General features: G+C 64.3%; 195 protein-coding genes, 7 tRNA genes, 3 pseudogenes and 1 riboswitch (2 of these 206 only partly in view). Of the genes and pseudogenes, 126 read left to right on the forward strand and 79 right to left on the reverse strand.

The window, feature by feature from the left end:
* The 3 genes from FAZ95_RS08025 to FAZ95_RS08035 form a co-directional block, all read left to right on the forward strand.
* Positions 1-869 carry the 3' portion of an aldehyde dehydrogenase gene (locus FAZ95_RS08025; protein ID WP_137334471.1) on the forward strand. Its footprint begins 604 nt before the window's first position, so only the last 869 of its 1,473 coding nucleotides appear in the window; its start codon lies beyond the left edge, outside the window; it ends in the stop codon at positions 867-869.
* A gap of 123 nt (positions 870-992) precedes the next feature.
* Positions 993-2,384: an aspartate aminotransferase family protein gene (locus tag FAZ95_RS08030; protein WP_137331962.1), complete on the forward strand. Its 1,392-nt coding sequence runs from the start codon at positions 993-995 to the stop codon at positions 2,382-2,384.
* Positions 2,385-2,500: 116 nt separating this feature from the next.
* Complete coding sequence (locus tag FAZ95_RS08035; protein WP_137331963.1) at positions 2,501-3,400, forward strand: LysR family transcriptional regulator; 900 nt, start codon at positions 2,501-2,503, stop codon at positions 3,398-3,400.
* Between the two features lie 6 nt (positions 3,401-3,406).
* Here the strand turns inward: FAZ95_RS08035 and FAZ95_RS08040 are convergent, their stop codons facing one another.
* Positions 3,407-3,973, reverse strand: a complete 567-nt coding sequence (locus FAZ95_RS08040) for a 4-hydroxylaminobenzoate lyase (protein ID WP_137331964.1) — start codon at positions 3,971-3,973, stop codon at positions 3,407-3,409.
* 677 nt (positions 3,974-4,650) lie between these two features.
* Between FAZ95_RS08040 and FAZ95_RS08050 the strand changes: the two genes are divergently transcribed.
* From FAZ95_RS08050 to FAZ95_RS08060, 3 genes are all read left to right on the forward strand, one after another.
* Positions 4,651-5,217 (forward strand): PAAR domain-containing protein, encoded by a 567-nt coding sequence (locus FAZ95_RS08050; RefSeq protein ID WP_137331965.1) that lies wholly within the window; start codon positions 4,651-4,653, stop codon positions 5,215-5,217.
* 464 nt (positions 5,218-5,681) lie between these two features.
* On the forward strand, positions 5,682-6,260 hold the full coding sequence (locus tag FAZ95_RS08055; protein WP_137331966.1) for a lysozyme: 579 nt from the start codon (positions 5,682-5,684) through the stop codon (positions 6,258-6,260).
* The gene (locus FAZ95_RS08060) at positions 6,244-6,657 is read left to right on the forward strand and encodes a hypothetical protein (RefSeq protein ID WP_254699846.1); all 414 of its coding nucleotides are present in this window, start codon (positions 6,244-6,246) and stop codon (positions 6,655-6,657) included. The genes FAZ95_RS08055 and FAZ95_RS08060 overlap by 17 nt, the downstream gene beginning before the upstream one ends.
* 91 nt (positions 6,658-6,748) lie before the next feature.
* Here the strand turns inward: FAZ95_RS08060 and FAZ95_RS08065 are convergent, their stop codons facing one another.
* The 11 genes and pseudogenes from FAZ95_RS08065 to FAZ95_RS08110 all read right to left on the reverse strand — a co-directional run bounded on the left by FAZ95_RS08065 (position 6,749) and on the right by FAZ95_RS08110 (position 17,067).
* Positions 6,749-8,083, reverse strand: coding sequence for an LLM class flavin-dependent oxidoreductase (locus FAZ95_RS08065; RefSeq protein WP_137331967.1), 1,335 nt, complete (start codon positions 8,081-8,083; stop codon positions 6,749-6,751).
* A 61-nt stretch (positions 8,084-8,144) separates the two neighbouring features.
* Entirely contained in the window at positions 8,145-8,687 is a 543-nt protein-coding gene (locus tag FAZ95_RS08070) for a glycoside hydrolase family 19 protein (RefSeq protein WP_137331968.1), read from the reverse strand.
* Between the two features lie 39 nt (positions 8,688-8,726).
* Complete coding sequence (locus FAZ95_RS08075; protein ID WP_137331969.1) at positions 8,727-9,569, reverse strand: bestrophin-like domain; 843 nt, start codon at positions 9,567-9,569, stop codon at positions 8,727-8,729.
* Between the two features lie 2 nt (positions 9,570-9,571).
* Positions 9,572-10,561 (reverse strand): hypothetical protein, encoded by a 990-nt coding sequence (locus FAZ95_RS08080; RefSeq protein WP_437437735.1) that lies wholly within the window; start codon positions 10,559-10,561, stop codon positions 9,572-9,574.
* 162 nt (positions 10,562-10,723) lie between these two features.
* A complete protein-coding gene (locus tag FAZ95_RS08085; protein ID WP_137331970.1) occupies positions 10,724-11,389 on the reverse strand; it encodes a ribonuclease T2 family protein in 666 nt (221 codons plus the stop codon).
* Between the two features lie 88 nt (positions 11,390-11,477).
* Positions 11,478-13,181: a S8 family serine peptidase gene (locus tag FAZ95_RS08090; protein WP_175425547.1), complete on the reverse strand. Its 1,704-nt coding sequence runs from the start codon at positions 13,179-13,181 to the stop codon at positions 11,478-11,480.
* Positions 13,182-13,342: 161 nt separating this feature from the next.
* Positions 13,343-14,551, reverse strand: coding sequence for a hypothetical protein (locus FAZ95_RS39990; RefSeq protein ID WP_254699848.1), 1,209 nt, complete (start codon positions 14,549-14,551; stop codon positions 13,343-13,345).
* Between the two features lie 185 nt (positions 14,552-14,736).
* Positions 14,737-14,871 carry a hypothetical protein gene (locus tag FAZ95_RS40485; protein WP_302674740.1) on the reverse strand — a complete coding sequence of 45 codons (135 nt, stop codon included), beginning with the start codon at positions 14,869-14,871 and terminating at the stop codon, positions 14,737-14,739.
* Positions 14,872-14,886: 15 nt separating this feature from the next.
* Positions 14,887-14,934: pseudogene (locus tag FAZ95_RS40675) on the reverse strand (hypothetical protein); the annotation flags it as partial.
* Positions 14,931-15,185: a response regulator transcription factor gene (locus FAZ95_RS39995; RefSeq protein ID WP_254699849.1), complete on the reverse strand. Its 255-nt coding sequence runs from the start codon at positions 15,183-15,185 to the stop codon at positions 14,931-14,933. The pseudogene FAZ95_RS40675 and the gene FAZ95_RS39995, both read right to left, overlap by 4 nt.
* 574 nt (positions 15,186-15,759) lie before the next feature.
* Entirely contained in the window at positions 15,760-17,067 is a 1,308-nt protein-coding gene (locus tag FAZ95_RS08110; RefSeq protein WP_137331974.1) for a hypothetical protein, read from the reverse strand.
* A 324-nt stretch (positions 17,068-17,391) separates the two neighbouring features.
* Here FAZ95_RS08110 and FAZ95_RS08115 point away from each other — a divergent pair, with 324 nt between their 5' ends.
* The 9 genes from FAZ95_RS08115 (at position 17,392) to FAZ95_RS08155 (ending at position 27,707) form a co-directional block, all read left to right on the forward strand.
* Positions 17,392-18,321 carry an ABC transporter ATP-binding protein gene (locus tag FAZ95_RS08115; RefSeq protein ID WP_137331975.1) on the forward strand — a complete coding sequence of 310 codons (930 nt, stop codon included), beginning with the start codon at positions 17,392-17,394 and terminating at the stop codon, positions 18,319-18,321.
* Positions 18,318-19,079, forward strand: a complete 762-nt coding sequence (locus tag FAZ95_RS08120) for an ABC transporter permease (RefSeq protein ID WP_137331976.1) — start codon at positions 18,318-18,320, stop codon at positions 19,077-19,079. The genes FAZ95_RS08115 and FAZ95_RS08120 overlap by 4 nt, the downstream gene beginning before the upstream one ends.
* A gap of 211 nt (positions 19,080-19,290) precedes the next feature.
* Positions 19,291-20,889, forward strand: coding sequence for a sensor histidine kinase (locus tag FAZ95_RS08125; RefSeq protein ID WP_137331977.1), 1,599 nt, complete (start codon positions 19,291-19,293; stop codon positions 20,887-20,889).
* An 8-nt stretch (positions 20,890-20,897) separates the two neighbouring features.
* Complete coding sequence (locus FAZ95_RS08130) at positions 20,898-21,356, forward strand: response regulator (protein WP_137331978.1); 459 nt, start codon at positions 20,898-20,900, stop codon at positions 21,354-21,356.
* Positions 21,353-23,002: an ATP-binding response regulator gene (locus tag FAZ95_RS08135; RefSeq protein ID WP_137331979.1), complete on the forward strand. Its 1,650-nt coding sequence runs from the start codon at positions 21,353-21,355 to the stop codon at positions 23,000-23,002. Before FAZ95_RS08130 ends, FAZ95_RS08135 begins: the two co-directional genes overlap by 4 nt.
* A gap of 199 nt (positions 23,003-23,201) precedes the next feature.
* Entirely contained in the window at positions 23,202-23,681 is a 480-nt protein-coding gene (locus FAZ95_RS08140; protein ID WP_254699850.1) for a BCAL1086 family glycoprotein, read from the forward strand.
* A gap of 67 nt (positions 23,682-23,748) precedes the next feature.
* Entirely contained in the window at positions 23,749-24,210 is a 462-nt protein-coding gene (locus FAZ95_RS08145; RefSeq protein WP_137331980.1) for an Rrf2 family transcriptional regulator, read from the forward strand.
* A gap of 118 nt (positions 24,211-24,328) precedes the next feature.
* A complete protein-coding gene (locus FAZ95_RS08150) occupies positions 24,329-24,979 on the forward strand; it encodes an NAD(P)-dependent oxidoreductase (protein ID WP_302674741.1) in 651 nt (216 codons plus the stop codon).
* 130 nt (positions 24,980-25,109) lie between these two features.
* Positions 25,110-27,707: a mechanosensitive ion channel family protein gene (locus FAZ95_RS08155; RefSeq protein ID WP_137331982.1), complete on the forward strand. Its 2,598-nt coding sequence runs from the start codon at positions 25,110-25,112 to the stop codon at positions 27,705-27,707.
* Positions 27,708-27,747: 40 nt separating this feature from the next.
* Here the strand turns inward: FAZ95_RS08155 and FAZ95_RS08160 are convergent, their stop codons facing one another.
* Positions 27,748-28,437, reverse strand: coding sequence for a cysteine dioxygenase family protein (locus tag FAZ95_RS08160; RefSeq protein ID WP_137331983.1), 690 nt, complete (start codon positions 28,435-28,437; stop codon positions 27,748-27,750).
* A 125-nt stretch (positions 28,438-28,562) separates the two neighbouring features.
* On the opposite strand from FAZ95_RS08160, the gene FAZ95_RS08165 reads away from it, so the two are divergent.
* Complete coding sequence (locus tag FAZ95_RS08165; protein WP_137331984.1) at positions 28,563-29,045, forward strand: Lrp/AsnC family transcriptional regulator; 483 nt, start codon at positions 28,563-28,565, stop codon at positions 29,043-29,045.
* A 170-nt stretch (positions 29,046-29,215) separates the two neighbouring features.
* Positions 29,216-29,425, forward strand: a complete 210-nt coding sequence (locus FAZ95_RS08170; protein ID WP_137331985.1) for a hypothetical protein — start codon at positions 29,216-29,218, stop codon at positions 29,423-29,425.
* A 44-nt stretch (positions 29,426-29,469) separates the two neighbouring features.
* Here FAZ95_RS08170 and FAZ95_RS08175 read toward each other — a convergent pair whose 3' ends face one another.
* Complete coding sequence (locus tag FAZ95_RS08175) at positions 29,470-31,923, reverse strand: FUSC family protein (protein ID WP_137331986.1); 2,454 nt, start codon at positions 31,921-31,923, stop codon at positions 29,470-29,472.
* Between the two features lie 233 nt (positions 31,924-32,156).
* Between FAZ95_RS08175 and recC the strand changes: the two genes are divergently transcribed.
* The 4 genes from recC to arfB are packed head-to-tail and all read left to right on the forward strand — an operon-like array spanning position 32,157 to position 41,927.
* Positions 32,157-35,600 (forward strand): exodeoxyribonuclease V subunit gamma, encoded by a 3,444-nt coding sequence (gene recC, locus FAZ95_RS08180; protein WP_137331987.1) that lies wholly within the window; start codon positions 32,157-32,159, stop codon positions 35,598-35,600.
* On the forward strand, positions 35,597-39,364 hold the full coding sequence (gene recB / locus FAZ95_RS08185) for an exodeoxyribonuclease V subunit beta (protein ID WP_137331988.1): 3,768 nt from the start codon (positions 35,597-35,599) through the stop codon (positions 39,362-39,364). Before recC ends, recB begins: the two co-directional genes overlap by 4 nt.
* Positions 39,361-41,526: an AAA family ATPase gene (locus FAZ95_RS08190; RefSeq protein ID WP_137331989.1), complete on the forward strand. Its 2,166-nt coding sequence runs from the start codon at positions 39,361-39,363 to the stop codon at positions 41,524-41,526. The genes recB and FAZ95_RS08190 overlap by 4 nt, the downstream gene beginning before the upstream one ends.
* Positions 41,523-41,927, forward strand: coding sequence for an alternative ribosome rescue aminoacyl-tRNA hydrolase ArfB (gene arfB / locus FAZ95_RS08195; protein ID WP_137331990.1), 405 nt, complete (start codon positions 41,523-41,525; stop codon positions 41,925-41,927). Before FAZ95_RS08190 ends, arfB begins: the two co-directional genes overlap by 4 nt.
* A 69-nt stretch (positions 41,928-41,996) precedes the next feature.
* Here the strand turns inward: arfB and FAZ95_RS08200 are convergent, their stop codons facing one another.
* The 5 genes from FAZ95_RS08200 to thiC all read right to left on the reverse strand — a co-directional run bounded on the left by FAZ95_RS08200 (position 41,997) and on the right by thiC (position 49,224).
* Positions 41,997-43,277, reverse strand: a complete 1,281-nt coding sequence (locus tag FAZ95_RS08200) for a sensor domain-containing phosphodiesterase (protein WP_137331991.1) — start codon at positions 43,275-43,277, stop codon at positions 41,997-41,999.
* 303 nt (positions 43,278-43,580) lie between these two features.
* Positions 43,581-44,510, reverse strand: a complete 930-nt coding sequence (locus FAZ95_RS08205; RefSeq protein WP_137331992.1) for a DMT family transporter — start codon at positions 44,508-44,510, stop codon at positions 43,581-43,583.
* A gap of 283 nt (positions 44,511-44,793) precedes the next feature.
* Entirely contained in the window at positions 44,794-46,395 is a 1,602-nt protein-coding gene (locus FAZ95_RS08210; protein ID WP_137331993.1) for an L-lactate permease, read from the reverse strand.
* Between the two features lie 211 nt (positions 46,396-46,606).
* A complete protein-coding gene (locus FAZ95_RS39245) occupies positions 46,607-47,101 on the reverse strand; it encodes a hypothetical protein (protein ID WP_175425549.1) in 495 nt (164 codons plus the stop codon).
* A gap of 191 nt (positions 47,102-47,292) precedes the next feature.
* Complete coding sequence (thiC, locus tag FAZ95_RS08220) at positions 47,293-49,224, reverse strand: phosphomethylpyrimidine synthase ThiC (protein WP_137331995.1); 1,932 nt, start codon at positions 49,222-49,224, stop codon at positions 47,293-47,295.
* Between the two features lie 71 nt (positions 49,225-49,295).
* Positions 49,296-49,423: riboswitch (TPP riboswitch) on the reverse strand.
* 219 nt (positions 49,424-49,642) lie between these two features.
* Between thiC and FAZ95_RS08225 the strand changes: the two genes are divergently transcribed.
* From FAZ95_RS08225 to FAZ95_RS08240, 4 genes are all read left to right on the forward strand, one after another.
* Positions 49,643-50,074 carry a hypothetical protein gene (locus tag FAZ95_RS08225; protein ID WP_137331996.1) on the forward strand — a complete coding sequence of 144 codons (432 nt, stop codon included), beginning with the start codon at positions 49,643-49,645 and terminating at the stop codon, positions 50,072-50,074.
* Positions 50,075-50,286: 212 nt separating this feature from the next.
* Positions 50,287-51,171, forward strand: coding sequence for a DUF1223 domain-containing protein (locus FAZ95_RS08230; protein WP_137331997.1), 885 nt, complete (start codon positions 50,287-50,289; stop codon positions 51,169-51,171).
* 24 nt (positions 51,172-51,195) lie between these two features.
* A complete protein-coding gene (locus FAZ95_RS08235) occupies positions 51,196-51,837 on the forward strand; it encodes a cytochrome b/b6 domain-containing protein (RefSeq protein WP_137331998.1) in 642 nt (213 codons plus the stop codon).
* Between the two features lie 29 nt (positions 51,838-51,866).
* Complete coding sequence (locus FAZ95_RS08240; protein WP_137331999.1) at positions 51,867-52,667, forward strand: molybdopterin-dependent oxidoreductase; 801 nt, start codon at positions 51,867-51,869, stop codon at positions 52,665-52,667.
* Between the two features lie 130 nt (positions 52,668-52,797).
* On the opposite strand, the gene FAZ95_RS08245 is transcribed toward FAZ95_RS08240, so the two are convergent.
* Positions 52,798-53,274: an Lrp/AsnC family transcriptional regulator gene (locus FAZ95_RS08245; RefSeq protein ID WP_137332000.1), complete on the reverse strand. Its 477-nt coding sequence runs from the start codon at positions 53,272-53,274 to the stop codon at positions 52,798-52,800.
* Positions 53,275-53,533: 259 nt separating this feature from the next.
* Here FAZ95_RS08245 and FAZ95_RS08250 point away from each other — a divergent pair, with 259 nt between their 5' ends.
* The 7 genes from FAZ95_RS08250 to FAZ95_RS08280 all read left to right on the forward strand — a co-directional run bounded on the left by FAZ95_RS08250 (position 53,534) and on the right by FAZ95_RS08280 (position 63,246).
* The gene (locus FAZ95_RS08250) at positions 53,534-54,592 is read left to right on the forward strand and encodes a porin (RefSeq protein ID WP_175425683.1); all 1,059 of its coding nucleotides are present in this window, start codon (positions 53,534-53,536) and stop codon (positions 54,590-54,592) included.
* Between the two features lie 92 nt (positions 54,593-54,684).
* Complete coding sequence (locus tag FAZ95_RS08255) at positions 54,685-56,130, forward strand: amino acid permease (protein WP_137332002.1); 1,446 nt, start codon at positions 54,685-54,687, stop codon at positions 56,128-56,130.
* A gap of 380 nt (positions 56,131-56,510) precedes the next feature.
* On the forward strand, positions 56,511-57,209 hold the full coding sequence (locus tag FAZ95_RS08260; RefSeq protein ID WP_137332003.1) for a response regulator transcription factor: 699 nt from the start codon (positions 56,511-56,513) through the stop codon (positions 57,207-57,209).
* Positions 57,206-58,639 carry a FecR family protein gene (locus tag FAZ95_RS08265; protein WP_137332004.1) on the forward strand — a complete coding sequence of 478 codons (1,434 nt, stop codon included), beginning with the start codon at positions 57,206-57,208 and terminating at the stop codon, positions 58,637-58,639. The genes FAZ95_RS08260 and FAZ95_RS08265 overlap by 4 nt, the downstream gene beginning before the upstream one ends.
* 72 nt (positions 58,640-58,711) lie before the next feature.
* A complete protein-coding gene (locus tag FAZ95_RS08270; RefSeq protein WP_137332005.1) occupies positions 58,712-61,213 on the forward strand; it encodes a CHASE2 domain-containing protein in 2,502 nt (833 codons plus the stop codon).
* A gap of 87 nt (positions 61,214-61,300) precedes the next feature.
* The gene (locus FAZ95_RS08275) at positions 61,301-61,993 is read left to right on the forward strand and encodes a DUF4136 domain-containing protein (RefSeq protein WP_254699851.1); all 693 of its coding nucleotides are present in this window, start codon (positions 61,301-61,303) and stop codon (positions 61,991-61,993) included.
* Positions 61,994-62,325: 332 nt separating this feature from the next.
* Positions 62,326-63,246 carry an EamA family transporter gene (locus tag FAZ95_RS08280; RefSeq protein WP_137332006.1) on the forward strand — a complete coding sequence of 307 codons (921 nt, stop codon included), beginning with the start codon at positions 62,326-62,328 and terminating at the stop codon, positions 63,244-63,246.
* Positions 63,247-63,264: 18 nt separating this feature from the next.
* Here the strand turns inward: FAZ95_RS08280 and FAZ95_RS08285 are convergent, their stop codons facing one another.
* Complete coding sequence (locus tag FAZ95_RS08285; protein WP_137332007.1) at positions 63,265-64,152, reverse strand: LysR family transcriptional regulator; 888 nt, start codon at positions 64,150-64,152, stop codon at positions 63,265-63,267.
* A gap of 93 nt (positions 64,153-64,245) precedes the next feature.
* Here FAZ95_RS08285 and FAZ95_RS08290 point away from each other — a divergent pair, with 93 nt between their 5' ends.
* Entirely contained in the window at positions 64,246-65,865 is a 1,620-nt protein-coding gene (locus FAZ95_RS08290) for an MFS transporter (protein WP_254699852.1), read from the forward strand.
* A gap of 111 nt (positions 65,866-65,976) precedes the next feature.
* Here FAZ95_RS08290 and FAZ95_RS08295 read toward each other — a convergent pair whose 3' ends face one another.
* The 9 genes and pseudogenes from FAZ95_RS08295 to FAZ95_RS08335 all read right to left on the reverse strand — a co-directional run bounded on the left by FAZ95_RS08295 (position 65,977) and on the right by FAZ95_RS08335 (position 75,250).
* Positions 65,977-67,185 carry an MFS transporter gene (locus tag FAZ95_RS08295; protein WP_137332008.1) on the reverse strand — a complete coding sequence of 403 codons (1,209 nt, stop codon included), beginning with the start codon at positions 67,183-67,185 and terminating at the stop codon, positions 65,977-65,979.
* A 22-nt stretch (positions 67,186-67,207) separates the two neighbouring features.
* Complete coding sequence (locus tag FAZ95_RS08300) at positions 67,208-68,035, reverse strand: phosphodiesterase (protein ID WP_137332009.1); 828 nt, start codon at positions 68,033-68,035, stop codon at positions 67,208-67,210.
* Between the two features lie 41 nt (positions 68,036-68,076).
* Positions 68,077-69,129 (reverse strand): ABC transporter ATP-binding protein, encoded by a 1,053-nt coding sequence (locus FAZ95_RS40680; protein WP_137332010.1) that lies wholly within the window; start codon positions 69,127-69,129, stop codon positions 68,077-68,079.
* A 33-nt stretch (positions 69,130-69,162) separates the two neighbouring features.
* Complete coding sequence (locus FAZ95_RS08310) at positions 69,163-70,035, reverse strand: ABC transporter permease (RefSeq protein ID WP_254699896.1); 873 nt, start codon at positions 70,033-70,035, stop codon at positions 69,163-69,165.
* Positions 70,036-70,092: 57 nt separating this feature from the next.
* Positions 70,093-70,917, reverse strand: coding sequence for an ABC transporter permease (locus FAZ95_RS08315; RefSeq protein WP_137332012.1), 825 nt, complete (start codon positions 70,915-70,917; stop codon positions 70,093-70,095).
* A 76-nt stretch (positions 70,918-70,993) separates the two neighbouring features.
* The gene (locus FAZ95_RS08320; protein WP_175425551.1) at positions 70,994-72,067 is read right to left on the reverse strand and encodes an ABC transporter substrate-binding protein; all 1,074 of its coding nucleotides are present in this window, start codon (positions 72,065-72,067) and stop codon (positions 70,994-70,996) included.
* A gap of 129 nt (positions 72,068-72,196) precedes the next feature.
* Complete coding sequence (locus FAZ95_RS08325; RefSeq protein ID WP_137332013.1) at positions 72,197-73,219, reverse strand: substrate-binding domain-containing protein; 1,023 nt, start codon at positions 73,217-73,219, stop codon at positions 72,197-72,199.
* A gap of 156 nt (positions 73,220-73,375) precedes the next feature.
* Positions 73,376-74,805 (reverse strand): annotated as a pseudogene (locus FAZ95_RS08330) (MFS transporter).
* A gap of 7 nt (positions 74,806-74,812) precedes the next feature.
* The gene (locus FAZ95_RS08335; RefSeq protein WP_137332014.1) at positions 74,813-75,250 is read right to left on the reverse strand and encodes a nuclear transport factor 2 family protein; all 438 of its coding nucleotides are present in this window, start codon (positions 75,248-75,250) and stop codon (positions 74,813-74,815) included.
* Positions 75,251-76,585: 1,335 nt separating this feature from the next.
* On the opposite strand from FAZ95_RS08335, the gene FAZ95_RS39250 reads away from it, so the two are divergent.
* The 9 genes from FAZ95_RS39250 (at position 76,586) to FAZ95_RS08380 (ending at position 84,379) form a co-directional block, all read left to right on the forward strand.
* On the forward strand, positions 76,586-76,735 hold the full coding sequence (locus tag FAZ95_RS39250; protein WP_175425478.1) for a hypothetical protein: 150 nt from the start codon (positions 76,586-76,588) through the stop codon (positions 76,733-76,735).
* A 71-nt stretch (positions 76,736-76,806) separates the two neighbouring features.
* The gene (gene mgtA / locus FAZ95_RS08345; RefSeq protein WP_137332015.1) at positions 76,807-79,560 is read left to right on the forward strand and encodes a magnesium-translocating P-type ATPase; all 2,754 of its coding nucleotides are present in this window, start codon (positions 76,807-76,809) and stop codon (positions 79,558-79,560) included.
* 96 nt (positions 79,561-79,656) lie between these two features.
* Positions 79,657-80,769 (forward strand): porin, encoded by a 1,113-nt coding sequence (locus FAZ95_RS08350; RefSeq protein ID WP_137332016.1) that lies wholly within the window; start codon positions 79,657-79,659, stop codon positions 80,767-80,769.
* 140 nt (positions 80,770-80,909) lie between these two features.
* Positions 80,910-81,239, forward strand: a complete 330-nt coding sequence (locus tag FAZ95_RS08355; RefSeq protein ID WP_137332017.1) for a DUF4148 domain-containing protein — start codon at positions 80,910-80,912, stop codon at positions 81,237-81,239.
* A gap of 405 nt (positions 81,240-81,644) precedes the next feature.
* A complete protein-coding gene (locus FAZ95_RS08360) occupies positions 81,645-81,971 on the forward strand; it encodes a DUF4148 domain-containing protein (protein ID WP_137332018.1) in 327 nt (108 codons plus the stop codon).
* Positions 81,972-82,295: 324 nt separating this feature from the next.
* Positions 82,296-82,592 carry a cupin domain-containing protein gene (locus FAZ95_RS08365; protein WP_137332019.1) on the forward strand — a complete coding sequence of 99 codons (297 nt, stop codon included), beginning with the start codon at positions 82,296-82,298 and terminating at the stop codon, positions 82,590-82,592.
* Positions 82,593-82,699: 107 nt separating this feature from the next.
* Positions 82,700-83,314 (forward strand): glutathione S-transferase family protein, encoded by a 615-nt coding sequence (locus FAZ95_RS08370; RefSeq protein ID WP_137332020.1) that lies wholly within the window; start codon positions 82,700-82,702, stop codon positions 83,312-83,314.
* 281 nt (positions 83,315-83,595) lie between these two features.
* Positions 83,596-83,790 (forward strand): hypothetical protein, encoded by a 195-nt coding sequence (locus tag FAZ95_RS08375; protein ID WP_137332021.1) that lies wholly within the window; start codon positions 83,596-83,598, stop codon positions 83,788-83,790.
* Between the two features lie 121 nt (positions 83,791-83,911).
* Positions 83,912-84,379, forward strand: a complete 468-nt coding sequence (locus tag FAZ95_RS08380; protein WP_137332022.1) for a metallophosphoesterase family protein — start codon at positions 83,912-83,914, stop codon at positions 84,377-84,379.
* A gap of 56 nt (positions 84,380-84,435) precedes the next feature.
* On the opposite strand, the gene proP is transcribed toward FAZ95_RS08380, so the two are convergent.
* The 3 genes from proP to argA form a co-directional block, all read right to left on the reverse strand.
* Positions 84,436-85,911 carry a glycine betaine/L-proline transporter ProP gene (proP, locus tag FAZ95_RS08385; RefSeq protein ID WP_137332023.1) on the reverse strand — a complete coding sequence of 492 codons (1,476 nt, stop codon included), beginning with the start codon at positions 85,909-85,911 and terminating at the stop codon, positions 84,436-84,438.
* A gap of 595 nt (positions 85,912-86,506) precedes the next feature.
* Positions 86,507-86,782, reverse strand: a complete 276-nt coding sequence (locus FAZ95_RS08390; RefSeq protein WP_137332024.1) for an oxidative damage protection protein — start codon at positions 86,780-86,782, stop codon at positions 86,507-86,509.
* Between the two features lie 58 nt (positions 86,783-86,840).
* Complete coding sequence (gene argA / locus FAZ95_RS08395) at positions 86,841-88,220, reverse strand: amino-acid N-acetyltransferase (RefSeq protein WP_137332025.1); 1,380 nt, start codon at positions 88,218-88,220, stop codon at positions 86,841-86,843.
* Positions 88,221-88,242: 22 nt separating this feature from the next.
* Between argA and hrpA the strand changes: the two genes are divergently transcribed.
* The 5 genes from hrpA (at position 88,243) to FAZ95_RS08420 (ending at position 96,518) form a co-directional block, all read left to right on the forward strand.
* Entirely contained in the window at positions 88,243-92,385 is a 4,143-nt protein-coding gene (gene hrpA, locus FAZ95_RS08400) for an ATP-dependent RNA helicase HrpA (RefSeq protein ID WP_137332026.1), read from the forward strand.
* Positions 92,386-92,533: 148 nt separating this feature from the next.
* Positions 92,534-93,556: a YVTN family beta-propeller repeat protein gene (locus FAZ95_RS08405; protein WP_137332027.1), complete on the forward strand. Its 1,023-nt coding sequence runs from the start codon at positions 92,534-92,536 to the stop codon at positions 93,554-93,556.
* Between the two features lie 59 nt (positions 93,557-93,615).
* A complete protein-coding gene (locus FAZ95_RS08410) occupies positions 93,616-94,599 on the forward strand; it encodes a sterol desaturase family protein (RefSeq protein ID WP_137332028.1) in 984 nt (327 codons plus the stop codon).
* A gap of 233 nt (positions 94,600-94,832) precedes the next feature.
* Positions 94,833-95,657 (forward strand): EI24 domain-containing protein, encoded by an 825-nt coding sequence (locus tag FAZ95_RS08415; RefSeq protein ID WP_137332029.1) that lies wholly within the window; start codon positions 94,833-94,835, stop codon positions 95,655-95,657.
* A 33-nt stretch (positions 95,658-95,690) separates the two neighbouring features.
* Positions 95,691-96,518: a competence/damage-inducible protein A gene (locus FAZ95_RS08420; protein ID WP_137332030.1), complete on the forward strand. Its 828-nt coding sequence runs from the start codon at positions 95,691-95,693 to the stop codon at positions 96,516-96,518.
* 173 nt (positions 96,519-96,691) lie between these two features.
* Here FAZ95_RS08420 and FAZ95_RS08425 read toward each other — a convergent pair whose 3' ends face one another.
* Positions 96,692-97,156: a rhodanese-like domain-containing protein gene (locus FAZ95_RS08425; protein ID WP_137332031.1), complete on the reverse strand. Its 465-nt coding sequence runs from the start codon at positions 97,154-97,156 to the stop codon at positions 96,692-96,694.
* A 412-nt stretch (positions 97,157-97,568) separates the two neighbouring features.
* Between FAZ95_RS08425 and glnA the strand changes: the two genes are divergently transcribed.
* The 5 genes from glnA (at position 97,569) to FAZ95_RS08450 (ending at position 102,682) form a co-directional block, all read left to right on the forward strand.
* Positions 97,569-98,984: a type I glutamate--ammonia ligase gene (glnA, locus tag FAZ95_RS08430; RefSeq protein WP_137332032.1), complete on the forward strand. Its 1,416-nt coding sequence runs from the start codon at positions 97,569-97,571 to the stop codon at positions 98,982-98,984.
* A 209-nt stretch (positions 98,985-99,193) separates the two neighbouring features.
* The gene (gene glnL, locus FAZ95_RS08435; protein WP_137332033.1) at positions 99,194-100,336 is read left to right on the forward strand and encodes a nitrogen regulation protein NR(II); all 1,143 of its coding nucleotides are present in this window, start codon (positions 99,194-99,196) and stop codon (positions 100,334-100,336) included.
* A 39-nt stretch (positions 100,337-100,375) separates the two neighbouring features.
* Entirely contained in the window at positions 100,376-101,896 is a 1,521-nt protein-coding gene (ntrC, locus tag FAZ95_RS08440) for a nitrogen regulation protein NR(I) (protein ID WP_137332034.1), read from the forward strand.
* 169 nt (positions 101,897-102,065) lie between these two features.
* A complete protein-coding gene (locus tag FAZ95_RS08445; protein WP_137332035.1) occupies positions 102,066-102,476 on the forward strand; it encodes a hypothetical protein in 411 nt (136 codons plus the stop codon).
* Positions 102,473-102,682: a hypothetical protein gene (locus tag FAZ95_RS08450; protein ID WP_137332036.1), complete on the forward strand. Its 210-nt coding sequence runs from the start codon at positions 102,473-102,475 to the stop codon at positions 102,680-102,682. The genes FAZ95_RS08445 and FAZ95_RS08450 overlap by 4 nt, the downstream gene beginning before the upstream one ends.
* A gap of 72 nt (positions 102,683-102,754) precedes the next feature.
* On the opposite strand, the gene xth is transcribed toward FAZ95_RS08450, so the two are convergent.
* Positions 102,755-103,531 (reverse strand): exodeoxyribonuclease III, encoded by a 777-nt coding sequence (xth, locus tag FAZ95_RS08455; protein ID WP_137332037.1) that lies wholly within the window; start codon positions 103,529-103,531, stop codon positions 102,755-102,757.
* 365 nt (positions 103,532-103,896) lie between these two features.
* Between xth and FAZ95_RS08460 the strand changes: the two are divergent.
* Both FAZ95_RS08460 and FAZ95_RS08465 read left to right on the forward strand, forming a co-directional pair.
* A pseudogene (locus FAZ95_RS08460) lies at positions 103,897-105,548 on the forward strand (OFA family MFS transporter).
* A 152-nt stretch (positions 105,549-105,700) separates the two neighbouring features.
* Positions 105,701-105,777 (forward strand) — tRNA-Met (locus FAZ95_RS08465).
* A gap of 124 nt (positions 105,778-105,901) precedes the next feature.
* Here FAZ95_RS08465 and FAZ95_RS08470 read toward each other — a convergent pair.
* Positions 105,902-106,597, reverse strand: a complete 696-nt coding sequence (locus tag FAZ95_RS08470) for an aspartate/glutamate racemase family protein (RefSeq protein ID WP_137332038.1) — start codon at positions 106,595-106,597, stop codon at positions 105,902-105,904.
* 302 nt (positions 106,598-106,899) lie between these two features.
* Between FAZ95_RS08470 and dinB the strand changes: the two genes are divergently transcribed.
* Both dinB and FAZ95_RS08480 read left to right on the forward strand, forming a co-directional pair.
* Positions 106,900-108,006, forward strand: a complete 1,107-nt coding sequence (gene dinB / locus FAZ95_RS08475) for a DNA polymerase IV (RefSeq protein WP_437437736.1) — start codon at positions 106,900-106,902, stop codon at positions 108,004-108,006.
* On the forward strand, positions 107,997-109,283 hold the full coding sequence (locus FAZ95_RS08480; protein ID WP_137332039.1) for an amidohydrolase family protein: 1,287 nt from the start codon (positions 107,997-107,999) through the stop codon (positions 109,281-109,283). The genes dinB and FAZ95_RS08480 overlap by 10 nt, the downstream gene beginning before the upstream one ends.
* Positions 109,284-109,435: 152 nt before the next feature.
* Here the strand turns inward: FAZ95_RS08480 and FAZ95_RS08485 are convergent, their stop codons facing one another.
* From FAZ95_RS08485 to fixL, 4 genes are all read right to left on the reverse strand, one after another.
* Positions 109,436-111,541, reverse strand: coding sequence for a M3 family metallopeptidase (locus tag FAZ95_RS08485; RefSeq protein WP_137332040.1), 2,106 nt, complete (start codon positions 111,539-111,541; stop codon positions 109,436-109,438).
* A 158-nt stretch (positions 111,542-111,699) separates the two neighbouring features.
* Complete coding sequence (folD, locus tag FAZ95_RS08490) at positions 111,700-112,554, reverse strand: bifunctional methylenetetrahydrofolate dehydrogenase/methenyltetrahydrofolate cyclohydrolase FolD (RefSeq protein WP_137332041.1); 855 nt, start codon at positions 112,552-112,554, stop codon at positions 111,700-111,702.
* Positions 112,555-113,005: 451 nt separating this feature from the next.
* Positions 113,006-113,650, reverse strand: a complete 645-nt coding sequence (gene fixJ, locus FAZ95_RS08495) for an oxygen response regulator transcription factor FixJ (RefSeq protein ID WP_137332042.1) — start codon at positions 113,648-113,650, stop codon at positions 113,006-113,008.
* A complete protein-coding gene (fixL, locus tag FAZ95_RS08500) occupies positions 113,647-116,160 on the reverse strand; it encodes an oxygen sensor histidine kinase FixL (protein WP_137332043.1) in 2,514 nt (837 codons plus the stop codon). Before fixL ends, fixJ begins: the two co-directional genes overlap by 4 nt.
* A 273-nt stretch (positions 116,161-116,433) precedes the next feature.
* Here fixL and aceE point away from each other — a divergent pair, with 273 nt between their 5' ends.
* The 3 genes from aceE (at position 116,434) to lpdA (ending at position 122,912) form a co-directional block, all read left to right on the forward strand.
* Positions 116,434-119,130: a pyruvate dehydrogenase (acetyl-transferring), homodimeric type gene (gene aceE / locus FAZ95_RS08505; RefSeq protein ID WP_137332044.1), complete on the forward strand. Its 2,697-nt coding sequence runs from the start codon at positions 116,434-116,436 to the stop codon at positions 119,128-119,130.
* A gap of 82 nt (positions 119,131-119,212) precedes the next feature.
* Positions 119,213-120,880 carry a dihydrolipoyllysine-residue acetyltransferase gene (gene aceF, locus FAZ95_RS08510; RefSeq protein ID WP_137332045.1) on the forward strand — a complete coding sequence of 556 codons (1,668 nt, stop codon included), beginning with the start codon at positions 119,213-119,215 and terminating at the stop codon, positions 120,878-120,880.
* A 268-nt stretch (positions 120,881-121,148) separates the two neighbouring features.
* Entirely contained in the window at positions 121,149-122,912 is a 1,764-nt protein-coding gene (gene lpdA / locus FAZ95_RS08515; protein ID WP_137332046.1) for a dihydrolipoyl dehydrogenase, read from the forward strand.
* A gap of 278 nt (positions 122,913-123,190) precedes the next feature.
* Here lpdA and FAZ95_RS08520 read toward each other — a convergent pair whose 3' ends face one another.
* Positions 123,191-123,766, reverse strand: coding sequence for a phasin family protein (locus FAZ95_RS08520; RefSeq protein ID WP_137332047.1), 576 nt, complete (start codon positions 123,764-123,766; stop codon positions 123,191-123,193).
* A 746-nt stretch (positions 123,767-124,512) separates the two neighbouring features.
* Between FAZ95_RS08520 and pbpG the strand changes: the two genes are divergently transcribed.
* Entirely contained in the window at positions 124,513-125,694 is a 1,182-nt protein-coding gene (gene pbpG, locus FAZ95_RS08525) for a D-alanyl-D-alanine endopeptidase (RefSeq protein ID WP_137332048.1), read from the forward strand.
* 76 nt (positions 125,695-125,770) lie between these two features.
* Here the strand turns inward: pbpG and FAZ95_RS08530 are convergent, their stop codons facing one another.
* Positions 125,771-126,574: an IclR family transcriptional regulator gene (locus FAZ95_RS08530; protein WP_137332049.1), complete on the reverse strand. Its 804-nt coding sequence runs from the start codon at positions 126,572-126,574 to the stop codon at positions 125,771-125,773.
* A gap of 180 nt (positions 126,575-126,754) precedes the next feature.
* On the opposite strand from FAZ95_RS08530, the gene FAZ95_RS08535 reads away from it, so the two are divergent.
* From FAZ95_RS08535 to iscX, 12 genes are all read left to right on the forward strand, one after another.
* Positions 126,755-127,477, forward strand: a complete 723-nt coding sequence (locus FAZ95_RS08535) for a (Fe-S)-binding protein (RefSeq protein WP_137332050.1) — start codon at positions 126,755-126,757, stop codon at positions 127,475-127,477.
* Positions 127,478-127,532: 55 nt separating this feature from the next.
* Positions 127,533-128,945: a lactate utilization protein B gene (locus tag FAZ95_RS08540; protein WP_137332051.1), complete on the forward strand. Its 1,413-nt coding sequence runs from the start codon at positions 127,533-127,535 to the stop codon at positions 128,943-128,945.
* Positions 128,946-129,163: 218 nt separating this feature from the next.
* Complete coding sequence (locus FAZ95_RS08545; RefSeq protein WP_137332052.1) at positions 129,164-129,394, forward strand: hypothetical protein; 231 nt, start codon at positions 129,164-129,166, stop codon at positions 129,392-129,394.
* Positions 129,395-129,486: 92 nt separating this feature from the next.
* Positions 129,487-129,975: a low molecular weight protein-tyrosine-phosphatase gene (locus FAZ95_RS08550; RefSeq protein WP_137332053.1), complete on the forward strand. Its 489-nt coding sequence runs from the start codon at positions 129,487-129,489 to the stop codon at positions 129,973-129,975.
* A 104-nt stretch (positions 129,976-130,079) separates the two neighbouring features.
* A complete protein-coding gene (gene iscR, locus FAZ95_RS08555) occupies positions 130,080-130,610 on the forward strand; it encodes a Fe-S cluster assembly transcriptional regulator IscR (protein WP_137332054.1) in 531 nt (176 codons plus the stop codon).
* Positions 130,611-130,676: 66 nt separating this feature from the next.
* Entirely contained in the window at positions 130,677-131,900 is a 1,224-nt protein-coding gene (locus tag FAZ95_RS08560) for an IscS subfamily cysteine desulfurase (RefSeq protein ID WP_137332055.1), read from the forward strand.
* Positions 131,901-131,964: 64 nt separating this feature from the next.
* Complete coding sequence (gene iscU / locus FAZ95_RS08565; protein WP_137332056.1) at positions 131,965-132,384, forward strand: Fe-S cluster assembly scaffold IscU; 420 nt, start codon at positions 131,965-131,967, stop codon at positions 132,382-132,384.
* Positions 132,385-132,413: 29 nt separating this feature from the next.
* Entirely contained in the window at positions 132,414-132,737 is a 324-nt protein-coding gene (gene iscA, locus FAZ95_RS08570) for an iron-sulfur cluster assembly protein IscA (RefSeq protein WP_137332057.1), read from the forward strand.
* Positions 132,738-132,916: 179 nt separating this feature from the next.
* Complete coding sequence (gene hscB / locus FAZ95_RS08575) at positions 132,917-133,444, forward strand: Fe-S protein assembly co-chaperone HscB (RefSeq protein ID WP_137332058.1); 528 nt, start codon at positions 132,917-132,919, stop codon at positions 133,442-133,444.
* A gap of 103 nt (positions 133,445-133,547) precedes the next feature.
* On the forward strand, positions 133,548-135,419 hold the full coding sequence (gene hscA, locus FAZ95_RS08580; protein WP_137332059.1) for a Fe-S protein assembly chaperone HscA: 1,872 nt from the start codon (positions 133,548-133,550) through the stop codon (positions 135,417-135,419).
* A gap of 103 nt (positions 135,420-135,522) precedes the next feature.
* Positions 135,523-135,864 carry an ISC system 2Fe-2S type ferredoxin gene (gene fdx, locus FAZ95_RS08585; RefSeq protein ID WP_137332060.1) on the forward strand — a complete coding sequence of 114 codons (342 nt, stop codon included), beginning with the start codon at positions 135,523-135,525 and terminating at the stop codon, positions 135,862-135,864.
* A gap of 18 nt (positions 135,865-135,882) precedes the next feature.
* Positions 135,883-136,080 carry a Fe-S cluster assembly protein IscX gene (gene iscX / locus FAZ95_RS08590; RefSeq protein ID WP_137332061.1) on the forward strand — a complete coding sequence of 66 codons (198 nt, stop codon included), beginning with the start codon at positions 135,883-135,885 and terminating at the stop codon, positions 136,078-136,080.
* A gap of 108 nt (positions 136,081-136,188) precedes the next feature.
* Here iscX and FAZ95_RS08595 read toward each other — a convergent pair whose 3' ends face one another.
* The 5 genes from FAZ95_RS08595 to FAZ95_RS08615 all read right to left on the reverse strand — a co-directional run bounded on the left by FAZ95_RS08595 (position 136,189) and on the right by FAZ95_RS08615 (position 142,829).
* Complete coding sequence (locus tag FAZ95_RS08595; protein WP_137332062.1) at positions 136,189-136,971, reverse strand: outer membrane lipoprotein; 783 nt, start codon at positions 136,969-136,971, stop codon at positions 136,189-136,191.
* Positions 136,972-137,204: 233 nt separating this feature from the next.
* Positions 137,205-138,743: a lysine--tRNA ligase gene (gene lysS, locus FAZ95_RS08600; RefSeq protein WP_137332063.1), complete on the reverse strand. Its 1,539-nt coding sequence runs from the start codon at positions 138,741-138,743 to the stop codon at positions 137,205-137,207.
* A gap of 20 nt (positions 138,744-138,763) precedes the next feature.
* A protein-coding gene (prfB, locus tag FAZ95_RS08605) for a peptide chain release factor 2 (protein WP_137332064.1) occupies positions 138,764-139,868 on the reverse strand; the annotation gives its coding sequence in 2 pieces (ribosomal slippage) (positions 138,764-139,786 and positions 139,788-139,868; 1,104 coding nt in all).
* A gap of 95 nt (positions 139,869-139,963) precedes the next feature.
* Positions 139,964-141,679 (reverse strand): single-stranded-DNA-specific exonuclease RecJ, encoded by a 1,716-nt coding sequence (gene recJ / locus FAZ95_RS08610; RefSeq protein WP_137332065.1) that lies wholly within the window; start codon positions 141,677-141,679, stop codon positions 139,964-139,966.
* 70 nt (positions 141,680-141,749) lie between these two features.
* On the reverse strand, positions 141,750-142,829 hold the full coding sequence (locus FAZ95_RS08615; RefSeq protein ID WP_137332066.1) for a regulator: 1,080 nt from the start codon (positions 142,827-142,829) through the stop codon (positions 141,750-141,752).
* A gap of 296 nt (positions 142,830-143,125) precedes the next feature.
* Here FAZ95_RS08615 and FAZ95_RS08620 point away from each other — a divergent pair, with 296 nt between their 5' ends.
* From FAZ95_RS08620 to ftsB, 9 genes are all read left to right on the forward strand, one after another.
* Complete coding sequence (locus FAZ95_RS08620) at positions 143,126-144,379, forward strand: lipoprotein-releasing ABC transporter permease subunit (protein WP_137332067.1); 1,254 nt, start codon at positions 143,126-143,128, stop codon at positions 144,377-144,379.
* 19 nt (positions 144,380-144,398) lie between these two features.
* Positions 144,399-145,124 carry a lipoprotein-releasing ABC transporter ATP-binding protein LolD gene (gene lolD / locus FAZ95_RS08625; RefSeq protein WP_254699897.1) on the forward strand — a complete coding sequence of 242 codons (726 nt, stop codon included), beginning with the start codon at positions 144,399-144,401 and terminating at the stop codon, positions 145,122-145,124.
* A gap of 37 nt (positions 145,125-145,161) precedes the next feature.
* Positions 145,162-145,950 carry a TatD family hydrolase gene (locus FAZ95_RS08630; protein WP_137332069.1) on the forward strand — a complete coding sequence of 263 codons (789 nt, stop codon included), beginning with the start codon at positions 145,162-145,164 and terminating at the stop codon, positions 145,948-145,950.
* 91 nt (positions 145,951-146,041) lie between these two features.
* Entirely contained in the window at positions 146,042-148,540 is a 2,499-nt protein-coding gene (locus tag FAZ95_RS08635) for a DNA internalization-related competence protein ComEC/Rec2 (RefSeq protein WP_137332070.1), read from the forward strand.
* 103 nt (positions 148,541-148,643) lie between these two features.
* On the forward strand, positions 148,644-149,459 hold the full coding sequence (locus FAZ95_RS08640) for an alpha/beta fold hydrolase (RefSeq protein WP_137332071.1): 816 nt from the start codon (positions 148,644-148,646) through the stop codon (positions 149,457-149,459).
* A 157-nt stretch (positions 149,460-149,616) separates the two neighbouring features.
* Positions 149,617-151,278: a CTP synthase gene (pyrG, locus tag FAZ95_RS08645; RefSeq protein ID WP_137332072.1), complete on the forward strand. Its 1,662-nt coding sequence runs from the start codon at positions 149,617-149,619 to the stop codon at positions 151,276-151,278.
* Positions 151,275-152,129, forward strand: coding sequence for a 3-deoxy-8-phosphooctulonate synthase (gene kdsA, locus FAZ95_RS08650; RefSeq protein WP_137332073.1), 855 nt, complete (start codon positions 151,275-151,277; stop codon positions 152,127-152,129). Before pyrG ends, kdsA begins: the two co-directional genes overlap by 4 nt.
* Positions 152,130-152,231: 102 nt before the next feature.
* Positions 152,232-153,515, forward strand: coding sequence for a phosphopyruvate hydratase (gene eno / locus FAZ95_RS08655; protein ID WP_136898051.1), 1,284 nt, complete (start codon positions 152,232-152,234; stop codon positions 153,513-153,515).
* Positions 153,516-153,596: 81 nt separating this feature from the next.
* Positions 153,597-154,067, forward strand: coding sequence for a cell division protein FtsB (ftsB, locus tag FAZ95_RS08660; protein WP_137332074.1), 471 nt, complete (start codon positions 153,597-153,599; stop codon positions 154,065-154,067).
* 87 nt (positions 154,068-154,154) lie between these two features.
* On the opposite strand, the gene FAZ95_RS08665 is transcribed toward ftsB, so the two are convergent.
* Genes FAZ95_RS08665 through FAZ95_RS08675 form a run of 3 tightly spaced genes read right to left on the reverse strand, consistent with a single transcriptional unit; the run spans position 154,155 to position 156,088 of the window.
* Positions 154,155-154,544, reverse strand: a complete 390-nt coding sequence (locus FAZ95_RS08665) for a hypothetical protein (protein ID WP_137332075.1) — start codon at positions 154,542-154,544, stop codon at positions 154,155-154,157.
* Between the two features lie 28 nt (positions 154,545-154,572).
* Positions 154,573-155,523 (reverse strand): Hsp33 family molecular chaperone HslO, encoded by a 951-nt coding sequence (gene hslO / locus FAZ95_RS08670; protein ID WP_137332076.1) that lies wholly within the window; start codon positions 155,521-155,523, stop codon positions 154,573-154,575.
* Positions 155,524-155,563: 40 nt separating this feature from the next.
* Positions 155,564-156,088, reverse strand: a complete 525-nt coding sequence (locus FAZ95_RS08675) for a gamma carbonic anhydrase family protein (RefSeq protein WP_137332077.1) — start codon at positions 156,086-156,088, stop codon at positions 155,564-155,566.
* Positions 156,089-156,282: 194 nt separating this feature from the next.
* On the opposite strand from FAZ95_RS08675, the gene FAZ95_RS08680 reads away from it, so the two are divergent.
* The 10 genes from FAZ95_RS08680 (at position 156,283) to FAZ95_RS08725 (ending at position 165,441) form a co-directional block, all read left to right on the forward strand.
* Positions 156,283-157,137, forward strand: coding sequence for a ferritin-like domain-containing protein (locus FAZ95_RS08680; protein WP_137332078.1), 855 nt, complete (start codon positions 156,283-156,285; stop codon positions 157,135-157,137).
* Positions 157,138-157,244: 107 nt separating this feature from the next.
* A complete protein-coding gene (locus FAZ95_RS08685) occupies positions 157,245-158,129 on the forward strand; it encodes an alpha/beta fold hydrolase (RefSeq protein WP_137332079.1) in 885 nt (294 codons plus the stop codon).
* A 141-nt stretch (positions 158,130-158,270) separates the two neighbouring features.
* Positions 158,271-159,101 carry a 3',5'-nucleoside bisphosphate phosphatase gene (locus FAZ95_RS08690; protein WP_137332080.1) on the forward strand — a complete coding sequence of 277 codons (831 nt, stop codon included), beginning with the start codon at positions 158,271-158,273 and terminating at the stop codon, positions 159,099-159,101.
* Positions 159,102-159,202: 101 nt separating this feature from the next.
* Complete coding sequence (locus FAZ95_RS08695; protein WP_137332081.1) at positions 159,203-159,835, forward strand: L-threonylcarbamoyladenylate synthase; 633 nt, start codon at positions 159,203-159,205, stop codon at positions 159,833-159,835.
* Between the two features lie 92 nt (positions 159,836-159,927).
* Positions 159,928-160,593: a site-2 protease family protein gene (locus FAZ95_RS08700; RefSeq protein WP_137332082.1), complete on the forward strand. Its 666-nt coding sequence runs from the start codon at positions 159,928-159,930 to the stop codon at positions 160,591-160,593.
* A gap of 4 nt (positions 160,594-160,597) precedes the next feature.
* On the forward strand, positions 160,598-161,800 hold the full coding sequence (locus FAZ95_RS08705; protein WP_137332083.1) for a tryptophan--tRNA ligase: 1,203 nt from the start codon (positions 160,598-160,600) through the stop codon (positions 161,798-161,800).
* 28 nt (positions 161,801-161,828) lie between these two features.
* The gene (locus tag FAZ95_RS08710; protein WP_137332084.1) at positions 161,829-162,449 is read left to right on the forward strand and encodes a class I SAM-dependent methyltransferase; all 621 of its coding nucleotides are present in this window, start codon (positions 161,829-161,831) and stop codon (positions 162,447-162,449) included.
* Positions 162,450-162,491: 42 nt separating this feature from the next.
* On the forward strand, positions 162,492-163,409 hold the full coding sequence (gene dapA, locus FAZ95_RS08715) for a 4-hydroxy-tetrahydrodipicolinate synthase (RefSeq protein ID WP_137332085.1): 918 nt from the start codon (positions 162,492-162,494) through the stop codon (positions 163,407-163,409).
* Positions 163,410-163,522: 113 nt separating this feature from the next.
* Positions 163,523-164,662 carry an NlpB/DapX family lipoprotein gene (gene bamC / locus FAZ95_RS08720; RefSeq protein WP_137332086.1) on the forward strand — a complete coding sequence of 380 codons (1,140 nt, stop codon included), beginning with the start codon at positions 163,523-163,525 and terminating at the stop codon, positions 164,660-164,662.
* 5 nt (positions 164,663-164,667) lie between these two features.
* On the forward strand, positions 164,668-165,441 hold the full coding sequence (locus FAZ95_RS08725) for an MBL fold metallo-hydrolase (protein WP_137332087.1): 774 nt from the start codon (positions 164,668-164,670) through the stop codon (positions 165,439-165,441).
* A 130-nt stretch (positions 165,442-165,571) separates the two neighbouring features.
* Here the strand turns inward: FAZ95_RS08725 and FAZ95_RS08730 are convergent, their stop codons facing one another.
* Both FAZ95_RS08730 and FAZ95_RS08740 read right to left on the reverse strand, forming a co-directional pair.
* On the reverse strand, positions 165,572-165,832 hold the full coding sequence (locus tag FAZ95_RS08730; protein ID WP_137332088.1) for a hypothetical protein: 261 nt from the start codon (positions 165,830-165,832) through the stop codon (positions 165,572-165,574).
* Between the two features lie 226 nt (positions 165,833-166,058).
* Positions 166,059-167,294, reverse strand: a complete 1,236-nt coding sequence (locus tag FAZ95_RS08740) for a cupin domain-containing protein (protein WP_137334478.1) — start codon at positions 167,292-167,294, stop codon at positions 166,059-166,061.
* Positions 167,295-167,326: 32 nt separating this feature from the next.
* On the opposite strand from FAZ95_RS08740, the gene FAZ95_RS08745 reads away from it, so the two are divergent.
* The gene (locus FAZ95_RS08745; RefSeq protein ID WP_137332089.1) at positions 167,327-167,869 is read left to right on the forward strand and encodes an FKBP-type peptidyl-prolyl cis-trans isomerase; all 543 of its coding nucleotides are present in this window, start codon (positions 167,327-167,329) and stop codon (positions 167,867-167,869) included.
* Here FAZ95_RS08745 and FAZ95_RS08750 read toward each other — a convergent pair.
* The 4 genes from FAZ95_RS08750 to FAZ95_RS08765 form a co-directional block, all read right to left on the reverse strand.
* A complete protein-coding gene (locus tag FAZ95_RS08750; protein WP_254699855.1) occupies positions 167,849-169,159 on the reverse strand; it encodes a hypothetical protein in 1,311 nt (436 codons plus the stop codon). The genes FAZ95_RS08745 and FAZ95_RS08750 overlap by 21 nt on opposite strands.
* A complete protein-coding gene (gene mutS / locus FAZ95_RS08755; protein WP_137332090.1) occupies positions 169,146-171,827 on the reverse strand; it encodes a DNA mismatch repair protein MutS in 2,682 nt (893 codons plus the stop codon). The genes FAZ95_RS08750 and mutS overlap by 14 nt, the downstream gene beginning before the upstream one ends.
* Positions 171,828-171,971: 144 nt before the next feature.
* Positions 171,972-173,270, reverse strand: coding sequence for a lysophospholipid transporter LplT (gene lplT / locus FAZ95_RS08760; protein WP_137332091.1), 1,299 nt, complete (start codon positions 173,268-173,270; stop codon positions 171,972-171,974).
* A gap of 186 nt (positions 173,271-173,456) precedes the next feature.
* Entirely contained in the window at positions 173,457-174,257 is an 801-nt protein-coding gene (locus tag FAZ95_RS08765) for an inositol monophosphatase family protein (RefSeq protein ID WP_137332092.1), read from the reverse strand.
* 448 nt (positions 174,258-174,705) lie between these two features.
* On the opposite strand from FAZ95_RS08765, the gene FAZ95_RS08770 reads away from it, so the two are divergent.
* Complete coding sequence (locus FAZ95_RS08770) at positions 174,706-175,548, forward strand: RNA methyltransferase (protein ID WP_137332093.1); 843 nt, start codon at positions 174,706-174,708, stop codon at positions 175,546-175,548.
* A 258-nt stretch (positions 175,549-175,806) separates the two neighbouring features.
* Positions 175,807-176,574 (forward strand): serine O-acetyltransferase, encoded by a 768-nt coding sequence (gene cysE / locus FAZ95_RS08775; protein ID WP_137332094.1) that lies wholly within the window; start codon positions 175,807-175,809, stop codon positions 176,572-176,574.
* 6 nt (positions 176,575-176,580) lie between these two features.
* On the opposite strand, the gene FAZ95_RS08780 is transcribed toward cysE, so the two are convergent.
* The 4 genes from FAZ95_RS08780 to FAZ95_RS08795 form a co-directional block, all read right to left on the reverse strand.
* Entirely contained in the window at positions 176,581-177,420 is an 840-nt protein-coding gene (locus tag FAZ95_RS08780; RefSeq protein ID WP_137332095.1) for a UDP-2,3-diacylglucosamine diphosphatase, read from the reverse strand.
* Between the two features lie 2 nt (positions 177,421-177,422).
* Positions 177,423-177,917, reverse strand: a complete 495-nt coding sequence (locus FAZ95_RS08785) for a peptidylprolyl isomerase (RefSeq protein ID WP_137332096.1) — start codon at positions 177,915-177,917, stop codon at positions 177,423-177,425.
* Positions 177,918-178,028: 111 nt separating this feature from the next.
* A complete protein-coding gene (locus FAZ95_RS08790; protein ID WP_137332097.1) occupies positions 178,029-178,610 on the reverse strand; it encodes a peptidylprolyl isomerase in 582 nt (193 codons plus the stop codon).
* 42 nt (positions 178,611-178,652) lie between these two features.
* Entirely contained in the window at positions 178,653-179,363 is a 711-nt protein-coding gene (locus FAZ95_RS08795) for a tetratricopeptide repeat protein (RefSeq protein ID WP_175425553.1), read from the reverse strand.
* Between the two features lie 239 nt (positions 179,364-179,602).
* Between FAZ95_RS08795 and cysS the strand changes: the two genes are divergently transcribed.
* The 8 genes from cysS (at position 179,603) to FAZ95_RS08835 (ending at position 188,763) form a co-directional block, all read left to right on the forward strand.
* A complete protein-coding gene (gene cysS, locus FAZ95_RS08800; protein WP_137332099.1) occupies positions 179,603-181,000 on the forward strand; it encodes a cysteine--tRNA ligase in 1,398 nt (465 codons plus the stop codon).
* Positions 181,001-181,047: 47 nt separating this feature from the next.
* A complete protein-coding gene (locus FAZ95_RS08805; RefSeq protein WP_137332100.1) occupies positions 181,048-182,049 on the forward strand; it encodes a DNA-3-methyladenine glycosylase family protein in 1,002 nt (333 codons plus the stop codon).
* A 118-nt stretch (positions 182,050-182,167) separates the two neighbouring features.
* The gene (locus tag FAZ95_RS08810) at positions 182,168-183,139 is read left to right on the forward strand and encodes an acetyl-CoA carboxylase carboxyltransferase subunit alpha (protein ID WP_137332101.1); all 972 of its coding nucleotides are present in this window, start codon (positions 182,168-182,170) and stop codon (positions 183,137-183,139) included.
* A 48-nt stretch (positions 183,140-183,187) separates the two neighbouring features.
* Positions 183,188-184,609, forward strand: a complete 1,422-nt coding sequence (tilS, locus tag FAZ95_RS08815; RefSeq protein WP_137332102.1) for a tRNA lysidine(34) synthetase TilS — start codon at positions 183,188-183,190, stop codon at positions 184,607-184,609.
* A 391-nt stretch (positions 184,610-185,000) separates the two neighbouring features.
* Complete coding sequence (locus FAZ95_RS08820; protein WP_137332103.1) at positions 185,001-186,251, forward strand: aspartate kinase; 1,251 nt, start codon at positions 185,001-185,003, stop codon at positions 186,249-186,251.
* A gap of 151 nt (positions 186,252-186,402) precedes the next feature.
* Positions 186,403-186,496: transfer RNA gene (locus FAZ95_RS08825), tRNA-Ser, on the forward strand.
* A gap of 415 nt (positions 186,497-186,911) precedes the next feature.
* Positions 186,912-187,289, forward strand: coding sequence for a hypothetical protein (locus FAZ95_RS08830; protein WP_137332104.1), 378 nt, complete (start codon positions 186,912-186,914; stop codon positions 187,287-187,289).
* A gap of 145 nt (positions 187,290-187,434) precedes the next feature.
* Complete coding sequence (locus FAZ95_RS08835) at positions 187,435-188,763, forward strand: IS4 family transposase (RefSeq protein WP_175425684.1); 1,329 nt, start codon at positions 187,435-187,437, stop codon at positions 188,761-188,763.
* A 76-nt stretch (positions 188,764-188,839) separates the two neighbouring features.
* On the opposite strand, the gene fabI is transcribed toward FAZ95_RS08835, so the two are convergent.
* Positions 188,840-189,631 (reverse strand): enoyl-ACP reductase FabI, encoded by a 792-nt coding sequence (fabI, locus tag FAZ95_RS08840; RefSeq protein ID WP_137332105.1) that lies wholly within the window; start codon positions 189,629-189,631, stop codon positions 188,840-188,842.
* 122 nt (positions 189,632-189,753) lie between these two features.
* On the opposite strand from fabI, the gene FAZ95_RS08845 reads away from it, so the two are divergent.
* From FAZ95_RS08845 to FAZ95_RS08865, 5 genes are all read left to right on the forward strand, one after another.
* Entirely contained in the window at positions 189,754-191,706 is a 1,953-nt protein-coding gene (locus FAZ95_RS08845; protein WP_137332106.1) for an extracellular solute-binding protein, read from the forward strand.
* Positions 191,707-191,782: 76 nt separating this feature from the next.
* Entirely contained in the window at positions 191,783-192,823 is a 1,041-nt protein-coding gene (locus FAZ95_RS08850; protein ID WP_137332107.1) for a microcin C ABC transporter permease YejB, read from the forward strand.
* Entirely contained in the window at positions 192,777-193,937 is a 1,161-nt protein-coding gene (locus tag FAZ95_RS08855; protein ID WP_137332108.1) for an ABC transporter permease, read from the forward strand. The genes FAZ95_RS08850 and FAZ95_RS08855 overlap by 47 nt, the downstream gene beginning before the upstream one ends.
* A complete protein-coding gene (locus FAZ95_RS08860) occupies positions 193,934-195,577 on the forward strand; it encodes an ABC transporter ATP-binding protein (protein ID WP_254699857.1) in 1,644 nt (547 codons plus the stop codon). Before FAZ95_RS08855 ends, FAZ95_RS08860 begins: the two co-directional genes overlap by 4 nt.
* Before the next feature lie 125 nt (positions 195,578-195,702).
* The gene (locus FAZ95_RS08865; protein ID WP_137332109.1) at positions 195,703-196,386 is read left to right on the forward strand and encodes a C40 family peptidase; all 684 of its coding nucleotides are present in this window, start codon (positions 195,703-195,705) and stop codon (positions 196,384-196,386) included.
* A 134-nt stretch (positions 196,387-196,520) separates the two neighbouring features.
* Here FAZ95_RS08865 and FAZ95_RS08870 read toward each other — a convergent pair whose 3' ends face one another.
* Positions 196,521-197,495: a patatin-like phospholipase family protein gene (locus FAZ95_RS08870; protein WP_137332110.1), complete on the reverse strand. Its 975-nt coding sequence runs from the start codon at positions 197,493-197,495 to the stop codon at positions 196,521-196,523.
* A 224-nt stretch (positions 197,496-197,719) separates the two neighbouring features.
* Between FAZ95_RS08870 and gltX the strand changes: the two genes are divergently transcribed.
* The 7 genes from gltX to FAZ95_RS08905 all read left to right on the forward strand — a co-directional run bounded on the left by gltX (position 197,720) and on the right by FAZ95_RS08905 (position 200,607).
* A complete protein-coding gene (gltX, locus tag FAZ95_RS08875) occupies positions 197,720-199,129 on the forward strand; it encodes a glutamate--tRNA ligase (RefSeq protein ID WP_137332111.1) in 1,410 nt (469 codons plus the stop codon).
* 122 nt (positions 199,130-199,251) lie between these two features.
* Positions 199,252-199,327, forward strand: a tRNA-Ala gene (locus tag FAZ95_RS08880).
* Positions 199,328-199,477: 150 nt separating this feature from the next.
* Positions 199,478-199,553 (forward strand) — tRNA-Glu (locus tag FAZ95_RS08885).
* A gap of 80 nt (positions 199,554-199,633) precedes the next feature.
* Positions 199,634-199,710 (forward strand) — tRNA-Asp (locus FAZ95_RS08890).
* A 62-nt stretch (positions 199,711-199,772) separates the two neighbouring features.
* Positions 199,773-199,848 (forward strand) — tRNA-Glu (locus FAZ95_RS08895).
* A 78-nt stretch (positions 199,849-199,926) separates the two neighbouring features.
* Positions 199,927-200,003 (forward strand) — tRNA-Asp (locus FAZ95_RS08900).
* Positions 200,004-200,142: 139 nt separating this feature from the next.
* Positions 200,143-200,607 carry a GNAT family N-acetyltransferase gene (locus tag FAZ95_RS08905; protein ID WP_137332112.1) on the forward strand — a complete coding sequence of 155 codons (465 nt, stop codon included), beginning with the start codon at positions 200,143-200,145 and terminating at the stop codon, positions 200,605-200,607.
* A 99-nt stretch (positions 200,608-200,706) separates the two neighbouring features.
* Here FAZ95_RS08905 and FAZ95_RS08910 read toward each other — a convergent pair whose 3' ends face one another.
* Positions 200,707-201,630: an AraC family transcriptional regulator gene (locus FAZ95_RS08910; protein WP_137332113.1), complete on the reverse strand. Its 924-nt coding sequence runs from the start codon at positions 201,628-201,630 to the stop codon at positions 200,707-200,709.
* Positions 201,631-201,919: 289 nt separating this feature from the next.
* Between FAZ95_RS08910 and rraA the strand changes: the two genes are divergently transcribed.
* Both rraA and FAZ95_RS08920 read left to right on the forward strand, forming a co-directional pair.
* Positions 201,920-202,414, forward strand: coding sequence for a ribonuclease E activity regulator RraA (rraA, locus tag FAZ95_RS08915; RefSeq protein ID WP_137332114.1), 495 nt, complete (start codon positions 201,920-201,922; stop codon positions 202,412-202,414).
* A gap of 120 nt (positions 202,415-202,534) precedes the next feature.
* Entirely contained in the window at positions 202,535-202,966 is a 432-nt protein-coding gene (locus tag FAZ95_RS08920) for a gamma-glutamylcyclotransferase family protein (protein WP_137332115.1), read from the forward strand.
* A gap of 126 nt (positions 202,967-203,092) precedes the next feature.
* On the opposite strand, the gene aceB is transcribed toward FAZ95_RS08920, so the two are convergent.
* Both aceB and FAZ95_RS08930 read right to left on the reverse strand, forming a co-directional pair.
* The gene (aceB, locus tag FAZ95_RS08925) at positions 203,093-204,685 is read right to left on the reverse strand and encodes a malate synthase A (RefSeq protein WP_137332116.1); all 1,593 of its coding nucleotides are present in this window, start codon (positions 204,683-204,685) and stop codon (positions 203,093-203,095) included.
* A 71-nt stretch (positions 204,686-204,756) separates the two neighbouring features.
* Complete coding sequence (locus FAZ95_RS08930) at positions 204,757-205,524, reverse strand: haloacid dehalogenase type II (RefSeq protein WP_137332117.1); 768 nt, start codon at positions 205,522-205,524, stop codon at positions 204,757-204,759.
* A gap of 156 nt (positions 205,525-205,680) precedes the next feature.
* Here FAZ95_RS08930 and FAZ95_RS08935 point away from each other — a divergent pair, with 156 nt between their 5' ends.
* Positions 205,681-206,583 carry a LysR family transcriptional regulator gene (locus FAZ95_RS08935; protein ID WP_137332118.1) on the forward strand — a complete coding sequence of 301 codons (903 nt, stop codon included), beginning with the start codon at positions 205,681-205,683 and terminating at the stop codon, positions 206,581-206,583.
* A gap of 174 nt (positions 206,584-206,757) precedes the next feature.
* Positions 206,758-207,192, forward strand: coding sequence for a universal stress protein (locus FAZ95_RS08940; protein ID WP_137332119.1), 435 nt, complete (start codon positions 206,758-206,760; stop codon positions 207,190-207,192).
* A gap of 216 nt (positions 207,193-207,408) precedes the next feature.
* Here the strand turns inward: FAZ95_RS08940 and aceA are convergent, their stop codons facing one another.
* The 3 genes from aceA to FAZ95_RS08955 all read right to left on the reverse strand — a co-directional run bounded on the left by aceA (position 207,409) and on the right by FAZ95_RS08955 (position 211,416).
* Positions 207,409-208,731 carry an isocitrate lyase gene (gene aceA / locus FAZ95_RS08945; RefSeq protein WP_137332120.1) on the reverse strand — a complete coding sequence of 441 codons (1,323 nt, stop codon included), beginning with the start codon at positions 208,729-208,731 and terminating at the stop codon, positions 207,409-207,411.
* 393 nt (positions 208,732-209,124) lie between these two features.
* Positions 209,125-210,735 (reverse strand): DEAD/DEAH box helicase, encoded by a 1,611-nt coding sequence (locus tag FAZ95_RS08950; RefSeq protein WP_137332121.1) that lies wholly within the window; start codon positions 210,733-210,735, stop codon positions 209,125-209,127.
* Positions 210,736-211,146: 411 nt separating this feature from the next.
* Entirely contained in the window at positions 211,147-211,416 is a 270-nt protein-coding gene (locus FAZ95_RS08955; RefSeq protein ID WP_137332122.1) for an acyl-CoA-binding protein, read from the reverse strand.
* 229 nt (positions 211,417-211,645) lie between these two features.
* Here FAZ95_RS08955 and tsaB point away from each other — a divergent pair, with 229 nt between their 5' ends.
* Genes tsaB through FAZ95_RS08975 form a run of 4 tightly spaced genes read left to right on the forward strand, consistent with a single transcriptional unit; the run spans position 211,646 to position 214,851 of the window.
* A complete protein-coding gene (gene tsaB / locus FAZ95_RS08960) occupies positions 211,646-212,413 on the forward strand; it encodes a tRNA (adenosine(37)-N6)-threonylcarbamoyltransferase complex dimerization subunit type 1 TsaB (protein WP_137332123.1) in 768 nt (255 codons plus the stop codon).
* A complete protein-coding gene (gene rimI / locus FAZ95_RS08965) occupies positions 212,410-212,904 on the forward strand; it encodes a ribosomal protein S18-alanine N-acetyltransferase (protein WP_137332124.1) in 495 nt (164 codons plus the stop codon). The genes tsaB and rimI overlap by 4 nt, the downstream gene beginning before the upstream one ends.
* Positions 212,891-213,853, forward strand: a complete 963-nt coding sequence (locus FAZ95_RS08970; RefSeq protein WP_137332125.1) for a uracil-DNA glycosylase — start codon at positions 212,891-212,893, stop codon at positions 213,851-213,853. The genes rimI and FAZ95_RS08970 overlap by 14 nt, the downstream gene beginning before the upstream one ends.
* Positions 213,850-214,851, forward strand: coding sequence for a DUF1853 family protein (locus FAZ95_RS08975; RefSeq protein ID WP_137332126.1), 1,002 nt, complete (start codon positions 213,850-213,852; stop codon positions 214,849-214,851). Before FAZ95_RS08970 ends, FAZ95_RS08975 begins: the two co-directional genes overlap by 4 nt.
* A 96-nt stretch (positions 214,852-214,947) precedes the next feature.
* Here the strand turns inward: FAZ95_RS08975 and thiD are convergent, their stop codons facing one another.
* Both thiD and lplT (FAZ95_RS08985) read right to left on the reverse strand, forming a co-directional pair.
* On the reverse strand, positions 214,948-215,754 hold the full coding sequence (thiD, locus tag FAZ95_RS08980) for a bifunctional hydroxymethylpyrimidine kinase/phosphomethylpyrimidine kinase (RefSeq protein WP_137332127.1): 807 nt from the start codon (positions 215,752-215,754) through the stop codon (positions 214,948-214,950).
* A 2-nt stretch (positions 215,755-215,756) separates the two neighbouring features.
* A complete protein-coding gene (gene lplT, locus FAZ95_RS08985) occupies positions 215,757-217,064 on the reverse strand; it encodes a lysophospholipid transporter LplT (protein ID WP_137332128.1) in 1,308 nt (435 codons plus the stop codon).
* 216 nt (positions 217,065-217,280) lie between these two features.
* On the opposite strand from lplT (FAZ95_RS08985), the gene alr reads away from it, so the two are divergent.
* The 3 genes from alr to FAZ95_RS09000 all read left to right on the forward strand — a co-directional run bounded on the left by alr (position 217,281) and on the right by FAZ95_RS09000 (position 220,204).
* Positions 217,281-218,351, forward strand: coding sequence for an alanine racemase (gene alr, locus FAZ95_RS08990; protein WP_137332129.1), 1,071 nt, complete (start codon positions 217,281-217,283; stop codon positions 218,349-218,351).
* Positions 218,352-218,404: 53 nt separating this feature from the next.
* Positions 218,405-219,781, forward strand: coding sequence for a DNA repair protein RadA (radA, locus tag FAZ95_RS08995; protein ID WP_137332130.1), 1,377 nt, complete (start codon positions 218,405-218,407; stop codon positions 219,779-219,781).
* 174 nt (positions 219,782-219,955) lie between these two features.
* On the forward strand, positions 219,956-220,204 hold the full coding sequence (locus tag FAZ95_RS09000) for a DUF2866 domain-containing protein (protein ID WP_137334481.1): 249 nt from the start codon (positions 219,956-219,958) through the stop codon (positions 220,202-220,204).
* 60 nt (positions 220,205-220,264) lie between these two features.
* Here the strand turns inward: FAZ95_RS09000 and FAZ95_RS09005 are convergent, their stop codons facing one another.
* Both FAZ95_RS09005 and FAZ95_RS09010 read right to left on the reverse strand, forming a co-directional pair.
* Positions 220,265-221,314 carry a CaiB/BaiF CoA transferase family protein gene (locus FAZ95_RS09005; protein WP_137332131.1) on the reverse strand — a complete coding sequence of 350 codons (1,050 nt, stop codon included), beginning with the start codon at positions 221,312-221,314 and terminating at the stop codon, positions 220,265-220,267.
* A 72-nt stretch (positions 221,315-221,386) separates the two neighbouring features.
* Positions 221,387-223,336 carry an ATP-binding cassette domain-containing protein gene (locus FAZ95_RS09010; RefSeq protein WP_137332132.1) on the reverse strand — a complete coding sequence of 650 codons (1,950 nt, stop codon included), beginning with the start codon at positions 223,334-223,336 and terminating at the stop codon, positions 221,387-221,389.
* A gap of 125 nt (positions 223,337-223,461) precedes the next feature.
* Between FAZ95_RS09010 and FAZ95_RS09015 the strand changes: the two genes are divergently transcribed.
* Positions 223,462-223,941, forward strand: coding sequence for a glutathione peroxidase (locus FAZ95_RS09015; protein WP_137332133.1), 480 nt, complete (start codon positions 223,462-223,464; stop codon positions 223,939-223,941).
* A gap of 12 nt (positions 223,942-223,953) precedes the next feature.
* On the opposite strand, the gene cls is transcribed toward FAZ95_RS09015, so the two are convergent.
* The 7 genes from cls to dapC form a co-directional block, all read right to left on the reverse strand.
* On the reverse strand, positions 223,954-225,393 hold the full coding sequence (gene cls / locus FAZ95_RS09020) for a cardiolipin synthase (RefSeq protein ID WP_137332134.1): 1,440 nt from the start codon (positions 225,391-225,393) through the stop codon (positions 223,954-223,956).
* 170 nt (positions 225,394-225,563) lie between these two features.
* Positions 225,564-226,214 (reverse strand): lysoplasmalogenase, encoded by a 651-nt coding sequence (locus tag FAZ95_RS09025; protein ID WP_137334482.1) that lies wholly within the window; start codon positions 226,212-226,214, stop codon positions 225,564-225,566.
* A gap of 26 nt (positions 226,215-226,240) precedes the next feature.
* Complete coding sequence (gene prmB / locus FAZ95_RS09030) at positions 226,241-227,128, reverse strand: 50S ribosomal protein L3 N(5)-glutamine methyltransferase (protein ID WP_137332135.1); 888 nt, start codon at positions 227,126-227,128, stop codon at positions 226,241-226,243.
* Positions 227,129-227,149: 21 nt separating this feature from the next.
* Entirely contained in the window at positions 227,150-228,307 is a 1,158-nt protein-coding gene (gene dapE / locus FAZ95_RS09035) for a succinyl-diaminopimelate desuccinylase (RefSeq protein WP_137332136.1), read from the reverse strand.
* 110 nt (positions 228,308-228,417) lie between these two features.
* Positions 228,418-228,780 carry an ArsC family reductase gene (locus tag FAZ95_RS09040; RefSeq protein WP_137332137.1) on the reverse strand — a complete coding sequence of 121 codons (363 nt, stop codon included), beginning with the start codon at positions 228,778-228,780 and terminating at the stop codon, positions 228,418-228,420.
* Positions 228,780-229,607 (reverse strand): 2,3,4,5-tetrahydropyridine-2,6-dicarboxylate N-succinyltransferase, encoded by an 828-nt coding sequence (dapD, locus tag FAZ95_RS09045; RefSeq protein WP_137332138.1) that lies wholly within the window; start codon positions 229,605-229,607, stop codon positions 228,780-228,782. The genes FAZ95_RS09040 and dapD overlap by 1 nt, the downstream gene beginning before the upstream one ends.
* A gap of 121 nt (positions 229,608-229,728) precedes the next feature.
* Positions 229,729-230,071: the 3' end of a succinyldiaminopimelate transaminase gene (gene dapC / locus FAZ95_RS09050; protein WP_137332139.1), read on the reverse strand. Its footprint extends 875 nt past the window's final position; only the last 343 of its 1,218 coding nucleotides appear in the window; its start codon lies off the right edge, out of view; its stop codon occupies positions 229,729-229,731.

Below are 230,071 nucleotides of genomic sequence, written 5' to 3' on the forward strand. Positions count from 1 at the left end.
TGGAAGCGGGGTTGCCGCCAGGCGTGCTCAACGTGGTGCCTGGCTTTGGAGAAACGGCGGGACGCGCGCTCGGATTGCATCCGGACGTCGACGTCCTGGCCTTTACCGGATCGACGGCCGTCGGCAAGAAGTTTCTCGAGTACGCCGCGCAGTCGAATATGAAGCAGGTCTGGCTCGAATGCGGCGGCAAGAGTCCGAATCTGGTTTTCGAAGACGCGGACGATCTCGATCTTGCGGCTCGCAAAGCGTGCTTCGGCATCTTCTTCAACCAGGGCGAAGTGTGCTCGGCGAATTCACGGCTGCTGGTGCAGCGCTCGATCCATGATGAATTTGTCGATCGGCTGATCGCCCATTCGCGTGACTTCATGCCGGGCGACCCGCTCGATCCGGCCAGCGGCATGGGTGCCATCGTCGACCGTGCGCAGTTTGACCGGGTCAGAGGATGGATCGAGCGAGGTCGCGCGAGCTCGACGTTGGCGACCGGCGGCGGGACCCAGCTGGTCGACGGCAAGGGCTATTTCATCGAGCCGACCATCTTTGTCGATGTGAACGCAAGCGATCCGATCGCGCGAGAGGAAATCTTTGGGCCGGTCCTGTCGGTTCTGAAATTCGACACCGAGGACGAGGCGATCGAGCTCGCCAACGATTCGATTTACGGACTCGCCGCATCGGTTTGGACCGGCAGCCTGTCACGCGCCCATCGCGTGGCGTCACGCTTGCGCGCCGGCACGGTTTCCGTCAACACCGTCGATGCACTCAGCGCGCAAACCCCGTTTGGCGGCTTCCGTCAATCGGGGTTCGGCCGGGATCTGTCGTTGCATGCACTCGATAAATACACCGGGCTGAAAACGACCTGGATCAGCTATTGATCCGGCCTGGTCAGGCGGCCGGAACACCGCCGCAAAGAAGCTAAGAGCATGTCCGCCGCGGGCGCCGCACCGCAGCAGACACGCGAGGCGAAATTCGTCTGTCACACAACTGGAACCTTGAACATGAATGCTCCTCACTTTCCGCACCGCGCCACCGGCGATTACCAACAAAGCGATGCAGCGCATCACCTGCATGCCTTCGTCGATCAGAAAGCCCTGAACAGCGAAGGGGCGCGCGTGATGGTGCGGGGCGAAGGTGTCTATCTTTGGGATAACGACGGAAACCGTTATATCGACGGCATGTCCGGCCTCTGGTGCACCAACGTCGGGTATGGCCGCCAGGAACTGATCGACGCAGCGTCACGCCAAATGAAGGAACTTTCGTACTACAACATGTTCTTTCACACCACGCATCCCGCAGTGATCGAATTGTCGGAACGGCTGTTCTCGCTGCTGGGCGATCGTTTTAGTCATGTCGTGTACACGAACTCCGGCTCCGAGGCGAATGAAGTGCTCATTCGCACGGTCCGGCGGTACTGGGACATCATGGGCAAGCCCGGCAAGAAGGTATTGATCGGGCGGATCAATGGCTATCACGGGTCGACCGTCGGCAGCGCGTCGCTGGGCGGCATGGCGTTCATGCACGAGATGGGTGACTTGCCGATTCCGAATATCACGCACGTCGATGAGCCGTATTGGTACGCGAACGGTGGCGACCTGACGCCCGAAGCGTTCGGCAAGCGGGCCGCGTTGTCGCTCGAACGCAAGATTCTCGAACTGGGTGCCGACCGGGTCGGGGCATTCGTCGCCGAGCCCTTCCAGGGGGCGGGCGGCATGATCTTCCCGCCGGACGGGTACTGGCAGGAGATTCAGCGTATTTGCCGCCAGTACGACGTGCTGCTGTGCGCGGACGAGGTGATTGGCGGCTTCGGCCGAACCGGCGAGTGGTTCGCGCATCGGCATTTCGGATTCGAGCCGGATCTGATCTGTATCGCGAAGGGCCTGACTTCGGGCTACGTGCCGATGGGCGGCCTGCTGATGAGCCGGCAGGTCGGCGAGGCGCTGGTGGAGCGAGGCGGTGTCTATGCGCACGGGCTGACCTATTCGGGGCACCCGCTCGCGGCGGCGGTCGCATTGGCCAATCTCGATGTCCTCGAGAAAGACCATCTTGTCGAGCGGACCAAGAACGATACCGGTCCGTATTTGCAGCGCGCATTGCGTGAAGCATTCGCCGATCATCCGTTGATCGGCGAGATCCAGGGTGTGGGCGCGGTGGCCGCGATACAGTTCGCGAAGAACAAGGCTACGCGCGAGCGCTTCAGCGACGAAGCGGAGTTGACCTGGCATAGCCGGACTGTCGGCTTCGAACTGGGCGCCATCGTGCGCTCGACCAATGGCCGGCTGATCGTCGCGCCGCCGCTTGTGATCGACCATGCGCAGATCGACGAACTGGTCGGCAAGATGCGGCAGGCCGTCGATGCGACCGCAAAGAAGGTGCTCGGGAATCGCGGTTGATCCTATTCTATTGCGCGTGATAGAACGCCGGCGGGCTCGCTTGCCGCCGGCGGCCATCGTGTTCTTGCGTTTGTGCCGGTTCATAATCTAACGACCAAGCACGGCAGGGGAAGGCGATGAGTATCGAACTATCCGACATGAGGTTCTTCGTCGAAGCGGTGCGGCATGGCAGCATCACGCGCGCCTCACTCGAGCTCGACATTCCTAAATCTTCGGGAAGCCGCCGGATCACCAGGATGGAGAAAGAGCTGGGTGTGCAACTCGTCAAGCGCACCACGCGCAAGGTGAACGCGACGCCAGTCGGGAAAGCCTACTTTGACCGCTGTGTCCTGGTCCTCGAAGAGGTCGCGCGAGCCGAACAGATGGTCAGCGAAGAACGCTCGACGCCGGCCGGGCGCCTGCGTATTGCGATTCCGGCCGAACTCGGCGCCCAGCGTTTCGCCGCATGCTTCGCTGAATTCATGCAGGCCAACCCCGGTATTTCGATGGAAGTCGAAGCGGGGCCGGGCAGCCGTCTTGTCGATGTCGTCGCGAGCGACGTCGACGTATGGATCAAGACGGGCGACGCGCCGGATTCCAACTTGATCGTCCGGCGACTGGGGGTACTGGCCCGCTCGCTGTACGCGAGTCCCGCGTATCTCGAGCGTCACCCCGCGCCAACGCATCCCGAACAGCTCGACGCTCACGAATGTCTGCTGCTGGGAGACCAGCCTTACTCCCTCGAACCGTGGTCGTTCACGCGCGGCAGCCAATGCGTGAGCCCTGAGCCGCCGAGCAACATGTGGGTGAACAGTCTCGCGGTTCTGCGCCAGTTGACGGTTTCCGGGCTGGGTCTCGCCGTCATGCCGGACCTTCATGCGCAAGGCGACGTCGACAGTGGCCGGCTCGTCAAGGTCATGACCGACTGGGCTCCCGAGCCGATCGAGGTCAATCTCCTGATGTCGCACCGCGAGCTGCTGCCGGCGCGTATCCGGTCGTTCGTCGACTTCATGGTCGGCAAGGCGCGTGCGTGGTAGGGCGGTTCAAGCCGCCGGGCAGCGTTGTTGCGGCGGCTCGACGTTGTACGCAATCCGTCCCGCGGGCAGGAAGAAGAGCGCGATGACAGCGCCGTCCTTGGCTTCCGGATAGTGGTGGCTGCCCGGCGAGGGCGCTGTCCAGCCGCCGTGACACCAGCCGTTCGGACCCGCGAGCGCAGCGCCTTTATCGAGCGGCACGACCATGTTGAACTCGCCATACGGGTGCGAGTGATAGTCGCCACGGAAGCTGCCTTCTGGGTTGTGCTGGGTGTTGCCCGTGCTATCCATCAGCACGGCGGTGATGCTGAAGAAGCACGTCTCTACGCAAGGCTCGACGAGTCGCGCGCGGCGATAGCGCGGACCGGCGATTTCGACGTCGGCCGCCCAGCCTTCCTTCACGCCGATAGCAATCAACCGCGACAGGTTCTGATACAGCTCGCTTCCAACGCCGTACCGGGTGTTCAGCCAGTGCTCGACCTCCGCGCCCGCGGTCATGTCCTTGACCTCTCGCAGAAAGCGCAGACAGCGGGCGATGAGTTCGTCTTTGGCACTGGCGAGTTGGGGGTGAGACATTCGGGTTCCTCCTTGGGTTGGTCGTCTAGCTCATAAGTGCAGCGTGACGATGCCATGCTCGCGTGGGCTAATGAAGGAGGGTGTTGCAACACAGTGATGCACGGCGTGCACAAGTGGGGCACTTCGATCGAGGGAGATATCCGGAATTTCTTGTGTGAGGCGGGCTAAGCCTCAGATCCCGAGATTGAAGCGCTCGGGATAATGCAGCGCGAACAGTGTCATCGCGCTGCATCTTGAATCGCGTCAAGAAACCCGATCGGCGTGTGTCGATCGCGATCCCCGCGGCGCGGGTGCGCTCGATGAAGGGTGGTCCACTTTTAGATACGCCGCGCAAGAATCGACCACCCGAACGGCCCTGCATATTAAACATTGTCGAATATCAAACCTCATGTGCGTTCTTATGCTATTCGCATATTTCGCATTCCTTTTAGTATTTTTCCTATTTCTTGTAGCCATTGGTTTCGCCGAGGATTTTTAGTTTGCGATGGCTGGGCCGTCGTGCGCCGCCGGTCGCTTTTCTGGCCGGCTCTTTTCATCTACCCCCGCTGGGAGGCTTTGAAATGTCGGAACGGGAACGTTGTATCGCTTCGCGACGGTTGGCGCGCTCACTGAGCGCGGTGGTCACGTCACTAGCGGCGACAAGTATTGATGTTGCGATGTAACTATAGGAGGCGAAATTGACTGGAATCTACTATGCAGCGGTCGAGGATGACCCACTGACGAGCGGCAAAGGCAGCCGCGTGTTCGCGTACAAACAGGCCGGCACGATCAAGGGCGACGATGGCAAATACCGCCGCTTGGCGTTTATCGGAGACGAAGCCTATTGTCCGGCGTGCAATAGCACTGGCACGATCACCTACGGTGCAGGTGTGAGTGATCGGAAGCGCATGATTGACTTCGTGAACGGCGGACGAAGGCAGGCCGTAGGCGGCGATATTGTTCTTTGTAAGTGCGACGCCCCTCCCCGAATCATTGCGGTGTATGGGCGCAAATGGATGATTCATGATCGGGGCGAAGAGAAACCAGCGTCTGTTGCCATAGCGCCCGCAGAAGGGCTCACCTACGACGAGCAATTCACGCTTACTGATGCGGCAGGTAGCGCGCTCGCTGATACCTGGTACACAGTTCGATTACCTTCCGGTGAACTGCTGCACGGTGTTACCGACTCGTCGGGAAAGACAGCACGCTATGCGACAGACGGCGCACACCGATTGGCGCTCTACCTAGGCCATAGGGAGACGTAATTGATCTACTACGCCGTTGTAGAAGGTGATCCACTCGATAACGGGAATGGTAGCCAGGTTATCGGCGGTGCGGACCATTCGACAATAGAAGATCCGCACGGCCGTGCACGCCGACAAACGCACTTGGGCCAACTTGCATGGTGCGGGGTCTGCAAGACCACCGGCCCGATCCTCGCCGTGGCAGGTATCCGCGAAAACCTTCGAGGTTGGGACGGCCGTCTGCAAGCTCGCGCGTTCCCCATGATGAACAATTCACGCTTAGGGATAGCAATGGCCGCGTCCTTGCGGAGACGTACTACACGATTCGCTTACCGAATGGCGAACTGATTCACGGCACGACGGACAGCACGGGACGCACTGCAAGGCACGTAACAGACGGTGCACAACGTATGCAAATCTATCTTGGACATCGCGAATCCATATAACGACTTAGCCATCTTCTCAATCCATACCACGGAGTAGATATGACTGATCCGCTGTACCAGTGCGTGACGAACACAGACCCAAATTCGAACATCAACGTTTATACGTCACGTTTGTGCAGGCCTTGGAAAATTTCGAATGAAGGATTGTCGTTCGTTGCGGTGATCGAATCCGGGCTGCTGAACGGCAAGAACTTCCAGGGCCACCAAGTAACCGACGGCTTTATTCTCACCGTATATTTGGATAATCGAGGTTTACCTACCGTCGGTTGCGGTCACCTTGTTGTTCCTAATGACAAGTTGAAAACCGGGCAAGCGATCACGATAGAGCAGGCACAAAAATTCTTGCGGGACGATTTGGCGGCCGTCGAAAATAGACTTAATCGAGATGTTAAGGTTCCCCTCTATCAATTTGAATACGATGCACTTGTTAGCATAGTATTCAACTGCGGCGCCTATGGGGGAGCGGACAAGATCATAGCGAAAATCAACATTGGAAATTACAATGCTCTATTCGATTTTATACTGACATATCGAATCGGCAACAATCCAAACCTTAAACATCGCCGCTTTTGGGAAGGGCGTCTGTTTGCTTCAGGGGTATATGATGCGAGACATTAAATCGGTAGCAGTCGTGCTCTGCGGATCGCTGTTTTTGTGCGCAAGTGCATTCGGCAAAACGAGCTCGGAATGCCTCAAACACCTGGGCGGGGGATTCTCTGACGTGCAATGCTACGCCGGTCTTAGTGCCCAGATCGTTGAAGAAAACAAGGCTCTATATAAGAAGATTCGCTCAACGATTCCAGATGGAAACGGACATGCGAAGACGCTTGACGCATATATGCTGGCACAGGACAAAGCCATTGCATTCTGTGATCTGCAGCGCGATGCAGGCGCAAAGTGGGAGACCAACCCGAGCGGATCAATGTACCCGGCACTATATGAACAATGCGTTTACGATCTTCGGGAAGCGCAAAACAAGTTTTTGAAAGACCTATTGAACATGGCGAATTTGTAAAAATCAGCCCCGCTTCGGCGGGGCTTTTCATTAGAGCGCCAATCGTGACACTTCGGTCGAGTGCCACGCTGAGTACCGGGCTAACGCGCGACTAACTCGCCGCGAACCGATTCGCCGGCCTCGCCAAGCCGAGCTTGTCGCGCAGCGTCCCATGCCGATAGCTCGGTTGTGCGATCCCTCGCCGCTGCAATTCCGGCACGACTTGCTCGGCGAAATTCAGCCAGTCTTCCGGCAGCACCGGGAACATCAGATTGAAGCCATCGCATGCGCCGCCTTTGAACCACGCTTCCATTTCGTCGGCGATATCCTGCGGGCGGCCCGCCACCATCGGCACGGCTCCGGCGTTCGAAAGCCTGCGCGCCACCTCGCGGATGCTCAGGTTTTGCTGCTTGAAGGATTTCAGTCTTGCGAGGTTGCTGCGCTGACCGTCGTAGGTCGACTCATCCGGGAGTTCCGGCAGCGGACCGTCGATCGGGAGGTGCGAGACATCGGTGCCGCACCAGCTCGAAACCAGATCCACGCCGAAGCGTTCGGGCACCAGCGTTTCGAGAAACTCGCGCTTTTCCTGCGCTTCTTCACGCGATCCCGCCACGATCGGCAGGATGCCGGGGAGTATCTTGAGACTGTCGGGCTCGCGTCCATGGCTGGCTAGAAGCGCGTTCATTTCCCGTCGATAGCTGACGCCGTCTTCGAGGGTGCGCACGACTGCAAAATGCAGGTCGGCGTGCTTCGCGGCCAGATTCTTTCCGTCACCCGACGAGCCCGCCTGGACGATGACGGGGTAGCCCTGCGGGGGACGCGGAACATTGAGCGGACCGCGCACCTTGAAATGCTTTCCTTCATGCTCGATGCGGTGCACTTTCGACGGCTCGGCGAAGAACCCTGTCGCCTTGTCCAGCAAAACGGCTCCGTCCTCCCAGCTATCCCAGAGATCCTTTGCAATTTCGAGGAATTCGGCCGCCCGCTCGTATCGATACCCGTGCTCGATGTTGCCGTCGCGGCCAAAATTCATGGCCTCTTCGTTCATCCCCGAGGTCACGACATTCCAAGCTGCGCGCCCCATGCTCAGATGGTCCAGCGACGCGAATGCCCGGGCCGTGTTGTAGGGCTCGCTGTACGAGGCGGACACCGTACCGATTAGACCGATGTCCCGCGTCACCGCGGCGAGCGCGGACAGCAGCGTGATCGGCTCCAGCCTCGCGTTCGCGTAGTGCGCCACGTTGCTCGGGAAGGTATCCCACATCGCCACGTGATCGGCGATGAATACGGCGTCGAAGCGCGCGGCCTCCGCGACTTCCGCGAGTTTCTGAAAGTACGGCAGCCCATAAATCTCGTGCCCGGGCGCGGTGGGGTACCGCCACGACACGCGATGGTCGCCCTGCGGATTGAAGAAAAATGCGCTCAGTATCATGTCGTCGCGTTGCATGCCTGCTCCATCGGATCTGAAGACAGACTCAAGCGTAACTCCAAAGCGTCGGAACACGCTTTCACAACCGCAGCACCTCCTTCGCGATCGCCCAGCGGCGCATCCGGTCGTCGAGCCCGTTGGTGCCGCCGTTGATGCGCTGGGTCAGCGCGACGAAGTTGCCCGAGTCGGCGAGTGCGTTGCAGCCGTGCTGCTCCCACCACCAGGCGGCCGAGCGGGCGGCCCATGGCTCGTGTTCGAGCAATTCGGGGGCGGTCTCGAGGTCCACGCCGAGCGCAAGGCCGCACGCGAGATAGTTCGCGCGTCCCGTGATCTGGATGAGCCCGCGTCCGAGAAAGCGACGGCCGTCGCCCGCGCGGACGTTGCCGAGATCGCGTGCCTTGCGCGACGGCGGCTCGTACGCCTGCTGCGCGGGCGTCGGGCCCCAAAGTTCGCGCGTGAGCGTGAAGCCGAGCGTTTCGTGCCCGGTCTGCGCGATGAATGCCGCCACGCGTGCGGGCTTGACGATCGCGAAATCGAACATCGCGGCATCGATCTCCGGATGCCAGCGTTGCGCGAGCTCCGCTGAAATCGCGGCGGCGTTCTTGAATTCGTCTAGTGTCATATCGGTCTCCTGGTGCGGTGCGGTTCGGATGTGCCGCGTTTAGTCGGTCCCGCCGGAACCGCGCGCCGGCTGCGGCTCGCCGGGCGCGGTCTGTGCCGCGAGTTTCTCGCGCGCGTCCATCGCGTCGGCGATGCGCTGCAGCGGCTCAGCGCCGACGCTGACTTCGCCCGCGAACGGCCGATCGACGGCAAGCACGAAAAAGAACGCAAGTCCGAGCGTGACGGCCCAGCTCGTGACGATGGCGATGTTAAAGCGGGTGCCGGGCAGAACATAGAGCAACAGGAACGAGACGGCGCTCGCGAGCAGCATCACGCCCCACAGCGTGGCGGGCATGGCGACGTCGAGCGTCAAGAGCCGCTGCTCGCGGTGCTTCGCCATCTCGTTGACGCGCGCAAGCACTTCGCCGAGCAGCACGCGCTGCCGCTCGCTGTGCGGCTCGATGCGGTTCGCGGCGTCGAAGAGCCGGTCGAAGCGCTCCGCCGATTGCGCATCGCCCTCGGCATGCTGCTGCATCTTCGGCCACTCGTGCTTCACGACGCCGTCCAAATAGACGCGCAGCGCTTGCGACGCCGCATCCGCGACCGGATCGCCGAACGCCGCGAGGTCGCGCGACAGTTCGCCCGCGGCTGTCGCCTCGGCGTCGACGGTGCGCGCCGCGTCGTTGTACGCGTCCCAGACGCTGATCGCGGAAAACGCGACGAGCAGCGAATTGATCGTGGTGATCACCGACACCATCGCGATCGCCATCGACCGCTGCTCCGGCTGCAGGCGCACCGGAGCGAAACGGCGAAAGAGCGCGTAGCCGCCGAGCGCGGCCGCGAGCGTCACGCCGACGACGAACAGCCCCATCAGCCACGACGGCCAGTTATAGAGAAAGAGCATCGCTATTCCTTGATGCCGCTGTCGGCGGCGGCGTTCGGCATCGCGCGCGGCGCGTCGGACGACAGCATCGCGCGCGTGAATTCCGCGAGCCGCTCTCTGACGGCGTCGGCCGACATGCCGGTTTCGAGCGATTGCTGAAGGCGCAGCAGATCCGCGGCAAACTCGCTCTGCCACTGGACGCGCTCGGTCGCGGCTTGCGCGCGGCGCGCCTCGAACGTCGCTTGCGCCGCGACGGCGGGGTCTCCGCGCACGAGCGTCTCGAGCGTCTCGACGAGCCGATGCAGCAGCCGATGCACGGCGGTGGCCGAAAACCCGCCGAGCATGGCGAGCGCCGGCTTGCCGAAGCTGCGCATGCTGCCGGCGTCGAACAAGTGCGTCGGCAGCATCTCGACGAGGATCAGCCCGGCGATGACGCCGAGGATCAAGCGCGCGCCGTACGACGCGTCGTACTTCGGGTCATAGGTCGAGTTCGCCACGTAGCGATGCGCTTGGAACAGCGTCGCGAACGAGGCGCCGAGCCCGGCGCAAAAGAGCAGAAACAGCGCGTTCCACAGCAGCTGCGTGCCGTGGGAGTCGAGAAATCCCTGGTCGATGTTCGTCGACGAGACCTCGGACGACAGCGAAGTCGCGATCACGGCGATCAGGAACGACACGGCGGCGACGGTCAGCGCGCGGATCAACGGCACGGGTCCGAGCCATGCGAAGCGATGGGCGTCGCGCCGCTCGACGTCGAGCAGCGTGACGGCCTGCGGCGTGGCCGGCGCGATCGCGACCGCGAGCCGGCGGTGAATCGCGGCGAGCGAGTAGGACGCGCTGCGAGCGCCGCGTTCCGGTTCGCGCGGCGAGCCGTCTGCCGCGGCGTCGATCGCAGCCAGCGGAGCCGCGCCCGGGTCCGCGCCGATCAGCGCCGAAAGCTGCGCGATCAGCTCGGGCGCGACCGCGATGCCGTGCTGAAGCGCATAGCGCGCCATCGCCTCGCATTCCCTTTGCATCTGCTCGATCAGCCCGTTTCTCAGAGCGGCGCCGGACACGCCGGACCGGCTTGCTGCCGCCTTGTCGGCTGGCCCCGCGAGCGGGGCGGACAGCGGGTTCGGCGGCCAAACGCGAAGCGCGCACATTTCGGGTCACCTCGATGCGGGTTCCGGTTACGGGATCTACAGGCGCACTTCGTCGCCGCAATTGCCGCCGGGCGCGGACGCGGGCACGAGCATGCCGCCCTTGTCGCGATGGACGAACATCTCGGACCAGTCGCGCAGCACGTAGCGCACTTCGGCGAGCCGGCCTTCGGGCGTGCAGTAGAACTGCACGGCCTTGTCCGAGCCGAGGAAGAAGTCGTGCAACTGCGCGTCCTTCAGCTCGTCGAGCCGCACCCGCTTGCCGTCGTGCTCGTCGAGGAACTGGCCGAGATGGGTTCGAGCGACCGCACGCGTCATCGCCGACAGCTGCGCGAAATAGCCGGCCGGCGTATAGCCGGTGCAGCTTCCGTAGCGGTTCCATTGCTGCTGGTAGGAATCGGCGGCCGTGGCCGGAATGGTCGCGGCGATGTTCTCCGGCAGCGCATCGGCGGCGAGCGTGCCGGTTGCGCAATCGACCTTTGCCGCGCGCAAGCTCAGCGCCGTGAGCCGCGCGGAGGCGGGCGCGGCATCGTTCTTCGCGGCCGCGTTCGGGCCCGTGTTGCACACCGCGGCGCCGTCGCTCCCGGAGCACGAGCCGAGCTTCCACGACAGCGAAAGCGTCCAGTTCTGCGCGTGTGAAGCGGCGCAGCACAAGGACAGCCCCGCGAACACGACGATGCGGCGGATTTGCGATAGCGTCGACATGGGAATCTCCTCTTATCGTTTGCCGCCGCGCGCCGGCCGGTGTCATCGGCCGGCGCGCGGCGATCGGTCTTGGTGGAGCGCGCCTCGTTCAGCGGTACGCCTGCGGCATCAATTGCCGCAGGTTCTGCAGCCGCGGCAGGCCCGCGCCGAAGCGATTCGCCGCGTCGTTCGTCGCGATCGGCGAGCAGATCATCCGGATCAGCTGGAACAGCGCCGAGACGCGCTGCGGTCCGCGCGGCCCGAGATAGCGGGCGAGCTGCGGATCGCTCAGCAGCAGCGCCGCAAGACCGGTGATATGCGGCGCCGCCATCGACGTTCCGGACTCCGGATTGAACGCCGAGCCCGGCACGGTCGACACGATGCCGACACCGGGACCGCACACGCCGATCTGCGGGCCGTGACACGAGAACGCCGGAGAGAACAGGCCATCGGCGGTCGTGGCCTGCGCGACGATCTGCGTCTGCTCCCATGCGCTCGCCGGCAGCTCGCGCTGCAAGCCGAGCGCCGACACCGCGAGCACATACGGGGACGCCGCCGGGTACTGCACGGGGCCACCCGAATTGCCGGCCGCAACGATGCACGCGACGCCGCTTTGCACGGCCTCCATCAGCTTCTGCTCGACGGCGAGCGACGCTTGCGGCGCGCCCAGGCTCAGGTTCACGACGTCGATGTCGTGGTCGATGCAATAGTCGAGCGCCTGGAGCAGCGTGCTGAACTGGCCGCCCGGAAAGATCTTCAGCACGTGGATCTCCGCGTCGGGGACGAACCCGCGCATCGCCATTTGCTCCTTCTCCGCCTGAGTGCCGACGCGTGCGCCGATCACGCCGGCGCAATGCGAGCCGTGGCCGATCACATCGTTTTTCCAGGTCTCCGGGTCCTGCTCGTTGGTCATGTCGGCGCCGCGCAGGATATGGGACAGGAGCGGATGCGCGGCGTCCGCGCCCGAGTCGACGATCGCGACGCGCACGCCGCGGCCGGTCGCCGCGCCGCCCGCCTCGTCGAGACCCATCAGGCGCTGGCCCCAGCCGAGCGGCACGAGCGGCGGCACGTTGGGGTTCGGCTGCGACAACGGCACGAGCCGCACCACGTTCACCTGCTCGCTCGAGAGCGTCGGCGTGACGAGATAGCTGTTCCAGTACGTGTGGTGCGGGCGCACCGCCAGCGATTGAACCGGGCCCGGCTCCATTTGCAGGACGGTCAGCGTGACTTCGCCGTTGGCGTCCGTGACGCCGTTCGCGGGGAAGCCGTCGCCGGCGAGCGTGACGGGCACGTTCGGCTCGGGCTGGCCGTTCTCGCCCAGCACGCGGATCGTCACCGGCCGGCTCACCGCCGTGCCGAAGGCCGATTGCGGACGCAGCTGCGCGCCGGCGTCGCCGTCGGGCTTCTTTCCATAGCCGAGCGGATGATCCTCTTCGATGATCATTTCGGGCGGCGCGGTGGCCTGCAGCACCTGGGCGTGCGCGGGGTCGATCTTCACGACGTAGGTGTCCGTGGCCTCGTCGGGCCGCGCGGACATCATCTGCGCGTTCTTGTTGCTGCTGATGACTTTGACGACCTCGACGCCGGGCAGCCTGCCGATGGCGTTGTTCATGTCGCCCGCCGACATCGGCGTGACGGCGGCCTGTTTCGCGAGCAGGCCGCGCCGCGGCGCGACCAGGTACTGGCGCTTGCCGTTCGCGACGGGTACCGCGTCGGCGGCGGGCGAGGGCAGCGCGCCGTTCGCCGCGGGCGCGGCGGCATCGGCGGACGCGGGCGCGGCCTTCGGGGGAGTCGGTTTCTTGTCCTTGTCCATTTCAGTCTCCATCGCGTCGCGGCAACGACGACGCGTCGATGAATCGGGTGGGCTCGCCCGCCGCGCGAAGCGTGCGGCGGGCGAGCGTGTGGCGTTCGCGCTTGCGAAGTCGCTGCCGCGCTCGAGCAGCGCGGCAGCGCGTGCTGCCCGACGCGGCGGCGTCAGTGCAGCGTCGCCGGCACCGGTTGCACCGAGAGCGGCAGGAAGCCCGCGAAGTGACTCGCGACATTGCCGATCTGCTGGCCGATTGCGGCGTTGCCGAGCGCACCGCCGACCGCCTGGCCAACGCTCGGCGCGACTGCCTTCACGAAGTCGCCGAATACGCCCTGGGGCGCAAGGACGGCCTGCGGCGCGACGTATTGCGGCTGAGCGGAGAACGGCAGCACGTTCGCGATGCCGCCGAACACGCCCTGGGGGGCGAGCGCAGCTTGCGGCGCGACATACTGCGGCTGGGCCGAGAACGGCAGCAGGTTCGCGATTTGGCCGGCGACCGAGCCGATTTGCTGACCGGCGCCGGCGTTGCCGAGCAGGCCGCCGACGGCTTGCCCGATGGTCGGCGCGAGCGAGTTCACGATGCCGCCGAACACGCCCTGGGGCGCGAGCACGGCTTGCGGCGCGACATACTGCGGCTGGGCCGAGAACGGCAGCAGGTTCGCAAAGTGACCCGCGACGTTGCCGATCTGCTGGCCGATTGCGGCGTTGCCGAGCGCGCCGCCGACCGCTTGGCCGACGCTCGGCGCGACCGCCTTCACGATGTTGCTGAACACGCCCTGGGGCGCCAGCATGGCTTGCGGCGCGACGGCTTGCGGCACGACATACTGCGGCTGCGCGGAGAACGGCAACAGGCCGCCAAGGCCGCCGACCACGGTGCCGATCGTCGGCGCGACCGCGCCGAGGATGTCGCCGAGCACGCCTTGGGGCGCCAGCACGGCTTGCGGCGCGACGGCCTGCGGCTGCGCCGAGAACGGCAGCAGGCCGCCGAGGAGGTTGCCGAGCACGCCTTGGGGCGCCAGCACGGCTTGTGGCGCGACGGCTTGCGGCTGCGCCGAGAACGGCAACAGGCCGCCGAGCCCGCCGACCACCGTGCCGATCGTCGGCGCGACCGCGCCGAGGATGTCGCCGAACACGCCTTGGGGCGCGAGCGCGGCTTGCGGCACGACGGCTTGCGGCTGCGCCGAGAACGGCAGCAGGCCGCCAAGGCCGCCGACCACGGAGCCGATCGTCGGCGCGACTGCGCCGAGGATGTCGCCGAACACGCCTTGGGGTGCGAGCGCGGCTTGCGGCGCGATGGCTTGCGCGGCTACCGGAACGTGTCCCGCGATAATGTGCGGCACGCCGTGCATAACATGATGTTGATGTACGTAAGTCATTGCCTGGTCCTTGATATAAGCGGAATGAGCCGGCGCGAAGGTCGATTCGTGCGCAGCAGGTGCGCCGGTCGCGTGCCGGCTGAAGGCGAGGCGTCCATCGAGGGATTCCTCTGATCAATCGGCAGGTCGATTCTGAGAGCGGCCAGGGGCCGCTTCCATTCGGCGAATGCGGTATGGGCGCGGCGTCATCGCGAATCGGGAGGCGGGCCGGGCAGCATGTCGCCGAGCCAGCCCGACAGGGCCGCCCGGTAGAGCAGGGCGCAGACGTTGGGGGAGGCGGTTTTTCTGAGGAGATTCGAGCGGTGCTTGCGTGCCGTCATGTCGCTGATCCCGAGCTCGCGGGCGATCTGTTTGTCGCTCAGGCCGGTGGCGAGCAGTTTCAGAACTTCACGTTCGCGAAGCGAGCAAGGGTCGGCAAGGTGCCCGGAATCGTTTTTTTGAGCGCCTCGGCGTTGAGGATGAAATACTGTATGACCAGTTGCGAGGATTTGCGGAACTGGAATTTGCCAAGCACGTTCTCGCGGTGCTTGCGAGCGGTTGAAATGGAAAATGAAAGCTGCTCGGCAATTTCACGATCGGTGAAACCTTCCGCAATCAGGCCGAGGACGACATTTTCCCGCTGGGTCAGCTTCAAGATGGGACTCCCGCGTGACAAATGAAAGGGACATCCCCTTTTGTCGCGGGAGTGGCGGTCGCCTTTAAATCCTTATTCCAGTCTCATTGGCGGCCAGACATCTGCTCGCTTGCAATTGAATTGCAAAAGAGGATGCGCTTAAGACTTCCGTAATGCATTCGGCTCGCAATCGGCTGCACGGCACGTGCGCCGCCGGCTTGGCGGGCGCGCAGCGTCCGGCGACAAGGCTCAGGTGATCAAGGACGACGCATCATACTCTGGGTATATCCATTCATATGATGAATGGATATACCGATTGTATAGATTCCGGCGGCGTGCATCTTTGAGTTGCGCGGCTCATTGCGAGCGGCGAAATCGGGAATTGAAAGGCGCGTGATTTTTTTAAGGCCGTCTTTCAATTCGGGAGCGCCAAAAGCGCCCTGGTTTTACGCGGAATTGGCAATAGCCGGGAGTGGGCGGATTGAAATGCCCGGCGCTGCAAGCAGGGTGTTCTTTGGCAATGGGCTCCGGCGCGCCAGCGCACTGGGGTCGATGCGTATCTGGTCGCCGGAGCCGCGGGGTGGATGGCGGCTAGTTAGACTTTTTGGGCATGGATGCCCTCGGGGTCGAGCAGGTCCGTCAGCGCCTTCCACGTGGACGGCGCCACGGTTTCCACTCGGCGCACCGCCTCATGCGCCTCCGGAGAGTTGGGCCATTCGTGCCTCGAAAGCGGCGCGTAGAGTTGCGGAAAGTGCTGTTCGAACAGGCTCCGGTGATGCCAGTTGATGAACCAGTCGTCGGGCTTCAGTTGCGGCACCAAACTGAAGTTTGTGTTGAACCAGCTTTGGCCAACGGTCACGGGACGCTCGCTTCTCCACAGATTGGTCTTGTAAGTCGTGTTTCGCAGCGCCACGTAGCCCTTTTCCTGCTCGACCATCTTGTCGTAGCACTCGAGCATGACGGTGTCCGAATATGGCTCGCCGAGCTTCAACGCGGTGCCCCAGCTCGTCAGATAGTGCTCCGACAGCATGCGCACCACCCGGGCGGGCGAGAAAAACGTGTCCGTGCCGCTTTCCGGGTCGCTGGCCGTGCCGATGTAGTTGCCGGCGTTCCCCACCAGCGTCGCGTGCCGTCCCGGCAACGTATAAATAGCGGATTGGACGCCGTCCGCGAGGCTCGGCACGACGGGCTCAAAAAAGACCGACAGCTCGTCTTGAGCGTAAAAAGCGACGTAGTGCTTGACGTTCGACGGAATGGACGTCCGGTTGAGCTGAGAATTCCGCGGCCCGGTAACCGGGTCGACCGCGACGATATTCACGGGAATGTGCTTGAGATCCGGGTCTTCGGCTAGCGCGTGCGCGAACATATGCGTCGTCACCGCGCCGCGGCTCCAGCCGATCGCGTTGATTTGGGTGATGGGTTTGTCCTTGCGGAAGATCTTGATCTTCTGCATCTGAAGCGATTGTTGCGTGACCAGACGTTCGTCCGGCACTTCAGGCGGTTCCCGTCCTTCCAACTCGTGCGAGTCTTGAATGATGCGGCGGCCAAGCTCCGTTAATTCTTTCCGGCTCCAGGTGGCGTCGCCGCGAATCATCGCCATCGCGTGACCGACATTTTCTTCCCAACCAGAACCCCAACGGGTCCCCTTGCCTTTCGAGTAGTTGCCGGGCTTGACGAACTTGTCGTCTTCCTGAAGGTTGCCGCTGCCCGGACCGTCGACAATGATCCAGTCGACGAATTCCATCCCGCCGGCGTTTCGCGCCAGCGTCGAGACGAGTTCGCCGGAGTGATAGTGGATGCGATCCTCGGGCTTGACGTCGGGCCCGCTGTGCTTATCGTCCTTGTGCCGGAAATCGAAACTGTTCGACCCGGTGCCACAGAAAAACACGGTGAAGACAGCCATTTTTTCCCTCTAGCCATGATGGGATCGTTCACGGCCTTTGCCCGGCAGCGGTATGTCACGCCCCTGGCCATGCGAACGACCTGATTTGCCTGATTGGAGGCGCGGTCCAGCCGGTTCGATGACGGGCGCGAACCGCGTCGAGCTTGCGATTGCGCTTTCTGATACCCGGCGAGGCCATTCTCGGGGCAGAGTTATTGTCTGAACTATTCGGCAAATGAGGTACGCGCAGCGGTCGATGAGTTCGTTCGCGGGCAGCCCGTTTGCATGCCGGCACGCACGCGTGCCTGCCGGCAACTTTTGCCGGCTTCTGCTATCGTCGCGTCCATGCAACCGATCCTCACCATTTCCAATCTTTCCAAGACCTACGCGTCGGGCTTTCAAGCGCTCAAACGTGTGAACCTGGAAATCCATCGCGGCGAAATCTTCGCGCTCCTCGGTCCGAACGGCGCTGGCAAGACCACGCTGATCGGCACGGTGTGCGGCATCGTCAACGCCACGGAAGGGCGCGTCGTCGTCGCCGGTCATGACATCGTCCGCGACTACCGCAAGGCGCGCGCGATGATCGGCCTCGTGCCGCAGGAGCTCACGACCAACGCGTTCGAATCGGTCTGGGCGACGGTGTCGTTCAGCCGGGGCCTGTTCGGCAAGCCGAGCCATCCCGCGCACATCGAGAAGGTGCTGAAGGCGCTGTCGCTCTGGGACAAGAAGGACAGCAAGATCATCGAGCTCTCGGGCGGCATGAAGCGGCGCGTGATGATCGCGAAGGCGCTCTCGCACGAGCCGGAGATCCTCTTTCTCGACGAGCCGACCGCCGGGGTCGACGTCGAGCTGCGCCGCGACATGTGGGAGCTCGTGCGCGCGCTCAAGGAAAGCGGCGTGACGATCATTCTCACGACGCACTACATCGAAGAGGCCGAGGAGATGGCCGACCGCATCGGCGTGATCAGCAAGGGCGAGATCATTCTGGTCGAGGAAAAGGCGCAGCTCCTGAAGAAGCTCGGCAAGAAGCAGCTCACGCTGCAGCTCGAACGCGCGCTCGCGAGCGTGCCGGAGATGCTGTCGGGATACCGGCTCGATCTGTCGAAGGACGGCAGCGAATTGACCTACACCTACGACGATGCGCACGGCGAGCGCGCGGGCATCATCGGGCTCTTGAAAGATCTCGACGACGCGCAGATCCGCTTCAAGGATTTGCAGACGAGCCAAAGCTCGCTCGAGGACATCTTCGTCGACCTGGTTAGAGAAAAAGCATGAACCCCTACGCCATCCGCGCGATCTACCTCTTCGAAATGGCGCGCACCTGGCGCACGCTGATGCAAAGCATCATCTCGCCGGTTATTTCGACTTCGCTTTATTTCATCGTGTTCGGCGCGGCGATCGGCTCGCGCATCCGCGAGATCGACGGAATCAGCTACGGCGCGTTCATCGTGCCCGGACTCGTGATGCTGTCGCTGCTGACGCAGAGCATTACCAACGCGTCGTTCGGCATCTACTTTCCGAAGTTCACCGGGACGATCTTCGAGCTGCTGTCGGCGCCCGTGTCGTATTTCGAACTCGTGCTCGCGTTCGTCGGCGCCGCGGCGACCAAGTCGATCGTGCTCGGGCTCATCATCATGGCGACCGCGGCGCTGTTCGTGCCGCTGCGCATCGAGCACCCGGCGTGGATGCTGCTCTTTCTCGTGCTGACGGCGCTCACGTTCAGCCTGTTCGGCTTCATCATCGGCATTTGGGCGGACGGCTTCGAAAAGCTGCAGGTGATTCCGCTTCTGATCGTTACGCCGCTCACGTTTCTCGGCGGCAGCTTCTATTCGATCCACATCCTGCCGCCGTTCTGGCAGACCGTCGCATTGTTCAATCCGGTCGTCTATCTGATCAGCGGCTTTCGCTGGAGCTTCTACGGCAACGCCGACGTGCACGTCGGCGTGAGCCTCGCCATGACGGCCCTGTTCCTCGCGGTGTTCATGGCGATCGTCGCGTGGATCTTCAAGACCGGGTATCGGCTGAAGACCTGACCGGAGCCAGGCGCGCGGGGAAGCGCGCCTGGGTTCGAAGCGCCCTCCTGGAGAGCGGCGGCGCTCCTTACGTTTTCATTTCATCGCGCTGCGATCGAGTCGCGCTGTGGCCGTTTCCTGCGCGCATCCTTTGTCATTCGCACGAAACGCCCACATAATGTTCCGTCGCCCGTGGACCGCGGGCCGACGTCCAGAACGACTCCACGCGCGCATGAGACTGACGACAAAAGGGCTGCTGCTGCTCGCGATTCCGACCGTGTTCGAATTGGCGCTCCTGGCCGGGCTCGTCAAGGCGCAGACTCAGGCCGAGCAGGCCGAGGCGTGGGCGCTGCACAGCAAGGACGTGCTGCGCCGGACGAGCGCGATCCTCGAGCCGGTGCTGGTCGAGTCGGTGCGCGTGCGGGGCGCGATCATCGAAGGCGACCGCAATTATTCGACGCCGATCTCGCTGTGGCTCGACCTCGACCGCGATATCGACCACTTGGTCGAGCTCGTCGCCGATAACCCGCTGCAAGTCGAGCGCGCCGCGCAGATCCGCCAGACCGCGCAGGAATACCGTCAGTGGTCGGACCGCGCGCAGGATCTGCTCGCCACCGGGCGCCGCGCCGACGTGCTCGAACGCTTTCGCGATCAGGCGACGACCGACGTCGTCGACCGCTTCCGTACCCAGGTCGCCGCATTCCAGGGCGCCGAGCTGCGCATCGACGCGCAGCGCTCCTCGGATGCCGAGGCGGCGCACGCGCAGCAGCAGATGATGACGGTCGCAGCCGTGGTGGGCTCGCTGATCGTCACGGCATGCGCCGTCTTCGTGTTCACGCGCGGCGTGCGCGGGCGGCTCGCGCTCTTGTCGGACAACGCGCGGCGGCTCGCCGACAACGAGCCGTTGAGTCCCGTGCCCGCCGGCAACGACGAAATCACGCAGCTCGACGAGATGCTGCGCGAGACGAGCCGGCGTCTGCTCGAATCGGAGCGTTTGCAGGCGCGCTTTCAGAGCGATCTCGCGCGCCGCGCCGACGAGCTCGCGCACATCAACGAGACGCTCTCGCAGCAGACGCAGGAAAACGAGATGTTCATCTACAGCGTGTCGCACGATCTGCGCGCGCCGCTCGTGAACCTGCAAGGGTTTTCGAAGGAGCTCACGCATGCTTGCGACGACTTGCGCCAGGCCGTGCGCAGCTCGGCGCTCGCGGAGCACGAGCGCGAGCATGTCGAGCGCCTGATCGACGAAGACATCGGCGAAGCGCTGCGCTTCTTGCAAAGCGCGGTGCTGCGCGCCGCGCACATCATCGATTCGCTGCTGCGGCTCTCGCGCGTCGGCCGCGTCGAGTACCGGCGCCAGGAGGTCTATGTCGGCGTGCTCGTGCAGCATGTCGTCGAGGCGATGCAGGCGTCGATCCGCGGCGCGGGCGCGGAGATCGTCGTGCACGATCTGCCTGCGGTGTGGGGTGACCCGACCGCGCTCGAGCAGGTGTTCGCGAACCTGATCGGCAACGCGGTCAACTACCTGAGCCCGGCGCGGGCGGGGCGCATCGAAATCGGCACGATTCCGGCGCCGCCGGGGGTGCGCTCGCTGCGCATTTTTTACGTGAAGGACAACGGCTTGGGGATTCCCGCAGGCGCGCTGCCGCGCCTTTTCAACGCGTTCCAGCGCCTGCACGGCAACGTCGCGGCGGGCGAGGGGATCGGCCTCGCGCTCGTACGGCGCATGGTCGAGCGCCACGGCGGCCGCGTCTGGGCCGAATCGACCGAAGGCGCCGGCACCACGTTTTACGTTTCGCTACCCGAGGCGGCCGCACCGGTCGCCGCATGAGGAAGGACATGACACAGCACGAGAGCTCCGGCCAATCGGTCAGCATCATCCTGATCGAAGACGACGACGGCCACGCCACGCTGATTCAGCGCAACCTGCGCCGCGCGGGGCTGACCAACGGCTTCATCCGGCTCACCGACGGCCAGGAGGCCATCGACTACTTCTTCGGCGACGATGCGCGCTTCGAGCACGATGCGCTCAGCGCGCCCGTGATCCTGCTCGATCTGAAGATGCCGCGCATCGACGGGCTCGAAGTGCTGCGGCGCCTGAAGACCGACCCGCGCACGGCGTCGCTGCCGGTGATCATGCTGACGACCACCGACGATCCGCGCGAAATCGAGCGCTGCTACGAGCTCGGCTGCAACGTCTACGTGACGAAGCCCGTCGAGAGCGAGGCGTTCATCGAGGCGGTGCGCCGGCTGGGCTTCTTCCTGCAAGTCGTCAAGCTGCCGACGGGCGGTCGATGACCGCCCACGTTCTCTTCGTCGACGACGACGAGGGCCTGTTGCGGCTCGCGACGCGCGCGCTCACGCGCGTCGGCTACCGCGTTTCGACGGCGGCGAGCACGGACAGCGCGCGCACGGCGCTGCTGCTGGAGCTGCCGGAAGTGATCGTCGTCGACTACACGCTCGGCACGGCCGAGACCGGCCTCGACTTCCTGCGCGCGCTGCGCGCGGCCGGCATCGTGCTGCCGGCGATCCTCTGCACCGGCTTCGCCGACGAGGCGCGGGTGATCGAAGCGCTGCGCTCGGGCGTCGCCGACATCGTGCCGAAGAGCGACGGCTATCTCGACTATCTGCCCGAGGCGATCGAGCGCGTGCTGCGCGAGACGCGCGTGCAGCGCGAGCTGGCCGAAGCGCAGCGCTTGAGCGAACGCGAGGCGCACTTTCGCACGCTGGCCGAAGAGCGCGAGCAGCTGCTCGCGTCGGAGCGCGCGGCGCGCACCGAGGCGGAACGCGCCTCGCGCGTGAAGGACGAATTCGTCGCGACGCTATCGCACGAATTGCGCACGCCGCTCAATGCGATCGTCGGCTGGACGCAGATCCTGATGCGCGACGCGAGCGAACCCGAGCGCGTCAAGAAGGGGCTCGAAGTGATCGAGCGCAATGCGCGCGCGCAGGCGCAGATGGTCGACGATCTGCTCGACCTCTCGCGCGTCATGGCGGGCAAGCTGCGGCTCGATCTCGAACGGCTCGATCTCGGCGACATCGTCGAGTACGTGATCCGCTCGGTGCAGCCCGCGGCCGATGCGAAGGAGATCCGCATCACGCCGATCCTCGAGCCGGCGGGGCCGGTGCAGGGCGACCCGGCGCGCTTGCAGCAGGTGGTCTGGAACCTGTTGAGCAATGCGATCAAGTTCACGGGCAAGCGCGGCAAGGTGGAGGTGCTGCTGCGCGGTGTCGAAGGCGAAGTGGAATTGACGGTCAGCGATACCGGGCAGGGTATCAAGCCCGAATTTCTCGCGCACGTGTTCGAGCGCTTCCGCCAGGAGGATACGGGCACGACGCGCCAGCACGGCGGCCTCGGGCTCGGTCTGTCGATCGCGAAGCAACTGGTCGAGATGCACTGCGGCCGCATCGAGGCGATGAGCGACGGCGAAGGACGCGGCGCGACGTTCGTCGTGCGCCTGCCGACCGCGAACATTGAGCCCGTGCGCGTCGCGGGCGCGCGCTCGCAGTCGCTCGAGACGCCGCCCGCGCTCGCCGGCCTGCACGTGCTGATCGTCGAGGACGAGCCCGATGCGCGCGAGCTCGTCGAGCGCCTGTTGCAGGAGCGCGGCGCCACGACCACCGCGCTCGACAATGCCGCCGACGCGCTCGCCGCCTACGAAGCCGCGCCGCCCGATGTGGTCGTGAGCGATATCGGCATGCCGGGCGAGGACGGCTACGAGTTCATCCGCAAGCTGCGCGCGCTGGAGCAGGCGGCGAGCGAGCGGAGCGGGCAAAGCCGCACGACGCCGGCCGCCGCGCTGACCGCGTTCGCGCGCAGCGAAGACCGGCGGCGCGCGCTGCTCGCGGGTTTTCAGACGCATATCGCGAAGCCGGTGGACCCATTGGAATTGGTCGTCGTGATCGCTGCGCTCGCGGGGCGCACGAGTGCATTGAGTGATTAGCCGCGCAAGAAAAAACGGAACAGACCGGCGCGCGCAGCAGTCTATTTCAACGCCTGTCAGGCAAACGCGCAGGCAAACGCGCGCAGACGGTACGCTGCGGCAAGGTATCGCGACTTTGCAGCGAAGTGCGCGGCGTATCATTGCGTCACTTCAGAAAATCAAAGCCCTCTCGGTACGGGGGATGAATGCGAGTGTCACCATGAAATATCTCAACGGGTTGTCGCGCGCCGCAATGGCGGCGTTCGTGCTGAGCGCGCTTGCCGCGTGTCAGAAGCATGACGAATCGGCTCAGCAAGCGGCGCAGGAGCAAGCCACGAAGCTCGGCGACGCGGCCGTTCAAGCGGCGCAGCAGGCCGCGAAGCGCGTCGATCAGGCCGCGAGCTTCGTCGGCCAGCAGGTCGATTCGGCGCGTCAGACGGCGCAGGCGCATGTCGATGCGGGAGCCTCGGCGCCGTCGATCAAGCTGAGCGCGAGCGGCGTGTCGGCCGCGACGCAGGCGCAACTGCAGGGCGCGGCGAGCGCGGCCAACGCCATGCTCGGGCAGGCCGCCTCGACGGCGGGCTTCGGCCTCCAAGCCGCGGGCCGCAAGCTGCAAAACTGGGCGAGCCAGAACAATGCGTCCGGCGGCGCGGCGGGTTCGGACGCCACGGGCGGCGCCGCGAAGTCCGGCGGCGACTGAATCCGAACTTGGCAAATCCAATTAATGTAATTATCATGGTTACACATTGTCGTCGGGCGGACTTGCGGTGAATACGAGCAGCCGGTTTGCATTTGCGATCCACGTCCTTGCGCTGCTGTCGCTGCAAGACGGCGTGCCGTTGTCGTCGGAAATCATCGCGGGCAGCGTCAATACGAATCCGGCGCTGATTCGGCGGCTGTTGTCGATGCTCGCCGAGGCTGGGTTGACGACGTCGCAATTGGGTGCGGGCGGCGGTGCGCTGCTCGCACGCGAGCCGAAAGACATCACGCTGCTCGAGGTCTATCGCGCGGTCGACGAAGCGCAGTTGTTCGCGTTGCATCGCGAGCAGCCGAATCCGGCGTGTATGGTCGGCAGGCAGATTCAGGGTGTGCTGACCGGGATCGTCGGCGATGCGCAGCAGGCGATGGAAGCGTCGCTGGCTGCGCGTACACTGGCCGATGTGACTGCCGATGTCGTGCGCGCCGAGCGTCAGCAGGAGCGCAAGCGGCGGCGTGGCGAGGCGGGGTGACGCAGCGCCCGTGCGGGTCCGCACCGGAAACAGCGGTATGGGAGGAGGCATGAGCCTCCGTTTTTTTCGCTATATATGTAACTAATACAGTTACACAAATCTCGGAATCAGGAGAACAATGATGCAAAAGTCCTTGAAAATCGCGCTCTTCGGGGCCACCGGCATGATCGGTTCGCGCATCGCCGCGGAAGCGGCGGCGCGCGGCCATCAGGTTACCGCGCTGTCGCGCGACCCGTCGCGCGGCGCGCAGGGCCTCGCTAACGTGAAGGCCGCCAAGGCCGACCTGTTCGATGCCGCGAGCATCGCTGCGGCGCTGGCCGGCCAGGACGTGGTCGCGAGCGCCTACGCGCCGCCGCAAGACGATGCCTTGAAGATCGTCGACGCGTCGAAGGCGCTCGTCGCCGGCGCGCGTGCGGCCGGCATCGAGCGGCTCGTCGTCGTGGGCGGCGCGGGTTCGCTCGAAGTGGCGCCGGGCAAGCAGCTCGTCGACAGCGCGGGCTTTCCGGACGTGTACAAGACCATCGCGCTCGCGCACCGTGAGGCCTTCGCGTTCTACCGCACCGTGACCGATCTCGACTGGACCTTCTACGCCCCGGCCGCGATGATCGGGCCGGGCACGAAGACCGGTAAGTTCCGCACGGGCGCGGGCGCACTCATCGCCGATGCGAGCGGCAACAGCGCCATTTCCGCAGAAGATTACGCGGTCGCGTTCGTCGACGAGATCGAGCAGGGCCGTTTCGTGCGCCAGATCGCGACCGTCGCGTATTAATGGGGCGCGGACCGGGGGCCGCGCGCAGCAAGGCGCGGCGTCCAAAGTGCAGCGCCTGGCTAACATTCGGTTACGGCTTCGATAGGGCGGCGCGGCTACACTGCGCTGTCCCGTACTGCGACCGAATGCCATGAAAGCAAGCCGCGAGCGGCGTAATGCCGGCGGCGGGGCGTATCGCGCCGTGCCGCTGGTTGTTAGTACCGCCACTCTCTTCTTCGCGTGGGTCCTGCCCTCGCTTTTCCGTCGGTTGTGTCTGGCGCTGATTGATGTGTCGCGCGATGGCGGTGGACGCGCCACGCGGCGTTCCACGCAATACGCGTGGCTTGCAGTGGCCGCTTGGCTCGCCTGTGCGGCCGGCGCGCCGCCCGCGCAGGCCGCGACAGTGGTCGCGCCGCCGTCGCTGCAGAGCTTTATCAACGCCGTGTCGAATCCGGCGTCGGCGCCTGCGCCGGCCTCAGCGGCTTCCGCCGCCGAGGCCGCATCGGCGCCGTCGCCCGCGAGCCAGGCCGAGATCGCCCGCTCGCTCGACAACGTCATCTCCACGCTCGACAACGACCGTCAGCGCACCGCGCTCGTCGCGCAACTGAAGAAGCTGCGCGACGCCACGCGCAATCTCGCGCCGGCGGCGGCGTCGGGTGCGCAAGCGGCGCAGCAGACGCCGGGTCTCCTGGGCGCGATCGCGTCGGGGGTTGTCTCGATCGAGGCGCAAGTGCGCCACGGCGATACGCCGCTGCGCTACTGGGCGAGCCGTCTAAGCGCCGCCGGCCTCGATCTCTACGCGATCGCGACCGGGCAGGGCGCCAATTCGCCGGGCCACGTGCTGCTGGATCTGTGCGCGATGCTCGCCGCCTGGGGCGCGTGCGCCGGCGCACTGATCTATCTGCAGCGCCGGCTGCATGCGCGCTACGGCATCGACGCCGGGCTGCAGCCGAATCCGTCGACGAGCCAGCTGATCATCTTCGCGCTGCGCCGCGTGAGCCCCTGGGTGCTCGCGTTCGTCGTCGTGCTGTCGATCTCGCATTCGCTTGCCGATTCGCTCGGCCGCACGCTCGCGATGGTGATCGCTTATGCGATTGTCGCGGGCGCCGTGTTCTCGGCGATCTGCCTGATCATGTTCTCGATGTTCGGCTCCGGCCATCGGCGCATCGCCGTGCACGCGCTGCTACGCCACGCGCGGCGCCTCTTGTTCGCGATCGGCATTTGCGGCGCGCTCGGCGACGCCGCCGTGAACTATCAAGTGGCGGGCCAGATCGGCAACAACCTCGCGTCGCTGATCTCGACAGCCGCGAACATGGCGGCCGCCGTCCTGACCGGCTACTTCGCGCTTGCGTTCCGCCGTCCTGTCGCGCACTTGATCCGCAACCGCAGCTACGAAAAGCGCGTGCGCCGCAAGGCCGCGACTGAAGCGTTCGACGTGCTCGCATCGCTCTGGCAACTGCCGATGCTGCTGCTCGCGGGCGCGTCGGTCGCCGCGACGCTCGCGGGCATGGACAGCTCCGAAAACGTGCTGCAGATTTCGGTCGTCACGGCGCTCTTGCTGGTGCTGGCCTTTTTCCTGTGCGCGGTCGTGATGCGCTTGACGCGTCTGGACGAAGCGCGTGCCCGCCGGCGGCGCTCGGCCTACGTGACGCGTCTTCTGCGCTTTATCGGCACGCTGATCACGCTGTTCATCTGGCTCGCGTTCCTGGAGTTCGCGTCGCGGCTGTGGGGCTTTTCGATCGCGCAGATCGTCGAGGACAGCGTGACCGCGCGCGGCATCGCGCATGCCGTGACAGCGATTTTGATGACGGTGTTTATCGCGTGGCTCGTGTGGATCGCGATCGATACCGCGATACTGGAAGCGCTCAATCCGAGCGGGCCGCGCAGCAAGGCGCGCTCGCCGGGCACGCGCGCGCGCACGATGCTGCCGCTCGTGCGCAACGCCGTGCTCGTGACGATCCTCACGATCGCCGCGATCGTCACCGCCGCGAACCTCGGCATCAACGTGACGCCGCTCTTGGCCGGTGCCGGCGTGATCGGCCTCGCGGTCGGCTTCGGCGCGCAGTCGCTCGTCTCCGATCTGATCACGGGCCTTTTCATCATCATCGAAGACACGATCTCGGTCGGCGATTGGATCGATCTCGACGGCGGCCACGCAGGGACCGTCGAGCACTTGACGATCCGTACGGTGCGCCTGCGCGACGGGCAGGGCGCGGTGCACTCGATCCCGTTTTCGCAGATCAAGATGGTGAAGAACCTGTCGCGCGATTTCGCGTACGCGGTGTTCGAGGTGCGCGTGCCGTTTTCGGCCGATGTCGAGCACGTGACGCGCCTGATTCGCGAAGTCGGCGCCGAGTTGATGGCGGACTTCCGCCATCGCCGCGAGATGCTCGGGCCGGTCGAGGTGTGGGGGCTCGATCGCTTCGAGCAGAACTGGATGGTCGTCAAAGGACAGATCAAGACGCGGCCGCTGCAGCAGTGGAGCGTCGCGCGCGCGTTCAATCTGCGTGTGAAGCGCAAGATGGATCAGGCCGGCATCGACATTCCGGTGCCGCAGATGGAGGTGCATATGGCGGAGCGCGAAGGCTCGCCTGTGAGCTCAGGCGCAGCGAAGAGCGCCGCGGGGCCGCACGGCGTGGCGGGATCGCACGACCTGTCGCATGAACCGCGCCCGGCGCCGCCCGCTACTGATCAGACTGCGCAAGTGACGCCGCAGATCTCCGCCACGGGCACATCCGGCAAGGCGTGACGCCACGGCGCGAGCTTTGATCGGCAATGGCGATCGGGGTTTAGACCAGTGCGCCGGCTTCGACGCGCACCAGATCGTTGACGTGCGTCGCGATCTGCGTGCCGGCTACGCCGTAGAGATGCAGCGATACGGCGGGCGCCGCGCTGCAGTTGCCGAGCTTGTGGATGCCCGTCGTCCCGGCGCGCACGTAAGACACCGCGCCGGTCTCGCGCGGATGCGTGCGCGCTTCGGTCGCGCAGCCCGCCTCCTCGTTCCAGTCGTAGACCGTTTCCGTTAGCGTTCCGTCGATCACCGCGTAGCCGCACCAGGTATGGTGAGCGTGCACGGGACTCGCCTGTCCGGGTTGCCAGACCAACGCGACGAGCGCATAGCGCCCGCGCGGATCGGCGGCGAGCAGATGCCGGCGATAGCAGTCGGCTGAGCCTTCGCGTTGTGCCGGCGCGAGCAGGGTTTCGTCGGCCGCGGCCTGCGAAAGCGCTGCGCGCACGCGGCGCGCGAATTCGGCGCTGTGCGACGGCTCGACGGCATGCGCGGCGGCGCGGAACGCGGCGTCGAGCGCTTCGCACAAGCGCGCGAGCGCGGGGTTCACGCGAGCGGCGAAATTCGGCTCGGCGGTTTCTTCAAGGGGGCACGGCTCGGCGAACACGATGGGCGTGTTCAGCACGGCGGCATCCTTGCCGGACGCGCTCGAAGCGCGGGCGTAGGGGCTGAATTCGGCATCGAGGTTCATGGGAGCTCCGTCGGGAATTGGTGTTGTTCGATGCCATATTTATACCGGTTTGCACGTAGAAAGAGTTTTCATATAATTCCCCGCATAAACTAAAAAGTAGAAAATTCTTCTAGGGAGCCGCGCAAATGGGAATGGACCTGATTGATAGAAAGCTCCTCGAATTGCTCCAGGAGGATGCGACGATGCCGGTGGCGGAGTTGGCGCAGAAGGTCAATCTGTCTCAGACGCCTTGCTGGAAGCGCGTGCAGCGGCTCAAGGAGGCGGGCGTGATCCGCGCGCAGGTCGCGCTGTGCGATCCGCGCAAGCTCGGGGTCGGAACAACGGTGTTCGTCGCAGTGCGGACGAACCAGCACACCGAGGAATGGGCGCAGAACTTCACGCAGGCCGTGCAGCACATTCCGGAAGTGGTCGAGGTGTATCGGATGAGCGGCGAGACGGACTATCTGCTGCGCGTCGTGGTGTCGGATATCGACGATTACGACCGCGTCTACAAGCTCCTGATTCGCGCGGTGCCGCTCTTCGACGTCAGTTCGAGCTTCGCGATGGAGCAGATCAAGTATTCGACCGCGCTGCCGGTGCGCGGGCCGGTGATGGATCACGGGCGTTGACGCGAGCGTTGATTTTCGCGGCGCCGGCTCGCTGCTGAAAATCGCCGGGTTTACCTCGACGCGCCGCGAGCGGAAGGCCACGGCATGCGCATTGCTGCAAGGCTTTAGCAAGCCGCATGCGCGTAGAATGCCGGCTTCCTTCTGTTTTAAGCACTCGCAAAGTCCGCACCATGAGCGATCCGCGCAGCAACAAGAATCCCACCGTTCGCATCGGCATTTTCATTGTGGTCGTCGTGCTGTTCGTGATCGCGACGCTGCTCTATAACGCCATTTCCCAGAAGCGCGAGTACGACCGCGAAAACGCACCGGCCAGCGATACACCGGCGGCCGTGGCCGCGAGCGCGGCGACGGCGGCTTCGGCGAGCGGGGCGTCGCAGTAGCGAACGCATGCCATGCGGGCGCTCGATTTCGCCGAGCGCCTCATTCACTCCTGCGGCAACCGGATCACGCCCGCATCCTTGCGGATCAGAAACGACGCCGCCAGCATCTGCTTGCACTGGTGCGCGAGCAGCTTCACGTCGTGCGTGAGTTCCGGCGGGAACGCGTCGGATTTTTCGGCTTCCACGGCCATCAAGTCCAGTTCGCGCGTGAGCTGCTTCGTGATTTCCGCCTGATCGGCTGGCGGCTCGCCGGCAAGCGCCCGCGACAGATTCTCGCGAACGGCCGATAACGCTCGCTGCAGCGCCTGAAATCCGCCGCCCTCGTGCTGCACGGTGTTGCGCAGGAGCGGGGCTGCCGCCGTGATCTGCGAGGCGAGCACATGGCTTTGCACGAGCAGGTCGTTGATTTCGGCGACGAAGTGCTGGTGCGCTTTCGGTTCGATCATCATGCGCTGAAACGCCTGCCCGAGATTGGCGAAGGCGACGTGCATGTGCTTGCGCGCGAGGCGGTAGCGGAATTCGCGTTCATGTGCGGCGTTGGCCGGCGTGGACTTCGATGCGGCGGGTGATCCCGGAGCGGGCCCTCCCGCGGCGGGTGATCTCGGGGCGGGTGATCTCGCGGTGGCTGACGCCGATGCGCTCGCAGCCGCGGTTGCCAGCGCACTGCCCGCCGGCAAGGCGAGGGGACTTGCCGCAACCTCGACGGAATGGACGCGGGCGCCGGATCCGATGGCGACGGCATCCGTCGCAACCGCTTCCGCAGGCACCGCGGCGGCGACCGGCTTGCCGCCCATCCACCAGCTCGCCTCGAGATACTGACGCGTGGCCGAAACCATGTCTTTGATGAGCTTGCCCATCAGCCGGTATTCCCAATACGGGAACAGGCGGCTTGCGGCGATCGCGATCATGCAGCCGATGAAGGTATCGATCGCGCGTTCGCCGATGATACGCATGCTGCCCGGCGCGAGCAGATGGAACATCAAGAGCACATACGACGACGTGAACACCACGCTCGCCGCATAGTTGAAGAGCAGGAGGCTGTAGCTCATCACCATCGACGCGAACATGATGACGAGCAGAATCCACGGATCCTTCACGAGCAGCATCAGCGCGATACTCGCCGCGCAGCCGATCGCCGTGCCGACGATACGCTGCGTGTTGCGCTGCTTGGTGAGCGAGTAGCCGGGCTTCAAGATGATGACGCTCGTCATCACGATCCAGTACGCGTTCGTAAGCGGCAGGAGACGCCCGAGCCAGAAGCCGACGGCCACCGCGATCGTCACGCGCAGCGCGTGCCGGAAACTCGGCGAGGCCATCGTGAGATTCGAGAAGATCTGCCTGAACGGCACGCGGCGGCTCGAGATGAAGCGCGAGAGCGTCTGGTCGATACGCATCTCGGTGTGCGTCGGCGGCTCTTCGCTCGTGAGGCTCTTCTTGATCTTGTCGATCTGGCGCGTGGCGCTCCAGATGCGCCGGAACGTGGCCGACACCGTTGCATAGGCTTCCGGATTTTTCTTCGGTAAATCGCGCTTGCGCATCAGCTCGAGCTCGTATTCGATCGCGCGCAGCTCGGCCTTCATGCTGGCGTGCGACTGCGGCGGCCGGTTTTGCAGCACGGCGAGCCCGATCTCCTCGAGGTCGCGCGCCGCTTTGCGGATCAGATCGCGATAGAAAATCATCAGGTCCGAGCTGCCGAACGTCTTGCGCACGAGCGGGTAGTCGGGGTGGGCGCCGACGAAGAGATCGTGCAGGTCGACCGAATTGATGAACAGATTGAAGAGCATCGTGCGGCGCGGGTCGAGCTTGCCGCTCCTCAACTTCGGCAGGTTGCGCAGCACGATGTCGCGCGCGGCGTCCTGCATTTCGACTGCGGCAATCTGCTTGGCGACGAGGTTACGGTAGCACTCGTCGAGATCGGATTCGAGCTCGTAGAAATCGGCGCGCGCGAGCAGATAGTTCGCGCAGGCAAAAAGGCCTTCGGCGAGCGCCTGCTTCTCGATCCGATAGGCCATCCAGCGCGATACGAGCGTCGCCCAGTACGTGTACCAGAGGCCGCCCGCGAGCATCCACCCCGCGTTGACGAGCGCCTGCATCGGCGTGAAGTGCTCTTCGAGCGTCACGACCATCATGAACAGCGTGGCGAAGCTGATCTGCGGCCAGCGGTTGCCGTACACGACAATGAGCGACAGCACGAACGTCAACGGCACGACGGTGGCCCACAGCGCAAGCACGTTGAACGTGGCAAGGCCGGTGGCGAGCGCGGACAGAAAGCCGATCACGCTGCACGCGAGCATTTCGTTGTGCTTGTACTTGAGCGGACCGGGCATGTCGACGACGCACGCGCCGAGCGCGCCGGTGGCGATCGTGAAGCCGAGCTCCTGATTCTTGAAGACGATCAGGCACAGGACGGCCGGCAGCGAGACGCCAACGGCGATGCGCAGCCCGCCAAAGAAGTACTGGCTATAGAGGAACTTTTTGATTTCGACCGAATAGCGCATCGATTGGGCTGGCAGACAACGGGGGCGGTAAAGCGGACGGGCGGGCCATCGGGGCCACATCCCGGACTGGCGTCGAGTCTAACGTATTTTGCTGTCGCAAAGACTCGGCCGGACGGCCTAGTTTTTCGGGCTTGCACCCTTTGCTATGCTGGCGCTTTCGTTCGGCGTGCGTGGCTGCGCAAAGGTGTCTTTCACGCTGATCTTCACGCGCCGCACGCTTTTGCAAAGGCCCCATGCTCCAGCTTTTCTACTCGAACCGTTACGAAACTCTGGTTGACGCGCTGCTCGACGACTTGTCGGCGGCGCCGTCCGATCCCTGGATCGCCCAGCAGATCATCGTGCCGAGCGCGGCGGTGCAGCGGCGGCTCGAGCTCGATATCGCCAGGCGCCAGGGCGTGTGCTCGAACGTGAACTTCAGCTATCTGGCCCAATGGCTGTGGGCGCAGATCGGCGGCGTGATTCCGGTGCCCGCGCATTCGCCGCTTGCGCCCGACCGGCTCGTCTGGCGCTGCTATCGCCTGCTCGGCGACGACCATGCCGAGGCCGAATGGCATGCGTCGCCGCGTCTTTCGACCTATCTCGCCGCCGCCGACGCGCCGATGCGCTACGAGCTTGCGCGCCGCGTCGCGACCGTGCTCGATCACTATCTGACCTACCGGCCCGAGTGGCTCACGCATTGGCAGCAGGGCGGATCGATCTTCGCGGGAGGCGGCGATGCGTTGAGCGGTGCCGAGAGCCGCGGGCCGAACCTGCGTGGGGCGAGCGCCGCCGCGCGCGAGGACGAGCGCTGGCAGGCGGCCTTGTGGCGCGCGCTGCTCGCCGAGCTGGGCGGCGGCGCGGATGCCCGCTCGCTTGCCGCGGCCACGCCGCCTGCGTATCGCTTTCTCGCCGAGGCCCGTTCGCTCGACCTGGACGCCGTGATGCACGCGCGCTGGCCGGAGTCCGTCAGCGTATTCGCGCTGCCCACGATGCCGCCGCTTCATATCGCGCTGTTGCGGGAGCTGTCGCGCTGGATCGACGTACGTCTTTACGCAATGAACCCGTGCCGCCAGTTCTGGTTCGATATCGTGAGCGAAGGGCGCATCGAGGCACTCGATGCGGCCGGCCAACTCGACTATCAGGAAGTCGGCCACCCTTTGCTTGCGGAGTGGGGACGGCAGACCCAGGCGCAGTTGCACATGCTGCATGAACTGACCGAGAGCGCGGCGTCGGCCGAGGCCACGCGCTACGCCGAAAACCCCGCGCCGACGTGGCTTGCGAAAGTGCAGAACGCGATTCTTGACCTCGAGCCGGAAATCGACGCGGAAGCGGCCGATGGCGAAATGCCCGGCGAGCGCGGGATCGAAGTTCACGTCTGCCACAGCCTGTCGCGCCAGCTCGAAGTGCTGCATGACCGCTTGCTCGCCTGGTTCAACGAGTTCGACGATCTCGCGCCGTCCGATGTGCTCGTCGCGTGCCCCGATCTCGCGGCGGCCGGGCCGTTGATCGACGCGGTGTTCGGGACGACCGCGGGCGGTGCCGCGACCGATGGGCGCCGGATGGCCGACGCTCGGATCCCCTATCGCATCACCGGCTTGCCGCCCTCGCAGGCGAATCCGATCGCGCGCGTACTGCTCGACTGGCTCGCGCTTGCCGAGCGCAGCGTCGGTGCGCCGGAGCTTGTCGAATGGCTGCGCGTCGACGCGGTGGCGGCGCGCTACGGCATCGATGCCGCCGCGCTCGAAACCGCGCAGGAATGGCTCGCTGCAGCGGGCGCGCGGCGCGGCTTGGCCCCAACGGTGCCCGCGGACGAAGCGGTGCCCGTCGCGCGCCATACGTTCTCCGATGCGCTCACGCGGCTCTTTCTCGGCTACGCGATGCCCGAAGGCGGCGAGCCGGTCGATGCGTGGCTGCCGGTCGACGGCGCGAGCGGCTCCGAGGGCGAGCTGCTCGGGCGGCTCGCGCGCTTCGTCGACGATCTCGACGGCTTTGCGCGCCGCACGTCGCAAACCCTGCCGCCGCAAGCCTGGAGCGAATTGCTGCTCGATGCGCTCGCGCGCTTCTTCGATCCCGGCATCGCGTTCGCCGATTCGCTCGCCGACGTGCGCGACGCGATCAACGCGCTCGTCGACGTGATGCGCGAGGGCGCACCGGAGGTCGCGCTACCCGCGGCCGTCGTGCGCGCGGCGCTCACCGAGGCGCTCGACGACCCGGCGCGCGGCGGCGTGCCGTGGGGTGGCGTCACGTTCTCTTCGCTCACGAGCCTGCGTGGCTTGCCGTACCGCGCCGTGTGTCTGATCGGGATGGACGACGGCGTGCTGCCGAGCCTCGCGCGCGCCGATGAATTCGATCTGATGGCGGCGTTCGGCAAGCTCGGCGACCGGCAGCGGCGCGACGACGAGCGCAATCTGTTTCTCGACTTGCTGCTCGCCGCGCGCGACCGGCTGTTCATCGCCTACACGGGTCGCAGCATTCGCGACAATGCGGCGTTGCCGCCTGCCGCGCTCGTCGATGAATTGCTCGACCATCTCGCGCAGGTCTCGGCGGGGCCGGACGCAGCGCCCGCACAAGTCGACGAGGCGCGGCGCGCGTTCATCGTCGATCATCCGCTGCAGCCGTTTGCGGCCGAGTATTTCGAGGGCAACAGCGTCGAAGGCAAGAGCGGGCTCTTCACGTACGACGCCGAGCGCGCCGTGCTGGCTGAGCGCATCGCGAGCGGCGAGCGTGTCCCGGCGCTTCCATTCTTCGCCGATCCACTCCCGCTCGAAGCGGCCGAATCGATTGCATTCGACGAGTTCGAGCGCTTCTGGCGGCATCCGGCGCGGGCGCTTCTGCGCGACAGGCTGGGCATCGTGCTCGCCGATGCGCAGGGCGAGCTGATCGATACGGAGCCGTTCGAGCTCGACTATGCCGGGCGCGATGCGCTCGCCGAGCGCTTGCTGCCGGCGCTGCTCGAAGCCGACGGCGACGCCGTGGCGGCGCGCGTGCAGCGGGTGGCCGAAGCAAGCCCGGAGCTGCCGGGCGGCGCGACCGGTGAGGTCTGGCGCAACCGCGAGCTGAGCGCGCTGAGAAGGCTCGCCGACAACGTGCGCAGCGAACTCGCGTCAGGCATCGAGCGTCTGCCGTTCGTCCTCGATCTCACGCCGCGCTGGCCCGACACGGGCGGCGTCGAATTGTTCGGCATGCACGGCGCGACACTGCGCGAAGGCATCGAAGCGACGCGCACGCCGCTCGCCATGCACGGTACGCTGAACCTTCTTACCGAAACCGGACAAGTGATCTTTCGCTATGCAAACGCGACCGCGCGCGACTACCTGTCGGCGTGGCTCGCCCACTTGGTCTATTGCGCGGTGCGTCCGGACGGGCCGCGCCGCACCGTTTGGCACGGCGGCAAGGAGAGCTTCGAGCTGACGCCGGTCGCGGCTCCGCTCGACCAGCTCGCGCCGCTCGCCGCGCTCTTCATTGCGGGCCGCTCGCTGCCATTGCGCTTTTTCCCGAAAAGCGCCTGGGCCAAAGTCAGCGATAGCGATTCCGCCGCGCTCAGCGCGTGGATCAACGACCGTGTGCGCGGCGAATCGGACGACCCGGCGCTACGCGTCGCGTGGCGTGGCGCGAACCTGTCGCTCGACGAGCCGTTTCCCACGCTCGCGCACCTCGTGTTCGATCCGCTGATCCAGCATTTGAGGAGCGGATCATGAGCGACATCCGCTTTACGTCATCCTCGCTGCCCACGCATGAGCTCGACGTCTTCGCATGCGAGCTCGATGGCGTAAATCAGATCGAGGCGTCGGCGGGCACAGGCAAGACTTGGAACATCTGCGCGCTCTATGTGCGCTTGCTGCTCGAGAAAAATTTCAACGCGGACCAGATCCTCGTCGTCACGTTCACGAAGGCCGCGACCGCCGAACTGCACGAGCGGATTCGCGGCCGGCTAGCCGAGCTCGAGCGTGCGATCGAAACGGATGACGACGGCGGCGATCCGTTCGTCGCGCGCTTGTTCGAAACGACGCTCGCGGCCGGCGGCGGCATCGAGCCGGAGGCGGCGCAAAAGCGCGTACGGCGGGCGCTTCGCACGTTCGATCAGGCGGCGATTCACACGATCCACGCGTTTTGCCAGCGTGCGTTGCAAGAGGCGCCGTTCGCGGCCGCGATGCCGTTTGCGTTCGAGATGGAGACCGACGACGCGTCGCTGCGCTTCGAGCTGGCCGCCGATTTCTGGCGCGAGCGTGTCGAGCCGACGGCGGCTGCCCATCCCGCGTTTGCGTCGTGGCTCGTCGCGAAGCGGGCGGGGCCGGCCACGCTCGACGAGCAGCTGGCGCGCCGTTTGAAGAAGCCGCTCGCGCTGTTGCGCTGGGGCGGGCCGGATGCCGACTCCGCTGCGAACCATGCTGCACGCGCGGCGGAACGTTTCGACGAAGCCCGAGCGCTTTGGCAAGCGGAGCGCGACGCGATCGTCACGCTACTCGACGCGGCGCAAGCGGTGCTCAAGCAGACCACGCACAAACCGGACGCGGTGAGCGCCGCGATCGAAGCGTGGTCTTCGTATTTCGACGAAGGCGATTGCCATGCCGCGCCGCCGCGCGCATTGAAGCTCACGCAGGAAGCGCTCACAAAGGCGACCAAGGTCAAGCAGTCGCCGCCCGAGCATCCGTTCTTTACGCTCGCCGAAGCGTTAACGGCCGCGCAAGACGCCGCTGACGCCGCGCATCGCGCACGTTGGCTCGAGCTCGTCGCTGCATGGCTCGACGAGGCGCCCGCCGCGCTCGCGGCGATGAAGCGCACGCGGCGCGTCGTGTCGTTCGACGACCTGCTGTCGAATCTATACGGCGCGCTTGCTGCGCACCCGTGGCTCGCCGACGCACTGCGCACGCGCTACCCGGCAGCGCTCATCGACGAGTTTCAGGATACCGATCCGTTGCAGTTCGCGATCTTCGAGCGGATCTTTGCGCAGGGTCCCGGCACACCGGGGCCGTTGTTCCTGGTCGGCGACCCGAAGCAGGCGATCTACAGTTTTCGCGCGGCCGATCTGCACACCTATCTGGCGGCGCGCGCGTCGGCATCGGAGCGTTACACGCTCGCGGTCAATCAGCGCTCGACGCGGCCGATCGTCGATGCGTGCAATCGCATCTTCGGCGCCAACCCGCAGGCGTTCGTGCTCGACGGGCTCGACTATCAACCCGTGCGCTCGGGCTCACGCGAGCGGCCGCCGCTGGTGGATGACGCGCGAGGGGCGGCTGACGCCGGCGACTTCCGCGTCTGGCTCCTGCCCGAGGGCGACGCCGTGCTGCCAAAGCGCGAGGCGCAGCGGCAGGCGGCCGAAGCGTGTGCGGCCGAGATCGTGCGGCTCATGCGCGGCGCGCGCGAGGGCACCGTGACGATCGGCGGCGAGCCGCTCGCGCCGGCCCGCATCGCCGTGCTCGTCCAGACCCACAAGCAGGGCAGCCTCGTGAAACGCGTGCTGGCGGCGTGGGGCGTCGGCAGTGTGGAGCTGGCGCAGGCGTCGGTGTTCGGGACGCTCGACGCCGAGCAGATCGAGCGCGTGCTGGCTGCGATCGATACGCCCGGCGATCTGCGGCGTTTGCGCGCCGCGCTGGCGACCGATTGGTTCGGGCTCGATGCCGCCGCGCTGTGGCGTCTCGAACAAGCCGCTGACGCGGCCGATGCTGCGCAGTCTTTCGAGGCATCCGCAGCCAACGATGCCATGGGCTGGGTCGAGCGCTTTTCGCGCTACCGCACGCTGTGGCACGAGCGCGGTTTTGCGGTCATGTGGCGCACGCTGATGCGCGAGTTGCGGGTGGGCGAACGGCTCGTCGGGGGCGCGGATGGCGAGCGGCGCCTGACCGACGTCAATCATCTGGCCGAGCTCGTGCAGGCACGCGCGGCCACGCAGCCCGGGATCGCGCCGACGCTGCGCTGGCTGGCCGCGCAACGCGAAGCGGGCGGCGGCGACGAAGCGCAGTTGCGGCTCGAATCGGATCGCAACCTAGTGCAGATCGTGACCGTGCACAAGTCGAAGGGGCTGGAGTACGCAGTGGTGTTCTGTCCGTTCCTCAACGACGGGGCGCTGCGCGAGCCGCCTGCGTCCGGCCTGCCCGATGCGCGCGAATATCACGACGAGGCGGGCATGGCCGTGCTGCACTACGGCTGCGACGGCGAGGAGGCTGAACGTGCCGAGCGCGATGCGGTGCGAGAGCAGGCCGCCGAGCGCGCGCGACTGGTCTATGTCGCGCTCACGCGAGCGGTGTACCGCTGCTATCTGGTGGCGGGCACCTATCTCTCGTCGCGCTCCACTAAGGAGTCGCGCCGCAGCGTGCTGAACTGGCTCGTCGCCGGCAGCGGCCACACGTTCGACGCGTGGCTCACCGACCCGCCCGAGGAGGGCGCGCTCGCCGCGAGCTGGCAGGCGCTGGGCGGCGGTCCGATCACATTGGCACCGTTGCCTTCGCCGCCGCGGCGCGAACCGCTGCAGAACGAACAGGCCGGCGTGCGGCGTCTGATGGCCCGCACGAATCGTCGTACCTTGCACGACGCATGGCGGATCGCGAGCTTCAGTTCGCTGATCGCAGCGGGGGCGCGGCATGAGACGGGCGGCGCCGAACTCGACGAGGCGCGTCCCGATCACGACGAACTCGCCGAGGCGGCGGCGCTCGCGCGTTCCGAACAAGCCGAGCCTGCGACAGTGGAGCGAGCGGCGGCGAACACGCCCGCCGCGCCGGCTATCCCTGCCGACGACATCCTCATGTTCCCGCGCGGCGCCGCAGCGGGCGAGTGCTTGCACCGGCTGCTCGAACTGGCTGACTTTTCCGATCCGGCCAGCTGGCCTCAGGCGATCGAGCGCGCGCTGCGCGAGCGTCCGGCACCGGCCACGGAAGAGGAGGCGCGGCGCTTGCAGGAGATGATGGCGACATTCCTCGCCGATATCGTCGCGACCGAACTCGTGCCGGGCATGACGCTCGCCGCGCTGAACCCCGAGCGCCGCCTCAATGAACTGGCGTTCCTGTTTGCCGCGCCGGCCCTGGATTTCGCGGCGTTGAGGCGCTTGCTCGCGGCCAACGGCTACCCCGATACCGCGCTCGAACCGGGGGCGTTGTCCGGTTTCGTCAAAGGATTCATCGACATGATCGTCGAACACGACGGCCGCTATTGGATCGTCGACTGGAAGTCGAACCATCTCGGCACGACGCCCGGGCAGTACGATGCGGCGGCGCTCGACGTCGCGATGGCCGAACACGCCTATCACTTGCAGGCGCTGCTTTATACCGTCGCGCTGCATCGCTATCTGAAGGCGCGCAAGGCGAACTACAGCTACGACGCCCATATCGGCGGGTATCTGTACTTGTTCGTGCGAGGCGTGCGGCCCGCATGGCGCGATGGCGCGGCGCCCGCAGGCGTGCATGCGCGTACACCGGGGCGCTCGCTCGTCGAAGCGTTGGATGCGCTGATGGGCGGAGGGGCGGCATGAGCGAGCCACGTCAAGCCACATCGAGCGCCGCCACCCGGGCGGCCACCCGCGCTGCGCAGGCCGGCGCAGCCGAGCCCGCCGACTTCAGCACGGCGCTCGCGGAGGGCTTCGCGCGGCGCATCGGTGCGCTGTCGCGGCGTTTGGGCGCCGGCGCCGGCAGCGTGCGCTGGGCACAGCGCGCCGCGTTCGCCGCGAGCCGCGCGACGACTGCCGGACACGTCTGCGTGCCGCTCGCGAGGCTTGCGCGCCGCTATGGCGAGCCGCTCACCGATGTGCGGGCGGCGCTGTTCGCGAGCGGTGTCGTCTCAGACGGCACGGAAGACGCGGCGGCGCTGCGTCCGCTCGTGATCGATGAAGCCGGGCGCTTGTATCTCGCGCGCTATTTCGACTACGAACGGCGGCTCGCAACGGCGCTCGTCGAGCATGGTCAGGCACGCGAATCACGAGGTCATTCGGAATCCTCTTTACCGGATGCCGGCGGGCCCGACGGCGCCAAGGCGCTCGAGGCCCGCTTACTGCGCTACTTCGGTCCACCGCGGGACGACGAAATCGACTGGCAGCGCGTCGCCGCCGTCGCGGCCTTGTCGGGCCGTCTCACGATCGTGAGCGGGGGGCCCGGCACGGGCAAGACGACGACGGTCGTCGGCGTGCTCGCCTGTCTGATCGACGACAACCCGGGCTTGCGCATCGCGCTCGCCGCACCGACCGGCAAGGCCGCGCAGCGCATGCAGGAGGCTTTGCTCGCGCAGTCCGGCAAGCTGCCTGCGGAGATCGCGGCGCGCCTGCCTCAGACCTCGCACACGCTGCACCGGCTGCTGGGCTCGGGGCCGAACGGGCGCTTCAGGCATCATCGCGGCAATCCGTTGCCCTACGACGTGGTGGTGGTCGACGAGGCGTCGATGATCGACGTCGCGATGGCCGTGCATCTCGTCGATGCGCTCGCGCCCGCTACCCGTCTTGTGATGCTCGGCGACAAGGACCAGCTCGCAGCCGTCGAGGCCGGGGCGGTGTTCGCGGAACTGAGCGCGCGGCCTGCGTTCAGCGCGTCGGGTGTCGCGCGGGTCGCGCAAGCGCTGGGAATCGACGAAGAACGGTTCGCGGCGGCGCTGGAAAATGGCGCGGATGACGTCGAACCGTACGCGGCAGAGCCGGCATTCGACGACGAGGCGTTCTTCGCAGCGTTGGACGACACCGAGCCGCTGGCCTGGTTCGATGAGCCGGATCGTCCACTCGACGGCGATATCGTTGCGGAAAGCCATGAGGAAGCGTCCGCAACCCTCGATCGCCGAGCACCCGCATCCACGCCATTGACCGACTGCGTCATCTGGCTCGAACGCAACTATCGATTCGGGCTGGAGTCGCCGATCGGGCGGCTCTCGGTCGCGATCCGGCACGGCGACGTCGGCGGCGCACTCGACGCGTTGTCGATCGATCCCGATGCGCCGGGCGCCGCCGCGCTATACGAAGATGCGGGGCCGACGCTTTCCGAGCGCACGGTGGCGCGCTTGGCGCAAGGCTTCGCGCCGTACGCGCAAGCGCTTGCCGACGCGCTGGCTCAACGCACGCCGGACGCCGCGCCGCTCTTCGACGCGTTGAACCGCTTTCGCGTGTTGTGCGCGACACGCGCCGGCGCGCGCGGCGTCGATCAGTTGAACACGTTGATGGCCGCGCACGTGCGGCGTGCCGCGAGCGTGCCGCTCGGCGTCGGTGCGAGCTGGTTCGCCGGCCGTCCGGTGATGGTGACGCGCAACGACTATGCGTTGGGCCTCTTCAACGGCGATATCGGCATCGCGCTGCCCGCTGCGGGAGCAGGCGCGGAGGGCGCACTGCGCGTTTATTTTCGCGCCGCCGACGGCAGTCTTCGAGCCGTGTCGCCCGCCGCGCTGCCGCCGCACGACACCGCGTTCGCGCTGACGGTGCACAAGTCGCAGGGGTCCGAGTTCGATCATGCGGTGCTGGTGCTGCCGGGCACGGCGAGCCGCGTACTCTCGCGCGAATTGGTGTACACGGCCGTCACGCGCGCGCGGCGCGCCGTGCAGGTGATCGGCTCGCGAGCGGTGCTGAGCCAGGCGATCGCGACGCCGACGCAACGCGATTCGGGCCTCGCCGAGCGGATCGCGGCCGCGCTGCGGGAACCCACATCACGAGTGACCCACCCATGACGCTGCGCTATAGCCTCGCACCGGGCGAGATCGAGTTGACCGCCGTTCGCGCCCAAGGCGCGGGCGGGCAGAACGTCAATAAAGTGTCGAGCGCGATTCACCTGCGCTTCGACATCCGCGCGTCATCGCTGCCCGAAGTCTTGAAGATGCGGCTGCTCGCGCTGTCCGACCATCGGATTACGCGCGACGGCGTCGTCATCATCAAGGCGCAAGAACATCGCACGCAAGAGATGAATCGCGCGGCGGCGCTTGCGCGTCTCGACGAGCTGATCCGCAGCGTGAGCGTGACGCGCCGCGCGCGCATCGCGACCAAGCCGACGCGCGCGTCGACGGTGCGGCGTCTCGAGGGCAAGACGCATCGCGGCGCGATCAAGGCTGGGCGCGGCCGCGTAACGGAATAAACGGAATAAACGGAATGAAGCGCGAGCGGCTCACTCGCTCAATCGAGGGACAGTTGCGCGGCGTACGAGTCAAGTCCCGTCCGCATGGACGGGCGTGTGCGCTTCCATCAGGAAGTCGACGCAGAACACGTCGAGCGCGCCGTTCAAGGTGACGGCGACGGCGGCGGTATAGCAATCCTTGCCGTCCGATGGCGAGAAGTGCGGGCCCATTACGGCGACGCGGCCGGGCGACGCGAGCGCGCGCTTGAAGTACGCGCGCCGCGACCAGTTGCTGTGGATGTCGGGAAACAGCGGCGCCAGGCGTTCGGGCCGCAGCGCGCCGGCTGCGGCGATCGACGGGCGCTGCTGCTCGCCGTGCGCGTCGATCACGAACACGCGCCGCGCCTCGGGCACGCGAAACGCGCGCTCGGCGGCCTGCGCGAGATCGCCGGTCGCCTCGTAGGCGCGCGCGCCGGCGAGGACCACCGTTTCGAAGCTCGTGCACGAGCGCGACTTGCTGCTCGAATGCGGCTTCGCCCGCGTGTTGAAACGCTCCCACATCGATTCGATGAGCGCGGGGGTGGCTGCGTTCGCGGCATCGATCGACGCTTGCGGGCGGGCGAGCCAGAAGCCCTGCACGAAATCGATGTCGGCGCTCATCAGCGTCATCAGCTCACTCTCGGTTTCGATGCCCTCGGCGAGCACCATCGCGCCCGCGCGATGCAGCATCGTGACGAGATGCGTGACGAACTGATGATCGGTGCCCGTGCTCGCGATCCGCGTGACGAGCGAGCGGTCGAGCTTCACGATGTCCGGCCGGAATTGCCAGACGCGATCGAAGTTCGAGAGGCCCGTGCCGAAGTCGTCGATGGCGATCAGGAAGTCGCGTTCGCGCAGCAGCTCGACGGTCTGCGCGAGCAGCGCCTCGTCGTTGGCGGGCTGCTCGAGCACTTCGATCACGATGCGGCTGTGGGGCAGGCCGAAGTGCGCGCACAGTTCGTCGACGAACGTGTGGTGCGGCCAGCCCATCTGGAAGAGCCGTGGTAGCGCGTTGACGAAGAGCCAGTCGGTCGCGACGTTCTGCTCGGCGAAGTTGGCGAAATGCAGGCACCGCGTGAGCCGTTCCAGCGTCAGCGCCGCGCCGAACGATTGCGCCGCGCCGAACAATTCGTCAGGTGTGATCGCGCGGCCGTCGGCGGCGGTTGCGCGCAACAAGGCTTCGTAACCGACGATGCGCTTGTGCGCGATCGACAGCACCGGCTGGAAGGCCGAGCGCAAGGTGACCGAATCGTAGATGGCGTACCAGCCGGTTTCGTCGCGTGCGAGCTGCGGCAGGAGGCCGGCGAGCGTGAGGTCGCGTCTCGTGGTCATGAGAATGCACGCCCTTGGAAGTGATGCATCCGGGATTCGTCCCGGCCAGCGGCATAAAGGCAGCGGCACGTGACGCGGGCCACGTGGGCGTTGAATTCGTATGAGAACTCGTGAACGAAGACGCTAGCCATGCCGGACTCCGCTGATTCACTGCGTTTCGAGTGTAACAAAGCGAGCACTCGATGCGATGGAGGTCAGGGTAAGTCCAGACCCGAACGAAACTATGTGCGATCGGGTACGGTGCCAAGGGATTGGCGGATCGAGGAAGGGTGTTTACTGGTGCGGCAGCGAACCCGAAAAGCGTTATGACGCTTTTCCTGTCTCGCGCCGCCACGGCACGCCTTTGATGAAGCCCGTCGCGAGCGCGGTGCCGAGCAGAATGATCGCGCAGCCTTCGAGCATCGCCGGCGACACGCGCTCGGCGAGAAACAAAGCTCCCCACAGAATGCCGAAGATCGGGATCACGAAGGTCACGGTCATCGCTCGCGCGGGACCGGCCACATTGAGCAGATGGAAGTAGAGGAAGTACGCGATGCCCGTGCAAGCGATGCCGAGCGCGAGGATCGCACCCCACGCGTGCCACGAGACCGGCGCGGCGGGCCACGTGAGGAGCGCGAACGGCAGCAGCACGATCGTCGAGCCGGTCATGCTGCCCGCCGCGAGCGTGAGCGCATCGACGCCGTTCAAGTGGCGCTTCGTGTAGTTCGCGGCGATGCCGTAGCACAGCGTCGCGCACAGGGCGGCGCCTGCGGCGAGCGCGCTCGCCAGGGGCGTCGCGGCGCCGTTGCCGTGCGGCGCTGCAATCTGATCCCACACGAGCGTCAGCACGCCGGCGAAGCCGATCGCAAGACCTAGCGCACGCGGCGCGTTCAAGCGGTCCTTCAGCCAGACGAAGGCGACGAGCGCGCCCCAGAGCGGCGTCGTCGCATTGATGACGGACGTCACGCCCGCCGACAGCGTCAATTCGGCAAACGCGAACAGGCAAAACGGTGCGCCCGAATTGAGCACGCCGAGGATCACGAGCGGCACGGCGCGCTGTTTCAAGACGCTCAACGCTTCGCGCGGCGGCTTGCGCGCGAACAGCAAGCCGAGCAGGAAGATCGCGCCGATCGCGACACGCAGCGCCATCAGCGGCGCCACGCCGAACTCGGTCACGCCGACGCGGATAAAGAGAAATGACGCGCCCCACAGTGCGGCGAGCACCATGAGCTGGACAACGTTTTGGACTTTCATCGAGGAGGCGTATTGAAGCGATCGGGACAGGATGCGCACGCATCTTATCACCGGCTCGCCGCCGATATTTCACGCTGCGATGAAACAGCAAGAAACGGCAAAAAGCGGGCCAATTTCGCTACGAATGGGCTTGCAAAAAAACGCGCAGCCGATTGCGTGAAACGGCCGTGCCAGAAGGGTTTGCGACGGGTTGACGAGGAAGAGGGGGCCGGTCTGCGCAGTGAGTCTCGGTGAAGGGAGAATGTAGCGCAAACCGACGTGGAACGACCCGGATATTGCCGCGTCAGTGCGGCGGAATCATCCCGGTCAACACGTTCTGCTGCAGCCACACGAGGATGCCGAGCACCACCGTCAGCAGGATCGAGTGCTTGAATGTCTTCGCGAATACGAGACCTTCCTTGCCTTTGAGCTCGGTGGTCGCGACGCCGGTCGAAATGTTCTGCGGCGAGATCATCTTGCCCATCACGCCGCCCGACGAGTTCGTCGCCGCCATCAGCACCGGGTTCAGGTTCGCCTGATGCGCGGCCACCACCTGCAGATTGCCGAACAGCGCGTTGCCCGACGTATCGCTGCCCGACAGGAACACGGCGACCCATCCGAGGAACGCCGATACGAGCGGGAAGAACGCGCCGACCGAGGCCACGCCGAGACCGAGTGTGTAGTTCAGCCCCGAGTAGTTCATCAGATAGGCAAGGCCGACGATCGTCGCCACGGTGACAATGGCGATGCGCGTTTGCACCCAGGTATCGACGATCGCGTTGAAGAACTCGCGAACCGGGAGCCTGACGATGAATGCGGTGATGATCGACGCGACGAGAATCGCGGTGCCGGTCGCAAGCGGCTGGAAGTCCCAGATGGCGCCGTAGGGCGTGTTGTACAGGGTGATGTAGACCGCTTTATCGAGGCCGGGCCACGGCACCTTGATGTCGCCGATCGCAAAGATCTTCGCGATGGTCCAAACGATGACGACCGCCGAGACGACCAGCCAAGGAATCCACCCCTGCCAGCCGCCGACCTTGCCACGCACTTCGCCCACGCGATCGACATTCACTGCGAACTGCGCGTCGGCGGCCGGTTTCCAGACGCGCAAGAAGCCGATCGTGAGGATCAGCGACACGAGCGAGGACAGCACATCGGTCAGGCTGTAGTTGATGTAGTTGGACGTGACGAACTGCGTGAGCGCGAAGCTCGCGCCCGACACTAGCAGCACCGGCCAGATTCGCAGCATGTTACGAACGCCCGCGTACACGGCAATCACGTAGAACGGCAGCAGCAGCGCGAAGAACGGCAGTTGCCGGCCGACCATCTTGCCGAGCGAGTCGACGGGCAGGTGGGTGACCGCGCCGAGCACGGTGATCGGCACGCCGAGCGCGCCGAACGCGACCGGCGCGGTGTTGAAGATCAGCGTGAAGGTCAGCGCCTCGAGCGTTGGGAAGCCGAGCAGGATCAAGAGCGAACTCGTGATCGCAATCGGCGTGCCGAATCCGGAAATGCCTTCGAGCAGCGCGCCGAACGAAAAACCGATGACGACGAGCACGATGCGCCGGTCGTTCGGCAGGTTGTCGATCATCCACATGCGGAACGCCGCGAAGCGGCCGGAGCGCTGCGCGATGTTGTAGAGCACGATCGCGTTGAAGACGATCCACATCACCGGCCAGACCGCGAACACCGCGCCCGCGACGACCGAGTTGATCGCGAGGCCGACCGGAAACTGCCAGCCGGCGATCGCGATGACGAACCCCACGACGAGGCCCGCGAGCGATGCCTGCCATGCGGGCCGCCGGGCCCAGCCGAGCAGGACCAGTACGACGACGATGGGGAGGATCGCTACGATGAACGATGGCAATAGGGCATTGCCGATCGGGGTGAGCAATTGATGGAACATCTCGGCTCCTTCGTTGTTGTTCGATGCCGGTTGTGTGCCGCTGAACAGGTTTTTGGCCTGTTGGTCTCTTGGTCTTTTACCGCGCTTCCAAGCATAGAAGGCGAAGCGGCTCAGTCAAGACGGGTAAGTACGGCCTTAATGAATGCGCGGGGGAGGGATCGACGGGTGCTGGAGCGGGCCCGGTCAGCCGGCTGGACGGACGCTGCGAAGCTCAGTGGCCGTGCCACCCGCCGCCGCCATGCCAGCCGCCGCCGCCGCCATGCCAGTAGCCGCCGCCGTGCCAGCCGCCCCAGCAACAGCCGTGGCCGCCCCACCAGCCGCCGACGCCGATCGAGATGGACGGTCCTCCCCAATACGGGTAGCCGTAGTAGGCGGGGTAGGCCGGGTACGCCGGATAGTACGCGGGGTACGCCGGATAGTACGCGGGGGCTGCGTAGTAGTAGCTGCTTGGAACATCCGCGACGGCGTACTGCGCGGGCGGTGCCTCCGCATAGGCGGAGGCCGGCGGAGGAGGCGGCTGGTTCGGCGGCGGAGGATGGGCTGCGGCGCTCGGCGGGGGCGCGACCGGCACCGCTTGCTGCGTTGCGGCAGCGGGCACGGTCGGATAGTAGTAGCCGCCGTATGGATCGTATCCGTAGGGTCCGTAGTAGCATCCGGCCAGCGACACGGCGCCGGCAAGTGCCGTCGCGGCTAATTTGACACTCATGACACGCGCTTCCTTGAATCGAAACGTCCCGCTGACCTGGCGCGAGGCGGACGTCGTGCGAGCACTGTACGCCAATGCCGCAGCGGCGGCACGGCGTGCCGGTTACGGATCGTTTCAAGCGTGCGTGCATAAGCAGCAAAAAGCCCGCACGAGGCGGGCTTGTTGTCTCAGCTCGGTTCAAGCGGCAGCGTTCACTGCTTCTGATAGATCTCCGAGCCGCTCTTGACGAACTCGACGGCTTTCACTTCCATGCCTTTCTTGAGCGCCACGTCCTCCGTGATGCCCTGGGCAGCCGCGAACTCGCGCACGTCCTGAGTGATCTTCATCGAGCAGAAGTGCGGGCCGCACATCGAGCAGAAGTGCGCGACCTTCGCCGAATCCTTCGGCAGCGTTTCGTCGTGGAATTCGCGCGCCTTGTCCGGATCGAGGCCGAGGTTGAACTGGTCTTCCCAGCGGAACTCGAAGCGCGCTTTCGACAGCGCGTTGTCGCGCACTTGCGCGCCAGGATGGCCTTTCGCCAAGTCCGCCGCGTGGGCCGCGAGCTTGTACGTGATGATGCCTTCCTTCACGTCGTCCTTGTTCGGCAGGCCGAGGTGCTCCTTCGGCGTCACGTAGCAAAGCATCGCGGTGCCGAACCAGCCGATCATCGCCGCGCCGATGCCCGACGTGATGTGGTCGTAGCCCGGGGCGATATCGGTGGTGAGCGGCCCGAGCGTGTAGAACGGCGCCTCGTCGCACCAGTCGAGCTGCCGATCCATGTTCTCTTTGATGAGCTGCATCGGCACGTGGCCCGGGCCTTCGATCATCACCTGCACGTCGTGCTTCCATGCGATCTGCGTGAGCTCGCCGAGCGTCTTCAATTCGCCGAGCTGGGCTTCGTCGTTGGCGTCGTAGATCGAGCCGGGACGCAGGCCGTCGCCGAGCGAGAAGCTCACGTCGTAGGCCTTCATGATTTCGCAGATGTCTTCGAAGTGCTCGTAGAGGAAGCTTTCTTTGTGATGCGCGAGGCACCACTTCGCCATGATCGAGCCGCCGCGCGAGACGATGCCGGTCATGCGGTTCGCCGTCAGCGGCACATAGCGCAACAGCACGCCCGCGTGGATCGTGAAGTAGTCGACGCCTTGCTCGGCCTGTTCGATCAGCGTGTCGCGGAAGATTTCCCAGGTCAGGTCTTCGGCCTTGCCGTTGACCTTTTCCAATGCTTGATAGATCGGCACCGTGCCGATCGGCACCGGGCTGTTGCGGATGATCCATTCGCGCGTTTCGTGGATGTGCTTGCCCGTCGACAGGTCCATCACCGTGTCGCCGCCCCAGCGGATCGCCCACGTCATCTTGTCGACTTCCTCGCCGATGGAGGAGGTCACCGCTGAATTGCCGATGTTCGCGTTGATCTTCACGAGGAAGTTGCGGCCGATGATCATCGGTTCGCTTTCCGGGTGATTGATGTTCGCGGGGATGATCGCGCGGCCGCGCGCCACTTCCTCGCGCACGAACTCAGGGGTGATCTCGGTGAGCGCGTTCGGGCCGAAGGCCGCGGCGCCGAACGCCTGGCCCGGGTGCTGGCGGCCCATCATCGCGGCGAGCTTCGCGCCGTTCGGGCCGCTCGCCTTGAGGCTCTCGAGGTACTCGGCGCGGCGCTGGTTCTCGCGGATCGCGATGAACTCCATTTCCGGCGTGATGATGCCGCGGCGCGCGTAATGCATTTGCGACACGTTGGCGCCCGCTTTGGCGCGGCGCGGCGTGCGGTGCAGGCCCGGAAAACGCAGTTGCGCGGTGGCCGGATCGGCCGCGCGCTCGCGTCCGTACTCGCTCGTCAGGCCCGGCAGCGTTTCCGTGTCGCTGCGCTCGTCAATCCAGTTCTCGCGCAATGCGGGAAGACCCCGGCGTACATCAATCTTATTTTTGGGATCAGAATACGGGCCAGAAGTGTCGTACACGTAGATGGGGGGATTCTTTTCCCCGCCGAAGGCAGTCGGCGTATCGGCCTGAGAGATTTCGCGCATCGGCACCTGAATGTCGGGGCGCGATCCGGTCACATAGACCTTTCGGGAGTTCGGCAACGGCTCGACGGCGGCAGCATCCACGTGCGCGTCGGCGGAAATGAATTTGGGGTTGGCGTTCATGCATATCTCCTGATGTGGGTTGCTAAGCAGGAGACGAGAGGAAGGTAGGGCAGGTTTGGCGCGGTGAACTGCGGTGAAGCCCTTACGCATCCCTGCGCTGGCATTATCCAGATCAGGTTCAAAGGGTATTTCTCACCCGCGCAACGCCATTGCTATGAACTATCAGCTCTAGCGCAACACAGGACCCCCGCGTTAGCAGCGCACAAGATACACCGGGTCGCCGCAGGTTGGCAACCGGCAATCTTGTAAGTGTGGAAGCGCGACGGTTGGATGTCTTCAGAGTTTTGATGCGGTACCGATAAACAGTTGTGAACAACCATTCAGCCGCCAAGCGGCATTCAACCGGGAGTCCATGATGCGCGTGCGTACCTTTCACCCCACGACCCTGATCGCCACGGCTTTGTGTGCGGCGGCTGCCGTGACAATGCCGATGCTGGCGGCGGCCGGCCCGACGAGCGGATCCGGCGGCACTATCACGTTTATCGGCAGCATCGTCGAGCCGGGTTTCGACATCAGCAGTGCGCCGATCGGGCCGGCCGCGAAGGGGGGCGCGCTGGAGGCGATCCGCACGAGCAACGGCGTGCAGCTGACGTTCGCGGCGCCGAATGGCGGGGTGCCGGGCGCGGACGTGTCGTTCGTCGCGAACGACGCCGCGCGCTCGACGATCGGACCCAACGTCAAGGACGATGTTGTGACGCGCTTCGTCGACCCGAAAGGGCGAGCCTTTCCGTGGCAGCCGGGCGGGAGCTATCACCTGAGCCCCGAGGGTGGGGTGCTGTCGTTGACGGTGCCGCACGGTGGTCCGCAGACCGCCGCCAAGCCGGTCACGATGGTCATGAGCTATAACTGACCGGGCGGCGATCCGAGGGCGGCCATCCGTCGGGCGGCGCTCCGCGGGGCGGCCATCCGACGGGTGCCGCACCTCGGGGCGGGCCTCCGAGGTGCGGCTGTCCGGGGGGCGCCGTCCGCGCGGTCGTCCCCTTTTTAAAAATATCGCCGGCGCTGTCATCTCTTTTGCGTGCGCTCGACTAACGTACATTTCGTAGGTCGAGGAGCAGCATCATGCACACTAGGACACGCACGACAACGATATGGCGGTGGGCGGCATGGGCGATCGCGCTGCCGCTTTCGCTCGGCGCAAACGGACTCGCTCTGGCAGGCGTCGCGTGCAGCGCGCACAGTCCCGCGCATCGCGTCGCGCTCGTCGAGCTTTACAGCAGCGAAGGATGCAGCAGTTGCCCGCCGGCCGATCGCTGGCTCAGTCAATTGCATGGCGGCAGCCCGGGCGCGGACATCGTGCCGTTGGAGTTGCACGTCGACTACTGGAACCGCCTCGGCTGGACCGATCGCTTCTCGCAGCATCGCTTCACCGAGCGGCAGGAGAATCTCGCCGCTTTTGCGGGCGGCCATCTGATCTATACGCCTGAAGTGTTTGTCGCTGGCCGCGAATTGCGCGACTGGGGCGCGTCGGACTTCGACGGGCGTCTTCGCGAACTGGCGGCTCAGCCCGCGCAAGCCGATGTGGCGATTCGCCTTGCGCCGGTTACGCCTGGCGCGGCGAGTCAGGCGGGCGGGGCGAGCGGCGCGGGTTCAGGGGCCGCGGCCGCGGTGAATCCGCAAGGGCTCGGCGTCGACGCGCAATTCACCGCGCGCTCGACTGCGCCGCGCACGCTGAACGCCTACGTCGCGGTCTATGAGAATCAGCTCAGCTCGCAGGTCGACGCGGGCGAGAACCATGGCGCGACGCTGCATCACGACCGCGTCGTGCGCGCATGGCTCGGGCCGGTGCCGCTCGTCGGCGGCGTCGCGCGGATTCGGCGCAACGTCGTGGTTGCCGCGGACGCCAGCGATACGGCGTCGCCCGGCCGCTTCGGCGTCGCCGCGTTCATCGAGGACGCGGCGACCGGCGACGTGTTGCAAGCCGCCGATCTGCCGGCTTGCCGTTAACTTCGGCCGACATGGGAGGCCACGATGTCCACATCGCATGCTCGCGCGAGACCCGCCGAGACGCTGCACCAACGGCGCGACGCGCCCGTTCATCCGGCCTGGGTCCGCATCACGCACTGGCTCAACGCGCTCGCCGCGATCACGATGATGCTTTCGGGCTGGCAGATCTACGACGCGTCGCCGATCTTCTCGAGCTTCATGTTCCCGCCCAAGTTCGCGCTCGGCGGCTGGCTCGGCGGCGCGCTGCAGTGGCACTTCGCGGCGATGTGGCTGCTCCTCTTCAACGGGATCGTTTATCTCGTGCTGAACGTCGCGAGCGGCCGTTTCTTTCGCACGTTCTTTCCGCTTTCGCCGCGCGCGGTGATCCGCGATCTCGCGAGCGCGCTGACCGGCAAGCTGTCGCACGCGGATCTGCGCCACTACAACGCGGTGCAGAAGCTCGCTTACCTGGTCGTGATCATCGACTTGATCGTGCTCGTGCTGTCCGGCCTCGCGATCTGGAAGTCGGTGCAGTTTCCGCTGTTGCGCGAACTGATGGGCGGCTACGATTCGGCGCGCGTCGTGCACTTCTTTGCGATGTGGGTGTTGTTCGCGTTTCTCGTCGTGCATCTCGTGATGGTCGCGCTCGTGCCGCGCTCGCTGATCGCGATGCTGCGCGGCCGATAACACATTAGGACGATAGGCGGAGGTCGATCATGGTGAATCCAACCGATCCCAATTTCGCAAAGGATGTGGCAGGCGTCAGCAAGCTCGACCGCCACGCGATCCTGACCGACGCGCGGCGCGAACTCGCCTTGCCGTCGCGCCGCGCGTTCGGCAAGCGGGTGCTGACGCTCGGCGGTCTTCTGATGCTGACAGGCTGCTCGCTGACCGACGACAAGTCCGTCAACGCGTTTCTGTTGAAGGTGTCGAGGATGAACGACCGCGTGCAGGCGTGGCTCTTCGATCCGAAGCAACTCGCGCCGACCTACACCGAAGCGCAGTTGACGCGGCCGTTTCCGTTCAACGCGTACTACGGCATCGACGACGTGCCCGACGTCGACGGCAGCGACTTCAAGCTGCAGGTGGGCGGTCTCGTCACCGGCAAGCGCACGTGGACGCTCGCCGAGCTGTACGCGCTGCCGCACGCGGAGCAGATCACGCGCCACATTTGCGTGGAAGGGTGGAGCGCGATCGGGCATTGGGGCGGCACGCCGTTTGCGGATTTTCTGCGGCGCGTGGGCGCGGATACGAGCGCGAAATACGTCGGCTTCAAATGCGCGGACGACTATTACGAGAGCATCGACATGCCGACCGCCCTGCATCCGCAAACCCTCCTCACCTTCCAATACGACGGGCAGACGCTGCCGCCGCAGTACGGCTTTCCGATGAAGCTGCGCATGCCGACCAAGCTCGGCTACAAGAACCCGAAACACATCATGGAGATCTTCGTGACTAATACTTACCCCGGCGGCTATTGGCCCGACCAGGGGTACAACTGGTTCGGCGGGTCCTGAAAAGCGCAGGCAGCTCAAGCGCCAAGCGCCGATGAAATCCGATCGAAAACTCGATTAGCGGCGGGGATTCCGCAAAGTGCCGTGCAAGTCGGAACGTCTCGTGCGGGCGTTTGGAAACCGTTTTGGCGATTTACGAAGGCTGGTTCGCTAGGTCCAGCACCGAGCCATCGCGCTTCAGTGTCGCTAGAACAATGTTGGAATTGATCGACATGACCCCCGTTGCACGATGCAGGCGGTTCATGACGAAATCGGAGAAGTGATCGAGACTGCGGGCCCGCACCGTCAGCACGTAGTTCGATGCGCCTGTGACGACTTGAGCGGCGATCACTTCCGGCCATTCCCGAATCGCCTTGACGAACGTGTCGTGCCAGCCGTCGACGTCTGGTCGCATCGACACGTGCACCAGTGCCTCAAACTCGACGCCAATACTCTTTGGCGCGATCACGCACCGGTAGCCCTCGATAATTCCGTGCTCCTCGAGCAGTTTCACTCGCCGCAGACAGGCGGACGGCGATAGCGCGACCGCGTTCGCGAGATCCTGATTACTGATGCGCCCGTCGCTTTCGAGCTGACGGAGGATGCGTATATCGGTGCGATCGAGGATCATATCGAAGAATCATTCAAAAGTTCGATAGCAATTCGAAGATTCTAGCACTCGATAGCGATTCGAAGCACGCTTACTGAAGCACATTTCATTTTTTCGGCGCTAGCATGCTGTCAGAGATTTAACGGGGAAGCCAACCGGTGCTGGTTTGCCGCTTATGGTGAATGTTGCGGAGGTTTTTCTATCAAGCTTTCGCATTCCTGAATTTTTGCCGATTAACAAAGAGAGAGTGAGTGGGGAGAAGTGGGTGAATCATTTTGGAATGCTGAAATTTGGGGTGGTAATTGGCGGCGCCGTCTCGGTTAGCGCGTTTGCTCAGAACGCCGTCACGTTGTATGGCATCGTCGACCAGAGCATCCGGTACACGACGAATGCCGATGCGGCGAACGGCAGCATGTGGCAGATGGCAAACGGGGCTATCACCAATAGCCGGTGGGGATTGAAGGGGTCGGAGGATCTGGGCAATGGCTTGAAAGCGATCTTCCGTCTGGAAAACGGTTTCGAGCCGCAGAACGGGGAGATGGATAGCAACCGGCTGTTCGGCCGCTATGCCTACGTTGGACTGTCCGGCGGCTTCGGCACCGTCGAAATGGGCCGGCAGACCACGGAGGGTTTCAATCTGTTCGGCGATCTCGATCCGCTGACCGTCGGAAACTACACGGCCAACATGTGGCCGTATTTCCTGACGCAGGGGTATGCGAGCAACGTCGTCAGCTACAGCAACACGATCTCCGGATTGAGCGTCGGGGCGAGCTATGGTTTCGGGGGGCAGCCGGGCAGCCTGACCGAAAACTCGTATTGGGGCGTTCGCTCCGAGTACACGCAAGGAGCGCTGACATTGGGCGGCGTGTACCAGCAAACCCGTGACATGCAGAGCCATGCCCAACAGATGTGGGGTGTGGCCGGCCGCTACGTCGTCGGACCTGCGTCGATCTTTCTCGGCTACGTCGGCGGCAAGGACGCGACGGGAGAGATCGATCGGGACTTCCTGAACGATCCGAGCCGCACGGTCACCTATGGGTCGTTCGTCGACCATCCGCGCAAGGACACCATCGGCTATACCGGCATCGTCTATAGGGTCGATCCGGCGATTACCGTTACGGGCGCGTTCTACTACGACACCATCAAGAACGTGAACGGTATCGGCGGTAACAGCGGTAAACGCTACACCGGTGTGCTCGAAGCCGAATACGCCCTGTCCAAGGGCACTCAAGTGTACGGCACGGTCGATTACAACAAGGTCTCGGGCGGCGCCGTTACCGAACTGCCGGGTAGCAGCCACCAGGCGGGCGTGGCGATGGGTATGCGTCACATTTTTTGACCGGCAACGGCGGGCTTTGTGCAGCAAGCGCGAGGCGTCGGCGGCAACACCCGATGCCCGCGTCCAATATCAAGAGTTGGAGGAGAGTTTCAATGAGTTCGGAAGGGCAATTCCAGAAGATTGCCGCACGTGAAGAGGGGCTTCGGCGCACTCTGAGCGCCCGGCAGATGACGATGATTGCAATCGGTGGCGCAATCGGAACCGGCTTGTTTCTCGGCAGTGGTTTCGCGATCAGCTTTGCCGGGCCCAGTGTATTGATCAGCTATGGGATTGGCGCGCTGATCTCTCTACTGCTGATGGGTTGTCTCGCGGAAATGACGGTCGCTCATCCCACGTCGGGCTCGTTCGGGGCTTATGCCGAGCACTACTTGAGCCCGTGGGCGGGCTTTCTCGTGCGCTACGCGTATTGGGCGTGCATCGTGCTTGCGGTCGGCGCCGAGGTGACGGCCGTCGCGCTTTACATGAAGTACTGGTTTCCCGCTGTACCGGGCTGGATGTGGATCGTCGGATTCTCGAGCGTGCTCGTGCTGGTCAACGCGCTGAGCGTCAATGTGTTCGGTTCGGTCGAGTACTGGTTCTCGGTCGTCAAGATCACGGCCATCGTTGCTTTTATCGTGATCGGCGGCTACGTCGTGTTCGTGAATCCGTCCCTGGTGGCGGGCACGAACGACGGCGTCGGTGCGTCGGTGGCGGGCTTCCATCACTACGTCGACCATGGCGGATTTTTCCCCAAGGGCGTCTGGGGGATGTGGGTCGCGGTCATCGTCTCGATCTTCAGTTACCTGAGCATCGAAATGATCGCGGTAGCCGCAGGCGAGGCGCAAGATCCGGAGCGGGCTGTGACGCGCGCATTTCGCTCGACGATGGTTCGCCTGGTGCTGTTTTATCTGGTCACGCTTGCGTTGATGCTGGCGATCGTGCCGTGGACCGTGGCCGGTCGCGACGAAAGCCCGTTCGTCAAGGTCATGGCCGCGGTTCATATGCCGGGTGCGGCAGGCGTGATCAATTTGGTCGTGCTGGTCGCGGCGTTGTCGGCGATGAACAGCCAGCTCTACATCACGACCCGCATGATGTTCAGTCTTGCGCGTGCAGGCCATGCGCCGCGCGGCCTAGGTGAAGTCAACAGCAGGGGCGTGCCTCTCAGTGCGCTATTGCTGTCGACGGCGGGTATCGCGGTGGCGACGATCGTGAGCGTCGTCTACCCGGACGCGTCCTTTACCATCATGATGGCGATCTCGATGTTCGGCGCGATGTTCACCTGGATGATGATTTTCGTCACGCACTACTTTTTTCGCCGAGCCTGGACCCGTAGCGGCCGTCGTGCGCCCAGTTTCCGGATGCCGGGATTCCCGCTGCTGACGCTGCTTGGTGCGGGGCTGATGCTTGCCACCATGGTGACGACGTATTTCACGGCCGAGTTTCACATGACGCTGATTTTCGGCGTGCCGTTCCTGATCCTGCTGAGCGTGCTGTATTTCGCGTGCTTTCGACGCCAGCCGGCGTTGACCCAGGCGGGGGACCCGTCCCGCCGCGCTTGACTCGGCACTGAGGAGATCGTCGCGCGCGCCGGGAGGCGCACGCGGCTTTCCTCTTGTTTGTCAGCCGGCGCTCATGGACATTTAAAGATGTGTGCCGTCTGCACGCCGGATCTGACAATCTTTAAACGTTTCCGCGTTGCGCACTTCTTATACTGTGCTGTACCGGAAATAGCGCGCGTTAATGTAATAGAAAGCTTTCGAATGTGACTGGATCAACAAAAAAGTCATAACACTTTTTCGCTTATCATGAAAAAGCGGATCGCCGCTGTAACCGGGGGGCCCGAATGCAACTCATTTTTGAGATGCTCGGTCGGTGAGCCGGCGATAACGGGCGCACAGGCAAAAAAACTACGAATAATGAAATGGTGTCGCGGAGTGCTATGAGAATCGCAGTACTGGATGACGATCCGGCGCAGACCGATTTTGTTTGTCAGACGCTGGCAGCGGCGGGACATGTTTGTCACGCATTTGGAGAAGGGCGCGCACTCGTGAAGCAGTTGCGCCGCCAAACGTTCGACTTGCTCGTGCTCGACTGGAACGTGCCCGACATGTCCGGCGAAGACGTGCTGAACTGGGTCCGGCAGAGCGTATCGGACCGCTTGCCGGTGCTCTTCATGACGAGCCGCAGCCGCGAGACCGACATCGCGTCGATGCTCAACACCGGCGCCGACGACTACGTCGTCAAGCCCGTGCCGGCCTCCGTGCTGCTCGCGCGCGTGGGCGCGCTGCTGCGGCGCGCCTATCAGCTCAATCCGGCCGTGACGAGGGAAGTCTTCGGCGAATATGAGTTCGACCTGAGCGCCAAGCACGTCCTGGTGAAGGGCGCGGCGGTGACCCTCACGCAAAAGGAATTCGAGCTCGCGCTGTTGCTGTTCCAGCATTTGAGTCGGCCGTTGTCGCGCGCGCACATCCTCGATGTGATCTGGAAGCAGGCCGTCGACATTCCGTCGCGCACGATGGATACGCACGTGTCGATGCTGCGTGCGAAGCTCGGGCTGCGTCCCGAGAACGGCTACCGGCTCACGCCGATCTACGGCTACGGGTATCGCCTCGAGCGTCTCGAACAGGAGGGCGCGTGAGGCGCGCGAGCCGGGCGGCGTCAGCGCCGCAGCGGCTCGCACGGTCTTCGAAGCGCGCGGCGCTCGCGGGTTTGATCGCGACGCTCGCGGCTTGCGGCGCGCAGTCCGCCGACGCGCACCAGCCGAGCGCGTCCGCTGCTGCCGCTCAATACGCCCCCTACGTGACGAAGACGGGCGACAACCTCTTCGATATCTCCGACCGCTATCTGCGCGATTCGAACGACTGGCGCGTGCTCGCGCGGCTCAATCGCGTTTCCGAGCCGCGCCATCTCCCGCCCGGCATGACGTTGCGGCTGCCGGTCGCGCTGCTCAAGCGGACGAACCTGACGGCGAGCGTCGTCGCGATGAGCGGGCCGGTCGAGCGTGCGTTTCGCGACGGTCCATTCCTGCCGCTGACCGACGGCGCGACGTTGACCGAAGGCGACCGCCTGCGCACCGGGGACAACGGCTTCGTCACGCTGGAGCTGGCCGACGGCTCGCACTTGTCGCTGCCGTCGAACAGCCAGATCGATCTCCATACGCTGCAGCAGACGGCGCTCACCGGCACGACGGTGCGTCACTTCGAGCTCAAGCGCGGCGAAGTCGATAGCGAGGTCACGCACGCGACGCGCAAGGACGACCGCTTTCAGATCCGCTCGCCGTCGGTGGTGGCCGGCGTGCGCGGCACGCAGTTTCGCGTGGACTATGACGACGCGCAGCAGGCGACGGCGGTCGAGGTGCTCGACGGCACGGTCGGCGTAGACAGGGCGAGCGCCGCGGCTCAGCGCGATGCGATGGCCGCCGAGCAGCTCGTCCATGCGCGCTACGGCAGCGTCACGCGAGCGACGGGTGGCGTCGGCGGGCCAATCGCATTGCTTGGCGCGCCCGCGCTGACGAATCCCGCGAAAGTGCAGGACGATCCGGCGGTGGCGTTCGACTTGCAGCCGCTCGCCGGCGCCGCGCGCTACCGCGTCGCGATCGCGCGCGATGCGGGCGTGCTCGATCGGGTGCGCGACGAACGCGTCGACGGGCCGCACGCATCGTTTGCCGATCTGGCGGACGGCACGTATTTCGTGCGCCTCTCGGCAATCGACGCGAACGGTCTCGAAGGACTGCCGCAGACCTATGCGTTCGAGCGCCGCTTGACCGGGCTTTCGACCTCGGCCGCGCGTCGCGCCGGCAGCCGCGACTTCGAATTCCGCTGGCTCGTGAGTCAGGCGAACCAGGCGCAGGCCAACCCGCAGGCCAAGACACGCTTCCGTTTCGTGCTCGCCGCCACGCCGGACTTGCAGCATCCGATTGTCGATCGCGTCGACCTCGACGCCGGGCATCTCGTCGTCTCCAATTTGCCGGCGGGCGTCTACTATTGGACGGTCGTCGCCGAGCAATTCGAGAACGGGAAGTTCTATGAAAAGGGCAGTCCGGTGCAGTCCTTCACGCTGGCCTACTAGGTGAGTTTCGATCTGCTGAGGGCCCGCGCGCTTCATGCCGCCGGGCTCAGAAGACCGGTCGGGCGCCGCTTCATGATCGAGTGGTTCGGGATCGGCTGTCTCGGTGTCGCGGTGGTCGTGCTCGGCTCGGTTTGGCACATGAGCGCGAGCATCGACAGGATCGTCTACGACCGCTTCCTGGTGTGGCGTCCAGTGCCGGTCGCGTCCGGCATCGCGATCGTGAAGATCGACAATGCGAGCATCGATCGGCTCGGCCGCTGGCCGTGGCCGCGCAGCGTGCACGCTCAGCTGCTCGACGCGCTCGCGAAAGCGCGGCCCGCGGCGATCGTCTACGACGTGCTGTTTACCGAGCCCGAAGCGAGCGACGCGCAGTTCGCGAAGGCAATCGGGCTCACGCCGACGTATTTGCCGCTGCTGCTTTCTCCTTCGGCGAACGATGGCAGCCGCAGCGCGACGCTGCCGGTTCCCGCACTCGCGAAAGCCGCTGCGGCGCTCGGCCATATCAATCTCGAAGTGGACCCCGATGGCATCGTGCGCAGTGTCGCGCTATTCGAGGGCGATGCGGGCATGCGTTGGCCGCAACTCGTCGTGCCGGTCTACCGGGCGCTCGCGGATGGCGCGCTGAAGGCGGCGTCCGTGACGCGGCCGGCGCGCGACCGGCTCGGCATCGCGGCAAGCGAATATGCCGGCGCGGACGTAAATGCAAACACAAGCACAAGCGCAAGCGGCGCCGTCTCCGCGCAAGCCGCCACGACAGACGAGAGGCGCTTCCTGATCCCGTTCAGCCGCCTCTCCGGCGACTACACGAGCGTATCGGCCGCGAGCCTCTTGGCGGGCGAGGTGTCGCCCGACGCGCTCTCCGGCAAGATCGTCTTCATCGGCGCGACGGCCTCGGGTCTGTTCGACCGCTTCGCGACGCCGGTATCGGGCGAACTCGGCCCGCTGCCCGGCGTGCTGATCCACGCGAACGTGCTCGACGCGCTCGTCACGGGGCGCGAGATCGAGCCGGCCCGCGCAGGGTGGGTGTGCGCGGCGGCGATCGTGCCGCTCGCGGCGCTGCTCGCAGGGTTCCTGTTCCTGTCGCCGTGGCGCTCGCTGTTGCTCACGGCCGGACTCTGCGCGGCGGTGACTGCGGTGAGTGCCGCGCTCCTCTACGGCGCGCGCGTGTGGATGTCGCCGGTGCCCGCGATCGCCGGGCTCGTGGCCGTCTATCCGCTATGGAACTGGCGCCGGCTCGAAATGACGATGTCGTACCTGCGCCGCGAATTGCAGCGTCTCGCCGACGAGCCGTATCTGCTGCCCGAAGCGCCGGCTGGGCACGACGGCCTTTCCTCGTCGTCCGGTCACCTCTCGCGCCGCGAGCCTGCGAAGCGCGGCGCCTATGGCAAACCCGGCAGCGAATTCGGCGGCGACGTGCTCGAACGCCAGATCGCGCTGATGGCGCAAGCGTCGCAGCGCGTGCAGGACATGAAGCGCTTCGTCTGGGATAGCTTGAACAGCGTGCCGGAGCCGATCCTCGTCACCGACCGTCGCGGCGTCGTGCTGATCGCCAATCACGCGGCGCGCGCGCATTGCGCGGGCCTCGGCGCACCGGCGCCGGAAGGCCGGCCGATGCAAGAGGCGCTCGCGGGCCTCGCCTTCGTGAAGTCGATCGACGACGACGTCGACGCGGAAAGCTTCGCCCGCGCGCACTGGCCGGCGCTGCTCGACCCGACGCAGCAGGCGCACGCGCACCTGCTCGAACGCGGCATCGAGGTGCGCGACGCCAACGAGCGCGATCACCTGCTGCGCTGTGCGACCTGTACGAACGCGCACGGCGAGGCGACCGGCTGGATCGCGGGCCTCGTCGACGTGACCGCGCTGCATGCCGCCGAACGCCATCGCGAAGACGCGCTGCGTCTGCTCTCGCACGACATGCGCTCGCCGCACGCATCGATTCTCGCGCTGGTCGAGACCGAGCGGGCGCGGGTCGAATCCGAGCGCACGCGCGAGCTGCTCGCGCGGATCGAGCGCTACGCCGAGCGCGCGCTCACGCTCGCCGACGATTTCGTGCAGCTCGCGCGCGCCGAATCGCAGGCATACGTGCTGGAGCCGGTCAGCATGATCGAGCTGGTGATCGACGCGAGCGACGAAGTCTGGCCGCAGGCGAACGCGAAACAGATCCAGCTCGATACGCGGATCGACGGCGAACCGCTTTGGATCTGCGTCGACCGTTCGTTGATGACGCGCGCGCTCGTCAACGTGCTGGCCAACGCGGTCAAGTACAGTCCGCAGCAGACGCGGATCACCTGCACGGTCGATGGCGACGCGGCAGGCAAGCACGTGCGGTGCACGATCCGCGATCAGGGCTACGGCATTCCCGAGGAGCAGCAGCGGCATTTGTTCGAGCGGTTCAGACGGTTTCAGAGCCCGGGGCAGCCGAACGTGAACGGCACGGGGCTCGGGATGGTGTTCGTGAAGACGGTCGTCACGCGCCACGGCGGTCACGTCGACATCGACAGCGCGCCGGGCAAGGGCACCGCGTTGACGATGACGCTGCCCGCGTTCGACGACACCGCGCCGGCGGCGGCATGAACGCTGTCTGTCGTCGCCAATGTCGCCAATCGCATGATGCATGAAGGTGCCTTGGATGGGCCGCGCAACTATCGGAGTCGAAACCAAGTGAGCAACGTGAAACGCTTTTTTGTCTGCGCTGCGTTCGCTGCGGCGATGTTGTCCGGCTGCGCCGATGTGAACACCGATGTGCGCGCGTCGGGTGTGCCGGCTGGGTTCGGCGGCGAGCGGACGTATGAGCTGGTGCGGGCGCCGTCGCAGGGAGAGAGTCCGCTGCAAACGCAATACGAAGCGCTCGTGCGCGACGAACTGGCGCAGCGTGGATTCGTGGGCGGCCAACCGTCCGACGGACAGGCGTCAAGCGCTACCGCGCCAGCTGTCGCTGCGCAAGCGCAAGGACAAGGCGGCGACGCTTCGTCGCAGGCCGCCGGCCACGCGCGCTACCTCGTTTCGCTCGCCTACGAGACGCATCCCGCCGCGGTGCGCGCCGCGAACGGCGAATGCGCGAGCGCCGGTTGCGGCGATTCGTCTTCGAGCGGCTTCTCGTGGCCCGGCATGCACCCGTTCGTCCACTCGCTGACCTTGCGCTTCTTCGAGCGGGCGACTGGCCGCGAAGTCTATCGGGTGACCGTGTCGACCCGCGATCACGACGCCGACCCGCTCCACGCGAGCCCCTACTTGGTCAAGAGCGCGTTCGCCCAATTGCCGTTTGCCGATCACGAGGCATGGCGCGTGAAGCTGCATCCGGGAGAGGCGGGCGCGATGCCCGGCGTCGTGTCCGTCAAGCCGGTCGAACCGTGAGTCGAGCCGCGAATCGAACGGTGAGTCGAGTTGTGATGCGTTTAGGGTCGGTAACGTCACCGACTGTCGTCAGCAAACATCATTTACATTTCTTTCAGCTCGGCTCGACGTTCCTTTGCGATTCCTTATTGCATAATGCTGCCGGTACACGACGGGCGTCTAACGGCGCCCGTCATCTCTTTATCGGTCGCGAATGGCGGCCTTCTTGCTCTATCTGTTCGACATGCCGTCCTGCCTTACCCGGTTTGCCGCGTCCGCGACGCGGCGCACGCGCTTGAGCCGTCTGGTGACGCCCGCGCGTGCTGAACGCTCACCGGTCCGGGCTTAAGCGCATGACACCGCGTTTTTCTCTTCCCAATCTTCGTTTCCGCCTGCGTTTGCCGCAATCGCGCAGCGGCCAGATCGCGCTCGCGCTCGCCGTCGTCTATCTCGTCTGGGGATCGACCTACCTCGCGGTGCACGTCGCGCTCGAATCGTTTCCGCCGCTTCTGCTCTCCGGGCTGCGCAATCTGTTTGCCGGCATCGGCCTCTTCGTGCTCGCGGTGCGGCGCAGGCCCTCCATGCCGACGCTGCTCGAAGTGCGCAACGCGGGGATCGTCGGCACGATGCTCGTCGGGCTGTCGAGCGGGTTGCTCGCGCTCGGCATGCGCAGCGTCGGCACCGGGACCGCGGCCGTCATGGTCGCGACCGTGCCGCTGTTCGCAACGGTGATCGCGGCCGTCGCCGGACGGCAGATCGCCAAAGGCGAGTGGGTCGCGGTCGGCCTCGGGCTCTTCGGGATCGTCGTGCTCAACCACGGTGACGCGTCGCCGAGCTCGACGCTCGGCACCATCGTGATTCTCGGCGGCGCGCTCTTCTGGGCGGGCGGCGCGCATCTGGCGGGACGCCTCGCGCTGCCGTCCGACCTGTTTCTGTCGACGGCGCTGCAAATTGGACTCGGCGGTGCGATGTCGACGATCGTCGCGTGGGTCGTGGGCGAGCGGCTTCTCGCGATCGAGTTCTGGCCGGTCGTCTCGTTCCTCTATCTGATGCTGGTTGGCACGATGCTGGCCTATATCGCGTACGGATTCCTGATCCGGCACACGAGCCCGATCATCGCGAGTAGCTGCATGTATGTGAATCCGGTCGTCGCGGTCGCGCTCGGGGCGCTGATCCTCGGCGAACCGGTCACGCGCTGGACTGTGATTGCGACCTGCGTGATTCTCGCGAGCGTCGCGCTGTCGTTCTGGTTCGACCGGCGCAAGGCCGGCTGATTGCGCTCGAGGGCGGCTCTACTGCCGCCGTTGCTTCGCATAGTTCAGAAACGCGCGCACAGCAGGCGCGCGCTCGTGACGCCGAAATGCCAGCGCGATCTCCGAGACGATCGGTTTGCCGCTGATGGGCCGATAGACGACACCCGGAAGCACCACGCAGTCGCTGATCGTTTTCGGCACGACCGCCACATAGCCGCCGAGCGCGACGCAGGCCACGACGGCAACCAGCGAGCCCGGCCTTGGCCCCAGCTGCGGCTGGAAGCGCCCCCGGCGCCCGACTTCGAGCGTGCCGAACGCCTGCTCGGGCAATGCGAAGCAGCAGTCGCGCAATTGCGCAGGCGGGACGCTGGAGGAGGCGGTCAACGGCGAGTCGTCGGGTACCGCAAGGACGAACTCGTCGCGGTGCGCCGTCAATGCCTGGATGCCTTCGGGGTAATGCATCGGCGGCCGCACGTAGGCGACATCGAGCTGGCCGTCTTCCAGCATGGCGGGCACGCGGTCCATGACGACTTCGCTCAGCGCGATCTCGATGCGCGGATTGGCTTGGCGAAAGGCGCGCAAGGTGGTCTGCAACACGCCCGCGAACGCAGCCGACGCGACGTAGCCGACTTCAATCCGTCCGAGCTCTCCGCGTTCCGCCCGCTCGGCAAGCTCCTGGCCGCGCTCGAGATGGGCGAGGGCCGCGAGCGCTTCCGGCAGATAAGCCGAGCCGGCATCCGTCAGCGCGACGGAACGCTTGGTGCGATGGAACAGCCGCACTTGCAATAGCTGTTCGGCCTCCTGAATTTGCCGGGTCAGGTAGGGCGGGGCGACGTCCAGTTCTTCCGCGGCGCGTGCGAAATGAAGGTGTCTCGCGACGCAGACGAAGGCGCGGATGTGGCGGAGCTCGAGTTTCACAGTATTCATTTTTTCGTGAATAGTGTTGTCAATTTACGCTAATGACAGGAAATAGAGCAATCACTAGGATGGTTGGCTCCGATTTCCTCTTCAAAGCGTTCCATGTCTCAAGCAACAGAAGACAACCTCGTGCTGCCAATGCGCACGGCGCACGAAGCGCCGCCTATTGACGCGCGAGCGCCGGCGGCCGAGAGCGGTCCGGCCGATCGATCCGCCGCGCGCCGCGTGCTGGGCATTGCTTCCGCTACGTGCGCGGTCATCGTCCTCGACACGAACGTCGTCGCGGTTTCGTTGCCATCGATCGCGCGCTCGTTTCATGCGGGCTTCGCGGACGTCGAATGGGTCGTCAGCGCCTACATGGTGGCGTTCGCGTCGTGTCTGCTCGCCGCGGGCGGTTTCGCCGACCGCTACGGGCGCAAAAAGCTCATGACGCTCGGCCTCGGCGTGTTTTTCATAGCGTCGCTCGGCTGCGGGCTGGCGCCGAGCGTGGGGTTCCTGAACGTCGCGCGGGCGGCGAAAGGCGTGGGCGCGTCGATGCTGCTGACGTCCGCCCTGGCCGTGATCGCCAACACGTTTCGCGACGGACCCGAGCGCGCTCGCGCCTGGGCGGTCTGGGGCATGTGCATGGGCATCGCGACCACGGTCGCGCCGCTCGTGGGCGGCGTGATTACGCAGTGGATCGGCTGGCGCTGGATCTTTCTGCTGAACCTGCCGATCTGCGCGGTTCTCGTGTGGAGCGTGCGGCGGTTCATCGGCGAATCGCGCAACCCGAACGCCGGCCCGATCGACGTGGCGGGCAGCGTGCTCTTCGGCGCATCGCTCGCGCTCGGCATTTGGGCGCTGATCGGCACGCAGCGGGACGGCTGGAGCAGCGTGAACACGGTGGCCCGTCTCGCCGGGTGCTTCGTGCTGCTGATCGCGTTCGTCCAGTTGGAGAGGCGCCGCTCGCACGCGATGATCGATTTGGCGCTGTTCCGCCAACCGCGCTTCGTCGCGGCGGTGCTCGCGATGTTCGGCTATGCCGCGTGCGCGCAGGTCATGATGACGTTCTTGCCGCTGTACTTGCAGAACGCGTTCGGCTGGCCTGCCGTCAGCGCGGGCGTCGGCATGCTGCCGTTCGCGCTCGCGATGATCGCCGGCCCTCGTGTCGGAGCGTGGCTCGCCAAGCGCATGTCGAGCATGGCGTTGCTCACGATCGGCCTTGCGACGATCGGCATCGGCAACGTGCTGACCGCGTCGGTCGCCGGCGGGGCGAAGTACGCGCTCGTCGCGCTCGGCATGATCGTGACCGGATGCGGCGCGGGGATTTTGAACGGCGATACGCAAAAGGCCATCATGGCCTGCGTGCCGGCTGACCGGACCGGGATGGCGTCGGGCATCAGCACGACGACGCGCTTTACCGCGATCGTCATGTCCGTCGGCGTGCTTGGCGCGGTGCTCGCGGCGCAGACGCGCGCCGCGCTCGACGCTCGCTTGGCATTGGCGCCGCACGCGCAAAGCGCGTTGAGCGCGCACTTCATGTCGCAGCTCTTGGCGGGCGATGCGTCGCGTGCGATATCGCAGCTCGCGCCCTCGGCCCGGGAGGTGTTGTCGACGGCGGCGCCGGCGAGTTTCGCGAGCGGCTTCGCGGCGTCGCTGAGCGCGGCGGGCGTCGCCGCGGTCTTGATTGCAGCGGCGGTGTGGTTCTTGGCAGGCAGGGCCGGCGCGGGACGACATGACTGACGGACGGCGCGATTGGTACGGGTGCCATCACTGGTAAGCCGCAAAGCGCAATCCGGTGTCCGTCAGGCAGGCAGGCACCGGAAAGCCGCCGACGCGCTTGTTACTCGCCTCCTAAGCGCTTTGCCGCACGGCGGCCGGCTCGCGCCGCGAGTGCGCCCATGCGGCGAGCGCGGCGAACAGGAAGCCCGCTATACACACGCCGACCCACCCGAAATTGCGCCACGCGACAGCGCCCGCTGCGGACCCGGTCGCGCCGCCGACGAAGTAGCACACCATGAACACCGTATTCACGCGGCTGCGCGCTTCGGGCTTGAGCGCATAGATGCGCGACTGATTCGAAATCTGCGCGGCCTGCACGCCGATGTCGAGGACGATCACGCCGGCGACCAGTCCCGCGATGCTCGCGCCGGAAAATCCGAAGATCACGAACGCGATGGCCACGAGCCCGATCGACAGCGAGATGATCGCGTGCGGTCCACGCTTGTCCGCGAAGCGCCCGGCGAGCGGCGCCGCCATCGCGCCTGCCGCGCCGACAATGCCGAACAGGCCCGCTGCCTGCGGCCCCATATGAAACGGCGCGCCCGCAAGCAGCAACGTCAGCACCGACCAGAAGAGGCTGAACGCCGCGAAGATCGCCGCGCCCGTGAGCGACGCGGCGCGCAGGCCATGCAATTCGACGCAGAGGTGCCACATCGAGCCGAGCAGCTTGCCGTAGGGCAGCGTCGAGGTCGGCTTGCTGCTCGGCAGGCGGATCACGACGACCACCGCGAGCACGATGAGCGCCACGACCGACGTGCCGAACACCGCGCGCCAGCCGAAGTATTGCGCGACGAAGCCCGCCGCCGTCCGCGCGAGCAGAATGCCGAGCAACAGGCCGCTCATCACGGTGCCGACCGCGTGTCCGCGTTGTGATGCCGGCGCGAGTTCGGCGGCGAACGGCACGGCTTGTTGCGCGATCGTCGACAGCACGCCGATCGCGAGGCTCGCAGCGGCCAGCACGGTGAGCGACGGCGCCGCGGCCGCGGCGATCAAGGCCAGCGACAGCCCCGCGATTTGCAGCAGGATGATGAGCCGCCGGTCGAAGCGATCGCCGAGCGGCGCGAGAAAGAACATCCCTGCCGCGTAGCCGAGCTGTGTCGAAGCCGGTACCGCGCCGATCCACGGCGCGCTTGCCGGAAACGACGTGCGCAGCGCGTCGAGCAGCGGCTGGTTGTAATAGATGTTGGCGACCGAGACGCCCGCGATCGTCGCGAGCAACAGCAGCATGCCGCGCGAATAGTGGATCGAGGCGTCCGAGTGGGCGGAATGGTCGGCGGACATAAGCGAAGCGAGCGGGTCTTCGTCAGTCGATCAGCGCGCCCGTCGGCTCGTAGAACGGATACGGCCCATCGGCTTCGTCGACATAGGCGTGATGCGTGACGAGCCCCGTCGCCGTGTCGTAGCGATGCAGCGCGAAGGCGGGCGGCTCCATGCGGAATGCGGACGGCGCGTCATCGCGCAAATCGAGCGCCACCTGATGGGCGGGGGAGGGGATGGCCGAGGCGATGGTCCCGCCGAAGCGCGCGAACATCGCCCGGTGCACGTGTCCGCACAGCACGCGCTCGACGTTCGGATGGCGGCTCACGATCGCGGCGAGCTTGTCGGCGGCGGCTGCGTCCAGACGCAGCCGGTCCATATGGCCGATGCCCGATACGAACGGCGGATGGTGGAGTGCGACGACGACCGGCCGGCCAGCCGCGGCGTCGAGCTGTTGCGAAAGCCACGCGAGCCGTGCGTCGCACAGGTCGCCGGCGCTTTGGCGCGGCACCTGCGAATCGAGCGCGATCACGCGCAGCGGGCCGATATCGATCGCGTACTGCACGAACTCGCCGCCTTCACGCAACTCGGCGCGCTCGGCGAACACCTCGCGCAGTGCCGCGCGATCGTCGTGATTGCCGATCAGCAGGTAATACGGAATCTGCAGCGCGTCGAGCAGCGATTTCAGATGAACGTACTCCTCGGCGGTGCCGTGATCCACGAGGTCGCCGGTCACGAGCACCGCGTCGGGACGCGGCTCGAGCGCGTTGAGACGCGCGATGCAGCGCGCGAGAAAGGTGGCGGTATCGACGTGCTGATAGGCGAGCGCGCCGGGCCGTTTGATGTGCAGATCGCTGATTTGAGCAAGCAGCATGTGGGGTTCTCTCAGAGTGTTTGTCGTGATGATGCGGCGTGCTACGCAAGCGCGATCAACCCTTCAGGCGCGATCGCAATTCCCACCGCCGTGCCGCGCGCGAGCTCGATGCGGCCCGCGACATCGATGAAGAGCGCATCGGGCGCCGCGCCGCCGATCGTGAGCCGCGTGCGCTCGCCGAGAAACGACACCGCCTCGATCGTGCCGCGCAACTGCGCGCCGGCCGGGTCGGCGAGACGCGCGTCTTCGGGACGGAAGAACAGCTCGGGCGCCTGAGTCTCGCGAACGGCGCGAATGCCCTGATCGAGCACGATGCTGCCGCCGGTCGTCTCGAACGCGCCGTTTCGCCATTGTCCTGCAAGCCGGTTGATCGTGCCCACGAACTGCGCGACCGTCCGGTTCGCGGGCCGGAAGTAAATGTCGCGCGGTGTGCCGATCTGCTCGATGCGGCCCGCGCTCATCACGACGATGCGGTCGCCGAGTTCCATCGCTTCGGCTTGATCGTGCGTCACGTAAATCGTCGTCACGCCGAGGCTGCGCAAAAGCGTGTTCATTTCGCTTCGCAACGTGTCGCGCAGGCGCGCGTCGAGCGCGGTGAGCGGCTCGTCGAGCAGGAGCACGCGCGGCTGCAGCGCGAGCGCGCGAGCCAGCGCCACGCGTTGCCGCTGACCGCCCGAGAGCTGGTCGATCGGCTTATCGGCGTGCGCATCGAGCCGCATCATCGCGAGCAGCTCGTCGACGCGCTGGCGCGCGACGGCCGCATCGGTCTTGTTGATCTTCAGGCCGTAGCCGATGTTGCCGCGCACGGTCAGGTTCGGAAACAGCGCGTAGCTCTGGAACACCATGCCGACTTGCCGGCGCTCGATCGGCAGGCGCGTCACGTCGTCGTCGCCGAAGCGCACCTGGCCGCCCGCGTCGGGCGTTTCGAGGCCGGCGATGATGCGCAGCGTCGTCGTCTTGCCGCAGCCGGAAGGCCCGAGCAGCACGAGCGTTTCGCCGGCGCCGATCGCGAGATCGAGCGGCTCGAGCACGCGCGTGCCGCGAAAGGTCTTCGCGCATTGCGTGAGCGTGATGGGAACGGGAGCGAGTTTCATCGTGGTCGGGTCGTTCGAAAGCGATCGAAGAAATCAGGAGGCGCTGGACGTCCGGCGTTTTTTGCGGGGCTTCCTGGCTAAGCCGCGCTGGCCCGTCGCATCGACGCCGAGCCATTGCATCGCGACGAGCAGCGGCATCGTCATGATGAAAAAGAGGATCGTATACGCGCTGCCGACTTCGATACGCAGCGACGCGTAGGTATCGGCGAGGCCGACCGGCAGCGTCTTCGTATCGGGCGTGTGCAGCATCCACGTCAGGTTGAATTCGCCGATCGAGAGCGTGAGCACGGCGAGCGCGCCCGCGACGATGCCGGGCCGCACGTTCGGCAGCACGATCGTCGTGAAGCGTTGCCAGAAGGTCGCGCCGAGGCTCGCCGCGCCTTCTTCGAGCGTGCGCAGATCGGAACTCGCGGCCACGGCGGCCACGGCGCGCACCATGAACGGCAGCGTGAACACCACATGGCCGACGACGATGAACGCCGCGCTCGTGCGAAACGCGGTCATGCCGCCATAGAGCACCAGCAGCGCGAGCGCCGAAGCGAGACCCGGCAGCGCGATCGGCAGCACGAGCAGTTCTTCGACGATGCGCGATGCGCGTGTCTTGCTGCGCGCGAGCGCGTATCCGGCGGGCACGCCGATGACGAGCGTGATGATCAGCGTGGCGGCCGCGATTTCGAGCGAGAGGAACACCGAGTCGTGATACTGCGTCCACACTTGTTCGAGCCACCGCAGCGTGAGTCCGCTCGACACGCCGCGGAAGTAGTTCACGGTCAGGCCCGCGAGGATCGACATCACGACCGGCACGATCAGGAACGCGCAGATCAGGAGCGTGACGGCCCATTGACCGGCCGCGAGAAGATGGCGCAGCGAGAAGCCGTCTTTGACGCGCAGCATCGCGCGGCGCATGGCGGAGGCTTCGGCGGGCGTTTCCAGCAGCGTGCTCATCGATTCGATCCCTCGCCCTTAAGCCGTGGCCGCAACCGCGGAACCCGTCACATTGCGTGCAATGGCCAGCACGAGCCAAGTCACCACACCGAGCACGATCGACAACCCCGCTGCCGTCACCATGTTCGCGTTCAGCGTGAACTCGGTGTAGATGGTCATCGGCAGCACGTCGATATCGGTCGCGAGTGTGAACGCGGTGCCGAACGCGCCCATCGCGGTCGCGAAGCACACGGCGCCCGCGGCGATGAGGCCAGGGGAGAGCGCGGGCAGCACGATGTCGCGCATGATCTGCCACGGCGACGCGCCGAGCGAGCGCGCGGCTTCCTCGAGCGAGCGGTCGAGCTTCGTCGCGGACGCCATGACGGTCACGATCACGCGCGGAATCGAGAAATAGAGGTAGCCGAAGAAGAGGCCGGTCATCGAGTAGGCGAACACCCACTTGTCGCCGGTGAGCCGCAGCGACAGCGCGCCGATCAGCCCTTGCCGCCCCGCGAGCATGATCACCATGAAGCCGACCACCACGCCCGGAAACGCGAGCGGAAACGTGAGCAGCGCGAGCAGCGTGCGCTTGCCGAAGAATTCGCGGCGCGCGAGCAGGAGGCCCGAGGTGACGGAGAGCGCGAGCGTGGTGAGCGTCACCGCGGCGGACAACACGACCGTCGCGCCGAGGCTCCTCATGTAGCGCCCGTTGGCGAGCAGCGCGCGGTAGGTGTCGAACGCGTGGCCGTCGGCGCTCACCTGGACGAGCATGCCCATCGGCAGCAGCCAGAATGCGGTGAAGACGGCCAGCGCCGGCGCGATCAGCGCGATGCGCCAGCGCAGCGGAAACGTGATGTCGTGCATGGGAAAGGACGCTTCAAAGGGCGGCGGCAGGGCGCCGTGCGGGTTCACATACAGCGCCCTCTTGTCGCCGCCGCGATCAATGCATGATTTGCAGATACTGTTCGCCGAATGCCTGCTGCTTCTCGGCCATCTTCGCGAAGTCGACGGGCTTGGCTCGCGCGTAGTCGCTCGGCGGGAGGAACTTCGACGCGGCGTCGGCGCTCATCTGGTTCGCGCGCACGGGCCGCAGATACGCATTCGCCCACAGCTTCTGCCCCTCGTCGGAGAGCACGAAGTCGAGCACCTTCTTGCCATTCGCTTCGTGCGGTGCGCCCTTCACGAGACTCATCACGTACGGCACCGAGATCGTGCCTTCCTTCGGGATCACGAATTCGACGTTCGCGTGATCCTTGTATTTCGCGCGGTACGCATCGAAATCGTAGTCCAGCAGGATCGGAATTTCACCGGACAGCACGCGCGCGTAGGCGGTCTGCTTCGGCACGATCGGCGCGTTCGCTTTCAGCTGACGAAACCAGTTGAGGCCCGGCTCGAAATTGTCCATCGAGCCGCCGAGCGCGAGGTTCACCGCCACCGCGCCCGCGTAGCCGACGAATGCGCTCGACGGATCGAGATAGCCGATCATCCCCTTGTACTCGGGCTTGAGCAGATCGGCCCACGATTGCGGCACGGGCTTGCCCTCGAGGGCGTCCTTGTTGACGAAGAAGCCGAGCGTGCCCGAGTGGATCGCGAACCAGTAGCCTTGCGGGTCCTTCATGTTCGCGGGGATGTCGCTCCAGTGCGCGGGCTTGTACGGCTGGATCACGCCCTTGTCCTTCGCCTGGAACGCCGACGACACGCCGAGATACACCACGTCCGCCACTGGGCTCTTTTGCTCCGCCATCAGCTGCGCGATCGCCTGGCCCGAGTTCTTGTTGTCGAACGGGACGCGGACGCCGGTCTTCTGCTGGATCGCCTGAATCTGGCTCGCCCAGTCGGCCCATTCGGGCGGGCAGTTGTAGCAGATCGCGGTTTCGTCGGCGTGCGCGGGCTGCGGGGCGGCGACGAGCGCGATGCCGGCGGCGGGCATGGCCGCGGCGATTAGCGCGGCGGTGCCGGCCTTGGCAAACAGACGGCGCAGGGGCGCGCGAACGGAAAATGAACGACGTGTCACAGCGGGTCTCCTTGCGGACGTTGGGAAGGGGCTTATGGGGTGCTGCGGGTGATGCCGATGTCGGGGTCCGGTACGAGCGCTAATGTGGCCGGCACATGTGGCCGGCCCAGGCGGCGAGCGGCGCACGGCTTAGCGATGACCGACGGTGTCCGAGATCGCGCAGATCGTCTCGCCCGCGCGCAGCGTATGCGGCAAGGTCAGCGAGAGCGATTCGCCGTCGGCGGTGCCTTCGATGCGGTTCATGAGGCGTTGCCACGCCGCGCAGCCGATCTCGCGGTTCGGCGTGCGCAGGCTCGCGAGCGGCGGCGACAGCAGCTCGCCGACCGCGAGGCCGTCGAAGCCGAGAATCGACATGTGTTCCGGCACCGAGTACGACGCACGGCGCAGCCCGCGCATGACGACCATCGCGAGCAGGTCGTTGCTGCAGAAGAGCGCGGTGGGGCGGTTGGCGCCCGTCGTCAGGTGCGCCAGCACCGAAGGCGCGAGTTCGTCGGCGTTGAAATCGACTTCGAGCGCGGGGGCGGGTGTGAGGCCCGCTTGCTGCATCGCCTGCGAATAGCCGACGTAGCGCAGCCGGGCGCGGTCCGATTCGGCGAGCGTGCCGGCCAGCATCAGGATGCGCCGGTGGCCGTGCGCGATCAGCATGCGCACGCCTTCGTAAGCCGCGAGCCGGTTGTCGACCGATACCGCCGGACGGCGCACCGTGTCGTTGTGCATCAGCACATAGCGAGGGCCCGCGTGGTCGAGCTCGTCGAGGAGCGGGTGCGTGTCGGCATCGGCGACGGTCAGGATGAGGCCCTCGACGCGTTGCGCGCGCAGCGTTTCGATCGCGTGGCGCTCGCGGTCGGCGTCGTATTGCGTCGTCATCAGCATGAGACGGTAGCCTTGCGCCGACGCCAATTCGTCGATCCCTTGCAGGCACTCGGCGAACACGGGATTGGCGAGGGTCGGGAGCACCACGCCGATCAAGCGTGTGCGGTCGCTGCGCAACTGGCGGCCGAGCGGGTTGGGGATGAATTGAAGCGCGTCGATCGCCTCGCGGATCTTTTCGAGCGTGACGCGATTCACGGAATGGGGAGCGTTGATCGCGCGCGAAACCGTGGCGATCGAAAAGCCGGCGTAGGCGGCAACATCCTTGATAGTGTGTTTCATCCTGGTCGTGCGCTGATGTAATCGTTTTCGTAGGGGGAATTATCTAGACAGAATATGTCCCTTACGTGACGTTTTTGCGCATCGGCCATGCATCTTTTGTGCGGCCGTTTGCCGGGACGGGCCCGATCGCGGGCCTGATCGTCGGGCCGCGTTTCTTTATTCGTGTGCGGCGCAGCGCTCGCCAGCCTCGAGTGCGGATCGCGCGCCGTCCGCATCGCGGACGTTCTTGCGCCGCGTCGTGACCCACCATACCGCCGCGGCTGCCACCGAGACCGCAATGACGGTCGCGAGCGCGACATGCATCGCCGTTTGGAACGCATGCAGCGTCGAGATGAATGTTCCGAAGATTGCAACGCCTAGCGCCGCACCGCTTTGACGCGCGGAGTTGAGCACCGCCGCCGCAATTCCCGCACGGCTCTTCTCGACCGTGCCGAGCGCAGGCGAGGTCGCTGCCGGCGATATCAAGCCCGAGGCAAGGCCGATCGCGAGCATCGGCGCGACCGCCATCCAGTAGGGCGAGCCGGCCGTCGACAACATCATGCCGAGCGCGCCCGCCGCGTACAGCCCGAACGCCGCGCACATCGAAATCCGCTCGCCGATGCGCTTGGCGATGCGGCTCGACGAGAGCCCGCCGAGCGCGACCATGCCGCTCATCGGCAGAAACGCGAGCCCCGCGTGAAGCGGCGAAGCGCCTCGCGCTTGCTGGAAAAAGAGACTGAACGTGAAGAACATGCCGTAAAACACGAACGCGGAGGCCATCGAGACGAAGGTCGAGCCCGCGAACAGGGCGTCGCGAAAGAAAGCGAGCGGCAGCATCGGATGGCGGCCTCGCGACTCGATGAAAAGGAAAGCACTCCAGGCGAGGGCGCTTGCGACGATGCCGGCCACGATCGCAGCCGATTTCCAGCCGAGCGCCGGTCCTTCGATGAGCACAGCGATCAGCGCGCCGAGTGCGACGATGGCGGCGGCCTGGCCGGGCCAGTCGAAGTGCGCCCGCAAGCGTTCGTCAGAGCGCCCGTTCTGCGCGATGACGTCGCGCTCGACCGGCAAGGTCAGCCAAAGCCCGGCAAGCCCGATCGGCACGTTCACGAAAAAGAGGCTCCGCCAGCCGAACAGCTCGATCAGGAGCCCGCCGATCAGCGGCCCGGACGCCATCGCCACGCCGCCGCAGCCCATCCACAAGCTCACCGCCGCCGCGCGCTCGGCCGGCTCGGGAAAAGCGCGATTGATGAGCGCGAGCGAAGCGGGCACGAGCATCGCGCTGCCCGCGCCCTGCAACGCGCGCGCGCTAGCGTCGTTTGGGTCGGAGCGAAGCCGCACAGCGCCGAGGCCAGCGAAAAGAGCGCGAGGCCGGCAAGATAGACGTTGCGCGCACCCAGCCGGTCGCCGAGCGTGCCGCCCGTCATCAAGAGGCTAGCGAACGTCAGCGTGTAGGCGTTGACGACCCATTGCAGCCCGGCCACGCCGCTGCCGAGCGAGTGGCCGATCGCGTGCAGCGCGACATTGACGATCGAGGCGTCGAGCAACACGATCGTGTAGCTCACGCTCGTCGCCGCGAGCACGCGCCGGGCAGTGCGATTCGACATCCGACGCTCACGGCTGTGCCGCTTGTCGTGTAGCCGTGGCCATGAGCGACTTGAAGCCGACCCATCCCCAGTACACGCGATGATGGGCGATGAGACCACCGGCGATATCCATGACCTCGACGAGATCGACCTGGTCGCCTTCGGGCGTCTGCCGCGGGTACTCCCACACCAACTGTTTGCCGTTGGCGAAGAAGACGCCCGTGCGATACCACCGTCCGAGGTTGCTCGGAAGCTGGCGCAGGCCTGCCGCGAAGAATTCGCGGATAGCCTGCTTGCCCACGAGCATGCCGTCGCCGTGCTCGGGCAGCGTCGCCACGATCAGCGGCGTTTCGAGGATGGCGTTCTCTGCGTAGAGCGACACGAGTCCGTCGAGATCGCGATTCGTGACCGATCGATGCCACGCCTCGTAGATGTGGAGGATCTCGGAGTCCGTGCTGGTCGTCATCGAAGTTCTCCTTTCGGGTGAGTTCAATGGCGAGCGTAGCAGCCGCTGTGGCGGGATGTTTCGACGTGGATCGAAGCGTCGGGGCAGGGGGCGGTGCGTTTCTGTGCCGGGAAAAGCGGGGCCGTATGTCTTTGCGCCAGGATCTTTGCGAGGGTATCGGGGGCGCAGTTGGTGCATCGTCGGCGCGATGGTAGAATCGCGTCCGCCCTGCCCGGGTGATGAAATTGGTAAACATAGCGGACTTAAAAAATTGAGTGCCCGAGCCGGAAACGGCCGGTGCAGAACCCTTCAAATTCGGTGAAACCCCTGGTTCGAATCGCCCGCGATTGTCGTGCGGCGTACTAGGCCGAGGCAACGCCGAGCCAAGCCCGATTCCGGTCGCGACGACCGCGTCAGGAAGGTGTAGAGACTAGACGGGGGGCGCCTACCGCTCGCCGCACGAAACGTGCGGGATGCCACGGCGAAGGCATAGTCCAGCGCACGAACGGTGATGACCGCATCGCCGGCTTCGAAAGATTCAGTGTGATGAAAATCCGCCGCTTAACGGCTTGCCGGTTCGAGTCCGGTCCCGGGCACCATCTCATCTCCTAGCCATGCATAGCCGTTGCAGGGCTTTCCCAGTTCAAATAGCCCGGTGGAAGGAATTCGACCACCGGGCTTTCGCGCGCGGCTCATGAAACCGCGTTACCGGTGAGCGCAAGCAAGGTCGGTCGGACTAGTCCGATATTGCGAACCGACGCCCCAGATGAATTAGCAGAACTAATCTGATTTAGCGGCGCAAGTTCGGCCGCAGTCCAAAATATTCCTGCGTTTTGTTGACATCAACTTTCACGGTGTTTACTATGCGTCCATTCTCATTTCAGGGGCTGATGCCTTGGACTCTTGCAGTAGTCGATCTCCGAAAAGTTTGACTGCCTGACCGGCAGGACGTCCGCCCCTCCAAGCCGCCGTCCCGCCAGCAGGCAGGATGGTGCGCATCGCAGTTTTCTTCGCAATCCCCCCCGCACCTTCACCGATCAACGCATGGATTAGCGTCATGACGCTCGCCCATACGCTCGATGTCGCGCGTCCAGATACCCGCGACAGTGTCTGCGCACGCTCGCACGATTTGCGCGATGCGTGACTGAATCATTGCCCTCGTGCAAAAGGCACGAGAAAGGAGCACGTATGCCTGACAGCGACTCTTGTCCCTTACGCCAATCCGTTATCCCTTCCGCCTGAGCGGAGGCCGTGCCGTTCCACGTCATCGCCGCACTGAGCGTTGGCGTCATGGTTCAGGCCTTGCTGCAGGCGCCTAAACGATGCGCCGGGCCACAGCCCGGACGGAGGAACCTCATGCAATACGCTCTTCTCGTATCCGAGCTGCCTCACATTCAGGAGGCGCGCGCTCATTACGACTCGCTGCTGACATTGCACTCCAGCGAGCGCAGCCGCATCGCGCCGCTCGGCAAGTGGTGGGCCGCAGTCCGCGCCCGGTTCTGCTGAACCGCTAATTTTCACTTTTTCAGGCCGGGGCGTCGGGCTGGCTTGCGCCTGCTCGACGCCCGGAAGAATCAATGCAAAACCGACACACACCCGATCGTCACTCTCGGCGAGAGCAGAGAGGATTCCTAAGTACACCGTCGAATGATGGCCGTAACAAAGCTTCCGCGCGAGTGGCCAGCGAAGCGGGCAACAGCATCGAGGACACGTTGCTGCATACGCAAAGCTCGCTCGACGGCTTGGTCGAAGCCGACGCCGAGCGGCGCCTGAAGAGCGCGGGCCCGAACGAGGTCGCCCACGACAAGCCGCCTCACGCCCTGATTCAACTGTTGCACGCCTTCCGTAATCCGTTCGTGATCGTGCTGCTCGTGCTGGCGGGTATCAGCTACTGCACGGACATCTACTTCGCCGCACCCGGCGACCGCGATTGGACCGGCGTGAGCATCCTGCTCACGATGGTCACCGTGAGCAGCCTGCTGCGCTTCGTGCAGGAGTACCGGTCGAACAAGGCTGCAGAACGGCTCAAGTCGATGGTGCGCAGCACCGCAACCGTCGCGCGCCGCGCCTCGAAATCCGCCAAGTCGATCAAGCGGGAAATTCCGATGTCCGATCTCGTGGTCGGCGACATCGTTACCCTGCAGGCCGGCGACATGATTCCCGCCGATCTCCGCCTGATCCAATCAAGGGACCTGTTCATCAGCCAGGCTGCGCTCACGGGCGAAGCCCTGCCCGTCGAAAAGTACGACACGCTCGGCGCGGTGGTGCAGAAGTCGGCGCATTCCGGCACCGACGGTCCAGCCGATCCGCTCGAACTGCCGAACTTCTGCTTCATGGGCACCAATGTCGTGAGCGGCACGGCGACCGGCGTCGTGGTCGCGACCGGCGTCGAAACCTTTTTCGGCGCGCTCGCGAAAAACGTAACCAGTCGCAAGCGCGTCGAAACGAGTTTCGATCGCGGCGTGAACAGCGTGTCGTGGCTGCTGATCCGTTTCATGCTCGTGATGGTGCCTGTCGTTTTCCTCATCAACGGCCTGTTGAAAGGGGATTGGCTTTCCGCACTGACGTTCTCGCTTGCCGTAGCGGTCGGTCTGACGCCGGAAATGCTGCCGATGATCGTGTCGGCGAACCTCGCCAAGGGCGCGGTGGCCATGGCGCGCCGCAAGGTGGTCGTGAAACGCCTGAACTCCGTCCAGAACTTCGGCGCCATGGATGTGCTTTGTACCGACAAGACCGGCACGCTCACGCAGGACCGCATCATCCTCGAGCACCATCTGGACATCCACGGCCAACGTGACGATCACATCCTCGAGCTTGCGTGGCTGAACAGCTTCCATCAGAGCGGACAGAAGAACCTGATGGATATCGCGATCGTGCAGCACGCGAATGCAGCCGGCGTGGCGGCCACACAGGCGCATTTTGCGAAGGTCGACGAGCTGCCGTTCGATTTCGTGCGCCGCCGCCTCTCGGTGGTGGTCGCGCGCAGCGACGGCAGCCAGCTGATGGTGTCCAAAGGCGCGGTCGAGGAAATGCTCGCGGTATCCACGCATATTCAGGAAGGCAGCGTAGTCCGCGAACTGGATGGGGCTGCGCGCAGCGCGATGATTGCGCGGTCGCAGGAATACAACGAGGAGGGCTACCGGGTGCTCGTGGTCGCCACGCGCGAGATTGCGAGCGACGAGGCCAAGCAGCAATACGGGACCGCGGACGAGCAACGGCTGGTGGTGCGCGGCTTCCTGACCTTCTTGGATCCGCCGAAGGATTCGGCGCTGCAAGCCATCCGCGCGCTGAACGAGCATGGCGTGAGCGTCAAGGTGCTCACAGGCGACAACCCGATCGTGACGGCGAAAGTCTGCCGCGACGTGGGTCTCGATCCCGGCACGCCGCTGCTTGGCCGAGACGTCGAACGCATGAATGACGACGAGCTCGGCACAGCGGTCGAGCGCACGACGGTCTTCGCGAAACTCACGCCGTTGCAGAAAGCACGCGTCGTCAAGGCGCTGCAGGCAAACGGGCACACGGTGGGATTCCTCGGCGACGGCATCAACGATGCCCCTGCGCTGCGCGACGCCGATGTGGGGATCTCGGTCGACACCGGCACCGATATCGCCAAGGAGACCGCCGACATCATCCTGCTCGAAAAGAGTCTGATGGTGCTCGAGGAGGGTGTCATCACGGGCCGGGAAACGTTCGGCAACATTCTCAAGTACCTGAACATGACCGCGAGCTCGAATTTCGGCAACGTGTTCTCGGTGCTGATCGCCAGTGCGTTCCTGCCGTGGGAGCCGATGCTCGCGATGCAGTTGCTGATCCAGAACCTGATCTATGACCTGTCGCAGATGTTCCTGCCGTGGGACAAGATGGACCCCGAGTTTCTCAAGAAGCCCCGCAAGTGGGATGCCGGCAACATCGGCCGCTTCATGATTTGGCTCGGGCCGACGTCCTCCGTGTTCGACATTACGACCTTCTGGCTGATGTGGACGGTGTTTGGTGCCGGCGCGGCTTACCACGCGACTGGCGGCGGCCAGATCATCATGAACTCCGGCTGGTTCATCGAGGGTCTGGTGTCGCAGACGCTGGTCGTCCATATGCTGCGCACGCATCGGATCCCGTTCCTGCAGAGCATGGCTGCACTGCCGGTCACGCTTTCGACGACCGTCGCGATTTTGATCGGCTGCTGGCTGCCGTTCTCGCCGTTCGCGTCGGCGCTCGGTTTCCAGGCGCTGGACCACAGCTACTGGTGGTGGCTGGTTGCGACTATCGCGGCCTACATGCTGCTGACCCAGTGCGTCAAGACCGCATACATCCGCCGCTACGGCCATTGGTATTGAGCCTCAAAGAATCGCCGGCGCGCGCCGGCGGTCGCTGGAGCGGCGTGACGGCACGTGCGCCGCTCGTTTCATCACGCATTTCAGGAACACATGGATATGTTGGCAACAAGAAAAGCATCGCGTGTTGGCGCGACGATCGGCACGTTTGCGCTCGCGGTTTACACCATCGACGCGCACGCGCAAAGCAGCGTGACACTCTATGGCGAACTCGATACGGGTCTGGCCTGGTTGAGCAACGTGGGTGGCCATGCGAAGTACGAAGCCACGAGCGGCCTCATCGACGGAAACTACTGGGGCCTTCAAGGCGCGGAAGACCTCGGCGGCGGAAACAAGGCGGTATTCCGGCTCGAGCGCGGTTTTTCCATGACGTCGGGCGAAAGCTTCAACGATCATCCGTTCTATCTGGGCTTGGCCAACGAGTCGTTAGGCACGGTCACGCTCGGCTATCAGTACGACCCCATCCATGACTATCTGGCGCCGTTCACCATGACGGGCGGCGCAGGCGGCACGGCGTTCGCTCATCCCTTCGACAACGACAATGCGAACAACTCGCACCTTGCGCGCAACGCGGTCAAGTACGAGAGCCCATCGTTCGGAGGACTGACGTTTGGCGGTATGTACGCACTGTCGAACGCAGCGGGGCAATTCGCGAACAACCGTGCGTACGGCTTGGGTGCAAGCTACCGCAACGGTTCGTTCAATGCCGGCGCCGCATGGTTGCATGTGAACGGCGCGGGCGCCACCGATGGCGGCGCGTACGAGAGCGTCAGCCTCCCCGGCGCCAACCGGGACGTGTTCGACGCCGTCGTCGGCACGCGGAACACCTACGGCGTTGGAGCGAGCTATGCGTTCGGCGACTTCACGCTGGGAGGCGCATGGTCGCGCTCGACGTTCAGCGGCGTGACCGATGCCGATACCGCAAGCGCGATGCCTTCGGTCGGGTTCAGCAACTACGAAGTCAATGCGGCCTATCAGTTGATGCCCGCGCTGTCGCTTGCCGGTTCGTATACCTACACGAAGAGTGCGAGCCAGCATTGGCACCAGGGTGGCCTTCAAACGGTCTACCTGCTCTCGAAGCGCACCGATGCCTACGTCGAGGCGCTCTACCAGCGCGCCTCGCAGGATGCGCCGGCGGTGATCAATACCGCTGCGCCGTCTTCGAGCCAAAACCAGTTGCTGGTGGGCGCCGGTATTCGTCACCGGTTCTGATTGTGAGGAATTGAAGAATAGTGAATTCGCATTCTAGGTATTTACCCTAGATCGCTGCGCTCCTAGACTTGCTTCCAATCGCTGCAGACAAACAACAGACGTTTGCAGCTTCGGAAATCAAATATTTGGAGGTAGTGATCATGAAATCGCTCATCAAGGCCGTTGCCGTCGCTCTCGTTCTTGCTGCTCCCGTTGCTTCGTTTGCCCAATCGAACCAGCCGGTGACGCGCGCTCAAGTGCGTGCGGATCTGGTCCAAGTCGAAAAGGCCGGTTACAGCATCGGCGGCGACAAGACCACCTATCCGGAGCGGATTCAAGCGGCCGAATCCCGCGTTGCCTCGGAAAACAGCGTAGCGCAAGCCAACACGAGCGGCTTCGGTTCGGAAGCGAGCGCCACGTCGCAATCGGGCCTGCGCAGCAAGACGGCCAGCAGCTACTCGGCTCCGATCTCGGTCTATCAACATCCGTAATCGGCAATCCGGCACGTTTCGAGCCGGCACGGGCGCCCGGATGGGCGCTCGATATCGAATCGACGCAAAGCAGGCCGAATCGTTTTAGGGGACTGCTTTGCGACCCGCGCGAAATCTCCGTCGCTTGCCCTGGCGACTTTGCCCAGTCCGTTTTCGGACTGGGTTTTTTGTTTATCGAGCCCTTTATCGGCACGCTTGGCGGCGCCTATCGACACCTATTCGGCAGGTTATTGGCACCGCCTCGAATGGCTCCCGAAAGCGATTTGTCATTGTGACGCGGCGAACAACAATGTTTTCACTAATTAGGTATTAACCCTTAAGAGCTGCGCGACTAGACTGTGTTCATCGGCTCCGAACACAAGCGTTTGTGAGCCCCGACAAGACAATCTTTGGAGGTAGTTCATCATGAAATCGCTGATCAAGGCCGTTGCCATCGCCGCCATTCTTGCCGCTCCGGTTGTGTCGTTCGCCCAGCAGTCGAACCAGCCGTTGACGCGCGCTGAAGTCCGCCAGCAACTCATCGAGCTCGAACAAGCCGGCTACAACCCGGCCCGTGCAAACGACTACGACTATCCGGCCGACATCCAGGCCGCCGAAGCGCGCGTCGCCGCTCAGAAGGCAGGTGGTCCGCAATCGCAAGCAACGGGTTACGGCACGGCCGTGAGCGCATCGTCGCAGTCGGGAAGCCCGGCGACGGCTGCCGGCACGAAGCCGATTTTCTTCGGTCAGTAAGCAGGGGAGGCCGGGACACTATCCAGGCCGCCCAAGCTCTCCACGCAGCCGGAACACCCATCGCTTAGCGGCGTTCCGGCCGCCAGGAACAAGAAGCCGGTCCGCAGTCGATTCAAACGTATCAAGGCGGGCCGACTCACGAATCTTGCCGTTACCTCCGCCGCCGGCAGTCCGGTGGCTTCGCCCGGTCACCCTGTCCGGGCGCTTTTTCTTCTTCCGAACGCCGAATCGAAACCCGCTGTACCGGATCGTCGCCGGTTCGCTGTATCGGGAAGCGCGCTCGTTCCGCTTTTATGATGCGGTTTTTGTCAGCGAGCGACGCTTATGTCACTGATCGATTTCGATACGTTTGCCGCGAGCCTGCCCGACGCCTGGAAGTCGTCGATCGTCGGGCACGTTGGACCCGCGCGGATCAAGGTCCTCAAAATGGACGAGCAAGCGTACGGCGAAGAGACGCACGACTACAACGAAGCGCTGATCGTCGCGAGCGGCGAGTTGAGGCTTCAGGTCGCCGGGGAAACCATCCTGGTCGGCGCGGGGCAGATGTATCTCGCCGAGGCCGGCGTGCCGCACGCGGTACTCCCCGGCAGTCACGGAACGCTCGTGATCGTCGACGTTTAGTTTTCCGCGACTTCGATAAGGCGCGCGCGGCGTCGACAGACCTTTTCACGAAGCCGCATCCGCTGCTACAGTCATCCTCCCTTCACTCTGAAGCAACGAGGCCCGGAATGAAATTGGTTGGCATGCTGGATTCCCCGTTCGTGCGTCGCGTCGCCATCTCGATGGCGGTGCTCGGCATTCCGTTCGAACATCGCAGTCTGTCGGTGTTTCGCACGTTCGACGAGTTCGCGAAACTGAATCCGATCGTCAAGGCGCCGACGCTCATCGAAGACGACGGGACCGTGCTGATCGAATCGACGCTGATTCTCGATCATCTCGACCATAAGGTTCCGCCCGACGCGCGCCTCATGCCCCAGCGCGGTGCCGAGCGCACGCGTGCGCTGCAATTGGTCGGCTACGCGCTCGCGGCTGCCGAAAAGACGGTGCAGATCGTCTATGAGCGCGAGCTTCGTCCGCAGGAGAAGCAACATGAGCCGTGGCTTGTGCGGCTGCAAGGACAATTGGCTGCCGCTTACGATTTGCTCGAAAAGCAGATCGGCAGCGCCGACGGCTGGCTCGTCGGTAACCGCATGATGCAGCCCGATATCACGGTGGCGGTTGCGTGGCGCTTCACGCAATACATCTTGCCCGGCATGATCGATCCGGCGCGCTATCCGGCGCTCGCTGCGTTTTCGGCGCGCGCGGAGGCGCTGCCGGAGTTCGTCAACGCACCGCTCGAATAATCGGGCGTCCGTTCATCGAAGTTTGACGCGCACCGGCTCTCGCGAGCCGATGCGCGAGCGCCTCCAAACGCGCCTCCAAACGCCACTCCAAGCCCGCCGCCACACTCGCCGCCGCGCGCATTTGCGGCCCATCCTCAAGGTCTTTCCGATTGTTCGCCTGTGCCGACAAGTGACTTTCACTTTCGCGCATTTATCCGCACGACCCTCGTCCCTAGAATGGAACCCATCGAAACATAGAGGGCGTAGCGGCGCGAAAAACCGCACAGCGCGAAGGGGCGGAAATGAGGGACTTGATCGAAAAGCAGTTGTACAACCCGTCGGTGGTGCTGCCAATGTTCGCGCTGATGGAAATGCTCGTCTCCACGGATTTCAGCCTCGGCCGCGTGAGCCTCATGGTCGCGACGAAGGGCGCGCAAGCCGCGCTGACTCGTTCGCGCGAATTCATTTGCGCCCATCATCACAGCCAGCTGCACTAAGCGAGGCATCGGGCGCCATGCGCGCCTGACACGGCCTGAGCTGTTTCCTATGTGTGGTTGGCTTGGCCGCAGGCGAGCGTAAGATGGCGGGACCTTCCTATCGCAAACCGCCACTCACGCGATGAGCGTCTCCCGCATCGGCCTGATTTCCGACACCCACAATCTCGTGCGTCCCGAAGCGCTGCAATGGCTTGCGGGATGCGACGCCATCATTCATGCAGGCGACATCTGCGCGCCGCACGTGCTCGACGCGCTCGCGCAAATCGCGCCGGTGACGGCGGTGCGCGGCAATAACGACTTCGGCGAATGGGCCGCGCACTTGCCGGTATCGACGACGCTCGAAGTGCAGCGCGTGAAGATCCACGTCGTGCACGACATCGCCGATTTGCAGTTCGATGCGCTTGCGGACGGTGTGTGCGTAGTCGTCACCGGGCACTCGCACAAGCCGCAAGTCGAAGAACGCGATGGCGTGCTGTTCGTCAATCCAGGTAGTGCAGGGCCGCGCCGCTTCAAGCTGCCGATCTCGGCGGGGATGCTGACGATAGAAGACGATCGCGCCGAGGCTGCGCTGCATACGCTCGTCGCGTAAACATAAAAGGCGCTGCATATCGTGTGCAGCGCCCGTTTCGCTTCTAGACGGAGTGCTTAAACGCGTACGGTTGCCACCGGGGCATAGACGTCGTCGTTCATCTCCTCGGCCTCACGCGCTTGGCGCACGAGCGCATGCGCTTCGGCGCGCGTCGCCACGGCGGGCGGCGAGCCCTTGAGCGGCTGCTTCGCGGTCTCCGCGAGCGCGACCACCGACACGATCCCGATCACTGCCGCGCCCATCAGGTAGTACGCGGGCATCATCAGGTTGCCGGTCGTTTCGACGAGCCAGGCGGTGACGAGCGGCGTCGTGCCGCCGAACAGCGACACCGAGACGTTGAAGCCGATCGCGAGCGCGCCGTAACGGATCGCGGTCGGGAAGAGGGCGGGCAGCGCCGATGGCATCACGCCCGTGAAGCACGACAGCAGCGCGCCGAGGATCATGAGGCCGCCGAACACCGGCAGCGTCTCGCCGGTTTGAATCAGCATCAGCGCCGGAATCGAAAGCAACAGCAGGCCGACGCAGCCCGCGAGCATCACCGGCTTGCGCCCGATCGCATCCGACAGATGCCCCGCCGCGAGCGTGAGCGGCATCATCAGCACCATCACGAGCAGCACGAGGAAGAGGCCGTGCGTTTCGTCGAAGTGCAGCGTCGCCGACAGATAGCTCGGCAAGTACGACAGCGCCATGTAGTCCGTGACGTTGAAGATCAGCACGAGGCCGACGCACAAGAGGAGCGGTTTCCATTGCGCGGCGAGCATCTTGCCGAACGACTGCTTCGGTGCGGCGCGGTCGAGCGCCTCGCGTGCTTCGGCCTCGCGCTTGAAGGCAGGCGTCTCCTCGAGCTTCATGCGGATGTAGAGCCCGATCAAGCCAAGCGGCCCGGCGATCATGAACGGCACGCGCCAGCCCCACGAGAGCATCGCGTCTTCGCTTAGCGTGGCCGTCAAGAGCGCGACCGTGCCCGCGCCGAGGATGTAGCCCGCCAGCGTGCCGAATTCGAGGAAGCTGCCCATGAAGCCGCGGCGTTTGTCCGTCGAGTACTCGGCGATGAAGGTCGCGGCGCCGCCGTATTCGCCGCCGGTCGAGAAGCCCTGCACGAGACGCGCGAGCAACAGCAGCGCGGGCGCAAAGATGCCGATCGTGCCGTAGCTCGGGATCAGGCCGATCGCGAACGTGCCGACGGCCATCATGATCATCGTCATCGCGAGCACGCGCTGGCGGCCGATGCGGTCGCCGAGCGGCCCGAACACCATGCCGCCGATCGGCCGCACGAGAAATGCGGCAGCGAAGGTTCCGAAGGTCGCGATCAATTGCGCGGAGGGGCTGCTCGACGGGAAGAACACTTTGCCGAGCGTCACGGCGACGTAGCTGTACACGCCGAAGTCGAACCATTCCATGGCGTTGCCCAGCGCCATCGCACCGACGGCGCGCTTGAGCAGGCTTTTATCGACGACGGTGACGTCGTCGGCTTTGAGGGGGGCGTTGTCTTGTTGTTGGTTTCGCGCGGGGCCGTTGAGTGAAGCGGTCAAGGTCAAAAACTCCTGTGACTGGGCCGAATCGGGATGCGATTCGTGTCCCGATGCGGCCACGATTGCCGAAAACGTGCACGCTCGCGAGTTCGAGCCGGCGGCGGACAAATCGAAGAAAAAGAAACGCCCGTGCCTCGCGCCGAACACGCGAAAGTGCACTCGAGAGTGATGCTGCTGGGGCGGCGCCTGCCCGATGGGAGGGCAGATCGAACCGGCCGCTAGGGGACGAATCCCACGAGGACGGTTTCCTCGTTGGCCGGCACACGCCGTGTCTAGGCTTGGAACGATAAAGGCCGGATGCCCGATGCGCTTCTGAGCGCTGCAACCGACAAGCCTTTCTGTGTCAAAAGATATTCAATCTCGCCGCGCCGCAAAGCGGGTACGCATGAAATTGAACGCGAATGAAGGTGAATTGCTGTTGGAAAGATGCAGATCGTATCACGATGTAAGCGTTCGCTGCAAACCCGGGCTCGGCGGCGGACTGGGCGAAGCGCTCGATCGCTTGCTGGGCGGGGGATTGCGGCGGGTGCAAAAGACCGGCCCGCATTGCGGGCCGGTCTTTCGAGTCATGCAGCTTGCGATACTCGACGCTGCGTCAACTCTGCTCCGGCGGCACGTAACCCGACGCGTGGTCCGCGCCGTCGCCAAAGAAGTACTTCTCCGTCTGCTTCATCAGATACTGACGCGCGCGCGGATCGGCCATGTTCAAGCGGTTCTCGTTGATGAGCATCGTCTGGTGCTTGAGCCAACCCTGCCACGCTTCCTTCGAAACGCTTTCATAAAGGCGCTTGCCGAGCTCGCCCGGCAGCGGCGGGAAATCGAGGCCCTCGGCTTCCTTGCCGAGCTTCGCGCATTGAACCATACGGGTCATCTTGTACTTCTCCTGTAGTCGATGTGGGGGCAGCTTAGCGTGACTTGGACGCGCTCGCTCAGAGCTGTTTCAACAGCACGAGCGATTTGCGCTGCCAGTTATAGAGGCGGCGGCGGTCTTCGGGCAGGTCGTCGACCGTTGCCTTCTTGAAGCCGCGCTTTAAGAACCAGTGCTCGGTGCGCGTGGTCAGCACGAAGATGTGTGTGAGGCCGCGGGCCCGCGCGCGCTGCTCGATGCGCTTCAAGATCCGCTCGCCGTCGCCTGAGCCTTGCGCTTCGGGCGCGACCGTCAGGCACGCCATCTCGCCGATGCGCTCCTGCGGATACGGATAGAGCGCCGCGCAGCCGAACAGCACGCCGTCGTGCTCGATGACCGAGAAGTGGTCGATGTCGCGTTCGATCTGGTGACGTCCGCGCCGCACGAGCGTGCCGTCCGATTCGAGCGGCTCGATCAGCTGGAGGATGCCGCCGACGTCGTCCGGCGTCGCTTCGCGCAGGCTTTCGAGGTTCTCGTACGAGATCATCGTGCCGACGCCGTCGTGCAGGAACAGTTCGAGCAGGAGGCTGCCGTCGAGCGCGTAGGGCACGATGTGCGCCCGCGCGACGCCGCCGCGGCACGCGCGCACCGAATGCTTCAGATAGAAGCCCGCGTCGCCTTTCACTTCGCCGCTTTCATGCAGCTTGTACGCCTCGTCGAGCGACATTTCGGCGATCAGCTCGCTGTTCTCGTCCGTGAGGCCCTGGGTCTCGGTGAGGAAGACGATCTTGTCGGCGCGCAGCGCGATCGCAGCGGCCGAGGCCACGTCTTCCATCGAGAGATTGAACGCCTCGCCCGTCGGCGAGAAACCGAGCGGCGAGAGCAGCACGAGCTTGCCGCTCGCGAGCGACAGGCGGATCGATTCCGCGTCGATCTTGCGCACGAGGCCCGTGTGCTGGAAATCGACGCCGTCGAGAATGCCGACCGGGCGCGCCGTCACGAAGTTGCCCGACACGACGCTGATGTGCGCGTGCGCCATCGGCGTGTTCGGCAAGCCCTGGCTGATCGCCGCTTCGATGTCGAGGCGCACTTCACCCGCGGCTTCCTTCGCGGATTCGAGCGCGCGCGCATCGGTGATCCGCATGCCGTGCGAGAACTCCGACTGCACGCCGTGCAGGTTCATCTGTTCCTCGACCTGCGGGCGAGAGCCGTGCACGAGCACCATCTGGATGCCCATCGCCTGCAACAGCGCGATGTCGGACACGAGCGCATTGAGCAAGCCCTCGTGCACGACTTCGCCGCCGAAGCCGACCACGAAGGTCTTGTTGCGGAACTTGTGAATGTAGGGAGCGACCGAACGCATCCAGTCGACGAATTGGGCGCGTTCGGCGAGCGTTTCCGCATCCGGCGAGGTGCTCGGAACGGGCTCGGGCGCAGAGATGAGGTCGGTTTGAGAATTCATGCCGGGATTATAATGCGCCCCCATGTCGAATGTACCCAAAAAGCCTGCCGCGCCGAACACGAATCCGACGCGTGACGCGGCGCACGGCAAGCACCAGAAAAACGGTGGTGCGAGCGGCCCGCAGAGCGCGCGCGAAAAACCGAATCCGCAGCGTGCGAAGCAGCCGGGCGATGCAAGAGCGGCGGCCCGTCCGGCGCGCCGCGTCGAGCCCAATCCCGTTCCACCGATCGAATTTCCCGAAGCGCTGCCGGTGTCCGCCCGGCGCGAGGAAATTGCGCGCGCGATCTCCGAGCATCAGGTCGTGATCGTCTCCGGCGAGACGGGCTCGGGCAAGACCACCCAGCTGCCGAAAATCTGCCTCGCGCTCGGGCGCGGGCTCGGCGCGGGCGGCACGGGCTTGATCGGCCACACGCAGCCGCGCCGGATCGCGGCATCGGCCACCGGCCGCCGCATCGCCGAGGAACTCGGTACGCCGTTCGGCGAAGTGGTCGGCTACAAGGTGCGCTTCACCGACAACCTCGCCCCGGGTGCCTCCGTCAAGCTGATGACCGACGGCATCCTGCTCGCCGAAACGCAGACCGATCCGCTGTTGCGCGCGTATGACACGCTCATCATCGACGAAGCGCACGAGCGCAGCCTGAACATCGATTTTCTGCTCGGGTATCTGAAGGAGATCTTGCCGAGGCGGCCCGATCTGAAGCTGATCGTGACGTCGGCGACCATCGACGCCGATCGCTTCGCGCGCCATTTCGGCACCGAAGCGAAACCCGCACCCGTGATCGAGGTCAGCGGACGGCTCTATCCGGTCGAGGTGCGCTACCGCGCGATTCAAGAAGACAGCCCGGCGGTGAAGGCGGCCGAAGGCACGTCCGGCCGCGACCGCCAGAAAAGCGCGCGCGAAGCGGACCGCGACCTGATGGATGCCATCGTCGACGCGGTCGACGAGCTGTGCCGCGAAGGCTCGGGCGACGTGCTCGTGTTCCTGCCGGGCGAGCGCGAGATCCGCGACGCCGCCGAAGCCCTGCGCAAGCACCATCCGCCGCACACCGAGATCCTGCCGCTGTTCGCGCGCTTGTCCGCGGCGGAGCAGGAGCGCGTGTTCAAGGCGTCGAACGCGCGGCGCATCGTGCTCGCGACCAACGTCGCCGAAACGTCGCTCACTGTGCCGGGCATCCGCTATGTCGTCGATACGGGGCTCGCACGCGTGAAGCGCTACTCGTATCGGAACAAAGTCGAGCAGCTGCAGGTCGAGCCGATCTCGCAGGCGGCGGCGAACCAGCGGGCAGGGCGCTGCGGCCGGGTGGCCGATGGCGTCTGCATTCGTCTGTATGAAGAGACCGATTTCCAGACGCGCACGCGCTTCACCGATCCGGAGATTCTGCGTTCGTCGCTCGCATCGGTGATTCTTCGCATGAAATCGCTGCATTTGACAGCGATCGAAACGTTTCCATTCATCGAGCCGCCGCCGGGCCGCGCGATCGCCGACGGCTACCAGCTGCTGAACGAACTCGGCGCCGTCGACGACGATAACGAACTGACGCCGCTCGGCCGCGAGCTCGCACGCCTGCCGCTCGATCCGCGCGTGGGCCGGATGATTCTCGCGGCGCGCGATCAGGGCTCGCTCGCCGAGGTGCTGATCATCGCGAGCGCGTTGTCGGTGCAAGATCCACGCGACCGTCCGATCGAAGCGCAGGAACAGGCCGACCAGGCGCACAAGCGCTTCGCCGACGACCGCTCCGAATTTCTGCAGTGGCTCAAGATCTGGAAGTGGTTCGAGGAAGCGGTCGCGCACAAGAAGTCGAATCGGCAACTGACCGACGCGTGCCGCGCGAACTTCCTGTCGCATCTGCGCTTGCGCGAATGGCGCGACGTGCATTCGCAATTGCTGACGGTCGTGCGCGAACACGGCTGGCGTCTCTCGGAGGCGGAAGCCACCTTCGAGCAGATCCATTTGGCGCTCTTGACCGGCCTGCTCGGCAACCTCGGCCTCAAAGCCGACGACGAGCCGCACTATCTCGGCGCGCGCGGTATCAAGTTCTTCCTGTGGCCAGGATCGTCGCTCGTGAAGAAGGCGGGGCGCTGGGTGATGGCGTCCGAGCTGGTCGAAACGAGCCGCCTGTACGCGCGCTGTCTCGCCAAGATCGAGCCCGAGTGGATCGAGAAGGTCGGCGCGCATCTGCTCAAGAAATCGCTTTCCGAGCCGCATTGGGAAAAGCGCGCGGCTCAGGTGACCGCCTACGAGCGCGCGGTGCTGTACGGGCTGCCGGTCTATCACCGGCGGCGCGTCGCGTTCGGCAAGGAGGACCCGCGGCGCGCGCGCGAGCTGTTCATTCGCGGCGCGCTTGTCGAAGGCGAGTTCGACACGAAGCTCGCGTTCTTCGCGCACAACCGCAAGCTGCTCGCCGACATCGAGCAGCTCGAGCACAAGTCGCGCCGCCAGGACGTGCTCGTCGACGACGAATTGATCTTCGCGTTCTACGACCAGGCGTTGCCGCAGGGCATCTATACCGGCGCGGCGTTCGAGCGCTGGTATCGCGACGAAGTGAAAAAGAGCGGCCAGCCCGAGGACAAGCCGCGCCTCCTGTATTTGTCGCGCGACGATCTGATGCGCCACGAAGCGGCCGGCGTCACGACCGACTTGTTCCCGAAGCGCATGACGATGGCCGGCGTCGAAATGGGGCTGACGTACCACTTCGAGCCGGGCTCGCCGCGCGACGGCGTGACGCTCGCAGTGCCGCTCTTCGCGCTGAACCAGGTCGACGCGCGCCGCGCCGAATGGCTCGTGCCGGGCATGGTCAAGGAAAAGACGCAGTTGCTGCTGAAGTCGCTGCCGCAGAAGCTGCGCCGCCATTGCGTGCCGCTGCCCGAGTACGCGGCCGGTTTTGTCGACCGCGCGGGCGGCGAGCGCTTTGGCGTGGGCGGCCTGGTCGAAGCGCTGATCGTCGACGTCCGCGAGACCACGCAAGTCGCGATGAAGCAGTCCGACTTCAAGCTCGAGACCCTGCCCGCGCACTTGTTCATGAACTTCAAGGTCATCGACGAGCATGGCCGGCAGCTCGCGATGGGGCGCAATCTCGCGCAACTGCGCGCGGAATTGGGCGGCGAAGCGCAGCGGCATTTCCAGAAGCTTGCAGCGGGGGTGACGCTGGGCGGTGGCGCCGCGCCGAGCGCCGGCCGTGGAGAAGGGTCGCGCGGCGTGGACCGGGGCGGCCAACACGAGACCGCCGGAAAGCCTGCGGCGCAAACGCCTGCGTCGGCAGGCGGCTCGCGTGCCGCGCACGGAGCCACGCAAGAGGCAGCACCCGCTACTGCGCTCTACGACAACCTGACCACCTGGAATTTCGGCAAGCTCCCCGAGCTGCTCGAAATCCGCCGCGGTGGACAGACGCTCTTCGGCTACCCCGCGCTCGTCGACCGCACGACGCACTGCGACGTCGAAGTGTTCGATTCGCCGGAGGAGGCGGCGCGGATTCACCGCGCGGGCCTGCGGCGTTTGTTCGCGCTGCAGTTGCGCGAGCCGATCAAGTACCTGGAGAAGAACCTGCCGGGCCTGCGCGAGATGGCGATGCAGTTCATGCCGCTCGGCACGCAGGAGGAATTGCGCGATCAGCTGATCGACACCGCGCTCGACCGCGCCTGCCTGCAAGACCCGCTTCCCGACGACGACGCGAGCTTCCACGCGCGCCGCGACGAAGGCAAGAGCCGCCTGAACCTGCTCGCGCAGGAGATCGCGCGGCTCGTCGGGCAGATCCTCGCGGACTATGCGGCGGCGGCGAAAAAGCTCGTGCAGGCGAAGCCGTTCGCGGCCGCCTACACGGACCTTCAGAGCCAGTTGAACGCCCTGATCGGCAAGCGCTTCGTGCTCGATACGCCCTATGCGCAGCTCGCGCATTTCCCGCGCTATTTGAAGGGCATCGCGCTGCGCGTCGACAAGCTCAAGGCCGATCCCGCGCGCGACACGCGTCAAGCGGCCGAGCTGCTGCCGCTCGTGCAGCACTACCAGCGCGCTTTGTCGCAGCGCGGCGGGGTGCCCGACCCGCGCCTCGCGGAATTCCGCTGGCTCCTCGAAGAACTGCGAATTTCGCTCTTCGCACAGGAGCTGCGCACGCCCATGCCGGTATCGATCAAACGCCTCCACAAGGTGTGGGAGTCGATGCAGCGGTAAGGCTTCCTAACGCGCAAACAGCCGCCGTCCATTTCCGCCAAAACCGTGTCAAACCGGCGTTTGCAGACCGAATTTGTGCTGACGTAAGTCAACCGGAAGCGCTGGTAAACGTTCTAGAATGGCGGCTGCAATTTTCTCGTAGGTTGATATGCGCAAATTTTTCCTCGCCGGCTTGAACGGCACCGCCGGCGCTTTCGCGGCGGGTGTGGCACTGGCGGCAGCGGCGGGCGTGTATTCCACCGCCGTGCACGCGAACAACGTCATCGTGCTCAATTCCGGCGAAGCCACGCTGTCGCTGATCGATCAGACGACCCACAAAGTGGTCGCCACCGTGCCGACCGGCAAGGAACCGCATCACCTGATGGCGACACCCGACAATGCGTCGCTGATCGTCGCCAACTCCGTTTCGAACAACCTGATGTTCGTCGACCCGAAAACGGGCAAGACGCAACGCTGGCTCGAAAACATCGAAGATCCCTACCAGCTCGGTTTCTCGCCGGACCATAAATGGTTCGTGACCACGGGCCTGCGTCTCGATCGTCTCGACATCTACCGCTACGACGGCCACGATCCGGTGCTCGTCAAGCGCCTGCCGCTCGAAGTGATGCCGAGCCACATGGCGTTTTCGAGCGACAGCAAGACGGTGTTCGTCACGCTGCAGGTGTCGGGCGAACTCGCTGCCGTCGATCTGCCGACGCAAACGGTCAAATGGAAGACGAAGGTGGGCAAGGTGCCGGCCGGCTTGTGGATGACGCCGGGCGACAAATACCTGCTCGTCGGCATGACGGGCGCCGACTACGTGGCGGTGGTCGACTGGCGCAATCAAAAGGTCGTGAAGACGATTCAGACCGGCAACGGCGCGCACAACTTCCGCTCGCTCGACGACGGCCGGCACGTCGCGGTCAGCAATCGTGTCGCGAGCACGATCAGCATCATCGACGAAGAGACGCTCACTAACGTGGGCGACATCACCGGCCTCTTGCCCGGCCCCGACGACATGGAGCTGACCGCCGACAAGAAGTATCTGTGGGTGACGTTCCGCTTCGCGAAGAAGGTCGGCATCATCGATCTCGCGTCGCGCAAGCTGATCGAGACCATTCCGGTCGGGCGCTCGCCGCACGGGATCTACTTCTTCGACCGCGCGCCGGTAACGGCCGCGAATGGCGCCTAAGCGTGCCGCTGGGCGCGTGACCCCGCATTAGCAACCGGACCCAAGCTCAGGCACCGCACATGTTCCATCTGATCGTCTCGTCTCTCGACAGCTTCGTCTCGGCGGTGCAGACGCTGCTCTACGTCGACGTCGTCCAGCCGCTGCTCTTCAAGTTCAACTGGATGGACTATGACGAGGACACCTACGACCAGCTCTACTGGGTGATCGTCGGCGTGCTCACGATCGTGGCGACGTACGCGGTGCTGCGGCCGCTCGAAGCGCTCATGCCGGTGGAGAAGTGGAAGGATCGCAAAGCCGTGCGCGTCGACGTGCTGTACACGTTCATCATGAAGCTCGGGTTTTTCAACCTGTTCTTCTTCTTCGCGTTCCGGCCGATTTTCGACAACTTCCAAGCGTGGCTGCGCTTCAAGAACATCTCGAACATCGACCTCGACAACCTGTGGCCCGGCGTCACCTCGCAGCCATGGGTCACGTTCGTGATCTATCTGGTCGTGCTCGATTTCGCGGGCTATTGGTACCACCGCTGGGAGCATCGTTTCGGCGTCTGGTGGGAGCTGCACGCGGTGCATCACAGCCAGCGGCAGATGTCGCTCTGGTGCGACGATCGCAACCATATGCTCGACAACGTGATTCAGGCGGCATTCTTCGCTGCGATCGCGCTCGCGATCGGCGTGCCGCCGGCGCAGTTCGTCGTGCTCACGGCGCTCACCAACTTCGCGCAGAGCATTCAGCACGCCAACGCGAAGCTCAACTACGGGTGGCTGCTCGAGCGGCTGATTGTGAGCCCGACGTTCCATCGCCGGCATCACGCGGTCGGCTACGGGCACGAAGGCACGAAGTACGGGTGCAACTTCGGCGTGCTGTTCCCGTGGTGGGACATGCTGTTCAAGACCGCGTCGTGGAATCGCGCGGTCGAGCCGACCGGGATTCGCCAGCAGTACGAGGGCGAGTCGTACGGCGAAGGATTCTGGTCGCAGCACTGGCTCGCGTTCGTGCGCATCGCGCGGCGTTTGTCGCCGAAGAAGGGCGCGTCCGCGGCTTAAAGATACAAGGCTCCGCTTCGGCTGGCTCGAACTCGGGCGACGCGCGTAGGCGCCGCGGCCTCCTGGTCTTCGCGCTTATCTTCACGCTCATTTTCACGAGCTCTCGGCGAACTTTCGTTCGCCTTTCCCATCATTCACCTGGATGAGCCACTCTTAGCGGTTACGCTTAGAGTGGTTTATTCTGTCCGCGCAACTCGGGTCGTTCTCTTTTCTCCACTTTCAAACTGGCTCGCATGAATGATTTGCTGCGCTCGTTCGGCCGGGCGCTCGCGAGTGTGCTGCACCCGCGCATGCTCTTCCTGACCTTCGTGCCGTTTGCCGTGGCCGCGGTCGTCTGGGGCGTCGTTCTGTGGTTTTCGTGGCAGACGCTCGTCGATTCGACCCACGCTTGGCTCGACGGCTGGACGCTGACGAACACGCTCTACAAAGTTTTCGATTGGGTCGGCTTCTCCGCGCTTCACACCGTGATCGCGCCGTTCCTCGTGATCGCGGCGGCGATTCCGCTGATCGTCGTGAGCGTGCTGCTGCTGATCGCGATGCTGTCGATGCCCGCCGTGATCCGCTACTTGTCGTTGCGGCAGTTCGCGGGTCTCGAGCAGCGCCGCGGCGGAGGCTGGTTCGGCAGCCTCGTGCACGCGCTCGTGACGACGCTGGTGTGTCTCGTGCTGCTCGTGATCACGCTGCCGCTGTGGCTGATTCCGCCGTTCTTCGCGTTGATCCCGCCGCTCCTGTGGGGCTGGCTCACTTACCGCGTGATGACCTACGACGCGCTCGCGCTGCACGCGAGCCGCGAAGAGCGGCGCGAGCTCGTGCGGCGCCACCGTCTGCCGCTCTTGATGATCGGCATCGCGAGCGGCCTGCTCAGCTCGCTGCCGACACTCTTGTGGGCGTCGTCGGTATGGCTCATCGTGCTGTTTCCGGTCGTCACCGCGGCGACGATCTGGATCTACTCGTTCATTCTGGTGTTTTCGGCGTTATGGTTCGGCTATTACTGCTTGCGCGCGCTGCAGCGGTTGCGGGCCGAGCAGGCCGACGTTCACGGCGAGCGCCTGGCTTGAGGGCTGGCGCGCGTCATTACTCGCGAGGCGGTTATGGCATTTGGCGTCATCATCATCGGCGATGAAATCCTGTCGGGCAGACGCACCGACAAGCATCTGCAGAAAGTCATCGAGCTTCTGACGGCGCGCGGTCTGTCGCTTGCGTGGGCCGAATACATCGGCGACGAACCCGAGCGCATCACGGCGACGCTGCGCCGTTCGTTCGCGTCGGGCGATATCGTGTTCTCGACGGGCGGCATCGGCGCTACGCCCGACGACCACACGCGCCAATGCGCGGCCGCCGCGCTCGACGTGCCGCTCGAGCTGCATCCCGAGGCCGCCGAGCTGATCCGCGAACGGATTCGCGACATGCACCCGGCGGGCTCGCCGCACCCGGTCGACCTGAATTTGCCGGAGAACCAGCATCGCCTGAACATGGGTGTCTTTCCGCGCGGCGCGTCGATCATCCCGAACGGCTACAACAAGATTCCCGGCTTTTCAGTCGGCGACCATCACTTCATGCCGGGTTTCCCGGTGATGGCGTGGCCGATGATCGAATGGGTGCTGGATACCAAGTACGCGGACCTGCATCACCAGACGCCGCACGCGGAGCGTTCGCTATTCGTGTTCGAGCTGCCGGAATCGACGCTCACGCCGCTCATGGAAAAGATCGAAGCCGACTTTCCGGGCGTGCGCGTGTTCAGCTTGCCGAGCGTCGGCGATGCGGAGAGGGGCGGGGTGTTTGCGCGCCGCCATATCGATCTCGGCGTAAAGGGCGAGCCCGAGGCGGTGGCGGCGGCGTTTGTGAAGCTGCGCGAGGGCGTGCACCTGCTCGGCGGGGACATCGTCGAGGCGGACACGCTGCAAGGCAAGCCGGCCTGAGCGGGCACGGCATCATCTTCCTGTCATATCCCGCGCCGACGATGCTTTGTCGGCGTCGCCGGCGAGCCGCGTGGTTCGCCCGGCTTGCCAAGCAGAGCGGTGGGTACAGCACGCTTGCGCGCTAGTTGCTCAGGCGCTGCCCCGATGCCGCTCAGTTGCCGCCCGGTCGCCACTCACGCGCCGATCCACGGCAGCCCGCGATAGCACCATCCTTCGACCGTTTTTCGATGCCCTTGGCCGTCCTTGCCGCCTTCGAAGCCTTCGAGCAGGTCGTACGCTTCCGTGAAGCCCGCTTGTGCGGCAGCCACCGCGGCGAGCTTGGAGCGTGCGGCGCTGCGGCAGAGGAACAGCACGGGCGTGCCGGGCGAGGCGACCTGGCGCAGCTGATCGATGAATTCGGGATTCGGCACGCCGCCGGGATAGCGGGTCCATTCGATATGAGCATACTGGCCATCGCCGACGACCGGGCGGCCGACCCAATCGAGTTCGGCGCGCGTGCGCACGTCGACGAGGCGCACGCGCGAATCGAGTTGCAGCAGCTCGAATGCCTCGGCCGGCGAGATGGCGCCTGCGTACGTCAATTGATGCTCGGCGCGGCGCTTATGGGCTTGCGCATAGAGTTGTTCGAGCGTACTCATGGCTGCGTGTCTCCTTCAGACTAAAAGATCATTCTAGCGCGTCGCGCGTGACAGAGCGCCGCGACAGGGTGGCGGCACTCGGATGGCCGCAATGCTTCGCAATGGTGCAAAATATCTTGGATGCACCAAAATGGAATTCCGATCGAATGATCATTTTGGGATTGCACTGTTTTCGTGCGGTCCGGCAGGGCTGCCCGGCATTGGGCGAGCCGAACGATCCAACAATGGGCGTCACTGTTTCTTAGAGACGCATGGTGCACAAGGACTTACGCTAGATCGGCACTGTCTTGGCACGGAAGCTGCTTTAACAGCCGGCGATCGTTTTGATCACCTGCTATAGCGTCGATGCAGTCGATCAGCTAGATTGGGCGACGGCGGAAACCGCCGACTTCATTAATCAGGAGAAAAGGATATGAGTAAATCCGTGGCCGACGTCATGCAACTCGTCAAGGACGAGGACGTCAAGTTTGTCGACTTCCGCTTCACCGATACGCGCGGCAAAGAGCAACACGTTTCGGTGCCGCTGTCGGCGTTCGACGAAGACAAGTTCGAGAGCGGCCATGCGTTTGACGGTTCGTCGATTGCCGGCTGGAAGGGCATCGAAGCGTCGGACATGTTGCTCGTTCCGGACCCGAACACGGCGTTCATCGACCCGTTCTATGAAGAGTCGACGCTCGTTCTGACCTGCGACGTGATCGAGCCGGCGGACGGCAAGGGTTACGAGCGCGACCCGCGCTCGCTCGCGAAGCGCGCCGAAGCGTACCTGAAGAGCACGGGCCTCGGCGACACCGCCTTCTTCGGTCCGGAACCCGAATTCTTCATTTTCGACTCGGTCCAGTGGAACACGGACCAGTCGGGCTGCTTCGTCAAGATCGGTTCGGAAGAAGCGCCGTGGTCGTCGGGCAAGGAATTCGAAGGCGGCAACACGGGTCACCGTCCGGGCACGAAGGGCGGCTACTTCCCGGTCGCGCCGGTCGATTCGTTCCAGGACATCCGCTCGGAAATGTGTCTGCTGCTCGAGCAGATCGGCATTCCGGTCGAAGTGCACCACCACGAAGTGGCGGGCCAGGGCCAGAACGAAATCGGCACGAAGTTCTCGACGCTCGTGCAGCGCGCCGACTGGACGCAGCAACTGAAGTACATCGTCCATAACGTCGCGCACACCTACGGCAAGACGGCGACGTTCATGCCGAAGCCTGTCGTCGGCGACAACGGTTCGGGCATGCACGTTCACCAGTCGATCTGGAAGGACGGCCAGAATCTGTTCGCGGGCAACGGCTATGCCGGCCTGTCGGAATTCGCGCTGTTCTACATCGGCGGCATCATCAAGCACGCTCGCGCGCTGAACGCGATCACGAACCCGGGCACGAACTCGTACAAGCGTCTTGTGCCGCACTTCGAAGCACCGGTGAAGCTTGCTTACTCGGCACGCAACCGTTCGGCGTCGATCCGTATTCCGCACGTCTCGAACCCGAAGGGTCGCCGTATCGAAACGCGTTTCCCGGATCCGCTGGCCAACCCGTACCTGTGTTTCTCGGCGCTGATGATGGCGGGTCTCGACGGCGTGCAGAACAAGATCCACCCGGGCGAAGCCGCCGACAAGAACCTGTACGACCTGCCGCCGGAAGAGGATGCAAAGATCCCGACCGTCTGCGCGGGCCTCGACCAAGCTCTGGACGCGCTCGACAAGGATCGCGAGTTCCTGACGCGCGGTGGCGTGTTCACGGACACGATGATCGACGCGTATCTGGAACTGAAGGAAAGCGAACTGCAACGCGTGCGCATGACCACGCACCCGGTCGAGTTCGAACTGTACTACTCGCTGTAATCAGCACCATGTGCGCTTCGCCCACCATCCGGCGAAGCGCATCCGATGCTTGCGATCGGTAGCGAAGGGACGGCAGCGCCGTCCCTTTTTTTTGTCGGCCGGAGTTAGTGCTTCAGCACTTACTCCGGCCCCATGGTGTGGTTGCCTGGAGTTGGCGCTTTAGCGCTTACTCCAGGCCCACAGCGAGTTGACCTCGTCGCAATCGAAAGATGGTCCTCAAGAACTTGATCAAAGCGAAGAAAGGGCAGGCCGAATCGCTGTCCGACGACGTGCCGCTCGTCAATTCCGGGCTGCTGCCGGGCCTCGAGGCGTTGCCGACCGTCGTGCTCGTGCTCGACAAGCGCACGCTGCGCGTGGCGTTCGCGAACCCGTCGGCCGAGTCGATGCTCGATTTGTCGCGCAAGCAGTTGGCGCAAATGCAGTGGTCCGATATCTTCACGAACGCGGAAGAGCTCGTCACGACGATCGGTGCCATTGCCGAACACCGTTTCCATGCCACGCATCTCGATGCCGTGCTCGAGCGCCCCGGCCGCGAGCCGCTGCACGTGCATGTGATCGTCGGCTTTCTCGAAGTCGCGCAGGACTATGTGCTGCTCGAACTCTTCGAGAACGAACGACATTTGAAGAGTGACCGTGAAGAGCGCATTCACGATCTGACCGCGGTCAACAAGCAGCTGATCCGCAATCTCGCGCACGAAATCAAGAACCCGCTGGGCGGCATCCGCGGCGCGGCGCAATTGCTCGAGTTCGAGCTCGGCGCGCGCGAGCGCAATGATTTGCGCGAGTACACGCAGGTCATCGTCAAGGAGTCGGACCGGCTGCAGACGCTCGTCGATCGCTTGCTCGAACCGCATCGCCATCCGCATGTCGTCGGCGACGTGAACATCCACGAAGTGTGCGAGCGCGTGCGCGCGGTGATCCTCGCGGAGTTTCCGCGCGGCCTCACGATCGAGCGCGACTACGACGTGAGCCTGCCCGACTTTCGCGGCGACAAGGAGCAGCTGATCCAAGCGCTCCTCAATATCGTGCGCAATGCGGCGCAAGCGCTGCGCGAGCGGATTTCACAGGGCGATGCGCGCATCGAGCTGCGCACGCGGATCGCGCGCAAGATCACGATCGCCAAGCGCCTTTGCAAGCTGGCACTGGACTTGCATGTCATTGACAACGGGCCCGGCATTCCCGAAGACATTCGCGACCGAATTTTTTATCCGCTCGTGTCGGGGCGCGAGGACGGCAGCGGTCTCGGGCTCACGCTCGCTCAGACCTTCGTGCAGCAGCACGATGGACTGATCGAAGTGGAAAGCCGCCCGGGACACACCGAGTTTCAGATTTTGCTTCCGCTCGATACCTGATCATCAGCAACCAGCATATAAAGCCTTCTGACCGACCATATGAAGCCGATCTGGATAGTAGACGACGACCAATCGATCCGCTGGGTGCTCGAAAAGGCGCTCGCCCGCGAGAGTTTCGCGACGCGAAGCTTCGCCAATGTGCGCGAGGCGCTCGGCGCGCTCGACCATGAAAGCCCGCAAGTGCTCGTATCCGATATCCGGATGCCGGGCGGCTCGGGCCTCGAATTGCTGCAGGCCGTGCGCGAGCGGCTGCCGGGGCTGCCCGTCATCATCATGACGGCGTTCTCCGATCTCGATAGTGCCGTCGCCGCATTTCAGGGCGGCGCGTTCGAGTATCTCGCGAAACCATTCGATATCGACAAGGCCGTCGAGCTGATCCGGCGCGCGGTCGACGAGAGCCTGCGCGGCGCGCATGCCGTCGACGAGCGCGTCGCCGAAGCACCCGAAATGCTTGGGCAGGCGCCCGCGATGCAGGACATGTTCCGCGCGATCGGGCGTCTGTCGCATTCCGCGGCGACCGTGTTGATCACCGGCGAATCGGGCACCGGCAAAGAGCTCGTCGCGCGTGCGCTGCATCGCCATAGCCCGCGCGCGAACGGGCCGTTCATCGCGCTCAATACCGCGGCGATTCCGAAGGATCTGCTGGAGTCCGAACTGTTCGGTCATGAGCGCGGTGCGTTCACGGGCGCGCAGGCGATGCGGCAGGGCCGCTTCGAGCAGGCGGAAAACGGCACGCTGTTCCTCGACGAAATCGGCGACATGCCGTTCGATCTGCAGACGCGCTTGCTGCGGGTGCTGTCGGACGGGCAGTTCTATCGCGTCGGCGGGCACAATCCGCTGCGCGCGAACGTGCGCGTGATCGCCGCGACCCACCAGAATCTCGAATCGCGCGTGAGGCAAGGACTGTTCCGCGAGGACTTGTATCACCGGCTCAACGTAATTCGCCTGCGCCTGCCGCCGCTGCGTGAGCGCAGCGAGGATATCCCGCTGCTCACTCGGCACTTCCTGCAAAAGAGCGCGCGCGATCTCGGCGTCGAGCCGAAGCGCGTATCCGACGAGGCGCTCGCGTATCTGGCGTCGCTGCCATTTCAGGGCAACGTGCGCCAGCTCGAAAACCTCGCGAACTGGCTGACCGTGATGGCGCCGGCGCAGACGGTGGAGATCAAGGACTTGCCGCCCGATCTCGTGCCGGCACGCACGGGCACGGAGGACATCGTCACGAACGCCGCCGCGGCGGCGCTTGCGGTGGCGAGCGGCGTGCCGGGCAACGCCGGCACGAATGGGGCTACGGGCGCGGCGGCGATGCCTTCGACGCTCGGCGGCGTGCCGAGCGTCGCAGCCGTGAGCGCTTGGGAAAGCGGGCTGCGTACCGAAGTCGCGCGGCTCCTGCGCGAGAACTTCGCCGACGTGATGGATGAATTGGCGCGGCGCTTCGAAGCCGCGGTGATTCGCGAAGCGCTCGACTTCACGCGCGGCCGCAAGGTCGAAGCGGCGGAGCGGCTCGGCATCGGCCGCAATACGATCACGCGCAAGATTCAGGAGCTGCATCTCGAGCCGTGAGGGAGAGCGGGCGGGTCGGGGTGAGCGGTGGCGAGAAGGGGATAGGGATAACCTATATAGGTAAATAGGTAGCGTCACTCCAAACAATGGGAGTAAATGCCCCTTTTCACCAAAAAAGGGATCGCGAGTGGCCGCTTGCAAAGGTTTTTACCAAGCGTTCAAGGAGAACATGGATGCCCTTGGCTTGCCGGTACCAACAAGCTTGTTTTCAACGCAGCAACAGGCGCTGATGACAATTGGGGAGATTGTTGCCGCGATCAAAGCCTTCGGTTCGCGCGTTACCATCGCAGAACTTATTGGCGCGGGCGCTGTGAGTGAATGGCTTGCCGCTGCGGGGGCATTTTATGCCTCGTGGTACGTAGGTGGCGCCATTGGAAGCTTGATCGTCGCATCTCGCCATTCCTTGGTTTGTCCGAGTGGAGCGAGCGTATCGAAGGTCGCGTTCGACGTGATGGCGAAGAAAGGCATTTGGCTGGATGCCGATCTTAGATCGCACATCTCCTCCCATGCAGAAGTGGCTAACGGTAGCCGCGCACGCCGTAACTACGGTATTTTGGCTACCAAGGTGGCTGCGGCATGAAGAAGTGGGTTGCAGATCGCGCCGCGCTTTTGCTGCTGAGCGTTGTCGTCGCGGCGAGTGCTTGGTTTGGATATCGCTATGCAGGAGACTGGTTTATTCCTGTTTCGGTGACGGTCGTACTGATTGCGCTGGGTGCGGAAGTCGGCCGATTGAGGCGGATACTTCGAGAACACGGCATCGACGCTTCTCGACGTAAGCGAAATTAAAAGTTCGCGGCATAGGCGTTTGCCGTTGACCACATTGCGCCGCCGTTACCGAGGCGGCGCCGCCCGATTTCCCTACCCGATCTGCGCGATCACCGGCGTGTGATCCGAAGGCTGGTCCCACTTGCGCGGCGTCTTGTCGACCTCGCACGCCGTGCAGGTCGCCGCGAGAGCGGGTGAAAGCAGGATGTGATCGATCCGCAGGCCCGCATTGCGGCGAAACGCCATCATCCGATAGTCCCACCATGTGAAGATCTTCTCGGGCTGCTCGAACTTACGGAAGGCGTCGACGAAGCCCAATTCGATCAGCCGCACGAATGCCGAACGTTCTTCAGGCGACACGAGGTTCTGTCCTTCCCACGCCTTCGGGTCGTGCACGTCGCGGTCTTCCGGCGCGATGTTGTAGTCGCCCAACAGCGCGAGCTTCGGGTACTGCTGCATCTCGCCGGCGAGCCAGTCGTGCATCGCGTCGAGCCAGCGCAGCTTGTAGGCGAATTTGTCGGTGCTGGGCGCCTGTCCGTTCGGGAAGTACGCCGAAACGATCCGCACGCCGTCGATCGTCACGGCGATCACGCGTTGCTGCGGGTCTTCGAAGCCGGGGATGTTGCGCACCACGTTCGCCTCGTCGACGCCGAGCCCTTCGCGCACGAGAATGCCGACGCCGTTATAGGTCTTTTGCCCCGCAAACCAGCTTCGATACCCCTTCGCCTCGAGTTCGGCGCGCGGAAATTTCTCGTCCGGCAATTTCAATTCCTGCAGGCACAGCACGTCGGTTTGGCTCAGTTCGAGCCAATCGATTACGTGCTGCTGACGCACCTTCAGGGAATTCACGTTCCACGTCGCTATTTTCATTGCTTGACTCGAGCTGTTGATCCGGGGATTGCATGGCGGGCGACTCGTGTCGCGCCGGGCACTAAACGCCGCCAATAGTACCTCCGCGCGCGTACCTCTTGGCCTCGGTCTGTCGAATTACGCCAGCGGTCACGTTTTTTGCTCACGTCATATGCGGTGACGATACCTATTGCAATCAGCATAAGCAGCCACTAGCGTTCGCAGAATGACTTGTCGATCTGCTCGATATATGAATTTTAAATTCATATATTGCCCTCGAATCACACATTCCATTGGCGGATCTGGCAGGCATCGGGGCAACAACAAAACGGCCGCGCAAGCGGCCCAACGACAACGTTCGCATCGCGATCCATTGGAGGAGCAGCATGGGCGACGCTCAACTAGGCAGAGGCGCGCAACCCGCGGGAATACCGGACGGTTTGCTTTCACGGGAGCGCACAGTCGCAGGCGCGCACTACAACCGTTGGCTCGCACCGCCGGCGGCATTGGCCATTCACTTGTGTATCGGCATGTCATACGGCTTCTCGGTGTTCTGGCTGCCGATGACGAAGCTCGTCTCGAACGCCGATGCTTCGGCCTGCACGGCGCAGAGTTTCGGCGCCGAGTTGTTTGCGTCGAGCTGCAATTGGTCGGTGCTCGCGGTCACGCACATCTTTGAAATTTTTATCGCGATGCTTGGTATTTCCGCGGCAGTGTGGGGGCGCTGGCTCGAGCACGCGGGACCGCGCAAAGCAGGTTTCGTCGCCGCTTGCTGCTGGGGCGGCGGTTTGATCCTGATGGGCTTCGCCGTATCGATTCATCAGCTCTGGCTCGTGTTCGTGGGGGCGTTGATCGGCGGCATCGGGCAGGGGATCGGCTACATCACGCCGGTCTCGACGCTGATCAAATGGTTTCCCGACCGCCGCGGCATGGCGACCGGCTTCGCGATCATGGGATACGGCGGCGGGGCGATGATCGGCGCGCCGCTCGCGGTGTCGCTGATGGGGCACTTCGCGAGTAACGGGATCCCCGGCGTGAGCGAGACGCTCGTGGCGATGGGCGTGATCTACTTCATCGCGATGTCGGCGGGCGCATTCGGTTTTCGCGTCGCGCCGAGCGGCTGGCATCCGCGCGGCTGGACGCCGCCCGCCAACGATCGGTCGAAAGGGATGATCACGCGGCAGAACGTCCATCTGAACAAAGCGTGGAAGACGCCGCAGTTCTGGCTGATCTGGGGCGTGCTTTGCACGAACGTGACGGCAGGCATCGGGGTGATCGCGATGGCGAGTCCGATGCTGCAGGAAGTGTTCGGGCCGAAGCTGCTCGGGCTCGAACCGGGCACGGCAATGAGCGCCGTGCAAAAGGCGGCGCTGGTCGCGTCGCGGCGGGGCTTGTCGGACTCATTTCGCTCTTCAACTCGCTTGGGCGGATCTTCTGGGCGTCGCTCTCCGACAAGATCGGCCGCAAGACGGCGTACTTCACGTTCTTCGTGCTGGGCATCGCGCTCTATGGCTTGCTGCCGACATGGGGACATTGGTTGCTGCCGGCGCTGTTCGTCGCTTCGATCTGCATCATCGTCAGCATGTACGGCGGCGGCTTCGCGACTGTGCCGGCGTACCTTGCCGACATCTTCGGTCCGCAAATGGTCGGCGCAATTCATGGACGTTTGCTTACCGCCTGGTCGGTGGCGGGGATCATCGGGCCGTCGCTGATCGCGGGCATCCGGCAGTTCCAGATCGATCACGGCGTCGCGCACAACCTGATCTACGACGTGACGCTCTACATCATGGCGGGCTTCCTGGCCATTGGTTTCGTCTGCAATATGTTCGTGAAGCCAGTCGACAAGAAGTACTGGATGACGAATGAAGAACTCGCGCACGAGCGCGCGCTGGTGCATGAGGACCTCACGATCGGCAACGCGGAAACGGCGGCGCGAGGCAGGTTTGGGTTCGGTAGTCTGATCGCCTGGCTCACGGTCGGCATTCCGTTCCTCATGGGCCTTTTCATCGCTATTCAGAAGGCAGTGGCGTTGTTCTGAGTGCCGGACTGTCGGCGCTTGGCGAAGCGATGTGCGTGTGTCGACACGCGATCGCTTCGCTGCCCACAACGTGGTTCGCGTGGCGACGCGAAATTAATTGGCGCTTTTGTTTGACGCGACGATGACATGCCCGTACAATTCGCTTCCTCTGACGCGGGGTGGAGCAGTCTGGCAGCTCGTCGGGCTCATAACCCGAAGGTCGTAGGTTCAAATCCTACCCCCGCAACCAAGCCTTCATAACAAAGCCCGCTGGCATCTCGCCACGCGGGCTTTGTTGTTTCTGCGCGCAGTGTATTCGTGGCGGCTGGTTCGAACCGAGCCGCTTATCGTGGATTTCGCGCTTACTGTTTTGCTCAATCGCGAGCAGCCCAATCGACCGCCGCCTGCGCGTGCAGCGACGTCGTATCGAACACCGGCAGCGACGAATCCTCGGGCTTGATCAGCAGCGTGATTTCCGTGCAGCCGAGAATCACTGCTTGCGCGCCGCGAGAGGCGAGATCACCGATCACGCGCTGGTACGTCGCACGGGACTCGTCTTTCACGACGCCGTGACACAGCTCGTCGTAGATGATCCGGTGGACGTCGACGCGATCCGCTTCGTTGGGTACCAACGTGTCCAGCCGGTACTGCTCCCGAAGACGGCCCGTGTAAAACGTCTGCTCCATCGTATAGCGCGTGCCGAGCAAACCGACGCGCTCCACACCTGCCTCGCGCAATGCGGCACCCGTCGGATCGGCGATGTGCAGGAACGGAATCGTGATGGCGCTTTCGATCGCCGGATAGACACGGTGCATCGTGTTGGTCGCGAGAATCACGAGGTCGGCGCCGCCGCGCTCGAGCTGTTGCGCGGCTTCGGCCATGTGCGTGCCGAGCGCAGCCCAATCGCCCGCACGCTGAAGCGCTTCGACGGGCGCGAAGTCGACGGTCAGCATGAGGCTCTTGGCGTTGTGGTGTCCGCCGAAGCGCGCCTTCGCGTGACGGTTCAGCAGGCGGTAGTACTCGGCCGACGATTCCCAGCTCATGCCGCCGATCACGCCGATTGTCTTCATCTTCGTTCTCCCACTCATACCATTCGTAGCGTATTTCCGGTCGCGCCCGGCCGTCGACAAGCATAAGCGCAGCGGCGGCTTTTGCCGCGATACAGATCGCGGACGTTTTGCCGATACGGAGGCGCTCCGGCGCGCAGGCCGCCTCTCTTGAAAATACCACTGTATTTTTGTACAGTGGTACCACTTTGAACCCGCTCGATCCGCACTCCGTTTCGCCCGTGCTTGCGCCTTCCAACGCGAGCGGCGCGGCCGTGCGCAAGATCATCCACTGCGATTGCGACTGCTTCTATGCGTCGGTCGAGATGCGCGACGATCCGTCGTTGCGCGGCAGGCCGCTCGCGGTGGGCGGCCGCCCCGAGGCGCGCGGCGTCATTGCGACTTGCAATTACGAGGCGAGGCGCTTCGGCGTGCATTCGGCGATGTCGTCGGCGCTTGCGATGCGCAAATGTCCCGAGCTGCTGATACTGCGGCCCGTGATGGAGAAGTACCGAGTCGCCTCCCGGCAGATCATGGCGATCTATCGCGATTACACGCCGGACGTCGAACCGTTGTCGCTCGACGAAGCCTATCTCGACGTGACCCGTTCCGAGCGCTGCAAAGGCAGCGCCACGCTGATGGCCGAGGAGATTCGCCAGCGGGTTCGAGAGACGGTCGGCGTGACGGTGTCGGCGGGTGTCGCGCCAAACAAGTTCGTCGCGAAGATCGCCTCCGACTGGAACAAGCCCGACGGGCTCTTCGTCGTGCGTCCGCACGAAATCGATGCGTTCGTCGCGGCGTTGCCGGTGCGCAAGATTCACGGTGTCGGCAAGGTCACGGCGGCCAAGCTCGAAAAGCTCGGCATCACGACATGTCTCGAGTTGCGCGGCTGGGCGCTGATCGACCTGCATCGTCACTTCGGCGCGTTCGGGAAGCGTCTCTACGAGCTGTCGCGCGGCGTCGACCATCGTGCGGTGCAAGCGGACCAGGAGCGCAAATCGATCAGCGTCGAGACCACCTACGTGACGGATCTGAAGACGTTCGACGAATGCGCAGCGGAGATCCGGCGCCTGACCGAGCAGCTCGACGAACGGATCGTGCGCGCAGGCGCGGCGTCTGCCGTGCGCAAGCTGTATGTGAAGATTCGTTTCGCGGATTTCCAGCGCACGACGGTCGAGTGCGTCGGTGATGTCACGCATGTCCCTACGCTGCTCGGGCTGCTTGAAAAAGGCTTGGCGCGGCGTAAGCGGCCGGTTCGATTGCTGGGTGTCGGCGTGCGTCTCGAAGAAGACGACCCAGCGCTGGGCAGTTTGCGTTGTTCGAGGATGTGTCGGGCGTCGCTACGCGGGGCGCCCATACGCCGGATGGGGAACAGGATCGTTAGAATCGAACCCACACTAACGAGCGCCCCAGGGAGCCGCCGATGGACCTGATCATTCGCCGCGCAGCACTCACGACTCACGTCGCACTTCGAGACGAGCCGGTCGATATCGGCATCGACGGCCAACGCATCGTCGCCGTCGAGCCGCGGCTCGCGGCCACCGGGCGCGAAGAAATCGACGCGGCCGGCCTGCTGGTCGCGCCGCCGTTCGTCGACGCGCACTTCCACATGGACGCGACGCTTTCATATGGACTGCCGCGCGTCAACGCGTCGGGCACGCTTCTCGAAGGCATTGCGCTTTGGGGCGAGCTCAAGCCGCACCTCACACAAGAAGCGCTGATCGAACGCGCGCTGCAGTACTGCGACTGGGCCGTCGCGCGAGGGCTGCTGGCGATTCGCTCGCACGTCGACGTCTGCGATGCGCGTTTGCTCGCCGTCGAGGCGCTGCTCGAAGTGAAGCGGCGCGTGGCGCCGTATCTTGATCTGCAATTGGTCGCGTTTCCGCAGGACGGCCTCTTGCGCAGCCTGGGCGCATTCGACAACTTGAAGCGCGCAATCGAGATGGGCGTCGATGTCGTCGGCGGCATTCCGCACTTCGAGCGGACGATGGCGGATGGCGCCGAGTCGGTACGCCTGCTGTGCGAGTTCGCTGCTGAGAGAGGCTTGCGCGTCGACATGCACTGCGACGAATCCGACGACCCGATGTCGCGGCACATTGAAACGCTCGCCGCGCAAACACACCGGCTTGGGCTTCAAGGACGCGTCGCGGGCTCACATCTGACATCGATGCACTCGATGGACAACTACTACGTGAGCAAGCTGCTGCCGTTGATGCGCGAGGCCGGCGTTGCGGCGATTGCGAATCCGCTGATCAACATCACGCTGCAGGGCCGCTCGGATACCTATCCGAAACGGCGCGGCATGACGCGCGTACCCGAGATGCTCGCGGCAGGCATCGATGTCGCGTTCGGGCACGACTGTGTGATGGACCCGTGGTACAGCCTCGGCTCGGCGGACATGCTCGAAGTCGCGCATATGGGGCTGCACGTCGCGCAGATGACGGGTGTCGATGCGATGCGCGCCTCGTTCGATGCGGTGACGGTCAACGCGGCGAAGATCCTCGGTCTGGACGGCTACGGGATCGCGCCCGGCGGCTACGCCGACTGCGTACTGCTCGATGCGCGCGATCCGATCGAAGCGATCCGCCTGCGCGCCGCGCGGCTCGCGGTGGTGAGGCGGGGCGCGGTGGTGGCGCGAACGCCCGCGGCGCGCGCGACACTATCGCTTGAAGGCCGGCCTGCGGAAGTCGACTTCAAGCTTTATCGCTGAGCGAGCGGCCACGCGCTCAGCGTGCGCCCATGAAAAAACCGGCGAGTCGCAGGGCATGCGGCGTCGCCGGTTCACCGGCACTTCACTAGAGATGCGCTCGGCGCGCTACCCGTCAACGTGAACGGGCAGGGCGCCAAGGGGCGTGGCGCAACTTAGTGCGCAGCGCCAGCCGTCATGCCGCTGTGACGCAGCAACGCATCGATTTGCGGTTCGCGGCCGCGGAATGCCTTGAACGACTCCATCGCGGGCCGGCTGCCGCCCACTTCGAGAATCTCGCGACGGTAGCGCGTGCCGGTTGCCGCATCGAGCACGCTGCCGCTCGCGGCCTTGGCGGCTTCTTCGAACGCGGAATAGGCATCGGCGGACAGCACCTCGGCCCACTTGTAGCTGTAGTAGCCCGCCGCATAACCGCCCGCGAAGATATGGCTGAACGTGTTCGGCCAGCGCGAGAACGGCGCCTGCGGAATGACGTGGAAGCGCTCGTTGATCTCGCGCGCGAGATCGGTCGCGTTCTTCTGCGCGGCCGGATCGAAATCGACATGCAGGATCATGTCGAACATGGAGAACACGATCTGCCGCAGCGTGCCGAGCCCGCTCTGGAAGTTCTTCGCGGCGAGCATCTTGTCGAAGAGGTCGCGCGGCAGCGTAGCGCCGGTTTCGACATGCGACGACATGTCGGTCAGCACGTCCCACTCCCAGCAGAAGTTCTCCATGAACTGCGACGGCAGCTCGACCGCATCCCATTCGACGCCGTTGATGCCCGACACGCCTAGTTCGTCGACGCGCGTGAGCATGTGATGCAGGCCGTGGCCGAACTCATGGAACAGCGTGATGACTTCGTCGTGCGTGAAGCAGGCCGGCTTGCCGCCGACGGGCGCCGAGAAGTTGCACGTCAGATAGGCGACCGGCGTCTGCACGCCGCCTTCGGTGCGCTTGTGGCGCGAGCGAGCATCGTCCATCCATGCGCCGCCGCGCTTGCCTTCGCGTGCGTACAAGTCGAGATAGAACTGCGCGACGAGCGAGCCGTCCTTGTTTTCGACGCGGAAGAAGCGCACGTCGGGATGCCACGTGGCCGCCTGGTCGCGGCGGATGCTGACGCCGAAGAGCGTCTCGGTAACCTTGAACAGCCCCTTCAACACGGCATCTTCGGGGAAGTATTGCTTGACTTCGTTTTCCGAGAACGAATAACGCTTCTGACGCAGGCGCTCGCCTGCGAACGCGACGTCCCACGGCTGCATTTCAGCCATGCCGAGTTCCGTGGCAGCGAATTCGCGCAGCTCTTTCCAGTCTTGCTCGGCGAAAGGACGTGCGCGGTTGGCGAGGTCTTCGAGGAACGCGACGACTTGGGCAGGCGATTCGGCCATCTTCGGCGCAAGCGAGACTTCGGCGAAGTTCTGGTAGCCGAGCATTTGCGCTTCCTCGCGGCGCAGCTTCAACTGATCGGCGAGATTGGCGGTGTTGTCCCAATCCGCTTTGCCGTTGCCGTACAGCGCGCCCAGCTCGGATGCGCGCGTCACGTAGGCGCGATACATCGCCTCGCGCATCGCGCGGTTTTCCGCGTACTGCATCACCGGGAAGTAGGACGGGAAGTGCAGCGTGAATTTCCAGCCTTCCTTGCCGTCGCGCTGGGCGGCTTCGCGCGCCGCTTCGGCGACGTCGTCGGGCAGGCCCGCCAGGTCGCCCTCGGCGCTCACGAGGTAGGCGTAGGCGTTGGTCGCGTCGAGCACGTGGTCGGAGAACGCTTTCGACAACGCCGCTTGCTGCTCCTGCAACTCGGCGAAGCGCGGCTTCTGGTCTTCCGGCAGCTCGGCGCCCGACAGGCGGAAATCGCGCAACGCGTTTTCGAGGATCTTCTTGCGCTCGGCGGTGAGCGTGGCGAATTCGGTGCTTGCGGCGATCGCCTTGTATTTCTCGTAGAGCGCGAGATTCTGCCCGACGCTCGACCAGAATTCGGTCACGCGAGGCAGGTTCTCGCCGTAGGCGGCGCGCAGCTCGGGCGTATCGGCGACCGCGTTCAGGTGGCCGATCACGCCCCAGGCGCGTGAGAGCGGTTCGGTGGCGCGCTCGACCGGCTCGACGATGTCGCTCCAGGTTGCGGGCGTTTCCGGCGCGCTCGCGCGATCGACAGCGGTGCTCGCGGCGGCGAGCAGCACGTCGAGCGTGGGCGTCACGTGCGCGGGCTGGATCTCGCCGAAGCGGGGCAGATCGGTGAAATCGAGGAGCGGATTGTCTTTCTGCGGGAGAGTATTGGATGACATGGAGCTTCCTGTCTGGCTGAATGACGCGGGCGCCGCGCGCCCTACACCGTGATTATTGGGGCAGTGCGCCCCGATTCCAATCGATACTTTCTACCGGACCGATTATCGTGCCGTATGACGCGGCCCGGTAGCTGGCCAGATGGCCCAGGCCTTTCGGCCTAATTGCCCGCCGCGCGCTCCGCTGCTTCAATGGTGTTCACGAGCAGCATCGTGATCGTCATCGGACCGACCCCGCCCGGCACCGGCGTAATGAAGCCGGCCACTTCCTTGACGGCCGCGAAGTCGACGTCGCCACAGAGCTTGCCGGCTTCGTCGCGGTTCATGCCGACGTCGATGACGGCTGCGCCCGGCTTGACCCTGTCGGCGGTCACGATGTTGCGCAGACCGGTTGCAGCGACGATCACGTCGGCGTTCTTCGTGTGCGCGGCGATGTCCCGCGTCTTGCTGTGGCAGATCGTGACGGTGGCGCCGGCTTCGAGCAGGAGCAGCGCCATCGGCTTGCCGACGATGTTCGAGCGGCCGATTACCACGGCATTCGCGCCTTTGAGATCGATGCCGTATGCCTCGAACATTTTCATCACGCCATACGGCGTGCAGGGGCGAAAGAGCGGCTTGCCGGTCAGGAGCGCGCCGGCGTTCGCGACGTGAAAGCCGTCGACGTCCTTCTCGGGCGCGATCGCTTCGATGACCTTGTGGCTGTCGATGTGCTTCGGCAGCGGCAGTTGGACGAGGATGCCGTGAATCTTCGGATCGCGGTTCAGCTCGTCGATGCGCGCGAGCAGGTCGGCTTCGGAGAGCGTAGCCGGGTAGCGGTCGTAGGACGAAAAGATGCCGTTGTCCTCGCACGCTTTCACCTTGTTGCGCACATAGACTTCGCTTGCCGGATTGTCGCCGACCAGCACGACGGCGAGGCCCGGTTGATGGCCGCGCGCGGCGAGCGCGGCGGCGCGAGTCGCGACGTCGGCGCGGAGGGTCTTGGATAGGGCGATGCCGTCGATCAGTTGGGCTGTCATGATGGGTCGGTCGAGTGACGAGTATGGAAATCGAATCGGTCTTGCAAGTCGCGGTTCGGGCCGAGATGCGGCGCACAGGCAGCAGCTTTACGCGAGCAGGCTGAAAGCGGTTTGGCGCGACGCTAGGAACGGGACGCAGAAGCCAGGAAAGAGGACGACCGGGGCCGCGCCGCGAAGTAGCGAATTATACCTTTGAGCGAACGCTCGACGGCGGGGATGGACAAGCGCGTGGCGGCTGCGGACATGCGTGTCCGGCGCGAGTCTGCATGTGACGAAGAGGGAGGGTGCGGCGTGTGACGACGGCGTCCTGAAGAGGGAACGCCAAAGGAGCCCCGCATGAGCCCACGCGGCGCCGCTGAAATCTCAACGCCTGCCTTGGCCTGCCGCAGGCGCGGCGGCAGCCGAAGCCCGGGCGGCGAGCCCGGGCGCGCGCGTAGCGAACGGAGCGCGCTTACTGCGCTTGCTGCGGCTTGTTCGAAAGCGCCAGACGCAACAGATCGGCGACCGTGTTGACGTTGAGCTTTTCCATGATGTTCGCGCGGTGCGCCTCGACGGTCTTGATGCTGATGCCGAGATCGTCCGCGATCTGCTTGTTCAGGCGGCCGGCGATAATCCGCTCGAGCACCTGGTGCTCGCGCGCGGTCAGCTTGCCGAGCCGCTCGGCGGCGGCGCGCTGCTGCGCGACGCTGGTGCTTTCGCTGCGGGCCTTGTCGAGCATCCGCTCGACGAGCTTGCGCAGTTCCGCCTCGTCAAACGGTTTTTCGATAAAGTCCATCGCGCCTTTCTTCATCGTCGAGACGGCCATCGGCACGTCGCCGTGACCCGTCACGAAGATGATCGGCAGGGTGGCGTTTTCCGCGATCAGACGCTCTTGCAGTTCGAGGCCGCTCATGCCGGACATCCGCACGTCGAGAATCAGGCAGGCGATCTGGCCGGCGTGCTGCGCGGGCTGATAGGCGTCGATGAACTGTTCGGCGCTCGAAAAGCATTGCACCCGATAGCCGTTCGCCTCCAAGAGCCAGCGCAGCGAATCGCGCACGGCCTCGTCGTCGTCGACGACAAACACAGTTTCCTGAGTGGTGACTGGGGTACTCATAGCTCTCCCGTAACGGTTTGTGTTCTCGGCGCCTCGGACCCGCCGTTGCTCAGGTCGTGAGGCTCGCCAATGGGCAGACTGCAATGGAACGTGGCGCCCGTGATGTGGCCGTCAGCTTCGACGTTGTTGACCACCCACAGACGGCCGCGGTGCGACTCGATAATGGAACGGCAGATGTTCAGCCCCATGCCCATGCCGTCGGACTTGGTGCTGTAGAACGGTTCGAAGAGGCGCTCGGTGGTGGCTTCGTCGACGCCCGGCCCCTGGTCGATGACGCTGATGCAAACGAACCCGGCGTCGAGTTTCACGACGACGCGGATCACCGGATCGACCGCATTCGGGCGTGCTTCGTGCATGGCCTCGGCGGCGTTTTTCAGCAGGTTGACGAGCACCTGCTCGATCAGCACCGGGTCGACATAGATGACGGGCAGCCGCGAGCGCATTTCGGTGACGATGCGGATCTTGCGCTTGCGGGCCTCGATTTCGGCGAGACCCACGGCATCGGCGACGATATCGGCGACACGCGTCGCCTGACGCTTCGGCTCGCTGCGCTTCACGAACTCGCGGATGCGCTTGATGATCATGCCGGCGCGCACCGCCTGTTGCGCGGTCTTCTCGAGCACCGGCAGCAGATTGTCGGAGTTCGTGCGGCCCGATTTCACCAAGGCGACGGTGCCTGAACAATAGTTGTTGATCGCGGCGAGCGGCTGGTTGAGTTCGTGCGCGAGCGACGACGCCATCTCGCCCATCGTCATCAGGCGGCTCGTGAACTGGAGCTTTTCTTCCTGCTGGCGCGCGAGTTCCTGCGCCTGCTTGCGCGAGGTGATGTCGGTCGCGATCTGCATCTGCGCGAGGTGGCCGTCGACCCACTGAATGTACTGGCGACGCACTTCGAACCACTTCTGGATGCCGTGGATGTAGACCTCGCGCGCATCGGCCGTGCTCTCGGTGAGCGCGGCGGCGGGCAGGCCCGCATAGGCGTCGACCATGTCGATCGAATCGGACGAGGCTTGCGCGGTGTCGAAGCTGCCGCCCGAGAGTTCGAGATGCCCGTCGGGGCGGATGCCGAACAGATGCCGGTAGTAGCGGTTCGCGAACAGCAGCTCGGCTTCGTCGGCGGCGAGCACGGAGACGGCCGCGTCGAGGCTTTCGAGCACGGTCGTGAAGCGTTCGTGCGCGGCGGCGAGTTCTTCGCGCGCGCGTTTCGGCTCGGTGATGTCGGTCATCGACGACATCCAGCCGGTCTGCCGGCCCGAGCTGTCGATGAGCGGAGAGACATAGAGACGCGCGTGAAAGAGCGAGCCGTCCTTGCGCCGCACGCGCAGCTCGAAGCCCGACGACGGCGCTTTGCCGCGCAGCGTCATGTCGAGCTGGCGCTGCATTTCCGGATACGAATCGCGCGGCCAGTACGGGAAGGGCGCGGTCTTGCCGACGAGGTCGCTTTCGTCCCAGCCCGTCATCCGGCAAAACGCCGGGTTCACGTGGGTGATGCGGCCGTGCATGTCGAGCACGCGCATGCCGATCAGCACCGAGTTCTCCATCGCGCGCCTGAAGAACGCCTCGGCGTACAGCGCCTGCTGCGCCTCGAAGCGCTGGCGCGTGTGCTTCCAGAGGCTCCACAGGCTCCACAGCACGAAGCACGACAGGCCGGCGACGAGCCAGACGAGCGTGTTGTTCGTGAAGTTCGTGATCTGCGGGAACGAGTAGACGCGCACCGTCACGCCCTGACCAGGCGGATCGAGCGGCAGGTCGTAGAAGACGTCGCGCGGCAGGCGCGGCCGCGTCGAGGTGGTGGCGAGCTCGCGGTTGTTCGCGTCGGTGATCGAAATCTTGTACTTCGCAGACAGCTCAGGCGGGATGTCGTGCTTCAGGATGCCTTCGATCGAAAACACCGCGGCGACCGTGCCGAGAAATTCGCGGTCGCGGTAGACCGGCGTTTGCAGCGTCAGGTAGCCGTTGCCGAGATCGTCGTAGATGAGCGGCGAATAGACCTGGCGGCGCGTGCTTTTCGCTTGGTTGAACGCCGCTTTCACGGCTTCGTCCATCTGCGCGTCGTTCGGCCGCGCGAGGCGCTGGCCGAGCATTGGCAGCGGGTTGTTCGGCCAGCGCGCGACATCCTCGTTCGTGTACCAGTTGAGATAGAGGATTTCGGGATGGCCCTGCATGATGTCGGTGGTCGACACCAGGAACGAATGGGGGTCGGCGTGGCCTGCGGCGAGATCGCGCGAAAGCGCCTGCAGCTGCTCCTGCGCGCCCGTCATCGATAGGCGGATCTGTTGCTGGGCCCAGGCGACGTTTCGGTATAGGGTGTCTTCCTGCTGCTGCTGCTCGCGCCGGTTCAGGCTCCAGAGGATCAGGCTCATGACGACCAGGAACACCAGGATCGACAGGAGCGGCGTGAGCAAATAGGAATTCGACCACCACGGTCCGTGGTGCCAGCGGGACGGCGAAGCGTCCGCCCGGGAGCGGGACGGCCGCGCCGAGCGTGTGAAAAGCCGTTCGGTCAACATGGCTGGCATTGTAGCGCAGCGTGTCATCCGCAATTGGCGTAAAAGGACGGCGAACAGGGGCTAATCTCGATAATTCGAGTCGTGTAATGACGATTTCGCCGTTTATCCGAGGTGCACCGCAACAAAATTCCGCATTATGAGAATCGATCTCGTAATTCGAAAATTTTGTTGCGCGGGCAGCGTTCGGCTCATTACAATCGCCGAAAGCTGCCGCGGCCGGTCCCGGCCCGCGTCGTGTGTTCCAAGTGCATTTCTCTAAATCAGGAGACGAGAATGTCCGCTGTACCCGACGAAGTGATGAAATATGTCGCTGCCGATAAAGACGACGACCCCCAGGAGACGGGCGAATGGCTTGAAGCCCTCGATGGCGTGATTTCTGCTGTCGGCCCCGACCGCGCGCACTACCTGATCGAGAAGCAAATCGAATTTGCCCGCGTGCACGGCGAGCACCTGCCTTTCTCCGCCAACACCCCCTACATCAATACGATCCCGGTCACGAGCCAGCAACGCATTCCCGGCGACCAGGACATCGAACACCGCATTCGCTCGTACACGCGCTGGAACGCCATCGCGATGGTCGTGCGTGCAGGCAAGCACACGAACGTCGGCGGCCATATCTCGTCGTTCGCGTCGGCGGCCACGCTTTACGACGTCGGCTTCAACCACTTCTGGAACGCGCCCTCCGACAAGCATGGCGGCGACCTCGTGTTCGTCCAGGGTCACTCGTCGCCGGGTGTCTACTCGCGCGCGTTCCTGCTCGGCCGGCTCTCCGAGAACCAGCTCGACAACTTCCGCCAGGAAGTGGGCGGCGAGGGCATCTCGTCGTATCCGCACCCGTGGCTGATGCCGGACTTCTGGCAGTTCCCGACCGTGTCGATGGGTCTCGGCCCGATCATGGCGATCTACCAGGCGCGCTTCATGAAGTACCTGCAAGCGCGCGGCATCGCGAAGACCGACGGCCGCAAGGTCTGGGCGTTCCTCGGCGACGGCGAAACGGATGAACCGGAATCGCTCGGCGCGATCGGCATGGCCGGCCGCGAGCGTCTGGAAAACCTCGTGTTCGTCATCAACTGCAACCTGCAGCGTCTCGACGGCCCGGTGCGCGGCAACGGCAAGATCATCCAGGAACTCGAATCGGAGTTCCGCGGCGCCGGCTGGAACGTCATCAAGGTGATCTGGGGCAGCCGCTGGGATGCGCTCTTCGCGCGCGACAAGACCGGCGCGCTGATGCGCCGGATGATGGAAGTCGTCGACGGCGAATACCAGACGTATAAATCGGAGTCGGGCGCGTTCGTTCGCGAGCACTTCTTCAACTCGCCGGAACTGAAGGCGCTCGTCGCCGACTGGTCCGACGACGACATTTGGGACTTGAACCGCGGCGGCCACGATCCGCACAAGATCTATGCGGCGTTCAAGGCGGCGACCGAAGCGAAGGGCCAGCCGACCGTGATTCTCGCGAAGACGATCAAGGGCTACGGCATGGGCGAGTCCGGCCAGGCCATGAACATCACGCACCAGCAGAAGAAGCTGCCGGTCGAGCAGTTGAAGAAATTCCGCGATCAGTTCCGTCTGCCGATCTCCGACGAAGCGATCGTCGACGTGCCGTACATCAAGTTCGAAGAAGGCTCGAAGGAACTCGAGTACATGCGTGCACGCCGCCAGGAGCTCGGCGGCTATCTGCCGGCGCGCCGCCAGAAGGCCGAATCGCTGCCGGTGCCGGCGCTCGAAGCATTCGAGGCTTTGCTGAAGGGCACGGGCGAAGGCCGCGAGATCTCGACGACGATGGCGTTCGTGCGGATTCTCAACATCCTGTTGAAAGACAAGGCGCTCGGCAAGCGCGTCGTGCCGATCGTGCCGGACGAATCGCGTACGTTCGGCATGGAAGGTCTGTTCCGTCAGATCGGCATCTGGAATCAGGATGGCCAGAAGTACGTGCCGGAAGATTCCGACCAGCTGATGTTCTACAGGGAATCGGAAACCGGCCAGATTCTGCAGGAAGGGATCAACGAAGCCGGCGGGATGTGTGACTGGATCGCCGCCGCGACGTCGTACTCGACGCACGGCGAGATCATGATCCCGTTCTACATCTTCTACTCGATGTTCGGCTTCCAGCGCATCGGCGACCTCGCATGGGCCGCCGGCGACATGCGCTCGCGCGGCTTCCTGCTGGGCGGCACCGCGGGCCGCACGACGTTGAACGGCGAAGGTCTGCAGCACGAGGACGGCCACTCGCTCATGTGGGCGGCGTCGGTGCCGAACTGCATCAGCTACGACCCGACGTTCGGCTACGAGCTCGCCGTCATCATGCAGGACGGCCTGCGCCGCATGGTGCAGGAGCAAGAGGACGTGTACTACTACGTCACGGTGATGAACGAGAACTACGAGCACCCGGCGATTCCGCAGGGCGAACACGTGGCGGCCGACATCATCAAGGGCATGTACTCGTTCAAGAAGGCAGACGCGAACTCGAAGGCGCCGCGCGTGCAACTGATGGGCGCGGGCACGATCTTCAACGAAGTGATCGCTGCCGCCGGCCTGCTCAAGAACGACTGGGGCGTCGATGCCGACCTCTGGAGCGTGCCGAGCTTCACGGAGCTCGCGCGCGACGGCCAGGACGTGGACCGCTGGAACCTGCTGCATCCGGCCGAGCCGCGCAAGGTGTCGCACGTCGAGAAGCTGTTGAAGGACGCGAAGGGTCCGGTCATCGCATCGACCGACTACGTGCGCGCACTCGCGGACCAGATCCGCGCCCACGTGCCGCAACGCTTCGTCGTGCTCGGCACCGACGGCTTCGGCCGCTCGGACACGCGCGAAAAGCTGCGTCACTTCTTCGAGGTCGACCGTTACTGGGTCACGGTCGCTGCACTGAACGCGCTCGCGGACGAAGGCACGATCGAGCGCAAGCTCGTCGCCGACGCGCTCGCCAAGTACAACCTCGATCCCGCCAAACCCAACCCGATGCACGTCTAAGGCATCGTCCGCGTGATGCCGGCGTGCGCGCTTTCCGTTCGATGAATGGGACGCGCGCACGCGGCCCAGGAGACACTAACAAATGAGTCAAGCGATCGAAGTCAAAGTCCCGGACATCGGCGATTACAAGGACATCCCTGTGATCGAGGTGCTGGTGAAGGCGGGTGATACCGTCGAGAAAGAGCAATCCCTCGTCACGCTGGAGTCCGACAAGGCGACGATGGATGTGCCGAGCCCCGCGGCCGGCACGGTCAAGGAAGTGAAGGTGAAGCAGGGCGATCCGGTGTCCGAGGGCACTCTGATCATTCTGCTCGAAGGCGGCGCGGCGGCGCCGGCGGCCGAGGCCGCCAAGCCCGCGCAGCCCAACGGCGCGGCTGCGGCTCCCGCTGCTCCAGCGCCCGCTCCGGCACCGGCGGCTGCGGCAAGCGGCGGCGTGCAGGAAGTGAAGGTTCCGGATATCGGCGACTACAAAGACGTGCCGGTGATCGAAATCGCTGTGAAGGTCGGCGATCGCGTCGAGAAGGAGCAATCGCTCGTCACGCTCGAATCCGACAAGGCGACGATGGACGTGCCGAGCCCGGCATCGGGTGTCGTCAAAGAGATCAAGGTCAAGGTGGGCGACGCGGTGTCGGAAGGCACGGTGATCGTGCTGCTGGAAGGCAAGGGTGCGGGTGCCGTCGCGCCTGCGGCTGCTCCGGCTCCGGCCGCGACGCACGTCGAGCATCCGATGGACGAGCCGCAGCCGGCCGCCGCACCGCAACGCGCCGCAGCGCCCGCTTCGGCGCTCGCGCAAGCGCCGGTGATTCCGTCGGGCGTCGGTGGCGAGCGCAAGCCGAGCCATGCGTCGCCTTCGGTGCGAAAGTTTGCGCGCGAGCTGGGCGTCGATGTCGCGCTCGTGCAGGGCACCGGTCCGAAGGGCCGCATTACGCAGGAAGACGTCACGGCGTTCGTGAAGGGCGTGATGACCGGCCAGCGCGCACCGGCTGCAGCGGCAGCGCCGGCTGCGGGCGGCGGCGAGCTGAATCTGCTGCCGTGGCCGAAGATCGACTTCACGAAGTTCGGCCCGATCGATCCGAAGCCGCTCTCGCGCATCAAGAAGATTTCCGGCGCGAACCTGCATCGCAACTGGGTCATGATCCCGCACGTCACGAACAACGACGAAGCGGACATCACCGAGCTCGAAGCGCTGCGCGTGCAATTGAACAAGGAAAACGAGAAGGCGGGCGTGAAGATCACGATGCTCGCGTTCGTCATCAAGGCCGTGGTGTCGGCACTCAAGAAGTTCCCGACCTTCAACGCGAGTCTCGACGGTGACAACCTCGTCTTCAAGCAGTACTACCACGTCGGCTTCGCAGCCGATACGCCGAACGGTCTCGTCGTGCCGGTGATCCGCGATGCGGACAAGAAGGGCTTGATCGAAATCGCGAAGGAAATGGCCGAGCTGTCGAAGCTCGCGCGCGAGGGCAAGCTCAAGCCGGATCAGATGCAGGGCGGGTGTTTCTCGATTTCGTCGCTGGGCGGGATTGGCGGCACGAACTTTACGCCGATCATCAATGCGCCTGAAGTGGCGATTCTTGGTTTGTCGCGTGGCGCGATGAAGCCGGTTTGGGACGGGAAGCAGTTCGTGCCGCGTCTCACGCTGCCGTTGTCGCTGTCGTATGACCACCGCGTCATCGATGGTGCCGAAGCTGCGCGCTTCAATGCGTATCTGGGCGGGCTGCTTGCCGATTTCCGGCGAGTGATTCTTTGATTTAGTGTCGTCGCGGGGCGTGGTTCGAATATGTTGGTGATCCACGTCCCTCGTAGAACTTGACTCCACGTTAGTCTGCAAGCGTTGCCCCTGTGCGGGGCGGCACTTACTTTTCTTTGTCTTCCAAAGAAAAGTAAGCAAAAGAAAGGCGCGTCCTTGGGCGGACGGCAAAGGATGTTTTGCCCAGGTTTTCGCCAGCTTTTCGGTCCTCGGGTCAATGTATCTACGGCGCTTCAATCAACACGGTCAATAAGAGAAGGGGACACTAATGAGTCTCGTCGAAGTGAAGGTGCCGGATATCGGCGACTTCAAGGATGTCGATGTCATCGAAGTCAATATCAAACCGGGCGACGTCATCGAGAAGGAACAGTCGCTCCTGACGCTCGAGTCGGACAAGGCATCCATGGAAGTGCCTAGCGATACCGCCGGCACCGTCAAGGAAGTCAAGATCAAAGTCGGCGACAAGGTCTCCCAAGGGACTGTCGTCGCCATCGTCGAAGCCGGTGAGGCAGCCGCCGCTCCGGCAAAGCCTGCTGCTCCGGCGGCTGCGCCCGCACCGGCCCCGGCAGCGCCGAAGGCCGCTGCGCCCGCGCCGCAAGCCGGCAGCTTCGGCGGCACCGCCGATATCGAGTGCGACATGCTCGTGCTCGGCGCAGGCCCCGGCGGCTACTCCGCTGCGTTCCGTGCGGCCGATCTCGGCATGAAGACGGTGCTCGTCGAGCGTTATTCGACGCTCGGTGGCGTTTGCTTGAACGTCGGATGTATTCCGTCGAAGGCGCTGTTGCACACTGCGCTCATCATGGACGAGGTCAAGGAGCTTGCCGCCCACGGCATCTCGTTCGGTGAGCCGAAGGTCGATCTCGACAAGCTGCGCGACTTCAAGTCGGGCGTGGTCAAGAAACTGACCGGCGGACTTGCCGGCATGGCCAAGGCGCGCAAGGTCGAAGTCGTGACGGGCGTCGGCTCGTTTGTCGATCCGCATCACATGGAAGTGGTGGGCGAGGGCGGCAAGAAGATCGTCAAGTTCAAGCAGGCGATCATCGCGGCCGGCTCGCAAGCGGTGAAACTGCCGTTCATTCCGGAAGATCCGCGTGTCGTCGATTCGACGGGAGCACTCGAGCTGCCCCAGATTCCGCAGCGCATGCTCGTGATCGGCGGCGGCATCATCGGGCTCGAAATGGCGACGGTCTATGCGACGCTCGGCGCGCAAATCGACGTCGTCGAAATGCTCGACGGCCTGATGCTGGGCGCAGACCGCGATCTCGTGAAGGTGTGGGAGAAGTACAGCGGCAAGCACTTCGCCAACATCATGCTCAAGACGAAGACCACCGCGGCGGAAGCGAAGCCGGACGGCATCTACGTGTCGTTCGAAGGCGAGAAGGCGCCGCCCGAACCGCAGCGCTACGACCTCGTGCTCGTGGCGGTGGGCCGCAGCCCGAACGGCAAGAACATCGGTGCCGACAAGGCAGGCGTTGCCGTGACCGACCGTGGCTTCATCGACGTCGACAAGCAGATGCGCACGAACGTGCCGCATATTTTCGCGATCGGCGACATCGTCGGTCAGCCGATGCTCGCGCATAAGGCCGTGCACGAAGGGCACGTCGCCGCGGAAGCGGCGCACGGCGAGAAGGCGTACTTCGACGCCCTGCAGATTCCGTCGGTGGCTTACACCGATCCGGAGGTCGCGTGGGCGGGCAAGACCGAGGACCAGTGCAAGGCAGAAGGCATCAAGTACGGCAAGGCGGTGTTCCCGTGGGCCGCATCGGGCCGCGCGATCGCGAATGGCCGCGACGAGGGCTTCACGAAGCTGATCTTCGATGAAGAGACGCATCGCGTGATCGGTGGCGGCATCGTCGGCCTCAATGCGGGCGACCTGATCAGCGAAGTGTGTCTCGCGATCGAAATGGGTGCGGACGCAACCGATATCGGCAAGACGATCCATCCGCACCCGACGCTTGGAGAGTCGATCGGCATGGCCGCGGAGTTGTACGAAGGCGTCTGCACGGACTTGCCGCCGCAGAAAAAGAAGTAAGCTCGGCCTATCAGGCAAAGCGAAACGGAAACGGCGCGCCCAGCAATGGGCGCGCCGTTTCCGTTTTCAGCGTTTCGTTCCCGACACGCTCCGAGTTGCGGCATTCGCGAAGCGAGCGGGCAAAAAAGAACCGGCCCATGGGCCGGTGTAACGATACGCTGCTTGCCGTATCGGGGCTCTGGGCAACCTATCCGCTTGGGAGATCCAGATAGGCTGCGCTATTGCTTACGATACTGAGCGTTGGCGCCCGCGATGAAAGCCGCGGGCGCGGACTAGCTTTAGGCAGCCGGCTTCTTCGCTGCGCGCGAAGCTTGCGAAGCGGCTTGCTGAGCAGCCTTCGTGGCGGCCGTAGCGGCGGCGTTGAAGTTGCTTTCCGCGATTTCGACTGCTTGCTTCGTTGCCTTGTGAACCGTTTCGTACGTCGTGTTGGCGGCGGTGATAGCCGACTTCATCACGGCGACAGCGGTTTCCGAGCCGGCCGGCGCGTTCTTCGCGACGTTCTCGACGAGCGCTTGGACCTTGCGGTTTTGCTCTTCGTATTGGGCTTCCGCGACCTTCGCGAATTCGGCTTGCGTAGCCGACGCGATTTCATACAGGTGACGGCCGTACGACAGAACCTTTTCGGCCACCGGCTGCGTCAGGCTGGCTTGAAGCGCGAGGAGTTCTTGCGCGTCTTTGACCGACAGCGCGCGTTGTGCGTTTTCCTGGCCTTCCGCGAGCGTCGACTTCACGACTTGCAGGTTCAGCTCAACCAGCTTTTCAACGCCTTCGAACGCCTTGTTCGTCAGACCGAAGAGAGCTTCGAGGTTGGCCTTCTGTGCTGCGGCAAATTGCTCAGGGGTCAGCAGAGTCATGTTTACGCTCCTGGATTTGATCTGTCTGGCGCAGATCGTTGGGTTGACAGCAAAACGAGATGAAAACAGCTTCAAGCGCGATGCATTGTGCGTCGCAACAATGGGTTCCATTTTAGGATGACGTGCACAAATGTCAAGCATATTTTGTGCGACGCACAATATCGAGAATTTATCTAGAAAACAATGCTTTAAGTCTATGCGGAATGGGTCGCTTCACGAGATTGACATCGTTTGTGCCCTGCGACGGAGCGGCGTTGGCGGAAGAGTATCTGATTGTGGCGGGCGAATTTGGGGCGTAAACCGAAGATTGACATTGAACGTTAAGAAAACTGCCCGGTCGAATGCGCGCGCCTTGGGATTTGCAACAGACGCTTAAGATTCGGCATGGGAGGCCGCCCGGCGGACTTCGCGAGCCGACAGTTCGTTGTACCATCGGCGCGATCCGTGTTTTCCCCTGCTCAAGTTAACGTCGGCATTGCCGATATGCGGATAAGTGTTATCGGTGAGGCACCGCCTGTAGGGATAGCGCACCTATGCAGGCTGGACTGGGCCGATGGCCGTGCCGGCGAGCGTTGTTGCACCCCGGCGATCAATATTTTTGATTGCTTACATAGCAGTTATTGGTTTTTTACAATCGGTGCTTATAAGTGGGTTTAAGTACACTCGATAAGTGCTTAATATTGCTTATTTTTCGTAGCTTTACTACACTGGCGGGAAAACTCTCGCCCGCTCTATTCAGAACACCAATGAAGACCGAAATGTTTTCGTCGATCAAAGTGATGCAAGGCGTGGCGCTAAGCACCGCGATGTCGGTCGCCACCTCGATGATCATTGCCGCAGCGCTTGCCGCTCCGGTCAATGCCTTCGCCGCATCCGCCGATGCTTCGGCTCCCGCGACGGCCGCGCCGTCGAAACCCGCCAAGCTGCACAAGAAGAAAGTCGCTTCGGACGCGACGCGAAAATCGTCGAAAGCCGAGAAAGCTGCGTCCGCGCAGAGCGACCAGGCGCCGGTTCGCGTCGAATCGAAGAAGAAGCGGGTTTCCTACACAGTAGACGCGCATGGCCGCCACACTGCAGTGCGCAAGGTCGCATTTGCGCCGCGTCAGCAATCGGTCGGGCAGGCGTTTGGCCTGCGCGACACGCCAGATGCGCTCGCCTTGCGCTCGAGCGTAGCCTACGTCGTCGACCAGAACACCGGCGAAACGCTGTTCGACAAGAACTCGCGCGCAGTCGTGCCGATCGCATCCGTCACGAAGCTGATGACGGCGATGGTCGTGCTCGACTCGAAGCTGCCGATGACCGATCAGATCGAAGTCACCGATGAGGATCGCGACTACATCAAGAACACGGGCTCGCGCCTGTCGGTCGGCTCGGTGCTTTCGCGCGAAGACATGCTGCATATCGCGCTGATGGCGTCGGAAAACCGCGCGGCCGCGGCGCTGTCGCGCTACTACCCGGGTGGCCGCCCGGCGTTCCTCCAGGCGATGAACGATAAGGCGAAGCAGCTCGACATGACCGATACGCACTTCGAGAGCCCGTCCGGCTTGACGAGCGAGAACGTGTCGAGCGCGCGCGATCTCGTGAAGATGGTCAACGCGGCCTATCAATATCCGCTGATCCGCAAGTTCTCGACCGACGAGAGCTACGACGTCTTCACCGGGAAGCGCACGATCCCCTATCGCAACACGAATGCGCTGGTGCGCAATCCGACTTGGGATATCGGCCTGCAGAAGACGGGCTTCATCAACGAAGCGGGTGAGTGCCTCGTGATGCAGGCGACGATCGAAGGCCGTCCGGTGATCATGGTGTTGCTGGATTCGTCGGGCAAGTACTCGCGATTCGCCGACGCGACGCGCGTGCGCAATTGGCTCGATGCAGGCGGTGCTCAGCGCATTACCAGCGCCGATGCGAGCGGCAGCGGCACGTGATTCGAGTGCGCTCCTGACTGAAAAAAACAAAGCCCCGCAATCGCGGGGCTTTGTTTTTGCGGGCTAGTAGTGCCCGTCAGGCGCGCTTGTGAGCGTCCGGCTGCGCCGCTTCAGGCCGATAGCCAAGCGATTCAGAAATCACGAGTGCGGTTTGGCTCAACTGACCGAGCCACGCGTCCTGCAGCCGGTCGGCCGGCGCCGAGAGCGACAAGCCCGCGACCAGCTTGCCCGTATCGTCGTAAATCCCTGCGGCGATGCAGCGCACGCCTAATTCAAGCTCTTCGTTGTCGCGTGCGCAGGCATGCTGCCGAACGTGCAGCAGTTCACGCTCGAGCTTCGAGAGATCCGTAATGCTGTTTTGCGTATGTCCCGAAAGACCGGTGCGCGTCGCGTAGGCACGGACTCGCGAGGATTCGTCGGCCGCGAGAAACAGCTTGCCGACGGAAGTCAAATGCAGCGGCGCGCGTCCGCCGATTGCACGCACCACCTGCATGCCCGAGCGCTCCGAATAGGCGCGCTCGATGTAGACGATTTCGTCGCCTTGCCGCACCGACAGGTTGACGGTTTGCCCCGTCAGCCGGTGCAGCTCGCGCATCGGCTGCAGCGCCGCGTCACGCACGGAAAGGCGCGCTTTGACGAGATTGCCGAGTTCCAACAGGCGCATGCCGAGCCGGTAGGTGCCGGGGTCGGAGCGGTCCACCAGCCGGCAGGTCACCATGTCGTTCAGAATGCGGTGAGCCGTCGACGGATGCAGCTCGGTGCGCTGCGCCAGTTCCTTGAGGCTGACCGGGTCGGTATGGGAGGCGAGGGCGTCCAGCAGGCGCATCATGCGCTCGATGACCTGAATCGACGTTTTGGAATCCGGATTCGTTTCGCTCATCGTGAAAAATCGTTTGACGCGTCAACAGCGGGAAAATCGATTGTATCTCGTATCGTGAAAAAAGCGAACGGCGTTTGAATGAAATCTCGGGTCGTCGATTCGGGCTTTCCGCGGTGCTTTGGCGTTGGAGATGCGAAGCAAACAGCGGATAATCGCAGATGTTTTCTCGAAGGAGGGGCTATGCGAGTCGGATTGTTCGTCACCTGCCTGATTGACCTGATGCGCCCGGAAATCGGGTTTTCCGTCATCAAGCTGATCGAGCGCGCGGGTTTCGAAGTCGTCGTTCCGCCTGCGCAGACCTGCTGCGGGCAACCTGCCTATAACTCCGGCGACCGGCGCCTCGCGCGCGATCTCGCCGAAAAGATGCTGCGCGAGTTCGAGCAATTCGATTACGTCGTGGTGCCGTCAGGCTCGTGCGGCGGCATGGTTGGCGTGCATTACGGTGACTTGTTCCGCGACGATCCCGAACTGATGAGCCGCTACGGGCGGCTGCGTCCGAAAGTCTTTGAGCTGACCGATTTCCTCGTCAACGTCGCGAAGATCGAGCTGGGCCCGCTCGGGTTCGAGGGAACGGTCACGTATCACGATTCGTGCTCGGGCTTGAGAGAGCTTGGTGTGAAGGCTCAGCCGCGCGCGCTGCTTGCCCAAGCTGGCGTGGCGGTCGCCGAAATGAAGGGCTGCGAGCACTGCTGCGGCTTCGGCGGAACGTTCGCCGTGAAGTACGGCAACATCTCGACAGCGATCGTCGACGAGAAATGCGCGAATATCCAAGCAAGCGGCGCCGGCGCAGTCGTGCTCGGCGACCTCGGCTGCATGCTCAATATAGAAGGGCGCCTGAGGCGCAACGGCGATACCACGACGCGCGTGCTGCACATCGCGCAGGTCCTCGCGGGCGACGCATAGATCCGCTCGCCGCCGCCGCGCTTCCCGCTTCCCACCTTCTTTCCAAGGCCGCCTCATGCAAGTCCAATCGATGCAATTCAAGGCGCGCGCGGGCCAGAAGCTCGCCGACCAGCGTCTCCAGCAGAACCTGACCAAGCTGTCGACGAAGTTCGTCTCGGCGCGCGCGAGCGCGATGACCGCGATCGATTTCCCCGCGACGCGCGCGGCGCTGAAGGCGCGCCGCGACCGCGCGCTGGAAAATCTCGACGTCTGGCTGGAAACGTTCGAGCGCGAAGCGACGCGGCGCGGCGTCACGGTGCTGTTCGCGGAAACGACGCAGGAGGCGGCGCGGCTCGTCGCCGACATCGCGAAGCAGCACGACGTCAAGAAGGTGATCAAGACGAAGTCGATGGTGTCCGAGGAGATGCGCCTGAACGCGGTGCTCGGCGAAATGGGCGTGCAGTCGATCGAGACCGACCTTGGCGAATACATCCTGCAGATCAACGATAACGAGCCGCCGAGCCACATCATTGCGCCCGTCGTCCACAAGGACAAGGAAGAGATTGCGGACCTGTTCGCAAAAACGCACGGGCGCGCGCGCCTCACGGAAATCACGCAGATGACGCGCGAGGCGCGCGAAGTGCTGCGTCCGCATTTCATGTCGGCGGACATGGGCGTGACCGGCGGCAATTTCGTGATCGCCGAGACCGGCTCGGTTGCGGTCGTGACGAACGAAGGCAACGAAGGGATGTGCACGGTGATGCCGCGCGTGCATGTCGCCGTGACGGGCATCGAAAAAGTGCTGCCGACGCTCGAAGACCTCGCCACCGCGATGCGTCTGCTGCCGCGCTCGGCGACAGGACAGACCACGTCGAATTACTTCTCCTTGCTGACGGGCCCGCGCGCGGCGGGCGATCAGGATGGCCCCGAGCATATGTACGTCGTGCTGGTCGACGGCGGCCGCACGGGGCTGATCGGCGGGGAGTTTCAGGAGATGCTGCGCTGCATCCGCTGCGGCGCGTGCATGAATCATTGTCCCGTGTATCAGAAGGTCGGCGGCCATGCCTATGGATGGGTGTATCCCGGGCCGATGGGCTCGGTGCTGACGCCGAGCTACGTCGGTCTCGACAAGGCGCTGGACCTGCCGCAAGCCGCGACGCTGTGCGGCGAGTGCAATAGCGTCTGTCCGGTGGGGATCCCGCTTTCTGACTTGTTGCGCAAGCTGCGCGAAAAGCAAATGGAGCGGCATTTGCGACCGTGGCGCGAGCGGGCCGGGCTCGCGGTCTGGGGCTTTCTCGCGCTGCGGCCGGGCCTGTACAACCTCGTGACGAAGCTTGCGGTGCGGGTGCTCGAACGCGCCGGCGGGCAGCGGCGTGCGATATCGCGCCTGCCGCTCGCCCAGGGCTGGACGGCGACGCGCGATATGCCGGCGCCGGTCGGACGGACGTTCCGCGAGCTGTACGCGGCGCAACGCAGCCACATCGGCTGATCCTGCGTCGGCTGCCGCAGGCTTCGACCCCGCCCGCCGCGCATCTCGTCAACGCTAGGTTTCGCCGCCGCTGGGTTCCGCGCCTATACCGCGATTGTTTGTCCCAGCGCAACACTCTATTCGCTATCCAGTGCTTTTTCTCGATAGGTGCTGTCTATAGAATTTGGACTCGGCGCCATGGGTTGGTACCTCGCGCCATTCCCGAGAGAGAGCACATCATGAAAAAGAAAATATCGATTTACTGGCCGCTGGCGGTCATCGTGCCGCTCGCCGCAGTCGCTTATCTGCACGCATACGGCGATGCCGCCCAGCACGCGCCGCTCGCGGCTCACGAGGTGACGGCCGAGCTGGCCCGCACGGTTTCCTACGGCTACATCACGGACGGCACGGCAAAAGAGTTGCCCGCGGTGCACCGCAACGTGTCATTCGGGGCATCGGAAGCGTCGTGATCGACGTTTCGGTGCCGCGCGCGGAATGGCGCGCCTTTGTATAATCGCCCGTCTGCCTGAACTTGCCGTTGTTCCAACCTGAATCGCCATCGATGAAATCTGTTGCAATCTGCTTCGTCTGCCTCGGCAACATCTGCCGTTCGCCCACCGCCGAGGCGGTGATGCGCGCGCAGATCGAAGCGGCCGGATTGGCGGCGCAGATCGTTGTCGACTCGGCGGGCACCGGCAACTGGCACGTCGGCGAGGCACCGGATGCGCGGGCGCAGGGCGCCGCGCGGCAACGTGGTTACGATCTGTCGGCGCTGCGCGGCCGTCAGATCGGCAAAGCCGATTTCGAACGCTTCGACCTGCTGCTGGCAATGGACGACGCGAATCTGCGCGAATTGCACGAGCTGTGTCCGCCGGAGTATCGGCACAAGGTGCACTTGTTGATGGAATATGCGGCGCGAGCGGAAAGCCTCGAGGTTTCAGACCCTTACTTCGGCGGCGCCCAAGGGTTCGAGCAGGTGCTCGATCAATGTGAAGAGGCGTGCCAGGGCTTGCTCGCCGATTTGCGCACAAGGCTGGCGGCTGCGAATTAATCAGCTGCTTTGCGAATAACCCGAATTGAGATAGGGATACTTGACTAATTTGGTCATGTATTTATACTTGACCAAAATCGTCAAGATTGCTGTCCCCCGACATTATGAGACTGACCACGAAAGGCCGTTTCGCCGTCACGGCGATGATCGACTTGGCACTGCGCCAAGAGCAGGGCCCGGTGACGCTCGCCGGCATCAGCCAGCGCCAGCGCATCTCGCTCTCGTATCTCGAGCAGCTATTCGGCAAGCTGCGCCGTCATGAAATCGTCGAGTCCGTGCGCGGACCGGGCGGCGGGTACAACCTCGCCCGCCGCGCGGAAGACGTCACGGTGGCCGACATCATCATCGCCGTCGACGAGCCGCTCGATGCCACGCAATGCGGCGGCAAGGGCTCGTGCGAAGGCACGAAGACGCACGACGGCCACTGCATGACGCACGAGCTGTGGGCCACGCTCAATCAGAAGATGGTCGAGTACCTCGACTCCGTCTCGCTGAAAGACCTGGTCGACCAGCAGCGCTCGCGCGAAGGCGCGCCCGCCGTGCTGCGCGATCGGCGCACCGAGCCGCCGGCCGTCGAGCCGCCGCGGGTGGTGCCGAAAGGACCGAATTCCGTTTTCAATATGGCGAGTTCGTAAGCGCTCATTCCCCACAGAGCCGAACCGTCAGCCGTTGAGCTGTGCATTGATTTCCCGGAGCGATTGATGAATAACGATATTCCCCACCTGCCCATTTACATGGACTACAGCGCGACGACGCCTGTCGATCCGCGCGTGGTGGACAAAATGATCCCATATCTGCGCGAACAATTCGGCAACCCGGCTTCGCGCAGCCACTCGTACGGCTGGGACGCCGAACGGGCTGTGGAAGAAGCGCGCGAGAATGTCGCTGCGCTCGTCAATGCAGATCCGCGCGAAATCATCTGGACCTCGGGCGCGACCGAATCGGACAACCTCGCGATCAAGGGCGCAGCCCACTTCTACAAGAGCAAGGGCAAGCACATCATCACGGTGAAGACCGAGCACAAGGCCGTGCTCGACACCGCCCGCGAGCTCGAGCGCGAAGGCTTCGACGTCACGTACCTGGACGTGAAGGCCGATGGCCTCGTCGATCTCGACGTGTTCAAGGCCGCGGTGCGCCCGGACACGATTCTGGTTTCGGTGATGTTCGTGAACAATGAGGTCGGCGTGATTCAGGACATCGCGACGATCGGCGAAATCTGCCGTGAAAAAGGCATCATTTTCCACGTCGATGCGGCGCAGGCGACGGGCAAGGTCGAGATCGACCTTGCCAAGCTCAAGGTCGACCTGATGTCGTTCTCGGCGCACAAGACTTATGGCCCGAAGGGCATCGGCGCGCTGTATGTGCGCCGCAAGCCGCGCGTGCGCATCGAAGCGCAAATGCACGGCGGCGGCCACGAGCGCGGCATGCGCTCGGGCACGCTGGCGACGCATCAGATCGTCGGCATGGGCGAAGCGTTCCGGATCGCGCGCGAAGAAATGGCGACGGAAAACGAGCGCGTGCGGATGCTGCGCGACAAGCTGCTGCGCGGCCTCTCGGAGATCGACGAGGTCTACGTCAACGGCGACATGGAACAGCGCATTCCGCACAACTTGAACATCAGCTTCAATTTCGTCGAAGGCGAGTCGCTGATCATGGCGATCAAGGATGTCGCGGTGTCGTCGGGTTCGGCGTGCACGTCGGCCTCGCTGGAGCCGTCGTACGTTCTGCGCGCGCTCGGCCGCAACGACGAGCTCGCGCACAGCTCGATCCGCTTTACGGTCGGCCGCTTCACGACGGAACAGGATGTCGAGTACGTCGTCAATCTGTTGAAGGGCAAGATTGCAAAACTGCGCGATCTGTCGCCGCTTTGGGAAATGCATCAGGACGGCATCGATCTGTCGACGATCAAGTGGGCCGCGCACTAAAGAGGCGCTGGCAACCCGGACGTCGTGATCGAATGCACGCTGAATCGAATCAAGGAGTGTGACCATGTCTTACAGCAACAAAGTTCTGGACCATTACGAAAACCCGCGCAACGTCGGCACGTTCGCGAAGGACGACGATGCGGTCGGCACCGGCATGGTCGGCGCGCCCGCGTGCGGCGACGTGATGAAGCTGCAGATTCGCGTCGGCGCCGATGGCGTCATCGAAGACGCGAAGTTCAAGACGTACGGCTGCGGTTCGGCGATCGCGTCGAGCTCGCTTGTCACCGAATGGGTGAAGGGCAAGACGCTTGACCAGGCGCTCTCGATCAAGAACACGCAGATCGCCGAAGAGCTCGCGCTGCCGCCGGTGAAGATCCACTGTTCGATCCTCGCGGAAGACGCCATCAAGGCGGCTGTCGCCGACTACAAGCAGCGCCACGGCGGTGAGCAAGCGTCGGACGAAGCGAAGCAACAGGTCGCCTGACCGGCGGGCCGCGGGACGAGAAGAACGCTATGGCAATCACATTGACCGATAAAGCTGCACAGCACGTGCAGAAATACCTGACGCGACGGGGCAAGGGGCTCGGGCTGCGGCTCGGCGTACGCACGACCGGTTGCTCCGGTCTCGCCTACAAACTCGAATATGTCGATGAGCTCGCACCGGAAGATCAGGTGTTCGAGAGCAACGGCGTGAAGGTCGTGGTCGATCCGAAGAGCCTGGCGTATATCGACGGCACCGAACTCGACTTCGCGCGCGAGGGGTTGAACGAGGGCTTCAAGTTCAACAACCCGAACGTGAAGGACGAGTGCGGCTGCGGCGAATCGTTTCGCGTCTAATCGAGGCGGTCGGCTGGAGTTGGCGCTTTAGCTGTCGGCCGGAGTTAGTGCTTCAGCACTTACTCCGGCCCCATGCAGAGCACTGACTCAGGTCTCATGCAGAGCTCGAGCGGGAAAGAGGCGGCGCGGGCCGCCTTTTTGTTTGCCGGCCTCCCATTTACAACCGACAACGTAATCCGATGGCATCGATCAGCGACAGCCACTTCGACCTGTTTCAACTGCCGGCGCGCTACACGCTCGACGCGGACACGCTCGAGCACGCGTACCGCACCGTGCAGACCCAGGTGCATCCGGACCGCTTCGCGGCGGCCGGCGACGCCCAAAAGCGCATCGCGATGCAATGGGCGACCCGCGCGAACGAGGCGTATCGCACGCTGCGCGATCCGTTGAAGCGCGCGATCTATCTGCTGTCGATTCGCGGCGTCGATGTCGCAATGGAAAGCAATACGGCGATGGAGCCGGCGTTCCTGATGCAGCAGATGGAGTGGCGCGAGGGCGTTGAAGATGCGGCGGCGGCGAAGAACGTCGACGCACTCGATGCGCTTCTCACCGAATTGCGCGACGAAGAGCGCGTGCGTTTCACCAAGCTCGCGGCATTGCTCGACAACGGCGCAGACCAGGCGGCGGCAGAGGCGGTGCGGCAATTGATGTTCATCGAACGCGTTGCGGCGGAAATCGGCACGCAAATCGAAAGACTCGAACACTGACGAACATTGACGAAACCGCGCGGCAAGTCGGCGACCGAACGTCCAGCGCTCGTCGCCCGGCAACGCGATAATGGCGGGGACACATGAACCCCGAAGAGTACTGATGGCTTTACTGCAAATTTCCGAACCCGGCATGGCGCCCGCGCCACATCAGCGGCGCCTCGCTGTCGGTATCGATCTCGGCACGACGAACTCGCTCGTCGCCGCGGTACGCAGCAGCATCCCCGAAGTGCTGCCCGACGAGCACGGCCATGTGCTGCTGCCCTCGGTCGTCCGCTATCTGGAGAAGGGCGGCCGGCGCATCGGCCACGTCGCGAAGGCGGAGGCGGCCTCCGATCCGCGCAATACGATCGTGTCGGTCAAGCGTTTCATGGGGCGCGGCAAGGAAGAGGTCGAGGGCCACGAGAACGCGCCCTATGACTTCGTCGACGCGCCCGGCATGGTCCAGATCCGCACCGTCGACGGCGTGAAGAGCCCGGTCGAAGTGTCCGCCGAGATTCTCGCGACGCTGCGCCAGCGCGCCGAAGATTCGCTCGGCGACGAACTCGTCGGCGCGGTGATCACCGTGCCCGCTTATTTCGACGAAGCGCAGCGTCAGGCGACCAAGGACGCCGCGCGCCTCGCGGGCCTGAACGTGCTGCGTCTGCTGAACGAGCCGACCGCGGCCGCGATCGCCTACGGTCTCGACAATGCCGCGGAAGGACTCTACGCGGTGTACGACCTCGGCGGCGGCACGTTCGACCTGTCGATCCTGAAGCTCACGAAGGGCGTGTTCGAAGTGCTGGCGGCAGGCGGCGATTCCGCGCTTGGCGGCGACGACTTCGATCACGCGCTGTTCCGCCGTGCGCTCGCGAAGGCGGGCATCGACGCGAAGGGCCTGACGCCGGAAGACGTGCGTATGCTGCTCGACCGCGTGCGCGAGACGAAGGAGGCGTTGTCGGCGGCGCCGAACGCGAAGCTTCAAGCCACGCTGTCGAGCGGCGCGAAGCTCGACGTCACGGTCGACGAAACCGAATTCGCCGATCTCGTGCAAGACCTCGTGCAACGCACCCTCGGGCCCACGAAGAAGGCACTGCGCGATGCGAAGATCGCACCGAAGGAAGTCAAGGGCGTGGTGCTGGTCGGCGGCGCGACGCGCATGCCGGTGATCCGGCGCGCGGTCGAAGCGTTCTTCGGTCAGCCGCCGCTCGTCAATCTCGATCCGGATCAGGTGGTCGCGCTCGGCGCGGCGATCCAGGCCGATCTGCTCGCGGGCAACCGCGGCGCCGAAGGCGACGACTGGCTGTTGCTCGACGTGATTCCGCTCTCGCTCGGTGTCGAGACGATGGGCGGGCTCACCGAAAAAATCATCCCGCGCAATTCGACGATTCCGGTTGCACGCGCGCAGGATTTCACGACCTTCAAGGACGGCCAGACCGCGATGGCGATCCACGTCGTCCAGGGCGAGCGCGAATTGGTATCCGATTGCCGATCGCTCGCGCGCTTCGAGCTGCGCGGCATCCCGCCGATGGCAGCGGGCGCGGCGCGCATTCGCGTGACGTATCAGGTCGATGCGGACGGCTTGCTGTCGGTGTTCGCGCGCGAGCAGCATTCGGGTGTGGAGGCGTCGGTTGTCGTCAAGCCGTCATACGGACTGGCTGACGATGACGTCGCGCGCATGCTCGAAGAGAGCTTCAAGACTGCGGAAATCGACATGCGCGCACGCGCGCTGCGTGAAGCGCAAGTCGAAGCGAAGCGCCTGCTGGAAGCGACCGAGGCGGCACTCGCCGCGGACGGCGAGCTGCTCGACAGCGACGAACGCGCGCAAGTCGATGCCGCGCTTAACGGCCTGCGCACGCTCGCCGAAGGCGACGATGCCGGTGCGATCGAAGCGGCAACGAAGGCGCTTGCGGAGCAAACCGACGAGTTCGCCGCGCGCCGCATGGACAAGGGCATTCGGCTCGCGCTGACGGGCCGCAAGCTGGACGAGATCTGAAACGCGCCGGATGAATTCATCGGCGGTGAATGAATGATGCCGCCGGCAACACACGCCGTGGCGCCGTGGCGCCCTGGCACATCATAGTCAAAACGGAATTCGTATGCCTCAAATCGTTGTGCTGCCTCACGTCGAACTGTGCCCGGAAGGGGCCGTGATCGACGCCGTGCCGGGCAAGAGCGTGTGTGACAGCCTGCTCGAGCACGGTATCGAAATCGAGCACGCATGCGAAAAGTCTTGCGCTTGCACCACGTGTCATGTGATCGTGCGCGAAGGGTTCGACGCGCTGACGCCGTCCGAAGAGGACGAAGACGATTTGCTCGACAAGGCTTGGGGGCTCGAGCCGACCTCGCGGCTGTCGTGTCAGACGCTTGTGCCGGAAAGCGAGGATCTCGTCGTCGAGATTCCGCGTTATTCGATCAACCACGCGAAGGAAAATCACTGAACGAAGGAGCGAGAAGCCATGAAGTGGACCGATACGCAAGAAATCGCGATGGCCTTGACCGACAAGCACACGGATATCGATCCGCAATATGTGCGGTTCACCGATTTACATCGCTGGGTCACCGAGCTAGAGGGCTTTGACGACGATCCCAATCGATCGAGCGAGAAGATTCTCGAGGCGATCCAGCTGGCCTGGATCGAAGACGCAGCCGAATAATTTCGATTCGGCAGCGGGCTGACAAAGAAAATGCCGCTTCGCGTTTGCGAAGCGGCATTTTCATGGCGGCGAGCGGCGGGGCCGCTCGACCGGTTCAGCCTGCGCGGTTCAACCTGCGACAAGCGTGCCGTTTTCGATGTGCACGCGCTCGCCTTGCTGGAACGGCGGCGCTTCACGATACGTGAAGTAGCGCGTATGGCCGTTTTCCATCTTCACGCGGACCTGATAGTCGGTTTCGCTGCGCAGATGCTTTTCGACCGCGTTGCCGGCGAAGCCGCCGCCGACTGCGCCGAGCACCGTCATCGCGGCGCGGCCGGTACCGTGGCCGAACATATTGCCGACGACGCCGCCAGCCACTGCGCCGCCGACTGCGCCGACGCCGGTGCCATGGCCTTCCTTCTTGATCGGCACGACCGCTACAACGGTCCCGCAGGTCGCGCAGTAGGCAGGGGCAGGCTGCTGTTGCGGCTGTTGTGCGTACTGTGGTTGCTGTGTGTACTGAGGTTGCGCCGGCTGCTGGCCGTACTGCGGCAGTGCAGGTTGCTCTGCTTGCTGAGCGGGCGCGGCCGGCTCAGCGGGAGCGGCGGGCTGCTGAGCCATCGTTTGCGGCTGCTCTTGAGGGGGCGCGGCCTGCTGCGCTACTTGCTGGCTCGCTTGGCCATTGGCCGGCAGCGTGGCCGGCGCGGACGAATCGACCACGCCTTGCGGTTGTGCCGTCACCGCCGCGGCCTGCGTCTGGTTATCCTGCGCGTCGGAACTCGATGCCTTCGGGAACAAGCCCGTGATCGCCGCGGTGGCGGCGAGGCTCGCGACAATGACGCCCGCCGCCGCAGTGGCGATGAGCGGGTGAAGTCGGCGACGCGGTGTGGTCGGTGCGCTTTGGTTATCCATTTGGGAACCTCCGTCTGAGCAGAGTCGATTTAGCTACGACCATAGTCTCCGCCAAATGGCTCCCGGTTGCGTTTCCATTTGTAACCGTTTCCAACCGGCCCGCCTCACAAGCTTATGCCGCCTCCTCGTGAAATCACGGTCGTTCGAGGGTCGAAAACACAAAAGAAAACTGCCCGACAGACCGCATCGGGCAGCATTTACCGACAGTTACAAATGTCAGCATTAACAATGCATCAATCTTCGCGGCGCAGGTGCGGGAAGAGGATCACGTCGCGGATGCTCGGGCTATCGGTCAAGAGCATCACGAGGCGGTCGATGCCGATGCCGCAGCCGCCCGTCGGGGGCATGCCGTATTCGAGCGCGCGGATGTAGTCGGCGTCGAAGAACATCGCTTCTTCGTCGCCGGCGTCCTTCTGCTCGACTTGCTTCTTGAAGCGCGCGGCCTGATCTTCCGGATCGTTCAGCTCCGAGAAGCCGTTCGCGATTTCGCGGCCGGTCATGAACAGCTCGAAGCGCTCGGTGATGCCCTCGCGCGTGTCCGATGCGCGCGCGAGCGGCGACACTTCGATCGGGTAGTCGACGATGTAGGTCGGCTCCCACAACTGGGACTCGGCGGTCTCTTCGAAGAGCGCGAGCTGTAGTGCGCCGAGGCCGGCGTTCAGGAACGCCGGCTGGTTCGTGTCGACGCCGAACTTCTTCAGCTCGGTGCGCACGAAGGCGGCATCCGACAGCTGGCCGTCGGTGTATTGCGGCGCGTACTTCTGGATCGCCTGCGTGATCGTCAAGCGATGGAACGGCTTCGCGAGATCGAGCTCGCGACCCTGGTAGGTGATCGTTGCGGTACCGAGCGCGTCGATCGCGGCCTGGCGGATCAGTTGCTCGGTGAAGTCCATGAGCCACGTGTACTCGGTGTACGCGGCGTAGAACTCCATCATCGTGAATTCCGGATTGTGACGCGGCGACACGCCTTCGTTACGGAAATTCCGGTTGATCTCGAACACGCGCTCGAAGCCGCCGACGATCAGCCGCTTCAAATAAAGCTCGGGGGCGATGCGCAGAAACATCTGCATATCGAGCGCATTGTGGTGCGTGACGAACGGCTTGGCCGCAGCTCCCCCCGGGATCGGGTGCAGCATCGGCGTCTCGACTTCCATGAAGTTCGCATCCGACATGAACTTGCGGATCGACGACACCGCCTTCGTACGCGCGACGAACGTCTTGCGCGCCTCGGGCGTGACGATCAGGTCGACGTAGCGCTGCCGATAGCGCATTTCCTGGTCGGCGAGGCCGTGGAACTTGTCCGGCAGCGGGCGCAGCGCCTTCGACAAGAGACGCAGCTCGGTGCAGCGCACCGACAGCTCGCCCTTGTTGGTGCGAAAGAGCACGCCGCGCGCCGCGACGATGTCGCCGAGGTCCCACTTCTTGAAGGCTTCATACGTTTCTTCGCCGACGTCCGCAGGCGTGACGAAGAATTGGATCTGGCCCGAGCCGTCGCGCACGGTCGCGAAGCTTGCTTTGCCCATCACGCGCTTGAGCATCATGCGGCCGGCGACGGCCACGTCGAGCGCGGTCGCGTCGAGCGCGTCCTTGTCGGTGTCGGCGTAGTCCGCCTGCAGGTCGCCGGCTTGATGCGTCGGACGGAAGTCGTTAGGAAACGCCACGCCGCGCTCGCGCAGCGCACGCAGTTTCTCGCGGCGCTCGGCGATGATCTGGTTGTCGTCCTGCTCGGGAAGGGCGGCAGGCACGGCGCTCGGCTGGGTCGATTCGGTCATGATGAATTGAATATTTGAACTTAAACGCCTTGCTTGAGGCTGGCGCTGATGAATTCGTCGAGATCGCCGTCGAGCACGCTCTTGGTGTTGCTGATTTCGACGTTGGTGCGCAGATCCTTGATGCGGCTGTTGTCGAGCACGTACGAACGGATCTGGTGGCCCCAGCCCACATCGGACTTGCTCGATTCGAGCTTGTCCTGTTCGGACTGGCGCTTGCGCATTTCCGCTTCGTAGAGGCGCGATTTCAGCATCGCCATCGCCTCGGCGCGGTTGCGGTGCTGCGAGCGGTCGTTCTGGCACTGCACGACGATGCCGCTCGGCATGTGCGTAATCCGCACGGCCGAATCGGTCTTGTTGATGTGCTGGCCGCCCGCGCCCGAGGCGCGGAACGTATCGATGCGCAAATCCGCCGGATTGACGTCGACCTCGAACGAATCGTCGATCTCGGGGTACACGAACACCGACGAGAACGACGTGTGACGGCCGCCCGACGAGTCGAACGGCGACTTGCGCACGAGGCGGTGAATGCCGGTTTCGGTGCGCAAAAAGCCGTACGCGTACTCGCCTTCGACCTTGATCGTCGCGCTCTTGATGCCGGCGACGTCGCCTTCCGATTCTTCGAGCACTTCCGTCTTGAAGCCCTTGCGCTCGCAGTAGCGCAGATACTGGCGCAAGAGCATCGACGCCCAGTCGCACGCTTCGGTGCCGCCGGCGCCGGCTTGAATGTCGATGAACGCGTTGTTCGGGTCGGCCGGGTTCGAGAACATCCGGCGGAATTCCATGTCGGCGACGCGCTGCTCCAGTCCGCCGGCATCGGCTTCGCAGGCGGCGAGCGTGTCGTCGTCGCCTTCCTCGCGGGCCATGTCGAAGAGGTCCTGCGTGTCGCGCAGGTCGTTATCGAGCGCCGTGAGCGTCATCACGACGCCGTCGAGCAGCTTCTTTTCCTTGCCGAGTGCCTGGGCGTGCTTCGAGTCGTTCCAGACGTTCGGGTCTTCGAGTTCCTTGTTGACTTCGGCTAGCCGTGACGCTTTGGCGTCGTAGTCAAAGATACCCCCGTAGCTCGCCTGCGCGATGGCGCAGGTCCGCGAGAGAGCTTTCGATCGCGTTGAGACGTTCCGCTTCCATGTCGATCTTTTCTGCTTCGTAAAAAGGAGAAATTATAGCCGATCGCCATGGCAAGACGGCGGCGCGGACGGTTGCCGGGCGTCAACGCGCCGTCGTCAATCCGCCGCGTGCTCCACGATCAACTGCACGCGCGACACGCCGTTCCACGTGTCGCTCGAGAGCCGGTAGGCGAGTGTCGCGCGCGCGGGCAGCGGGTCGGTGTGGTTGAACCAGATCGCGGAAAAGCGCTGGCGGCCGCGCGCGAGTTGCAGCTTCAAGTGCTTGTCCTTCACGAGCGCCTGCGAGGCGACGTCGAACTCGCCCGAAAACACCGGCGCCGGAAATCCCTGGCCCCAGACGGCGGCATCGAGCATCTCGACGAATTGCGGCGTGAAGTACGCGTCCTCGAGGTCGCCGTCGGTTTCGATCACGCGCGCGAGCGCGTCATCGGTCAGCCACTCGCGGCCGACGGCTTCGAACGCGGCCGTGAAGCGCGGGATATCGGCGGCGGCGAGCGTGAGGCCGGCCGCCATCGCGTGGCCGCCGAACTTGACGATGAGGCCGGGCTCGCGTTTGGCGATCAGATCGAGCGCGTCGCGCAGATGGAAGCCCGCGATCGAGCGGCCCGAGCCCTTCGCGAGCACGCCGGTGTCGTCGGCGGGGGCGAACGTGAACGACGGACGATGAAACTTTTCCTTCAGACGCCCCGCGACGATCCCGATCACGCCCTGGTGCCAGTTCGGATTGAAGAGCGTGATGGTCGCGGTGCCCGCGGGATCGACCGACGACAGATCGTCCAGCGCCTGCTGCTGCATGCCCGCTTCGATCTCGCGGCGCTCGCGGTTCATGGCGTCGAGCTGCTGCGCGAGTTCCCAGGCGCGGCCGACGTCGTCGGTCGTCAGGCACTCGATGCCGAGCGACATGTCGGAGAGGCGTCCGGCCGCATTCAGGCGCGGCCCGAGCGCGAAGCCGAGGTCGAAGCCCGATGCGCTTCTCGCGTCGCGTCCGGCGGCGCGGAAGAGGGCGGCGATGCCCGGTTGCATCCGGCCGTTGCGGATGCGCTGCAGCCCTTGGGCGACCAGCACGCGGTTGTTGCCGTCGAGTTTCACGACGTCCGCGACGGTGCCGAGCGCGACCAGATCGAGCAGACCATCCAGACGCGGCTCGGGGCGCTGGCCGGCGTCCGTGCCGAACAGGCCGCGCTTCCTCAGCTCGGCGCGCAAGGCGAGCAGCACGTAGAACATCACGCCTACGCCCGCGATGCACTTGCTCGGAAATTCGCAGCCAGGCTGGTTCGGATTGACGATCGCGCGGGCCTTCGGCAGCGCGTCGCCGGGCAGGTGGTGATCGGTGACGAGGACGTCGATATCGAGCGCGTTCGCCGCCTCGACGCCGTCGACGCTCGCGATGCCGTTGTCCACGGTGATCAGCAGATCGGGCTTGCCGCCTTTGCGGGTTGCCGCGAGTTCGACGATCTCGGGCGTGAGGCCGTAGCCGTATTCGAAGCGGTTCGGCACGAGGTAGTCGATTTGCGCGCCGAGCATGCGCAAGCCGCGCACGGCCACCGCGCAGGCGGTCGCGCCGTCGCAGTCGTAATCGGCGACGACGAGCATGCGCCGATTCTGTTCGAGCGCGTCGGCGAGCAGAACGGCGGCGTCGGCGCAGCCCTTGAGGGTGAGCGGCGGCACGAGCCGCGTGAGGGCGGTTTCGATTTCGTCGGGCTGGCACACGCCGCGGGCGGCGTACAAGCGGGCGAGCACGGGGTGAAGTCCGTGGCGGATCAACGCTTGCGCGTCGGCGGGAGACGACGCGCGGGTCACGATTCGGGTCATGCGGTCAAGCCGAAAAAGGAGCGGGCGAACGCGCGCGGCGTGGCGCGCGGAGCGGATCGCCCGCCGAGTGTCATTCGAAGAGCGACGCCAGCACGCGGCGGCGCCAGAATTTGCGCAGGTCGCCGCGCGTGACGGTGAGCGTCGACGAGCCGGTGTCGCCGCAAAGCGTCAAGCCCAGTTCGCCGAGGCGGCCCGCCTGCAGTGCGGCCAGCGCCGGAGCGAACCAGTCGCGCTCGAGCGTGTTCAGCGCGGCATTCCAGCGCGCCCAGTCCTGTTCGATGAAGGGCGACGAGAACGGGTCCAGCTCGACGAGCGTGGTGCCGTCGGCGTTCGCTTGCAGCGCGTCGAACGAAGCCGGCGGCGGACCTGCTTCGACGCCCGCGGCAAGCGCGAGCCCGCGCGTGGCCGCTGCATCGGAAAGCACCCGCGCAAACGGGCTCTTGAGCGCTTGCGCCGCGCCTTGCGCATGCATCCAGATCGAATTGACCGCGGGCAGTCCGCGAGCCTCGCGCGCTTCGTTCACGGGATGCTCGAACCACGCCATCTGCACTTCGTTCTGCAGCTTCATCCAGGCGCGCGAGCGCTGACCGGTATGCGCTTCGTGCGGCAGCCAGATCTCGATGTTGCGTCCGCTCGCGCGCAGCGGGGACGCGCCGGCCAGCGCGCCGAACATGTCGCTCGACAGGTACCAGCGCGTCGGTCGTGGCGCTTCGATGCGCACGCCGAGTTCCTCGACGAGCGGCTTGGCGACCGCCAGGAGCGTCGCGGCTTCGTTTTCGGACAACTCGAGCGAGGCCGGATCGATCAGCACCAGGTGGTCGTGAGCGATGCGCACGTGCACCGGCTGCACGCAGGCCCAGACGGCGTCGCCGGGCGTGCCGCCGTCGGCGAGCAGCATGTAGGGCGCAAGCGGCGCTTCGTCGTCGGCACTCGACGCAACGGCGCCGAACTGGCGCGCGACCCAGCGCTCATGCGGCAGCGTGCGCTGAAAATCTTCACCGGCGACGCGCTCGACGAGGCTCGCGCGCGCCAGCAACTTTCCGAGCGCCGGGCTCTCCAAGTTGTGCAGTGCGGTAGAGGCGTCGGCGGCCGTCGGCAGCGCGAAGGGCAGGAGGAAGTGGAGGCGGTTGGCGTGCATGATGGTGCGCATTGTATGGCAAACTTCGCGCTTGATTGACGGCTGAGGCTGTGGCGGGCACTCGCGGTGCGAGCGTGTTCGGACCAGCGCGCTGAGGGGCGGCGCTCGAATACGCCGGCTTTTTTCGCGCGGTTTGGCGTTGCACCGCAGCGTCGCGGGCGGCCATCGGAATCCGTCCGCGAATCCGTCCGCGCGGGGGCCGCGTATCATTGCATGCGTGCTTGCGCGCGGCGACCAGGCCGGCGCAATGCGTGCCTCACGCGATGTCTGCGCGCCCCGCGCGCCGAAAGAACACACTAAGGATTGGCTTGAAACTTCCCTACGAATGGCAGATCGGCTGGCGCTACACGCGCGCCGGCAAACGCACGACCGGCAACGGCTTCATCTCGTTCATCGCGCTCGTTTCCATGTCGGGCATCGCGCTCGGCGTCGCGGCGCTGATCGTCGTGCTGTCGGTGATGAACGGCTTCCAGAAAGAGGTGCGCGACCGCATGCTGTCGGTGCTCGCGCATGTCGAGATCTTTTCGCCCACCGGCTCGATGCCGAATTGGCAATTGACCGCACAGGAGGCCAAGCAGAACAAGCAAGTGATCGGCGCGGCGCCGTATGTCGACGCGCAGGCGCTGCTCACGCGCCAGGACGCCGTGAGCGGCGTCGCGCTGCGCGGCGTCGAGCCGTCGCTCGAACCGCAGGTGTCCGACATCGGCAAGGAGATGCGCGCCGGCAGCCTGAACGCACTCGAGCCGGGCTCGTTCGGCATAGTGCTCGGCGCGGATCTCGCCGCGAGCCTGGGCGTGTCGGTCGACGACAAAGTCACGCTCGTCGCGCCCGAAGGCACCATCACGCCGGCCGGCATGCTGCCGCGCTTGAAGCAGTTCACCGTGGTCGGCGTGTTCGAATCCGGCCACTACGAATACGACAGCACGCTCGCGCTGATCAACATCCGCGATGCCGAGGCGCTGTTCCGGCTGCAGGCGCCAACGGGCGTGCGGCTGCGTCTCACGGACATGCAAAAGGCGCCGGAGGTCGCGCGGGAGCTCACGCATCAACTGTCGGGCGATCTCTACATCCGCGACTGGACGCAGCAGAACAAGACCTGGTTCTCGGCGGTGCAGATCGAAAAGCGGATGATGTTCATCATCCTCACGCTGATCATCGCGGTGGCGGCGTTCAATCTCGTGTCGTCGCTCGTGATGACCGTCACCAACAAGCAGGCCGATATCGCGATCCTGCGCACGCTCGGCGCGCAGCCCGGGTCGATCATGAAGATCTTCGTCGTGCAGGGCGTCACGATCGGCTTCGTCGGCACGGCGACGGGCGTCGCGCTCGGCTGCCTGATCGCGTGGAGCATTCCGTGGCTCGTGCCGATGATCGAGCATCTGTTCCACGTGCAGTTCCTGCCGCCGTCGGTGTACTTCATCAGCGAGCTGCCGTCCGAGCTCGTGCCGGGGGATGTCGTGAAGATCGGCATCATTGCGTTCGTCCTGTCGGCGTTGGCGACGCTCTATCCGAGCTGGCGCGGCGCGAAGGTGCGTCCGGCGGAGGCGCTGCGCTATGAATGAGCAAGTCATCGAACAACCCATGACGGGCGCTACGGCTTTGGAAAAGAATTCAAACGATTACGTGCTCGAAGCGAGCGGCATCTCGAAAGCGTTCATTCAGGGCGGGCTCAACGTGCCGGTGCTGAACAACGCGCACCTCTCGGTGCGGCGCGGCGAGAAGCTCGCGATCGTCGGCGCTTCGGGTTCGGGCAAGAGCACGCTGCTGCACGTGCTGGGCGGACTCGACGAGCCCACCGCGGGGCAGGTGTCGCTGCTCGGCAAGCCGTTCACGAAGCTCGCCGAGCGCGAGCGCAACGATTTGCGCAACCGCGCGCTCGGCTTCGTCTATCAGTTCCACCATTTGCTGCCGGAATTCAGTGCGCTCGATAACGTGGCGATGCCGCTGCGCATCCGGCGCATGCCGACGGAAGAGGCGCGCCGCGACGCCTTGGCGACGCTCGAGCGCGTCGGCCTCGCGCATCGCGCGAAGCATCGGCCGGGCGAGCTGTCGGGAGGGGAGCGCCAACGCGTCGCGATTGCACGCGCGCTCGTCACGAAGCCCGCCTGCGTGCTCGCCGACGAACCGACCGGCAACCTCGACGGCAGCACCGCCGATGCGGTTTTCAACCTGATGCTCGAGCTGTCGGAGACGCTTGAAACGAGCTTCGTGATCGTCACGCACGATACGGACCTCGCCGCGCGTTGCGATCGCATCCTGCGTTTGCGCGACGGTGTGCTGCACGAAGAGCCGTCGGTTCCCGTTTGACGCTTTGAACGCGCCGGCGCGCGACATTCACCTCGCTATGTGGATAGACACGCACTGCCATCTCGATGCCTCCGAGTTCGACGCGGATCGCGACGAGGTGGCGCGCGCGGCGCATGACGCGGGCGTATCGCGGGTTGTAATTCCGAGCGTCGGGCGCGGCAACTTCGAGACCGTGCGGGAGTTGGCGCAGCGTGTCCCGGGCGCGGTCTATGCGCTCGGCATCCATCCGCTCTACACGCCGCGCGCAGTCGATGCCGATCTCGACAGATTGCGCATGGAGATCGAAGCCAGTCTGGCGGATCCGCGCTTTGTCGGCATCGGCGAGATCGGTCTTGACTACTTCGTGCCGGGGCTCGACGACGCCAGGCAGCAGTTCTTCTACAACGAGCAATTGAAGCTCGCGCGCGAATTCGATTTGCCAGTGATCTGCCATGTGCGCAAGTCGCAGGACCAGGTGTTGAAGGGCCTGCGCCGGCAAGCCGTGAGCCGCGGTATCGCGCATGCCTTCAACGGCAGTTTTCAGCAGGCTCAGGCGTTCATCGATCAAGGCATGCATCTGGGCTTTGGCGGAAACGTCACGTTTGAACGCGCGCTGCAGATACGTCGCCTGGCGGAGCAGTTGCCGCTCGAGGCGATCGTGCTCGAGACCGATGCGCCCGATATCCCGCCTGCCTGGCGCTATAAAGCGCGCAACACGCCCGACCAGATTCCGCGCATCGGCGCTGTGCTTGCCGAGCTGCGCGGCATCGATGAAAACGCGCTTGCACTAGGCACAATGGCTAACGCGCGCGCTGCGCTGCCGCGGCTCGCGCTTTCGTCCGCATAATCTTTCCTCGTGGTTCGCGCTGCGCCGGACACGTGCGCGGCATCTCACCGATGGCTTGTGCTCGACGCAGCGCCTTTCGAACGGAGGGCGGATGCGTGCGGTCCTGTGCGGATTTGCGTTGGGCGTTTTCGTGTTGCAACAGCAGCCGGCTTTGCCCGGTGCGTTGGCATGGAGCGTGAGCGCGCTGTTGTTTGTCGCGGCCGTTGCGTTTGCGCGATGGGTGTTCAGGCGCGAAGCGCGCTGGCTTCGCCGAGCGGGGTTCTGCGCGATCGTTGTTGGCGCCGCGCTTGTGGGCTTCGGCTATGCCGCGATGCGCGCCGAGGTCCGTTTGCGCGATGCGTTGCCGGTGTCGTGGGAGGGGCGCGATATCGAATTGGCCGGTCATATTCGCGGCTTGCCTGTACGCGACGCGAACGGTGTGCGATTTCTGTTTGCTGTCGATACCGACGAAGCGCGACGCACTACCGGTATTCCCCATTTCCCTCCGACGATTCAACTGACATGGATCGACCGCACTCGCGCGCCGGCCGCGCTGCCGCTGCTCGCCCCCGGCGACCGCTGGCGTCTGATCGTGCGCTTGAAGCGGCCGCACGGCAACGCGAACTTCGGCGTGCGCGATCCGGAAGCCGCGCTGCTTGCGCGCAATGTGCGCGCGACGGGGTATGTCTCGGCGGCGTCGGCGGCCGGTGCGCGGCGCTTGCCGGGCAGGGCGAGCGGTGTGGGCCTGACGATCGATCGCTGGCGCTTTGCGCTGAGAGCGCGAATCGACACGGTGCTCGCCGAGGCGCCGCATCGCGGCATCGTGACCGCGCTCGCAGTCGGCGCACAGGACGCCGTCAGCGCCGAGGACTGGCTCCTGATGCGCAACACAGGCACGAGTCATCTGATTGCGATCTCGGGTTTGCACATCGGCCTGGTCGCGGGGCTGTGCGCGGCGCTGGCGGGATGGTTGTGGCGACGCTCGTGTTTTCTCGCGCGCGTGACTCGGCGCGATTGGCCACTCATCGTGCCCGCGCAAATCGTTGCGGCGCTGGCGGGCGCGGCCGTTGCGGCGTTCTACGCCGCGCTTGCCGGTTTCAACGTGCCCGCGCAGCGTGCGTTGTGGATGCTGACCGTGGTGAGCATCGCGTTTGTGAGCGGACGCAGCGTGGCGCCGTCGATGGTGCTTGCGTGGGCGTTGTCGATCGTGCTGCTCGCCGACCCCTGGGCGGTGGTCACGCCCGGCTTCTGGCTGTCATTTTGCGCGGTAGCGGCGATCCTGCTCGTCGTGCACGGACATCTGCGCGTGCGAGCGGAACCGCAGTGGGAAGACGACGAACCTCCGCGGTCGCGCGTATCGCGAGCGTTCGCCGTCGTGCGCCGCCGACTGATGCGCTTGCGCGAACGGCTGTTGAGCGCCGCACGCGTTCAATATGCAGTGACGCTAGGGCTCGCGCCGCTCACCGTCTATTGGTTTTCGCAGATTCCGCTGATCGGCCCGTTCGCAAACGCATTCGCGATTCCGTGGGTGAGCGTGCTCGTCACGCCGACCGTGCTGGTGGGCGTGGTCTTGCCCGCGCCGCTCGACGCATGGGCTTTTCGTGCCGCGCATGCGCTAGTCGAAGCGCTGGCGGCGGCGCTGCAGGCGCTGTCGGGCCCGGCTTGGACCATCTGGCGCTTGCCGCAGCCGGACACGTGGGCGCTCTCCGCCGCCGCGCTTGGCGTCGTCTGGTGCCTGATGCCGCGCGGCTGGCCGCTGCGCTGGGCCGCGCCGTTGACGTGGCTGCCGCTCCTCATGCCGCCGCCGGCCGGGCCGTCTGCGGGCACGTTCCGCGTGACCGCGCTCGATATCGGCCAAGGGATGTCGGTCCTGATCGAAACAGCGCACCACGCGCTCTTGTTCGACACCGGTCCTGGTCCGGAGTCGACGCACGCGGGCGAGCGGATCGTCGTGCCGTTCCTGCAGGCGAACGGCGTGCGCTCGCTCGATGCGCTCGTGATCAGCCACGCGGATTCCGATCACGCCGGCGGCGCCGATGCCGTGCTGCAAGCCATCCCCGTCCGCCAACTGCTCGCTGGCCTGCCGCCATCGAATCGCCTATGGGGCGCGGCGAGCAGGGCAGGCGCGGATACGCTGCGCTGCGCAGCCGGTCAGCGCTGGCAATGGGACGGTGTCGAGTTCACGACGCTCTGGCCCGATCCGGGGCCGCTCCCGAAAGTGTCGAACGCGCAGTCGTGCGTGCTGCGCGTCGTGGCGCCCGGCATCTCTGCGCTGCTGACCGGCGACGTCGACGCGCCATCCGAACGCGTGCTGGTGGCCCGCGCAAGGGACGCACTGCGCGCACAGGTGCTCGTCGTGCCGCACCACGGCAGCAAGAGCTCGTCGACCGAACCGTTCCTCGACTCTATTGATCCGCTGATTGCCGTATTTCAGGTAGGCTATTTAAATCGTTATCACCATCCGAATCCAAGCGTGTGGGCGCGCTACGCGGCGCGCAACATCGAGCTGACCCGCAGCGATCGCGACGGGGCGGTGCGCATCGATTCGAATGGCGGCGCGCTCGTGCTCGAACGCTATCGCGAGACGCATCGCCGTTACTGGATGGATTGACGAGCCGAGCAGAAAGATCCGGCACGAAGATCGACACCAAGACCAAGACCGCACCTGCGCACGCACGAGACCCGCGCAGACAACCATCAGGAGGCAGCGGCGCGTGAAAAACATCATCCATTTCTCGCACGCGAACGGCTTTCCCGCGTCCACCTACCGCACGATCTTCGCGGAGCTCGCCGACGACTACGAACTGCGCTATATCGAGCGCATCGGTCATGATGCGCGCTACCCCGTGACCAGCGACTGGCCGCATCTCGTCGAGCAGCTGCTCGAAGACATCGATCGCACCTATCGGCATCCGGTGTGGCTCGTCGGTCATTCGCTCGGCGGGTATCTCTCGCTGATGGCCGCGCTGAAAAGGCCGCAGTGGGTGCGCGGCGTCGTGATGCTCGATTCGCCGGTGATCGCCGGCTGGCGCGCGAGCGTGCTGCGCGTCACGCAATGGACCGGGCTCGATGAGCGGCTCTCGCCCGCGGCCGCGACGCGCACGCGCCGCACGCAATGGGCGAGCCGCGAGGAGGCGTGGCGGCATTTTCACTCGAAGCCGGCGTTCGCGCGCTGGGACGAGCGCGTGCTGTCCGACTACATCGACTTCGGCATTCCGCAGACCGCCGCGGACGGCACCCGCACGCTCGCGTTCGACCGGCAGGTCGAATACGTGATCTACCGGACGCTGCCGCGCACGCTCGGCGCCCGGCTTGCGCACGGCTCGCCGGTACCCGTCGCCTTCATCGCCGGCAAGCACTCGAAGGAAATCCGTCAGGTCGGTCTCGACGCCACGCGGCGCGTGACGGGCGGGCACATCGAATGGCTCGACGGCAGCCACTTGTTCCCGATGGAAAAGCCGCTCGAAACGGCGCGTGCGCTGCAGCGGGCGCTGCACGAATTGCAAGCGCGCGAACTGAGTGCGGCGTGACCTTCGGTCACGACAGCGTCACATGTGCCGTGTCGGTTTAAAGGATGCACGGGCGTGCACAAATTATTGTTGGCTGAACCCGTGCTGATCGCCTGCCATCCGCTGGGTTGGAGCCCGCCTTTACGGTATAATCCGTTTTTCCCGCGAGCATCCAGCGATGACCAAATATGTTTTTGTCACCGGCGGCGTAGTGTCTTCCCTCGGCAAGGGTATTGCCGCCGCCTCTCTCGCCGCGATCCTCGAATCGCGCGGTCTCAAAGTCACCCTCCTCAAGCTCGATCCCTACATCAACGTCGACCCCGGCACGATGAGCCCGTTTCAACACGGCGAAGTGTTCGTGACGGAAGACGGCGCTGAAACGGACCTCGATCTCGGCCACTACGAGCGCTTCATCAGCACGAAGATGCGCAAGGCCAACAACTTCACGACCGGCCAGATTTACGAATCGGTGATCCGCAAGGAGCGCCGCGGCGATTATCTGGGCAAGACCGTGCAGGTGATTCCGCACATCACGAATGAAATCCAGGCGTTCGTCGAGCGCGGCGCCGCGTCGGCGACGTGCGGCGAGCCGGATGTCGCGATCGTGGAAGTGGGCGGTACGGTGGGCGACATCGAATCGCTGCCGTTCCTCGAAGCGGCGCGGCAGATGAGCCTGCGCCTCGGCCGCAACAGCGCATGCTTCGTGCATCTGACGCTCGTGCCGTACATTGCCACGGCGGGTGAGCTGAAGACCAAGCCGACCCAGCACAGCGTGCAGAAACTGCGCGAGATCGGCATCTCGCCGCACGTGCTGCTGTGCCGTGCGGACCGCCGCATTCCGGACGACGAGCGCGCGAAGATCTCGATGTTCTCGAACGTGCCGGAAGACGCCGTGATCTCCGTGTGGGACGTCGACAGCATCTACAAGATCCCGCAGATGCTGCACGACCAGGGCCTCGACAGCATCATCTGCGACGAACTCAAGCTCGCACCGAATCCGGCCGATCTGACGATGTGGTCGGACCTCGTCGAGAAGCTCGAGAACCCGCGCAGTGAAGTGACGATCGGCATGGTCGGCAAGTACGTCGATCTGACCGAGTCGTACAAGTCGCTGATCGAAGCGCTGCGCCATGCGTCGATCCACACGTCGACGAAGGTCAACATCGAATACATCGATTCCGAAGAGATCGAGGCCGAAGGCGTCGATAGCCTCAAGCACCTCGATGCGGTTCTCGTGCCGGGCGGCTTCGGCCGGCGCGGCACGGAAGGCAAGATCGCCGCGATCCGCTATGCGCGCGAAGCGAAGGTGCCGTACCTCGGCATCTGCCTCGGCATGCAGCTCGCGGTCATCGAATTCGCACGCGATGTGGTCGGCCTGAAGGACGCGAACAGCACCGAGTTCGATCCGAATACCGAAAACCGTGTGGTCGCGCTGATCACCGAGTGGTACGACCGCGAAGGCCGCGTCGAGAAGCGCACCGAGGAATCCGACCTCGGCGGCACGATGCGCCTGGGCTCGCAGCGCTGCCCGATCAAGCCGGGCACGATGGCTGAAGAGATCTACGGCAAGGACGTGAACGAGCGTCACCGTCACCGTTATGAGGTCAATAACCGCTTCGTGCCCCAGCTCGAGGCGGGCGGTCTTATCATCAGCGCCCATACCCCGAGCGAGGACCTGCCCGAGATGATGGAATTGCCGCGCAGCATGCACCCCTGGTTCGTCGGCGTGCAGTTCCACCCGGAGTTCACGTCCACGCCGCGCGATGGTCATCCGCTCTTCAAGTCGTTCGTCGAAGCGGCGCGCGCGCACAAAGAGGCGTGCGTCGAGGAGAAAGCATGAAGCTTTGCGATTTCGAAGTCGGTCTCGACCAGCCGTTTTTTCTGATCGCGGGCACGTGTGTCGTCGAATCGGAGCAGATGACGATCGATACCGCCGGCCGTCTCAAGGAAATCTGCGCAAAGCTGAATATCCCGTTCATCTATAAATCGTCGTACGACAAGGCCAATCGCAGCTCGGGCAAGTCGTTCCGCGGTCTGGGCATGGACGAAGGGCTGCGCATTCTTTCCGAGGTGAAGAAGCAGCTCGGCCTGCCGGTGCTGACCGACGTGCACAGCGAAGAGGAGATCGAAGCGGTTGCGTCGGTCGTCGACGTGCTGCAGACGCCCGCGTTCCTGTGCCGTCAAACCGATTTCATTCACGCGTGCGCGCGCTCGGGCAAGCCGGTCAACATCAAGAAGGGCCAGTTCCTCGCGCCGCACGACATGAAGAACGTGATCGACAAGGCCCGCGACGCCGCGCGCGAAGCGGGGCTGTCGGAAGACCGTTTCCTCGCGTGCGAGCGCGGCGTGTCGTTCGGCTACAACAACCTCGTGTCGGACATGCGCTCGCTGGCGATCATGCGCGAGACCGCCGCGCCGGTCGTGTTCGACGCGACGCATTCGGTGCAATTGCCGGGCGGCCAGGGTACGAGTTCGGGCGGTCAGCGCGAATTCGTGCCGGTGCTTGCGCGCGCCGCCGTGGCGACGGGCGTGGCGGGCCTCTTCATGGAGACCCATCCGAACCCGGCCCAAGCCAAGTCGGACGGCCCGAACGCGGTGCCGCTCAACCGGATGGGCGATCTGCTCGAAACGCTGATCACGCTTGATCAAGCCGTCAAGCGCACGCCGTTTCTCGAAACCGATTTCAACTAATGCCCCCAGGCGCACCCGGCGGGCGACGGGTGCGTTCGACAGCCGACCTGCGCCCGGCGCCGTCAACGCTGTAAAGATTCAACGTCAATTCTTGAGGAAACCATGAGTGCAATCGTAGATATCATCGGTCGCGAGATTCTGGATTCGCGAGGCAACCCGACTGTCGAGTGCGACGTGCTGCTGGAGTCGGGCACGATGGGCCGCGCGGCCGTGCCTTCGGGCGCGTCGACGGGCTCGCGCGAAGCGATCGAGCTGCGCGACGGCGAAGCCGGCCGCTATGGCGGCAAGGGCGTGCTGAAGGCTGTCGAGCACATCAACACCGAAATCTCCGAGGCGATCATGGGCCTCGACGCGTCGGAACAAGCGTTCCTCGACAAGACCCTGCTCGAGCTCGACGGTACCGACAACAAGTCGCGCCTCGGCGCCAACGCGATGCTGGCCGTGTCGATGGCGGTCGCGAAGGCCGCCGCTGAAGAAGCCGGCCTGCCGCTCTATCGCTACTTCGGCGGCTCGGGCGCGATGCAACTGCCGGTGCCGATGATGAACATCGTCAACGGCGGCGCGCACGCGAACAACAGCCTGGACATCCAGGAATTCATGATCGTCCCGGTCAGCCAGCCGACGTTCCGCGAAGCGCTGCGTTGCGGCGCGGAAGTGTTCCATGCGCTGAAGAAGATCCTGTCCGACCGCGGCATGAGCACGGCGGTGGGCGACGAAGGCGGCTTCGCGCCGAACTTCGGCAGCAACGACGAATGCCTGTCGACGATCCTGCAAGCGATCGAGAAGGCCGGCTATCGCGCGGGCGAAGACGTGCTGCTCGCGCTGGATTGCGCAGCCAGCGAGTTCTACCACGACGGCAAGTACCAACTGGCGGGCGAAGGCCTGCAACTGTCGTCGGCCGAATTCACCGACTACCTCGCGACGCTCGCGGATAAATTCCCGATCGTCTCGATCGAAGACGGCATGCACGAAAGCGACTGGGCCGGCTGGAAGCTCCTGACCGACAAGCTCGGCAAGAAGATCCAGCTCGTCGGCGACGACCTGTTCGTGACGAACACGCGCATCCTGAAGGAAGGCATCGAGAAGGGCATCGCGAACTCGATCCTCATCAAGATCAACCAGATCGGCACGCTGACGGAAACCTTCGCGGCGATCGAAATGGCGAAGCGCGCGGGCTACACGGCCGTGATTTCGCACCGCTCGGGCGAGACGGAAGACTCGACGATCGCCGATATCGCCGTCGGCCTGAACGCCGGCCAGATCAAGACGGGCTCGCTCTCGCGCAGCGACCGCATCTCGAAGTACAACCAGCTGTTGCGTATCGAAGAAGATCTGGGCGATATCGCTAGCTATCCGGGCAAGTCGACGTTCTATAATCTGCGCTGATTACCTCGCTATACTTCGTCAATTGATTGGCCGCCGCCCTGCGCATAGCGCAGGGCGGCGTTTATTTAACCGGCACTTTGCATGCGGCTCGTCACAGTTGTCCTGATTGTCCTGCTCGCGCTGATTCAGTATCCGCTCTGGTGGGGGCATGGTGGCTGGCTGCGCGTCCACGAGTTGCGCCAGGAGCTCTCGCAGCAGCAGCAAAAGAACAACGACGAGAAGCTGCGCAACGAGCGGATCGAAGGCGAGGTGCAGGATCTGCAGAACGGCACCTCGGCGGTCGAAGAGCGTGCCCGCTACGAGATGGGCATGGTCAAGGACGGCGAGGTGTTCGTGCAGTTCGTGTCGCCGAACCAGCCGCTGCCTGCGCCGACCTCGACGGCATTGAATAACACGTCGACGCGTGGCGAGGTTTCCGCCGCGCCCGTGAGTGTCGTGCCCAATCCGGTGTCGCGCGTGAAGCCGGACAAGAAGCACGCTGGCGACAAGAAAGGCAAGGAAGCGTCGTCGTCAAAGGAAAAAGACAAGGGCAAGGCCAAGCACGCGGGTTAGTGATGACGTGATGCGAGGACGTGTTGCAGATACGAAAAAGGCATGGATCGCTCCATGCCTTTTTCGTTTATCGCGCGAGCGTGTGCGCTACCACCACCAGCCCGGCGACCCATACCCAAACCCGATACCCGTGCTCCAGCCGCTGTAATAGCCGCCATATGCGACCGGTGCGGGATAGTAATAGGGCGTCGAGTAGTACGGCCCGTAGTAGCGTGCCCAAGCCTCCGCGGCCATTGCCTGGTTCTGTTCCAGGAGCACCTGCTTGTCGATCGCGTCGTAGCGCTGCTTTTCCTCGGCGCTGAGCTGCGGGGCGGGAGTCGCGCCGGGTTGGCTCGGCGGGAGCCGGCTCAGGATAGGCGCAGGAACTTGCGGGTCCAGCGTGCAGCCGGAGAGGAGGGCGCCGCCGGCGAGCGCCGACAGCACCATGACGGTCCGCAAGGTTGTCGATGACGAGAGACCGGAACGGTGATGTGTCATGTTGACCTCCAACATCCGTAGGCTGAACCTAGTGGCGCTGCTCGGCCGCCGGCGTCACGCCGGTCGCGATCACGTTCGCGACGAAGAGCTGCGCGACGTCGACCGGGTCGAATTCATAGCGCTGATTGCAGTAGTCGCAATGAATCTCGACATGGCCGCGCTCCTCGATGACGCCGTCGACTTCCTCGCGCCCGAGCATCTTGAGCATCGAGCCCACTTTCTCACGCGAGCACGTGCATTCGAAGCGCGGGGCAGCCGGTGCGAAGTGCTGCACGTTTTCTTGCCAGAACAGGCGCTTGAAGACCGTGTCCGGTGCTTCTTTCAGCAATTCGTCCTGTGAAAGCGTGCCGCCGAGCGTGCAGACGCGCTCCCAAGTATCGGTGTCCAGCTCGCCGGCATGGGGGACGATGCCGCCATCGCCCGGCAGCTTCTGCAGCAGCATGCCGACCGCGCGCTCGGTGTTCGCCGCGAGCCACAGCCGCGTGTCGAGCTGTTCCGAATGGTGCATGTAGTGCTCGAGCACCTGCGCCATCGACGTGAGCGGACCGTCCTCGCCGTTGAGCGGCACGATGCCCTGATAGGGCTGCTGGCCCGGCTTCTTGTCGGCCGGATCGAGCGTGATCACGCAGCGACCGTGGCCGCCGGCGTTGACGAGTTCGACGAACGAGATGTCGTCGCGGATCGCATCGGCGGAATCGCCCGAATACTTCGCCGTAGCGCGCATCGTCAGATTCGAGTTGCACTGCACGACCAGCATCTTGACCGGACCATCGCCGAAGACTTGCATGATGAGCGTGCCGTCGAACTTCAGATTCGCCGACAACAGCGCGCACGCCGCCATCATTTCCCCAAGCACGTCCCGCACGGGCGCCGGGTAATGACGGCGCGCGAGCACTTCCTGCCACGTGTTGCGCAGCGAGACGATTTCGCCACGCACCGGCGCGGTGCTGAACATGAATTTTTGCAACTGGTCGTCCACGACTATTCCTTGATTGGTTGGCACCCGGTCGATCGGCCGATTAGCCGATCCTCACGAGCTGAGCCTTGAAGTATCCGCGGCGCTCGGCGTAATTTTCCGTATTCCGGCGCATCCCGGCGAGATCGGCTTCCGTCAGTTCCCGCACCGCTTTCGCAGGCGCGCCGAGAATCAGGGAGTTGTCGGGGAACACCTTGCCTTCCGTCACGACGGCGCCTGCGCCAACCAGACAGTTGCGGCCGATAACCGCACCATTCAAGACCACCGCCTGCATGCCGATCAAGGCGCCTTCCTTGACGGTGCAGCCGTGCAGCATCGCCTGATGGCCGACGGTCACGTTGGGTTCGATCGTCAGCGGATAGCCTAGGTCGGTGTGCAGCACCGCGCCTTCCTGGATGTTGCTGCCCGCGCCGACGGTGATCGGCTCGTTGTCGCCGCGCAGCGCCGCGCCGAACCAAATGCTCGCGTTTTCCTCGAGCGAGACCTTGCCGATGATCGTCGCCGTATCCGCGACGAACACGCTTTCATGGATGGTGGGGGCGGCATCGCCGAGCTTGTAAATCGCCACAGTGTGAGTCCTCGGGGAAAGCGCCGGGGCGGCCGGTACAATGGCGCGCACGGCGGCAGCGCCCAAAAACGTCAGCTTTCGCTGCGATCGAGGCGCCGGGTGGTCGGTCAATCGCATATTGTAAACGGTTACGCGGGATAGGCCGGGCGAGTGGCGCGGGACCGCGTCGGCCGTTCCATTTCATTTCACGATTCATGACGTTGGTGGTGTCTTCCGTTTCCGATGCAGCTTGCGCGCGCAGCGCGGCGCTTGAAGTCCTGCTGGAGCGCGATCCGAGGGCGAAGGCCGAGGCGGCGCGCGCCCTGTATGCGCGCGTCATTGCGCATGCGGCGGCTTGTTTGCCGTCGATCGAAATCGTCGAGCCTTCGGGGCTGCCGGGGCGCCCCGAGCGTCCGCTGCTCGTCGAGCCGCGTCTCCTGCAACGGCGCAGCATGCAGTCGGCGGAGGGCCGGGCCGTGCTGCTGCATGCGCTCGCCCATATCGAATTCAACGCGATCAATCTCGCGCTCGACGCTGTCTGGCGCTTTGCCGGCATGCCCGAAGCGTTCTACGTGGACTGGCTGAAAGTCGCGGCGGAAGAGGCGCATCACTTTTCGCTGCTCACGGCGCGGCTAGCGGAATTCGGCCATGCCTACGGCGACTTTGCTGCGCACGACGGCCTCTGGGACATGTGCGAGCGCACGCGCGGCGACGTGCTCGCGCGCATGGCGCTCGTGCCGCGCACGCTCGAGGCGCGCGGTCTCGACGCGTCGCCGCCGATTCGCGCGCGGCTCGTGCAGGCGGGCGACGAGGCGTCGGCGGCGATTCTCGACGTGATCCTGCGCGACGAGATCGGCCACGTGCTGATTGGCAACCGCTGGTTCCGTCACCTGTGCGAACGGGACGCGCTCGATCCGCATCCGACCTACGTCCGCCTGGCGGAGCAATATCGCGCGCCGAAGCTCCGAGGCCCCTTCAATTTCGACGCGCGCCGCGAGGCGGGTTTCGACGAGGCCGAACTCGCCGCGCTTGCGCAGCACGATAGCGGGGTATCGCAGCGCGCCGAGTGAGGCCGACGCCGCTCTTCGCGGCGAAAACATCGGCATTTCGCGCTGCACGAAAATCCGCCCGTCTCGATATAATCGAACGACCATTCGTTTTTACGCGGCAGGTACTCATGAACCCTTCAAAATCCGACTTCGTCACCGTGCGGGGCACCCGGCTGCATGTGCGCCGCTGGGGCCGCGCCGACGCGCCAACGCTCTTCATGCTGCACGGCTGGATGGATATTTCGGCGTCGTTCCAGTTCGTCGTCGATGCGCTCGCGGGGGACTGGCAGGTGATCGCGCCGGATGCGCGCGGTTTCGGCCTGTCCGACTGGCCGGTGGCCGAACGCGGTGGCGGCAGCTACTGGTTTCACGATTACCTCGCCGATCTCGACGCGTTGCTCGACCGCTACGCGCCCACCGGACAGGTCAATCTCGTCGGCCACAGCATGGGGGCCAATGTCGTGTGCCTGTATGCCGGCGCCCGCCCGGAGAGGGTGCGCCGGGTGGTGGACCTGGAGGGTTTTGGCCTCGCGCCCTCGAAGGCAGCGCAGATGCCGCGCCGGCTCGGCGCGTGGCTCGACGAACTGCGCGAGCCGCCGACGTTGCGCAGCTACGCGTCCGAGGAAGAGGTCGCCGCGCGGCTGATCAAGACCAATCCGCGCCTCGCGCCGGAGCGCGCGCGGTTCCTCGCGCAGCACTGGTCGAAGCTCGACTCGGACGGCCGCTACCGGCTGCTCGCGGACCCTGCACATAAGCAGCGCGGACCGCTCCTGTACCGGCTCGACGAAGTGATGGCCGTGTGGGCGAATGTCCGCGCGAAGGTGCTGCACATCGAGGCGGCGGCCTCGCCGACGCTCACGATGCTCGCCGGCGACATTCCGCTCAACGAATACAAAGCGCGTTTCCGAGCGTTTCCCGACTGGCGGGAACACATCATCGACGATGCGGGCCACATGGTGCATCACGATCAGCCCGAGCAGATCGCCGCGCTGATCGAGGGTTTTTGCGCGTAAATCGGGCGGGCGCCGCTGCGCTGGGCGCGATAGCGTCGGGCGCCGCTGCGCCGAGCGCCGCCGCACGCGCCACCGCGAATTGATCCACGGCTCGCATGCCGCATTGCAGTAGAATGAACAGGCTCCCGAATTCCACTGACAATGAACGCCGACCTGCACTGCCATTCGAACGTTTCCGACGGTCTGTTCGCTCCCGCGGACGTCGCTCGCCGCGCGCATGCCGGCGGCGTCGAGCTGTGGGCGCTGACCGATCACGACGAAGTCGGCGGGCAGGCCGAAGCGCGGCGCACCGCACAAGAACTCGGAATGCGCTATTTGTACGGCGTGGAAATTTCGGTCACCTGGGCGTCACGCACGGTGCATATCGTCGGGCTCAATGTCGATCCCGAGTGCGCGACGCTCGTCGACGGCCTTTATGCGACGCGCCACGGCCGCGCCGCGCGTGCCAAGGCGATCGGCGAGTCGCTCGGCGAGCTTGGCATCGACGGGGCGTATGAAGGCGCGCTGCGATACGTATCGAATCCCGACCTGATCTCGCGTACCCACTTCGCGCGGTTTTTGGTTGAAAAGGGCTTTGCGGCGTCGACGGCCGACGTGTTCGACCGCTTTCTCGGCGACGGCAAGCCCGGTTACGTGCCGCACCGCTGGGCCAAGCTGTCCGATGCGGTCACCTGGATCAAGGTGGCCGGCGGCGAGGCCGTCATCGCGCACCCCGGCCGCTATCAGTACACGCCCACGGAATTCGATGCGTTCTTCGGCGAATTCATCGACCTGGGCGGCAAGGCGATCGAGGTCGTGACCGGCAGCCACACGCCGGATCAGTATCGCGAATACGCGGACGTGGCGCGCCGCTTCGGTTTCGAGGCGTCGCGCGGCTCCGATTTTCATGCGCCGGGCGAAAGCCGTACCGAATTGGGCAGCTTGCCGCCGCTGCCGTCCGATCTCAAGCCTGTCTGGGAGCGCTGGCTGTAGCGCTCGCCCGGCTGCCGCGCTAACGATAAACGGGCGCGGTGGTGTGCCCGGAAGGTGCGCGCGGAGCGCGCCGTCCGCCTCACGATCCCGACTCGTTCCCCATGTCCCAATACTTTCGGATCCACCCCGACAATCCGCAGCCGCGCCTGATAGCGCAGGCGGTCCAGATCATCAAGGAAGGCGGCGTGGTCGCGCTGCCCACCGATTCGAGCTACGCGCTCGCCTGCCAGCTCGACGACAAGGACGCGGTCACGCGCCTGCGCCGTATCCGTGGGCTGGATGAGAAGCAGCACTTGTCGCTGGCCGTGCGCGATTTGTCGGAGCTTGCGAACTTCGCGATGGTCGACAACCTCCAGTTCCGGCTCATCAAATCGGTCACGCCGGGGCCTTACGTGTTCATTCTGCAGGCGACCAAGGAAGTGCCGCGGCGCCTGTCGCATCCGCAGCGGCGCACGATCGGCCTGCGCGTGCCCGACCATGCGATCACGCTCGCGCTGCTCGAAGCGCTCGGCGAGCCGCTGATCGCGACGACGCTGATCCTCCCGCCCGACACCGATCCGCTCAACGACCCCGAGGAAATCCGCGCTCGGCTCGAAAAGCAGCTCGACTTGGTGGTCGACGGCGGCGCGTGCCCGCGCGAACCCTCGTCGGTGATCGACCTGACGGGCGACGAGCCCGTCCTCGTGCGCGCCGGTCGCGGCCGGCTCGAGCCGTTCGGCTTGACGGCGGCGTAATCGGGATGCCGCGGAGCGCATTGCACCCATCCTTACGGGAGAGTATTGAAAGCGGGCGGCTGCGTGTCACTCGCTTGATACAATAACGCGCTATGGATTCTTCACTGATACAGACAATCGCGGTCTACGCACTGCCCGTGATCTTCGCGATCACGCTGCACGAGGCGGCGCACGGCTATGTGGCGCGCCTTCTGGGGGACAACACCGCCTACATGATGGGGCGCGTGTCGTTCAATCCGATGCGCCATATCGATCCGCTCGGCACGATCGCGATTCCGCTCATTCTTTACTTCGCGACGGGCGGCGCGCTGATGTTCGGCTACGCGAAGCCGGTGCCCATCGCCTTTCGCAACCTGCGCAATCCGCGCTGGGGGAGCCTCTGGGTCGCGCTGGCGGGGCCAGGGTGCAATTTCGTGCAGGCGCTCGTCTGGGCCGTGTTCGGCGTGGCGCTGGCGCTGTTGTCGATCGACGAGCCTTTTTTAACGCGCATGGCGCAGGCGGGCATCGGCGTGAACCTGGTGCTCGGCTTTCTGAACCTCTTTCCGCTGCCGCCGCTCGACGGCGGCCGTGTGCTGGTCGCGCTGTTGCCGCCGCGTGCGGCGATCGCGCTCGCGCGGCTCGAACCGTACGGCTTTTTCATCGTGATGGCGCTCGTCATGACCGGCGTCCTGACGAAGTTCTGGCTGAGCCCGCTCGTCGGTCTCGGCTACGATGCCGTGCGCGCCATCCTGACTCCTTTCGTTTCGCTCCTTAACTAAAACCATGTACCCAGACCGTATTTTCTCCGGCATGCGGCCCACCGGGTCGCTGCACCTCGGCCACTATCACGGCGTGCTGAAAAACTGGGTTCGGCTGCAATCCGAATATCCATGCTTTTTCTGCGTGGTCGACTGGCACGCTCTGACGACGCACTACGAAACGCCCGAAATCATCGAGAAGAACGTCTGGGAAGTGCTGATCGACTGGCTCGCTTCGGGCATTGATCCCTCGCAGGCCACCCTCTTCATCCAGAGCAAGGTGCAGGAGCACGCCGAGCTGTCGCTCTTGCTCGGCATGAGCGCGCCGCTTGGCTGGCTCGAACGCGTGCCGACCTACAAGGAGCAGATCGAGAAGCTCAAGGACAAGGACTTGTCGACCTATGGCTTTCTCGGCTACCCCGTGCTGATGGCCGCCGACATCCTGCTGTACCGCGCATCGCTCGTGCCGGTCGGCGAGGACCAGGTGCCGCACGTCGAGATGACGCGTGAAATCGCGCGCCGCTTCAACTATCTGTATGGCCGCGAACCGGGCTTCGAGGAAAAGGCGCTCGAAGCCGCGAAGAAGCTCGGCGGCAAGCGCGCCAAGCTCTATCACGAGCTGCGCAACGCCTATCAGCAGGAAGGCGACGACGAAGCGCTCGAACAGGCGCGGGCGATGCTACAGGAGTCGCAGAGCCTGTCGATGAGCGACCGCGAGCGGCTGTTCGGCTACCTCGAAGGCGCGCGCAAGATCATCCTCGTCGAACCGCAGGTGCTCCTGACCGAAGCGTCGCGCATGCCGGGCCTCGACGGGCAGAAAATGTCGAAGTCCTACGGCAACACGATCGGGCTGCGTGAGGACGCCGAAACGATCGCGAAGAAGGTCCGCACGATGCCGACCGACCCGGCGCGCGTGCGCCGCACCGATCCGGGCGATCCGGACAAATGCCCGGTGTGGCAGCTGCATCAGGTCTATACCGACGAAGCGACGCACCAGTGGGTGCAAAAGGGCTGCCGCTCGGCAGGCATCGGGTGTCTCGAATGCAAGCAGCCGGTGATCGAGGGCATCTTGCGCGAACAGCAGCCGATGCTCGAGCGCGCGCAGAAGTACATGGACGACCCGTCGCTGTTGCGCGCGATCGTCGCCGACGGCTGCGACAAGGCCCGCAAGTTCGCGACCGAGACGATGCGCGACGTGCGCGAGGCCATGGGCCTCTCGTACAACTGATCCGGCGTTGCAGGCGGCGCGGCAAGCGATGAGCGGCGAATCCACGGTACCGGCGGTCGAGCCGCACGGCGGCGCGCTCGAGCCGTCACGCTGGGTGAAGCGCTGGTCGCATCTCGTCGCGGCAGGCGGCACGGTGCTGGACGTCGCGGCAGGCAGCGGACGCCATGCGCGCTGGTTCGCTGCCCGCGGGCACCGGGTGACGGCGCTCGATCGCGATGCCGCCGCGCTGGCAACGATGGCCCGCGTGGCGGGTGTCGAAACCCTCACTGCCGATCTCGAGGACGGCAGTCCCTGGCCGTTGCCGGCCGGTGCCCGGTTCGACGCGGTGGTCGTGACGAATTATCTGCATCGGCCCCTGTTCCCCAAGCTGCTCGACGCCCTGGCGCCGGGTGGCGTGCTGATTTACGAGACCTTCGCCGCCGGCAACGAAACGGTCGGCAAGCCCTCGAATCCGGCGTTCCTGCTCGCTCCCGGTGAGCTGCTGGACGCCGTGCGGCCGGGCCTGCGCGTCGTCGCTTTTCAAGATGGATTTCTGGCAACCCCGCGCGCCGCGTATATTCAGCGGATTTGCGCGGTTCGAGAGGTGGAATCGCCGGTAATCGAAGCGAATGGGGCAGTGGTTCCCCCGCGTTACGATTTGGCCGGCTAATCCGCTACAATCGCGGTTTACTGATTAAATTCAAAGCATTTCATGACTTACGGCAACCAGAGCGGCACCCAGGACGGCGTTCGAATCCGCGGCAGCATTCCCGCCATCGTGACCCCAATGCTTGAAGACGGCAGCCTCGACCTGCCGGCGTTCCGCAAGCTGATCGATTGGCACATCGAGGAAGGCACCGACGCGCTCGTGGTGGTCGGCACGAGCGGCGAATCGGCGACGCTTTCGGTCGAAGAGCACATCCTGATGGTCAAGACAGCGGTCGATCACACGGCGGGACGCATCCCCGTGATCGCCGGCGCGGGCGGCAACTCCACCACCGAGGCGATCGAGTTGACCGAGCGCGCCAAGGCTGTCGGCGCCGATGCCTCGCTGCAAGTCGTGCCGTATTACAACAAGCCGACGCAAGAGGGCATCTACCGTCACTTCAAGGCGATTGCCGAAGCGGTGGACTTGCCGGTCATCCTGTACAACGTGCCGGGCCGTACCGTCGCCGATATGTCGAACGAGACGATCCTGCGTTGCGCGCAAGTGCCGGGCATCATCGGTGTGAAGGAAGCGACGGGCAACATCGATCGCGCCGCGCATCTGATCAAGTCGGCGCCGGCCCACTTCGGGATCTACAGCGGCGACGATCCGACCGCGATTGCGCTGATGCTCCTCGGCGGCCACGGCAACATTTCCGTGACGGCCAATGTCGCGCCGCGCCTGATGAGCGAATTGTGCAAAGCCGCGCTCGCCGCCGATGCGAAGACGGCTCGCGAGATTCACCTAAAGCTGTTGTCGCTTCACAAGAACCTCTTCATCGAATCGAATCCGATTCCGGCCAAGTGGGCCCTGCAGGAGATGGGCAAGATGCAGGGCGGCATCCGCCTGCCGCTGACTCCGCTCGATGCGCGCTATCACGACGTGGTGCGCGCGGCATTGCGCGAAGCGGGTCTTTTGGGCTGAACGCTGCAGCCCGTCGAGCGCCGCTAGCCGGCATTCCTTTAACCGACGTCGACTCTCGACTCACGTACCCGGCACCGTTGCAGCCAACGCGTTCCCGTATCACGAAGGACCTCATGAAACGTTCCGCTTTCTCTACTAACGCCACCCGCATGGCGGTGCTGGCGCTTGCGCTTTGCACGCTCGCCGGCTGCGACACGTTGAACGACTGGTTCGCGTCCGATCGCGTCAATTACAAGGCCACGGGCTCCGCGCCGCCGCTGACGGTGCCGAGCGACCTGAATCCGACCGCGATGAATCAGCAATTCACCGCGCCGCCGGTCACCGCTCCGCTGGGCGGCGCGCCGACCCTCTCGAAGACCGCGGCCGGCAACACAGTGGAAGGCGTGCCTACCGCGCAAGACCCGTACGGGATGCACGTGGAGCGCGACGGCGACCGTCGCTGGCTCGTCGTCGACGGACGCTCGCCCGATCAGCTTTGGCCGATCCTGCAGGATTTCTGGAAGGATAACGGCTTCTCGCTGAAGACCGACGCGCCGGCTACCGGCATCATGACCACGGACTGGGCCGAGAACCGCGCGAATATCCCGGACGACTGGTTCCGCCGCACGATCGGCAAAGTCATCGATTTCGCCTATTCGTCGGGCACGCGGGACAGCTTCCGTACGCTGGTCGAGCGCGGTCCCGATGGCATGACCGACATTTCGATCACGCACAGCGCGATGGAAGAGGTGTTGACGGGGCAGGACAAGGATTCCTCGCGCTGGGTCGAGCGGCCGCGCAATCCGGTGCTCGAAGCGGTGTTCCTCGATAAGCTGATGCAGAAGTTCGGCCTGACCGAAGCGCAGTCCAAGCAGCTGCTGGCCGATGCGCGTCCGTCCGGCGCAACGGCGCAAGTCGACATGAATGCGGGTGCGACCACGCTGGACCTGACTGAGCCGTTCGACAGCGCGTGGCTGCGCGTTGGGCTAGCGCTCGATCGCACGAACTTCACGGTCGACAATCGCGATCGCGCGAAGGGTCTGTACTACGTGCGTTACGCCGATTCGATGCAAGAACTGAAGCGCGAAGGCATCTTCGGCAAGCTGTTCTACAGCGGTTCGAGCGCGCAGAAGCCGAGTCAGGAATTCCTCATCAACGTCCGTTCGAAGAGCGACGGCGTCACCCAAGTGGCGGTGGTCGATGCGAACGGGCAAATCGACACGTCGTCCGAAGCGCAAAAAATCGTTTCGCTGCTGCACGCGCAACTGAATTAAGCGCGATGCGTTTTGCCAGCCTCGGCAGCGGCAGCGAGGGCAATGCCCTTGTCGTCGAGGCTTCGAACGGAGCCACGACGACTCGCGTGATGCTCGACTGCGGGTTCTCCGCGAAAGAAGTCGAGCGACGCCTTCTCAGACTCGAGCTGGGCGTCGAGCAACTCGACGCCATTCTGATCACGCATGAGCACAGCGACCACATCGGCAGCGCGCTTACGCTCGCGCGCAAGTGGTCGCTACCGCTTTACATGAGCTGGGGCACGGCGCAAGCGGTCGGGGCCGATGATGCCGACGTCGATTTGCACGTGCTATGGGGCGATGAAACGGCGGCCATCGGCGATGTCGAAGTGCTGCCTTATACGGTGCCCCACGATGCGCGCGAGCCGCTGCAATTCGTGTTTTCGGATGGCGCATGCCGCTTGGGTGTGCTGACCGATGTCGGCACCTCGACACCGCATATCAGCGCTGTGCTAAGCGGTTGTGACGGTCTCGTGCTCGAATGCAACCACGACACGAAGATGCTGGCCCAAAGCCGCTATCCGCAATCGTTGAAAGCGCGTATCGGCGGCAATCACGGACACCTTAACAATGACGCCGCGGCGAACATTCTGGCTTCGCTGGATCGCGCGCGTCTCAAGCACCTGGTGGCGGCGCATCTGAGCCAGCAAAACAACCTCCCCGAGCTTGCCCGAGCGGCCATGGCCCGTGTGCTGGGCGCGGCGGCTACCGAAGTGGTGGTCGCTTCGCAGGTCGACGGATTCGGCTGGCTAAGCCTCTAATTCTGTCTTGCTTTCTGGGTTGCGTATTGGCCGGCTGGACGCCGTGTCGTAGCGCAGCGCGCATCAATCTCGCAGGCATGAAAAAACCGGCCCGAAGGCCGGTTTTTTCTTTGCCACATCAGCCGCAAGCTTACTGGCTTGCGCCCGAAGCCGGAGCAGCAGCCGAAGCGCCAGCGTCCGAAGCAGCAGCTGCCGGTGCCGAAGCAGCGGCGCCGGTGTCGCTCGCAGCAGCAGCGCCCGAAGCAGCGCCCGTTTCCGAAGCAGCAGCTGCCGGTGCCGAAGCAGCCGACGTGTCGCTAGCGGCCGGGGCAGCCGATTGGTCGCTGCTCTTGTTGCAAGCGGCCAGGGCCACAGCTGCCAGCAGGGATGCTACGAGGAGGGATTTCTTCATGATCACGTCCTTTTATGGTTAAAGGTAAGCAACAGCGCGAAATAATACCGGTAATGTGCTCCAACACCAACCTGGGCCGATGGTGGGATGCACTTCAGAGCGTGAATCTTCCCTACGGCTTGGGCGGAAATTATATGCACTTTCGTACCGACCGTCGACAAACCAGGGTCAATACGTTGTCTTTCTCATACAAAATATTGTGTTTCGGAACAACAGGCAGGCTACTTTACGCGAATTCGCCCACTTGTACCCAGCCCGCACAATACCATTCGTGCAGCAATGCTGTCACCGCCCCATCTGCCGAGAGTGTTACAAAGCGTTTCGCTCCCAGGCGCCGCGTATCAGCCAATTCCGCTAGCCATTTTTGTCCGCGCAATAGCCGGTCTTCTTCGCCATTGATGAAGTACGAACGGGGCCCATACAGCAACACCGTTTTTCTATCGAGGCGGATACCCGAGCGGGAGGCGTTGCGAATGAACGCAGCTTCGTTCAATGGGCGGCGCGGCGCGTCGAATACGACATTCGCTTTCGGCTCGCTCAAGTAGCTGCCCAAAAACGACGCGATGTCACGCTCGGTCCATTTGATCTGTGCAAGGATCGCGCCAACTCGGTCGATGAGCGCTGGCGGCAATTGTCCCGGATTCGTCACCGCAGGCTGTTGCGGATCGCGATAGCGTTCGTCTCGCAGCGATCCGTTCAGGGTCTCGCCGCGCTCGGCCAGATGGTAGAGGAACTGGCCGGTCAGCTCGCTTGCGGAGGGCGCTCGAAAGCCGATCGAGCACGTCATGCATTCGCCTTCGGCGATGCCGTCGTGCGCGATGTGCGGGGGCAGATACAGCATGTCGCCGGGCTCGAGCAGCCATTCTTCATCGGGCTCGAAATGCTGTAAAACTTTCAACGGCAGCCCCGGTTTTAACGACAGGTCCTTTTGCGCGCCGATACGCCAGCGGCGTTTGCCATGCACTTGCAGCAGGAAAACGTCGTAGGAGTCGAAGTGCGGACCGACGCCGCCGCCGTCGGTCGCATAGGAGATCATCAGATCATCGAGGCGGGCATCGGGAACGAAGCGGAAGCGGTCGAGCAGTGCGCGTGCGCGATCGTCATGCAGGTTGACGCCTTGGACCAGGAGCGTCCATTCGCGACGCTTCACCGGCGGCAGTTCGTCCGGTGCGAAAGGCCCGTGCTTGAGTTGCCAGCTACCGCGGAAATGGGTGATCAGCCGGGACTCGGCATCGTCGCTGTCGGCGAGCTCGAACAGTTCGTCGCGCCTGAGCGGCGGCACGATATCGGGGACGGCCTGGCGGATCAAGAGCGGCTTTTTCTGCCAGTACCGGCGCATGAATTGCGACGGCGTAAGATTGCCCAGCAAGGGAGTCGGCACTTCGGGAAGCGGGGGCGAAACGGTCGCTTTGGCCGTGGCCGACGCGGTGCCGGCCGAGTGGTCTAGGGGCCGCTTGGGCATCGTATAATGGGAAATGTATTTTGGAGAATCGAATGAAAATCGCAAAGAACACCGTCGTATCGGTCGCTTACAAGCTGTCGGATGCGCAGGGCAATCTGATTGAAGAGAGCGACGAGCCAATGGTCTATCTGCACGGCGGCTATGATGGCACGTTCCCTAAGATCGAGGAAGAACTCGACGGTCGCGAGCCCGGTTTCCAGACCCAGATTCAGCTCGAGCCGCAAGACGCCTTCGGTGAGTACGACCCCGAACTTGTGAAGGTCGAGCCGCGCAGCCGCTTCCCCGAACCGCTCGAAGTCGGCATGCAGTTCGAGGGCACGCCGGAAGAGGGCGACGAGGATATCGATTCGCTGATCTACACCGTCACGGATGTCGCTGAGGATAAAGTCGTGCTCGACGGCAACCACCCGCTCGCCGGCATGGCGCTGCGTTTCGCGCTGACCGTCAAGGAAGTGCGCGAAGCGACGCAGGACGAGATCGACCACGAGCACGCGCACGGCGCCGATGGCCTCGAAGTCATCGACGAAGACGATGACGACGAAGAAGCCGGCGACTCACGGCCCACGCTGCACTGATGAACTTGCAGGCTCGGCGCTCCCCGGCGCCGAAGCTTGCGGCGAAGGTTGAGAAGGCGCCGTCAGGATGGGCGGCGCGCTTTGATTGTTGCTTGGGTTGTTGCCTTGGTTGTTATCCGGCAGGATCGGCGGCTCTTGCATGGGCAGCGCCGGCATCAATCCTGACGCGTCGGGCACCGGCGGCACAGCCGGCTCCTCGCTCGGCACCGTTTGCGGCGCGGTAGGCGCCGGCAGATTTTTCGGCACATTCCTCACGCTGACCCTGAACGGCGGCCGCTTGCCGAAATCCGCGTCGACCTGAATCCATTGCGTCAAACGTTCGCGAGGAGAAATCGCGATGCGTGTCAGATTCGCGACGCGCTCGCTTTTGTCGTTGCGAAGCGGCTGATCGATCAGGAAGCCGCCTGCGAGACGCCGGTCGTCGTAGTGGACGAGCAGCACCGGCCCGCGAAACGTTTCCGCCATTTTCACGAGACTGCGCTTGAACTCCAGATAGCCGTCGCGCGGCCGCGCATGGCCGAATCGCAGCCAAGGGAAGCGCTCGGGACGTTCGTACTGCTTGAGATCGGGGTCGCCTTTCACGAAGATGACCACAGCGCGCGCGTCGCGACGCTTTGCATATTCGGCCGCGTGCTCGAGCCAGAACGACGTCGCGACCGCACGATCTTCAAACTCTCCATTGCGGCCGCCCGCACTCGAGTAGTGGTTGTTTTCGCCGGGCACGTTCAGGCCGATGAACACCGTATCGCCGATCTGCCAGCGGATGTTTTCGCGGTAGGGCCGAAAGCGCGCGACTTCGCTTTCCCGGGTGAGCGCAAGCGAGTTCTGACCCATCGACGCCGAATCGGAAAGCAACGTCTGCCGTATAAAGTCGAGCCGTTCGACCGCGTCGTAGCCGCCTGCCTGTGGCTGAGCGCAGGCAACCCAGTCGTGCCCGCCCGGGATGAAGAAGAGCGGCACGCGCGACGTTTCGAGTACTTGCTGCCGCTGCTCGTAGAGCGAGTCGCGGCAAGCTTCGGTCGCGCCTTTGAGGTTGCCGTCATAGACGACGAACGACATCTGTTTGTCGAGTCCGATCGCTTCAAGAAGACGCTGGGTCGGCGCTTCATCGGCCGCGTCCTGCAACGTGCCGCCGATGACGGCGAACGTATAGCGCGGTGCGGCAGCGTTGGCTGGCCGCTCCTGCGTCAGGCAGCACGCGAGCGCGACGGCCAGCGCCACCGCGCCGTGCGTCGAGGCGGAGCGTCGGTGCCGGCCCTTGGCCCGCATGTGGCGCTTAGCGTTGCGCATCCCGCGCGGCGCTCGCGAGATCGTGCAGTTCGTATAGCAAATCGAGCGCGTCACGCGGTTTCAGATCGTTCGGATCGATCGACCGCAGCTTTTCGAGCGCGGGGTGCGTCTGCGCAGCAGGCGCATCATCCTCGGCATCGTCCGGTGCATCTTCCAAGTAGACCGGTTCGGCGAACAAGTCGAGCTGCGGCGTCGCGTGCCCGATCGACTGTTGTTCCAGGTACGCGAGGTGTTTGCGCGCCGCGCGAATCACGGGCGGCGGTACGCCGGCCAGCTGCGCGACCTGCAAGCCGTAGCTCTGGCTTGCAGGGCCTTCGTTGACGGCATGCAGGAAAACGATCCCATGCCCGTGTTCGACGGCGGACAAGTGAACATTTGCCGCGTGCGCGAATTCCGCCGGCAACTGCGTCAGTTCGAAGTAGTGCGTGGCAAAGAGGGTGTAGCAGGCGTTGTGCGAAAGGAGGTGCCGCGCGATAGCCCACGCGAGTGCGAGACCGTCGAACGTCGACGTGCCGCGGCCGATCTCGTCCATCAGCACGAGACTCTGCGGCGTCGCATCGTTCAGGATCGCCGCGGCTTCTGTCATTTCGACCATGAACGTCGAGCGGCCGCCGGCCAAGTCGTCGGCGGCGCCGATGCGCGTGAAGATGCGGTCGATCGGGCCGAAGCGGGCGCGCCGGGCGGGCACGTAGCTGCCGGCATAGGCCAACAGTGCGATCAACGCGGTCTGGCGCATGAACGTCGACTTACCGCCCATGTTGGGGCCGGTGATCAGCAACAGCTTGCGATCGGCGAAGAGGCGGCAGTCGTTCGCGATGAACTGCTCGACTTGGGCCTCGACGACCGGATGGCGTCCTTGCTCGATATCGATGCCGATATCCGCCGAGAACTCCGGTGCGACCCAATCGAGCGCGCGGGCTCGCTCGGCGAGCGCGGCGAGCAGGTCGAGCTCGGCAAGCGCCGCGGCGACGCGCTGGCAATCCGCGATGAACGGCAAGAGCGACTGCAGCAGCGCGTCGAAGAGCGCGCGTTCACGGGCGAGCGCACGTTCCTGTGCGGAGAGCGCCTTGTCTTCGAAGGTCTTCAGCTCGGGCGTGATATAGCGCTCGGCGTTCTTGAGCGTCTGGCGGCGGCGGTAATCGTCCGGCACCTTGTCGGTTTGGCCGCGCGTGACTTCGATGTAGAACCCGTGGACCTTGTTGTACTCGACGCGCAGATTCGCAATGCCGGTGCGGGTGCGTTCGCGCGTCTCGAGGTCGATCAGGAATTGTCCGCAGTTCTCCGAAATATCGCGCAATTCGTCGAGATCCGCATCGTAGCCGCGGGCGATCACGCCGCCGTCGCGGACCATGGCCGCTGGTTCGGCGGCGACTGCGCGAGTCAGCAATTCGACGCAGCCGGCAGGCGGTTCGAGCTCGGCGTCGATGCGCGCGAGGGCCGCCGCGTTCGCGACGATGCCCGCCAGTTTCGCGCGCAGCGCCGGCAGGGAGGCGAATGTGTCGCGCAGGCTCGAAAGGTCACGCGGACGCGCCGACAGCAGCGCAAGCCGCCCCGTGATCCGCTCGACGTCCGCAATCTGACGCAGCGCGCTGCGCAACGCATCGAGGCTCGCGTCGACGGGCGCGTCGAGCAGCGCGCCGATCGCCTGCTGGCGCGTTTGCGCGACCAACGCGTCGCGCGGCGGATGATGCAGCCAGTGACGCAGCAAGCGGCTGCCCATCGCCGTACTGCAGGTATCGAGTAGCGAATAGAGCGTCGGCGATTCGGTGCCGCGCAACGTTTCCGTCAGTTCGAGATTGCGGCGCGTAGCCGGATCGAGGCCGATGTATTCCGACTCGTACTCGACCTTCAGGCTGCGCACATGGCGCAATTGCTGTCCCTGCGTCGCCGACGCGTAGAGCAGCAGTGCGCCGGCCGCGCCACATGCGCTCGTCAGCGTTTGCGCGCCGAAACCGTCGAGACCTGCAACATCCAATTGGTCGCACAGGCGCTGCGTACCCGACGCAACGTCGAAATGCCACACGGGCACCCGCGTCAGCGCACCGGCCAGACCCGCAGGCGTGGAGCTCGCGGGCGAGTCGGCCACGAGGATTTCGGCCGGGCGAATGCGTTCGAGCGCGGCGCCGACTTGATCGGGTGCGACTTCCGCAAGGCGCAGCCCGCCGCTTGCGAGGTTGAGCCACGCGAGGCCCACGTTCGTCACGACGCCGCGCTTGTTGTGGCCCGGCGAGAGCGCGAGCAGATAGACGTCGCTCTTGTCGGAGAGCAACGCCGCGTCGGTCAGCGTGCCCGGTGTGACGACGCGCACGACCTTGCGTTCGACCGGGCCCTTGGACGTCGCCGGATCGCCGATCTGTTCGCAAATCGCGACCGATTCGCCGAGCTTCACGAGCTTCGCGAGGTATTGCTCGACGGCGTGATGCGGCACGCCCGCCATCTTGATCGGGTTGCCCGCGGACGCGCCGCGCTGCGTGAGTGTCAGGTCGAGCAGACGAGCGGCTTTTTCGGCATCGTCGAAGAAGAGCTCGTAGAAGTCGCCCATCCGATAAAAGACGAGCGTGCCGGGATGCTCCGCTTTAATGCGGAGATACTGCTGCATCATCGGCGTGTGCTGCGCGACGTCGCTGGCGGCGCTTGCAGCGCCCGCCGCTTCAATTGGATTGCCCATCGTGTTTGTCTTGTCTTGCCTATATAGGGCGAGAGTTTAACCCGGGCGGGTGTGCGCACGAACCCTGGACGAACGGCTAACGCGAACGTATTGCCAGTCGCGCCGGGAAGTCCGCAACCGGGCTGCTGTGTCTCGCCCTGTCACTCATTCCTCGACGAGCGCGCGCAGATCCACCTTGCGCGCGTTCGCCACGCTCTTGCGCTTCGCGAGCCAGATCATCAGGCAGATGAAGCTGCCGAAGATGACGATGATCCACTGCGCCGGCACCTTCGCGGTCAAGAGCAGCGCGTAGGCGCCGAGCATCAGCAGGACGGCGAGATTCTGGTTGAAGTTCTGCACCGCGATCGAATGGCCCGCCGAGAGCAGCGTCGCTCCGCGATGCTGCAAGAGAGCGTTCATCGGCACGATGAAGAACCCCGCCAGGCCGCCGAGGCCGATCATCAGCGGATACGCGAACACGATATAGAACGGCGCGAAGAGGCTGCCGATCCTCAAGCCCGAGCCGGCCGGGAAGAGCCCTTTGCTGTAGAACGCCATCCCCGCCGCGACGAGGCCCGCGGCAATCCCTACCGGCAGTACCTTCAGCGAGCGCACGAGCGGAATCCAGGCCGCGGCGGCCGCCGCGCCGACCGCGATGCCGATGCCCGTCACGCCCTGCATCACTGCGGCCTTCGACAACGACAACCCCAGGTTCGACGCAGCCCACTTGAGGACGAGCAATTGCAGCGTGACCGCCGCGCCCCACATCAGCGTCGTGACCCACAACGCGATCTGCGCGAGCTTGTCGAGCCACAGCACGTTGAAGCAGTGCACGAAATCGCCGACGAGCTTGCCGGGTTCGCGCAAGCGGTTAGCGTAGCGGGCACCGGTGTCGGGAATGTCGATGTTGATGAGCGCCGCTACCAAGTAAGTCAGCATGACGGCGACCATCGCGAGGTCGGCCGCCGAGTGCACGAGCGGCCAATGCGTGCGCGCGACGAAGCGTTCGGCGAGCGGGCTGATCAGCGCGCCGCCCATCATCGTGCCGATGATGGTCGAGAGCACGGTGGCCGATTCGAGCCACGCGTTTGCGGCGATCAGCCGCTCGGGCGGCAGCAGTTCGGTGAGAATCCCGTATTTGGCCGGCGAATAGGCTGCGGCGCCGAACCCCACCACGCCATACGCGATCATCGGATGCACGCCTGCGATCATCATCAGGCAGCCGCACGCTTTCAGCGCGTTCGACACGAACATCACGTGACGTTTTTGCAGCGCGTCCGCGAAGGCGCCGACAAAAGGCGCCAGCAAGACATAAGAGATCGTGAAAAAGATCTGCAGCAGCGGCGTGACCCAAGCGGCGGACTGCATCACGCTGAGCAGCGCGATCGCGGCGATCAGCAACGCGTTGTCGGCGAGCGACGACACGAACTGAGCCGCGATAATCGTATAGAAACCTTTCTTCATGAAGCGCGGAGCGAATGCGGTTCGCCGCCGCGGCGGTGGCCGCTGCGGCGAACATCGAAATCGAAGCGTGTGCGAAGCAGGCCGACGCGCTCGCTGCGACGGGGAGCGATGGCTGGCGTAAGCGCGGTGGCCTGCATACGGTCTTGCAAACAAAAAAGCGGCCGCAGCCGCTTTCTTTGCCTCGCGTTAGGCCGCTTGCCGGGTACGGCTGTAGGGGCTCAGGATCGGCACCATTTGCGCATACACCTTCGGGTTCGCGGCGACGATTTCACCGAGATGCAGGAAGTCGGAGTCGCCCGTGTAGTTGCCGACGAGGCCGCCGGCTTCCGTGATCAGCAGGCTGCCGGCCGCCATGTCCCAAGCGCTGATGCCTTGCTCGAAGAAGCCGTCCATGCGGCCGGCGGCGACGTTGGCGAGATCGAGCGCCGCGGCGCCCGGACGGCGCAGGCCCGTGCAGGCGTGGGTCATTTCGGCGAACAGGCGGCAATACGCTTCGAGGCCGTCCTTTTCACGGAACGGGAAACCCGTGCCGATCAGCGAGTCGGCAAGGCGGTCGCGCCGCCCGACGCGGATGCGTCGATCGTTCAGGTAGGCGCCGCGGCCGCGCGATGCCGTGAAGAGATCGTTGCGAGTCGGGTCATAGACGACGGCTTGCGTGACGATACCCTTGTGCGCGAGCGCGATCGACACGCAGTAGTACTGGAAGCCGTGAATGAAGTTGGTCGTGCCGTCGAGCGGGTCGATGATCCACTCGTACTCGGATTCGTTCTCCGAGCGGCCGGATTCTTCGGCGAGGATGGCGTGGTCGGGGTAGGCGGTCTTCAGCGTCTCGATGATCGCCGCTTCCGATGCCTTGTCGACCTCCGTGACGAAATCGTTGTGCTGTTTCTTGCTGACTTGCACCAAGTCGAGATCGAGCGACGCGCGGTTGATGATCTGTCCAGCGCGGCGGGCGGCCTTGACGGCAATGTTGAGCATGGGATGCATGAGCCTGGTTCCTTGTGCCGGGAGGGTGCGAGCGCTGCCCGGTAATGAGCTAAACCGGCCGGAACGCGTGACCGGGCACGAATTCCGTCGACGGAGACGAATTGAAGAAGAGCGGGGCGCGGGCTGCTTGGCAATCGGCGATAAATCGGCGACAGCGTGCGGCGCGCGCGAACGGCGTGATTTTACCTGAGTCGGGCATCTTCCGGCAGAACGTCGAGCGCTGAACGCACCCGGCGTCGATCGATTCGGCTTGATGTCGTGAGTCTGCGGGCATTGGCGCAGCAGACGCAACCTGACCGAATAGCCTAGACCGAATGGCCCAGACCGAATGGCCCAGACCGAACGGCAGATTGGGTTCGTCCGAGGTTGGCGATACCATACTCACTTCAGGCGGGTTTCTCCGGCAAGCTTGTCGCCGGCTGCTTTTCACGGTTTTCATCGGGTCATCTTGAATCATCCAAACACACCGCATCACGAGCCGGGCCGCGCGTCGTCCGCGGCAGCCGATTGCGCCGGCGCGCCGCGCGGCGGCTTTACGTCGACGCGCTTCGTGCTCGTCGAGCCGAGCCATCCCGGCAACGTCGGCGCCGCGGCGCGCGCGCTCAAGACGATGGGCTTTTCGCGCCTGGTGCTCGTCGCGCCGCGCGTGGCGCACGTGCAGAGCGATCCAGAAGCGATCGCGATGGCAAGCGGCGCCGACGATGTGCTCGCGTCGGCCCATGTCGTGCCCACCCTCGCCGATGCGCTGACGGGCGTGCATTGGTCGATCGCGCTCACCGCGCGGCTGCGCGAGTACGGGCCACCGCAACTCGCGCCGCGCGTGGCCGCGAAGGAGGCGTGCCGGCACGCCGCGAGCGGCGACATCGCGCTCGTGTTCGGCAATGAGCGCACGGGTCTTGCGAATGAAGACGTCGAGCGTTGCAGCGCGCTTGCGCATATTCCGGCCAATCCCGCCTATAGCTCGCTCAATCTCGCGCAGGCCGTTCAGGTCTTGTGTTACGAGCTGCGCATGGCGTATCTGGGCGAATCGAGCGGCGACACTTCAGCCTCGTCCCCGGCCTTGGCAGACGTTGGCGGGCCGCGCGCTCCGAGCGACGAGATCGAGCGTATGTTCGTCCATTTGGAGAACGCGCTGATCGCACTGGAGTTTCTCGACCCCGCGAATCCGAAGAAGCTGATGTCGAGACTGCGGCGGCTTTTCGCGCGCTCGGGGCTCGAGCGCGAGGAAGTGAATATCGTGCGCGGCATTGCCAAGCACATTTTGCTCAAGACGCACGACCCGGAAAAATGAGCTCGAGTGCGAGCGCTTGGGAGCACCGGTTCCAGCGCTAGGTGCGCCATTGAGGTGCATCGCTCGTCACCTCGTCAGGCTTAGAGCTCCGCCGAATACCCCCGCGTGCATTGTGGCGATGAAGGGCGTCCAGCACATCCGCCGACTTCGCCCTACAATCGCCCCATTCGTCATAAGCAAATCTGCGGATCTGCTATTTCCGTGCTTTCGCCGTCGGCTGCCACGACCCTGCGACCGTTTCACCCAACGATCACGATCATGTTCACGAGACTTCGCGAAGACATTGCCACGATCCGCGAGCGCGACCCCGCCGCTCGCAGCGCCTGGGAAGTGCTCACGTGCTATCCGGGGTTGCACGCGCTGGTGCTGCATCGCCTCGCGCACGCATGCTGGCTCGGCAAGCGCCGCTGGCTCGCACGCTTCGTTTCGCAGGTCGCGCGTTTCCTGACCGGCATCGAGATCCACCCCGGCGCGACGATCGGCCGGCGCGTGTTCATCGATCACGGGATGGGTGTTGTGATCGGCGAGACGGCGGAAATCGGCGACGACTGCACGATCTACCAAGGCGTGACGCTCGGCGGCACGTCGCTCACGCGCGGCGCCAAGCGCCATCCGACGCTCGAGCGCGGCGTGATCGTCGGCGCCGGCGCTAAGGTTCTGGGCGGCTTCACGATCGGCGCCGAAGCGAAAATCGGCTCGAACGCGGTCGTCGTGAAGCCGGTGCCGGCGGGCGGCACCGCGGTCGGCAATCCGGCGCGCGTCGTGATGCCCGCCGACACGAAGCGCGCACCGCAGAGCGCCGCGTTTTGCGCCTATGGCATTACACCGAACGCGGACGATCCGGTGTCTCTCGCATTGCACGGACTGATCGATCACGCCGCGAAGGAGACGCAGCGGGTCGACGAAATCGTCGCCGCGCTCGAGCGGCTCGGCACGCGTCTCGAGGCGCTGCAGGGCGCAGACGCGGCGTTGATTGATTTGCGGCGCTTGTCGGCGGCAATCGAAGGGAAAACGGTCGAGCAGTGACCCAAGTCAGTCGAGCGGAAACGCTCGAATGCCTTCGGCGTCGATTCGAAGGTAGCCGCCGCGCCGCTTGCCGTGGTCGAGATCCCAGTCGGGCAAGACCCAGCGCGTGCCGCCGTGTTCCTGATGGCGTGCGGGCCGGTGCGTGTGTCCGTGAATCATGGTCGTCGTCCGGCTCGCCTTGAAGAGCGTTTCCACCCCTTCTCTCGTGACGTCGTAGAGCGGCGAAACCGGCCTCGTGCGGCCGTCCTCGCTCGCGCTGCGCATCCGTTCGGCGAGCGCGAGCCGCCATTTGAACGGCCACGCGAGAAAAAGCAGTTGCGCGGCGCGGCTGCGTGCGAAGCGGCGAAAAGTCTGATATTTCCGGTCCGAAGTGCAAAGCGCGTCGCCATGTGCGAGCACGATGCGCGAGCCGAAAGCCGTCATCACGAACGGATCGGGCAGCCAGATCGCGCCGGCAGCTTTCATAAAGCGCTTGCCGAGCAGAAAGTCGCGATTGCCGTGCATGATGTAGAGCGCGACGCCGCGCTCGGACAACGTGTGCATCAGCGCCGCCATGCGGGCCGCGAAGGGGTCTGCGGCGAGCATATCGTCGCCGATCCAAAATTCGAACAGGTCGCCGAGAATGAAGACGGAGTCGGCATTGTCGGCCGTCACGCGGACGAAGTGCTCGAACGCGGCGACCGTGCGCGGAATCGCCTCGCTTAAGTGCAGATCGGAGATAAAGAGGAGCGGGCGCGGCGCGTGCGGGCGGGTGTGCCCGACTTCGCCCGGCACGCCCGCCGCGACGCTGTGTGGCGTATCCTGCCGCCCAGCAACGCTTTTCTCCCGTAAGAGAGTCGTGCTCAATCTCAGTCGACGATAACAGCCTTTTCGATCACGACATCGTCAACGGGCACGTCCTGATGGAAGCCCTTCGAGCCCGTTTTCACCTTCTTGATCTTGTCGACGACGTCGAGCCCTTCGACAACCTTGCCGAACACCGCGTAGCCCCAGCCTTGCGGCGTCGGCGACGAGTGGTTCAGGAAGTCGTTGTCGTTCACATTGATGAAGAATTGTGCCGTAGCCGAATGCGGGTCGTTGGTGCGCGCCATCGCAATCGAGCCCTGCACATTCTTCAGGCCGTTGTTCGCTTCGTTGTCGATCGGCGCTTCGGTCGCCTTTTGCTTCATGCCCGGCTCGAAGCCGCCGCCTTGAATCATGAAGCCGTCGATCACGCGGTGAAACACCGTGTTGTCGTAATGGCCGTTCTTCACGTAGTTCAGGAAGTTCTCGACCGATTTCGGCGCCTTTTCAGCGTCCAGTTCGAGCTTGATGATGCCGTGGTTCGTATGGAGTTCGACCATGATGCGATCCTTGAGTAGAGGGAGGGAGCGGGCGGGGCCGCGCGAACTACGCCATATTTCACTAAGTTAGCGCGTTCCCGCCGATTGCGCGAATTGTCGTCTACGCGTGATTTATTTCGAAACGACGCTGGCCGATTCGATCACGATCGGGGTTTGCGGAACATCCGCCATCGGGCCGCGCGTCGTGGTCGGCGTGCCTTCGATCTTCTTGACGACGTCCATACCGGAGATCACCTTGCCGAACACCGCGTAGCCGTTGCCGTCCGGGTTCGGATAGTCGAGGCCGGCGTTGTCGACGGTATTGATGAAGAACTGCGCGGTGGCCGAGTTCGGGTCGCTCGTGCGCGCCATCGCGATCGTGCCGACCGCGTTCTTCAGGCCATTCTTGCTTTCGAGCGGAATCGGCGCGCGCGTCGGCTTCTCGACGTAGCTCGCCGTGAAGCCGCCGCCCTGGATCATGAAGCCTGGAATCACGCGGTGGAAGATCGTGCCGCTGTATTGGCCGGATTTCACGTAGTCGAGGAAGTTGGCGACCGTCTTCGGCGCCTTCTCGGGGTACAGCTCGACGCGGATGTCGCCGTCCGTCGTCTTGATGAGGACGGTGGGATGCGTGGCGGGGGCGGCCGTTTGCGCGAAGGCGGGGGCGTTCGCGATCAGAGCGGCGCTGCCGAGCGCCAACAACAAGCTTTTCATGAAATTCCTCGGAGTGGAGAAAAGGGGAGCCGCGTGCGCCGCTTATTGCGACGGCGCGACGTACGGAGGTATGGCCAGCGACCCGTTCGAGCCGGCGCCGGATTGGAACGTCGGCAAGCTGATGACCGGGAACGACGGCATGGGTGCCGAACCCGGCACGGCCGCTTTCGCGGTCTTCTTGCTCGATGCAGGCGGCGAGATCACTTTCTGGAGGTCGGCAAGGCGTTGCGCGGTCGCGCCGCTTGCATGGCCGAGCGATTGAGCGCGCTTGTACGACTCCGCGGCAAGCCGCAGGTAAAGATCGCCCAGATTTTCATACGCGAGGCCGTAGCTCGGGTTGGTCTTGACGGCGGTTTCGAGCGCGGCGCGTGCCTCGTCGTAGCGGCCTTCTTTGGCGTAAAGCGCAGCCAGGTTGTTGTAGGGCTCGGGCAGCTCCGGATAGGTTTGCGTCAGCTCGACGAATTGCTGGATCGCTTCGTCGTCGCGATTCAGGTGCGCGAGCACGGTACCGCGCTTGAACTTCGCTTGGGCGTCGCGCGGGTTCGTCTTGATGCGTGCGTCGAGCTGGGAAAGCGCCGCGTTCCAGTTCTGGCTGGCGATCGACGCGTCGATCTGCGGCGTGCCGTCGGCGACCGCCGTCGACACTTGTTGCGCATGGGCGGCGATGCCCGGCAGCGCGGTCAGAGCAACGCCGCACAGCATAGCCGCGGCGAGGGTCGCAGCGCGGGGCGCGCGGCCGCTGGAAGGTTTCATAGGCTCAAGTCGGGATGTTATACTCCGACCCATTCTAACAAAACGTCTGCTAGTTTCCTCGAACAGCAGACTGCCTATCGCCACTCGTGGTCGTCTCCGCCTCGATCGCAGCTTGACCGCAGCTTCAAGCGTTCACGCTCGCGCACCGGTTCTGTCACATGCACCGCGTTCGTCATGTGTGTCGAATGCGCGGCGTGCGGCGCCAAGTGCGGATATCTCTCGGCCCACGCATCGTCTCTATGGAATCTCTGCGCATCTACAACACGCTCGCGCGTGACAAGCAACTATTCGTTCCGCGCCGCGCGGGCGAGGTGCGGATGTACGTCTGCGGGATGACGGTGTACGACTATTGCCACGTCGGCCATGCGCGCGTGATGGTCGTGTTCGACATCGTGCAGCGGTGGCTGCGCACCCTGGGCTATCAGGTCACTTACGTGCGCAACATCACCGATGTCGACGATAAGATCATTCGCCGCGCGGTCGAGAACGGCGAGACGATCAAGGCGTTGACCGACCGCTTCATCGCCGCGATGCACGAAGACGCGGACGCGCTCGGCATCGAGCGTCCGGACATCGAGCCGCGTGCAACCGATTTCATCCCGCAGATGCTTGGCATGATCGAGCGGCTCGAGGCAAACGGTTATGCGTATCGAGCCAAAGACGGCGATGTCAATTACGCAGTGCGCAAGTTCGCGAACTACGGCAAGCTGTCGGGCAAGTCACTCGAAGATTTGCGCGCGGGCGAGCGAGTGGCGGCGAACGACGCTAAGGAAGATCCGCTCGATTTCGTGCTGTGGAAAAGCGCGAAGCCCGATGAGCCGGCCGATACGATCTGGGAGTCGCCATACGGGCGAGGGCGCCCCGGCTGGCATATCGAATGCTCGGCGATGAGCTGCACGCTGCTGGGCGAACACTTCGATTTGCACGGCGGCGGCCAGGACCTGCAGTTTCCGCACCACGAGAACGAAATTGCGCAGAGCGAAGGTGCGACAAATCAGACCTTCGTCAGTTATTGGATGCACAACGGCTTCGTTCAGATCGACAATGAAAAGATGTCGAAATCGCTCGGCAACTTCTTCACGATCCGTGACGTGCTCGCGAAATACGATGCGGAAGTCGTGCGTTTCTTCATCGCGCGTGCGCATTATCGTTCGCCGCTCAACTATAGCGACGTGCACCTCGACGACGCGCGCGCGGCGCTGACGCGCTTGTATGTCGCGTTGAAAGAGGCGAGCCCCGACGATAAGGTGCTCGACTGGAACGAAGCGCATGCTATGCGGTTCCGCGCGGCGATGAACGACGACTTCAATACGCCGGTCGCGGTAGCCGTGCTGTTCGAATTGGCGGGTGAGGTGAATCGCACGCGCGACGCCGCGCTTGCGCGTCAACTCAAGGGGCTTGCGCAGGTCGTCGGCCTGCTCGGCCGCGACCCGCGCGTGTTCTTGCAGCAGGCGGGTGGCAGCGCGGACGAAGCGTCGCTCGACGTCGCCGCGATCGAAGCGCAAATTGCTGCGCGTGTCGCTGCGAAGCAAGCGAAGAACTATGCCGAAGCAGACCGGATTCGCAATGCATTGCTCGAAGCCGGGATTGCGCTTGAAGACAAACCGGGCGGGTTGACCGAGTGGCGCCGCGTATGAGCGCGCATCGGAAATCCCTCTGATCGACTCGCCAGGCAGGAGGCAAGATGGCAACGGCCAGGAAGGCGCCGGCTAAAACCGCGGCGCCGCAAAAATCCGCGGCAGCAGTAAAGACGGCACGCGCGCGCAAGACGGGCGTGTCGAAGGCATCGCCGGACGACGGCGGTCAGCAGCTTCCCCTAAAAAGAAGCGCCGCGGCAAAAAAGGCGGCGGCCAAACGTTTGCTCAATGGCAGCGCCAGTCATGCTGCGAAGCCGGCGCGCGCAGCAAAACGGAAAGCGGGCAAGCCTAATGGTTCGGCAGGGGCTGCCGAGGTTCAGGAGTTCGCGCGCGACACCGCGCGTGACGGTGAAGTCGTGCGCAAGACGCGCGCGAGTTCGTCGACGGAGGCGGCTGTGCCGGTGCAGATCAGCGGCCTGACTCCGGCCGTCACGCGTCCGCCTTACTGGGACGGCGCGTGCGCGGACCTCGTCAAGCGCGATCGCATCCTCAAGAAACTCATCCCGAAGTTCGGGCCGGTGCACCTCATCAACGGCGGCGATCCGTTCGTCACGCTTGCGCGGTCGGTGGTGGGGCAGCAGATCTCGGTGCAGGCGGCGCAGGCCGTGTGGGAGCGCATCAAAGAGGTATGCCCGAAGCTCGCCCCGCAGCAGTTCATCAAACTCGGCCAGGAAAAGCTCGTTGCGTGCGGTCTCTCGAAGCGCAAATCCGAGTACATACTCGATCTCGCCCAGCACTTCGTGTCGGGTGCGCTGCACGTCGACAAGTGGATGTCGATGGAGGACGAGGCGGTCATTGCCGAGCTGACACAAATTCGCGGTATCGGGCGTTGGACCGCGGAGATGTTCCTGATCTTCAACCTGTCGCGGCCCGATGTGCTGCCGCTCGACGACCTCGGCCTCATTCGCGCGATCAGCGTCAACTATTTCAGCGGAGAGCCGGTCACGCGCAGCGAAGCGCGTGAAGTCGCGGCGAATTGGGAGCCGTGGCGTACGGTCGCGACCTGGTATATGTGGCGCAGCCTCGATCCGCTCGCGAACGGCGAGTGACGGATGAGGTGCGTCAGTCGGCTATCGATATCTTATAATTGATAGTTGCGATCTGATTTTGACACTGCCGGGGGCGGTTAGAATACGCGCTGCCCGGCAAGTCCAAGGATTCGAACAAATGAAAACCACATTTCTGGATTTCGAACAGCCCATCGCTGAACTCGAAGCGAAGATTGAAGAGTTGCGCTTCGTGCAGGACGACTCGGCTGTCGATATTTCGGAAGAAATCGAGCGGCTGTCCAAGAAAGGCCAGCAGCTCACGAAGGACCTCTACGCGAACCTGAGCCCTTGGCAGGTTTCGCAAATCGCGCGTCACCCCCAGCGCCCCTATACGCTCGATTACGTCAACGAGCTGTTCACCGATTTTCATGAGCTGCACGGCGACCGTTCCTATGCGGACGATTTGTCGATCGTCGGCGGTCTCGCGCGTTTCAACGGCCACCCATGCATGGTGATCGGCCAGCAGAAGGGGCGCGATACGAAGGAACGCGCGGCGCGCAACTTCGGTATGCCGCGTCCGGAAGGTTATCGGAAGGCCGAGCGTTTCATGCGTCTTGCCGAGAAGTTCGGTTTGCCGATTTTCACGTTCATCGATACGCCGGGTGCGTATCCGGGCATCGGTGCGGAAGAGCGTGGGCAATCGGAAGCGATCGGCCGCAATTTGTACGTGATGGCCGAGCTCAAGACGCCGATCATCGCGACCGTGATCGGCGAAGGCGGTTCGGGCGGAGCGCTGGCGATCGCGGTCGCCGACAGCGTGCTGATGCTGCAATTCTCGACCTACTCGGTGATTTCGCCGGAAGGCTGCGCGTCGATTCTGTGGAAGAGCGCGGCCAAGGCGCCGGAGGCTGCCGAGGCGTTGGGCCTGACTGCGCATCGACTGAAGGCGCTTGGCCTCATCGACAAGATCGTCAACGAGCCGCTCGGCGGCGCGCATCGCGATCCGAAGGGCATGGCCGCGCTGCTGCGCCGCGCGCTCGCCGACACGCTGCGCCAGTTCCAGGGCATGAGCACGCAGGAGCTGCGTGAGCGCCGCTTCGAACGTCTGATGACGTACGGTAAATTCAAGGAAACGAAGCCGGGCGCATGACGCGCACGCGCGGCTCGTTCTCAATGGGGCGCTACACGCCTTGCTGCCGTGACTTCCTCCACTGAATCCACTGCCGATCGCATCGTTCTCGATGCGATCGGCAGTGCGCTTTCGGGGCTTCCCGATGACGTGCGCATTGCGCTCGCGTACAGCGGCGGCCTCGATTCGACCGTGCTGCTCGACGCGGCCGTGCGCGTAGCCGGGCCGGCGCGCTGTGTCGCCCTGCATGTCCACCACGGTCTCAGCCCGAATGCGGATCAATGGCTTGCGCATTGCGAGGCGACGGCGCGCGCCTATGGCGTGAGCTTCGAGGCTCAGCACGTCGAGGTGATGCCCATGCCGGGCGAGAGCGTCGAGGCGATGGCGCGCGACGCGCGATACCGCGCGCTCGATGCGATGTGCGCGCGTCATGGCGCCGCCGCGCTGTGGCTTGCTCAACACGCCGACGATCAAGCCGAGACCGTGCTGCTGCAATTGCTGCGCGGTGCGGGTGTCGCCGGGCTCGCGGCGATGGCGCCGCAGCGCGTCGAGGGGGCGTCGGCGGTGCCGCGCGTGCGGCCGCTGCTCTATTTGCTCAGGGGCCAGCTCGAGACCTACGCGCAGACGCATGAATTGCGCTGGATCGACGACGAATCGAATGCCGACACCCGCTACGCACGCAACGCGCTCCGCCATGAGGTGATTCCGGCGCTCGCCGTGCATTTCCCCGGTTTTCGCGACGCGCTCGCGCGCGCGGCGCGGCATGCGGCGAGCGCGCAGCGCCTGCTCGACGATCTCGCCGAACTCGACATGCAGGCAGTGTCGTGTGACGAGCGCCGCGCCTTGTCGCGCGCAGCGCTGCTTGCGCTGGATGACGAGCGCGCGCTGAACGCGATCCGCTTCTGGATGCGCTCGCTCGGCTTGCCGGCTGCGTCGACCGGACGCCTCACCGATGCATTGCGCCAGTTGCGCGACGTGCGCGACGATCATCGCTTGCGTGTCGATCACGCCGGGCAATGCCTGCGTTTGTATCGCGATCAAATCTATTGGGAAGCGGGGGGCAGCGCCGATCCGGCGGACGAAACGGCGATCGAGGCCAGAACGCCAAGCGAGCTGATCTGGCGCGGCGACGAGGTCTGGCGATTGCCGCTTTGGCGCGGCTCACTTGTCTTCGTGCGGGCCGCGGACGACGACCCCGACGCGGTCCCCGAGGCGCTGCTTGCGCACGCGCCGTTGTCGGCCCGCTCGCGCGCGGGCGGCGAACGCATGCGCGTGGCGCCGCACGGCCCGACGCGCACGCTGAAGAATCTGTTCCAAGAACTCGGCGTGCCCGCGTGGAAGCGGGACGTGCCGCTTGTCTATTGCGGCGTTCAGCTCCTCTTCGTGCCGCTGATCGGCGTGAACCGCGACGTGCTGCGCGACCATCCGTCTCGACGCACGGGGCAGCCCTGCCGGCGCATCGAGTGGCGCCCCGATTTGTTGATCGCCTGACCGCTTGACGATAGGGCGGCCTGGACCGCCAAATTCCCTCGAATTCGCGCAAGTCCTTTGTGCACAAGCCTTCGAGCGCGTTTTTCAGCCGCCCCTGGCTTGTCTTTTCGGCGTCGATCGAGTACGCTCAATCGTTTGCTCGACCCGCTTTTGCTACCGCTGGCGCATATTTTTTGCGTTTTTTGGTGGCCTTTTGCGGTCTCATGCGTCTACTTAACGAGCAAACCCGCGCATGCCCAGAGGCAACTCGAGCATGTCTTCGCCGCCACCCTTCGTCGTCGTCCTAAGCTCACAAGGCGTGTGACCGAACGGCAGTCTTGCGGTCCGTTGAGCCCATTCAGCACATCGAGCACGTCAAGCGGCGCGGTCACACTTCCAGTTCAGAACGACAATGGCACTCATCGTACACAAATACGGCGGCACTTCGATGGGCTCGGTCGAGCGCATCAAGAACGTCGCCAAGCGCGTCGCCAAATGGCACCAAGCCGGCCACCAGATGGTCGTCGTGCCGTCGGCGATGTCCGGCGAAACCAACCGGCTCCTCGGTCTCGCGAAAGAGATCACGAGCCAGCCGAGCCCGCGCGAACTCGACATGATCGCGGCCACCGGCGAGCAGGTCAGCGTCGGCCTCCTGTCGATCGCGTTGCAGGAACTCGGCGTCGAAGCCGTGAGCTACGCCGGCTGGCAGGTCCCGATCAAAACCGACAGCTCCTTTACGAAAGCCCGCATTCACACGATCGACGACGAGCGCGTGATGCGCGATCTCAACGACGGCAAAGTGGTGGTGATCACGGGCTTCCAGGGTGTCGACCCCGAAGGCCACATCACGACGCTCGGCCGCGGCGGTTCCGACACTTCGGCGGTCGCGGTCGCGGCAGCTTTGAAAGCGGAAGAATGCCTGATCTATACCGACGTCGACGGCGTCTACACGACTGACCCGCGCGTCGTCGACAGCGCGCGCCGGCTCGATCGCGTGACGTTCGAAGAAATGTTGGAAATGGCAAGCCTGGGTTCGAAGGTCTTGCAGATCCGCTCGGTGGAATTCGCCGGCAAATACCAGGTGAAGACGCGCGTGCTGTCGAGCCTGACCGATCCGCAGATCCCGCTCGAAATCGAAATGAAGTCGGGCACCCTGATCACTTTTGAAGAAGACGAGACCATGGAAAAAGCAGTCATCTCCGGTATCGCGTTCCAGCGCGACGAAGCCCGCATCGCGGTGATGGGCGTGCCCGACAAGCCGGGCATCGCGTATCAGATTCTCGGACCGGTGGCGGATGCGAACATCGACGTCGACATGATCATCCAGAATCAGAGCGTGCAAGGTAAAACCGACTTCACGTTCACGGTCGGCCGCGGCGACTACCAGCGCGCGATGGACATTCTCGTCAATCAAGTGAAGGGTCACGTGAGCGCCGAACAGGTGCTGGGCGATCCGAAGGTGTCGAAGGTTTCGGTGGTGGGCGTTGGAATGCGCTCGCACGTCGGCATCGCGAGCACGATGTTCCGTACGCTGTCGGAAGAGGGCATCAACATCCAGATGATCTCGACCTCCGAAATCAAGATTTCGGTGCTGATCGACGAGAAATATATGGAGCTCGCCGTGCGCGCGCTGCACAAGGCATTCGAGCTCGATCAGGCGTAACAAAAATGAGGTAGGCGGAGGGGTGCGCAACACCCGCGATGCGAATCGTCAAACCTGGCGAGAAAATTGCGTCACAGGTTTGACCTTCGCTCGTGAAACCGCTATTATCTTGGCTTCGTCGCGCTGCCTCCCTGGCGCGAGCGAAGGTTTGGGAGACGTGGCCGAGAGGTCGAAGGCACTCCCCTGCTAAGGGAGCATCTGGGCCAAAACCTGGATCGAGGGTTCGAATCCCTCCGTCTCCGCCAGCAATGGCGGTGAAACCCCGTAGAGCTGCGGTTCTACGGGGTTTTGTTTTTTTAAGTGGGGATTTTGTCTTCGCGTTTGATTCGCCGATTAATGGTCACGCCGAGCCGCGCGGCGAATCGCCGCTTCGTATTCGAATTGAATTCGCGAATTTAATTCGGATCACCAATCAAATCCCTTCTCGGTCAAAGAACTGGAAAGGCGCGCGCAAGAGGGCGGTCGGCGGTATCTTTTTCATGTCCAGCCTGCCTTTGAGCAGATCGGATTTGCTTGAATGCCACACCTTGTAACGAAACGTAACGTCAATTGGCTGCGGCGATCTTGTGCATCAGTCGTTACAAGTTTGAAATACGCCGGCTTGGGTCGGTACGTTATATTGCACTCAGCAACACCACATTTCGCACAAAAGGTGAGTTCATGAAATCCGCACGCATTCTTCCGCTTCTTATCGGGGTTTTGGCGATCGGCGCGTCGAGCGCCGCGATGGCAGGTGTGAGCGTCGGCGTTAATATCGGCATTCCGGCACCGGTGTATGTCGCGCCCGCTCCGGTTTATGCACCGCCGCCTCCGCCGCCCGTCGTCTATCAGCCGGCGCCTGTGTATGCCGCGCCGGTCTATGGCGGCCCGGTCTATGGCGGTCCGGTCTATGGCGGCCCGTCGATCGTGATCGGCTGGCACGGCGACCGTTACTGGGACGGCCGTCGCTATTGGAATCGCGATGACTGGTATCGCCATCATGGCGGTCCCGGCTACGGCTATCGTGGCGACCGCGGCCACGGCTGGCATAGAGATTGATGCGGCGCTGCTGGTTTAGCCCGCGTGAAACATTAAAAAACCGCCCATAAGGGCTAATGCCGTTCAGTTAAGCGACTGAACGGCATTTTTGTTGATGGAGCAAACCTGTTGTAAACAGGGCGTGGCGATGTTAACTTTCGTCGCCATGCTGGTTGACGACCTTCCTCTTCTTGTCGATTCACACCCACCGTTCGAATGGGACCGGCTGGGCGAGCATCTGCCGTACGAATGGATCGAGCAGGCAGTTCAGGCCAGCGGCAGTGCCAGCCTGCGCCGTCGTCGTCTGCCAGCGCAGCAGGTGGTGTGGCTGGTGATCGCACTGGCGTTGTACCGGCATCAGTCAATCAGCGAGGTGGTTGACGGGCTGGAACTTGCGCTTCCCGCGCCCGATGCGTCGTTTGTCAGCAAGAGCGCCATCACCCAGGCACGGCAACGCACCGGCGCCGCGCCGCTGGCGTGGCTCTTTCACGAGTCCGCCAGGAACTGGGTTGCCCAGGATCAGGCGCAATACCTCTTCAAGGGATTCTCGCTGTTCGCCATGGACGGCACCACGCTGCGCACGGCCGACAGTGCCGCCAACCGCAGGCACTTCGGGGCATCCGCGGCCGTGCATGACCGGGTGGGCAGCTATCCCCAGTTGCGTGCCGTTACGCTCACCGCCATTCCCACGCATCTGGTACGCGATGTCGAATTCGGCCCTTATGACGTCAACGAGATGATCTCGGCGCGTGAACTCATGCCGCGTGTGCCGGAGAACTCCATTACGGTGTTCGATAAAGGGTTCCTGTCCGCCCAGCTGCTGTGCAGCCTGGTCGCGGGCGGGGAGAACCGGCATTTCATCATTCCGGCCAAGTCCAATACACGCTGGGAGGTGCTCAGTGGTGAGTCCGGCGATCAGATGGTGCGCATGCGCGTGTCGCCGCAGGCGCGAAAGGCGTGTCCGGAGCTGCCCGAGTCCTGGCAGGCCCGTGCCGTGCTCGCCGTCGATGCCGGTGGCCGGCAGCGGGTATTGCTGACTTCCCTGAGCGATCGGCAGCGGTTTAAGGCCGGTGACATCGTGTCCTGCTACGAACGTCGCTGGCAAATCGAGACCAGCTACCGTGAATTGAAGCAATCGATGCTGGGCATGGAGTTGACCCTTCGCAGTCAGACCGTGGAAGGCGTCTACCAGGAGTTCTGGGGCGCTTTGATCGCCTACAACCTGATTCGCCTGGAGATGGCGAAGGCTGCCCTGGAGGCCGGCCGCACACCCGAGGAGCTGAGCTTCATCAGGGCGTTTCACACGATCCAGTACGAAATGACGTGGGCGGCCGTCACGCGCTCGTACGGCAAACTCCCTGCGCTACTCGCGCGCCTGCGCGAGCGCCTCAAGCAGCTTCCCAACGAAAAACGGCCCGGGCGCTCATGCGCTCGGGCCGTCAAGTCCAGACCTTTCCGTTACACCGTCCGGTACCTGAAGCGGGACCTTAACTGAACGGCATTAGCCCATAAGGGCGGTTTTTTAATGGGTGCCGACGCGAATGCTTCATGCGCCGCCGGCGATTCTGCGTTTATTCCGCGGCTGCGGCCATCCCGCCGACCACCATGCTAAAGCCGCTGTCGACATGCATGATCTCGGCCGTCACGCCGCTCGCCAGATCCGACAGCAGGAATGCAGCCGAGTTGCCGACTTGCTCGATCGTCACGTTGCGCTTGAGCGGCGCGTTCTCTTCGACGAAGTCGAGGATCTTGCCGAAGCCCTTGATGCCGCTCGCGGCGAGCGTCTTGATCGGGCCGGCCGAGATAGCGTTCACGCGGATGCCTTTCTTGCCGAGCGAAACAGCGAGGTAGCGCACGCTCGCTTCGAGTGCGGCTTTCGCCACGCCCATCGTGTTGTAGTTCGGAATCACCTTTTCGGCGCCGAGGTAGGAGAGGGTGAGCAGCGCCGCATTGTCCGACAGCATCGGCAGTGCCGCTTTCGCGAGTGCTGGGAAGCTGTATGCGGAAATATCGTGCGCGATGCGGAAGTTCTCGCGCGTCATCCCGTCGAGGAAGTCGCCGGCGATCGCTTCACGCGGCGCGAAGCCGATCGAGTGGACGAGGCCGTCGAGGCTCGGCCAGTGCTCTTTGAGCGACGCAAAGAGTGCGTCGATTTGCGCATCGTCGGCGACATCGCACGGGAACACGAGGTTGCTGCCGAATTCGGCGGCGAATTCGGTGATGCGGTCCTTGAAGCGGTCGCCGACGTACGTGAACGCCAACTCGGCGCCTTCGCGTTTGCAAGCCTGCGCGATGCCGTAAGCGATCGAACGGTTCGACAGCAGCCCTGTCAGCAAAATGCGTTTACCAGCGAGAAAGCCCATGAATTCTCCTAATGAAGTCGGCGCGCCGTGCCGTCGCTCGAAAGTTCGCGTTCGGCCGGCCGGTGCGGGATTTTGGTTAGAATTCTCTCATATTGCAATCGCCACCTGACCAATAAACCAATATGACGACTGGCTCGCGCGGGGCCTCTCCACGACGCGTGCAATGGCGCGCTCTCACCGGCGCGTGTTTGCGCGACGGCATTTCGCATCGCACACAAGCGCTCGCCGCACGTTTTCTGATTGCTGCTTGCGTATCGTTCTGGTTTATCGCGCCGCATGACGCACACGCTGTCTATGCGATCGCGCAATACGGCGAGCCGAAGTATCCGCCGGACTTCAAGCATTTCGACTACGTGAATCCGGACGCTCCCAAGGGCGGCACGCTGGTGCTCGCGAATCCGGACCGCCTCACGAGCTTCGACAAATTCAATCCGTTCACGATGCGCGGCAATCCGGCGCCCGGCATCGGCATGCTGTTCGAGAGCCTGACCACCGGCAGCTCCGATGAGGTCGCGTCCGCCTACGGCCTGCTCGCCGACGACATCCGCCTCGCGCCGGACCGCCTGTCGGTGACATTCCACATCAATCCGCGCGCGCGTTTCTCGAACGGCGACGCGGTGACTGCGGGCGACGTCAAATTCTCATTCGATACGCTGACGAGCCCGCAAGCCGCGCCGCAATTCTCGGCCTTCTTCGCGGATATCAAGCGCGCGGTGGTCGTCGATCCGGCGACGATCCGCTTCGAGTTCCGCCAGCCCAACCGTGAATTGCCGCTGCTCGCGGGCGGCATGCCAGTGTTCTCGCACAAGTGGGGCTTGAAGGCCGATGGCACCCACATTCCGTTCGATCAGCTCGCGTTTCAACAGCCGATCGGCAGCGGCCCATACGTGATCGAAAGCTACGCCAACGGGCGCACGATCACCTACAAGCGCGATCCGTCGTACTGGGGGGCGTCGCTGCCGGTGCGCGTCGGCACCGACAATTTCGAACGCATCACATACAAGCTCTACTCCGACGCTACGGCGCGGCTCGAGGCGTTCAAGGCGGGCGAGTACGACGCGCTGGTGGAATACATTGCGCGCAACTGGGTGCGGCGCGATGTCGGCAAGCGTTTCGACAACGGCGAGCTGATCAAGCGCGAATTCCGGCAGCACAACGGTGCAGGCATGCAGGGCTTCTTCATGAATCTGCGCCGGCCGCTCTTTCAGGACGTGCGCGTGCGTGAGGCGCTCGATCTTGCGTTTGACTTTCAGTGGCTGAATCGCCAGCTGTTCTTCGGCGGCTATACGCGGGTCGACAGCTACTTTGCCGATAGCGACATGCAAGCGACAGGCATGCCGAGCGACGGGGAGCTCGCGCTGCTCAATCCGTTGCGCGCGCAACTGAATCCCGCCGTGTTCGGACCGATGACGGTGCAGCCGGAGACGGACCCGCCCAATTCGTTGCGTGCGAACTTGCTGAAGGCGCGCGCGTTGCTGGCGGATGCCGGCTGGACTTACCGCAACGGCGCGCTGCGTAACGCCAAGGGGCAGCCCTTCACGTTCGAGATTCTCGATGACAGTGGCTCGGGCGGCGGAATGGAGCCGGTCGTGACGGCATACATCCGCAACCTGGCGAAGCTCGGCATCACCGCGAACTTTCGCACGGTCGATTTCGCGCTGATCCAGAAACGCTACGAAGCGTTCGACTACGACATGACGACGATCCGCTGGCCGGGAACGCCGATACCCGGGCAGGAGCAGGTCAGCCGGTTCAGCAGCAAGACCGCCGACGAACAGGGCTCGGACAACATCGTGGGTCTCAAGTCGCCGGCCGTCGACACGCTTCTCTCCGCGCTCGTCCATGCGCAGACGCGCGAGCAACTGACCGATGCGGCCCGCTCGCTCGATCGTGTGCTCATGCGTGGCTACTATGTGGTGCCGCATTGGTACAGCTCGACGCACCGGATCGCGTATCAGCGCGAGCTCGCCTATCCGAAGACCTTGCCGCTGTACTATGAGGCGAACGACTGGATCATCTCGACGTGGTGGTTTGCTCAGCCGTCGACTGTGCAGTCGACCGACGAAGCGCACTGACTTTGGCGCGTCTCTCGGACTTCGAGTCCTACTTAACGTTATTGCTTGTTTTTTTGCCTGTTCAGGGTGGCCGTCCATGTGGAGCTACATTCTCAAACGCGTGCTGCTGATGATCCCGACGCTGCTCGGCGTCTTGACCATCACGTTCGCTGTGATCCAGTTCGTGCCGGGTGGCCCCGTCGAGCAGGCGGTGTATGAGTTGCGCAAGGGACAGGCTGAGGGGCACGCGCCGTTCGGGCTGCGCTCGCACACGGGCGTCGACGCACAGCAGATCGCGCAGTTGAAGGCTCTTTACGGTTTCGATAAACCGCCGCTCGAGCGTTACTGGCTGATGCTCTCGCGCTTTGCACGCTTCGATCTCGGTCAAAGCTATTTCCATCACCAGAGCGTCTGGTCGCTGATCGTCTCGAAGCTACCGGTGTCGATCAGCATCGGACTATGGACGTTTTTTCTCACCTACCTGATATCGGTGCCGCTCGGCATCGCGAAAGCCGTGCGCAACGGCTCGTCGTTCGATATCGTGTCGAGCCTCATCGTGCTCGTCGGTTATGCGATCCCGGGGTTCGTGCTCGGCGTGCTTCTGCTGGTGCTGTTCGGCGGCGGTTCGTTTCTGCAGCTATTCCCGTTGCGCGGCCTCACGTCCGATAACTTCGCGCAGCTCAGTTTGGGCGGCAAGATCGTCGACTATCTATGGCACATCACATTGCCGATCACGGCGTCGGTCGTCGGCAGCTTTGCGGTCGTCACGATGCTCACGAAGAATGCCTTCCTCGACGAGATCCACAAGCAGTACGTGCTGACCGCGCGCGCGAAGGGTCTCTCGGAGCGCCGCGTGCTCTGGAAGCACGTCTTTCGCAATGCGATGCTGCCGCTGATCGTCGGCTTTCCGGCGGCGTTCATCGGCGCGTTCTTCACCGGAAGCCTGCTGATCGAAACGCTTTTTTCGCTCGATGGCCTGGGCCTGCTGTCGTATGAATCGGTAGTGCGGCGCGACTATCCGGTCGTGCTCGGCACGCTCTATCTCTTTACGCTGATCGGGCTCGCCACCAAGCTCATCTCGGATCTTTGCTATGTCTGGGTCGATCCGCGAATTCAGTTTGAACAATTGGAGCGCTGATTTGAGCCGAGTCCGTCCCCGTACCGAGAGCGATGCGCAAGCACGCACCGAGACCGCGCGCGCGTTTGTGTCGCCAACGCCCGCGCGCCGCGTGTGGCTGCGCTTCAAACAGCAGCGCCTCGGCTACTGGAGCCTCATCATTTTCGTCGTCGCGTTTGCGGCGAGCCTGGCCGGCCCGCTGTGGTCGAACGACAAGCCGTTAGTCGTTCGCTACGACGGGCATCTGTACTTTCCGATCGTGAAAACCTACGCGGAGACGACGTTCGGCGGCGATTTCCCGACGCCCGCGGACTACCTCGATCCCTACGTCCGGCATCGCTTTGAAGCGCCGGGCAACTTCGCGATCTACCCGCCGAATCACTACTACTACGACACGCTCAACTACTTCTCGAACCAACCGAACCCGGCGCCGCCGTCGCGTGAGAACTGGCTCGGCACCGATGCGCAGGGTCGCGATCTGTTCGCGCGGCTTCTTTACGGCTTTCGCGTATCGGTCGAATTCGGCCTCGTGCTGACGTTCATCGGCACCGTGATCGGCATTCTCGCGGGTGCGGTGCAGGGCTACTTCGGCGGCCGAATCGATATCGTCGGGCAGCGTTTGATCGAGATCTGGAGCTCGCTGCCCGAGCTGTATCTGCTGATCATCTTTGCGTCGATCTTCGAGCCGAGTTTCCTGCTCTTGATCGTGCTGCTGTCGCTGTTCGGATGGATCGGCTTGTCGGACTACGTGCGCGCCGAGTTTCTGCGCAACCGCACGCAGGATTACGTACGGGCCGCGCGCGCGATGGGGCTCTCGAATTGGCAGATCATTTGGCGTCACGTGCTGCCCAACAGCCTCACGCCCGTCATCACATTCCTGCCTTTCCGGATGAGCGGCTCGATTCTCGCGCTGACGAGCCTCGACTTCCTCGGCCTCGGCGTGCCGCCGCCGACACCGAGCCTCGGCGAATTGCTCGCGCAAGGCAAAGCGAATCTCGACGCGTGGTGGATCTCGCTGTCGACGTTCGGCGTGCTCGTCGCAACGCTGCTCTTGCTGACGTTCATGGGCGACGCGTTGCGCAACGCGCTCGATACGCGGATTGCCGATGCGATGCGCGCCGGAGGCAACCAATGAGCGCGCCGATGACGCCGAACACGAATTCGAACGCCTCGACCGAAGGCGAGCCGTTGCTGGAACTCGAGCGCTTGCGCGTGAGCTTCGGCGACACGGTCGCCGTCAACGACGTGACGCTTGCCATTGCCAATGGCGAGCGCGTCGCGCTGGTCGGCGAATCGGGCTCGGGCAAGAGCGTGACGGCGCTCGCGATTCTGCGTCTGTTGCGCGATGCCGAAGTGAGCGGCTCGATCCGCTTCGCGGGGCAGGACCTGACGCAAAAGAGCGAACGCCAGATGCGCGGCCTGCGCGGCTCGGACATCGCGATGATCTTCCAGGAGCCGATGACCGCGCTCAACCCGCTCTACACGATTGGCGACCAGATCGCGGAGACGATCGTGCTGCACGACGGCGTGTCGCAGCAGGAAGCAAGGAAACGGGCGATTGCGCTGCTTGCGCGCACTGGCATTGCTCAGCCGGAGCAGCGCGTGAACAGCTATGCGCATCAGTTGTCGGGCGGTCAGCGTCAGCGCGCGATGATTGCGATGGCGCTCGCGTGCCGGCCGCGTCTTTTGCTTGCCGACGAGCCCACGACTGCGCTCGACGTCACGATCCGTGCGCAGATTGTCGACCTGCTGCTGGAACTCCAACGCGACGAAGCGCAGAAGCGCGGAATGGCCGTGCTGCTGATCACGCACGACCTCAATCTCGTGCGCCGGTTTGCGCAGCGGGTGGCGGTGATGGAGCGGGGCGTGCTGGTCGAGAGCGGTCCGGTCGAGCGGATTTTTGCCGAGCCGCAGCATCCGTACACGCAGCGGCTTCTGAACAGCCGGCCGCAGCGCGCGGTCGCGCCGGTCCTGCCGATCGCGCCGGTTCTGCTCGAAGCGCGAGATGTCTCGGTCGCGTTTCGCACGAAGCTGCCGGGCTTTAGCGGGTGGTTTCGTTCGGGACGGTTCGCCGCCGTCTCGGAGGCGAGCGTGACGGTGCGGCAAGGGGAGACCGTCGGGATCGTCGGCGAGTCGGGCTCAGGCAAGTCGACGCTCGCCATGGCGCTGCTCGGCCTGCAGCGCACATCGGAAGGCGAGGTCCAGTTTCAAGGCAGGCCGCTCTCGAGCTATCACGGACGCGAGCAAACGGTCTTGCGCTCGAATATGCAGGTCGTATTTCAGGACCCCTTCAGCTCGCTTTCGCCGCGCCAGACGATCGAGCGGATTGTCGGCGAGGGGCTCGCGCTGCATCGTCCGCAGCTCGACACCACCGCACGGCGCGAAAAAGTCATTGCGGTGCTGCGAGAAGTGGGGCTCGATCGCACGGCGCTGTCGCGCTACCCGCATGAGTTTTCGGGCGGACAGCGCCAGCGGATTGCGATTGCACGAGCCCTGGTGCTGGAGCCGCGCATCCTGATTCTCGACGAACCGACGAGCGCGCTCGACGTGTCGATCCAGCAGCAAGTCCTGAAATTGCTCGCCAATCTGCAGAACAAATACAACCTCGGTTTCGTGTTCATAAGTCACGACCTCGAGGTGATCGGTGCGATGGCGCATCGCGTGATGGTCATGCAGGATGGAATGATCGTCGAAAGTGGTGAGGTGGAAAAAATATTCTCCGCTCCAGCCCATCCCTACACGCGAAAGCTACTAAATGCCGCATTGCAAGCCTGATTAGCCCCAATGGGGGTGCTATCTCAATTGTATTTTTTAATTTGTTTTGACATTTCTATACTTACTGGCTAGTATCGTCCAAACTTTTCGCAGTCCACTGATTCTTAAGCAAAATCTACCGACCAATGCAGCACCGATATCTAGCCCAGGTTTGCACGCGAGCCGTCACCGGGATGTTCATCGGCGTACTGATGGCCGCAGCTCCCGGCGCGTTTGCCGACGAAGTAAGCAGTTTTAATCAGAATGCCGCAAATTCGACTCAGAACGGGTCGAATTCGCTGTCTCCCGAACCTTCCCTGAATTTCCAAGCGGATACCGCGGCTCCGTCGGCCGGCGGTGCTAAGTCGTTTCTGTCGGGCATGGCCGGCAAGGCTGGCGACGTTGTCGTCGGCGCGCTGAACATGATCGGCGTGCGCTACCGCTGGGGCGGCAATACGCCGGATTCAGGCCTCGATTGCAGCGGCTTTGTGCGCTACGTGTTCCAGGACACGCTTGGCCTTGCACTGCCGCGCCGCGCTGAAGAAATGAGCCGAGTCGGCGAAAAGGTCCGCATGAGCGAACTGAAGCCGGGCGATCTCGTATTCTTCAATACGATGCGCCGGACGTTCTCGCACGTTGGCATCTACATCGGCGACAACAAGTTCGTGCATTCGCCGTCCACCGGCAGCACGATCCGTGTCGACGATCTGGATGACGGCTACTGGGAAAAGCGTTTTACGGGCGCGCGCCGCATCGAGACGCAGTTTCCGGTGAAAGCCGACGATCTGCGCCAGCGTGTGAACGCGACGCTAGGCGGGAACGGCAACTGAGGTTCCGGTCGGCGGCCAGTTTTGCTTGGCCGCCAGCGTGGTTGATCGTGGACAGATCAAAAAAGCCTGCTTCGTTTGAAGCAGGCTTTTTGTGTTTGTGCTCGAGATCGAATCGAGATCGATCCGGCAGCCTGTTACGAGGCCGCTGCGCGGCTCGCAGCCAGCTTGCGCTGCAGCTCCGGAAACGTCTTCGCAACCGCTTCTTCTCCCGCCAGGATGGCCGCGTTGCGCTGGCCGAAATCACTGCCACCCATCGCCGCGAGATTCGGGCGAATCACGAAGTCGGCGTACTTTTCTAGCTCATAGGTCTTGATCGTCTGTCCCATGATCGTGAAGGTCTGGAGCAGCACGTCGAACGAGCTTTGCGTGAGCGCCGATTCCGGGCGCGCCGAGATGTCCACCGCGATCACGAAGTCCGCCCCCATCTTGCGCGCGAACGAGGCCGGCACCGGGCTCACGAGCCCGCCGTCGACATACTCGTGTCCGCCGATCTTCACTGGCTCGAATATCGACGGCACGCTGCACGACGCGCGCACCGCGATGCCCGTGTTGCCGCGCTGGAACAGGATCGGTTGGCCGCTCCTCAGATCGGTCGCGACGACGCCGAGCGGCTTGGCCATCTTTTCGATCGGGCGGTTGTTGAGCGTCGTGTTCAGATAGTTCTGCAGCGCGACGCCTTGCAGAATGCCGCGCGCACGAAACGGCATCGCCCAGTCGCTGATCGACGCTTCGTCCATCGTCAGCGCGAGCTTGTTGATCGCGATGCCGCTCATGCCGGACGCATACAGCGCCCCGACGACCGACCCCGCGCTCGTGCCGCATACGATGTCGACTTGGATGTTGCGCGCTTCGAGGGCCTTGATCACGCCGATATGCGCAAAGCCGCGCGCCGCGCCGCCGCCGAGCGCGAGCGCGACGCGGATCGGACGCTCGCGCGTCGTGGCGGCCGACTGCGGGGTGGCCGGCGGCGTGGCGGTCGTGTTATTGGGGGCAGTGGCGACGGATTCGCCGTTAGGCTTGGTGCCTGTCGAGGCGCAGGCTGACAATACGGCCGACGCGCACGCAAGCGAGAACGTGCGTCGGGTGAGGCGAGGGGACGAAGGCTTCAACGATTTCTCCAGCAAGGCGCGCGGACATCATAAAGCAAAGCGCGGCACGCGGATCGCCGCATGGAGATAAGTGGCCGACGGTTATAATTCCCGCTTGTTTCTGAATCGATTCGTTGCGAGCGGCTTGTGATGTTTGCCAGTGTCTTCCTGGGAGACTGCTCGCGGCCATCGTGCAATGACATCCGCGCTGACACGCGTCCCGCTTTCGAGTTTCCTTTTCGCTTATGACTACCTCCGTTCGCACTCGCTTTGCACCGAGCCCAACCGGCTTCATTCATTTGGGCAACATCCGCTCCGCGCTGTACCCATGGGCGTTCGCGCGCAAGACGAAGGGAACGTTCGTGCTGCGGATCGAAGATACCGACGTCGAGCGCTCGACGTCCGAGGCCGTCGACGCGATCCTCGAAGGGATGGCATGGCTCGGCCTCGATATCGACGAAGGCCCGTTCTTCCAGATGCAGCGCATGGACCGCTATCGCGAAGTGCTCAAGCAGATGGTCGATCAAGGGCTGGTGTACCCGTGCTACATGTCGACGGAAGAGCTCGACGCGCTGCGCGAACGTCAGCGTGAGGCCGGTGAGAAACCGCGATACGACGGCACCTGGCGCCCGGAGCCGGGCAAGGTACTGCCGACGCCGCCCGCAGGCGTCGAGCCGGTGCTGCGCTTCAAGAACCCGCTGACGGGCGTCGTCGCTTGGGACGATGCCGTGAAGGGCCCCATCGAGATCTCGAACGAAGAGCTCGACGACCTCGTGATCGCGCGACCGGACGGCACGCCGACCTACAACTTCTGCGTCGTCGTCGACGACCTCGACATGCGCATCACACACGTGATTCGCGGTGACGATCACGTGAACAACACGCCGCGCCAGATCAACATCCTGCGTGCGCTTGGCGGCGAGGTGCCTGTCTATGCGCACTTGCCGACCGTGCTCAACGAGCAGGGCGAGAAGATGAGCAAGCGCCACGGCGCGATGAGCGTGATGGGTTATCGCGATGCCGGCTATTTGCCCGAAGCTGTGTTGAACTATCTGGCGCGTCTCGGCTGGTCACATGGCGACGCCGAAGTGTTTTCGCGTGAGCAGTTCATCGAGTGGTTCGATCTCGAGCATCTCGGCAAGTCGCCGGCCCAATACGATCAGGACAAGCTCAACTGGCTCAACAATCACTACATCAAGGAAGCCGACAACGCGCGTCTCGCCGAGCTGGCCAAACCGTTCTTCGCGGCACTCGGCATCGAAGAGGCGACGCTCGCAAGCGGGCCGGACCTCGTCGGCGTCGTCGGATTGCTGAAGGACCGCGCGACGACGGTCAAGGAGATCGCGGACAACGCCGCGATGTTCTATCGCGCGCCGGCGCCGGATGCCGAAGCGCTCGCGCAGCACGTCACCGATGCGGTGCGTCCCGCGCTTGCCGAACTCGCGGCGGCGTTGCGCTCGGCCGAGTGGACGAAAGAGGGTATCTCGGCCGCGTTGAAGGCGACGTTGGCTGCGCACAAGCTGAAGATGCCGCAACTCGCGATGCCGGTGCGCTTGCTCGTTGCAGGTACGACGCATACGCCGTCGATCGATGCGGTGTTGATGCTGTTCGGGCGCGATGTCGTCGTGAGTCGAATCGAAAAGGCACTCGCCTAAGCATCATCGAAGGGCATGCATGCAGCCTTGAAAAAGCTGCATGCAAAAAATTTAGCATCGGAAGCGAATAGGGTATTTACAAAACGAAAATCGAACTCTATAATCTCGCTTCTGTTCTGCAAGGGGGTATAGCTCAGCTGGGAGAGCGCTTGCATGGCATGCAAGAGGTCAGCGGTTCGATCCCGCTTACCTCCACCATCAGAACAGTGAAGTCGTTTGCAAAGCGGCTTTTGCAAGCAAAGGCAGCGGTAAAAAGGGCTTCACAAGCAGTAGTTAAGCAGTTAGAATAGCGTTCTTCGCAGTTGGCGAAAGTTAGCAGCGAAAACGAGACAGATCTGAAAAGATTTTGTCCCCTTCGTCTAGAGGCCTAGGACATCACCCTTTCACGGTGAGTACAGGGGTTCGAATCCCCTAGGGGACGCCAAAACATCGGCGTCGCTTCGGAAGAGAAGCAGCGCAGTTCGTGAGAAAAGACCGACGCTCACGAGCCATGATGTAAAGACTGGAGTGGTAGTTCAGTCGGTTAGAATACCGGCCTGTCACGCCGGGGGTCGCGGGTTCGAGTCCCGTCCACTCCGCCAGACAAAGCCCGTTCAGGTCATGCTTGAACGGGCTTTTTCATTAAAGGTGTAAGCAGTACGTTGTCCCCTTCGTCTAGAGGCCTAGGACATCACCCTTTCACGGTGAGTACAGGGGTTCGAATCCCCTAGGGGACGCCAGAACATCGGCGTCGCTTCGATAGAAGCAGCGCAGCTTGTGAGAGCAAACCGACGCTCGCAAGCCAGGGTGTAAAGACTGGAGCGGTAGTTCAGTCGGTTAGAATACCGGCCTGTCACGCCGGGGGTCGCGGGTTCGAGTCCCGTCCGCTCCGCCAAATGGAAACCCGTTCAAGCCAGTGCTTGAACGGGTTTTTTGTTTTACGCGCGCATCGTTCGTCCGGGACAAACAGCACTTGCCAGCGCGCGCGGGCTGCCTTAACGTGGGCCGAATAACGTCTTCCGTTTGCTGCAGCGATGCTCGATCCGACCGACGTCCCGTTTCCATTTCATCTGCGTGAAGCCTTGCCCGACGATTTCGAATTCGCGGAGGCGCTCACACGCGCCAACATGGGCGGCTATTACAAGCGCCATCATCTGATTTGGCGTGCCGACCTCTTTCTGGCGAGCTGGCGGGAGTCGGAGAACTTCATCCTCGAAGAGGACGGCGAGCCGATCGGCGTGCTGCGCATCACGGAGGAAGGCGACTCGCTGCATATTCGCGACGTGCAAATCGCCGAAGGGCATCGGCGTCAGGGCGCAGGCACCTATCTGCTCGACACTTCACATCGTTGGGCGCGTGCGCGTGGCTTGCGCGAGTCGCAGTTGCGCGTGTTCGTCGACAACCCCGCGGCGCGGCTTTATCTGCGGATGGGGTATCGGGTCGCCGGTCCGCGGCTTGCCCAGTTGGGTGCGATCCGGCATATGGTGCGGCGCGTTTGACCCGATGCGCTTGATGTCTGCCCTAAGTGCCTGCGTTTGATGCCTGCGATTCGGCGCGCGAAGGCGTGCCGCTGCTAGCGTGGATCCGCTGTAGCGGCGTCACGCCGATTCGCGCGCTTCATCGCTTGTGGTCTCGGTCGAATGATCGTGGAGGTCGTCGTCCGCCGGATCGCCGCTTCGGCGTTCGGTGCCGCGCATCATGAATGCGCGCGGGCTCTCGCCGAATGCTCGCCGGAACATCGCCGAAAACGCACTTTGGCTTTGATAGCCCAATTCCTGCGAGACGTGCGACAGCGCCCGCCCTTGATGCAGCAACGGGATCGCCCGGGCCAGCACGGCCTGCTGGCGCCACTGAGAAAAGCTCATCCCCAGTTCGTTGCGAAAAAGCCGAGCGATCGTGCGCGTGCTGGCGCCGACGCTCGATGCCCAGCGCTCGAGCGGATCCGTGTTCGCGGGGTTGGCGAGCAGCGCCTCGCACAGTGCGCGCAGGCGCTTCTCGCTCGGCATCGGCACTGACAGGGGCAACGGCACCGAGCGCGTCAGTTCGTCGAGCGCGAGTGCGCCGAGCAGCCGCTCGCGTGTCGTGGTCAGCTCGCGTGTGTCGATCGCGGCGATGACTTCGCGCAGCAGCCCCGACACTTCGACGACACGGCACGCGTCGAGGCCCGGCGGAACAGCGGACTCGTCGATGTAGAGCGTGCGCAGGTACGCATCCTCGACGATCACGACTTCATGGTTGATGCGCGGCGGCACGAAGATCGCGCGCGATGGCGGGACCATCCAGGTGCTGTCCGCGACCCCGACTCGCAGCACGCCCCGCGACGCGTACGCGAGCTGCGCCCAAGCGTGCGTATGCTGGGCGATCCGTTCGCCGGCGGGCATCGGACGTGAGCGCACACGGATCGGATGTTCGGGCGTCGGCGCGAACTCGGGCGGGATGTCGGCGAAGTGAACACGCGTTGAAGGCGTGGTCGCGTGGCCGGCGGAGACGGGATGAGCGGACGAGGCAGCGGACTGGGTCATGGTCGTGGCAGCTAGCCGGATGGAATGGCTGAAACGGGCGGCGAACGGCACGCCGCAAAGCACGAAGCCGAAGGCCTGCTGGCTTGGGACACAGGCTCGTTAAGGACGTTGACCAGCGGGTCTATTGTATGTGGATTGTCCGGGCCGTGTGGTCTGGGCCATGTGGTCCGGGCCATGTGGTCTGCGCGGTGCGGCGCGATTCATCGTCGACGAAACCCGTCCGTAAGCCTGCGGCGAAAGTAGCGGGGCATAATTCGGTACGACGCAGCCCATTCGAATGGAGACGCCCATGACGTTTGCAACGACGGATCTTTGCGATGCGCACGAGGACAAACTGGCATCGGGCGCCTTGCGCGTTCTCGAGCCGGTATTCCGTTCCTTCGGTCGCGCACAGATTTTTGGCGGCCGGGCCGTCACGCTGAAATTGTTCGAGGACAATTCGCTCGTGCGCTCGACACTCGAGCAGCCGGGACACGGCCACGTGCTGGTCGTCGACGGCGGCGGGAGCCTGCGATGCGCGCTGGTCGGCGGTAATCTCGCGCAGATCGGCGAGACGAACGGCTGGGCCGGCATCGTGGTCTACGGCTGTGTGCGCGATACGCTGGAACTGGATGCCTGCAACATCGGGATCCGGGCGCTCGCTGTGCATCCGCAGCGCAGCCAGAAGCGCGGCGCGGGCGAGCGCGACGTGCCGGTACGGTTACCGGGCTCGGTCGTGCGGCCGGGGGACTGGGTGTATGCGGATATCGACGGCGTGTTGATCAGCGACGCGCCGCTTACATAATCGACTGGGATGGCCGTGGCGATGCGCGAGCGGTGCCGTGGTCTTCCCAAATCGCTGAACAAACGGCTGGCCGCAAGGCCATCGAGGTGACCAACGAAAGGACGGGAAGGACGGATGGCTATGCAATACGTATTCGTGTACGGCACGCTGCGCGCGGGCGAAATCAACGACATCGGCCGGGCGGCCGCGCGGCATGGTATCGGCGAGCCGCGATTTATCGGTGCGGCCGCGGTGCGCGGGCAACTCTTCGACTTCGGGAGCTACCCCGGACTCGTTCCGGACGACGCGTCGTCGTTGGTGCGCGGGGACGTCTATCAAATCGACTCGGCGCTCGTGCCGGTGCTCGATGAGATCGAAGAGGTCTATCCGGGCGTCGAGGGGCTTTTCAGGGCGCAACAGATGGCGGTTGCCGTCGACGGCCGCGAATTGCCGTGTCTGTTCTATCCGGTTGCTTCGGGGGCCGTCGCGAGCCGTACGCGGATCGAATCGGGAGATTGGGTCGAATACCGGCTCGCGCGCGATGCCGCGCCGGGCTTCAAATACGGAAGCTAAAAAATGGAAAAGGCGCCGCGAATGAGCGGCGCCTTTCCACTTGTAGCGAGTGCTGTTCAAAGGCGAAGAGGGGCGCTCGAAAAGCCGCGCCCCAACGTACTCAACCAGTCGTCAACCGGCTCTCGATCAGATCTCTTCGTAAAGCGGCAACGTCAGGAATTCGGTGAAGTGTTCCGACGTCGACATTTTTTGGAAGATGACGGCCGCGCGCTCATACGGCTTGGTATCGCCGCCGACGGTTTTCTTCACGTTCTCGAGCTCGACCTGGGTCAGCTCGTTCACGAGTTCGGCCGTGACCTTGCGGCCGTCTTCGAGCTTGCCCTTCGGCGAGCGGATCCATTGCCAGACTTGCGAGCGCGAGATTTCCGCGGTGGCCGCGTCTTCCATCAGGTTGTGGATCGGCACGCAGCCGTTGCCGGCGAGCCATGAGCCGAGGTAGTGAATCCCGACGTTGATGTTGTTGCGCAGGCCCGCTTCGGTGATCGGCGCCTCCGGACGGAAGTCGAGCAGATCCTTGGCCGCCGGCACGACGTCGTCGCGCTGCTTGCTGATCTGGTTCGGCTTGTCGCCGAGCACCTTGACGAACTCTTCCATCGCGATCGGCACGAGGCCCGGGTGCGCGACCCAGCCGCCGTCGTAGCCGTCGCCCGCGTCGCGCGCCTTGTCCGAGCGCACGCCGTTCATCGCCTTCTCGTTGGCCTGCTCGTCGCTCTTGATCGGAATCAGCGCGCTCATGCCGCCGATCGCCGGCGCGTTGCGCTTGTGGCAGGTCTTCAACAGAAGCAGCGCATAGGCACGCATGAACGGCACCGTCATTGTGATCTGCGAGCGGTCGGCCAGGCAGAAGTCGGTGTCGTTCTTGAATTTCTTGATCGCCGAGAAGATGTAGTCCCAGCGGCCCGCGTTCAGACCGGAGCTGTGCTCGCGCAGCTCATACAGGATCTCGTCCATTTCGAACGCGGCGACGATCGTCTCGATCAGCACCGTCGCGCGGATCGTGCCGCGCGGAATGCCGAGCGCTTCCTGTGCCATCACGAAGATGTCGTTCCAGAGACGTGCTTCGACATGGCTTTCCATCTTCGGCAGATAGAAGTAGGGCCCCGTGCCGCGCGCGAGCTGTTCCTTCGCGTTATGGAACAGGAACAGCGCGAAGTCGAAGACGCCGCCCGACACGCGCTGGCCGTCGACCGTCACGTGCTTTTCGTCGAGGTGCCAGCCGCGCGGACGCACGATCAACGTCGCGATCTTGTCGTTGAGCTTGTACGACTTGCCGTTCTGCTCGAGCGAGATCGTGCGGCGCACCGCGTCCTTGAGGTTCAACTGTCCGGTGATCTGGTTGTCCCAGTTCGGCGTGTTCGAATCCTCGAAGTCGGTCATGTAAGAATCCGCGCCCGAGTTCAGCGCGTTGATGATCATCTTGCGCTCGACCGGTCCGGTGATCTCGACGCGACGGCATTCGAGATCCTTCGGCAGCGGCGCGATCTTCCAGTCGCCGTCGCGGATCGCCTGCGTTTCCTTGAGGAAATCGGGACGCTCGCCGGCGTCGAGCCGCTTCGTACGCTCGGCGCGCACCTTCAAGAGCGCCTGGCGGCGCGGCTCGAATGCGCGATGCAGCTTGGCGACGAGTTCGAGCGCGTCGCGCGTCAGGATCGTTTCAAAACCCGGCTGGATGGCACCGGTGATTTCCATGCCTTGCGGCAGCGACAGCGTGTTGGCCATGGGATTCTCCTTGGTCGGTCAGATGACAACGATACGAATAAAAAATGCCTTGATGCCCGCTTCGAGTTGACTCAACCGCCAGGGCTGTGGCGGCTGCGGCCTGGACTCTTGTCGGGCGGCGCAAGGGTTTCGATGAAATCGAGCAGGTCGGCCATGCCGCCGCCCGTGCCGTGGGGGATCACCCCCAATTCCTCGGCGGGCGCGCCCGCACGATTGATCCAGAACGTCGTGTAGCCGAACCAGCCCGCGCCGGCGGCGTCCCAGCCGTTCGACGACACGAACACCATCTCGCGCGCGGCCACGCCGAAGGCTTGGGGCCCAAGCGCATACGCGGCGGGAGCCGGCTTGTAGGCGCGCACGGCGTCCACCGACAGCACGCGATCGAACAGCCCCGTCATGCCGGCGCTCTTCACGGCGATGTCGAGCATCTGTGGATTTCCGTTCGACAGGATCGCGAGCCCGACGTGCCCCGCGCCCGCGCGCATCTCGCGCAGCCTGCGCAAGGCGGGCACGGCGTCAGGATAGGCGGACAGGCACGCGTATTCGTCCATCAGGCGCTTTTCGCCGGCGCCGTTGAGGCCGAGGCCGAGCTTGCGCGCGCTATAGCGCAGCGCATCGAGCGTGATGTTCCAGAACGGCTGGTAGCGCGCACCAGCCAGATCGGCCAGCGTGCGCAACTGCGTGTATTCGATTTGCTTTTGCCGCCACAACTGCGAGAGCGCGTCGCCGTGGCCAGGGAACATCTGCTCCGCCGCAGCGACGACCGAGTGCACGTCGAACAACGTGCCGTAGGCGTCGAAAATCACTGCTTTGGGGAGAGGTGTCGTTGTGGCCGACATTGCCATGCGCTCCTATAGAGGTCGATAAGAATTGTATTAGTGATCGCTTGCGCTTAAAAAGAGCGGAAACATCACTTGATCTTTTACTTTTACAACCCTAATCTGGCCGTCGACATGTTTATGTAACCCTTTTTTCGGCCGACGCGGTCCCCGCCCATGCCTCGTTTCAAACAGATCGAAACCTTCGTCGCCGTCGCCGCCAAGGGCAGCCTTTCCGCTGCCGCACAGGCGGAGGGCGTGGCGCCCGCGATCATCGGCCGTCGCCTCGACGCGCTCGAAGAGCGGCTCGGCGTCAAGCTCTTCGTACGCACGACGCGCAAGCTTACGTTGACCTTCGAAGGTTCGGCCTTCCTCGAAGACTGCCAGCGCATCATTCACGACATGCAGAACGCCGAGGCGAGCGTTTCCGCCGGTGGCGTGAAGGCGAGCGGCCATTTGCGCGTGTCGGCGCCGGCCGGCTTCGGGCGCAAGCACGTCGCGCCTCTCGTGCCGGCCTTTACGCTCGCGCATCCGGATGTGTCGATCACGCTCGATCTGTCCGACCGGATGGTCGATCTCGTCAACGAGGGGTTCGATTGCGCGGTGCGGCTCGGCGAGTTGCCCGATTCGTCGCTGGTGTCGCTCAGGCTCGGCGAGAACCGGCGCGTGTGCGTGGCGTCGCCGCACTATCTGGCGCGCCGCGGCATGCCCGGGACGCTCGCCGATCTCGCCCGCCACAATTGCCTCGCGCTCGGCGCGAGCGCCAACCAGCAGCGGGGCTGGATGTTCCAGCAGGACGACAAGGTCGTGTCGATCAAGGTGTCGGGCACGATGGAGTGCTCGGACGGCGCGGTGCTGCACGAATGGTGTCTCGAAGGCCACGGGCTCGCGTGGCGTTCCTGGTGGGAGGTCGGTGCCGACATCGCCGAGGGACGGCTCGTCAGCGTGCTGGACGCATTCGCCGCGCCGCCGATCGGCATCCACGCGGTGTTCCCGCAACGGCGTCATTTGCCGCTCAGGGTGCGGCTCTTTCTCGACTTTCTCAAACACACGTACGAGCATCCAGGCTACTGGAAGTGAGGCCGCACGACCGCGAGCAGCCACGGGTTTCCGATATGCGGACTGACCCGCAAACCCGCCTTGCGGCGATTTTCCGCGCACTACAATCGGTTTGAAGGGCTGCGCGAACGCGCGTATGACCGCGAGTGGTACCGCGCAAGCCGCTAGCGAGGACAGCCGACGACGGAGAGCGCCATGTTCAAGCACATCCTGGTACCGACCGATGGTTCCGACCTGTCGCAAAAGGCAATCGACGGCGCGATCGACTTGGCGCAATCGGTCGGCGCGCGGATTACCGCCTATGCATGCTTGCCGCAATATCCGTACTCGCCGTTTTCCGAGGTGGTGATCGAGCCGCCCGCCGATTTTCAGGAGCGCAGCGAGCGCGAAGCACGACAGCATCTGCAGGATGTGGAGGCGGCGGCGCGGCGTGCCGGGGTCGCCTGCGAAAGCCAGACGAGCGTGCATCCATCGCCGTATCTCGGGATCATCGAAGCGGCGGAGCAGGGCGGCTGCGACGTGATCTTCATGGCGTCGCACGGACGGCGCGGGCTCGGCAGCCTGTTGATCGGCAGTGAGACGCAGCGCGTGCTGACTCATACGAAAATCCCGGTGATCGTGTATCGCTGACGCGCGACGCGGCGCATGTCGCGTGCCGCATGCGGGCTTGTGAGTTCAGGATCCGCTGCGCCGTAAAGAAGCGCGCCGGCGGTGTGCCGGCGCGTTCCCTTTACTGCGGGTATCGCGGCGCAGATGGCTGCGCCGCGTTCCTTCGGCTGTCGGGCTGCAGCGTTTTCGTGCAGCATGCGCGACAGCGGTCCCCCCTGCATGTCGTAAGCCTGATCGTCAGGCGACCTTCACTTCCTTCACCTTCTGGCTGTCGAAGAACTGCTCGTCTTCGGTGGAGCCATGCAGAGCGGTCGTCGACGCGTCGCGCTCGACCGTCTGCGTCACGGCGTCGAAGTAGCCGGTGCCGACTTCGCGCTGGTGCTTCACGGCCGTGAAGCCCCGGTCGGCCGCCGCGAATTCCGCTTGCTGCAACTCGACGAACGCGCTCATCTGCTGGCGCGCATAGCCGTGGGCGAGGTTGAACATCGAGTAGTTCAACGCGTGGAAGCCGGCCAGCGTGATGAACTGGAACTTGTAGCCCATCGCACCGAGTTCTTTCTGGAACTTGGCGATCGTCGCGTCGTCGAGGTTCTTCTTCCAGTTGAACGACGGCGAGCAGTTGTACGACAGCAGCTTGCCCGGGAACTGCTTGTGGATCGCTTCGGCGAATTTCTTCGCATATTCGAGGTCGGGCTTGCCGGTTTCGCACCAGATCAAATCGGCATAGGGCGCGTAGGCGAGACCGCGCGACACCGCTTGCTCGAGGCCCGGCTTCGTGCGGAAGAAGCCTTCAACCGTGCGCTCGCCCGTGAGGAACGGCTTGTCGTTGTCATCGACGTCGGACGTGATGAGGTCGGCAGCTTCGGCATCGGTGCGCGCGATCAGCACGGTCGGGGTGCCCATCACGTCGGCGGCGAGGCGTGCCGCGGTCAGCTTCGCGACGTTCTCGCGCGTCGGCACGAGCACCTTGCCGCCCATGTGGCCGCACTTCTTGACCGAGGCGAGCTGGTCTTCGAAGTGCACGCCCGAGGCGCCCGCTTCGATCATCGCTTTCATCAGCTCGAACGCGTTGAGCACGCCGCCGAAGCCGGCTTCGGCATCGGCCACGATCGGCGCGAAGTAGTCGATATAGCCTTCGTCGCCCGGGTTCTTGCCTTCGGACCATTGGATCTGGTCGGCGCGCGTCAGCGTGTTGTTGATGCGCTTCACGACGAGCGGCACCGAGTTCGCCGGATACAGCGACTGGTCCGGGTACATTTCGCCCGCGACGTTCGCGTCGCCCGCCACCTGCCAGCCGGACAGGTAGATGGCCTTCAGGCCGGCCTTCACTTGCTGCATCGCCTGGTTGCCGGTCAGCGCGCCGAGCGCGTTCACGAACGGCTCGCTATTGACGGACGCCCACAGCTTTTCGGCGCCGCGCTTGGCGATGGTGTGCTCGACTTGCAGCGAACCGCGCAGGCGCACCACGTCTTCCGCGGTGAAACCGCGCTTGATGCCTTTCCAGCGCGGATCGGTTTCCCATTGCTGATGGAGTTGCTGTGCTTGTTGTTGACGTGACATGGTGGGCTCCTTGGTTTGCCGTAGAGGTGAATCGTTGGAAATCTGCTTGCAGCGAAACTCGGCGAGGGGGCTTCGTTTCGTGAAGTCTTATATAAGAGTCTAGGCAAATCGACGGAGTCGCCATAGTAGCGAGCTAAACTTTGTCCGGTACTTTTTAGTCGATTAATATCAATGACTTACGATGGTGATTTCATATTGAGAAATGTGGTTTTCTATCCTGCAATAAGGGTCGTTGTGCCACGCAGCACGATTTTTTACGACTCAAAAAAATTTTCCATATTGTGAAATATGGGTCGGGGCGAAAAAAAACCGGTGCGCGAACACCGGTTTTTCGTCAGACGAAGGCGAAGCTAAGAGCCGGACGCCTCGTCAGCAGGGGTTTCGGACGGGCAATCAGCTCCCGCGACGCGCCCCGCGCGGACCGTCGCCGCGACGCGCGCTGTAGCCGTCGCGCGAACCGCCGCCGTAGCCGCCGTCACGCGAGCCGCCAAAACCTTCGCGCGAGCCGCCCGACGGCTTGCCGCTCCAGCCATTGCCGCTGCGCGAACCGCCGTTGCCCGCGCCGTTACCCGGCTTGCCGCCGCCATTTCCACTGCCATTGCCGCCGAAGCGGCGGCCGTTGCCGCTGCCCGGACGGCCGCGGCCGCCGCCGAAACCGCCGCGGCCGTTTGCCGGCGGCGCCTTGCGCGGCTCGAAGCCTTCGATCACGTTGACCGGCAGCGGCGAGCGCACGAAGCGTTCAATGCGCTTGAGCGCGCCTTGCTCGGCGTGATGCACGAGGCTCACGGCGATGCCCGAGCGGCCCGCGCGGCCGGTCCGGCCGATGCGGTGCACGTAGTCTTCCGCGAACTTCGGCAGGTCGTAGTTGAAGACGTGCGTGATGCCCGGGATGTCGATGCCGCGCGCGGCGACGTCGGTCGCCACCAGCACGCGCACGCGCCGCTCGCGCAGCGCGCGGATCGTGCGGTTGCGCGCGCCTTGCGGCAGGTCGCCGTGCAGCGCGGCCGATTCGAAGCCCGCGTCGGCGAGCTTGCCGGCGAGCTGGTCGGCGTCGCTCTTCGTCGCCGTGAACACGATCGCCTGGTCGAGACCGGCGTCGCGCAGCAGGTGGTCGAGGAGGCGATCCTTGTGGTCGCGGTCGTCGACGTAGTGCACGGTCTGCGCGATGTTCGCGCGCGATTCCAGACGCTGCTGGATCTCGATGCGCTCGGGGTCCCTCAAGAGGCGGCTAGTGAGCGAGCCGATCTTGCCGTCGAGCGTCGCGGAGAAGAGCATCGTCTGGCGCGTCGCGGGCGTCGCGGCGACGATCGTCTCGATGTCGTCGATGAAGCCCATGTCGAGCATGCGGTCGGCCTCGTCGAGCACGAGCATCTGCAGTTGCGACAGGTCGATGCGGCCACGTTCGAGGTGGTCGAGCAGACGGCCCGGCGTCGCGACGAGAATTTCGGGGTTCTTGGCAAGCAGCATCAGCTGCTGGCCGTAGGCCACGCCGCCGAGGATGCTGACGGTGCGCAGGCGCTTGAGGTGCTTGCCGTAGGTCGACGCGGCGGTCGTCACTTGCATCGCGAGTTCGCGGGTCGGCGTAAGGACGAGCAGGCCCGGACGCGCAACCGGCTGCGGACGGCGGCTGCGACGGTCGCCATTCGCGTCACGGGGCTCGCGCGGCTGCGAAGCCTGGGTTTTTTGAAGCTGCGCGAAACGTTCGATCGCGGGCAGCATGAAGGCGGCGGTCTTGCCGGAGCCCGTCGGGCTCGACACCAGGAGGTCGCGACCGGCGATGCCGGCGGGAATCGCGCGTTGCTGAACCGGCGTCGGCGCGGCGTATCCGGCTGCTGTCAGCGCCGAGCAGATTTCCGGCGACAGGCCCAGCGACGCGAACGTCGGCCCAGCGGGCGCGGCGGTTTCAGCAGGTGCAGCGGTTTCGGCGGCGGCGACAGGGGTATCCAGATTGAAGACCTGATCAGCGATGGCGTTCAACGGGCTGGAAGTATTGCTCGAAGTCATGAGAATCCTTGAAACACAGGGTTAGGAACGTCGGCGCCAATCGGCATTACCCAAGTCGTCGGATTCAGCGAGCCAAAGAGCCGCGAAAAAATCAAAAAACGGGGGCAGCTCGCGACAATCAAGGCGAGCTTTCGTTAGAAGCTGTATCGGATGCGTCAACGCCGGTATGGCATTGCCGCTAAGCCTGGTACAAGACGGCCCGGAGGGCCTAGGCAGAAGGGGACAGGTTCTAAACTGGATTGGGGCAAAACGCTACGAGGCGCTGCGCGACGGTCCCAAAACTAGACCCGTCAGTGAAGCGCAGGCCGCATTATAAGGACTTTTGCTGCGCTGCGCCACTAATTTGAGACATGTCTTAGCCACTTTGCGTGTGGCTAAGACATATGTGTCAGACGATTCGTCCGGCGAGCCCTAGCTCTCCGCGCCGCTTTTCAGCGATTCGACGAGCTCCGTGTATTGCTGCTTTGCGGTGTCCTGAGCGGTGCCTTTGAGCGATGCCCATGCGTCGTACTTGTATTTGCCGACGATGTCGGCGAAACCCGGCTTGTCGCCGTGCACGTCGCCTTCGGTTGCCTGCTTGAAGAGCGCGTACAGACGCAGCAGCGTCATGTTGCCGGGCTTCTCGGGCAGTTCCTTGACATCCGATTGGGCTTGCGAAAAGCGTGCGTCGACGTCGCTCATACTGTCTCCCGCCGCGAACGATATTGAACGTTGGGGTAGTGCATGACATCTCCTTGCCAAAAGATGGGATCGAGGCGGCCGATCATAGCAAGCGATCCTGCGGGCCGGCTCGAACGATCCTTCCAAACGCGAAGGCCCTCGCGCCGCTCAGCCGCGTTCTTTGGCTGCGAGCATTCCCGCGAGCATCGCCGAACGGACGAGGTTCGGTTGAGCGGAGCGCCGCATTACAATGTCGGGCATGACCCGAACTGTGCTGCTTGCTCTCGATACGTCGACCGAATTCTGCTCGGTCGCGCTACTTTGCTCCGATTCGTCCACCGATCCTGCTTCGGCCGAAGACATTCGCACCTGGGTGCGCCATGAAGAAACGGGGGCGGTGTCGAGCACCCGTGTGCTGCCCGCCGTCCGCGAGCTGTTCGACGAAGCCGGACTCACGCTCGCTGCTTGCGACGCGATTGCCTTTGGCGCCGGCCCCGGATCGTTCACCGGCCTGCGGACCGCGACAGGTGTCGCGCAAGGGCTGGCGTTCGGCCTCGATCTGCCCGTCGTGCCCATCGGCACGCTGCTCGCTTGCGCGGAAGGCGCGCGCTTGAATCGCCCGTCTGTGACGCGCGTGCTGGCCGCGCTCGATGCGCGCATGGACGAAGTCTATTGGGCCGATTACGCGTGGGAGGCGGGCGAATGGCGCGTGGTTGTCCCGCCGTCGCTAGGCACGCCCGATACCGTGATCGCGCCCGACGTGCCATTCACGCTAGCCGGCAATGCGGCTGCGGCGTTCGGCGAGAAGCTCGGTGCGGCGGCGCGCGCGGCGTTTGTCGACGGCGCGGCCTTGCCGCATGCCCTGCCGATCGCGCTCGCGGCGTTGCGCGCGTATCGCGCCGGGCGCACCGTGCCGGCCGAGCTGGCCGCCCCCGAGTACGTGCGCGACAAGGTCGCGCAAACCACGGCCGAGCGGCTCGCCGCCCGGGCCGCGCAAAGCGGCGAGGGCGTGCGATGAGCGGCGTGCTGATGGCGGATCGCTATTTGTCGCCGATGACCGACGCCGATCTCGACGAGGTCGTGTTCGTCGAGCGCAACGCCTACGAGTTTCCTTGGACGCGCGGCAATTTCGAAGACTCGCTGCGCAACGGCTATTTCGGGCTGTGCATGCGGCACGTTACGGGCACGCTGATCGGCTATTGCGTGCTGATGCCTGTCGTCGACGAGATGCATCTGCTGAATCTGTGCATCGCGCCGCAGGCGCAAGGGGGCGGCGCTGGGCTTGCCCTATTGCGCGAAGCGGTGCGTATCACGCAGCATGAAAAGCTGTCGGGCCTGCTGCTCGAAGTCCGGCCGTCGAACCAGCGGGCGATTCATCTGTACGAGCGCTTCGGTTTCGTTACGATCGGCCGGCGCAAGAATTATTATCCGGCGCGGCACCGCAGCCGGGAGGACGCGATCGTGATGCGTTTCTCGTTTGCCAAGGAGGGCGCACATGGCATTGCATGAATCCGCGCTGGAAGAATTCGGGCTCGCACCGATGTGGGTGCGGCGGGGTTTGGCTGCAACGGTCGACGATGAGGCGGCGTCCGCTGCCGCCAAGCCGGAGACGGCTGCGGCAAACGCCGATGTGACGGAGGTCGAATCAACGACAGTCCGTGCCGCGATGGAGCCTGAAGCGAAGATTCAGCCGGTGGCGGAGGCAACGGAAGTCAGCGTGCCGGCGCTCAAGGTGTCGAAAGCCGCTGTGCCGCAGGCGGATCCCTTCGCCGACGACGAGCCGCCGCCGCTCACCGAGGACGATTTCCCCTGGCTCGATGCCGAGCCGGTGCCCGCGTTCGAGCCGAGCGTAGAGGCCGAGGCTCGCGGGCTGCCGCCCGTCCATAGCCTCGATTGGGATGCGCTCGCCGAGCGGGTCGCAGGCTGCGAGCGCTGCCGCTTGTGCGAAAAGCGCACGAATACGGTGTTCGGCGTCGGCGATCGGAACGCCGATTGGATGCTGATCGGCGAAGCGCCCGGCGAAAACGAGGACAAGCAGGGCGAGCCGTTCGTTGGGCAGGCGGGCAAGCTGCTCGACAACATGCTGCAGTCGCTCACGCTTGCGCGCGGCACCAATGTCTATATCGCGAACGTCATCAAATGCCGCCCGCCCGGCAATCGCAATCCCGAGCCCGACGAGGTCGCGCGCTGCGAGCCGTATTTGCAGCGGCAGGTCGCGCTCGTGAAGCCGAAACTGATCATCGCGCTCGGCCGGTTCGCGGCGCAAAGTCTCTTGAAGACGGACTCCAGCATCTCGTCGCTGCGTGGACGCGTGCATCAGTACGAGGGCGTGCCGGTCATCGTCACGTACCATCCGGCGTATCTGCTGCGCAGCTTGGCGGACAAGTCGAAGGCGTGGGCGGATCTGTGCCTGGCGCGCGACACCTACCGAAACGCCGCGCAGGCGAACCCCCAATGAAAGCGCTCGAGCCGGCCGCCAATGCTGCTGTCGCGCTCGATGCGCTGCTCGATTCGCTTGTCGATCCCGCTGTGCGGGACTTGGCGTGGCTCATCTTCAGCCCCGATTTGTTGTGCGCGCAACCGCCTGCGGGGATGCTCGCCATACCGTTCGAATCGGCGGGCGAAGCGTCGGCTACGGTCGCGTGGCTGCTGGCGCTCGATCAGGACGCCCACGATCTACACCAGAGCCTGAGCGCTTCACATGTGACACGGCTTGGCCGCTACGCCGAGTGTCTGCTCGGCTATTTTCTGCGGCATGGACCGGCCGCGCGCCTCGTCGCGGCCAACGTCGCGTTGCGGCGTGCGGGACGCACGCTCGGTGAATGCGATTTTTTGGTCGAGACCGCGAGCGGCAAGCGTCTGCATTGGGAACTGGCCGTCAAATGCTATCTGCACGCGGGCGGCGCGCGAGCGTCGATGGCGGACTACGTCGGACCGAATCTGCAGGATCGCTTCGACCTCAAATTCACGCATTTGCTCGACCATCAATTGCCTTTGAGCGCGCGCGAGGAATTCGCGTCGCTCGGTCATAGCGGACCGTGGGACGCGCAGATGTTCGTCAAGGGATGGCTGTTTTATCGTTGGCGCGATGCGGCCGACGCGGCCGCTGCGGCGGCGCCGGTGCCTGCCGAGATTCATCCGGCGCACGCGCGCGGCTGGTGGCTCGCGCGCGGCGACCTGTCGCGCTTTGCCGCCGGCCATGCCGAGGCATGGGCCGTGTTGCCGCGTCTCGCGTGGCTCGCGCCTCGGCAGCGTGTGCCGGTCGATCACAGCACCGGCGCGGCAGTTCGCTTGCTGGATTCCGGCGCGCTCGCCGAACAATTGGCGCAGCAAAGCGGACCGACGATGGTGGCGGCTTTCGCGCGCGATGGCGGCGCCTGCTGGTTCGAATGCTCGCGCGGCTTCGTTGTGCCGAACGATTGGCCGGAGCGGGCGTTGGCTTATGCAGGGCAGTGAGCGTGGCGGGGCTGCGAGTCTGACGAGCGGCATGTCGGTGCTCGTCTCGGCGCGGCCAAGATAAGCCTCCGCGCGTTTGCTACCACCAGCGGTTAGCTACCACCAGCGATAGAAATGATGGACCGGCCCGACGCCGCTGCCGACGTCAAGCCGCGCGCTGTGCTCGAGCGCACCGGTCAGGTATGCCTTCGCATCGGTTACCGCGCTCGCGAGATCGGCGCGCTGAGGGATCAGCGCAGCGATTGCCGACGACAACGTGCAGCCCGTGCCATGCGTATTCTTCACCGGGACGCGCGGCCCGCCCAAGCGCAGCGCGCCGCTCGCCTGAACGAGCCAGTCGGGGCTGTCGGCCGCCGCGAGGTGGCCGCCTTTCATCAACACGGCCTGTGGGCCAAGCTTAAGCAATGCCTCGCCTTGGCGACGCATTGCCGGCTCGTCGGCGGCGGCCTCGACGCCGAGCAGCGCCGCCGCCTCGGGCAGATTCGGCGTCAACACGCTCGCAAGCGGCAGCAGCTCGTCGCGCAGCGCGGCGACTGCGTCCGGCGCGAGCAGAGCGTGATTGCTCTTTGAGATCATCACCGTGTCGAGCACGACATAGCGCGGGCGATACTGCCTGAGCGCTGCCGCTACCGCGCGCACGATTCCCGCATTGGCGAGCATGCCGATTTTCACGGCATCGATACGAATGTCGCTGAAGACCGCATCGAGCTGGGCCGCGACGAACGCAGCTTCGGGCGCATGGATCGCGCTCACGCCGCGCGTGTTCTGCGCCGTCAGCGCCGTGATGACGCTCGCGCCATAGGCGCCGAGCGCCGAGAACGCTTTCAAATCGGCCTGAATGCCGGCGCCGCCGCTCGAATCGGAGCCGGCGATCGTCAGCACGTTGGGAATCGTGGGTGTCATACTCAGTGCTTGACTTCGCCGATCAGTGCGACCGAGTCGAAGGCGCGCTGATTGGCCTGATGGCGGCGCATCACGACCCACATCATGAGGCAGACGAAGGTGCCGAACAGCACGATCACCGCGGTGACCGGCACGTCGAGCCAGACCAGCACCGCATACAGGCACAGCATCACGAGCACCGAGAGGTTCTCGTTGAAATTCTGCACCGCAATCGAATGTCCCGCCGACAGCAGCACGTGCCCGCGATGCTGAAGCAGCGCGTTCATCGGCACGACGAAGAAGCCGGACAGGCCACCGACAAAAATCAGGAAGACGTATGCGACGAGCAGATATCCGGACACATGCATGCGGCCGAAGTAGAGGCCCCAATGCGCGGGGAACAGGTCGCGCGTGTAGAAGGCCATCAGCATCACGGCGATGCCCATCATGATGCCGACCGGCAGCACGGAAAGCGAGCGCTTGAGCGGCACTTTGGCCGCGGCGATCATGGCGCCCGCCGCGACGCCGACCGCGACCACGGCCTGCAGGATCGCCCCTTCGGAAAGCGACATGCCGAGCGACACTTCGGCCCATTTCAGCACGATGAATTGCAGCGTCGCGCCCGCGCCCCAGAAGAGCGTCGTGACGGCGAGCGAAATTTGCCCGAGCTTGTCGCGCCAAAGGATCTGGAAGCAATCGGCGAAATCGGTGATGAGCTTGATCGGCCCGTGCTGCTGCTTCGGATAGCGCGCGCCGGTGTCAGGAATGCGCAGATTGAAGAGCGCCGCGATGACGTAGATGCCCATGATGAAGAGCATGGCCGCTTCGGCGGGCGTCTCGATGTAGGGGATGTTGTGCTTGAGGATATGGGCGGCGATATGCGGGCTGATCAGCGCACCGCCGAGCACGGTGCCGAGAATGATCGAGCCGACGGTCGTGCCTTCGATCCAACCGTTGGCGGCGACTAGCCGGTCCGGCGGCAGGAGTTCGGTGAGAATGCCGTATTTGGCGGGCGAATAGGCGGCGGCACCGAAGCCGACGATGCCATAGGCGATCAGCGGATGCGCTCCCACCAGCATGACCACGCAGCCGACCACTTTGATCGTGTTGGTGACGAACATCACACGGCCTTTTGGCCGGGAATCCGCGAAGGCGCCCACGAAGGCGGCGAGCACGACGTACGACAGCACAAAAAACAACTTGAGCAGCGGCGTCATCCAGTTCGGGGCGTGGAGATCTTTCAGCAGTGCGATTGCAGCGATCAGAAGGGCATTGTCGGCCAACGACGAGAAAAACTGCGCGGCCATGATGGTGTAAAAACCTTTTTTCATCTGATGCGGTGCTGTCCTCGCTGCGGTCGTCCGCCCCGCCCGCGGGTTTCGCGTTCGGACTTATTCCGTTCGAAATGGGTTGTGCGCACGGCTTTATATCACGAAAATAGATGTTTTCGGACTAGCGTATCCTCGGTGGTGCCCCCAGCGGGCCTCTACGGGCATTGAAAACGCACTGTAAGGTCCTGATTTGCAAGTGTCTTTACGAAAAATCTCATGCCGCGCCCCCTCCTAGCCACCATCCATACCGCCGCTCTCGCCAACAATCTCGCCGTTGCCCGTCGTTACGCGCCGAATTCCAAGATTTGGGCCGTGGTCAAGGCCAATGCCTATGGGCACGGGCTTGCGCGGGCGTTTCCGGGGCTGCGCGCCACGGATGGCTTCGGCTTGCTGGATCTTGAAGAGGCCGTGAAGCTGCGCGAGCTGGGCTGGGCGGGCCCGATCCTGCTTCTGGAGGGATTTTTCCGGCCGACCGATATCGACGTGATCGACCGCTACAGCCTGACCACGGCGCTGCACAGCGACGAGCAGTTGCGCATGCTGGAGATGGCGCGCCTGTCGAAGCCGGTCAATATCCAGTTGAAGATGAACAGCGGCATGAACCGGCTCGGCTATGCACCCGAGAAGTTCCGCGCGGCTTGGGAGCGGGCGCGCGCCTGTCCGGGCATCGGCCAGATCACGCTGATGACCCACTTCTCCGACGCCGACAGCGAGCGCGGTGTCGCGTACCAGCTCGAAGCGTTCGAGCGCGGTGCGGAAGGGATCGCGGGAGCGCGCAGTCTCGCGAATTCGGCGGCCACGCTCTGGCACCCGTCATCGCACTTTGACTGGGTGCGGCCCGGCATCATCCTGTACGGCGCGTCGCCCTCGGGCGTGACGGCCGCTATCGACGGCACCGGCCTGCAGCCGGCCATGACGCTCACGTCGGAACTGATCGCCGTGCAGACGATCGCCAAGGGCGACACCGTCGGCTATGGCTCGACCTTCACCGCGTCGGCGCCGATGCGCATCGGTGTCGTCGCGTGCGGCTATGCGGATGGCTATCCGCGCGTTGCGCCGGAAGGCACGCCGGTGATCGTCGACGGTGTGCGCACACGAGTCGTCGGCCGGGTGTCGATGGACATGATCTCCGTCGATCTCACGCCGTGCCCGACGGCCAACGTGGGTGCGCGCGTCGAGCTGTGGGGCGTCAACCTGCCGATCGACGACGTGGCGCGCGCCTGCGGCACCATCGGCTACGAGCTGATGTGCGCGGTGGCGCCGCGCGTGCCGGTGCGCGCCGAATAAGCGGCGCGGCTCCCTCCCTCCCAGAACGACGAAGAAGAAGGCAAAGGCGGCGCGTGGCGAAGCAAAAGACGTTGTACACCTGCACGGAATGCGGCGGGCAGGCTCCGAAGTGGCAAGGACAGTGCCCCGCGTGCAACGCGTGGAACACGCTCGTCGAGACCGTCGCCGAATCCCCGAATGCACACCGCTTCCAGTCGCTCGCGAAGAGCGCGCCGGTTCAGCGGCTTGCCGAGATCGAAGCGGCCGACGTGCCGCGCTTCTCGACCGGCATCGGCGAATTCGACCGCGTGCTGGGCGGCGGACTCGTGGCCGGCGGCGTGGTGCTGATCGGCGGCGACCCGGGGATCGGCAAATCGACGTTGCTGCTGCAGTCGCTCGCGGGCATGGCGAATGAGCGGCGCGCGCTTTACGTGAGCGGTGAAGAATCGGCCGCGCAGATCGGCTTGCGCGCGCAGCGTCTCGCATTGCTCGAACCCGGCTCGAAAGCGGCCGATTTGCAATTGCTCGCGGAAATCCAGCTCGAAAAAATCCAGGCGGCGATCGAAACCGAACGCCCGGACGTCGCCGTGATCGACTCGATTCAGACGATCTACTCCGAAGCGCTCACGTCTGCACCGGGCTCCGTCGCACAGGTTCGCGAGTGCGCGGCGCAGCTCACGCGCATCGCCAAGCAGTCGGGCACCGCGATCATCATGGTCGGTCACGTCACGAAAGAGGGGAATCTCGCCGGCCCGCGCGTGCTTGAACACATCGTCGACACCGTCTTGTACTTCGAAGGCGACACGCACTCGTCGTTCAGGCTCGTGCGAGCTTTCAAGAACCGCTTCGGCGCCGTCAACGAACTCGGCGTGTTCGCGATGACCGAGCGCGGCTTGCGCGGCGTCGCGAATCCGTCCGCGCTGTTTCTTTCGCAGCACGAGCAGATCGTGCCCGGCTCATGCGTGCTCGTTACACAGGAAGGCTCGCGGCCGCTGCTCGTCGAAATCCAAGCGCTCGTCGATACGGCGCACGTGCCGAATCCGCGCCGGCTGGCAGTCGGGCTCGAGCAGAACCGCCTCGCGATGCTGCTCGCCGTGCTGCATCGCCACGCGGGCATCGCCTGCTTCGATCAGGACGTGTTTCTGAATGCCGTGGGCGGCGTGAAAATCGCCGAGCCGGCTGCCGATCTTGCGGTGCTGCTCGCGATCCATTCGTCGATGCGCAACAAGCCGCTGCCCAAGGGGCTGTTCGTGTTCGGCGAAGTCGGCCTGGCCGGCGAGATCCGGCCGTCGCCGCGCGGACAGGAACGGCTCAAGGAGGCGGCGAAGCTCGGGTTCACGGCGGCGCTGATTCCGAAGGCGAACGCGCCGAAGCAGCCGATCGACGGCTTGCAAGTGCTCGCCGTGGAGCGCATCGAGCAGGCGATCGACCGCGTCAAGGAACTCGAATAGCCGGGTGTTTCGGTCGAGAATCGCCGTTGAAAGACAGCGTCCTTACAAGTGTAATTCCGGGTAACCATCCCTAAATTTGCTGTAACCCAAGCGGCACGGCGTTTGCCTATTCTTTGCGCACATGCAATCCGTGTTGCACGGTAAAAGGATGGCGCCTTGAAACATGCTCAAGAAATGACGGCTGCCCGCCCGCTCGACAACCTGCGCGGTTGCCGGGTATCGGACCCGATTCCGCGGCCTTGGGGCGGTGGATGCCGGATCGTCGAGTGGATCGATACGGAAGGGCGAATTTCGCGGCGCGTCGTCGCCGAAGATGTGACCGCGGCCGAGGTGATCGCGACGATCAAACGCCACGTCGAAGGACGCAAGCACCTGATGTTCGACGACGAGCTCGCGCCTCGGCAAACGCTGCCACGGCGCTGACGCCGACGGCGGGTTGCAGGTGCGTCGGCTCGACCGGCGCACCGGCACCACGCGGTGGTGTTATTCGCGGTCTAGCTGGAATAGCACGTGGTTCGCCGCTTCCTCGGTGGTCAGCACCGGGGAAACACAACAGTCGAGCGGTTCGAGCAGCGAGACCCAATCGTCGAGTGGATGCTCGGCAAACAGGTCGGCCATCTCCCGCTTCAGCGCGGTGGCGTCCGGTCCGTCGATCGCTTGTCCGAGGCTCCAGTGGCGGCTCGCCCAATCGTCGCGGTTGAGCGCCTTGCAGAGCCTTTCCCAGAACTTGAGTTCGAGCGCACCGACGGCGAGCCAGCGGCCGTCAGCCGTGCGGTAGATGTTGTAGCACGGCACGCCGCCGTTGAGCAGGCCGGAGGCCGCAGGCGGCGCGCCGAGATGGCTGCGGCCTTCCTTGATCGAGTCTGCCAGCGCCGTCCGCCCGACGATATTGTGCGCGTACACGGCGTGTGCCATCGACACGTCCAGAAAAGCGCCGCTGCCGCCGCGTGCCACCTGCCACAGCGCGGCGAGGATCTGCGTCACGGCGGTCAGCGCGCCGCCAAGCAGGTCCGCGATCTGAATGTTCGGAATGGCCGGCGTGCCGTCGCGCGTCCTGATCTGATCGAGCGCACCCGCGTAGGCGAGATAGTTGAGGTCGTGCCCCGGCCGCTGCGAGAACGCGCTGTCGTAGCCGTAGCCGGTGATCGCGCAATAGACGAGCTTCGGGTTGAGCGCGGCGAGCGTTTCATAGCCGAGCCCGAGACGTTCCATCACGCCGGGCCGGAAGCTCTCGACGAGCACGTCCGCCTCGCTGACGAGCGCGCGCAGCACCGTCAGCCCGGTTTCCGATTTCAAGTCGAGGCGTGTCTCGCGTTTGCCTCGGTTGACGATCTTATAGAACGTGCTCGGCTGGCCGGCGGCTTTATCGGCCGTGCTTTGCATGATCGAGCGGGCATAGTCGCCGGCACCCGGCTCTTCGATTTTGAGGACGTCGGCGCCCAGCTCTGCGAGGCGCAGCGTCGCGACCGGGCCGGGCAACAGGCGCGTCAGGTCGACGACGCGCAAGCCTTGCAGCGGTGCATGAAGCGTCAAGTGCCACCTCTTGTTGGTCGGTGCCGGGTTGGGCGTTTGGGCGCTCGAGCGCTCAAGCCGGCGTGAGGCCGTCTAGCCGATTTGTTCGAGTTCCTCGTGTGCGTCGAGCCACTCGGCTTCGAGCGTTTCGAGGCGCGAGCTCACTTCTGCTTGCCGTCTGATTGCATCGGTCAGCTTGGCCTTCATCGCGGGCTCGTAGCTCGCGGAGTCGGCAACAAAGGCATCGAGTGTAGCTTTTTCCGCGTTCAGCGCGTCCATTTCCTTTTCTATCTTCGCGATTCGCGACTGCAGCGGCTTCTTGAGCTGCGAGAGCTTCTGGCGCGTCTCGGCTTCCTGACGGCGCTGTTCCTTGCGGTTGGCAGCGGAGTCGGCGGTGCCGTTGCCGTTTGCACTCTCCGCGCTCGTCGCGGCTTTCGCGGCCGCGCGCTGGTCGGCTGCGTGCTGCAGCAGCCAGTCGCGGTAGTCGTCGAGATCGCCATCGAACGGCTGCAGCCGATGCTTGGCGACCAGCATGAACTGATCGGTCGTCGCGCGCAGCAGGTGGCGGTCGTGCGATACGAGGATCAGCGTGCCCTCGAATTGCGCGAGCGCCATGGTGAGCGCGTGGCGCGTTTCGAGGTCGAGGTGGTTGGTCGGTTCGTCGAGCAGCAGCAGATTCGGCTTTTGCCAGATGATCAGTGCCAGCGCGAGGCGGGCTTTTTCGCCTCCCGAAAACGGCGCGATCGCGGCTGTGGCCATGTCGCCGGAGAAGTTGAAGCCGCCGAGGAAGTCGCGCAGTTCCTGCTCGCGCGTATCGGGCGCAAGGCGTGCGAGATGCTGAAGCGGCGAATCATCGGAGCGCAGCGTTTCGAGCTGATGCTGAGCGAAGTATCCGATGCGCAGCCCACGGCCTTCGCGCGTGTGCCCGGACAACGGGGCGAGCGTGCCCGCGAGCGTCTTGATGAGCGTCGACTTCCCCTGGCCGTTCGCGCCGAGAAGGCCGATGCGCTGCCCGTTCTGGATCGACAGCGCGACGCCCTCGACGATCGGAATCTCGCCCGTGCCGTCTTCCGTGTGATAGCCGCAGCGCACGTCCTCCATCACCATCATTGGGTTCGGCGCGGCGTCGGGTGTCCGGAATTCGAACGTGAACGGCGAGGCGATGTGCGCCGGCGCAATCAGTTCCATCTTTTCGAGCGCCTTCATCCGGCTCTGGGCCTGCCGCGCCTTGGTCGCCTTCGCCTTGAATCGATTGATGAAGCTATGCAGATGCTCGATCGTCTTCTGTTGTTTCTGGTAAGCGCTTTGCTGCAGCGCGAGCTGCTGGGCGCGCAGGACCTCGAACTGCGAATAGTTGCCGCCGTAGCGCTTCACTTGAAGGTTCTCGAGATGCAGCGTGACGTTGCACACCGAATCGAGGAATTCGCGGTCGTGCGAGATCACGACGAGCGTGCCGGGATAGCGGTGCAGCCAGTCTTCGAGCCAGACGATGGCATCGAGATCCAAGTGGTTGGTGGGTTCGTCGAGCAGCAGCAAGTCGGACCGGCACATCAGGGCTTGCGCGAGATTCAGGCGCATGCGCCAGCCGCCCGAAAAGCTCGCGACGCTCTCACGCGTCTGTTCGAGCGTGAAGCCGAGGCCGAGCAGCAGCGCTTCGGCGCGCGCGGGCGCCGTGTAACCGTCGGCGTCGGCGAACGCAGCGTGCGCTTCGGCTTCGGCGGCGCCGTCATGGGCCGCCGAAGCCGAAGCGATGCGCGCTTCGATCGCGCGCAGCGCGGCATCGCCGTCGAGCGTATAGTCGAGCGCGGTTTTGTCGACGGCGGGCGTTTCCTGCGCGACGTGCGCGATCTGCCACGACGGCGGCATCGAAAAATCGCCCGCGTCGGCGTGGAGCTCGCCGCGCAGGACCGCGAACAGCGTCGATTTGCCGGCGCCGTTCGCGCCGACCAGACCGGCTTTCTCGCCGGGATTGAGCGCAAACGAAGTCGCGTCGAAAAGCGGCTTGGTGCCGCGCGCGAGGCTGAACTGATTGAAACGGATCACGGCAGAAGGGGGGCTTGCGAAAAGCGCTATTTTAGACTGTGGCGCTCTGGTTAGGCATTGGCCGTTCGGCCGAGTCCCAGTCGCCGCCTTTTCGCATAGACTGCTGTTTTTTTCGGGAGGGGCGTATGGGAGATATCTACCAGTTCACCGCTCGCAGGCTCGGCGGCGAATCGATCGGGCTCGACTGCTATCGCGACAAGGTGCTGCTGATCGTCAACACGGCGAGCGAATGCGGGTTCACGCCGCAGTACGCCGGGCTGCAAAAGCTGCATCAGCAATACGCGGCGCGCGGCTTCGAAGTGCTCGGCTTTCCGTGCAATCAATTCGGCAAGCAGGAGCCGGGCGACGCGGCGCAAATCGGCACCTTCTGCGAGAAGAACTTCGGCGTGACGTTTCCGATGTTCGACAAGATCGACGTCAAAGGGCCGAACGCGCATCCGCTCTATCGCTATTTGACCGGCGAGGCGCCGGGGTTCCTCGGTCTCAAGGCGATCAAGTGGAATTTCACGAAGTTTCTCGTGGATCGCAAAGGGGGCATCGTGAAGCGCTACGCGCCCAAGACGAAGCCGGAGGAGATCGAGAAGGATATCGAAGCGCTACTGTAGCGTGAACAGGCCCTAGAGAATCGGCGAAAAGAGCCGGGCCACGTGCATGGTCACGCGGCGCAACGCAGGCGCTTTGCGGTATTCGCTGCGGTCCACTTCGAAGGCCTCGGCGAAATCGCGCTCCAGCATCTTTTCGACTTCATCGGCAAACGCGCGGTCGATCGTCAGCACCATGATCTCGAAGTTCAGGCGGAACGAGCGGTTATCGAGGTTCGCGCTGCCGATGGCCGCTGCAACGCTGTCGATCAGCACCACTTTCTGATGCAGGAAGCCGGGGCGGTAACGGAATATGCGCACTCCGGCGCGGATCAGCTCGTATGCGTACAGTTTCGACGCCTCGAACACCACGTAGTGATCGCGCCGGCTCGGAATCAGGATACGCACGTCGACGCCGCGCATGACGGCCAGCGTCAACGCCGAGAACACGGCTTCATCGGGCACGAGATAGGGCGTCGTGATCCACACGCGTTCGCGCGCCGCGTTGATCGCCTCGACGAAGAAGAGCGAGCCGGTTTCCTGCTTGTCGGCGGGGCCGGTCGCCATCACCAGGCAATGCATGTCGTCGGCCGAGGGCTCTGCCGGCGGCGGATCGAAGTGCGGCAGTTGCTGGGTCGCCCAGTGCCAGTCTTCGATGAACACGAATTGGACGCTTTGCACGATCGGCCCGCGCATCTCGATGTGCGTATCGCGCCACGGCGACAGGCGCGGATTGCCGCCCAGATATTCGACGCCGACGTTGTGCCCGCCGACGAACGCGCGCAGGCCGTCGACGACGACGATCTTGCGGTGGTTGCGGAAGTTGAGCTGAAAGCGGTTGACGAACCGGCGGTTCGTCGCGAACGGATGGATGTCCACGCCGCCCGCGAGCAACGCCGACACATAGCCGTGCGGGAGATCGAAACTGCCGATGCTGTCGTAGAGGAAGTGGATGCGCACGCCTTGCGCGGCCTTGGCGAGCAGCAGCTCCTTGAGCATTTGGCCGAGTTCGTCGTCGCGAACGATGAAGAACTGCACGAGCACGTAATGCTGCGCACTTTCGATCGCATCGAGAATCGCGGCAAAGGTCGCGTCGCCGTTCACGAGCGTACGCACCGAGTTGCCGGGCAGGAACGGCATGCCGCCGAGTTTCGTGAGCGAGCGGACGACCGCTTCGCCGAATTCTTCGGTGGCCCGGCCGCCCGACGCCGGGTTCATATCCCAGACAGGCGGGTGCGCGCGGGTGCGGAGCAGTTCGTTTTCGAGCCGGCGCGCATCGACATAGCCCTCGAATTTGCTGCGCCCGAGGAAGAGGTAAGGAATCAGCGTGAAGTAGGGCATCGCCGTCAGCGACACCGCCCAGGCAATCGCCCCCTGCGACGTGCGGGTGTTGAGAATGGCGTGGCAAGCCGCGATCACGCCTAGCACGTGAGCGATGACGATGAGACTGCCGAGATGTAGCCAGTCGTATTGCATGAGACGTGAAGGACTGCGGAATTCCAAGAGTGACCGAAGGGGCGGTAAGCGTACCGTCCTTGAGCATCTTACCGAAGCTGGGGAATAAGGGCACGGTCGCCGTGGGGTGCACATAGCCGCGCTGCGATTTTCCCGAGCACACCGCGGCCGGGCTCGTAAGCTCGCCAGCCTCAATGGCGCGACAGAACGCCCGCCGTGATCAGCAGTTGCGCCGCCGCATACGCGAACCAGATCGCGAACGTGCTGCCGCTGAAGGGTTCGAGGAAGCGGTCGATGCCGATCATCGCGTCGGACGCGACGAACACGAGCCCGCCGAGCGCGGTGGCTGCGCTCGGCAGTTGCGCGGCAAGCGCCAAGCTCGCCATCAGGCACAGCACGAGCATGTAGGCGCCCACCGGCGCCGCCAGTTCGTGCAATTGCGGGAAGAAAGCGGCGTACATGGCCGCCGCTGCCGCCCACATGAGCGGCAGCGTCACGCGGCGCCATCCGGCCGTTCTGCCTCGCAGTGGCGCGAGCAGCGCGCAATAAGCGAGATGAGCGACGAGGAAGGCGCCGAGCCCGCCGACAAACGAGATGGGCAGATCTTGCAGAGCAAGCAGCGCATCGCCGACACCGGAGGCGGCTAGCGCCGCACAAAGCCAAAAGCGCTCGCGGCGCTCTGCGTGATGCACGGCCGCGAGCGCGAGAAAGCCGCACATCAGCACTTTGGCGATGGCCTGATCGGGATAGGGCGCGTCGCGCAGCGAGATCCCGTAGGCCAGCGCCGCGCCGGCGGCGATGCTCCACAGCCGGCGCACCTCGGAAGGCATGCCGGCGAACAGGGGCGAAACGGGCATCAGGCCCGGCATTACGACGGCAGATCGGCCGCTTGGATCAGGAACACGCTGTCGTCGCCGCCGCTTGTCGAGAGCCAGACGAGATCGAGCCCGCCGAACGCCGCCTCGACGTTCGCGCGCTCGTTGCCGATTTCGACGACGAGCACGCCGTCGTCGGTCAGCCAGTTGCGCGCTTCCTTGAGGATGCGGCGCACGACGTCCATGCCGTCCTCGCCGCCCGCGAGCGCCATTTCGGGCTCGTGCTGGTATTCCGGGGGCAGCGCGCGCATCGATTCGGCATTGACGTAGGGCGGATTCGTGACGATCACGTCGTAGCGGCGCTCGGGCAACGGCGCGAACAAGTCGCCTTCGAAGAGCGCGACGCGATCGTCGAGCCCGTAATGGCCGACATTGATCCGCGCGACTTCGAGTGCTTGCGGCGAGAGATCGACCGCGTCGATGTCCGCGTTCGGAAACGCGTGCGCAGCGAGAATCGCGAGGCACCCTGAGCCGGTGCACAACTCGAGCACGGCGCCGACCTCGTCCGGGTCGGCCACGTAAGGCTGCAGGCCGTCTTCGAGCAGCTCGCCGATGAACGAGCGCGGCACGATCACGCGTTCGTCGACGTGAAAGCGGCAGCCGTGCATCCACGCTTCCTGCGTGATGTAGGCGGCCGGAATGCGCTCGGTCGTGCGGCGCTCGATCACCTTCAGTACGGCGTCGATCTCGGTGTCGAGCAGGCGCGCGTCGAGAAACGGGTCGAGCGTGTCGAGCGGCAAGTGCAGCGTATGCAGCACGAGATACGCGGCTTCGTCGTACGCGTTGGCGGAGCCGTGGCCGAACGCGAGCTGAGCTTCGCTGAAGCGCGACACCGCGTAGCGCAGCACATCGCGGATGGTGGAAAAGGGCGTCGTCGTCATGATGAAGGGGCTCCGCGGGAATCAGGCGATCAGTTGTTCGAGCACGCGCCGGTACACGTTCTTGAGCGGCTCGATGAACGCGACGTCGATATGCTCGTCGATTTTGTGAATGCTGCCGTTCGGCGGCCCGAACTCGACGACCTGCTTGCAGATGCGGGCGATGAAGCGGCCGTCGGAAGTGCCGCCTGTCGTCGACAGCTCGGCGGCGACGCCGGTTTCGTCCTTGATCGCTTTTTCGAGCGCGTTCGACAGCTCGCCGCGCGGCGTCAGGAACGGCAGGCCGCTGACGGTCCAAGTGAGGTCGTAATCGAGGTTGTGCTTGTCGAGGATCGCGTGTACGCGGCTTTGCAGCCCTTCGACCGTGCTTGCCGTCGAGAAACGGAAGTTGAACAGCAGATCGGCGTGGCCGGGGATCACGTTGCTCGCGCCGGTGCCGCTGTGCAGATTCGACACCTGCCAAGTGGTGGGCGGGAAGTACTCGTTGCCGTCATCCCACTTTTCGGCGACGAGCTCGGCGAGCGCGGGCGCGAGCAGGTGGACGGGGTTCTTCGCGAGATGCGGATACGCGATGTGTCCTTGCACGCCTTTGACAACGAGCTTGCCCGACATCGATCCGCGCCGGCCGTTCTTGACGACGTCACCGAGCGTATCGGTCGAGGTCGGTTCGCCGACGATGCAGTAATCGAGCGTTTCGCCGCGCTTCTGGAGCGCTTCGACGACTTTGACGGTGCCGTCGGTGGCCGGACCTTCTTCGTCGCTCGTGATCAGAAAGCCGATCGAGCCGCGGTGCTGCGGGTGCGCGGCGACGAACTCCTCGCTCGCGACGATGAAGCCCGCGAGAGACGCCTTCATGTCGGCCGCGCCGCGTCCGTAGAGCTTGCCGTCGCGGTGCGTCGGCACGAACGGCTGCGACGACCATTGCTCGAGCGGGCCGGTCGGCACGACGTCGGTGTGGCCGGCGAAGACGAGCAGCTTGCCGCGCGCGCCGTCGGCGGCGCCGGTGCCGCCAGTGCCACGTTTCACGGCCCACAGGTTCGTCACGCCATGCGATTCGATCGTCTCGCATTCGAAGCCGATCGCTTCGAGCCGTTCGATCATCAGGTGTTGGCAATGCTGGTCGTCGGGCGTGACGGATGCGCGCGCGATCAGCTGTTCGGTAAGGGCAAGGGTGGCGGACATGGATTCAGACCACTGACGATCGAAAGATCAATCGATCGAAAGATTAAAAAAATGCCGGCGCGCGGGCCGGCAACTGCATGGTTCAGGCTACGCGGCCGAACGCGGCGGTACTACGCAAACAGCGTCGCATACTGGTCGGCGGAAAAGCCGAGCGTCTTCACGCTGCCGTTCACGACGACGACTGGCCGCTTGATGACCGACGGCTTCTCGATCATCAGCGCGATCGCGCCCGCTTCCGTTTCGGCCGCGGCCTTGACGTCGTCGGGCAGCGCGCGCCACGTCGTGCCGCGCCGGTTCACGAGCGCGTCGAGCGAGACCTCCTTCAGCCACGTCTTCACGAGCGCCGCCGTGACGCCGGCCTTCTTGAAGTCGTGGAACTCGAACGGCACGCCGTTTTCTTCGAGCCAGACGCGCGCTTTCTTGACCGTGTCGCAGTTCGGAATACCGTAGACGATCGTCTTCGCCGCGCTCATCAATCGCCTCGCAGCAACTCGTTCAAGCCGACCTTGGCGCGCGTCTTCGCATCGACCTTCTTCACGATCACCGCGCAGTAGAGGCTGTGCGAGCCATCCTTCGACGGCAGGTTGCCCGCGACGACGACCGAGCCTGCCGGAATGCGGCCGTAACTCACTTCGCCCGTTTCGCGGTCGTAAATCTTCGTGCTTTGGCCGAGATAGACGCCCATCGAAATCACCGAGTTCTCTTCGACGATCACGCCTTCCACGACTTCCGAGCGCGCGCCGATGAAGCAGTTGTCTTCGATGATGACGGGGTTGGCCTGCAGCGGTTCCAGCACGCCGCCGATGCCGACGCCGCCCGACAGGTGCACGTTTTTGCCGATCTGCGCGCACGAGCCGACGGTGGCCCAGGTATCGACCATCGTGCCTTCGTCGACATACGCGCCGATGTTCGTGTACGACGGCATCAGCACGACGTTCTTGGCGATGAACGAGCCGCGGCGCGCGATGGCGGGCGGCACGACGCGAAAGCCGCCGGCCGCGAAGTCTTCGGCGGTGTAGTTCGCGAACTTCGACGGCACCTTGTCGTAGAACTGCGAGTAGCCGCCGGCCGGCATCGGCGCGTTGTCTTCGAGGCGGAACGACAGCAGCACGGCCTTCTTCAGCCATTGATTGACGATCCACTCGCCATCCTTCTTTTCGGCGACGCGCAGCACGCCTTTGTCGAGCTGCTCGATCGCATGCGCGACGGCATCGCGCACCTCGGTCGAAGCAGCCTTGGGCGACAGCTCGGCGCGGTTTTCCCAGGCGGTATCGATGATCTGCTGAAGTTGTTGCGACATATGCGTAGTTCTCTGGTTGAAGACTGAGGAAAGAGGGAATGGCGAACGGCGGCGTGGCGAGTCTGCTTGGCAAGGGCGGGGGCGCCGGTAAGCGTCCGTCCGCCTTGCCGCTCAGCTTGGGTCAGCTTTTGACGCCGCGGCAGAAATCGACGATGCGTCTGGCGCCTTCGATGCACTCGTTCACGTCGGCAACGAGGGCCATGCGGACAAAATTGCGGCCCGGGTTCGTGTCGTGCGCGGTGCGCGCCAGATAGGAGCCGGGCAGAACCGTCACATTATAGTCGGCGTATAGGCGCCGGGCGAACTCGGTGTCCGTGAGGCCCGTGCGCTCGACGTTCGCCCACAGGTAGAACGCGGCGTCGGGCAGCCGCACGTCGAGCACCTCGGCGAGCATCGGCGTGACGTCGGCGAACTTCTGCACGTACTTTGCGCGGTTCTCGCGCACGTGCGCCTCGTCGTTCCAG

This window comes from Trinickia violacea (assembly GCF_005280735.1).
GTDB lineage: Bacteria > Pseudomonadota > Gammaproteobacteria > Burkholderiales > Burkholderiaceae > Trinickia_A > Trinickia_A violacea.

Excerpts from the sequence above, each read along its gene's own strand:
- FAZ95_RS08685 (WP_137332079.1), top strand. The coding sequence starts at position 157,245 with ATGAACCCTTCAAAATCCGACTTCGTCACCGTGCGGGGCACCCGGCTG.
- argA (WP_137332025.1), bottom strand. The coding sequence starts at position 88,220 with ATGAATTCTCAAACCGACCTCATCTCTGCGCCCGAGCCCGTTCCGAGC.
- FAZ95_RS08730 (WP_137332088.1), bottom strand. The coding sequence starts at position 165,832 with ATGAAGAAATCCCTCCTCGTAGCATCCCTGCTGGCAGCTGTGGCCCTG.
- gltX (WP_137332111.1), top strand. The coding sequence starts at position 197,720 with ATGACTACCTCCGTTCGCACTCGCTTTGCACCGAGCCCAACCGGCTTC.
- FAZ95_RS08205 (WP_137331992.1), bottom strand. The coding sequence starts at position 44,510 with ATGAAAGTCCAAAACGTTGTCCAGCTCATGGTGCTCGCCGCACTGTGG.
- FAZ95_RS08485 (WP_137332040.1), bottom strand. The coding sequence starts at position 111,541 with ATGTCATCCAATACTCTCCCGCAGAAAGACAATCCGCTCCTCGATTTC.
- FAZ95_RS08290 (WP_254699852.1), top strand. The coding sequence starts at position 64,246 with ATGTCTCAAGCAACAGAAGACAACCTCGTGCTGCCAATGCGCACGGCG.
- FAZ95_RS08480 (WP_137332039.1), top strand. The coding sequence starts at position 107,997 with ATGGACCTGATCATTCGCCGCGCAGCACTCACGACTCACGTCGCACTT.
- FAZ95_RS08470 (WP_137332038.1), bottom strand. The coding sequence starts at position 106,597 with ATGAAGACAATCGGCGTGATCGGCGGCATGAGCTGGGAATCGTCGGCC.
- FAZ95_RS08375 (WP_137332021.1), top strand. The coding sequence starts at position 83,596 with ATGAGGGACTTGATCGAAAAGCAGTTGTACAACCCGTCGGTGGTGCTG.
- FAZ95_RS08235 (WP_137331998.1), top strand. The coding sequence starts at position 51,196 with ATGTCCACATCGCATGCTCGCGCGAGACCCGCCGAGACGCTGCACCAA.
- FAZ95_RS08055 (WP_137331966.1), top strand. The coding sequence starts at position 5,682 with ATGACTGATCCGCTGTACCAGTGCGTGACGAACACAGACCCAAATTCG.
- thiC (WP_137331995.1), bottom strand. The coding sequence starts at position 49,224 with ATGAACGCCAACCCCAAATTCATTTCCGCCGACGCGCACGTGGATGCT.
- FAZ95_RS08125 (WP_137331977.1), top strand. The coding sequence starts at position 19,291 with ATGAGACTGACGACAAAAGGGCTGCTGCTGCTCGCGATTCCGACCGTG.
- FAZ95_RS40680 (WP_137332010.1), bottom strand. The coding sequence starts at position 69,129 with ATGAAACTCGCTCCCGTTCCCATCACGCTCACGCAATGCGCGAAGACC.
- iscA (WP_137332057.1), top strand. The coding sequence starts at position 132,414 with ATGGCAATCACATTGACCGATAAAGCTGCACAGCACGTGCAGAAATAC.
- FAZ95_RS08410 (WP_137332028.1), top strand. The coding sequence starts at position 93,616 with ATGTTCCATCTGATCGTCTCGTCTCTCGACAGCTTCGTCTCGGCGGTG.
- FAZ95_RS08975 (WP_137332126.1), top strand. The coding sequence starts at position 213,850 with ATGAAAGCGCTCGAGCCGGCCGCCAATGCTGCTGTCGCGCTCGATGCG.
- FAZ95_RS08240 (WP_137331999.1), top strand. The coding sequence starts at position 51,867 with ATGGTGAATCCAACCGATCCCAATTTCGCAAAGGATGTGGCAGGCGTC.
- cysE (WP_137332094.1), top strand. The coding sequence starts at position 175,807 with ATGTTCACGAGACTTCGCGAAGACATTGCCACGATCCGCGAGCGCGAC.
- cls (WP_137332134.1), bottom strand. The coding sequence starts at position 225,393 with ATGCAATACGACTGGCTACATCTCGGCAGTCTCATCGTCATCGCTCAC.
- FAZ95_RS08245 (WP_137332000.1), bottom strand. The coding sequence starts at position 53,274 with ATGATCCTCGATCGCACCGATATACGCATCCTCCGTCAGCTCGAAAGC.
- FAZ95_RS08135 (WP_137331979.1), top strand. The coding sequence starts at position 21,353 with ATGACCGCCCACGTTCTCTTCGTCGACGACGACGAGGGCCTGTTGCGG.
- FAZ95_RS08070 (WP_137331968.1), bottom strand. The coding sequence starts at position 8,687 with ATGACACTAGACGAATTCAAGAACGCCGCCGCGATTTCAGCGGAGCTC.
- fabI (WP_137332105.1), bottom strand. The coding sequence starts at position 189,631 with ATGGGCTTTCTCGCTGGTAAACGCATTTTGCTGACAGGGCTGCTGTCG.
- FAZ95_RS08795 (WP_175425553.1), bottom strand. The coding sequence starts at position 179,363 with ATGAAACCTTCCAGCGGCCGCGCGCCCCGCGCTGCGACCCTCGCCGCG.
- glnA (WP_137332032.1), top strand. The coding sequence starts at position 97,569 with ATGAGTAAATCCGTGGCCGACGTCATGCAACTCGTCAAGGACGAGGAC.
- FAZ95_RS08150 (WP_302674741.1), top strand. The coding sequence starts at position 24,329 with ATGATGCAAAAGTCCTTGAAAATCGCGCTCTTCGGGGCCACCGGCATG.
- FAZ95_RS08530 (WP_137332049.1), bottom strand. The coding sequence starts at position 126,574 with ATGAGCGAAACGAATCCGGATTCCAAAACGTCGATTCAGGTCATCGAG.
- rraA (WP_137332114.1), top strand. The coding sequence starts at position 201,920 with ATGACGTTTGCAACGACGGATCTTTGCGATGCGCACGAGGACAAACTG.
- hscB (WP_137332058.1), top strand. The coding sequence starts at position 132,917 with ATGGCATCGATCAGCGACAGCCACTTCGACCTGTTTCAACTGCCGGCG.
- FAZ95_RS08830 (WP_137332104.1), top strand. The coding sequence starts at position 186,912 with ATGAAATCCGCACGCATTCTTCCGCTTCTTATCGGGGTTTTGGCGATC.
- FAZ95_RS08170 (WP_137331985.1), top strand. The coding sequence starts at position 29,216 with ATGAGCGATCCGCGCAGCAACAAGAATCCCACCGTTCGCATCGGCATT.
- FAZ95_RS08080 (WP_437437735.1), bottom strand. The coding sequence starts at position 10,561 with ATGCAAAGGGAATGCGAGGCGATGGCGCGCTATGCGCTTCAGCACGGC.
- lplT (WP_137332091.1), bottom strand. The coding sequence starts at position 173,270 with ATGAAGAAAGGTTTCTATACGATTATCGCGGCTCAGTTCGTGTCGTCG.
- dinB (WP_437437736.1), top strand. The coding sequence starts at position 106,900 with ATGCGCGACGATCCGTCGTTGCGCGGCAGGCCGCTCGCGGTGGGCGGC.
- FAZ95_RS08615 (WP_137332066.1), bottom strand. The coding sequence starts at position 142,829 with ATGCGCACCATCATGCACGCCAACCGCCTCCACTTCCTCCTGCCCTTC.
- FAZ95_RS08540 (WP_137332051.1), top strand. The coding sequence starts at position 127,533 with ATGCAAGTCCAATCGATGCAATTCAAGGCGCGCGCGGGCCAGAAGCTC.
- rimI (WP_137332124.1), top strand. The coding sequence starts at position 212,410 with ATGAGCGGCGTGCTGATGGCGGATCGCTATTTGTCGCCGATGACCGAC.
- FAZ95_RS08705 (WP_137332083.1), top strand. The coding sequence starts at position 160,598 with ATGTACCCAGACCGTATTTTCTCCGGCATGCGGCCCACCGGGTCGCTG.
- FAZ95_RS39245 (WP_175425549.1), bottom strand. The coding sequence starts at position 47,101 with ATGAGTGTCAAATTAGCCGCGACGGCACTTGCCGGCGCCGTGTCGCTG.
- FAZ95_RS08745 (WP_137332089.1), top strand. The coding sequence starts at position 167,327 with ATGAAAATCGCAAAGAACACCGTCGTATCGGTCGCTTACAAGCTGTCG.
- FAZ95_RS08845 (WP_137332106.1), top strand. The coding sequence starts at position 189,754 with ATGACGACTGGCTCGCGCGGGGCCTCTCCACGACGCGTGCAATGGCGC.
- FAZ95_RS39250 (WP_175425478.1), top strand. The coding sequence starts at position 76,586 with ATGCAATACGCTCTTCTCGTATCCGAGCTGCCTCACATTCAGGAGGCG.
- FAZ95_RS08765 (WP_137332092.1), bottom strand. The coding sequence starts at position 174,257 with ATGCATCCCATGCTCAACATTGCCGTCAAGGCCGCCCGCCGCGCTGGA.
- FAZ95_RS08785 (WP_137332096.1), bottom strand. The coding sequence starts at position 177,917 with ATGGTCGAACTCCATACGAACCACGGCATCATCAAGCTCGAACTGGAC.
- prmB (WP_137332135.1), bottom strand. The coding sequence starts at position 227,128 with ATGACGACGACGCCCTTTTCCACCATCCGCGATGTGCTGCGCTACGCG.
- FAZ95_RS08110 (WP_137331974.1), bottom strand. The coding sequence starts at position 17,067 with ATGGCTGTCTTCACCGTGTTTTTCTGTGGCACCGGGTCGAACAGTTTC.
- FAZ95_RS08690 (WP_137332080.1), top strand. The coding sequence starts at position 158,271 with ATGAACGCCGACCTGCACTGCCATTCGAACGTTTCCGACGGTCTGTTC.
- FAZ95_RS09000 (WP_137334481.1), top strand. The coding sequence starts at position 219,956 with ATGACGGCTGCCCGCCCGCTCGACAACCTGCGCGGTTGCCGGGTATCG.
- FAZ95_RS08810 (WP_137332101.1), top strand. The coding sequence starts at position 182,168 with ATGAAAACCACATTTCTGGATTTCGAACAGCCCATCGCTGAACTCGAA.
- xth (WP_137332037.1), bottom strand. The coding sequence starts at position 103,531 with ATGAAAATAGCGACGTGGAACGTGAATTCCCTGAAGGTGCGTCAGCAG.
- FAZ95_RS08165 (WP_137331984.1), top strand. The coding sequence starts at position 28,563 with ATGGGAATGGACCTGATTGATAGAAAGCTCCTCGAATTGCTCCAGGAG.
- FAZ95_RS08910 (WP_137332113.1), bottom strand. The coding sequence starts at position 201,630 with ATGACCCAGTCCGCTGCCTCGTCCGCTCATCCCGTCTCCGCCGGCCAC.
- glnL (WP_137332033.1), top strand. The coding sequence starts at position 99,194 with ATGGTCCTCAAGAACTTGATCAAAGCGAAGAAAGGGCAGGCCGAATCG.
- FAZ95_RS09015 (WP_137332133.1), top strand. The coding sequence starts at position 223,462 with ATGGGAGATATCTACCAGTTCACCGCTCGCAGGCTCGGCGGCGAATCG.
- FAZ95_RS08175 (WP_137331986.1), bottom strand. The coding sequence starts at position 31,923 with ATGCGCTATTCGGTCGAAATCAAAAAGTTCCTCTATAGCCAGTACTTC.
- FAZ95_RS08740 (WP_137334478.1), bottom strand. The coding sequence starts at position 167,294 with ATGCCCAAGCGGCCCCTAGACCACTCGGCCGGCACCGCGTCGGCCACG.
- FAZ95_RS08695 (WP_137332081.1), top strand. The coding sequence starts at position 159,203 with ATGTCCCAATACTTTCGGATCCACCCCGACAATCCGCAGCCGCGCCTG.
- FAZ95_RS08380 (WP_137332022.1), top strand. The coding sequence starts at position 83,912 with ATGAGCGTCTCCCGCATCGGCCTGATTTCCGACACCCACAATCTCGTG.
- FAZ95_RS08855 (WP_137332108.1), top strand. The coding sequence starts at position 192,777 with ATGTCTGGGTCGATCCGCGAATTCAGTTTGAACAATTGGAGCGCTGAT.
- tsaB (WP_137332123.1), top strand. The coding sequence starts at position 211,646 with ATGTCGGGCATGACCCGAACTGTGCTGCTTGCTCTCGATACGTCGACC.
- aceF (WP_137332045.1), top strand. The coding sequence starts at position 119,213 with ATGAGTCAAGCGATCGAAGTCAAAGTCCCGGACATCGGCGATTACAAG.
- FAZ95_RS08130 (WP_137331978.1), top strand. The coding sequence starts at position 20,898 with ATGACACAGCACGAGAGCTCCGGCCAATCGGTCAGCATCATCCTGATC.
- FAZ95_RS08325 (WP_137332013.1), bottom strand. The coding sequence starts at position 73,219 with ATGAAACACACTATCAAGGATGTTGCCGCCTACGCCGGCTTTTCGATC.
- FAZ95_RS08355 (WP_137332017.1), top strand. The coding sequence starts at position 80,910 with ATGAAATCGCTCATCAAGGCCGTTGCCGTCGCTCTCGTTCTTGCTGCT.
- FAZ95_RS08350 (WP_137332016.1), top strand. The coding sequence starts at position 79,657 with ATGTTGGCAACAAGAAAAGCATCGCGTGTTGGCGCGACGATCGGCACG.
- FAZ95_RS08940 (WP_137332119.1), top strand. The coding sequence starts at position 206,758 with ATGTTCAAGCACATCCTGGTACCGACCGATGGTTCCGACCTGTCGCAA.
- ntrC (WP_137332034.1), top strand. The coding sequence starts at position 100,376 with ATGAAGCCGATCTGGATAGTAGACGACGACCAATCGATCCGCTGGGTG.
- FAZ95_RS08850 (WP_137332107.1), top strand. The coding sequence starts at position 191,783 with ATGTGGAGCTACATTCTCAAACGCGTGCTGCTGATGATCCCGACGCTG.
- iscR (WP_137332054.1), top strand. The coding sequence starts at position 130,080 with ATGAGACTGACCACGAAAGGCCGTTTCGCCGTCACGGCGATGATCGAC.
- FAZ95_RS08805 (WP_137332100.1), top strand. The coding sequence starts at position 181,048 with ATGGCAACGGCCAGGAAGGCGCCGGCTAAAACCGCGGCGCCGCAAAAA.
- FAZ95_RS08955 (WP_137332122.1), bottom strand. The coding sequence starts at position 211,416 with ATGAGCGACGTCGACGCACGCTTTTCGCAAGCCCAATCGGATGTCAAG.
- FAZ95_RS08680 (WP_137332078.1), top strand. The coding sequence starts at position 156,283 with ATGACGTTGGTGGTGTCTTCCGTTTCCGATGCAGCTTGCGCGCGCAGC.
- FAZ95_RS08950 (WP_137332121.1), bottom strand. The coding sequence starts at position 210,735 with ATGACTTCGAGCAATACTTCCAGCCCGTTGAACGCCATCGCTGATCAG.
- FAZ95_RS08425 (WP_137332031.1), bottom strand. The coding sequence starts at position 97,156 with ATGAGTACGCTCGAACAACTCTATGCGCAAGCCCATAAGCGCCGCGCC.
- lysS (WP_137332063.1), bottom strand. The coding sequence starts at position 138,743 with ATGACCGAATCGACCCAGCCGAGCGCCGTGCCTGCCGCCCTTCCCGAG.
- lolD (WP_254699897.1), top strand. The coding sequence starts at position 144,399 with ATGACGGGCGCTACGGCTTTGGAAAAGAATTCAAACGATTACGTGCTC.
- FAZ95_RS08635 (WP_137332070.1), top strand. The coding sequence starts at position 146,042 with ATGCGTGCGGTCCTGTGCGGATTTGCGTTGGGCGTTTTCGTGTTGCAA.
- FAZ95_RS08450 (WP_137332036.1), top strand. The coding sequence starts at position 102,473 with ATGAAGAAGTGGGTTGCAGATCGCGCCGCGCTTTTGCTGCTGAGCGTT.
- FAZ95_RS08040 (WP_137331964.1), bottom strand. The coding sequence starts at position 3,973 with ATGTCTCACCCCCAACTCGCCAGTGCCAAAGACGAACTCATCGCCCGC.
- FAZ95_RS08630 (WP_137332069.1), top strand. The coding sequence starts at position 145,162 with ATGTGGATAGACACGCACTGCCATCTCGATGCCTCCGAGTTCGACGCG.
- recC (WP_137331987.1), top strand. The coding sequence starts at position 32,157 with ATGCTCCAGCTTTTCTACTCGAACCGTTACGAAACTCTGGTTGACGCG.
- FAZ95_RS40485 (WP_302674740.1), bottom strand. The coding sequence starts at position 14,871 with ATGACGGCACGCAAGCACCGCTCGAATCTCCTCAGAAAAACCGCCTCC.
- FAZ95_RS08390 (WP_137332024.1), bottom strand. The coding sequence starts at position 86,782 with ATGACCCGTATGGTTCAATGCGCGAAGCTCGGCAAGGAAGCCGAGGGC.
- FAZ95_RS08445 (WP_137332035.1), top strand. The coding sequence starts at position 102,066 with ATGGATGCCCTTGGCTTGCCGGTACCAACAAGCTTGTTTTCAACGCAG.
- FAZ95_RS08700 (WP_137332082.1), top strand. The coding sequence starts at position 159,928 with ATGGATTCTTCACTGATACAGACAATCGCGGTCTACGCACTGCCCGTG.
- FAZ95_RS08315 (WP_137332012.1), bottom strand. The coding sequence starts at position 70,917 with ATGCACGACATCACGTTTCCGCTGCGCTGGCGCATCGCGCTGATCGCG.
- hscA (WP_137332059.1), top strand. The coding sequence starts at position 133,548 with ATGGCTTTACTGCAAATTTCCGAACCCGGCATGGCGCCCGCGCCACAT.
- pbpG (WP_137332048.1), top strand. The coding sequence starts at position 124,513 with ATGAAGACCGAAATGTTTTCGTCGATCAAAGTGATGCAAGGCGTGGCG.
- thiD (WP_137332127.1), bottom strand. The coding sequence starts at position 215,754 with ATGACACCCACGATTCCCAACGTGCTGACGATCGCCGGCTCCGATTCG.
- FAZ95_RS08155 (WP_137331982.1), top strand. The coding sequence starts at position 25,110 with ATGAAAGCAAGCCGCGAGCGGCGTAATGCCGGCGGCGGGGCGTATCGC.
- FAZ95_RS08075 (WP_137331969.1), bottom strand. The coding sequence starts at position 9,569 with ATGCTCTTTCTCTATAACTGGCCGTCGTGGCTGATGGGGCTGTTCGTC.
- ftsB (WP_137332074.1), top strand. The coding sequence starts at position 153,597 with ATGCGGCTCGTCACAGTTGTCCTGATTGTCCTGCTCGCGCTGATTCAG.
- FAZ95_RS08930 (WP_137332117.1), bottom strand. The coding sequence starts at position 205,524 with ATGTCGGCCACAACGACACCTCTCCCCAAAGCAGTGATTTTCGACGCC.
- FAZ95_RS08120 (WP_137331976.1), top strand. The coding sequence starts at position 18,318 with ATGAACCCCTACGCCATCCGCGCGATCTACCTCTTCGAAATGGCGCGC.
- FAZ95_RS08200 (WP_137331991.1), bottom strand. The coding sequence starts at position 43,277 with ATGACCACGAGACGCGACCTCACGCTCGCCGGCCTCCTGCCGCAGCTC.
- FAZ95_RS08860 (WP_254699857.1), top strand. The coding sequence starts at position 193,934 with ATGAGCGCGCCGATGACGCCGAACACGAATTCGAACGCCTCGACCGAA.
- FAZ95_RS08415 (WP_137332029.1), top strand. The coding sequence starts at position 94,833 with ATGAATGATTTGCTGCGCTCGTTCGGCCGGGCGCTCGCGAGTGTGCTG.
- arfB (WP_137331990.1), top strand. The coding sequence starts at position 41,523 with ATGACGCTGCGCTATAGCCTCGCACCGGGCGAGATCGAGTTGACCGCC.
- FAZ95_RS08210 (WP_137331993.1), bottom strand. The coding sequence starts at position 46,395 with ATGTTCCATCAATTGCTCACCCCGATCGGCAATGCCCTATTGCCATCG.
- FAZ95_RS08335 (WP_137332014.1), bottom strand. The coding sequence starts at position 75,250 with ATGACGACCAGCACGGACTCCGAGATCCTCCACATCTACGAGGCGTGG.
- FAZ95_RS08905 (WP_137332112.1), top strand. The coding sequence starts at position 200,143 with ATGCTCGATCCGACCGACGTCCCGTTTCCATTTCATCTGCGTGAAGCC.
- aceE (WP_137332044.1), top strand. The coding sequence starts at position 116,434 with ATGTCCGCTGTACCCGACGAAGTGATGAAATATGTCGCTGCCGATAAA.
- recB (WP_137331988.1), top strand. The coding sequence starts at position 35,597 with ATGAGCGACATCCGCTTTACGTCATCCTCGCTGCCCACGCATGAGCTC.
- FAZ95_RS08545 (WP_137332052.1), top strand. The coding sequence starts at position 129,164 with ATGAAAAAGAAAATATCGATTTACTGGCCGCTGGCGGTCATCGTGCCG.
- fixL (WP_137332043.1), bottom strand. The coding sequence starts at position 116,160 with ATGTTGACCGAACGGCTTTTCACACGCTCGGCGCGGCCGTCCCGCTCC.
- FAZ95_RS08535 (WP_137332050.1), top strand. The coding sequence starts at position 126,755 with ATGCGAGTCGGATTGTTCGTCACCTGCCTGATTGACCTGATGCGCCCG.
- FAZ95_RS08665 (WP_137332075.1), bottom strand. The coding sequence starts at position 154,544 with ATGACACATCACCGTTCCGGTCTCTCGTCATCGACAACCTTGCGGACC.
- FAZ95_RS08750 (WP_254699855.1), bottom strand. The coding sequence starts at position 169,159 with ATGCGCAACGCTAAGCGCCACATGCGGGCCAAGGGCCGGCACCGACGC.
- FAZ95_RS08550 (WP_137332053.1), top strand. The coding sequence starts at position 129,487 with ATGAAATCTGTTGCAATCTGCTTCGTCTGCCTCGGCAACATCTGCCGT.
- iscU (WP_137332056.1), top strand. The coding sequence starts at position 131,965 with ATGTCTTACAGCAACAAAGTTCTGGACCATTACGAAAACCCGCGCAAC.
- recJ (WP_137332065.1), bottom strand. The coding sequence starts at position 141,679 with ATGACCCGAATCGTGACCCGCGCGTCGTCTCCCGCCGACGCGCAAGCG.
- FAZ95_RS08255 (WP_137332002.1), top strand. The coding sequence starts at position 54,685 with ATGAGTTCGGAAGGGCAATTCCAGAAGATTGCCGCACGTGAAGAGGGG.
- FAZ95_RS08920 (WP_137332115.1), top strand. The coding sequence starts at position 202,535 with ATGCAATACGTATTCGTGTACGGCACGCTGCGCGCGGGCGAAATCAAC.
- folD (WP_137332041.1), bottom strand. The coding sequence starts at position 112,554 with ATGACAGCCCAACTGATCGACGGCATCGCCCTATCCAAGACCCTCCGC.
- dapA (WP_137332085.1), top strand. The coding sequence starts at position 162,492 with ATGACTTACGGCAACCAGAGCGGCACCCAGGACGGCGTTCGAATCCGC.
- fdx (WP_137332060.1), top strand. The coding sequence starts at position 135,523 with ATGCCTCAAATCGTTGTGCTGCCTCACGTCGAACTGTGCCCGGAAGGG.
- pyrG (WP_137332072.1), top strand. The coding sequence starts at position 149,617 with ATGACCAAATATGTTTTTGTCACCGGCGGCGTAGTGTCTTCCCTCGGC.
- dapD (WP_137332138.1), bottom strand. The coding sequence starts at position 229,607 with ATGTCGCAACAACTTCAGCAGATCATCGATACCGCCTGGGAAAACCGC.
- FAZ95_RS08710 (WP_137332084.1), top strand. The coding sequence starts at position 161,829 with ATGAGCGGCGAATCCACGGTACCGGCGGTCGAGCCGCACGGCGGCGCG.
- FAZ95_RS08160 (WP_137331983.1), bottom strand. The coding sequence starts at position 28,437 with ATGAACCTCGATGCCGAATTCAGCCCCTACGCCCGCGCTTCGAGCGCG.
- FAZ95_RS08085 (WP_137331970.1), bottom strand. The coding sequence starts at position 11,389 with ATGTCGACGCTATCGCAAATCCGCCGCATCGTCGTGTTCGCGGGGCTG.
- FAZ95_RS08595 (WP_137332062.1), bottom strand. The coding sequence starts at position 136,971 with ATGGATAACCAAAGCGCACCGACCACACCGCGTCGCCGACTTCACCCG.
- mgtA (WP_137332015.1), top strand. The coding sequence starts at position 76,807 with ATGCAAAACCGACACACACCCGATCGTCACTCTCGGCGAGAGCAGAGA.
- FAZ95_RS08520 (WP_137332047.1), bottom strand. The coding sequence starts at position 123,766 with ATGACTCTGCTGACCCCTGAGCAATTTGCCGCAGCACAGAAGGCCAAC.
- FAZ95_RS08090 (WP_175425547.1), bottom strand. The coding sequence starts at position 13,181 with ATGGACAAGGACAAGAAACCGACTCCCCCGAAGGCCGCGCCCGCGTCC.
- dapE (WP_137332136.1), bottom strand. The coding sequence starts at position 228,307 with ATGTCCGCCACCCTTGCCCTTACCGAACAGCTGATCGCGCGCGCATCC.
- FAZ95_RS08295 (WP_137332008.1), bottom strand. The coding sequence starts at position 67,185 with ATGTCCGCCGACCATTCCGCCCACTCGGACGCCTCGATCCACTATTCG.
- FAZ95_RS08370 (WP_137332020.1), top strand. The coding sequence starts at position 82,700 with ATGAAATTGGTTGGCATGCTGGATTCCCCGTTCGTGCGTCGCGTCGCC.
- FAZ95_RS08835 (WP_175425684.1), top strand. The coding sequence starts at position 187,435 with ATGCTGGTTGACGACCTTCCTCTTCTTGTCGATTCACACCCACCGTTC.
- FAZ95_RS08420 (WP_137332030.1), top strand. The coding sequence starts at position 95,691 with ATGGCATTTGGCGTCATCATCATCGGCGATGAAATCCTGTCGGGCAGA.
- FAZ95_RS08190 (WP_137331989.1), top strand. The coding sequence starts at position 39,361 with ATGAGCGAGCCACGTCAAGCCACATCGAGCGCCGCCACCCGGGCGGCC.
- FAZ95_RS08285 (WP_137332007.1), bottom strand. The coding sequence starts at position 64,152 with ATGAATACTGTGAAACTCGAGCTCCGCCACATCCGCGCCTTCGTCTGC.
- aceB (WP_137332116.1), bottom strand. The coding sequence starts at position 204,685 with ATGGCCAACACGCTGTCGCTGCCGCAAGGCATGGAAATCACCGGTGCC.
- FAZ95_RS08310 (WP_254699896.1), bottom strand. The coding sequence starts at position 70,035 with ATGCGCCGCGCGATGCTGCGCGTCAAAGACGGCTTCTCGCTGCGCCAT.
- hrpA (WP_137332026.1), top strand. The coding sequence starts at position 88,243 with ATGTCGAATGTACCCAAAAAGCCTGCCGCGCCGAACACGAATCCGACG.
- FAZ95_RS08260 (WP_137332003.1), top strand. The coding sequence starts at position 56,511 with ATGAGAATCGCAGTACTGGATGACGATCCGGCGCAGACCGATTTTGTT.
- FAZ95_RS08935 (WP_137332118.1), top strand. The coding sequence starts at position 205,681 with ATGCCTCGTTTCAAACAGATCGAAACCTTCGTCGCCGTCGCCGCCAAG.
- FAZ95_RS08405 (WP_137332027.1), top strand. The coding sequence starts at position 92,534 with ATGCGCAAATTTTTCCTCGCCGGCTTGAACGGCACCGCCGGCGCTTTC.
- mutS (WP_137332090.1), bottom strand. The coding sequence starts at position 171,827 with ATGGGCAATCCAATTGAAGCGGCGGGCGCTGCAAGCGCCGCCAGCGAC.
- aceA (WP_137332120.1), bottom strand. The coding sequence starts at position 208,731 with ATGTCACGTCAACAACAAGCACAGCAACTCCATCAGCAATGGGAAACC.
- FAZ95_RS08230 (WP_137331997.1), top strand. The coding sequence starts at position 50,287 with ATGCACACTAGGACACGCACGACAACGATATGGCGGTGGGCGGCATGG.
- FAZ95_RS08060 (WP_254699846.1), top strand. The coding sequence starts at position 6,244 with ATGATGCGAGACATTAAATCGGTAGCAGTCGTGCTCTGCGGATCGCTG.
- FAZ95_RS08140 (WP_254699850.1), top strand. The coding sequence starts at position 23,202 with ATGAAATATCTCAACGGGTTGTCGCGCGCCGCAATGGCGGCGTTCGTG.
- FAZ95_RS08115 (WP_137331975.1), top strand. The coding sequence starts at position 17,392 with ATGCAACCGATCCTCACCATTTCCAATCTTTCCAAGACCTACGCGTCG.
- FAZ95_RS08030 (WP_137331962.1), top strand. The coding sequence starts at position 993 with ATGAATGCTCCTCACTTTCCGCACCGCGCCACCGGCGATTACCAACAA.
- FAZ95_RS08820 (WP_137332103.1), top strand. The coding sequence starts at position 185,001 with ATGGCACTCATCGTACACAAATACGGCGGCACTTCGATGGGCTCGGTC.
- eno (WP_136898051.1), top strand. The coding sequence starts at position 152,232 with ATGAGTGCAATCGTAGATATCATCGGTCGCGAGATTCTGGATTCGCGA.
- FAZ95_RS08280 (WP_137332006.1), top strand. The coding sequence starts at position 62,326 with ATGACACCGCGTTTTTCTCTTCCCAATCTTCGTTTCCGCCTGCGTTTG.
- FAZ95_RS08360 (WP_137332018.1), top strand. The coding sequence starts at position 81,645 with ATGAAATCGCTGATCAAGGCCGTTGCCATCGCCGCCATTCTTGCCGCT.
- FAZ95_RS08035 (WP_137331963.1), top strand. The coding sequence starts at position 2,501 with ATGAGTATCGAACTATCCGACATGAGGTTCTTCGTCGAAGCGGTGCGG.
- FAZ95_RS08250 (WP_175425683.1), top strand. The coding sequence starts at position 53,534 with ATGCTGAAATTTGGGGTGGTAATTGGCGGCGCCGTCTCGGTTAGCGCG.
- FAZ95_RS08065 (WP_137331967.1), bottom strand. The coding sequence starts at position 8,083 with ATGCAACGCGACGACATGATACTGAGCGCATTTTTCTTCAATCCGCAG.
- FAZ95_RS08300 (WP_137332009.1), bottom strand. The coding sequence starts at position 68,035 with ATGCTGCTTGCTCAAATCAGCGATCTGCACATCAAACGGCCCGGCGCG.
- FAZ95_RS08790 (WP_137332097.1), bottom strand. The coding sequence starts at position 178,610 with ATGAAAAGCTTGTTGTTGGCGCTCGGCAGCGCCGCTCTGATCGCGAAC.
- FAZ95_RS08725 (WP_137332087.1), top strand. The coding sequence starts at position 164,668 with ATGCGTTTTGCCAGCCTCGGCAGCGGCAGCGAGGGCAATGCCCTTGTC.
- lplT (WP_137332128.1), bottom strand. The coding sequence starts at position 217,064 with ATGAAAAAAGGTTTTTACACCATCATGGCCGCGCAGTTTTTCTCGTCG.
- lpdA (WP_137332046.1), top strand. The coding sequence starts at position 121,149 with ATGAGTCTCGTCGAAGTGAAGGTGCCGGATATCGGCGACTTCAAGGAT.
- FAZ95_RS09040 (WP_137332137.1), bottom strand. The coding sequence starts at position 228,780 with ATGAGCGCGGCGAAGACGATCGTCTACGGTATTCCGAACTGCGACACG.
- alr (WP_137332129.1), top strand. The coding sequence starts at position 217,281 with ATGCCGCGCCCCCTCCTAGCCACCATCCATACCGCCGCTCTCGCCAAC.
- cysS (WP_137332099.1), top strand. The coding sequence starts at position 179,603 with ATGGAATCTCTGCGCATCTACAACACGCTCGCGCGTGACAAGCAACTA.
- FAZ95_RS08865 (WP_137332109.1), top strand. The coding sequence starts at position 195,703 with ATGCAGCACCGATATCTAGCCCAGGTTTGCACGCGAGCCGTCACCGGG.
- FAZ95_RS39990 (WP_254699848.1), bottom strand. The coding sequence starts at position 14,551 with ATGACTTACGTACATCAACATCATGTTATGCACGGCGTGCCGCACATT.
- fixJ (WP_137332042.1), bottom strand. The coding sequence starts at position 113,650 with ATGAGTACCCCAGTCACCACTCAGGAAACTGTGTTTGTCGTCGACGAC.
- kdsA (WP_137332073.1), top strand. The coding sequence starts at position 151,275 with ATGAAGCTTTGCGATTTCGAAGTCGGTCTCGACCAGCCGTTTTTTCTG.
- FAZ95_RS08560 (WP_137332055.1), top strand. The coding sequence starts at position 130,677 with ATGAATAACGATATTCCCCACCTGCCCATTTACATGGACTACAGCGCG.
- FAZ95_RS08270 (WP_137332005.1), top strand. The coding sequence starts at position 58,712 with ATGATCGAGTGGTTCGGGATCGGCTGTCTCGGTGTCGCGGTGGTCGTG.
- FAZ95_RS08365 (WP_137332019.1), top strand. The coding sequence starts at position 82,296 with ATGTCACTGATCGATTTCGATACGTTTGCCGCGAGCCTGCCCGACGCC.
- iscX (WP_137332061.1), top strand. The coding sequence starts at position 135,883 with ATGAAGTGGACCGATACGCAAGAAATCGCGATGGCCTTGACCGACAAG.
- FAZ95_RS08970 (WP_137332125.1), top strand. The coding sequence starts at position 212,891 with ATGGCATTGCATGAATCCGCGCTGGAAGAATTCGGGCTCGCACCGATG.
- bamC (WP_137332086.1), top strand. The coding sequence starts at position 163,523 with ATGAAACGTTCCGCTTTCTCTACTAACGCCACCCGCATGGCGGTGCTG.